Here is a 183,500-nt window from a genome sequence, read left to right on the forward strand (position 1 = left end):
TACAACAACTTCTTCAATGGTAGCTTTGGCAGCTTTTCATTTAGGCATAAAAGTAGGTCATGTAGAAGCTGGGCTACGAACCTATAATAAAAAGGCCCCTTTTCCAGAAGAAGTTAACAGACAAATAACAAGTAGACTAGTAGATTTACATTTTACACCAACAGTCGAAGCGACAGAAAATTTATTAACTGAAGGAATTCTAAAAGAAGATATTATTCAAACGGGTAATACCGTAATTGATGCTTTACTTTGGACAACAAATAAAATTGGTAAACCTGGCTATGGCCATCCCGAAATTGAAAAATTAAAAAAGAAAATTATAGAAAATAAAAAAATGGTTTTGGTGACAGGCCATCGAAGAGAGAACTTTGAATCAGGCTTAAAAAATCTTTGTGAAGCACTTTTGGACATTTCTCAAAGAGAAGATGTTTTTATAGTATATCCGGTTCATTTAAATCCAAATGTAAAAAAAACGGTTTATGATTTATTGTCTGACAAACAAAATATTCTTTTAATTCCTCCTGTTTCATATCCTGTTTTTGTCTGGTTAATGCAGCAATCTTTTTTAATTGTGACAGATTCTGGAGGTATTCAGGAAGAAGCACCGTCATTAGGAAAACCTGTTTTGGTGACCAGAGAAGTTTCTGAAAGACCAGAAGGTGTAACAGCAGGATTTTCAACTTTGGTCGGAACCGATAAAGATAAAATAATAAACACAATAGAGGAAATTTTAAATGATTTTAAAGGTTTTGAAAATGTAGGGAATCCTTACGGAAATGGAGATGCCGCAGATAAGATAGTCACTTATTTAAGTAGTTAATTATGTTTAATAAGAGAAAAAGAAAATCTTTGTTTTTAAAAATAATAAAACACATACCTTCTAACTCAGCCAGGATTTTTTTATTGGAAAATATGTTTGGCTATTCTATTGGAAAAAATGTCAAAATTGGGAAAGTCATAATAAACTGCAATAAAGTAACAATTGGTGATAATGTTTACATTGCAGACAATAACCTAATTTTATGCAACGAATTGTCAATAGGACAGAAAACTTCAATTCATTCCGGGAATGTATTTCAGGGAAGTGCTAATTTCTCTATTGGCACAAATTCAAGAATTATAAATAATCATTATTTCGATTTGTATCATAATATAGAAATAGGCAATAACACTTGGATTGCTGGTAAAAGTAGCCAGTTTTGGACACATGGTTCCATTCACACAAAATTAAAAGACAAAGAGCTTTCAATTGTAATTAAAAATGATGTTTATGTTGGTTCGGCATGTTGTTTTGCGCCAGGAGTACAGATTGAAAGTGAAAATTTAATAGGATTGGGAAGTGTTGTCACAAAAAGCTTTTTAAAAAGCAAAACTATTATTGCGGGTAATCCAGCATTAGTAGTAAAGCAAGATATAGATTGGAGAATAAACTGGTAAAATGATAAAAAAAGTACTCGTAGTAGTAGATTCTATTAATATAGATGATAGCAGTGGTTCTAAAGCAAACGTAGCTTTGATTAATAACCTAAATGAAGCCGGTTTTGAAGTTGCCGTTTATCATTATACTCAAAAGCATATTCAATTAAAAAATATAAAGACGTTTTCTATCCCAGAAATAAAATGGAGTTTTAATTATTTGTTTAGCAGATTTTTTAGAGTCATAAATCGAAATTTTAAAATAAATTTTGCTCCATTTTTCGAAAAGAGATTGGGTTTTTCTTTTACTTTTTTTAATGATACACAAAGTATTATTAAAACCTTGAAAAAACAGTCTTTTGAGCCTGATTTAGTATTGACTTTAAGTAAGGGAGCTAGTTTTAGACCACATTATGCAGTTCTTAAATTACCTCATTTACATGATAAATGGATGGCATATGTGCACGATCCTTTTCCTTTTCATTATTATCCAAGACCTTATAATTGGATAGAACCTGGATATGACAAAAAAGAATCCTTTTTTAGAGAAATTTCAGAAAAAGCAAAATATAGCGCTTTTCCAAGTCAATTGTTAAAAGAATGGATGAGCAGTTATTTTTCTAATTTTGAAAAAACTGGAATTATTATTCCGCATCAAAATGCAAAATACGAAATTCAAAATAATGGTTTTCCCTCTTATTTTGATGTTTCGAAATTCAATATATTGCATGCCGGAAATTTAATGAAAGAACGTTCACCGGAAGGCTTGATAAAAGGCTTTGAAATATTTCTTACTAAAAATAGTGAAGCAAAAAAAGATGCAAGACTTATTTTATTAGGAAATGCATCTGATTATACTGAACTTCTTGATCATTATAAAAATGACATTCCTGAAATATATATCTATAACGGCAATAAATCTTTTGATGAAGTATTTCTTGTACAAAAAAATGTTTCGATTAATGTCATTTTAGAATCAAAATCAGAGATTAGTCCATTTCTTCCAGGAAAATTTCCGCATTGCATAGAGGCAAATAAAGTTATACTTTCCCTAGCCCCTTATTACAGCGAAACGAGACGACTTTTAGGAAATAATTATCCTTATTGGACGGAGGTTGATCAGGTAGAGAAGATAGCTGTTATCATTGAAGATCTCTATCAATTATGGAAACAGAACCCTGATAACCTGAACTTGAATAGGAAGGATTTGGAGGATTATTTGTCTTCAGATTATTTGAAAAAAGTAATTAATAAAGATAATTTGAAAGATGCAATATAAATTTACAATTGTTATTCCGACAAAAAATCGATTAGAAGATTTAAAAATTACTTTAGAAAAATTAAAATTTTTATTTGAAAGAGGCGATGTTCATTTCTTAATTTGTGATGATGGTTCAACGGATGGTACTTTTGAATATATATCAACACATTTTCCAAAAATTGAAATCTTTTCAAATAAGATTTCCAGAGGAATTCATCATACTAGAAATCGACTCATGGAGAGAGTGAAATCTCCATATGCAATAAATATAGATGACGATATTCATTTTATTACCCAGGACCCTATAGAAATAATCGAAGAATATTTCAATTTAAACCCAAACTGTGCTATTCTGGGGTTTAGGATTTTTTGGAGTAAATCGCTGCCTGATTCAATAGAGACTAATGACATACCACACAGAGTGAAGAGTTTTGGCGCTGGCGCAAGTGTTTGGCGAATGTCGGCTTGGAATGAAATCCCAAATTATCCTGAATGGTTTGTTTTTTACGGAGAAGAAGATTTTGCTTCTTACCATTTATTTAAAAAAGATTGGGAAATACATTATTTGCCTGAAGTTTTAGTAAATCACAGGGTAAATATAAAAGAGAGAAAAAAAGGCCAAGATTACAGTTTACGTTTGCAAAGATCATTACGTTCTGGTTGGTATTTGTACTTTTTGTTTTATCCAATTCGTGTTATCCCAAAAAAACTGGCTTATTCGGTTTGGTCGCAATTCAAGTCAAAAGTTTTTAAAGGAGATTTTAAAGCGCTAAAAGCAATTTTACTAGCATTGTTTGATTTGATATTTTCAATTCCGAAAATCATTAAAAATTCAAATCGATTATCAATAAAAGAATATAACGTTTATCAAAAATTAGAAGAGACAAAACTGTATTGGCATCCAGAAGATAAATAACATGTTTTATGAAAACGATCGCTATTATTCCAGCTCGGGGAGGATCTAAACGACTCCCTCAAAAAAACATAAAAGAGTTAGGTGAAATTCCCTTGCTCGCGCACAGCATTTTGTACGCTAAAGCGAATGAACAAATTATTGACGAAATCTATGTTTCGACAGATGATCAAGAAATCAAAAAAATTGCTCTAGAATATGGGGCAAAAGTCATAGATCGGCCTGAACATATTTCCGGAGATTTAGAGCCAACCGTTTCAGCTTTAAAAAATGTTCTGGAACAAATTTCTGATGAGGTAGAAAATGTTATTCTTTTACAGCCTACAAACCCATTGAGACCAGAAAATGTACTGACAAAAGCTTTCCATATTTACGAAAAAGAAAAATTTGACAGTTTGTTTACAGTTTCCCGAAATCATCAAAAGTTTGGAAAAATTATTGAAAATAAATTTATCCCATATAATTATAAAATTGGACAGCGGAGTCAGGATTTAGAACCTCTTTTCTTTGAAAATGGATTGCTTTATATCACAAAGGCATCTTTGATTTTTGATGATATAATTATTGGAGAAAATTCATTTCCTTTCGAAATAGATCATATTTTTGCCACTGTTGATATCGATACAAAAGAAGATTTCGATTATGCAACATATTTATACCAAAAACATTTAAACCCTAATTCATAACCTACTTTATGAATCCATATATAGAAATTGCAGGAAGAAGAATCGGACAAGATTTTCCACCATTAGTTATTGCCGAGATCGGAATTAATCATGAAGGTTCATTGCAAATTGCCAAAGAGATGGTTGATGCCGCAAAAAGAGCCGGTGCTGAAATTGTAAAACATCAGACTCATATTGTAGAAGACGAAATGAGCGGCGCTGCCAAAAAGGTAATTCCAGGCAATGCAGATGTTTCTATCTATGAAATTATGGAACGCTGTTCTTTGAATGAAGAAGACGAATTAGAACTTAAAAATTATGTCGAAAGCAAAGAAATGATTTTTATTTCTACGCCATTTTCTCGTGCAGCTGCTGAACGATTAAAGAAATTTGATCTTCCAGCTTATAAAATTGGTTCAGGCGAATGTAATAATTACCCATTATTAGAACATATTGCCTCTTTTGGAAAACCGGTTATTTTAAGTACAGGTATGAATACAATTGAAAGTATTCAAAAAGCCGTTGCTATTTTTGATAAGAATAATATTCCTGTGGCACTTTTGCATACCACCAATTTATATCCAACACCAATTCATTTGGTGCGCTTTGGTGCGATGTTAGAACTGCACGAAGCTTTTCCTGATAAAGTTTTTGGCTTAAGTGATCACACGCTTAATAACAATGCTTGTTTAGGAGCAGTGGCTCTTGGCGCAAGTATTTTAGAAAGACATTTTACAGATCATATGCAAAGAACAGGTCCGGATATTATTTGCAGTATGGATGAAAAGGCCTGTCATGAACTAATTGTTTCCAGTGCAGAAATGGCTTTAATGCGTGGTGGAACAAAAAAACCAGCCTTAGAAGAACAAGTAACAATTGATTTTGCATTTGCTACTGTTTGTGCAATATCGCCCATTAATAAAGGAGAAGTTTTTACAAAACAAAACATTTGGGTAAAGCGCCCGGGAACAGGTAAAATTCTGGCAGAACATTTTAATGATTTAATCGGAAAAACGGCAACAAGAGATATTGAAAATGATGAACAATTGATCTGGGAAGATATTACTTAATGAAAGATTTTGTAAAATTTTTATTGACTAAAGTATATCAGTTTAAAGCAATTGATGAAAAATATATTCAGAGCGCTTTTGAATTAACTGTTATTGATGTTAATTATCACTTTCCTGACCTTGCCAGAGAAGAAATCAAAGATAGAATAACAACAAATTCAAACGAGTTAGGTGTTTTTTTATTTCGTTTAGGAAACGTTTTACATAAAAATGATCAGGAAGATCTAAAGCCGCAAATACATTGGCTGCTTAAGGAATTATGTTCTTGTGAAATTTATTTTAATAATGAAATAGGCGAAGGTTTTTATATTGTGCATGGCGAAGGAACTGTCATAGGAAGCAGAAACAAAATAGGTAAAGGATTTAAAATTCATCATGGCTGTACTATTGGGCATAAAAAAAATGGAGGAGGAAATGGCAATACAATAAGTGATAATGTTACGATGTACTGTAATTCTTCAATAATTGGAGAACTTACAATAGGTGATAATGTCATTATTGGCGGGCACACAATGATCATCAACAATATTCCGGATAATAGTTTAATAACTCAAAAAGGAGAGTTATTGATTCGTCAAATTTAAAACAAAATGAAAAAAATAGTATTTCTTACCGGAACTCGTGCTGATTTTGGAAAGATAAAATCATTGATTTCAATTTTGGAGGAAAAACGCGAGTTTGAAGTTTTTGTATTTGTAACAGGGATGCATTTACAAGAAGAATACGGGTATACTTTAATTGAAATTGAAAGATGCAATTTTAAAAATATTCATACTTTCAAAAATCACACGCACGAAACCACAATGGATTTAACTCTTGCCAAAACAATCGAAGGTTTGTCTCATTATTGCAAAGAGGTAAATCCGGATATGATTGTAGTGCATGGTGACAGAGTTGAAACGTTAGCTGGTGCGATTGTAGGATCACTTAATAATATTTTAGTTTCACATATAGAAGGAGGAGAAGTTTCAGGAACTGTAGATGAATTGATAAGACATAGTGTTAGTAAACTTAGTCACATTCATTTTGTTTCTAATAATGAAGCAAAAAAGAGATTGATTCAAATGGGAGAAATCACTGAGTCTATTTTTACGATTGGTTCCCCAGATATCGACATTATGTTCTCCGATCAATTGCCTGAATTAGCAATTGCAAAAGATTATTATAAAATTGATTTTGATAAATATGCCATCGTAATGTTTCATCCGGTTACTACTGAAATTAAGGAAATGCAAAAATATGCAGAAACCTTTGTTGATGCTTTACTTCAAGACAATCATAATTATATAGTTATATTTCCTAATAACGATTTAGGAAGTCAGCACATTATTCAAGCATACGAAAAGCTAAAATACAATTCTAGATTCAGAATTTACCCATCACTTCGTTTTGAATACTTTTTGACGTTATTAAAAAACAGTCAATTTATTATAGGAAATAGCAGTGCAGGAATACGAGAAGCGCCTTATTATGGAATTCCAATTATTAATATCGGTACACGTCAACAAAATCGAGCTGTTCACGCTGATATTATCACTACAGATTATTTCGAAGAAGATATTAAAAAAGCACTTTCGATTATTGACTCGCATATAGTAAAAATTGTTACAGATGATTTTGGTCAGGGTAATAGTAATGAACTATTTCTTCAGTGTCTCCAAAAAGATGATATTTGGAAACTCAATCATCAAAAACAATTTAGAGATTTATCTAATTAATGAAAACTGCACTTAAAAAAGTATATTATAAATTCTTAAAATTAAAAAACAGGATACTAAATGGAAGACCTGTTTTAGTAACTATGTATCACAGAGTTAATAATGTTGTTGGAGATAAATTAACTCATCTCACAGTAAGCGTTGAGAATTTTGAAAATCAATTACTTTATTATAAAGAAAATTATCAGATTTTGAAACTCAATGAAGATTGGACTTCTCTAAAAAAAACAGGATTAGTAATTACTTTTGATGACGGATATGCAGACAACTTCATAAATGCTTTGCCATTATTGGAAAAACATCAAATTCCAGCAACTATTTTTGTAACCACATTAAATATCAATACAAAAAATGAATTTTGGTGGGATAGATTCATTTTTGATTATGCTGATTGTGACGAATTATTTTATCTTCCAGATGTAAAAAATAAAGTATCAAAGTCGAATACTGTTTATAATGATATTACAGTTAAACTTAATAAATTATCGAATGCAGATAAGGAAAAATGGTTTATTGAATTTGAAAAAATAAATCAAATACCTTTTTCTCCTAGAGAAGAATATCGTTCATTAACAAAATCTGAATTAAAAAGATTATCGGATCATCCTTTAATTACATTAGGAATTCATACACACAATCATTATTTTTTAGGAAAATTGACTTATCAAGAACAAAAGCAGGAGTTAAGATTATCCATAGAAAAGCTAAATGAATTAACTAATAAAAATATTAAATATCTGGCTTTGCCTCATGGCTCTTATAATTTGGACACTATTAAAATCGCAAAAGAATTAGACTTATTAGTAATTTTATTAGCGAATAATTATTATTCAAATAAAAAAAATAAAGCAAGCAGAAAAATGAATAGAATTTTAATGCCAAATATTAAAGATGAGGCTTTATTAAACTATTTAAGAAATTACGATTTCAAAATCTTATAATTTTAACAAAGCAATTTGCGATTGAAATCTCAAAATAATCAGATTAAAAGTACTTTATAAATAAATGAAAAAATTAGGAGTTGTAATAACCGATGGAGTTGGATTTAGAAATTTTATCATGAGTGATTTACTTGCAGAAGCGGTAAATCAGTTTGATACCGTTATCATTTATTCCGGTTTACCTGAAAGCTGTTATCCAAAATTAAATAATCTAAAACTTGAAATAAAAGAGCTTAGCGTTTTTAAAGAAGGAAAAATAACTTGGGCTTTTAGGAAATGGAAAGAAATTGCACATTTGCAGAAACATAAAAATTTTTATGGAATGAATGATAATCTGATTGTTGGTTATCCTAAAAACAATTCTCTTCGGTCTATATTTGTGAAAAGTATTTATTTTTTTACGAAATATGTCAATACTAATTCAAGCATTTTATTGGCTGAAAAACTTCAATTTTTATCTTTTTCAAAAAATAAAATAACAAAGGAATATATTGAAATCCTTAAAAAAGACCAACCTTCTCATTTATTTTTTACGCATCAGAGACCCCCATATTTAGCTCCTTTTTTATTCTCAGCAATTCAGTCAAAAATTCCAACGAGTACTTTTATTTTCAGCTGGGATAATTTAGCTTCAAAAGGAAGGATGTTGGGAACTTTTGATAAATTTTTAGTATGGAGTCAATTAATGAAAGATGAGATGCTTTATTTTTATCCAAATGTGAAAAATGAAAACGTTCAAATTGTAGGAACACCCCAATTTGAACCATATGTTTTGGAAAAATATAAATCTTCAAGAGAAAACTTCTTTAATAAATTTGGACTAGATAATACTAAAAAAATAATTTGCTATAGCTGCGCTGATGTTTCAATTGGACCAAATGATCCTATAGTAATTAGGGCGATTGTTGAAGCTATCAAAAATAAGGAAATTAAATTTGATGTACAGCTTTTGGTACGAACTTCTCCTGCTGAAGATGATAGCAGATTTAAAGCTATTCGTGATGAATTTCCGGAGATTATATGGAATGTACCAAAATGGGTATTAACCAGAGAAAATCATCAGGAAAACTGGTCACAAAGAATTCCAAGTGATGAAGATATTAGCGATTTGCGTTCAGTACTCGAAAACTCAGATTTAAGTATTAATATGTGCTCTACAATGAGCCTTGATTTTATGCTTTTTGACAAGCCGGTAATTAATACGGTTTTTGGAAATCTGCAAAACGGACTTTACAATGATCAAAGATTTTTGAATTACATTCATTATAAAAAAGTAATAGATGGAAATGCGGTAGTAATTGCGAAAGATGAAAAGCAATTAATCGAACAAATTAATCAGACTTTTAAGAATCCAAGCGAAAGAAAAAAAGATCGGGAAGCCATGATTGATTTACAAATAGGTCAAAATTTACAAGGAACAAGTAAACGTATTGCATCAACTTTAGCTGCATTTCATGATTAATAAAAAAATAGCCGTAATCTGCCATTATGAATTACTTCCGGAAAGAGTGGGAGGTATGGATTATTTTTTCTGGGATTTTGATAAAAAATGCAAAGAGAATGGAACTGAAATAGACTGGTTTTTTCCAAATATTTCCAATCATGGAAGTTATTCTAATTTAAAGATTTATGCAAACAAATCTGGAAATTTAGAAAATTATTTTCTTGCTTTTTGTAAGCAAAACAAAAAAAATTACACGCACGTTATTACTCATTTTGTAGAATTATGCACGCCTTTTTTTTATAAAACAAAGAAGTTTACGAATGCGAAAATTATTGCTGTTGACCATAATCCAAGACCTTTAAACGGTTATTCATTCAAAAAAAAGATAAATAAAAAAATAAAAGGGATTTTGTTTTCGAGATATATTGATGTTTTTGTCGGTGTATCCAATTATACTGTAAAAGAAATTTTAAAAGATTTTGGATCTCACTTGAAATCTAAAACGATAACAATTTACAATGGAGTTATTTTAGATACTATTGTAAGTAGAGAAACCAGAAATACAATTAAACCTAATTTTTTAATAGCGTCACATCTTAGGGAATCAAAAGGAATTCAGGACTTAATTGAAGCTGTGCAACTTCTTCCTTTGAAAATAAAAAAGGAAATAAAAATCACAATTTATGGTGACGGTCCATATAAACAGCAATTGGTAAATAAAATCAAAGAATACTCTCTTGAAAGTTGTTTCGATTTCATGGGAAGTAAATCAAACCTTAATGAGATTTTTTCTAACTATGATTATATGTTGCAGCCAACGCATATGGAATGTTTCAGTTTATCAATTTTAGAAAGCCTTGCCGCAAATGTGCCTGTAATTACGACAAATGTTGGCGGGAATACCGAAGTTGTGTCATCGGGTAAAAATGGATATATTTTTCAAGTCAAAAATATTCAGGAATTAAAACAAATTCTCGAAGATGTTTACTTAGGAAACAAAAAGATATCTATTAATACAAGAGAATTAATTACCAATTCCTTTTCTTTGCCGAAAATGGTAGACAATCATTTAAAACTAATTTTAGAAGAAGTCTATTAAATTTAAAATTCATAAATCTTAAAGATGTTTTTTAACTCATTAGCATTTGCTATTTTTTTGCCAATCGTTTTTTTTCTGTATTGGTTTATCTTTAATAAAACCAAAAGCACACAAAATGCTTTATTAATTGTTGCTAGTTATTACTTCTATTCTTGCTGGGATTGGAGATTCTTATTTTTACTGGTTTTCTCTACATTTTTAGACTATTATACGGGAATTCAAATAGAAAAAGGAAAATCTGAAAGAGGCCGTAAATTTTGGTTTTGGCTAAGTATCATTGTAAATTTAGGTTTTCTGGGGATTTTTAAATATTATAATTTTTTTGCTGCGTCATTCTCTGAATTATTAAATTCAGTTGGAATTCAGGCAAGTCCAATTTTATTAAATGTCATTCTTCCAGTCGGAATTTCATTTTATACTTTTCATGGCTTATCATATGTAATTGATATTTATTTTAAGCGAATAAAAGCCGAGTATAATTTTGTAGACTATTCATTGTTTGTTAGTTATTTTCCGCTTTTGGTAGCCGGCCCAATTGAGAGGGCTACCCATTTATTACCGGAAATAAAAGTAAAACGAGAATTTGATCTAGAAAAAGCCAAGGAAGGTGTTTGTCAAATTATATGGGGTTTAGTGAAAAAAGTGATCATTGCTGATACTTGTGCTACCTATGCCAATGCCATTTTTGATAACTACACATCAATGAATTCATTTTCATTAATATTAGGCGCCATTTATTTTGCTTTTCAGATTTATGGAGACTTTTCCGGATATTCAGATATTGCCTTAGGCGTTTCAAAATTGTTTGGTTTAGATTTACTTCGAAACTTCAACTACCCTTATTTTTCAAGAGATATTGCTGAATTTTGGCGCCGTTGGCACATTTCGCTTTCGTCATGGTTTCGAGATTATTTATATATTCCTTTGGGAGGAAGTAAAGGAGGGCTCTGGATGAAAATCAGAAATACTTTTATCATTTTTGTAGTCAGCGGTTTTTGGCATGGTGCCAATTGGACTTATATTGCATGGGGATTCATTAATGCCGTTTATTTTTTACCGTTGCTTTTGTCAAATAGTAATCGAAACAATATAGGTGAGATTCAGCTCAAATTTAATTTTGATGCAGTTAAAGTAATATTTAGTATTTTGTATACATTTCTCTTGACTTGTGTAGCTTGGGTGTTTTTTAGAGCGAAGACGATCACCGATGCGGTTTTATATTTAAAAAGAATTATAACCAATCGTGAATTTAATTTTCAATATTTAGATAATGAACGTTATAGTTATGAAGTACTAGTAATGATACTTCTGTTTGTTTTGGTCGAATGGTTTAATCGTAATAAAATTGAACCTCTTTCAGGAAAAAGGAGCTTATTGAAGATAGCTTTAGCACTAGCAGCAATTATGGCTTTCGGAACCTTTTCAGATTATAAAGAATTTATATATTTTCAGTTTTAATGAAGCGTTTTTTAATTTATATAGTAAAAATTTTCATTGTAATTGCTTTAATAGCAATTGTTTTAGACGGTTTATATACAGCTGTTTTTTTGCAGTCTAAAAACAGAGGAAAAATAGAAACCGTTTTTAATTCGAAAGAGCAAAAGTTTGATGTTGTCATTTTAGGTTCTTCCCGTGCAAATAATCATTTTGTATCACAGATGTTTGAAGATAAAGGTTTGAAAACTTTTAATTATGGTATGAGTGGTGGACATTTGTTTGAAGCATCACTAATGTTAAAACTAATGATTGAAAGAAAATATCAAATCAAAAATGTAATTCTTGAAGCTGATTTAAATCTATCTGTTGATCATCAGGCTGAAGGCATTTCTGCTTTATTTTTACCGTATATTCATAATTCGAAGATTGTAAAGGATCATTTTAAATCTCAAGAAAATTTTAATGAATTATATTATATCCCTTTTTATAGATACATAAAATTTGATACTAAAATAGGTTTTAGAGAAACATTCCTGACAGCTGTTCATAAAAAAACTAATGCTTTAGATAATCTAGGATTTTACCCTTTAAAAAAAGACAAAAATGGTAATATGAAAAATAATATTGTTAATTTGAATCCTTTGCCCCATAATAAATATTACGAAGAAATTAAAAATATTTGTACAGCAAACAATATTAATTTTATTGCTGTTATGACGCCAATGTGCGAAAATGTTACAGGGATGAATTATTTTGACAAAGTTAAAAAAGTATATCCCGAAATTCATAATTATGAGAATGTCGTTTTAGAGGATAAATATTTTTCTTCTTGCGGACATATGACTGACACAGGAGCAAAAATATTTACAGCTAGAATTTTAAAAGATTTTTTTAAGAAGTAAAACCATGAAAATAGCCTTTTTAACACCAGAATATCCACATTCTTTGACTGGGAATTCGGGTGGTATAGGTACAAGTATTAAAAATTTGGCAACAGGACTTTTACAAAAAGGTATTGTGGTTAGAGTTTTGGTGTATGGACAAAAGGAAGATGCCATTTTTGATGATAATGGTATTATTATCCAACAAATAAAGAATATAAAATTCAAAGGATTATCATGGTTTCTTACAAGAAAAAAAATCGAACGAATTATTAATCAATTATATTTTAATAAAAAAATTGATTTAATAGAAGCGCCTGACTGGACTGGAATTACCTCATTTATTAAACCAGATAAATGTCCTATTATCATTCGATTACATGGATCTGATACTTATTTCTGCCATTTGGATAATCGTCCGGTTAAGTGGGTAAATAAATTTCACGAAAAAAGGGCATTAACAAAGGCAGATAGTTTACTATCAGTAAGTCAGTTTACTGCAGATTTGACAAATATAATTTTTGATTTGAATAAAACATTTACAATTGTTCCAAATCTTATTGATGCTAGTTTGTTTGAAATTGATACTAATTACAATCAAAAAGAAAAAAGCATTTTATATTTTGGAAGCCTAATTCGTAAAAAAGGACTTTTAGAATTACCTTTAATTTTTAATAAAGTAATCGAGAACAATCCTGAAATCAAATTAATTTTAATTGGTAAAGATGTTTCTGATATTATTTCAGGGAATTCATCTACATGGAAAATGATGCAGAAGTTGTTCTCTGATAAAGCCATTGGCAATGTGACCTATTTGGGGAGTATTCCTCATGTTAAAATAAAAGAAAAAATCCAAAGTGCAACTCTCTGTGTTTTCCCTTCTTTTGCAGAAGCTTTTCCTGTTTCCTGGTTAGAGGCCATGGCTATGGAAATTCCAATTGTAGCATCAAATGTTGGTTGGGCAAAAGAAATGATTGATGAAGGAGATAATGGTTTTTTAGCTCATCCTACAGATCACGATACCTTTTCAAAAAGAATTACGACACTATTAAATAATGAAGAGTTGTGTTTGAAAGTGGGAAAATCTGCTAGAGAAAAAGTAGAAAAATCTTTTGATATAAAGGTTTTGGCAAAACAAAATATAGAATTTTATAAACTAATAATAGCTAAGTTTGATAATAGTATATCATAGTCAGAATAAAGTAAAAAAGGTTGTTTCTGCAAATAATGAAATAGTATCGTTTAATAAAAAAGATACTATTTCTTCAGTGCTGATTAATTTAGCTCTAATACATCAACAATCAAAAATAGTTTGGTGTGATCTAAGTTGTGAAAACTATTTAAATTTAGAAGCCATAACAGATGCATTTCACCATAATAAAATGATGTTGTCCTATAATTTGGGAAACAATTTTTTGGACAGGAAAATAGGATATATTGATAAGTCAGCATTTATAGTTATAAATAAAAAAGTTACCTACCCTACATGGCAAATGAGTAGTTTGGCTGGTGCTATTCATGCAGAAGTATTATTATCAGTAAAAGAAAAAATCAAACTTGATTCAAATTTTGATTACTACTTAACCTCATTAGCTAAAGTATGCATGCCACTAGGATTATTATGTTACTCTGAGCCTAAGTTATTGGTTAAGAATGATTTAATTTTTGCTATAAAACCTTCTAATCTTTTACTTTTTAAATTTGTAAAGCAGCATTATAGAACGAGGTGGATATTTTTATTGTTTTTAAATCTAATGATTTACGAGCTTAAATTTCCTTTTTTTGCTTTAGTATACAGTATTTTCTTTAAGAACAGAAATAATAGCAATATTGATATCGATGAAATAAAAGTGCATTCCGCATTAAAAGTAATCGATTCAGGAACTATAGATGTTATTATTCCAACTATAGGAAGAAAAAAATATTTGTATGATGTATTAATAGATTTATCTCATCAGACTATTTTGCCTGAATGTGTAATAATAGTTGAACAAAATCCTGAAATTAACAGTACTTCAGAACTTGATTATATAACAAAAGAAAAGTGGCCTTTTGAAATAAAACATATTTTTACACATCAAATGGGTGCCTGTAATGCAAGAAATGTTGCTTTGAGTCAGGTTAAAAGTGAATGGGTTTTTCTAAATGATGACGATAATAGATTTGGCCCTGATTTGTTGAAAGACGTATTGGTTAACCTGGAAAAATTCGGAATAAAAACACTCTCGACTTCTTATATTCAGCCACATGAAAAGAAGAGAAACATTCGTATAAACCAATCTTCTATGTTTGGTTCAGGAAATAGTTTTATACACTCGTCAATATTGAATAAAGTCAAATTTAATGGCAAATTTGAATTTGGTTACGGCGAAGATTCTGATTTTGGAATGCAAATGCGAAATCAGGGATACGATATTTTATACTTTCCTAATCCTGAAATTGTACATTTAAAAGCACCAAGTGGAGGTTTTAGAATTAAGCCTAAATTAGGGTGGTCAAATGATCGAATTATACCTAAGCCATCTCCGACAATAATGTTATATAAAATATTACATGAAACAACAGAGCAGCGAAACGGATATAAAACAATTCTTTTCTTTAAATATTATACTAAGCAGTCAATTAAGAATCCTATAAAATATTTTTTAAATTTTAACAAGGAATGGAAGCAAAGTTATTATTGGGCAAATAAATTAATTCAGAATTCATGAAATTTTCTCTAATCATTTGTACCTACATGCGTCCGAAATCATTGCTTAAATTATTGCAATCAGTTCAGAAGCAAACTTTATATCCTCATGAAATTTTAATTGTTGATGGATCTACAAATAATGAAACAGAAGCTATTTTAAGTTCAAATCAATTTGAAAATCTAAAATATTTTTTGGTTGATAATAAAAATCGCGGTCTAACCAAACAAAGAAATTTTGGAATTCAAAAAGTTGATGATGATAGTGAAATTGTTTGTTTTTTAGATGATGATACAGTCTTAGAACCAGATTATTTTGAGAATTTACTAAATACTTATAATGCTTTTCCAGAAGCTTTGGGAGTTGGTGGTTATATATGCAATGAAATAAAATGGGAGAAAACAAAAGAAAATTATATTCCTAAAATTAATGAGTTTTATTTTGATGATTGGAAACGTAAGGATGGAAGTCGTTTTGTACTTCGAAAAAAACTGAATCTGGATAGTGATTGTCCTCCAGGATTTTCGCCACTATTTTCACATGGAAGAAGCGTTGGTTTTCTGCCGCCAAGTAATAAGATTTATGAAGTAGAGCAATTAATGGGAGGTGTTTCATCTTTTAAAAAATCTATTTTTGAAAAACTGTCATTCTCTACTTATTTTGAAGGTTATGGTTTATATGAAGATGCCGACTTTACTTTAAGAGTTGCTAAAACCGGAAGATTATATCTGAATACAAAAGCTAAGTTGCATCATTTTCATGCTGTATCCGGAAGACCAAATCAATATCAATATGGTAAAATGGTGGTTAGAAATGGCTGGTATGTTTGGCGCATTAAAAATGAAAAGCCAGATTTTAAAGCCAGATTAAAATGGAATGCAATAACTATTTTACTTACTATAATTCGTTTTACAAACGTTATTACAGATAAGCATAAAAAGGCTGCCTTTACAGAAGCATTAGGCAGGACAATGGGATGGTGGAGTTTGTTTTTTAAAAAACCTAGCGAAGTATAATGAAATCAAAAATCTATATATATGGTCTTTGTGATGTTTTTTATGATGGCTATTATATTCACGGTATAAAGGAAATTTATCAGGATTTTGAATTTAATATCTCAAAGTTCCCTAAATTCAATCAGGGTACTTTTGCTTTTATTATTGAAAATGACACTTATTCGAAGAAAATTATTATTGATTCAAAAGATTCAAATCAAATTAATAGTATTGAGTTAGAGTGGTGTGATGTATATGGGAAAGTAAATTATAATCTGAATCATTTACCAGTTGAAAATAGTGAAAAGGTTATTGCAATTGGCCCTAGCTTTGGGATCAAGATTTGGAATTTGTTTAAAACGTTTTATTATTTGATTTTAAATTTTATCAGATTTAGAAATTCTATCTCAAACAGAAGAGAATTTATTGCCAATTATTGGAGGCAATATAAAAGATTGAAATTGAAAAAATATGATTCAGTTCAATCATCTGCTAATGAAGTTTTTTTTATAAATAGTATTTGGAAACAGGAAAATGAAACCAATAGAAATCGGGCCTTGTTTATAAAATCGTGTAAAAGTAATTCGAATATTATTTTTGAAGGAGGATTTGCTGCGAGAAGTAACGGAGATAATTTAGGGTTTGATGATTTAGTGTATTCAAAAAAAATCCCTTTAAAAACCTATATTAAAAAAATTCAAAATTCGGCGTTTGTATTTAATACCCCAGCAGTTCTCTCTTGCCATGGTTGGAAATTGGCAGAGTTTTTGGCTTTAGGGAAAGCAATTATTACAACTCCCCACTATAATATATTGCCAAATGATTTGTTAAATAATGTCAATGTCATTTATGTCAATGATGGTGACGATATTAGTAACGCAATAGAAAAAATAATAAAAAATTTTGATTTTAAAAGAAAACTCGAATTAGAAAGTAAAAACTATTTTGATCAATATTTAGCACCAAAAAAAGTTATTACAAGATTACTGGAAAATACATAAAATGAAATTTGCAATAATTACTCACGTTAATCATATTAAAAACAATGATCAGTATTTTGGTTATGCACCTTATGTGCGTGAAATGAATATTTGGTTGGAATATGTTGATGAAGTAATAGTTGTTGGGCCATTATTACATGGAAATCCGGGAGTAATTGATATTGCATATAGTCATAATAAGATTGATTTTAGAAAAGTTCCTGATTTTAGTTTTACCAGTTTTAAAAGCAACATAGTTTCGTTCATTAAGTTACCAATAATTTTTTGGAAAATATTTTGGGCAATGAATGATGCAGATCATATTCATTTACGTTGTCCTGGGAATGTTGGTTTGATAGGGTCTTTAGTTCAGATATTATTCCCGGGAAAAATAAAAACCGCCAAATACGCTGGAAATTGGGACCCAAAAAGTAACCAACCTTGGACCTATAAATTACAAAAGAAAATCTTGAATAATTCTTTTCTAACTCGGAATATGAAAGTTTTAGTATATGGAGATTGGGAGAATCAGTCGAAGAACATGAAATCTTTTTTTACGGCAACATATTCAGAATCAGAAAAATTGTTGCCTAATAAAACAGATTTTGAGAATTCGGTAGAATTTATTTTTGTGGGAACCCTCGTTTCTGGAAAAAATCCAATGTATGCTATAAAGTTAGTTGAACAATGTATTAAACAGAATAAGAATGTAATTCTGAATTTATATGGAGAAGGAAGTGAAAGGGTTGCTTTGGAAGAGTATATTAAGAAAAATAAGCTAGAAAATTATATTTTCTTGAATGGTAATCAAAATCAGGAAACAATAAAAAAAGCTTATCAAAAAAGTCATTTTGTTATTTTGCCATCTAAAAGTGAAGGATGGCCAAAAGCCATTGCCGAAGGTATGTTTTGGGGATGCGTATCAATAGCAACAAAGGTTTCATGTGTTCCTTTTATGCTAGATTATGGCAAGAGAGGTATTTTACTTGAAATGGATTTGGAAAAAGATGTATTTCAAATTGAGAATGTAGTAAAAGGCAAAGGTGACTTTTTATCAAAGAGTAAACTAGCTGCAAGCTGGTCACAGCAATATACAACCGAAGTTTTTGAATCCGAAATAAAAAAACTGCTGGTAAAATGAGAATTGTACAAATTATAGATTCTTTAGAACTTGGTGGTGCAGAAAGGATGGCAGTAAATTATGCAAATGCATTGTCTAAAAAAATAGCATTTTCAGGTTTAATTGCAACCAGGAAAGAAGGAGGTTTAAAAAATCAAATAGATTCTGAAGTTGCTTATTTGTTTTTGCAAAAGAAAAAAAGTGTAGATGTGAATGCTGTTTTTCGCTTAAGAAAATATTTGGTTAAAAATAAAATTGATATCATACATGCACATAGTTCTTCATTTTTTATAGCTGTTTTAGTAAAGCTGACTTTACCACGAGTAAAAATATTTTGGCATGATCATTATGGCTCAAGATCAAAAGAAACTAAAAAACAGAATATATTTTTGTTTTTTTTATCGACTTTTTTTTCTTCTATTTTTGTAGTGAATCTTCAGTTGAAAGAATGGAATAAGAAAAATATGAATTGCTCTAATGTGATCTTCATTCCCAATTTCACTAGATCTCAAAATGTATCTGAACATAATCAATTAACAGAACTACAAGGGTTAGATGGGAAAAGAATAGTTTTTCTGGCTAATTTAAAAAATCCTAAAAATCACCTTTTAATTTTAAAAGCTTACGCTGATTTAAAATTATATGAATCAGATTGGAGTTTACATTTAATAGGTAGAGATTATTTTGATTCTTATTCTGAGGCACTAAAAGGCTTTATAAAATTATATTGTTTGGAGGGCCATATTTATTTGTATGGAGAAAAAAGCGATATCAAAAATATTTTATCTCAGGTTTCGGTTGGTGTTTTAGCCTCAACACAAGAGGGTTTTCCAGTAACTTTACTCGAATACGCTTTAGAAAATGTAGCTGTAGTCTCTACCAATGTTGGATATTGTTCTGTTCTTATTCAAAATGAGATTGATGGATTATTGTTTGATCCTACTTCAGAATTGGAAGTTAAAAAACAACTAAAAAAAATCGTTACTAATGAAGTTTTAAGGAATACTTTGGCAGAAAAATTTAAAAAATCAGTTTTGCAGAATTATTCTGAAGAATCAGTAATTGAAAAGCTAATTTTAGCGTACAAAAAAAGTAAATAATGAAAAGTTTTCGATTGTCGTACATTCATGTTGTTTTAGTTCATTGCATTATTGCTGTGATTATTTTTGCAGTACCTTTTTTGTCCAAAATACTGGCACTTTTAATTCCGATCATTGGTTTTTACTTCGTACAGAAGACAAAAAATAAGAACAATGAAGTTCTTTTAATAGCTGCATATTTAGTTGGTATTGAGGTTTTTTTGAGAATGACTGGTGGGAATCTTAATAATGAGTATGTTAAAATAAGTGTTATGTTTTTCATGTTTTTGGGCATGATGTACAGTAATTTTTCTGTAAATGCATTCATTTATTGGTTTTTTCTGATCCTGTTGATTCCAGGTATTATAATAGCTTCAACAGTAACAGACTACGATATAGACGTTAAAAAAGCAGTGTTTTTTAATTTGTCAGGACCAATTTGTCTAGCAATTTGTGCTATTTACATGTTTAAGAGAAAAGTGCTGTTTTCAGATTTACAAAATATTGTACTTTCGTTGGGATTGCCGATATTGACAACAACAGTGTACTTGTTTTTATACAATCCGAGTGTAAAAGATGTGGTAACAGGAACACAATCTAATTTTGAAACGTCTGGAGGATTTGGTCCTAATCAGGTTTCTACCATTTTGGGATTAGGGATTTTTATCTTTTTTACCCAATTAGTATTATTTTCAAAGACTAAAAAAGAAATAATTTTAAATGGAATTTTATTGCTTTTTGTAAGTTACAGAGGTATTGTAACTTTTTCAAGAGGGGGTATTATAACAGGTGTTGTTATGATTGCGTGTCTTTTAGTTTTATTGTATTTTTTTTCAAATGCAAAAGGGAAAAGCAAATTTATCCCGGTTTTTGTAATGACCGGTTTAATGGGAATTGGTATTTGGACGTATACCTCTATTCAAACTAGCGGACTTATCGATAAACGTTATGCAAATCAGGATGCAAGAGGAAGGGAGAAAAAAAGTCAATTAAGTGGTAGAGAGGAAATAATTGAGTCCGAAATTACTTATTTTTTAGATAATCCTATTATCGGCATTGGTGTTGGAATGGGAAAAGAAATGAGAGAAAAATCTTTTGGCAATGCCGTGGCTTCACACAATGAAATAACAAGAATGCTTGCAGAACATGGTTTATTTGGTATTCTTGGACTCTTAATACTTTTTATAACGCCTTTTGTTTTATATATTCATAATAGACAACATCTGTACTTCTTGTCTTTTTTTGTTTTTTGGCTATTAACCATAAATCATGCTGCCATGCGAACAGCCGCCCCAGCTTTCGTCTATGCCTTAACCCTCCTTTCAGTTCACATTAAAATTCCTGAAAAAGCCAAAGATTCAAGTGATTAAATTCTTTTTTTTAAATACATTTGTTTGCCCCCAAATTAAAAAATTGAATCCATGGCTTCAAATAGAAAAATGCATTTCGAAATTTCGGAAAGGAAATTATTACTTCGCCTTTTTGATATTGTTTTTGTTTTTTCAGCACTGTTTCTGTTAAATTTTTTATTTGATGTTCAGTATTTCAATTTAGATCAGACACATTATTTTAGACCAGTCATGCTAATTGTGTACCTGACTATTTTTGGCGCAATTTTCGAAATGTACAATCTTCAGGTTGCCAGTAACCAGTTTCAAATTCTCCGAAGTGTTATCCTTACCGTTACAACGGCTGTTTTAGTTTATTTATTTACACCAATTTTGTCACCAGAACTTCCAAAAAAACGTTTGGTTATTCTGGTTTTTTATTTTACTATACTAGGGGCATTATTGGCCTGGCGATATTTTTATGTATATTTTTTAGCATCACATCGCTTTTCACAAAATGTAATTTTAATTTGTGATCATAGCCAGGTTGAGGAATTGGTTTTAGGACTTGAAAATGTTGATCCACATTATAAAATTTTGGGGTTTGTCAGTTCTGATTTAATTTCACCCGAGGACTCCGGTTTTCATTATGTAAAAGAAATTAAAAAGAATGACTTAGAATTATTTGTCACTAAAAACAATATTTCTGAAATCGTAATTGCATCACAGAAAACAGATGGTATAACTGCAGACTTATACCAACAATTACTTCATTTGTTAGAATCAGGAAATATTATACGAGAGTATACGCAAGTGTATGAAAGTAAAACACAACGAATTCCGGTTCATTATATCTCGAAAGATTTTTATAGATTCTTCCCTTTTAGTAGAAGTAATAATAATAAATTGTATTTGTCCTTAATCCGGGTATTGGAGTTTTTATTATCGCTTATGGGTTTATTAGTTTGTATTTTATTGATCCCTCTAATTTTCATTGGAAATCTTTTGGCCAATAAAGGAAGTTTGTTTTACACACAAGAGCGAGTAGGAAAACATGGGGTTGTTTTTAAAATTTACAAGTTTAGAACGATGACTCAAAATTCTGATATAAACGGCCCATTTGCTTCTTCAAATGACAAAAGGATAACTCCATTTGGTAAATTTATGCGTAAGTCAAGAATTGATGAGCTGCCTCAGTTTTTTAACGTTTTAAAAGGTGATATGGCTGTAATAGGGCCAAGGCCGGAACGGCCATACTTTGTGAACGAAATTGCTAAGGTTATGCCTTTTTATGAAACAAGACACGTTATTAAACCCGGACTTACCGGTTGGGCACAGGTCAATTATTCTTATGGAGAATCTATTGAGGAGAGTCTGATAAAACTACAATATGATCTTTACTATATCAAACATAGAAGTGTTTTTCTCGATTTGAGTATTACTTTCAAAACTATTACTACGGTCTTGTTTTATCGTGGACAATAGTTATTTAGATAATAATCGGAATACGTTTTTTGTTTCTGATCGCGACTCTTACTAAAACAAAACCGCTTGTTATAATCATAGGTAAAACAATTAAAAAGTGCGCTTTGTTAATTATAAATAGACTGTAAGCAATTAGAAAAAGTATATGTAAAACAGCAAAGCGATACGTCCATCTTTTATTTTTAAGAATTGATAAAAAAATCAAAATCAATAAAAGGGGACTAAATAAAAGCACATTATAGTTCATCGCCAGTTCCTGGTGAAAAGAATAAAATCCCACAACTACAAAGAAAATTCCCATTAAAGATAAAATCAAAAGATAGATTTTGTCTACTATTTTATTATGTGCCAAAACTACAAAGGCAAGTATAAATAAGTAAGTATACACATTATTCCACCAGGAAGTTGGGGTTTCTTTTTCAAAGTTTAGCAATGTACTTGTCTTGCTAACTAAAGGATGATTTTGAAAAGGAGTCTTTTCTAAACTGTTTTTTAACTCAAAAGGCAGAAATATTTTGGTGCCTAATTGATCTACTTTGGTTCCAAAGATAATACTGGTTCCTAATTTATCATAAAAATGCCCATCAAAATAAGGGAATAGTATAGAACGATAAGTAATATCGGTATCGCCTTTTTTTGTTATCACATTTCCGTTCAATGTTTTATTGATAATGTCAACAACCATTGAGGTACAGTTTTTATCAATAAATTTATAAGTATAATAACGTTCTTCAGAAAGTAAAGTAGTATTTAAGTTATCAAATAGCTTTTGTTTTGACTCCTGTGGAATAAGAAGCTCTTGTTCAAAAACGCTTCGTTTCTCATAATTGTATTCCTTCATAAAATCAGCAAATGGATGAACTACGACAAAATATTGTAAATCACCTTTAGCAAATTTTGCAACAAAATTTGGTGTTGAAAAATCAAAAGCACCATAATTATAAACCAAATCAATATTGTTTGCAGAATCCGCAACTCGGATGGCCGTATGGCCAAAATAAGAATAAGTTTCATTTGCCAATCCACAAGTAAGCACACTTACCTTAGCATCTTTTGATAAAGGCAAATTCTGACTGAAACCAATAAAACTTAGTAATAATTGTAAACTAAAAACTGTTTTTTTGAAAATGACATTTTTCATGATTTAAAATTTTAAGAAGTTTAATGGTTGTAAAATTATCTAAAGATACCTAAATCTACTTTTAAAGAAAAAATATTCGAATATAATGCTGTGCTTTGATTTCCTAAATCAGTCAAAGCATAATCTACCTGAATACCTTTGTATTTAAATCCTAACCCAATATTAGGTTGAAAATTTACTTTTTCAGTATTATCTAATTGCATCACATTTTGAAAATTCCCAGCTCCGGCCCTTAGGAAAACTAAATCGGTATACCCGAATTCAAAACCAACTGCCGGATCAATACTCACTATTTTTGAGGAAATAATATCGTTAGTCTGTTCAAAACGCATATTCAGATTTGTAGCAACCAAAAGACTATAATCATTATGAAAATCAAACTTTTTTGAAACTCCTAATTGTGCTTTTGGTAAAGTAATCTCAGTACTTTCTGGTAATTCATTATTTTCTCCCGGAATAGCATTAGCAATTTTTGCGTATTCTTCTTCATCAATATTCCAGACATTATAAGTTGTTGTAATGTCACGAAGCATCAATCCAAATTTCCAGTCATTGCGCTCAAACTGTAATCCGACATCAAAACCAAAACCCCACGAATTAGCAAATTTTCCAATAATTCGACGAATCACTTTTGCATTAACTCCATATTGAAATCCTTCTACAGGCAATTTTCTGGCATAAGAAAAGGTAAAGCCATAATCTGCTGTTGAGAATAAGCGAATTCGATTGTAATCAATATTTCCCTGGCTGTCAATTAATTCGGTTGTGTCCATAATATCGTCGACTCCAAAACGAATCATCGAAATTCCCCAGGCGCTTCTGTCGTCAATTGGGCTGGCATATCCTATATAATCATATTGCGCAATATTGGCAAAATAATTAGCATGCATTAACGAAATTTGATGATCCTCAAGATGTGTCAGACCAGCCGGATTCCAGTAAACTGCGTTGACATCATTTGTAGAAGCAACAACCGCACTCGACATTCCTAATGCAGCGGCGTCGACACCAATATTCATAAACTCATTCGAATACTTTCGAACAGTCTGTGCATATTGTGTTGTGCAACTCCAAAATAATAAAAGCCCCAAAAGTTTCTTCAACGGATATTTTTTAGCAAACCGAAGTCTGTTTTAATTTTTATCAAAAATATAATATTTTACCCATCTAATTTATTCCTTTTGAGAAATATTACGAATGGTAAAATTTCAAATAAAAAACTCTTAAAAAAACGGCTTGTAGATGCAGTTATTATACTAAATTTGTTCCTCACCATTATCAAATTTAATAAAGATGAATATTAAAAAACACATTCCTAATTTAATTACATTAATCAATCTTTTCTGCGGTTGTATTGCGGTTGTTTTTATTTCTGAAGCCAATTACGAAATGGCTTTTTACATGGTTTGTTTAGGAATCTTTTTTGATTTTTTTGATGGTTTCTTTGCCAGATTATTCAAAGTTTCAAGTCCACTTGGATTACAACTGGATTCTTTGGCAGATATGGTAACTAGTGGTGTTGCGCCAGGTTACGTAATGTATAGTTTGTTTACAAATAGTGCACATGAATTAGGAACAAATCCAGCAATTCCATTTTTAGGATTTATTGTGACCTTAGGTTCTTGTTATAGATTAGCAAATTTCAACATTGACACTCGTCAAACCGATTCGTTTATTGGTTTGCCAACTCCGGCAAATGCATTGTTTATTTTGAGTTTGCCTTTGGTCTTGAAGTTTTCTGATTCTTTAATGATATTGGAAATCTTAACTAATCAATGGGTTTTATTGGTAATTACTTTATGTAGCGCTTATATTTTGAATGCCGAAATTCCGTTATTTTCTTTAAAGATCAAGAAATTTAGCCTTAAAGAAAATGCACTTCAAATTGTATTTTTGCTAGTGTCGGTTTTAATGGTGCTTTTATTGCATTATATCGCAATTCCTTTAATTATCATTTTTTATGTGTTGTTGTCCGTTGTGAATAATGTGTTTTTGAAAAAGTAGTTTTATTCGAATGGCAAGAAAAACGACAAGACGAACTTCTTATTCCCGAAAAACGCAACCAACTCGTTCTGCTTTTAGCAAAGTGATTCGCTTTATTGGATTCTCTTTTTTAGCAGTGCTTTTCTTTGGAACTATTTATCATTATCGCGCCGGATTGGCTTATTATCTCGGATTTAAATCGGGTAAAGTTTTAGAGGAAGATGAGGTTGATAAACACCTTTCGGATGTTCGAAATATTCAGGTTTTGGAGAATCATAAAGGAAAAGTGATTGGTATTGATGTGTCTGAATTTCAGGGAAAAGTTGATTGGGATGACATTGAAATCTTAGAAGAAAAATATCCGGTTCAATTTGTGTTCATTAGAGCTACTGCAGGAAACGATCGTGTGGATGCACAATTTAAGAGGAATTGGGGCGGTGCAAAAGAGAATAAAATTATGCGTGGTGCCTATCATTATTATCGTCCTAACGAAAATTCGATCGAGCAGGCTAATCTTTTTATTAAAACCGTAAAACTGCAAAAAGGTGATTTACCCCCCGTTTTGGATATCGAAAGATTACCTAAAAATCAACCTTTGGACAGCTTAAAAAAAGGCTTGAAAAGATGGCTAACCAAAGTCGAAGCACATTATCAGGTTCGTCCGATCATTTACACGGGAGAACGCTATTACAGTGATTTCTTAAAAGAAGAATTCAGCGAATATTTGTTTTGGATTGCTAATTATAATTTCTACAGAGAAAAAATTGAAGACGATTGGCTTTTTTGGCAATTTACAGAAAAAGCATCTTTACCGGGAATTAAGCATAGGGTAGATGTGAATATCTATAATGGCGACTTAGAACAATTGCAGTTTATTACGGTTGAATAGTTTTTAGTCACAGTCATAGTTTTCACCTTGACTAAAACTATTTTAATAAGTAAGAAAGTGGAATTAATGCCAGAAAAGCTAAAAGTATTAAAACAGAGTACGGATTAGCAAAGTTTACGGTGTAACCCATCCATTGTATTCTCTTTGGAGGAAGCAATCGTTTGTCTTTCGGATTATAATAAAAACATCCCAAATACCAATTATTTGGGTCTTTGTGCCAGTTGTCGTAATCTTCCTGAGTTGGTTTTTGTGGAGTCATACTTTTAGTTTTTAGTCGCAGTTTTCAGTTTTTTTACTGTGACTGAAAAGTGCGACTGTATACTTTATTAGAATTCAAGTTTCTTTTTACGTAATTCGAAGTTTTGTCCAAGATAAACACGGCGAACCATTTCGTCTTCAACTAATTCTTCCGGAATTCCGGCTTTCAAAATTCCTCCTTCAAACATTAAATATGTTTTATCGGTAATGGCCAGGGTTTCCTGAACGTTGTGATCGGTAATTAGAATTCCGATATTTTTATTTTTTAACTGTGCTACAATTCTCTGAATATCTTCAACCGCAACCGGGTCAACTCCTGCGAAAGGTTCATCCAATAAAATGAATTTTGGATCTGTTGCCAAAGCGCGGGCGATTTCAGTACGACGACGTTCTCCTCCCGAAAGTAAATCACCACGGTTGGTACGAATATGTTCTAAGCTGAATTCTTCAATTAAACTTTCCATTTTGGCAATTTGCTCTTCTTTAGAAAGCTTGGTCAATTGTAAAACGCTCAGAATGTTGTCTTCAATACTCAATTTTCTAAAAACTGAAGCTTCCTGTGCCAAATAACCAATTCCTTGTTGTGCACGTTTGTACATAGGATAATCGGTAATATTCAAATCATCCAGATAAATATTTCCCTGATTTGGTTTTACCAATCCCACGATCATATAAAACGAAGTTGTTTTTCCGGCACCATTCGGACCCAAAAGTCCCACGATCTCTCCCTGATTTACTTCAACAGAAATTCCCTTTACAACACTGCGTCCTTTATAGGTTTTGATTAAATTATCGGCTCTTAGCTTCATTTTTATTTAATTAGATAATGTGTCAATTAGATAATTAGATAATTGACCTTGTGGAAAAATTTATCTTTTCTCTTTCGGAAAGGCAAAATAAGTTAAAATTAATCAATCAATTAAAGGAATTAACATATCCTATTGAAATTATCTAATTACCAGCCTCTTCTAAAGCTTCCCAAAATTCGTAAGCTCTTCTTAAATGCGGAATTACGATTGTTCCTCCAACTAAAGTTGCGATTCCCATTGCTTCCATCATTTCTTCTTTGGTAACGCCTTCTTTATGGCTTGTTTCCAGGTGATATTTGACGCAGTCATCACAACGTAAAACTGCCGAAGCTACCAATCCTAAAAGTTCTTTCGTTTTTACATCAAGAGCTCCCGCTGCATAAGCGTTAGTGTCAAGGTTGAAAATTCGCTTTACGATTTTGTTATTGTCAGCTAATAATTTTTCGTTCATTTTAGAACGATAGTCGTTAAATTCTTGTATGATATCAGACATTTTCTTTTAATTTATTTCTATAAACAACCTTTGAAATCAGGATACTCACTTCGTAGATAAGCAACATTGGTATTGCTACAATAGTCTGGCTTACTACGTCTGGAGGCGTTACAATTGCAGCGATAATTAAAATGATTATTACGGCATATTTCCAATATTTTCTTAAGAATTCAGGAGTTACTAATCCTAATTTGGTTAAGAAATAAATAGCGATTGGTAATTCAAAAAAGATTGCACTACCCAAGATACTTGTTTTTACCATTCCCATATAAGAGTCCAGCGTAAATTGATTCTTCACGACATCACTCACAGAGAAAGTCGCAACGAAATTCACCGACATCGGAATAACAACAAAATAACCAAACAATACTCCTAAAAAGAAAAGCAGAGAAGAAGCGAATATGAATACCCTTGCATTTTTTCTTTCTTTCTCATATAATGCCGGACTGATAAATTTCCAGATTTCCCATAAAATATAAGGAAAGCTTAAAATGAAGCCCGCCAAAATACACATCCAGACAAAGATGTTTACCTGGCCTTCCATTTCAGTATTCTGAATAATGAAATTCAGTTCGGTAATACAAATACTGTCAGCGAATCCTAATTTGTGTGATAAATCGCAAAACCATACATAAGTAAAAAAACTAGGTCTTGTTGGACCTAAAATGATTTTGTCAAATAAATAATCACTAATGAAATAAGTAACAAATGCCATTATCAGTGTTGCAGTTGTACTTCTAACTAATAACCATCTTAGTTCTTCAAGATGGTCTAAAAATGACATCTCGCCAAGGTTCTTTTTTGCCATTATACGATTCCTTCTTTTAAAATGTCGTGTAAATGTAATACTCCTTTGTACTCGCCGTTATCAGCAACAATCAGTTGCGTTATTGAAAAATCTTCCATCATATTCAGGGCATCTACCGCCATGGTTTCAGAAGAGACTAATTTCGGATTTCTCGACATAATATCTTTCGCAGTCAAATTAGCAATAGAATCTCTGTCGTTCAGCATTCTTCTGATATCTCCATCGGTAATAATTCCTATAATTTTGTCATTTTCGATTACTGCTGTTACTCCTAATCTTTTTTCAGAGATTTCAAAAATAGCTTTTTTGATTGAAGTGTCCGGTGCAACCATGGGTTTTAACGAATGTTCAATCATGTCTTTCACACGAAGCAATAGTTTTTTTCCTAAAGCACCACCGGGATGGTATACGGCAAAATCTTCTGGTTTGAAATCGCGCATTTCCATCAAACAAACTGCCAGTGCATCGCCCATTACAAGTTGTGCTGTGGTGCTGTTTGTTGGAGCAAGGTTTATAGGGCAGGCTTCCATTTCAACGGTGGTGTTCAAAACATAGTCAGAACCTTTAGCCAAAGATGAAGTTACGTTTCCTGTGATGGCAATCAAAGTGTTTCCGAAACGTTTTAGTAAAGGAACCAGGATTTTTATTTCCGGACTGTTACCGCTTTTTGAAATACAAATAATGATATCCTCTTTTTGTATCATTCCTAAGTCGCCGTGAATGGCTTCTGAGGCATGCAGAAACATAGAAGGGGTTCCGGTAGAGTTAAAAGTAGCAACCATTTTTTGAGCAATGATCGCGCTTTTTCCTATCCCCGTAACGATCAGTCGGCCTTTGGTTTCATAAATACGTTGAACAGCTTCGTAGAAATTTTCGTCAAGAAAATCAATTAATTTTATAATTGCCTCACTTTCAGATAGTATAGTTTTTTTGGCGATTGCCAATATATTTTCTTTTGAAATCAAAACAGAATATTTAAAATTTGTATGTATAAAAGAAAGTTGTATCTTTATGTGTTGCAAATTTATACAAAATATCCATTAATATAAAGAATGAATTCAAACGAAATTGAAATACACAAGGAATTAAAGAAGTATTTCGGCTTTAGCCAATTTAAGGGCTTGCAGGAGCAAGTCATTACGAGTATTTTGTATAAGAAGAATACTTTTGTAATTATGCCAACTGGCGGTGGAAAGTCTCTTTGTTATCAATTACCCGCTTTAATTCAGGACGGAACAGCTATTGTTGTTTCTCCTTTGATTGCTTTGATGAAAAATCAGGTTGACGCGATTCGAAGTCTTTCTTCAGAAAACGGAATCGCTCATGTACTGAATTCCTCTCTCACCAAAACAGAAATTGCCCAAGTCAAAAAAGACATCACTTCTGGTTTGACCAAACTTTTATATGTGGCCCCAGAATCTTTAACTAAGGAAGAATATGTGGCTTTTTTACAGAGTGTGCCCATTTCATTTGTCGCTATTGATGAAGCGCATTGTATTTCAGAATGGGGTCATGATTTTAGGCCGGAATACCGAAACCTAAAAAATATAATAAAACAATTAGGACAGGTTCCTATTATAGGACTTACCGCTACTGCAACCCCAAAAGTTCAGGAAGATATTCTGAAAAACCTTGATATGTCTGATGCGAACACTTTTAAAGCATCATTCAACAGACCGAACTTATACTACGAAGTTCGCACAAAAACAAAAAATATTGAATCGGATATTATTCGATTTATCAAACAACATAAAGGCAAATCCGGAATTATTTACTGCCTGAGCCGTAAAAAGGTGGAATCTATTGCCGAAGTTTTACAAGTTAACGGAATCAGTGCCGTTCCTTATCATGCAGGTTTGGATGCTAAAACCCGAGCCAAACATCAGGATATGTTTTTGATGGAAGATGTCGATGTGGTTGTTGCAACAATCGCGTTTGGAATGGGAATTGATAAACCAGACGTTCGTTTTGTAATTCACCATGACATTCCAAAATCACTTGAAAGTTATTATCAGGAAACGGGTCGTGCCGGTCGTGATGGAGGAGAAGGACATTGTTTAGCTTATTACTCTTATAAGGATGTAGAAAAGCTGGAGAAATTCATGTCTGGAAAACCAGTTGCTGAACAGGAAATTGGTTTTGCTCTTTTGCAGGAAGTGGTGGCTTACGCCGAAACCTCAATGTCACGAAGAAAATTCCTATTGCATTATTTTGGTGAAGAATTTGACAGTGAAACCGGAGAAGGTGCAGATATGGACGATAATGTTCGTAATCCTAAAAATAAAATTGAAGCGCAGGATCAGGTTGTTAAATTGTTGGAAATCGTTCGTGACACCAAACATATTTACAAATCAAAAGAAATTGTGTTTACTTTAATAGGCCGCGTAAATGCAGTTATCAAAGCACATAAAACAGATGCCCAATCGTTTTTTGGTTCTGGTTCAGATCATGACGAAAAATATTGGATGGCCTTATTAAGGCAAGTATTGGTTGCCGGTTATTTATCAAAAGACATTGAAACGTATGGTGTGGTGAAAATCACTAAAGAAGGTTTGAACTTTATTAAAAAGCCAGTATCCTTTCTAATGTCTGAAGATCATGAATATAATGAATCTGAAGATGAGGCAATTGTGACGGCTGCAAAATCATCCGGTACTGCAGATGAAGTTTTAATGGGGATGTTACGCGAACTTCGTAAAAAAGTAGCCAAAAAATTAGGCGTTCCTCCGTTTGTTGTTTTTCAGGATCCTTCCTTGGAAGACATGGCTTTAAAATACCCGATTTCTTTAACTGAATTATATAATATTCATGGAGTGGGTGAAGGAAAAGCTAAAAAATACGGTGGAGAATTTGTGGCCTTAATTAGTCGTTATGTTGAAGATAATGATATTATCCGTCCAGACGATTTAGTGGTAAAATCTACAGGAGTTAATTCAGCGAATAAATTATACATCATCCAGAATATAGATCGAAAATTGTCCTTAAATGATATTGCATCAGCAAAAGGTCTTACAATGGATGCTTTGATTAAAGAAATGGAACAAATCGTGTACGCTGGTACTAAACTTAATATTAAATATTGGGTTGATGACATGCTTGATGATGATCAACAGGAAGAAATTCACGATTATTTCATGGAATCAGAATCGGACAAAATTGAAGATGCTCTTAAAGAATTCGATGGCGATTATGATATTGATGAACTAAGATTGATGAGAATTAAGTTTATTAGTGAAGTAGCTAATTAAAATAAGCTTATGAAGTTTTTAAAATTGCTTTTTGCTTTTGTTATTCTTGTATCAACCAAATCATTTGCGACTGCTCAGACTCCGGATTATTTGATCATTGATAAGGATACTTTACGAATACAATCAAATCCGTTAGAAAAATATTTTGAAACTAATCCATTTCCACAGAATTTAATACATAGTATTTCCAGTGGAAATTGGCGTGGGTATATTGCGTATTTTAAATTTCTAGATGGAAAACTAGTTGTTGAAAATATTTATAAAGAAGATTACAAAGAAAACAGTAAAGGCGAAACGGATTTTTTTTTGATATCTATATATAAGGATGTATTTGGAACGAAATCTAATTTTGAATGTGATTTTTATTCAGGTTTATTAATATGTCCATCAGGAAAAATGGTTCAATATGTTCATATGGGATATAGTTCGCTTTATGAGAACTATAATCTTATAGAAATAAAAAATGGAATCAATATTAAATCGAAAAAATTTACTGTGAAAGAATTTCAGAAATTTAAAATTGATTATTTTAAGTATTATAAACGAACTGATGAGTATAAGCTTAAAGTTAAAGAATTTAAAAAAGATTCTGAAGGCGATTTTTTTGGTATGTCAAATAGTTCGTTCTTAATTGAAAATCCTGGCATTGGAAAAGAAAATAAATCACTAAAGCAAAAGGAAGCTGAATTTAGAGCAGATAAAGAAATTGATTCTTTTATGTTTGCTTTTTTATCTGATTATATGAAAACAATAGAAATCCCAACTAAATAATATTTATGAAAAAAGTATCACCATTATTAAAAATAGCTGTTTTAACAGTGTTTTCAATTTTAATTTTTAGTTTTTCAATCGATAAAAAAGACAACGACACAAAATTAGTTGGTATTTGGAAAGGTTTTGAAAAAGATGCTCAAATAGAGGGAGTTGAAAAACATTGGATACAACAAAGATTTGCAGATGGTACATACATGATAATGTTTACTGCAAAAGAAGATTGCGAAGTTCAGACTTTTACTGAAAAGGGAAAGTGGTGGACAGAAAATGGTAAGTTTTATGAATCACCATCAAGTTCTAAAGACATAGATGTTTATAGTTATCAAGTGAATGGTGAAGAATCTGTTGAGTTTAAAAGTATTAAATTATTAGGAAAAGATGACAACACCTATACATTTAGCGATTATAGACTTGATTTGAAATAAAGGGATGGAAAAACAATATCTAAATTCCAAATTTCAAGCGCAGTAGCAATTGGAATTTGGAATTTTTTTATTGGAATTTGTATAAGCTATTGGAATTTAACCTTCAAAGACTTCCCCACGATGTGGTTTCAAAGCATCTCTTACCGAAATCATATTTTCTTCGTTTACAACCATGAAAGCAGTCGCGTGCATGTCGTTTACAATTTTAAAACCCGTAATATTTAGGGGAAGTTTTTCTATAACGATATATTCTTTCAAATGAATTTCATGATGTTCGGCAGTTTTCGCAGAAGCCGGACCACGGAAATCCCAAATTAATTTTATTTTTCTAGACATTGTTTTTAAGGTGCAAAGGTTCAGAGAGGCAAAGGTACAAAGTCTAATTTGAAAATGGATTTTATATTAAACTCTTAATTTCAGTTCAAAATGTTATTTTTGCATGTTCTTTTCATAAATAGAAAAGCTAATTGAAAAATAAAACACAATGCCAAGAGAACTTTTACTTCAGGTAACTCCCGAAACAGCTGCAAACGAATTGTTGCTGAAAGACTATTTGTCTAAACAAATTAAAGTTTCTCCTAAAGAAATTCAACATATTACTATTTTAAAACGTTCGATTGACGCACGTCAAAAGACGATCAAAATCAATTTGAAAGTTATTATTTATCTGCAAGGCGAAGCTTTTCAGGAAACTAAAATCGAATTACCTCTATATAAAGATGTTTCTTCTGCACAGGAAGTAATTGTGGTTGGCGCTGGTCCGGCCGGACTTTTTGCAGCATTGCAATTAATTGAATTAGGCTTAAAACCCATTGTAATCGAACGCGGAAAAGACGTTCGTGGTCGCCGACGTGACTTAAAAGCAATCAATGTGGATCATTTAGTTAATGAAGATTCTAATTATTGTTTTGGAGAAGGCGGAGCTGGAACGTATTCTGACGGAAAATTATATACACGTTCTAAAAAACGTGGCGATGTAACCAGAATTTTAGAACTTTTAGTGGCTTTTGGAGCTTCTGGAGATATTTTGGTTGAAGCGCATCCGCATATCGGTACGAATAAATTACCTAAAATCATTGAAGATATCCGAAACAAAATCATCGAGTTTGGTGGACAGGTTTTGTTTGATACCCGTGTGACTGATATTTTGGTAAAAAATAATGAAGTTGAAGGAATCGTAACGCAAACCGGAGACAAGGTTCTTGCGAATAAGTTAATCTTAGCGACCGGACATTCCGCGCGGGATATTTTTGAATTGTTAGATAAAAAGAAAATTTTTATAGAAGCAAAACCTTTTGCTTTGGGTGTTCGGGCAGAACATTCACAGCAATTAATTGACAGTATTCAATACAGCTGTGATTATCGTGGAGAACATTTACCTCCGGCGCCCTATTCTATCGTAAAACAAGTTAATGGACGAGGTATGTATTCGTTTTGCATGTGTCCGGGTGGTGTCATTGCGCCTTGCGCAACGAGTCCGGGTGAAGTGGTAACCAACGGCTGGTCGCCATCGAAACGTGATCAGGTTACGGCAAACTCCGGAATCGTGATCGAATTGAAATTAGAAGATTTTAAGCCTTTTGCGAAATTTGGCGCTTTGGCCGGAATGGAATTTCAAAAAAGCATTGAACAAAAAGCCTGGCATTTGGCAGGTGAAACTCAAAAGGTTCCGGCACAAAGGATGGTCGATTTTACTCAAAATAAAGTTTCGGCAGATATTCCGAAAACGTCGTATGTTCCGGGAACAACTTCGGTGGAAATGGGACAAGTTTTTCCGGGATTTTTATCTCAAATTTTGCGTGAAGGTTTTACAGAATTTGGAAAATCAATGCGTGGTTATTTAACAAACGAAGCAATTTTACACGCTCCGGAAAGCAGAACTTCATCACCGGTCAGAATTCCGAGAGATCCTTTGACTTACGAGCATTTACAAATAAAAGGTTTGTATCCGTGTGGAGAAGGCGCAGGGTATGCAGGCGGCATTATATCTGCAGCGATTGATGGCGAAAAATGCGCTTTGATGATTGCTGAAACTTTGAAATAATTAATTTATCAGATTTTTTATTTATTTGAATATTCTTATATTTAATTCTTTAGTTATAAGAATTTCTAAAAAAAAAAACCTGTAAACTCTAATGAAAAACTTTTTTTCTAATTTATTCGGTCGAAATAACGACCCGCAATCAATTATTTCTTTTGATATTATTGATTCAATTTATTCGCACTTATATAACGTGCAGGCAAGTCTTGAACTTAAAGTAAAAGGAATTAAGGAAGATGTATCGGTTAATTTATTTTATTTTCCCAGTTCATTAGATCATGAAGAAAGCAGAGCAGAAATTAAAAAAGCAGGCTTTAATAATTCTTATGAAGTTTTAAATGAGCTTTATAAAAAAATGGATATTGGAGTTCTTTCTCAGGATATAATAGACCAGGGATTAGAATATGATTTTATACACATTCAGTTTTATTCGGAGCCAACTTCTGATGAAAAAAAGTTCTTTAAGCGTTCCATAAAAAATTTCATTATCTTTTTTTGCTGTACCAATAGTTTAGAAACCAACGATTTTAAAATTTTATATTCAGGAACACATTTTTTCGATTATACAAAAGGATTGTTGGATAGTGAACTTTTAGATTTTAACACTCCAAAGAATGAAAGTCAGGAAATAGCAATTAAAGATTTTAAGTTGGTTTTACAGGGAATCTGCCAATATTTAAATATTGAAATTTCGCAAAGTATTGCACTTCCTTCATTAGAAAATTTAATAGAAATTGAAGACGTTAAAGTTGAGACTTTTGAAGAATTTATCAAATTAGTTTCAAGAGGAAATGCAGACGATAAACTGGTTAAAAAACAATCGAAAAAGCTTTTAAAGAATTTTAAAAAGGGACCGGATAATTATCACGAATCGGTTGAAGCACACTGGGGTCTTTTTGATAGTGTGGATTGCTGGAACAGCGATTGGAAATTTGATCCGGAAGATGCTGAGCATTTCATTTCAGAAATGATTGGTCAGGATCTTAATTTTGCATATCCGGAAGAAACATATAGTCATAATTTGTTTCCTTATATTCAATCAGCATTAGAAAAATTAGATTTGGAATTAATGACTTATGACACACATGGAGATAATTATTTGTTTTTTGTAGCAAATAAAAGTGATGTAGGCAGGATTTTAGCATTGTCTGAGTTGACGAAGATTGAGATTAATCAGTTATAGTATAAAACGAAAAAAAATCGCCACGAATTCACGAATTTTAATTTTAATAATTCGTGAATTCGTGGCGAAAAAACTTTATATCAGTTCTTATTTTTTACGGAATCAGAATTATTTTCCCGGTACTTTTTCGGCTTTCGAGATAATCATGTGCCAGTTTTCCTTCGGATAATTTGAAAGATGTTGGAGTTGAAAGCGTAATTTTTCCTTCGATAATCCAATTGAATAATTGATTGGCTCTTTTGATTCGTTCTTCTTTTGAATTTAAATAACTCCATAAATCGCCGCCCGTTAAAGTTTTAGAACCGTCCATTAGCATTCTTGGATCTACAGGTTTTGGATCACCGCCTGCCATTCCGAAGAAAACGACCTGACCACATTCTTTTGTGACTTCAAAACTTTCCATTAATGTACTTCCTATACTGTCATAAACAACATCAACACCATTTGGGATTATTTTGAAAACTTGTGATTTCCAATCATCATTATAAAGAAAAACATGATCAGCACCTAGTTCAATGGCAACCTTTGCTTTGTCTGCTGATGAGGTTAAACCGATAACATTAGCGTCCAAAAGTTTGCTGATTTGTATTAGTGTCTGGCCGACTCCGCCAGCAACCGCATGAATTAAAACCGTTTCTCCTTTTGTAGTTTTGTGACTGTCGGTCGCTAGATAATGTGCGGTTAAACCTTGTAATAAAATAGCCGCGGCAGTTTCAAAAGAAATCGTTTCAGGTAACGGTAAAACGTGATTTGTGTTTACGGCAACTAGTTCGGCATTGGCGAAAGGAACATCGGCGAAAGCCACACGATCTCCAATTTTATATTCAGAATGATTATTAGTATCAACTACAATTCCGGCTCCTTCATAACCTGCAATATATGGCGGATTTCCTTTTAAATGATAATTTCCCTTTCGTCTGTAAACATCAGCAAAATTCAATCCGATGGCTTTCATTTCGACTAAAATTTCATCGTTTTTTAATTGCGGATCCGGAATTTCGATGTATTCTAAAACATCAGAATTCCCGAAAGAAGAAAAGGTAAGTGCTTTCATTTTTTTTAAATTTTGAGGATACAAAGTACGGTAAAATTCAGTGGAAGTTTAAAAAGCTTTTCTTAAAACTGCATAAAAAAACCTAGTTTGAAATTGAAACGAGGTTTTGTTTTTTTTGCCACAGATTAAAAGATTAAAAAAGATTTTTTGGCTTAAGTCTAATTATTATAATCTGCGAAAATCTTTTAATCTGTGGCAAGAAATAATTTATATTTTTGGAAATTTCATGTCATTGAAAGTACTTTTCTGCGCTGCCATTTTTTCAACATCCTCCCATTTTCTTGGCGACTCGACAGAAAGATTTTCATAGGAATCTTTTTTGATAGCGATATCATCTTCGATACGAACACCAATATTCCACCACTTTTTATCGCATTTACTGTTTGCCGGAATATAAATTCCCGGTTCAACAGTCAGAATCATATTTTCTTTTAAATTGCCTCCGTAATTTCCTTTATCATGAACATCCAAACCAAGAAAATGTGAGCATCCGTGCGGATAATAAATTCTGGAATCCTGGGGATCTGTGATGATTCCAAGCTTAATTAATCCTGCTGTGATCACCTCTCTTGATTTTGTATTTAAATCCTGAATGCGAGTTCCTTCTTTACAAATTTTGAAAACTTCTTCCTGAGCATCATAAACCAATTGATAAATGGCTTTTTGTTCTTCGGTAAATTTTCCGTTTGCCGGAATGGTTCTGGTAACATCAGCAGAATAACCATGATATTCAGAGCCGACATCCATCAACAATAATTGATTGTCCATTTTTGTGCTGTTGTTTTCGCCATAATGCAAAATACATCCATTTGCTCCAACACCAACAATTGGCGGATAACCTTCGCCTTCGGCGCCATATTTTCTATGGATATAGGCATGGATTCCGTCTGCTTCATTTTCGCTCATATCAGGACCAACGGCTTTCATGACTTCGTTGTGAGCAACACAGGAAAGTTTAACGGTTTTACGCATTAAATTCATTTCTTCCGGAGTTTTGATTTCACGAAGTGCGTTTGTGATGCTTGAAAATAACTTTATTGATGCTTCGTTTTGGTTGGTGATTTCCGCTTTGCTTTTAAAAATTTGCAGCAGACCAAAAAGATCAAATCCACTTTTATTTCCTTCAAGATCTGTCGGAATTTTGTCATAAATGATTTGGTCAAATTTCTTAAAATCTATTTTAAAAGCATTAAAGTCGCTGCCATTATAAACGTTAGAAAAACCTAATCTAGATGTAGCGCCTTCGATACCTAAACGTCTTCCTGTCCAAATTTCTTTTTGTGCATTTCTTTCTCTCACAAAAAGAACTTCAGTGTATTTTTCGACTCCTTGTGGTTCTTTAAATAGTAATAAAACACCATCCGGTTCTTTATACCCAGTCAGGTAATACATATCCGGATTTTGGTGAAAATTGTAATTAACATCTTTAGAAAAGACTCTTTCCGGATAAGAGAAAACTACGGCAACTGAATTAGCAGGCATTAGATTTCTAAAGGCTTCACGTCGACCTTTATGAAATTCTTTTGAAAGATAATCTGTCGGAAGGTTTTCTTGTGCCTGAATAGCGATAGCACTAATTAATAAAGTAAAAAATAAAAGAAATTGCTTCATTTTTTTGATTTTTTATTGATGATTTTAGTTTTTTATAATCGCAAATTACAAAAAAAATGCAATCATATGTTTTTTAATCCCATAGGTATGTCATGTTTACGATTAATAATACCTGTTGAAAAAAGCTCCAGCGGAGCGATATGACTTTTATAATGATCAATGACATGTAGCTCCGCTGGAGCTTTTTTTAACCTTATAATTGTTGGCTATAAATATTATGCTCCTCTGGAGCATGCAAAAGATGAAAAAACTATACTTAGAATCTTAGTCACTTAGCATCTCAGTATCTTTTTGTTTAAATATTTGATCTGTAGCTTTTTAAATTAAAATGATGTAACTTAGAGATCAGAAATTGCACTTTAATAATGAAATCAGAGGTCTTTTACGAAATATTAAATTTTATAAAACTTGCTGCCGGGCACGAATATTGAGAAGGAAATATTTTGTAAAACAATTTTAATCTTAAAAAGTAAATTTTATGAAAAAATATACAATTGCAGTCGTTTCAGTTTTAACCTTATTACTTACTTCATGTATGGCATCAAAAGAAGCCAAAAGCACAGCCAATATTTACGATACAACCTGGGAATTAGAATATATTTCCGGACCAAGAATTGCTTTTGAAGGATTGTATCCAAATAAAAAGCCACAAATTACTTTTGACCAGAAAGAAACAAAAGTTTATGGTAATAATGGATGTAACGGATATAGTGCACCCTATACTCTAAATGGAAAATCTTTAACTTTTGGAGAACCTGGACCAACAACAATGATGTTTTGCGATGGCGGAGGAGAACAGCAGTTTTTACAGCAAATGAAAAAAATAACAAGTTATTCTATTGATAAAGACGGAAAACTAAATTTAATTCAGGACGATGTGCCAATGATGAGATTTAAAAAAGGGGCTAAACAATAGTTTTAAAAATCAATATAAAAGAAAAGGGAAATGAGTTACTTCATTTCCCTTTTTTTATGGTTTTATTTCTTTTTGAGTTTGTCTTTAAAGACTTTTTCGAATTTTTCTAGTTTTGGCTGAATTACCATTTTGCAATACGGCTGACTTTTGTTGTTTGCATAATAATTCTGATGATAATCTTCTGCTTTGTAAAACTTTTTAAAAGGTTCTACTTTTGTTACAATCGGACTACTATATACTTTTGCTTTGTTGAGTTCAGCAATAATGCTTTGAGCTGCTTTTCTTTGTTCGTCGTTTTTATAAAAAATCACAGATCGATATTGTGTTCCAACATCGGCACCCTGACGGTTTAAAGTTGTCGGATCGTGAACCGTAAAGAAAACCTTGAAAATTTCATTGATATCCGTTACAGTTTTGTCGTAAGTTATCTGAACAACTTCGGCGTGACCTGTTTCACCTGTGCAAACTTCTTCATAAGTAGGATTGGCAACATTTCCCCCGGAGAAACCGGAAACAACAGATTTTACTCCGTCTAAATTTTCGTAAACTGCTTCAACACACCAGTAACATCCTCCGCCAAGCGTTATTGTTTCAAGGTTTGAAGCTTTTTTGTTTTGTGCAAATCCGTTTAAGGATAAAGCAAAAAGGCAAATTAAAATGGTATTTTTCATTTTCGTGTTATTTGTTATCAGGAATAAAGTCAAGGGCAATTGAGTTCATGCAATAGCGTTTTCCGGTTGGCTCAGGACCATCATCAAATAAATGACCTAAATGCCCGCCGCAACGTCCGCAAAGGGCTTCGGTTCTTTCCATTCCAAGTGAGTTGTCTTCTTTGTAAACCACACTTTTTTTGTTGTCCTGTTCAAAAAAACTTGGCCAGCCGCAACTGCTTGCAAATTTGGCTCCGGACCTAAAGAGTTTGTTGCCGCACGAAGCGCAATAGTAAGTTCCTTTTTCATCAGTGTTCCAGTATTTTCCTGTAAAAGGCCTTTCGGTATCAGCTTCACGCATTACAGCGTAAACATCTTCCGGCAATACTTTTTTCCACTCTGCATTGCTTACATGCAGTACGGTTGTGTCAGTATTTGAATAATATGGATTTCCGGGTTTATTGATTTTGTTTTCCATAACAATGGTTTTTGTGTTTTGCTTTTTTGTTGATTGGCCGCATGCCTGCAAAATAAAAAGCGGAATTAAAAAGCAAAGGCTGAAAAATTGAGTTCTTGTTTTCATAATTTTTGTGAGGCTTTAATTTTGTAAGCCAAAGGTACGACGAGAGTTAGTTTCGAAATGTCGGCTAATTTACAATTGAGTTTTTTTTAAGTATGTTTTAACTTTTTTTTATTTACGTAAAAGCTGCGCATATAGTTTTTTAAGCTTATTTTTAAGGGATTTTAAATAAATAGCTGTTTTTAAAGTTTTGAATATTAAAGACTTGTGAAAATGAGGGCTCGTTAAACTTTTCACAATCTCTATCAGGATTTTCAAAGCATTTCTTTTTTCGTATTTTTGTTTGTACAAAACGCCATATGATAGAAGAAAACGTAATATTAGTCAATCAAAATGATGAACAAATTGGCTTAATGCCAAAACTGGAAGCGCATGAAAAAGCACTTTTGCACCGTGCATTTTCTGTTTTTATCTTAAACAGTAAAAACGAAGTAATGTTACAACAACGTGCTCATCAAAAATATCATTCTCCTTTACTCTGGACAAACACCTGTTGCAGTCATCAGCGTGAAGGTGAAGCCAACATCGAAGCAGGAAGCAGAAGATTGTTTGAAGAAATGGGTTTTAAAACGGAATTGAAAGAACTTTTTCATTTTATATACAAAGCTCCTTTTGATAACGGCTTAACAGAGCATGAGCTCGATCACGTTATGATTGGATATTTTAATGAAAACCCTGCTATTAATCAGGATGAAGTAGAGGATTGGAAATGGATGAAAATTGAAGATATTAAAGAAGATATTGAGAAACAGCCCGAAATTTATACCGTTTGGTTCAAAATAATTTTTGATGAATTTTATCATTATTTAGAAGACCATAAAATTTAACAAAGACTAACCAACAACCCAAATGAAAGTAACCATATCAAGAAAAGCACATTTTAATGCTGCACATCGATTGCACAGGAAAGATTGGACATTTGAGAAAAACAATGCCGTTTTTGGAAAATGTAATAATCCCAATTTTCATGGTCATAATTATGGTTTAACAGTAAGTGTTACAGGAAAAATTGACCCGGAAACTGGTTTTGTTTTAGATGTGAAAGTATTAGCGGATATTATACATGAAGAAGTAGAAATACCATTTGATCACAAAAATCTGAATCTGGATGTTCCGGAATTTCAGGATTTGAATCCAACTGCTGAAAATATTGCGGTTGTGATATGGAATAAAATTAGAAAAAAAATTCATGCCGACTTTGATTTAGAAGTCGTTTTGAATGAAACGGACCGCAATTTTGTAACTTATAAAGGAGAATAATAAATGTCATTAAAAATAGGAGATATAGTTCCGAATTTTACTGCAAAAGATAGTCACGGAGAAGTTTTTGAAAGCAAAAGTTTTTTAGGTCGAAAGCCTCTTGTGATTTATTTTTATCCAAAAGATAATACCCCCGGTTGTACTACTGAAGCTTGTAGCTTTCGGGATCAGTACGAAGATTTCAAGGATTTAGGTGCTGAGGTAATTGGGATTAGTAGTGATAGCGTAAAATCGCATCATAAATTTGCCAAGAAACATGAATTGCCTTTTATATTGTTATCAGATCCAGATAAAAGACTGAGACAACTTTTTGGAGTCCGAAATAATTTATTTGGTCTTTTACCAGGAAGAGTAACTTATATTATAGACAGAAATGGCGTTGTGATTTATATTTTTGATAGTATGAACGCAGCCAGACATATTGAGAAAGCCTTAGAAACAATTAGAGAATTAGTATTATAAATTAAAGAATTAGTATTAGTTCAATAGCAATTTAATAAAGATATTAGCCAAAAAAATGAAGCCAAACTTATACCCTTTACAATTCGAACCCATTTTGAAAGACAGAATCTGGGGCGGAGAAAAATTAAAAACAATTCTGAATAAACCAATAGTTTCTAGAATTACCGGTGAAAGCTGGGAGTTATCAACTGTTGAAGGTGATGTGAGTGTTGTTGCTAATGGAATTTTAAAAGGAAAATCATTGATGGATCTTATTGATGAAACACCAAATGAAATTTTAGGAACGGCAGTTTACAAACGTTTCGGAAAACAGTTTCCATTACTTTTTAAATATTTAGATGCTCGCGAAGATCTTTCGATTCAGGTTCATCCAAATGATAAATTAGCAAAAGAACGTCATAATTCTTTTGGTAAAACCGAAATGTGGTACGTTATGCAGGCTGACGCCGATTCCAGAATCATTGTTGGTTTTAAGGAGGATTCAAGTAAAGAAGAATATCTAAAGCACTTACACGATAATTCGCTGGTTTCTATTTTAGATGATGTCAAAGCAAAAGCCGGAGATGTTTTCTTTTTAGAAACAGGAACGGTTCATGCCATTGGTGCCGGTTTGGTTGTGGCTGAAATTCAGCAAACTTCTGATATTACGTATCGTTTATACGATTTTGATCGTGTTGATGCACAGGGAAATAAAAGAGAATTGCACGTAGATCTAGCGCTTGATGCTATCAATTATAATAAAGTAGACACACAGAAGAAATACGAAACAAAAATCAATACTTCAAATACAGTTGTAGATTGCCCTTATTTCACGACCAATTTTATTCCGTTAGAAAATAAATTGGAAGTTTCTAAATCCGGAGAAACATTTACAGTTTATATGTGTATTGAAGGAAGTTTTGAAATTGAATTTGATGGCTTCAAACAAAGTTATATAAAAGGAGATACTGTTTTGGTTCCGGCTGAGATAAATGCATTTATTTTGAACGGAAAAGCTTCAATTTTAGAAATTTACATTTCATAGGGCTAAATCTAAAGATTATATGTACTTTTGCAGACGCAAATTAAAATAAAAATAAAAATGGCAAACGTTAAAAATTTAAAGAAAGACATCAACTTCGTATTAGGAGATATTATTGAGGCAATTTACTTATTTGAAATGTCTACAACAGGAAATCCTACTCCAGAAACGAATGCTTTGATCGATCAGGCTATTGCTGCTTTTGATACTTTGATCACAAAAGTGAACGCAAAGAACGTTGAAAACAAAAAAGCACATTTCAAACAAATCAATGTTGAATTGGAAGAAACTGCTAATCAATTGATTGCTAAAATCAACGAATTGTAAGCAAAAAAAAGTATAAAAAAGTGCAAATTTATTTTGGTAAAACGAAAAACCGYTTTATATTTGCACCCGTAATGAGTCGCCAGCGTAGCTCAGTTGGCTAGAGCAGCTGATTTGTAATCAGCAGGTCGTGGGTTCGAGTCCCTCCGCCGGCTCAACATAAAACCATCACTTTTTAGTGGTGGTTTTTTTTTTTGCTTCAAACACAAAAAAAATAAATTCCAATTTTAGAAATTCCAAATTCCAATTTTGCTGCGGACTGAAAAAAAATCCCAAATTCCAATCTTGACAGAACAATGTCTGTAATTGGAATTTGGGATTTTAATTTTGGAATTTTCATCATAAAAAAAGTCCTGAAATATTTAGGACTTTTTTTATGATGAAATTATTTTTGCTCTTGCTTTTTAATATCAGCAACGTATTTGGTTAACTTTTTACCGTAAAGTGATTTTGCTACTTTTGGAGTCATTGATTTTTGAATGGTATCAAGAAACTTAACGTTAATGTCATAAATCTCAGCTAAAGCGATATAAGGTGCTATTTCGTAATCTTTATGGTTGATAGCAAAGTTTGTAGCGTATAAGTATTTTCTTTTGATGTTAGATTCTTGTTTTGCATCAAGACTGTCAATTGCTTTTTGATCTTGTCTTTTGATCGCTTTAAATCTTGGTTCTACCATTGCAAGGTTTTCATCATTAAAACGAGAATTGATCTTTTTGTATTCTTCGTATAATTCCTGATTTTTCGACCCAGTTATTTTAGCACCATAAATAAAATTATCTAAGTTAGTCTCGATATTAATGTTGCCAGGTTCTGCAAAGAACAGAATATTGTTGTCCATTGAGTTTGTTACTCCACGATCCAGGAATAAATAAAGCATTTCTGGAGATTCTAATTTGATATCGCGCTCAAAAGCTGAGTTTCCGTCTATTTTGATACTGTCAATTGCAACAAGCGAAGTGTCAACAATTCTTTGAATATATAAAGTTCCGTTTTTTAATCCTTTAATGTTTCCTGTGATGTGCAGGTTGTCAGCAGATTCTTTTTTACTACATGATGCTAATAGGGCAAGTGCAACAAAAGCAATAATTGATTTTTTCATTGGTTTTTAGATTTTGGTGCAAAATAAAGAAAATAGTTTGAATGTAATGATTCGGAGTTTAAATTTTCCTAAAAAATAAATCCCAATCTATTTCTAAATTGGGATTTTGTATTTTTATAAAAATGAGAGTTTTACATTGATAAGTTATAGCCAACTCCGCTTTCGTGTGTGTAAGTGAAATTGCTGTCGCAATCATTGTTTCCATAGTCAATCACTCCTTTAAGGAATCCGCCTTCAACTTTTAGTTTTCCTTTAGAAATGTAAACGCAAGAGTATTTTTTAACCAATGTTTCCTGAACGGTCAACGTTAAGCTCGTGCCTGTTTCTGTAGTTACAGTATGGTTTCCTTCTGTCATTTCATAAACGTTGTCTTCTAAAACATAAGGTGTGTCAACACCTGCTGTTTGTTTTACAGTATGTGTTCCTGAATTTGTATAAACCCTTCCCTGAAGATCAGTAAATTTTCCGTTGGTTACTTTTCTGGTCCATTGCGGTACAGTAGCAACGGTAGTAGTGTTGGTGTATTCAATTGTTCCTTCCAGTTTTATTCCGTTGATAGAATAGTCAATTCTTTCGATAGTCAATTTACTTCCAGTCGTGATAATTGGTCCTGAAAGCGTAATTTTTAATTTCCCTTTTCTTAAAAGTTGATTCTGTGTACAACCTGTTGTTCCATAATCGACTGTATATACTTTTGGATAGGTAGTTCCTACTACTGTAACTGTTGCACAGATTCCTGTAACTGGTGTTTCAGTTTGTTTTGCTGTTGGAGAACTGTTTGTAACCAGTAAACCAGTATTAATGTCCATTTCATTGGCTGCATCTATTACAACAGAGGCTCTAACAGTCGTTGTGTCGGTCTGATTGGCAACATCGTCACTAGAACAAGAAACATAAATTAATGCTGTAGCGCAAATACTTAAAAGTAAAAAAGCGGTTTTTTTCATAGTAGTTTAATTTAATATTAGATTAAAGGCATTCAAATGTAATAAAAAAAATGAATTACAATAAAAAAATCCTGTAAGTCAGACTCACAGGATTTTAAAAAGTATTTTTTTATAAAAACCTTATTTAATCATTTCGAAACTTCTTTTTACAAAAGCAGTCAAGGCTTCACCTTTTAAAAGGTTTTGCGATAACTTTGCTAGATCTAAAGCTTGTTTTACCAAGTGTTCCTGATGTGTTTTATCTTCTGTATTCAAAATGCTTGTAGCCAAATCTGAATTGGTGTTTACTATTAAATTGTACATTTCGGGCATATTACCCATTCCGAACATTCCGCCGCCGCCTGACTGGCTCATTTCTTTCATTCTACGCATAAATTCTGGTTGCGTGATAATGAATGGAGCTGCCTGACTGTCCATAGCTTCCAATTGTACAGAATATGCTTTAGGAATATAAGCTTCTAATGAAGTTTTAAGGGTTTCTTTTTCTTCATCAGATAATTTAGAAATCGTGTTTTCGTCTTTTTTAATTAAGTTATCAATATGGTCAGAATCCACACGAACAAAAGTTACATCTTTATTATCGCCTTCAATTTTTTGAATTAAGTGCGAGATAATAGGAGAATCTAAAAGCAATACTTCGTATCCTTTTTCTTTTGCTGTTTCAATATAAGAGTGCTGAGCATCTTTATTTCCGGCATAAAGAACTACTAATTTTCCGTCTTTATCTGTTTGGTTTTCTTTTAATTTCTCTTTTAACTCTTCTAAAGTGAAATAAGTATCATCTACAGTTGGGTACAATACAAATGCACCCGCTTTTTCGTAGAATTTATCTTCAGAAAGCATTCCGTACTCTAAAACAATTTTAATATCGTTCCATTTTGCTTCAAAATCAGCGCGATTTTCATTGAACAAAGCTTTCAGTTTATCAGCGACTTTACGAGTAATGTAGTTTGAGATTTTCTTCACTGCACCATCAGCCTGTAAACCTGAACGGGAAACGTTCAAAGGAATATCCGGAGAATCAATCACACCTTTTAACATCGTCAAAAATTCAGGTACAATTCCTTCTACATTATCCGTAACGTAAACCTGGTTTTGGTACAATTGAATTTTATCTTTCTGAATTTGCATATCTGTACCTAACTTAGGGAAATACAAAATTCCGGTTAAGTTAAACGGATAATCTACATTTAAATGAATGTTGAATAAAGGCTCTTCAAACTGCATTGGATACAATTCTCTGTAGAAGTTTTTATAATCTTCCTCAGATAATTCAGTTGGCTGTTTTGTCCATGCCGGGTTTGGGTTGTTGATGATGTTATCAATTTCAACAGTTTCATTGATATAATCTTCAGGAGCATCTTCCGGTTTTGGAAGTGTTTCTGTTTTTGTTCCGAATTTAATCGGCACAGGCATAAACTTATTATACTTATTTAATAAACCAGCAATTTTAGAATCTTCTAAAAATTCAAGAGAATCTTCAGCAATATGAAGAATGATTTCAGTACCACGTGAAGTTTTGTCAGCTGGCTCTAAAGTAAATTCAGGGCTACCGTCACAAGTCCAGTGTGCAGCTGGTTCATCTTTGTATGATTTTGTAATGATTTCTACTTTTTCAGCAACCATAAATGCAGAATAGAAACCAAGACCAAAGTGGCCAATAATTCCAGAATCTTTAGCAGAATCTTTGTATTTATCAAGGAATTCTTCTGCTCCCGAAAAAGCAACCTGATTGATGTATTTTTCTACTTCATCAGCAGTCATACCTAAACCCTGGTCAATAATGTGGATTTTTTTTCCTTCTTTATCTACTTTAATTTCGATAACCGGATTTCCGTATTCAACTTTAGCTTCGCCAATGCTAATAAGGTGTTTTAATTTTAAAGTAGCATCGGTTCCGTTTGAAACAAGCTCACGCAAGAAAATTTCGTGGTCGCTATACAAGAACTTTTTGATTAAAGGAAAGATGTTTTCTACTGAAACATTAATTTTACCTGTTGTCATATTTTTTAATTTTTAGTTTAATGTGATGATTCTCATTCCTTCAAATAGAATACCAATTGTTTTTTGAATGACAAAATGTCGCAAGTGTTAATTTTGAAAGAAAATAATTAGATTTTGGAACTGTTAATATTCAATGAATCGTATCTTTGTGGTACACTAATTGTTAAAGGTGTAAGTATTAACTTAAAAAATGTCCAAATGAAGAAAATCATTTTCATGTGCATGATCGCCACGATGGTATTCGCGTGTAAATCAGCTTCGTCTACAACCGCTTCTACAGAAGCAACAACGCTTTCAACTAAACTTGACAAATCAACTCAAGTTGCTATCAAAGGAAATTGGGTTCTTACCAATGTATCTTATCCGGGTTCTGATTATATCAAAGTGAATTCTTTTGATCTTGCCGATTCTAAATGCTTTATTGGTAGTACCTGGAATTTTATTTCGAATAATAATAAAGGTACAATGACATTAACAGCGCCAAGTTGTACTGCATTTACTTCTCCAATTGTTTGGAGTATCAATAATCAGGGTCTTTTTGTATTAAAAATTGTTAATCCTGGAACAAAATCAAAAAATGTTAGAGAAGGATATTTATTAAAAATTGCAGGTTTGAGTGATAATTCATTTCAATTAATCGACAACATTAATGTAGGTGGACAAACTAAAGATGTTACTTACCAATTTCAAAGAGCCAATTAATATTAAAATATATACACATGAAAAAGATAACAGTTTTAGGGTTAAGTAGTTTACTTGTATTAGTTAGTTTTTTTGCAAGCTGCGATTCAGTTAAAAATGCGAATAACACACAAAAAGGTGCCGGAATTGGAGTAGTTGCCGGTGGACTTATTGGTGGTATTTTAGGGAATAATTTAGGAAAAGGCGGAAACGCTGCTTTAGGTGCTGCTATTGGTGCTGCCGTTGGTGGTGGAACAGGAGCGCTTATTGGAAACAAAATGGACAAACAAGCTCGTGAAATCGATCAGGCTTTACCTGGTGCTGATGTTGAAAGAGTAGGGGAAGGAATTCACTTAACTTTGAACGAAAATGCAGTTCGTTTTGATACTAACAAATCAACTTTGACTACTCAGGCAAAAGCTAATTTAGATAAATTGATTCCTGTATTTAGTGAATATGGAGATACTGACATTCAAATTTTTGGATATACTGATAATACAGGAAAACCAGAATATAACCTGACTCTTTCAGGACAAAGAGCAGCTTCTGTACAAGCTTATTTAGTAGCAAAAGGATTAAAATCAAGCCGTTTCAAAACTTCTGGTTTAGGAATCGCTGATCCAATCGCAACTAATGATACTCCGGAAGGAAGAAGCCAAAACCGTCGTGTTGAGTTTGCTATTACAGCAAATGACAAAATGGTAAACGATGCTAAATCTGAAGCTGGAAAATAGTTTCGATACAATAAAAAATTTTAAAAGCTGTTTCTTAATTGAAGCAGCTTTTTTTTTGACTTTAGGATTTAAACATTGTAAATTTGGACTTTCAAATACAACCCATGCTCGACATTCAGAATATTTCTTTCTCGTATACCGATAAACCCGTTATTAAAGACGTTTCATTTACTATAAATAAAGGCGAAAACATTGCTATTATTGGCGAAAGTGGCTGCGGAAAAAGTACGCTTCTTAAACTAATGTATGGTCTATATGATTTAGATGAAGGCAAGATTTTTTATAATGAAAAACCAATCTTAGGTCCAAAATACAATCTGATTCCGGGAATGCCTTATATGAAATATCTGGCTCAGGATTTTGATTTGTCTCCATTTGAAACAGTAGCTGAAAATGTTGGAAAATTTCTTTCCAATGGTTTTGCCAATATGAAGAAACTACGTGTGCAGGAGTTACTGGAGATGGTTGAAATGGAGCAGTTCTCTAATATAAAAGCTAAATTTTTAAGTGGAGGACAACAACAACGTGTAGCTTTGGTGCGGGTTTTGGCCTTAGAGCCGGAAGTGATTTTACTTGACGAACCTTTTAGTCAAATCGATGCTTTTCGTAAAAATGCTTTACGCCGAAATTTGTTCCGATATTTAAAGCAAAAAGGAATTACCTGTATTATTGCAACTCATGATAGTACAGATGCATTATCTTTTGCTGATGAAGCGATTGTAATGCGTAATGGCGAAATTATCGTGAAAGATAATCCAACAAAGATTTACGAAGATCCTGAAACTAAATATGTCGCTTCTTTATTTGGTGAAGTAAATGAAATACCAACTCACATATTGCTTGATTATGAAGACGAAACCCATAAAACATTAGTATATCCGCATCAGCTTAAAATGCTTACGGAGTCTAAATTGCCGGTAAAAATCAGAAGAACTTATTTTAGAGGTAATCATTATTTGATCGAAACCGTTTATAAAAGGCAATTGATCTTTTTTGAAAGCGAAATTGATTTGCCATTGGAACAGGAAATTTTCTTAGGATTGAATTATCTATAAATGAGGGAATTTTAGAATTAGATAATGTGTCAATTTGATAATTAGATAATTCGTTTTACCCTATAAAAAGCAAACCCGACAGTTTTGAAAGCTGTCGGGTTTGTTTTTTATACATATTTATAGATTGTCTAGTTTTTAAACCTCCCTAAAACGGATCTTTTTGCTAAATTATATTTAGAAAGTTAGCAGTATTTACTTTTGCTCACTTTTAAATACTTTTCATTTTTTAGCTGTATTAACTGGTTTTTCAATCAATAAAAAAACATTATCCAATATATAATTAAACTATATTAAATTGCTAATAACGAAAAAAATAGTAATTTGTACGCTTATGTTTTAAAGTATACTTAAATTTGCAATCCAATTTTTTAACAAATAATAAAAGAATATGTATCATTCAAAAATAGCGGGCTTAGGTTATTATGTTCCTTCAAATGTTGTGACCAACGATGATTTGTCTAAGTTAATTGATACCAATGACGAATGGATTCAGGAAAGAACCGGAATTCAGGAGCGCAGACATATCATTCGTGGAGAAGATACCACAACTTCAATGGGAGTAAAGGCTGCTAAAATTGCAATAGAACGTTCTGGCGTAGCCAAAGAAGATATTGATTTTGTCGTTTTTGCAACATTAAGCCCAGATTACTATTTTCCAGGTCCCGGAGTTTTAGTGCAACGCGATTTAGGATTAAGAACCGTTGGAGCATTAGATGTTCGAAATCAATGTTCTGGTTTTGTTTATGCAATTTCTGTTGCAGATCAATACATTAAAACCGGAATGTATAAAAACATTTTGGTAATTGGTTCTGAGGTGCATTCAACAGGATTGGACATGACAACTCGTGGACGCGGAGTGTCGGTAATTTTTGGAGATGGAGCAGGAGCAGCCGTTTTAAGTCGTGAAGAAGATTTATCAAAAGGAATTTTATCTACACATTTACATTCAGAAGGTCAGCATGCTGAAGAATTAGCTTTGCAGGCACCGGGAATGGGAGCACGTTGGGTAACTGATATTATTGCTGATAATGACCCAAATGACGAAAGTTATTATCCATACATGAACGGACAATTTGTATTTAAAAATGCAGTCGTTCGTTTTGCAGAAGTAATCAATGAAGGTTTAGAAGCAAACGGTTTGCAGGTTTCAGATATTGATATGCTGATTCCTCATCAGGCGAATTTGAGAATCTCACAATTCATTCAGAATAAATTCAAATTGACAGATGATCAGGTGCATAATAATATTCAGAAGTACGGAAACACAACTGCAGCCTCTATTCCAATTGCTTTGACAGAAGCTTGGGAACAAGGCAAAATCAAATCGGGAGATACAGTAGTTTTAGCGGCTTTCGGAAGTGGATTCACCTGGGCGAGCGCTATTATTAAATGGTAATTTAATTCATCTTACATTATATTTAAAACCTGCTCTGTTAAGAGCAGGTTTTTTTATAATTTAGTGGTTTGTAGTTTTTGAGAAAATATAATTTAATCAAAATGAAAAAAAATCAACTCGAAATAGCATGTTTCAACTACGAATCGGCAATAATCGCGCAGGAAAATGGAGCGGACCGAATCGAACTATGTGATAATATGCAGCTTGGCGGAACAACACCTAATCCAATCTTAGCGGTTAGAGTACGCGAAAAATTATCCATAAAAATGCATGTCATTATAAGGCCTCGTGGTGGAAATTTTGTTTATACAGATGATGAGTTTGTCGAAATGAAACAAGATATCAAGCAATTTAAAAAACTTGGAGTCGATGGGTTTGTGTTTGGAATTTTAAAGGAGAATGGAAATGTCAATAAAAGACGGAATAAAGAGTTAGTTGATCTGGCTCATCCGCTTTCGTGCACTTTTCATCGTGCTTTTGATGTGGTGAAAGATATCAGGAAATCCCTTAAAGATGTAATTGATTGCGGCTTTAATACCATCCTGACTTCTGGTCAGGGAATAAATGTTGAAGAAGGAATATTTGATTTAGAAAAAATTCAGAAATGGGCTAAAGACCGAATTGAAATTATGCCCGGAGGTGGTCTCAGATCATCTAATATTAAATTATTACAGGAAAAACTGGAGCCAACTTTTTATCATTCATCGGCAATAACAGATAATACGGAAACTGCAAATCCGGAAGAAATAAAAGAATTACGAAATTTTTTATAAGCAGTTTATAAAATAGAAAAGCCTGGAGTTGGCATACTCCAGGCTTTTCTTTTCTACAAGAACTATTAAAATCTACTAATAAAAGTGGGATTAAAACATTCCACCACCACCTTTGTTAGTGTTATCTTCTCTTTGTTTACGTTGTAAGCTTTTGATTTTTCCACCACCAAAGTTGTAGGTTAAACCAACATACACCGTTTGACTTTCCCATGTAAACTCACCCGTTTGAGGATAAGGATAAATTCCGTCAAAAGAATATTTCATGGTATTGAACACGTCATTGAAACGTATACTGATGTTCATCTTGTTGTCTAACAATGTATAACGCGAACCAATGTCCATTTTGTACATTTCATTTCTTTTTTGTTGAATTTCATTAACCGGTCCTCTGAAAAAACCGAATAATAAAAAGCTTAAACGTTTTGTTGGTTTGAAATTTGAGTTCATACGAGCATTAAATGCTGAAGTTGTAACACTTCTTTGAAGTGGTGAACTTGTACCTGTTGCAGGATTAAATTCAAAAACGACACCTTCCTGGTTTATGCTTGAAAAATCAATAGAAGGCTGGATATCCCACCATTTTGTAAGTTTATAGTTAAGAGAAACATCAAAACCATAAGAACTGTTGTTATCAAAATTAGTGAAACTTAAAACTTGTTTGTATCCTGAAGGATCATTTGGATCAGGACTTAAAGTTCTGCTGATTTGATCATTAATGCTTCTTACGAAAACACCTGCAGTTATACTTCCTTTTTCAAGGGTTTTAGTATAATTCATTTCGACAGAGTTTGTAAACTGAGGTCTTAATTGAGGATTTCCGTATGATGTTATTAATGGAGTAGAAAACTCACGAATAGGTTTTGTCTGCTCTAAACTTGGGCGGTCAACACGACGGCTGTAGCTTAATTGCAATACATTTTTCTCATTTAAATTATACGTTAAATATGCTGATGGATATAAAGTAATATAGTCATCATCAAATTTTGTGTCGCCATGATTTAAGTTCGCAGCAACTTTATAACTCTCAAAACGAGTTCCTAATTGGTAACTGAATTTTTTGAATTTCTGACCAAAAGTTACGTAAGCTGAATAGATATCAGTGTCATACGTATAATTAGAAACCTGATCTTCTGTAGCAACTAAAGGATTGCCGGTATTATAATTATTATTTGATCGTGTTATTCTCGCTTCAGCACCAGCTTCAAGAGTGGTTTTGTCGTTTAACGGATTTACATAATCAACATTGATTGTGCTTAATTTTCTTTTATCCCCAATAAAATCACTGTACACGATATCATTCGTTGTATTGTCAGGTCTTGTTGTTTGCGTGTCGAAACTAGCATTTTGCGTTACTTTAGTATCACTATAGTTTCCTTCAAAATCTAAAGTATGTCCTTCTTTTTTAAAGATGTGTTTGTAAGCCAAGTTGTAAGTTCCGGTTTTGCTTGGGCCGTGGTATCTTGAATTTTGATATATGTTTAAAATGTTTGGATCGCCATTGTTATAATCGATATCAGTTAGTACAATTCCAGTTCCGGTTGATTTATTTTGATTGGTATAAAAAGACAAGGTATTATGGTCATTGATTAAATAGTCCATCCCCACTTTATACAGGTAATTATCATTATCGTTCAAAATATCTAAGTTTTGATTTACATCCTGATCTAATCTTCTGATATGGCCTTCATTTTGATAAGTTCCGAAATTTTGTCCTACATTCCCGAAGAAATTTACTTTTCCGGTTTTATAATTCAAATCTAATGACTGATTGTATTTTGCCGTTTCTCCAAAAGTAATACCGCCACTATAGCTTCCGTTGAAACCAGTGTTGGCATTTTTGTGTAAAATAATATTGATAATTCCAGACATTCCTTCCGGATTGTATTTTGCACTCGGATTTGTAATCAACTCAATTTTTTTGATAGAAGTTGATGGAATTTGTTTTAACAATTGTGCAGGATCAATATTTGAAGGTCTTCCGTCAATTAATACACGTACATTGTCGTTTCCACGAAGTGAAAGTTTTCCATCCTGATCAACGTTTACTGATGGAATATTGCTCATAATATCAGATGCAGAAGCTCCTGCTGTTGTCAAATCTTTTCCGACAGTGATTACTTTTCGGTCAATTTTTTGTTCCATTGTCGAACGTTCAGCTACAATATTTACTCCTTTCAACTGAGTAGCTTCTTCTTCAAGAGAAATATTTACAGTTGCGGTTTTTTTATTGTCGCTTAAAATTACAGAACCAATGTATTTTCTAAATCCAATGTATTGAATTTCGATCGTATAACTTTTTAAAGCTAAATTTTTAATTGTAAAGTCACCATTGTCATCTGTATTGACTCCAGAAACTACCTTTCCATTGTCTTTGATAGAAACTGTTGCGTAAGAAATTGGCGCGTTATTCGATTTTTCGGAGATTTTTCCCGACACTGTTCCCGTGTTTTGGGCCTGAGCTGTTGCGATTACTCCTAGTAATGCGAACAGAAAGAATTTTAATTTCATAATAGTACTAGTTGATTATTTTGATTTGATTGATGATGATTGTTTTTTGTTTTGTTAGATTTTTTTTGGCTTTAAATGAATTCAAAGTTCCTATTAAGACTCTTTTATTGTGGATATGTTACAGAAAAAAATCAAAAAAATATCTTTTTATTTTATGAGTGCTGTTTTATAGGAGATTAGCGTTTTAATTTTTTGATAATTTTAACATTAAAAACCAAATGCTTTTTAAGAAATTCTACGTGTTTTATTCAATTTTATATGTTTTTCATTTTCTGTAATTGATGAATAAGCAGTATCTTTGCTCACTTTAAAATAAGTTTACATGTCATTATCACAAATTCTTACACCTTCTATACAAAAAGCAATACAAGCATTATTTGATGTTACTGTTGATAAAATTGAATTTCAAACTACCCGAAAAGAGTTTGAAGGCGATATTACAATGGTAATTTTCCCATTACTAAAAGTGATCAAAAGCAATCCTGCAGAACTTGGAAATAAAATCGGAAATTATTTAGTTGAAAATGTTTCTGAAGTGGCCCGCTTCAATGTGGTTTCGGGTTTCCTGAATATTGTAATAGCAGATAGTTATTATTTGAATTTCTTTAATGAAATAAAAGACAATACAAAGTTTGGATATGTAACGCCAAACTCAGAAGATAAAGCAATAATGGTGGAGTATTCTTCACCAAATACAAATAAGCCTTTACACTTAGGGCACGTTCGTAACAATTTGTTAGGATATTCTGTAGCTGAAATTATTAAGGCATCAGGTAAAAAAGTATACAAAACTCAGATCATCAACGATCGTGGAATTCATATCTGCAAATCGATGTTAGCCTGGGAGAAATTCGGAAGGGGAGAAACTCCTGAAAGTACGGGTTTAAAAGGAGATAAATTAGTTGGTAAATATTATGTGGAGTTTGATAAAGTTTACAAAGCACAAATTAACCAATTAATCGAAACCGGAAAAACCGAAGAAGAAGCAAAAAAACAAGCACCCATTATTGTTGAAGCACAAGATATGCTGAAGAAATGGGAAGCTGGTGACGATAAAGTAATCGAGCTTTGGAAAATGATGAACCAATGGGTTTATGATGGTTTTGCTACAACGTACACCAATCTTGGAGTTAATTTTGATCGTTATTACTACGAAAGTAATACCTATTTATTAGGAAAAGATGTGGTTCAGGTTGGACTTGATAAAGGTGTCTTCGAAAAAGATCCTGATGGTTCAGTTTGGATTGATTTGACAGATGAAGGTTTGGATCGTAAAATCGTATTGCGTTCTGACGGAACTGCGGTTTACATGACACAGGATATTGGAACTGCTATTCAACGTGTAAAAGATATGCCAGATGTTGGCGGAATGGTTTATACAGTAGGTAACGAGCAGGATTATCACTTTAAAGTATTATTCTTAATCTTGAAGAAACTAGGTTTTGATTGGGCTTCAAGCTTATATCATTTATCATACGGAATGGTTGATTTGCCTTCCGGAAAAATGAAAAGCCGTGAAGGAACTGTTGTAGATGCTGATGATTTGATGCAGGATATGACCGATACAGCAAAACAAATTTCTGAAGATTTAGGAAAACTGGATAGTTATTCTGCCGAAGAAAAAACAAAACTATATAAAACAATTGGTCTTGGAGCTTTGAAATATTACATTTTAAAAGTAGATCCTAAAAAACGTATTTTATTTAATCCTGAAGAATCTGTTGATTTTGCCGGAAATACAGGTCCGTTTATTCAATATACTTATGCGAGAATTCAATCAATTATCCGTAAAGCCGATTTTGATTTTTCAGCAAAAACAAATACAGAAGAGCTTCATGAAAAAGAAAAAGAATTGGTAAAACAAATCGAACTTTTTCCGGAGGTAATTCAAAATGCTGCCCAAAATCATAGCCCGGCTTTGATTGCAAATTATACGTATGATTTGGTAAAAGAATATAACTCATTCTATCAATCCGTTCATATTTTAGGAGAAGTTGATTTGACGAAAAAGATTTTCAGAGTGCAGCTTTCTCAAAAAGTGGCTGAAGTTATAAAGTCTGCTTTTACATTATTAGGAATTGAAGTTCCGGAGAGAATGTAAAATAGGTTTCAGAATTCATTCGATAAACGACAATAAAAAAAAGCCGATAGTGTTAAAACTACCGGCTTTTTTACAACTAACACAAACCATTTTATTTCACGAACTTGTCGATAATTTTGTCTGTTTCTGCTTTTGAAGCGTCTGGTTTTAAATCAAACAAAAGAGAATACAACGCTTTTCTATCCACTTTAGCTTCTAAGTTTAAGTCCTGGTGTCTTTCAAACAGCGTTTGCCATTTGTCGCGAACGTTTTTCCAAAGAGCATTGTTTGCTGCCCACCATTTTTGACCAGCGGCACATTTACTGTCCGGCACTTTAGTGTAAACATCAAATCCTTTTTCCTGAGCTAACAATACGTCTTTTCCGCTGTCATCTCTAACCAATTTGTCATTATCTTGTTCATGGTTCCATCCTGTAGAAGTGATTTCATGAATGTTTCTTCTTTTTAAAACATTGTAGTCATTACGTTTTGTTTGCTCTCTTCTTGGCAGAGGAGCATCAGCAACGTTTGCCCAATAATCTTTTCCGTCAACATGTACCCAGGTTGATGATCCTTCGTATCTTGGACTATCATCTACCTGATATACTTTTTGAGTCCACTGTCCTTTTACAGCTTTCTTGTCTAGTTTTTTGTATTTCCAGGATGTTCCTTTATCGAATGAATATAAGTCTGTGTTTTCAAAAAGCCAGTCTTGTCTCCAATGTTTGATGATCATATCATCGCTTACAATTAGTAAGTGCTGCATCACAATTTTGTTTGGTGTGTCCTCCAATAATTCAACCCATTCCAAAGCAGATTCATGTTTAGTCTCAGATGGCTTGTAAGTAAGAGTATCTTTTGGATATTGAAATGTTTCAGTAAAATTAAATTTCACTTCATAACAACCACACATTGATTTGATCGATTTGATGTCTTGTTGTTTTTTATCCTGGCTAAACCCAAGAGTACAAGTCAAAGCCGTTACGGCTGAAATGAAGAGGCTTTTTGTAATCATAACTTATTATTTTGTTTTAAATTATTTTTGCAAATATATAAATTTTATTTAGAACAAATAAAAATAGTTGTATATTTGCGGTATTATTCAGACTCAATAAAAATAATGAAAATTAAAATTAGCTTGTTTACCTTACTTGTTTGTTGTCAAATTTCTTTTGCACAGAAGAAAGATTCCACAGCTGTAAATAAACTTTCAGAGGTTGTTGTTACCGGACAGTTTGAACCTCAATCCATAAAAAAATCAGTATTTAATGTTCGTGTTATCTCCAATCAGGATATTCAAAATTTAGCTGCCAATAATTTATCAGACGTTTTAAATCAATATTTAAATATTACCGTTACGCCAAGCGGAACAAGCGGACGATCTACGGTTTCGTTATTTGGGTTAGATGCACAATATTTCAAGATTTTAGTTGATAATGTTCCTCTGATAAATGAGGCAGGGCTTGGTAATAATATAGATTTATCTCAAATTAATCTTAACGATGTTGATCATATTGAAATTGTTGAAGGTTCAATGGGAGTGAGTTACGGAGCTAATGCAGTAAGTGGCGTTTTAAATATCATAACAAAAAAAACTTCAAAATATAAATGGGGAATTACAGCATTTATTCAGGAAGAAACGGTTAATAATGAGTATGCCCTTTTTGATAAAGGACGTCACATTCAGTCTTTCAGGGTTACTCATACATTCAACGATCATTGGTATGCCTCGGCCGGAATTAATCGTAATGATTTTCAAGGCTATTTAGATGATAAAAACGGAGTAAATTATGCTGAAAATGATGGTACTCGTGGTTACAGATGGCTTCCGAAAGAACAGTTAAACGGGACAGCAACAATAGCGTATCAAAAGAATAATTTTCGCTTCTTTTATAAATTCGAATTTTTAGACGAAGATGTAGACTATTACAATAGCACTGTTCAATCGGGTTATAATAGTACATTAGGTTCTTACCGTTATAGTGAAGATAGCAGGTATTTTACAAACCGATATTTTCATAATTTAAATGCAACAGGAAAGTTATTTTCACAATTAAATTATAATGTTTCGCTTTCGCATCAAAAACAACAACGAGATGTAGAAGATTTTAGATATTATTTAGCTACCAAAACAGAAGCGAATAATGTGACAGTAAAAGATCAGTCTATGGAAGTTCTTTATTCTACAGGAACTTTAAATAACTTCTTTTCAGATAAAACAATTGACCTTCAATTAGGATATGAATTTGTAAATAATCGTGGATATTCATTAGTTCAGGAAGCAAATAACATTTTTAGTCCAGTTCGTAAAACGCTTGAAAACTATGATTTCTTTGCTTCTTCAGAGATTATGGCAACTCATAAATTCTCGATAAGACCGGGATTAAGATTTTCTGCACAGTCTCAGTTTGATAATCAATACGCTTCATCTTTAGGATTAAGATATTTGTTTGATAAAGGGATTGAACTTCGCGGTTCTTATGGAAACTCTTTCAGAACGCCAACTTTTGACGAATTATATTCGAAACAAATTTTTGACGGACACTTTTTTACAGGAAATGAAAATCTAATTCCGGAAACAAGTACTTCTTATGAAACCAGTCTTAAAAAATTAACTTCTTTTTCATCTGGTTTGCAACTTTCAAACACATTTGCCGGAAGTTATTTAAATGTTGATGACCGAATCGGAATGGCTTTAGTACGATTTAACCCGGATACAGGAAACCCGGAATATCAATATATCAACATCAGTAAATATAAAATGTGGAATTTCTCAACTATGAATCAATTGAGAAAAGATAATTTCACTTTTAATTTTGGAGCAGCATTGATTGGAATTTCACAGAAAGTTGAAAATCTGGTGTTTTCATCAGATGATAAATTTCTGTATTCTTTCAACTTAAACGCAAGTTTTTCATACACACTTCCAAAATGGAAAACGATTGTTTCAGGATACTATAAATACAATGGCAAAACACAGCAATTTATTGAAGGTGCTTCATCTTATATTTTGTCTGAAGTTGCTCCAAGTAACTGGCTCGATGCTTCTATTCGCCAAAATTTCTTCAAGGATCATCTCGAAGTAACCGCTGGGGCAAGAAATATTCTTGATGTAACCAATGTCACTCAAACCGGAACCGGGAGCGCTGCAGGACACGCAGGGCCAGGAGAAGTAATGCTTGCCTATGGACGGTCCTATTATCTGAAATTAGCATATAACCTTAATCTTTAATATAAATACAAAATACAATGAAAAAGTTATTATTTTTATCAATCGCGTTACTATCACTAGCATCATGTTCAAATGATGACGATACTAAAGTTGAAATCCCAACTGTGGGAGCAACTTTATCAGCTTCTGTTGGTGGGGCAAATCAGCCAAATCAGGTTTACCTTGATTTAAGTTCTCAGGAGTCTAAATCAGTAAATAGAACTACTTGGGATTTTGGATTTTCTACAGGGGCAGAATTTAGAGTTATTTTAAACGGATCTCTTAAGATGGCTGTAAAAAAATTAGCTACTTCAGATATTACTTTACCTCAAACTAGTGATCCAAGTGTTTTAGCTATTGGTGGAGGAAATGCTGCGTCAAATGGATATGTTGACAATCCGACAGGTGTTTTGGAAGGAGCAGGAGCGGGAATTGGGACTGCAATTGCTGAAATTTCAGCTACAGATGATGATAACAAAGTATATTTAGTGAATTTAGGACTAGCGATTTCTACTAAACAACCAGGTGTTGGTTCAGTAGAGGTTGACGGGGAAGCAAGAGGCTGGAAAAAAGTTAGAATCTTAAGAAGCGGAAATGGATATAAAATTCAATATGCGGACTTAAATTCTGCAACTTTTACAGAAAAAACTATTTCTAAAGATGCGGCTTATAATTTCTCATACTTTAGTTTAACATCTGGAGCTACTGTTTCAGTAGAACCAGAAAAAGTAAAATGGGATTTAAATTTCACCACTTTTACTAATTACGTAAATATGGGTCAAGGCGAAGTTACGTATGGCTACGCTGATTTTATTACAACAAATCTAAAAGGGGGAACCAAAGTTTATCAAGTGTTAGTTACAGATGCTATTACTTATGCTGGTTTTACAAAAGCTTCTGTAGTTGAAGCTAATTTTACAGCTTCTGTAACAGATCAAAGAATTATTGGTGCTAATTGGAGAAATGGTGGTGGACCAGGTTCATTGCCAAGTATTAGAACCGACCGTTTTTATGTTGTTAAAGATACTGCTGGCAATTACTACAAAGTTAAATTCCTTACAATGACAAATGATGCAGGTGTAAGAGGAAATACTACTTTAGAATATGCTATCTTAAACTAAAAATATATCAAAAAAGCATTAAAAAATTACAGGAATATTTCAAACTCTGAAAGAATCCGAATTAAAAATTAGTTAATCATTAGCTTTGTTTTTTTTATTTTTTTTTGAGAGAGGTTAGATTTTATCTAACCTCTTTTTTTGTTTTTTATTTTAATTTAAAAAAGGGCTATAAATTAATGTTTAACCCTATATTTGTGCCTGTTTTTTTAATGTCGAATTAACAGGAAATTTTAATAAATTTCATATAAGCCATTCTTCAAATTATAAATAATAAGTGAATACAAAGTCCTATTTTTTTCAGTCTTTCGCAATTGTCGCGCTGGCATTCATCGCCTTTATTGGATTCAAACAAATTTTGCCGGATAAAATTTTTTCCGATAGTAAAATTGATTCTAAAAATGTACTAATTGATAGTATGCTTTTGGAATCTGTTGCCAATGACTCTTTATCGCTTGAAAGCGACAGTATTGCCGAAGCAGAGCAACAAGAAGCACAGCAAGAAATTGTTTTTGAAGATACAGAAGGAATCGAATTCCCTTCAGAAACTTTCGAAAATTATAAAGGATATCAATATTTGGTTTCGTTTTATGAAAAGTTATATCAACTGGAAAAGAATCCACAATCTAAAGTTCGAATTGCCTATTATGGGGATTCAATGACCGATGGAGATTTAATTGTTCAGGATGTTCGAACCAATTATCAGGAACGTTTTGGAGGGAATGGAGTTGGATTTGTATCTATAACTTCAGAATCTGCTGCATCAAGAGGTTCGGTAAAATCGGTTTATTCGAAAAACTGGAAAACACAATCCTATTTAAATGTAAAAAGACCAATAAGCCCTTTTGGAGTAAACGGTCATGTATTTTTCGCAAATGATAAAACCAATCCAACCTGGGTTCAATACGAAGCAGGAACGAATAAATATGCAACGACTTTAGATAATCCAACTTTGTTTTATGGGAAAGCAGGTAAAAGAGGGAATGTGAACTTTATCATTGGTAAAGACACACTCCGAAAAAATCTTGTTCCAAATAATTTGGTTAACAGTCTAAAAGTAACTTCAGGAAGTATAAAAGCATTCAAAGCTAATTTTGTTCATGCTGATTCTATTCCAATTTATGGTTTCAATTTCGATAACGGAAGCGGTGTTCATGTGGATAATTTTTCACAAAGAGGAAACTCGGGATTGCCAATTTCGATGTTTGATGCTGATGTAATGAGAACTTTCAATTCTTATTTAAAATACGATTTGATTGTTTTACATTACGGAACCAACGTTTTAAATTATGGAACCAAAAATTACCATTGGTACGAAAAAGGAATGAAAAAGGCTGTCAATAAAATCAGGGAATCTTTTCCGGGAGTTTCTATTCTGATTGTTTCGACTGCTGATAAATCAACAAAATATGAGTTGGAAATGAAAACGGATTCAGCTGTTGTTCCTTTAATGAAAGCGCAAAAAAGATACGCTTTAGAATCAGAATCGGGATTTGTAAACTTATACACTTTAATGGGCGGAGACGGATCTATGGTAAAATGGGTTGATGAAACTCCGGCAAGAGCCAATAAAGATTATACCCATTTTAATCAGCGTGGCGCGAAAGCAATCGGCAGATTATTATACGATCAATTGAATAAAGGTTACGAAGAATATAAAATCTTAAGAGAGAAACGTGATGCAACTTCCCGCCAGCAAAGGGCAGCACGAAAAACAAACACAGATTCTGTTTCTGTAAAAAAAGATAGTGTAAATGAATAAACTTATTATTTTCTTCTGTTGTCTTTTTTTATCTCCAAATGATAAAATAGAAAAGACGGTCTCACTTCCAATACCCAAACCTATGAGTACTAAAACTGATACAACTAAGATTGATTCTTTTTCTGATGATAGGATTTATAATGCAAAAGTTTTAGAAAGCATTTTTCAGAAATTAAATGAAAATGATGTACATCAAAGTCAAAAGATAAATATTGTTCATATTGGTGATTCTCATATTCAGAGTGATTTAATGACCAACGAAATTAGAAAAAACCTGCAACAACGATTTGGAAACGCAGGACGAGGTTTGGTTTTTCCGTATCAACTAGCTAAAACAAACGGATCTTATAACGAGCGTTTTCGTTCTAACAGAACCTGGGAAAGTTATCGAAACATTCATCCTCACAAAAATTACCCGGTTGGTTTAAGCGGCATTGGACTTTGGAGAGATAATGGCGGTTTTGCAGTGGAACTGAATGTGAAAGATCCTGCTTACAAATTCAATACAATTAAGATTATCACACCTCAGAATCAGAATATGTTTGATTTGGCAACGTCATCTCAAACCAATATTATTCAGTCGACGGAGCGAAAAGTAATTAAACATAAAATAAAAAAGGGTGAAGCAATTTCAACAATTGCGGATAAATATAATATTTCGGTTGCTGAAATTAAACAAGCAAATGGTTTGAAATCGAATAACATTCGTGCCGGAAGAACATTAAAAATTCCAACGAATGAAACAAAACCAAAAACGATCAAAAGTTCAGCGTTTGTTTCTTTAAATGTCGAATCCGATTCATTTTCACATTATTATAATTCGGAAAAAGCATTGGATAAAATCTTTTTGATTCCGAATAAAGACGCTTTAAAATTTGAGCTAAATGGAATTGTTTTAGAAAAAGATGCTCCCGGATTAATCTATAGCAGTATTGGTGTAAATGGCGCAAAATTTTCAGATTATAATAAATATCCCTTATTCTTTGAGCAATTAAAAACGTTGCATCCGGATTTGCTTGTTTTTTCGCTAGGAACAAATGAAAGCTACGATCACATGGAAGCTTCGGCTTATATTAAAGAATTACGCCAGTTTATAAAAAACATAAAAGATCAAAATATCAATGTTCCTATAATTGTGATGACGCCGCCACCTTCTTTGCTTAAAGCAAGAAGACCTAATGTTTACGTTCATGATTATGCAAAAAGTATCCTCGGAATTGCCAAAGAAGATGGTTTTGCAGTTTGGGATTTATATGATGAATTTGGTGGAATGGAAGGTGTCCGAAAATTAAAAGCGGAAAAATTAATTGGTCCGGATTATGTTCATTATTCTAAAAAAGGATACGAAAAACAAGGAAACTTGTTTACACAGGCGTTTTTAAAAGCATACGATAATTTTAAATTAAAAAATTAAATTGATTACAATTGATAGCATAAATAATTGGTTTGTTCAAAACTTTGGAGAAGTTACCATCGAACAGGCTAAAAGTTGGTTTATTTATAATCCCGACGAAAAATTATTATTTAACACTGGTTTGTTTCTGGGATTATTTCTGGTTTTTTATTTTGTGTATGGTTTTTTGCGCAAAACATTTTACTTGAGATTAACTTACGTTATTCTATTCTCGCTTTTCTTTTATTATAAGTCAAGCGGAATTTACTTTTTACTATTATTACTTTCTTCGGTTGTCGATTATGGACTGAGCCAGATTATCTACAAAACTACTAAAGATAGTACGAAGAAATTATATTTGGTAATAAGCGTTATTCTGAATTTGGGATTACTTGGGTATTTCAAGTACATGAATTTCATGATTGTGACGTACAATGACATGTTCAATGGTCATTTCGCACTTCATAATATTTTTCTTCCTGTCGGAATTTCGTTCTATACTTTTCAGTCGATGAGTTATATTATTGAGATTTACCGAGAAGAAATCAAACCGACAAAAAACTATATTGAATATCTATTTTTCGTTTCGTTTTTCCCGCAGTTAGTCGCTGGGCCAATTGTGCGTGCAAAAGATTTTCTTCCACAGATTTACCAAAAATTGAACTTGACAAGACAAGATGTAAACAATGCTTTGTTTTTAATTATTGGAGGATTGATCAAGAAAACGGTAATTTCAAATTACATCTCTATAAATTTTGTCGACCGTGTTTTTGATACGCCGATGAGTTATACATCATTCGAAAATTTAATGGCCTCTTACGGATATGCCATTCAAATTTATTGTGATTTCTCAGGATATTCGGATATGGCAATCGGAATCGCTTTATTGTTAGGGTTTAAATTACCAGCCAACTTTAGAACGCCTTATAAATCGACTTCTATAACTGATTTCTGGAGAAGATGGCATATTTCGCTTTCAACCTGGCTGAAAGACTTCTTATATATATCGATCGGAGGAAATCGAGAAGGTTCTTTCGCCGGATTTTTATTCCCAAGTTTATTTTTCTTCGGATTATTACTTTGGGGAATTACGAGTTACAACGAGAGTATCATTCCATTAATCATAGCATTAAGCGGAATTGGACTTTTCTGTTTGTCATTTTTATTATCAAGCAAAAGAAAACAAACTTTGGTAACCAATTTCAATCTGTTTACCACTATGCTTTTAGGCGGTTTGTGGCACGGAGCGGGAGCACAGTTTATTGTTTGGGGAGCTTTACACGGTTTAGCTTTGGCAGTTCATAAAATATTCACAGAATTTTTTCCTTCCAAAAAAGACGGTAAAGGGCCTAACTTTTTATGGAGATTTTTTTCCATCGTAATCACATTTCATTTTGTAGTTTTCTGCTGGATCTTTTTCCGTGCCAGAGATTTCGAAACAGCGTTGCAGGTAATCAACAATATTGGCCAGTTAACTTTCGAACCAGAGAATTGGAAAGCTATAGTTTTGGGATACAAAAATGTATTTTTATTGATGTTATTCGGTTACGTTTGGCATTTCTTACCGGAAGTTATCACAGACAAAATGAAATGGGTTTTTGATAATACGCCATTACTATTAAAAGCTGTAATTCTGGGCTTCGTTTACTGGATCGTTTACGCTACAGCAGTTGCAGGTTCGCAGCCGTTTATTTACTTTCAGTTCTAGGCTGAATGAATTAATCTCGCAAAGACGCGAAGTCGCAAAGTTTTTATATTCTTTGCGACTTCGTTATTTTCAGAGCAAAAACATTCAGTTACTTAAAAAAAATAGAGCTTTGCGGCTTTGCGACTTTGCGAGCAAAAAAACATTGCGAACCTTGCATAGATCTTTGCGTACATTGCGGTTAAATGCAGCTAAATAAAAATTGCCTGAAATATCTAATTAGATTATCTTTGCACTTCAAATAAAGAAAATAATATGTTTGATAATTTAAGTGATAAGTTAGATAAAGCGTTCCATATATTAAAAGGACACGGTAAAATTACAGAAGTAAACGTTGCCGATACCTTAAAAGAAGTTCGTCGTGCCTTATTAGACGCCGATGTTAACTTTAAAATTGCAAAAGATTTTACAACCAAAGTAAAAGAAAAAGCAATTGGTCAGGACGTTTTAACAACACTTCAGCCAGGACAATTATTGGTGAAGTTAGTTAAAGATGAGTTGACTGAATTAATGGGTGGCGATGTTGCCGGAATTAATCTTTCAGGAACTCCATCTGTGATCTTAATGTCAGGATTGCAAGGTTCTGGTAAAACGACTTTCTCAGGAAAATTAGCCAACTTTTTAAAGACTAAGAAAAATAAAAAACCACTTCTTGTAGCGTGTGATATCTACCGTCCTGCGGCGATCAATCAGTTGCATGTTGTGGGAGATCAAATAGGTGTTGAGGTTTACTCAGAACCAGAAAATAAAAACCCTGTTGAAATTGCTCAAAACGCAATCAAACACGCAAAAGCAAACGGTTTCAATGTAGTTATTGTCGATACGGCTGGTCGTTTGGCAGTAGACAAAGAAATGATGGATGAAATTGCTCGTGTTCATAAAGCAATTCAGCCTCAGGAAACTTTGTTTGTTGTGGATGCAATGACAGGTCAGGATGCTGTAAATACGGCAAAAGCTTTCAACGATATCCTGAATTTTGATGGAGTTATTTTAACAAAATTAGATGGTGATACTCGTGGTGGAGCTGCAATTTCGATTAAATCGGTTGTAAACAAACCAATCAAATTTGTGGGTACAGGCGAGAAGATGGAAGCAATTGATGTTTTCTATCCAGATCGTATGGCGGAACGTATCTTAGGTATGGGTGACGTTGTGTCGCTTGTAGAAAGAGCGCAAGAACAATTTGACGAAGAAGAAGCAAGAAAACTTCAAAAGAAAATCGCTAAAAACGAATTTGGTTTTGATGATTTCTTAACGCAGATTCAACAAGTGAAAAAAATGGGTAATATGAAAGATCTGGTAGGAATGATTCCAGGTGCTTCAAAAGCCATGAAAGATGTAGAAATTGAAGATGATGCTTTTAAACATATTGAAGCAATCATTCACTCGATGACACCAATCGAAAGAAGTAAACCTGCCATTATCGACGTAAAAAGGAAGGCCAGAATCGCAAAAGGTTCCGGAACCAAAGTCGAGCAAGTAAATCAGTTAATGAAGCAATTCGACCAAATGAGCAAAATGATGAAGATGATGCAGGGTCCGGGCGGAAAAAACCTGATGAAAATGATGGGAGGCATGAAAGGAATGCCAGGCGGAATGCCGAGATAATAAAATTAAAAGTTTCAAGTTTCAGGTTTCAGGTTTTGAAACAGAAATTTGAAACTTTTTTCAATAAATAAATATACGTTTCACTTTTAACGTGAAACATGAAACTTTAAACTTGAAACAAAAACAATGCAACTACTAGACGGTAAAAAAACAGCAGAAGACATTAAAAACGAAATCGCAGCCGAAGTTCAATCCATAAAAGCAGCAGGAGGAAAAGTGCCTCATTTAGCAGCAGTTATTGTGGGAAACAACGGAGCAAGTTTAACTTACGTAGGAAGTAAAGTAAAATCTTGCCAGCAAATTGGTTTCGATTCAACTTTAGTAGCTTTACCTGAAGATATTACCGAAGCCGATTTATTAGCAAAAATTGCAGCATTAAACGAAGATGATAATCTTGATGGATATATCGTTCAGTTGCCGTTGCCAAAACATATCGACGAGCAAAAAATTCTTTTAGCAATTGATCCAGATAAAGATGTAGATGGTTTTCACCCAACAAACTTTGGAAGAATGGCGCTTGAAATGGAAAGTTTTATTCCGGCAACACCATTCGGAATCATGGAATTGTTAGAGCGCTACAAAGTAGAAACTTCTGGAAAACATACTGTAGTTATTGGAAGAAGCCATATCGTAGGGCGACCAATGAGTATTTTAATGAGCCGTAAAGGAAATCCTGGAGATTCAACCGTTACGTTGACACACAGCCGTACTAAAAATTTAGCAGAATTTACTAAAAATGCAGATATCATTATTACAGCTTTAGGAGTTCCTGAATTTTTAAAAGGAGATATGGTTAAAGACGGAGTTGTAATCATCGATGTTGGAATTACCCGTGTAGATGATGCGTCAAATGCAAAAGGATATGTAATTAAGGGAGACGTTGATTTTGACGGAGTAAGCAAAAAAGCCTCATTTATTACACCAGTTCCGGGTGGAGTAGGACCAATGACAATTGCGATGTTGTTGAAAAATACACTTCTGGCTCGTAAAATGAGAAGTGCAAGAAAATAAAATTTCATAAAATACCGATAAACAAAGCCTATTCATTTGAATGGGCTTTGTTGTTTTTAATATATAATTAATAGTTTAAAATTTTTGTTCTTAAAAATAAAGGATACTTTTGCCACACTTAAAAAAAACTTCTCCGATGGACGATTATTATTCGTTAGTATTTAATTAAAAATAGCTTTTGATCTTTTCAAAATGCTATGATAAAACCCTGTATTTTGAAATGAAAGCCTTTTACAAAAACAATAACGGATTAATTGCAATCCCGGAATGGACTCCAAATTGCTGGATTAATATTGAATCTCCAACACCAGCAGAAAAAACATATTTACTAGAAGAACTTCAAATTCCTGAAGCATTTTATAATGATATCGAAGATATCGACGAAAGACCCCGTATAGAGATCGAAGACGGCTGGACGCTAATTATTATGCGTGTTCCCATAAAAAGCAACGACATCAAATTACCTTTTCAAACGATTCCACTAGGTTTGGTTTTTAAAGAAGATATCTGTGTGACCATCAGTTTTTATAAAACAGAGATTATCGCAGATTTTGTATCGTACTCAAAAAGAAAAAATATTGAAATTCAGGATAACTACGACTTAATCCTAAGGTTGTTATTATCGTCAAGTGTTTGGTATTTAAAATATCTCAAACAAATCAATCAAAAAATAAAACTGGCGGAAGATAATTTAGAGAAATCCATCAAAAACGAAGAATTGCAAGCCTTGCTTCAAATCGAAAAATGCCTGGTGTTCTTTATTACTTCCCTAAAAGGAAATGACGTTTTGTTTCACCGTGTTAAAAATTTAAAAGCCCATAAAGCCAATTACGACTTAGATCTTCTGGAAGATGTCGATATCGAATTAAGTCAGGCGCAGGACACGGCAAATATTTACAGCAATATTTTGACCGGAATGATGGATGCCTATGCCTCGGTGATTTCTAACAACATGAATAACATCATGAAACAAATGACCTCAATCTCTATCATTTTGATGATTCCAACATTAATTGCCAGTCTATACGGGATGAATGTTCCGAATGGTTTAGAAGAAAGCAAATATGGTATTTGGATTCTACTTTTAATTTCTGTCGTGTTATCTGCTTTTGGAGTGTTTTTATTCAAAAGAAGAAGATGGTTTTAATCAAACTTAAAATAAAAATATTAGAAAGGCCTGTTCATTTGAATAGGCTTTTTTGTTTTTAATACTTTGGGCGTGACCGTATTTGCAAAAGGCGCTATTTAACATGCCGCTTATGTGCGCCTTTCGCAAATACGGTCGGGCTATCCATGCTACTTCGGTAGCTTATTCCTATCCCTCACGCGAAACTCAGGAATCTATCAAATCCCGGAGGGATGACATATTTATAGATATTTATGAATTGTTTTGCAGAACTCCGTAGGAGTGATATATATTTCCAGGCACAATTAATAAAATATATCGCTCCGCTGGAGCTATCATGTAAGATATAAACTAGCTATAAGCATGTTGCTCCGCCGGAGCTGATCTCTTCGTTAACAATAAAGTCCCAGCGGGACAACATATTTATAGAAATCATGAATTTTGTTTTTTGCAGAGCTCCGTAGGAGTGATATATTTTTAGATACAATTAATAAAATATATCGCTCCGCTGGAGCTATCATGTAAGATATAAACTAGCTATAAGCATGTTGCTCCGCCGGAGCTGACTCTCTGTTAACAATAAAGTCCCAGCGGGACAACATATTTATAGAAATCATGAATTTTGTTTTTGCAGAACTCCGTAGGAGTGATATATTTCCAGGTACAATTAATAAAATATATCGCTCCGCTGGAGCTATCAAAGATATAAACTAGCTATAAACATGTTGCTCCGCCAGAGCTGATCGAATCAATATTTAAAATGATGAATCACAGATATAAAACTCAGTTGAAATAAAAAAAAACATTTTATTTGTTTGTCAATTCAAAATAAAATATAACTTTGCAGTACAAAGTACTTTATTTATGAATCAGAAGCACCAAGAAGATTTAGCACACATTCGTTCCATGATGGAGCGCTCTTCAAGATTTATATCCCTAAGCGGGCTTTCAGGAGTTTTTGCAGGACTTTCTGCTTTAATTGGCGGATTGTATGTTTATCAATTGTTTAAGATAAACGGTATTGAATATTTTGCTGATGAAGTATATGGTGATGAAGTATATAAAGTTCCATCGAAATTGGTTTCAGAACTGTTTGTAACCGGAATTGTCATTTTGGTTTGTGCATTTGTTTTTGGATTGGCTTTTACCATCAGAAAAAGTAAAAAGTACAATTTGCCAATTTGGACATCAGCTACAAAAAAGATGCTGTTTAACTTAGCAATTCCATTAACAGTAGGAGGTGTATTTTGTTTGTCACTTTTATACCATCAAAACTATGGTTTAATAGCACCGTCAACTTTGCTTTTTTACGGATTGGCGCTTATTAATGCTGAGAAATATACTTTCTCGGATATTAAATATTTAGGATATTGTCAATTGATTTTAGGAAGTATTTCTCTTTTTTTTATTGGATATGGTTTAGTTTTTTGGATCATTGGATTTGGTATTTTGCATATCTTGTACGGATTAATAATGTTCAAAAAGTATAAATAATCCACGCAATGGGAATTATTGATAAATTAAATAAAGACTTCGAAAGCCGTGTCAGATTGGGAATTATGTCCATTCTGATGGTGAATGAATGGGTCGATTTTACCGAAATGAAAACCTTGCTGAACATTACAGATGGTAATCTGGCCAGTCATGCCTCAGCGCTTGAAAAATCAGAATATATTGTTGTTAAAAAGGAGTTTGTTGGTAAAAAGCCAAAAACATCTTATAGCGTTACCGAAAGAGGTCGTTTGGCCTTTAAAGAACACTTGTCGTACCTTGAAAAATTAATGAAATCCCAATAACCAAAATTTTTTGCCTAATTACTTTGAAAAACAAAGTACTTTTAAATTTATCAAAATGAAAAAACATCACATTATTTTAGTTTGCAGTTTGATTTTCTTACTGCTTTTTTACAAAGAAGATTTAGGCGTTAACTTGTCAATTTTTGGACTTGTTTTAACCGGCTTTGTTTGTTATTTCTTCCAGGACCGTTTTTCTGAAAGATCACATTTGATCTTAGTTGTTACATCGGTTTTGTCTTGTCTGGCTTTTGCCTGGTACGGAGATTTTGCTTCTTTTTTAGCCTTGGCAATGTCTGTTCTTTTTTTACAGTTCAAAACGCAGGATCCTAAACTGAAAATGGTTCAGATTTTCCCCCTTGTATTTCTAAACGGAATTACTTCATTAGGTCGCGTTTTAATGTTTAAGCAATGGCTTCCGGAAAAGAAAATCCATAATAATTTTGCTAAAAAACTAGTTGCCTTTTTTGTGATTCCTGCCATTTTCTTAATTCTGTTTTTTATAGTATACTCTTTTGGAAGTGATCATTTCTCTTCTTTATTTACAGATTACACTTTAGATATCAATCTGGGAAATCTCGTTATAATTGGAATTTTGGGTTTCTATATCTCATTTAGTTTCTGGAATTATTGGGTTCCTGAAGTTTGCTACCAAAAAAATGAACTTCTGGATAATGAATTCAGCAATATAGCCGAAGTAAAAAATCAAAACACATTTTCATTTCTTGATTTGGATTTCGAAAGAAAAAGTGGTGTAATCACTTTAATACTCTTGAATTTAATGCTTTTGGTATTTATCGTAACCTACAATTACGAACAGTTTTTCGAAGTTGTAGAAAAATCAAACTTAAGTGCTGACACGCATGAAAGGGTAAATTCAGTAATCTTCTCAATTCTAATGGCAGTTGGTGTAATCATGTTTTATTTCAAAGGCGGATTCAATTTTGATAAACAAGCAAGTTCACTTAAAACACTGGCAAAAATTTGGATTTTTTTAAATGGAGTTTTGATTGTAAGTACGTTTATTAAAAATGCTGAATATGTGTCTTTCTTTGGTTTGACTTACAAACGTTTGGGAGTTTTCGCTTTTCTTATTTTAGCTATTATTGGTTTAGTTTACGCTTTTCTAAAAATTAGAAGACAGAAAACAAATGCTTACCTAGTGAACCAAATGGTTTGGTATTTTTATGGAACTGTTCTTTTATGTAGTTATGTTAATTGGGGAAGCATAATTACAAATTATAATATTTCAGTAAATAAAGGGGTGGAACCAAGATTTTTAAGTGACCTGAATTTTAATGATGACGCACGACGCGATTATTTTTTAAAAAATAATTTAGACGGACAATCTACAGAAATTAGAAGAGAAGAGATAATTGATGAATATCAGAATACTACATTTTTATCTAAGGCTTTATATTATGAGTTTTTAAATAAGAAGTAATATACAATAAAAGAAATCCGTTCAATTGAACGGATTTCTTTTATAATATCATTTTAATAATCTCCTTTTTTCTTAAATCGGGGATCATGTTTTGAAATAAATTCTGTTCTTCGTTTTGGCGCTTCCGCTTTTGGTAAACTTGCCTCTTCCGTTTTGCTTGATGGCTCAATCAAATGATTTAATTCTTTGATTTCATCATCAGTCAAATCGCGATAACGCCCAACCGGAACATCCAAAGAAATATTAATAATTCGGATACGCTTCAAAGCGGTTACATCATAACCTAAATATTCACACATTCTTCGAATCTGGCGGTTTAAACCTTGTGTCAGAATAATTTTGAAGGTGTATTTACTAATTTGTTCTACTTTACATTTTCTGGTCACCGTATCCAGAATCGGAACACCATTTCCCATTCTTTGTATAAAACGATCCGTAATCGGTTTATTAACCGTTACCGTATATTCTTTTTCGTGATTGTTTCTGGCGCGTAAAATCTTGTTTACAATATCGCCGTCATTGGTCATAAAAATTAATCCTTCACTGGCTTTATCCAATCTTCCAATTGGGAAAATACGTTTAGGGTAATTAATATAATCGACAATATTATTTCGAACTTCTAAGTTGGTGGTGCATTCAATTCCAACCGGTTTGTTGAAAGCCAGATAAACCATTTTTTCGTGTTTTTCCACGATTAACTTTCCATCTATGCGTACTTCATCATCCGGTGAAACTTTGGTTCCCATTTCAGGTACAACTCCATTTATCGTTACGCGTCCTTCTTCAATTAATTTATCGGCCTCACGACGAGAACAATAGCCAGTTTCTCCAATAAATTTATTCAGACGTTTTAAATTCTCTTCCATACTGCAAAAGTAGGCAAAATTTAAATTTTAGACTTTAGATTTTAGATTTTAGATTGGTGACATCTTATAATTTTAGATTTTTATGCAATATAGCTAAAGCTCCAGCGGAGCATCATATTTATAGCTGATTTACAAATTCAGTAATAAAAGCTCCAGAGGAGTGATACTTTTTATTGTCCTAATATTAACATTTCGCCCCCAATGGGGCTTGATAATTCGCTTTAATTATTTCTATAAACATATTGTCCCGCTGGGACTTTTCTTTTATTTCTATCATATTTCAATCAAAATAAAAACCTTAGAATCTTAATACCTAAGAACCTACTGTTTATGGAAAATAGAGCTATCGGCAGGCGTCTCTTTCCTGTCAAACATTCCATAATCCCGAACAACATGGGCAATTCTTAAATGATAATCTTTAAAGATCTCATTTCGACCTTTTGATTGTGCATGGCGATGCATTTCCAGATTTCTCCATTGTTGAATACTTTTTTCATCTTTCCAAAAAGACAAAGACAACACCTTTTCAGGATCGCTAAAACTCTGAAAACGTTCTATCGAAATAAATCCTTCGATAGAATCTAATTCTGGTCGCAGGTTAGCAGCGATATCCAGATATTCTTCTTTTTTTCCTTCGTTTGGAATGACTTCAAAAATTACAGCTATCATAGTTTTGTGTTTTTATTATTGAATTGAAATCCAGATTTCTTTTGGTAATCTGGCATTTATAAGTGGTTCGTATTGAATTTGATTTTCTAACAACGAAATGGTTTTATTACTCTGAAATAAAAAACACAAAGCTTCAGTGGCAAGGTGAATGGAAAAATATTTTGCCAGACAACCATGACCGCCAGCTCCGAAAGTAAGGTTTTCATTGTTGTTGATTCTTTCAATGTCAAAATTCATAGTATTTTCAAACTTTTCGCAATCCCGATTAGCCGAAGCCAGAACGATTAATATCGAATCACCTTTTTTAATTTGGCTTCCGCCGATGTGAAAATCTTCACTTGCAATTCGTCTTGTATTATGAATTGGAGGATCAAAGCGTAAGGTTTCAATAACTGATTTTTCTATTTCAGTTTTATTCGAAAATGTTTTATGTTGAATAATTTGCAATAAAGAATTACTTAAAATTCCACGCCCGGCATCAAAACTCTGAATACACAAACCGATAAAATTACTAACTGCAATTGGAATAATTTCTTTTGATGAAAAATTATATTGGTTGGAAATTTTGATCAATAAGGAATTGTAAAATGATAAAGAAGAAAGATGTTTTTCAATTATAGAATAGAATTTTTCTGAATTCTTATTAATGAATAGTATTTGTTCTTCTGTTTTCTGCGGAAGCATAATTTTGCTAAAAGATTCTATTCTATCTGAAATAAATTCACAATCATTTTCTTCAAAATCAAAACTTTTCAAGAGAACAAGAAGCGGTAATTTTTTACCAACAGAATTAACCCAATCAATTTTAGTATCAACTAAATCATTTTTAATCAGTGATGAAATGATTTTGCTATTATCAACCGATTTTATATTAGAAAACAACAGCGTTGCAATTTCTTTTGAAATTTCATGTTGCTGTCCATTTGATAATCGGGTTAAATTACTGAGAATTTTCAAAGCACATTCATTCAGCTTTTGTTCATTATTTGGATTTACAACTGGAATTTGTGTATTTGTATTTTTGAGAATTTCAACACAATATTTATAAGAATAAATCGCCCAGATTTTATTGGTTTCATCCCAATAAACGGGATGTTTTTCCAACATTGATTTATATATCGAATAAGGATTTTGAACATCAGATTGAAGGAATAAACTTGAGGTCATTTCGTTTTGTTTTTAGCAAAGTTATTTAACTTTACAAGGGAATAGTTCAGTCTGCATTTAACTATGAAATAAAAATGGAAGATCAATTTATAAAAACGGCAACTTTAATTGGTGATGCAACGCGCGCCTCGATTTTGTGGAATTTACTCGACGGAAGAGCCTTTACCGCAACCGAATTGGCCATTGCAGTCGAGACATCAGCGCAAAATATCAGTATGCATTTAGGAAAATTGCTGGATGCCAATTTGATTTGTGTTGAAAAACAAGGACGTCATAAATATTATAGATTTTCGAATAAGGAAGTTGCTTACGCTGTCGAAGCCGTGGCGAATCTTATTCCAAAACCTGAAGTTTCTACAAAGAAGAAATCCGAAGAATATCCTCCTGTAAAATACTGCAGGACTTGTTACGATCATTTAGCGGGAAAAATTGGTGTTGCCTTAGCTGATAGTTTATTGGAACAGAAAATAATTATCGAAAAGAATGGCATTTTTGAAATTTCTTCGGAAGGAGAAAAATGGTTTTCAGATTTCGGTATTAATCTGGAAGATGCCCAAAAACAAAAAAGAATCTTTTTAAAACCGTGCCTGGATTGGAGCGAAAGACGAAATCATATCGCGGGTTCTATTGGAGCGTTATTATTAAACAAAATGATAACCGAAGACTGGCTTAGAAGAAATAAAAATTCAAGAGCGGTAACAATAACGGGAAAAGGAGAAAAGGAGTTGTTGCGGTATTTTAAGATTGTTGTTTAGAAAGTTTTTTGTCATCCTGAGCGAAGTCGAAGGAACACAAGAAACTCCACACAGAAAATCGTCAATCTATATCCAGCCACTTACGCTCCTTCGACTTCGCTCAGGATGACAAAGGAAATTAGGTTCTTCAAAGAAAAAATCTTAGTGCCTTAGCGACTTAGTGGCTCAGAACCTTTACCAAACAAAAAGGCAATCACTTTCTGATACAATTCATCATCATGCATGCCATGCCCTAAACCTTTAGTTTCAATAAACTGACTATTCTTCCAATTACTGGCTATTTTTTTACCTTCCTCAAAAGCAACAATCTTGTCTGAAGTATCGTGGGCAATTAAACCTGAAACATTAAATTCGGATGCAAATTTTTGTCCCGAGAAATCTTCTAGCTTAAAGTTGAAACGATTCATGAATTTGCTTTCTAAAAGCGAAAACATTTTGGTGTTCAGACTCAACATTGAAATGTAATTGTCAATCAACGTTTTTAGGTCTGAAGGAGCGCCCAAAATCACCATTTTATTAATACTGGTATTTGGGAATAAATACTGATGATAAACACAAGCCGCGCCGCCAATAGAGTGACCAATAATAATTTCCGGCTGATATTTTTCAACGGCTTTATTAATAAATTCAGCGTAAAGCGGAACATTAAATTCTTTTCCGCTGCTTTGTCCGTGTGCGGGTGCATCAATAGCAATTATAGTGCTTCCTGATTTTTGAAGATGTGGTAAGGTTTTTTTCCAGCGCGAAGCATTGCTTTCCCAGCCATGAACAAGGAGTATTTTAGTTTCGTTTCCTTTCCAGACATACGTCTGAAAATGATGTTCGTTGTGATGAAACGTTTCTGTTTCAGTGTTTTTTAGAATTTTGGGTAAAGTCTCTTTTTGCAGTCTTCCAATTCGAGGCTGGCTAAAAAGTGCGTATGAAAGTTCAACAGCTTTTTGCGGACGAACATAACTCAGGAAGTTGATATATTGTCCGACCGATTTTAATGTAATGAAACGAATTCCTTTTTTTATTCCCAAAGCAAATGTTTTAATGATAAAATATAATTTTCCGAAACAGGATATAAAAAGTATCGCCACGAATTACACAAATTTAGCACGAATTTTTATTCTTAGGATGAAAAATTAGTGAAATTAATGTAATTCGTGGCGAAAAATTTTAAACAAAAAAATCCCGATTAGATCGGGATTTATATTTAGAATTTAGAGAACAATTGTTCCATTTTTTCTTTTTCTTCTTCGGCTAATGCGCTGTCAACTAAAATTCTTCCAGAGTGCTCATCGGTGATGATTTTCTTTCTTGAAGCAATTTCTACCTGTGTTTGAGGTGGAATTGTAAAGAATGATCCTGCAGATGCTCCTCTTTCGATAGAAACTACAGCTAAACCATTACGAACACTACTTCTGATTCTGTTGTAAGCAGCCAATAATCTTTCTTCAATTTGACCTGAAAACTCAGCTGATTTCTCAGATAAGAAGATTTCTTCTTTTTGAGTCTCAGACATAATTGCATCAAGTTCAGATTTTTTATGTTTTAAATGAGAACTTTTAGCGTCAAGTTTTTCTTTTAAGTTAGAAATAACTTCTTTTTTATGTTCGATAGAAGCTTTCATTTCTTTGATTTGCTTTTCAGCCAATTGAATTTCTAATTCCTGAAATTCAACCTCTTTAGTCAAAGAATTAAATTCTCTGTTATTACGAACTGATTCTTGTTGTTTTGTGTATTTTTTGATAACCTCTTTGTGCTCATCAATAGCATTTTTCTTTGCTTTGATAAGATCCTCAATCACTTCAAGTTCACTTTTCAGTTTCTCTGAACGAGTGCTCAAACCTGCAACTTCATCTTCTAAATCTTCCACTTCTAAAGGAAGTTCTCCTCTTACGTTTCTGATTTCGTCAATTCTAGAGTCAATAAGCTGTAAATCGTATATTGCTCTTAACTTGTCCTCAACACTTAATTCTTTCGTATTCGCCATATTCTATAAGTACTTAACTGGATTTGTATTTTCTTCTGATAAAATGATGGCAAAATTAAGGATTTTTTTTCGAAGATAATCAACAATATAGTTTTTTGTATAGCGTTCGCTCTCAAAATGACCAATATCTGCTAAAAGTAACTTGTTTTCGGCTTCATAAAACTGATGGTATTTTAAATCGGCAGTCAAAAAAGCATCGGCTCCGGCCTGAATTGCATTTTTTATGGCAAAACTTCCTGAACCTCCCAACACTGCTACTTTCTTGATTTTTTTTCCTGTAAAGGCAGAATGGCGAATTCCTTTTGCAATCATTTTATCTTTTACGAAAAGTAAAAAGTCTTTTTCATTCATTGGAGTTTCAAATTCACCAATCATTCCCAGACCAATATTTTGATGCAAATTTTGAAGTTCATAAATTTCATAAGCTACTTCTTCATAAATATGATTTTCAAAAAGTGCTTTTAATATTCTGGATTGCAAATGTTTCTCAAAAGTAACTTCAATTTTTATTTCTTCAGTTTCGGTTAATTGGTGACGTTTTCCAACGACCGGATTGCTTTTATAATTGCCTTTGTAGGTTCCTGTTCCGTTTGAGTTGAAACTACAATTGTCGTAATTGCCAATAGTTCCAGCACCAGCATCAAACAGCGCCTGACGCACTTTTTGAGCATTCTCAGGAACGGTATAAGTCACTAATTTTTGTATGAAATTCTGTTTCGGAATTAAAATTTTTGTGTTTTCCAATCCTAATATATCACAGAATATTTTATTAACACCTTGCGAATGATTGTCAAGAGCAGTATGAACAGCATAAATCGCAATGTCATTTTTAATGGCTTTTAAAATTGCACGTTCAACATAATTTTTGCCGGTTATTTTTTTGATTCCGGAAAATAAAATCGGGTGAAAACAAACCACCAAATTGCATTTTTTTGCAATGGCTTCTTCAATTACATTCTCCAGAGTGTCATGACAAACTAAAACGCCCGTGCTTTCCGTTTCTGAATCACCAACTAAAAGCCCGACATTGTCAAAATCTTCGGCGTAAGCCAAAGGAGCCATTTCTTCGAGTACTGCAATTATTTCTTTAATTTTCATTTTCTTTTTATTTTAGGTTTCAGGTTTCTTGTATTGTAGATTGAAACTTAAAACAAATTAACGAAAAAAAATATACTTGATAACTCAATATCGATTTCTGAAAAGACTTTTTTAGTATCAACAAATTACATCATTAGTATAAATTATTTACACTAGTTGTGCATTTTTGTATATTTGTAGCTATAAACCCAAAGTTATGACAACAATAAAAATTAACGAACGCACTAAAACAGGAAAAGCATTTATGGCTATGTTTGAAGCTTTTTTTAAAGGTGTTGATGGAATAGAAATTATTGAAACAGGCTCTCCAAAAAAAATAAAGAAAAAAGAAGAGAGTATATACAGTCCTGAATTTGTTGCAAAAATTAAAAAAGCAGAAGAAAATATTAAAAATGGCGAAACGACAACGCTAGATCCGAATGATATATGGGGAAGTTTAGGGTTGAAGTAACTAAAATCGCGAATCAGGATATTGAAAAACATAAAAAATCAGGAAATAAGATTTCTATTAAAAATATTGCTAAAATTTTAATTGATCTAACGGAAAATCCATACGAAGGATTTGGTAGTGCTGAGCAATTGAAACATGAATATTTAGGATTGTGGTCAAGACGCATTAATCAAAAGGATCGCATGATTTACCGCGTTGAAGAGGATATTGTAACAGTTTTTGTAATTTCTGCAATGGGGCATTATTCTGATAAATAACTCTATGAAGATACTTCGAAAAATACTTTTCCCATTCGCCGTTTTATACGGATTCATAACTTCAATTCGGAATTTCCTTTTCGATAAGGGAATTCTAAAATCAACTTCATTCGATATCCCGGTAATTGCTGTCGGAAATTTAAGCGTTGGCGGAACAGGGAAAACACCTCAAATAGAATATCTTATTCGGTTATTATCTGATAAATATAAAGTTGCCACTTTAAGTCGTGGTTACAAGCGTAAATCTGAAGGTTTTGTTTTGGCGGATGCAACATCAAATGCTGAAACTCTTGGTGATGAACCTTTTCAGTTTTATCAAAAATTCCCGAATATTCAGGTGGCAGTTGATGCAAATCGAACAAACGGAATTACACAATTGCTTTCTCAAAAAGAAAAACCAGAAATAATTCTGTTGGATGATGCTTATCAACACCGAAAAGTAAAAGCCGGATTTTATATTCTGTTAACTTCTTACGGAGATTTATATGCAGATGATTTTATGCTGCCAACCGGAAATTTGCGTGAAAGCAGGAGCGGGGCCAACCGTGCTAATATTATTGTGGTAACCAAATGCCCAAAAGATTTATCTAATCAAAATCAAGAAGAAATTAGATTGAAATTGAATGTAAAGAGCTCACAGCAAATCTATTTTACTTTTATAGATTATGATAATACAATTTATAGTAAAGAGGAGAAAATCAACGTAAATGAAATTAAATCAGAAGCAAAAATACTTTTGGCCGGAATAGCGAAACCAAAACCATTTTTTGATTATTTAAAAAATGAAAATGATGAATGCCTGACTTATCCGGATCATCATCATTTTTCGGATTCTGATTTAGATGAAATTCAAAACAAAGCAAACGGTAAAAAAATAATTACAACAGAGAAAGATTACGTTCGTTTAAAGGATTCTAAATTGGTTTCACAATTGTATTATCTACCAATAAAAAGTACTTTGATGAGTAACCACAAAAATTTTGATGCAGCAGTTTTAGAGTATATTAGGAAAGGCTTAGAATCTTAGCAACTTAGAATCTTTAAAAGAATCAATCAAAAAACTTCGCAATTATACTATAGAATTCGTCCGGCACAAAAGGTTTTGTAATCACATCATTCATTCCGAAGGATAAAAGCATATCTCTGTTTTCGTCAAGCGAAATGGCTGTTAAAGCAATAATGGGAGTAGTTTTGTCAAATTCCCTGATGAGTTTTGTAGCAGTTGTTCCGTTAATGCCTGGTAAATGTACATCCATTAAAACCATGTCAAAATGTTTGACTTTTAAAAGCTCTACCGCTTCTTCGCCATTGTCGAGAATTTCACAGCAAATAGCTTTGTTTTCCAACATTTTTCGTGTAATCATCTGATTGATTTTGTTGTCCTCAATCAATAAAATAGATTTGTGCTTTAATTGTTTGTCGTTATACGGTTTTGCTTCTGTAATCATTACTAAAGGCTCTCTGTTAATGCTGAAATTTAATTTGAAAGTAAATGTAGATCCTTTGCCAACTTCACTTTTTAATTTTATTTCACCTCCTAAAAGTTCGATTAATTTTTTTACTATGGTAAGACCTAAGCCAGTTCCGCCATATTTTCGATTTACTTCAATAGAACCTTGCGAGAAACTTTCAAAAACAGTTTGCAATTTATCTTCCGGAATTCCAATTCCGGTATCTATAATCTCAAAATAAACAGTTGCAGTTTCTTCCTCAATGGCATATAATTTTGCAATTACATTTACATTTCCGTTTTGAGTGAACTTAAGAGCGTTATTGATTAGGTTTAAAATGATTTGAGATAATTTAGTTGGATCTCCAATTAAATTATCCGGAATAGTTTTGTCGATTTCGAGATTAAAGTAGTTTTTGTTGGCTGTGGCCAATTCTTTTAGGGAGCTTTGGATATTGAATAAAAGTTCTTTTAAATTAAAGCTTATGTTTTCTATCTCCACTTTAGTAGAGTCAATTTTATTGATTTCAAGAATTTCGTTGATAAAAGTAGTAAGATAGTTTCCTGAAAATTTTAAGGATTCTAAATATTTAAGCTGAGTTTTTTTCGGATTGTCTTCGAGTAATAAATGTGTTATTCCGTTAATCGCATTCAAAGGGGTCCGCAGCTCATGACTTACCGTAGATAAAAATTCAGATCTGGCTTTTGATGCTTTTTCGGCTTTATTTTTGGCTAAAATAAGTTCTTTATTTTTTTCTCTTAAAAGTAAATTATTCTGATTCCGAATAATATTGTTTTTATATAAAGCTAAACTTAAAAGTGATAAAATAGAAATTAAGGCAATGGCCAAAATACTAACCAATTTAGAATAACGATAGGTTTTTAATTGTATTTTTTCTTCGCTTTCGCGTTTAAGCGTGTTGCTTATAGACTGTGTTTTTTTGAACTTTTCATACTCGTTAAGATCCAGTTTGGCATTTTTTAATTTGAGAATATAATTTTCAATTTGGTAATGCTCGTCAAGATAAGAGTAGGCAAGATCAAAGTTTCTATTTTTTTTATAATACTGACTTATAGCTAAGATGATCTTTGATTTTTGAACCAAATTATTGTTTTTGACACTGTAATCTAAAGCATTGTCAAAGTATACAAGGGCTGAATCATTTCTTTTTAGATGAGCTTCAATTAAACCAAGTTGGTAATAAGAATCTGTTTTGGTTGTGAGGATTTTTGGATTATCTGGTTGCTGTACAATTTTTTTGAAAGTTTTTGCGGCAAGTGGTAAATTTTTGCCGGCTATTAATGCCATTGCTTTTTGATAATTTAAAACTGCAGCATAATCAATAAGTTTGAGTTGTTTTAGTAAATTGTCTGCTTTTTGATAATAAACACTGGCAACATTATAATTCGCTTTTGCAGAATTACTGGCGCCAATGTAATTTAAAGCCAAAACCTTTGTGCTGGTTGGTTTTACTTTGTCAAATAAAGAAATGCTTTTGTGAAAGTTTTTAAGGGCTTCATCATACTTGTGCTGATTGTAGAAAATTTTTCCAAGCTTGAAAGTTTGATTGGCTAAATCTTCGCTTTTGCCATTTGTTTGACAGAAATCGATTGATTTTTTGGTATAAAAAATAGCCTGATTGTATTTTTTCTTATCCAGATTTGAGTTGGCTAATTTGTTATAATAGGAAATGCTATCTGTATTCTTTTTTTGAGTTTGAGAATACAAAAATGAATTAAAAAAACAAACAAGAATAAGAAGCTGGTATTTCATGTATGGCAATGCTTTTACAATGAATTTATGTTTTCCTTATCAGTAAAATCAAATCTATTAATCTTGATGAATACCCAATTTCGTTATCGTACCAACCCACAACTTTTACCATTTTGTCAATTACGGAAGTAAGTTGTGCATCAAATAAACACGAATGCGTATTGCCAATTACATCAACAGAAACAATAGGATCTTCTGTATAATCTAATATTCCTTTTAAATTTGTTTTTGAGGCTTCTTCAAATGCTTTATTAATTTCTTCTATCGTAACAGCACGTTTTACATTAAACGTAATGTCTGTCAATGAACCGTCTGGAACTGGTACACGAATACCACAACCTCCGATTTTTTGATGCAATTTAGGGAAAATTTTTGTTAATGCCTTAGCTGCACCTGTAGTTGTTGGAACAATTGACTGACTTGCACCTCTCGCCCTGCGTAAATCCTTATGTGGCTGGTCATGAAGACTTTGGTCTGTTGTGTAAGAATGTATCGTTGTAATGTACGCTTGCTCAATTCCGCACAACTCTTCAATGATTTTTATCATCGGAGCTGCATTATTTGTTGTGCAACTTGCATTCGAAACGATTAATTCATGTCCGTCTAAAATATTTTCATTTACTCCTAAAACTACTGTTTTTATTGTATCAACTTCTGATGGAGCTGAAAGAATTACTCTTGCTGCTCCAGCTTCAATATGTCCGTTTAACTCTTCATGCGTTTTGTATTTTCCTGTTGATTCGATTACGAAATCAATAGAATGACTTTTCCAGTCTAAATTTAAAATACTTTTTTCATGAAAAAACAAAAAATGTTTTCCGTCCACAATAATACCTTCTTCGTCGTGACTTACTTTAAAAGGTAAAACTCCATGTATGCTGTCGTATTTTATCAAATGCGACATGGTTTTATTATCAGCAATATCATTAATCGCAACCACTTCAATTTCTGGATGGTTTATAAGAAGGCGAAATAAATTTCTTCCAATTCTTCCAAAACCATTTATGGCAATTCTAGTTTTCAAACGAGTTGTTTATTTGTTTAATCGTTTATTTGTTTAATCGGTTTGACGATTAAACAAATAAACGATTCACCTTTTTTATAAAATATGTTTTTGTGCTTTATATGAAGAACGAACCAAAGGTCCGCTTTCTACATGACGGAAACCTAATTCAAGACCAAATTTTTCATATTTAGCAAATTGATCCGGGGTTATGAATTCTTTTACAGGTAAATGTTTTTTACTTGGTTGTAGGTATTGACCAATGGTAACAACATCAACATTTGCATTACGTAAATCGGTCATGGTTTGAAACACTTCTTCTTCAGTTTCACCTAGGCCAAGCATGATTCCGGATTTAGTTCTGTTAATTCCTTTCTCTTTTAAATAGCGTAAAACTTCCAAACTTCGGTCGTATTTTGCCTGAATACGCACTTCACGAGTTAAACGACGTACGGTTTCGACATTATGCGAAACTACTTCAGGATTTGCCTCTACAATTCTGTCAATATTTCTTTCGATTCCCTGAAAATCAGGAATTAAAGTTTCAAGCGTAGTATTTGGGTTCATTCTGCGGATTGCTTTTACAGTTTCAATCCAGATAATTGATCCGCCATCTTTTAAATCATCTCTGTCAACACTTGTAATTACCGCATGTTTAATGTTCATGATTTTAATAGAACGTGCTACTTTTTCAGGTTCGTCCCAATCTACAGTCTCGGGTCTTCCGGTTTTTACTCCGCAAAATCCACAAGAACGAGTACAAACATTTCCTAAGATCATAAAAGTGGCCGTCCCTTCACCCCAACATTCTCCCATATTTGGGCAACTTCCCGAGGTGCAAATTGTGTTTAAGCTGTATTTGTCAACTAAACCACGAAGTTCAGTATATTTTTGTCCAATTGGAAGTTTGACTTTTAACCATTTAGGTTTTCCAGTTGGTATATTTTCAATGACTGTTTCCATATATCAAAATTCAAAGTACAAAGATACGCATTGTTGTTTATTTGTGGATTTGTTTATGGGTTAATTTGAAACGTTATTGTTACGATTCTCTGAAAGTAATTTGATAATTGTTTATTAGAAATGTTAAATAGTTGTTTTTTAAATCTAGTAACACTTTAAAATTTAGGGGTTTGTTTGCTTAGTAGGGTTTGCGGAATAATTATTATAATCGAATGGGCTTTCCCTTATTTAAAATTTATATCTTTATTTGTTAAAAATTACCCCTGAAAAGAATAATATAATACCAACCGTGTAGTACATTTGTTGTTAAATTGAAATATAAAAAGAAAGATGAAAAAGAAATTTATTGTATTAGGAGTTTTATTTGCGACTTTTGGTTTTACTAAAATCAGTGCGCAAATTAATTTTGGAGAAAAAGCAATTGGTGCTGTTCAAAAAGGTGTTAGTGGTTTTACATTTAGTAATGCTGATGCTGCTGCATTATCCAAAGCAGCAGTAGATAAATTGGATAAAGAAAATGAAATAGCAGCTGCAACAGATGGATACACTTTAAGATTGAACAGAGTTTTTGGAAAATACACCGCTGGCGAAGATTATACATTGAATTATAAAGTATATAAATTAAAAGAGGTAAATGCTTTCGCTACTGCCGATGGAAGTGTTCGTGTATATTCAGGATTAATGGATATTATGGATGATAATGAACTACTTGCTGTAATTGGGCATGAAATTGGTCACGTTGCTAATCATGATTCACAAGATGCTATAAAAGCGGCTTACAAAAAAGAAGCTTTAATGGATGCGGCAGCTTCACAATCGACAACTGTAGCTACTGTTACAGATAGCCAGTTAGGGAAAATTGGTAGCGCTATTATTGATAGTAAATTTAGCCGTAAACAAGAAGCTGAAGCAGATTTGTTTGCCTATAATTTTATGAAAAAGAATGCCTATAATGTTAATGCTGAGGAATCTGCATTTAGAATTTTGGCTAAAATGAGCGAAGGGTCACAAGCTTCTTTTATTGATCAAATGATGAGTTCACACCCAGATTCAAAACAAAGAGCTGAAGATGCTAAAAAAAGAGCAGAAAAAGATGGTTTGTACAAGCCATATGTACAACAGAAAATTGTAAATACAGTTCCGGTTCCGGCTAAAAAAGCAACTACAAAGAAAACAACTAAAAAGAAATAACAATTTCTTTTAGAAAAGCAAAACCCGACAGATTTTTTGAAGATTTGTCGGGTTTTTTATTTTTATGAATTAACCTAAAACGTGATGTGCCAGTACTTTTTGAACCTCATAAACATTTACAGATTTAGTAAATTGTTTTACGATGCTTGGTTGTAATTCGCTGGAAACCCAAATTTTTAGTTCGGCATCCAAATCAAAAGTTCCGGCTGTTTCTATGCTAAAACGGGTAATGCTTTTGTATGCAATCGATTTGTATTCTGTTTTGCTTCCTGTTATTCCTTGTACATCTACCAAGATTAATCTTTTATTTGTAAAAATAAAAGTATCACGAATCAATTTGAATCCCATTTCGATTGATTCATTATCTGTTAAAAGCTGTCCGTAGTTTTTTAATAAATCTTCCTGACTTACAGAACCTGCATTACCAAGAAGTGCTGAAAATATTCCCATTTTTTAGTTTTTTAATTTTAATAAAATGTTTTCTTTTTATGAATGGTAAAAGTAATTAAATTAAAAAAAGTGAGATAATTAATTTCACGCAAAGTCGCCGAGTTGCAAAGAAAAACTTAAAATAAGGCCTGGCGACTCTGCGAGATTCATTTTGAAGTAAAAGTAAAAACCTTAATTTCCTGGTGATTTACAAGAGGACAAAAAAAAGCAGAACCGAAGTTCTGCTTTTTCTATTTTTTTATTCTACTTCCGTTTTTATGGTTATTGGAAGGTTATATGCTGTTCGTACTGTTTTTCCATTTAATATTCCAGGAGTCCATTTTGCTTTTATTGATTTCAAAACTCTAATGGCTTCTTTTCCTAAACCATACCCCGGATCTTTTAGTACAGTTATATCTGTAATTGAACCATCTCTTTCAATGACAAAAGAAACATATACTTTAAGCGTTTTTTCAGCGTCCAATTCTGGTTTGTGAAAATTGTTTCCAACATAAGTATAAAATTTCGCCATTCCTCCAGGGAATTCTGGCATTTTGTCTAATACTGCTGCATTTACAGGATTACTAGTGCCTGCATCTGTAGGAATAGTTCCTTCACCGCCACCATTTGATGGCAAAACGTTCACTGTAGAACCTGTTCCTGGAGTTACATTGTCAACAGCAGGAGCGTTATCTGTGTTCGGTGCAATAACTTCCGGAGTAGCTTGATCTGCCCTGGTAACAACGGGATTTACCAATTGTGTACTGGTAGCTGGTGGCGTAGCTGCACTTTGCTGCGGTGGTGCAATTGTTTCTTCTGTTTTTGGAATAACAGGCTGGTCGTGAAATTCGGTTACTACAAATGGTTCAGGAATAATAGGCTCCGTTTCTACAACACCTTGTGTTCCGAATTTACTAATCAACATCGATGCAGTTCCCAGACTTGCCAATAATAGCAGTCCCATAAATAGCGCTGTAATTGTGGTTTTTGAATTTTCCTGGCGTAATTGGTACGCGCCGTACTCTTTGTTTTTGTTTTCGAAAACAAGGTCGGTCCAACTGGTTTCGTAGATGTTTGATTTAGACATGTTTATTGGATTTTAAGGTTAAGTAACATTAAATCATAAGCAGTAAGGGTTTGGTTTTAGCAACAACGCAGGTATTGTTGTTTTAGTATGTGAATAATTTATAATTTTAAGAAAAAATACTAAAATATTTTATTCTTTATCTAAAGATAATAAATTATCTGTTACGCTCGATGATTTCTGCCAATAATTTTTTAGCGCGAAGTAGTTTGACTTTTACGTTGCTTAGAGGCTCATTTATTTTGAGTGCAATTTCCTGATACGTCATTTCCTGAAAATAACGCAATTGAATAACTTCCTGATAATGGGGCTTTAATTCTTTGATGCATAAAAGCAAACGGGATAGATTTTGCTCTTTAATTAATGCATCTTCTGCAGATGGGGTAGGGTCAGCAATATTGTATGCCTGCTGATCTTCAGAGTCGGTAATTTCGATAAAAAGATTGGTTTTCTTTTTTCGCAATAAATCAATATAGACATTTTTTGCGATCGCAATTAACCAGGTGTTGAATTGAAATTCTGAGTTGTAAGTAGCAATTTTGTCGAAAGCTTTTGAGAAAGTTTCGATTGTAATATCTTCAGCAATGGTTTCGTTTTCAGTACGTTTTAGCATAAAACCGTACACTTCATTCCAATAAAAATCTAATAAAAAAGTAAAGGCAATCTGGTCGCCTTTTTTTGCTTTTTCTATTTTAGAATTTATTTCCAATGTACAGGTTTTGAAAAGAGATTAGTTATAAAGATATTAATTTGTGTGAATATAAGCACCATCTCTACCACCGGAAACCATATTTTAAGATCATTTTCTTTTAATTTTCCAGCCGAAAACCCAATTACGGTCCACGCAATTGTGTAGCGAGTAGCTAATATTGCCAATACAGCGATCCATTGAAATTGGAAAGCAAGCAAGAGTATAACTAATAAAAAGAAGAATAATTGTGAGGTGTAAAAAAGACCTAACTGCATTTTATCAAAAAATTTATAATATTCTGCAGTAGAAACATGTCTTCTTTTTTGTGTAAACCATTCTTTATAAGATTCCTTTGGTTTAGAATAAGTAAAACTTTCCGGATTGTATGAAATGGTACTGTTGCTTTTGTTCGCTGCCTGATTAATAAACAAATCATCATCGCCTGAACGAACCTGAATGTGATCTATAAAGCCGTTTACATTAAAGAATTCTTCTTTTTTATAAGCTAAATTTCTTCCAACTCCCATATATGGAGCTCCAATTTTGGCCCATGAAAAATATTGTACAGCTGTTAAAACAGTTTCAAAACGAATAATTTTATTTAATAAAGAGCGCTCTATTTTTTCATAACCACCGTATCCTAATACAATAGTTTTATTCATAGTGAATTGCGAAGTCATTGCGGTAATCCAATCTTTTGAATTTGGATAACAATCGGCATCTGTAAATAAAAGATATTCTTTTTTAGAAGCTTTGATTCCTAAAGTTAAAGCATATTTTTTATTTCCCCAGAAAGCTTCGTTGTTTTGAACCTTTACCAAACGGATGTTGGAATATTGTTTTTCGAATTCTTCAAAAACTTCTAAAGTTTCGTCGCTTGAAGCATCGTCAATTAAAACAATTTCAAAATCAGGATAGTCTTGCTCTGCTAATAAAGGAATAAACTTTTTTACATTCTCTTCTTCATTTTTAGCACAGACAATTACAGAAACCGGAAGTTTTTTGTTTGCAATTTCTTGTGGTTTACTGAAAGCAAATTTTCCAAAAATACCTAAGTAGTAGAAAACCTGAATAAAAACAATAGCAATAAAGAAGTAAAATAAAGTTATAAGCATCTGTTTTAATGTCTTTTAATTTTTGAATCTTGCGCGTGCAAATGTACTTATGAATTCCTAATTTTCAATGGCTAAAACCGATTTACTTTAGGCATTTCGACATTTCTTTTGCAACAGCAATAGACTGAGGGTTTTCTGTTTTTTCTAATTCCGAAATTATGTTTTTGTAATTGTGGTCGTCACGGTTTTGAGACAGTTTTTTGGTCGCCTGAATTTCATCGATTTCTATCTCAAAACCAAAGATTCCTCTGGCTTCACGCATTGTTTTTGCTGATAAATCCTCAACACGAATCGGATTTTCTGAATTAGCTTCGTATTTATCAACCAATTTTTTTAGTTGCTCAATTGAAGCGGCTTCATCTACAATTTTGATTCTCCCATAAACATGTACAGCTATGTAATTCCATGTTGGTACATTTTCATGATCGTACCAGGAAGAAGAAATATAACTATGTGGACCCGTAAAAACGGCTAAAACCTGATCGTTTTCTGCGAAACCTTCTGCTTGCGGATTCAGTTTTGAAATATGCCCTTGCAGAATTTCTTTTCCCTCAGCATTTACTTCAAGTTCTATCGGAATGTGTGTGGCACATAATTTTCCGTGAGTCTGATTGATCAGAATCCCAAAACTATTTTCTTTCAAATAAGCTCTGATTGATTCCGGATCTTCGTTTTTGTATATTTCAGGTGTATACATTTTATGAGTTTATTTTAGCGATTTTCCGAAACAAATGGCTTCCGGTCGATCTGTATATTTTCCGTAATTCGGAATTACTTTATATCCTTGTCTTTCGTAAAACTGCGTCGCTTCACTGTTTTTTATGCGTGTTTCTAAAATCAATTCTGTGTATCCACTTTTTAAGGCTATATCTTCTAAATAAGCTAAAATGGTTTGTCCGATTTTCTTTCGTGGATATTTAGAATACATTCGTTTTACTTCTCCAATAGTTTCAGAAATTGGTCTAATCGCTCCGCAGCCTACAATTTCATTGTCAATTTCAGCTATAGCAAAAACGTATTTCAAATTATTGTATTCCCAATCGGTAAAAGAATTTTTTCCATCGCTTCCAAAACGAAGATAAAGATTTGTTGACAATTCTTCGATAATTGCCAGAACTTTTTCATCATTAGGATTTGCAGTTTTTATGGAGAGATTTTCTGTCATGATTTGAGAAAAAAAATGATTGTTTTGCCAATATCACTTTGAGCGTAGTCGAAATTACAAGGACTTCGATTACGCTCAGTCTAACAATAGTATTAATTAGTGAAAATTAGTGCAATCTGTGTTTATATAACATTCACTTCAGCTTCAATATGAATTCCGAAAGTTTCAAAAACAGTTTTTTGAACATTTCTCGAAACCGCTAAAATTTCCTGTCCTGTCGCATTTCCATAATTTACTAAAACCAACGCCTGATTTTTATGAACTCCGGCATCACCAAAACGTTTTCCTTTAAAGCCAGCTTGCTCAATTAACCAACCCGCCGGAACTTTTACTTCAGTTTCTGAAACTTCATAATATTTCATTTCAGGAAACTTTTGATGAATTTTTTCGAAATCAGATTTCAATAAAATTGGGTTTTTAAAGAAGCTTCCACTATTTCCCAATTCTTTTGGATCAGGTAATTTGCTTTGTCTGATCGCGATTACGGCATTGCTCACATCTTTTAAAGTTGGAGTTGTAATATTGTTTTTAGCTAATTCAGCCGTAATGTCTCCGTAAGAAGTGTTAATTTTATGATTGCGTTTCGTCAATTTATAAATTACAGATGTAATAATGTATTGATCTTTAGCTTCATTTTTAAAAATGCTTTCCCGGTACCCAAAATTGCATTCTGAATTCGTGAAGGTTTTTATTTCCTGAGATTCAATATTTATCGCTTCGCAAGAAACAAAAGTGTCTTTTATTTCGGTTCCGTAAGCGCCAATATTCTGAACTGGAGTTGTACCAACATTTCCCGGAATCAGTGACATATTTTCTAAACCGCCAAAATTATTATCAATTGTCCAAAGTACAAAGTCGTGCCAGGTTTCGCCGGCCTGACTTTCAACCCAGACAAAATCTTCGTCTTCTTGAATGATTTTTTTGCCTTTTAAATCAATATGAATGACCAAAGCATCAATATCTCTAGTCAAAAGCATATTGCTTCCTCCGCCTAAAACAAATTTTTTCTCGTTTTTGTTTTCTTCTAAAATTGTTTTCAATTCAGCAACCGAATGTACTGCAACAAATTGTTTGGCTTTGGCTTCAATACCAAAAGTATTATAGTTTTTTAAAGAAAAATTGGATTGGATTTCCATAAATAAAAGGCTTTTTTGATCCCAAAAGCTTGGGATAATTCTGAGCTCAAAAGTAAGGATTATAATTTATTTGAGTTAGGTTTTGGCAAAATATCGAGTGAAATTTTAATTCCTTTTAGAATGCTTTTAATACGTTTGTTTAATGAAATGTTTTCAATTTCGTAATTCAATTTTTACATTCACCTTATAGTATTGATATTTTCTTTTGTATGTTTGATTCTCTTTTACGAACAATACCAAATAGATGAATATAGCGTTCAAAAAAATGTTTTTTTTAATTGTAATTTTTCAATTCTTGAGTTGTAATAAATTCAAAACGGAAACTGTAATAAAAAGCAGTGCAAATAAAGAATCTATTAAGGAATCTAAACTAGCAGTAAATGATCCTCTAAAAGATGATTTTTCTTTTCCTGTTGATAGTACTTTACAAGTTAAAATGCTTCAAACACATGTGTTTCATGATGATGAAGTTGATAAGAAATTAGAAAATAAAACTTGGTTTGGTCTTTTTAAAAACAAAGAGAGTTATACTCTTTCAGAAACTAAAGTATCTATTAAACGCGCTGTTGATGACATAGTGGACATTAATGAAGGCGAGGAAACGGGTTGGGAAGTTAGCGCTTCTGTAAAAGATACTTGCGTAATTTTAATTGAGAAACTTCCTTATTTTGTTGATGGAAATATATCAAGCGTAAAAATACCGGAGAATATTTATCCTGAAGAAAGTTTTAAATTTAATTTCAAAGGTATTGAGTATACTTTATTTGCAACAGGAAAAAAGAAAAAAGAAGAACCAGATTCGGATTGGATCGTAGTTTCGAATTATAAATTATACCTGACAGCTATTATTGATGGAAAGAAAACTACGGAACTCCTGGTCGCAAAGAAAAGTTTTGATGAGCAAATGATACGAATAATTTTTGGAGGAGATATTGATGATGACAACAAACTTGATTTAATTATTGATACCGCTAGCCATTATAATGTTTCGAGTCCAACTTTGTATTTGTCTAAACCCGGTGGAAAAGGAGTAATTAAGCCTATGGGAGTTTTTACAACAGTTGGTTGTTAATTGATCCAGATGCTAAAAAAGCATTCTGGATTTATTTTATAGCCGCAATAAATCGTTGCATTTCTTTCATGGTTCCTATTGTAATTCTTGTCCATTTTCCGTTTTCTTCATAAATTTTTGTTCCTTGAATATTATGGTTTTCCAATTGTTTGAAATAATCTTTTTTATAATTGTCTAAAGAAAAATAAACAAAATTAGAATACGATGGAATGCAGGTTAAATTAAGAATAGTAAGTTGATCTATGGTATATTTTTTTACTTCCTGATTTGATGCATATACTTGCTGAATAAACTTTTCATCATTTAAAGAGGCTATTGCTGCTGCTGTCGACATCACACTAACAGACATATTTTGAGATGATCTTACAACGTCAAGTTCTTCAATAGTAGCAGAATGTGCAATAGCATACCCAACGCGGGCACCAGCCAATCCATACATCTTTGAAAAAGTCCGGGTAATAATCAAATTTTTGTTTTCAATAACCAAATCACTTAATGATTGTTCTTTTGTAAAATCGATATAAGCTTCATCAACAAATACGATGGCTTTTTTCGTCGCTTCTTTTATAAAAGTAACAAGTTCTTCTCTACTGCATACTGTTCCTGTTGGGTTATTAGGATTGCAGATATAAATCATTTTGGTATCTGAATCGATAGCCTTCAACATGGCTGTTAAGTCGTGCTTTTTATCTTTAGTTAATGGAACAGTGATTTTCTTAAGTCCTAATTTTTCATAAGGTGCAGTCCAGTAGTCGAATGTGGTTTCGGCTAAAATAAAATTACCTTTTTTTAATGCGGTATATTGGAGTACTAAATCTAAAATTTCCGTTGAACCTGCGCCCAGCAGAATGTTATTGTCTGAAACAGTATTCTTTTGAGCAATGCTTGTGATTAATTTTGAGGAAAGATCCCATCCATATCGATTGCTACTATTGACGCTTTTGGCCATTGCAGCACGAGCTAACGGAGATGGACCATAAGGGTTTTCATTTGATCGAAGCGTTATGGGAGAATTGTCTAAATCAGGAAAAATATATTCTTCAGTAGGTTTTGCAAATGCTTCAAAATTATAAAATCCCAACGCTACAGTGCCTAAACTTATTTGTTTTAGCCAGTTTCTTCTGTTATTCATCTCTGTTTTAGATTAAATTAAACAATTCCTTTTTAGAGTATGTCGTTGAAATGGAATAAAAGTTACGAAGAGATTTTTCTTAATAGTAAATAAAAAAGCCTTCAAATTTGAAGGCTTCTGTATCGATATTTGTGGAATTTTATTTTGTAGCTAGCTTTTTAGAAAGAGAAATTGAATTGTCTGCAATAATTTTAGAGGCAATTTCCATTTTCTGTTTTCCAAAAGTTTCATCAAAAGATACTCTGCTTTCTTTGTCTTTATAAGAAACAGCAGTTTTTTTCTCAGATTTGTCTAAAATATCTTTAATTATATTTTTCATAACAACATCATTTTAATAATACAAAGGTATAAAAAATTATTTGAACTCATCTTTAATCTCAAATGTTATAAAATTATATGCTCTGCTTTTATTAGGGTCATATGCCTGATATTCAATTTCATCAATATTAATAATTGAATTTGGTTGCTTTCCGGTTTCTGGATTTTCGATGATTTTCAAATCACCAATTATTCCTCCTTTTATAATAAAACAACTTTCAATAGAAGCTAAATTATTATTCAACCCCATTTTGTATAATCTATGTTTGGCAGAAGTATTTCCGAAAATGGTTAAAATTGAATTAGGAGAGGTTGATAAAAAATCCAAAGCAGAAGTAAAAACTGTTTTTAAAACTTTTTTGCCATCTTTATTGTTTTCTCTTGACATGTCAGAAATGGATTCCAAACCATTTTTATCAATAAAGATATTACCGAATCCTAAATTATAATATCGTTCTAAACCAGGTTGTGGGTATTTGATTATGGCTATTCTTTTAGGAATTTCTCTTTCACCTTTGCTTACAAAATCATATTTGGTATGCAAAGGATTGCTGTCTACCTGCTCGAATTCATAGGATTCATTTATTAAATCTTCCATTCATTGGTTTTAAATGAAGGCAAATCTAAAATAAATAGTGTAATATCTTATTAAAGTTATTTGATTTTTATTATTTACTTTGAGGAAGTTGGGATTTGATTTTTCAGATTGAATAAAATTTGATCTTAACCGCAAAGAGCGCAAGGGATTACGCCACGAAAGCTAAGCTTTGCGAACTTTGCGTAATCCCTTGCGCTCTTTGCGGTTAAACTTTACGCAAATCCAACAACTCATGATATTTATCCGAAATAATCTTCATATTACTATCATAATTCGCATTCTGCTCTACAAAATTTCGATTCTGTAAAATAGCATTATTTCGGGAGTCACTATTTTCAAAAGACCAGATCAATTCTTCAGCCAACATTTCAATATTATCAATTTCAATCAATTGTCCGTTTTCGCGATGTTTGATCCAGCTTTGATTTCCCGGAATGTCAGAAACAACCGGATAACAATTACAAGCCATAGCTTCAAACAAAGAAGCCGAAACCCCTTCGGTAATAGGCATACTGATATAAATATTCGATTGTTGTAATAATTTAGGAAGCTCTGTATTCGGAATTCTTCCTGTAAAAATCACTTTGTTTTCGATTTGCAATTCCTTGGCTAAATCTTTTAAAAATTGTAATCGGGTTCCGTCTCCAACAATAGTCAATGTAAAATCAATTCCTTTTTGGTACAGAATTGCAAAAGCTTTCAAAATGGAATCATGACGATATTCCGGCTGCAAAGAACGCGTTACAATTGCTTCGATTTTATTTGAATTATTTACAGAAGGAGCAAAAAGCGTCAAGTCAATTCCTTTCGGTATCACCAAAACTTTGCTCATATCAACACCAATTTCCTTCATAGAAATCGTCATAACCGGCCCCCAGGCGTGAATTAAATCGGCTTTTTTGAAGGCATGTTTTTGAATGACCTTTTTAAAAGGCAATAAAATAGAACCTTCAGGCCATAAATCAGTTCGGCCTTGTTGTGCAATCGCAATTGGATGCATACCTGAAATCGCCGCAAGAAAACCATAACTGGTGGTTCTTTCAGCAATAATCATATCTGGTTTTTCTCGTCGGATTGTTTTTCGAATAGAAATAGGAGAGAAAGCATATTCTAAAATACGTTTGAATCGGTTGAGTTTTGAAGTGTTTGGTGTTTGAAGTTCCCAAGTGCAGATTTCAAAATCGCCAAATTCTTTCAAACCTTTCATCCATGTAATAGCATCAGCGCGATACGATTCTCCCAGAAAAAGTATTTTCTTTTTTTTCATTCAGCAAACTTAATAAGTATTTGTCAAGCTGTTTATATTTTTCCGCCACGAATTCATGAATTAGTTTGAAATAATTCGTGAATTTGTGGCGGAAAATAGTTGGAAATAATTAAAATTCATCTGTGTCTAAAGCGCGATTGATGAATTCGTTTAAAGGTTTTAGGGCGATTAATTTCTTGCTCATTTTGGCAACAAAATCTTTTTGAGTCACTTCGGCAATATCGTATTTTTGAGTGGCCGTAAAACTTTTCAGTTTTAAAAATTCAATTGCCGGATGGTCTTTTTCATAACCACGGGGCATACTTTTAAGTGAATTGGTTTCGTTTACATCTAAACTTCCAAACTCTTTTTTGAAATTTTTATCAGCTAAAATGGCTTCTAAATCATCATGAAAAAAGGCAATTTCTTTTCGCACTTTCTTCAAGTCTGCAGCTTCTGGCGAATAAAACCCTCCCGCAATAAAACTGGCGCCTTTTTCGATATGAACATAATATCCGGCTCGATTCAAACCTTTAGTTCCACAGGACATCCAAACGCCTAAGTGTGCTTTATAAGGTGATTTATCTTTAGAAAATCGAATGTCGCGATTAATTCGGAACGTACAGTTTTTAACTTCTAATAATTCCAAAGAAGGATCGAGTGGTTTCATGACATCCAGAAAATCACTTACCAATTGATGATAATCTTTTTTGAAAATCTCGTATCGTTTCTTGTTGTCCTGAAACCAGTCTCTATTGTTGTTCTTTTTTAAATCGTCTAAAAATTGCAATGATTCTTTCGTTAGCATATCCTGTATTTATTGGAGTTGTTCTTTTAAGTCTTTTTCACTGATAAAACCTGTCTTTTTCCATAGTCCTTTTGTTGTATGGTATAAAGCTAAAGTAGGAAGTTGGTCAATTTTCAATTGAGTTGCCAATGTTTTGTTTTTATCAACATCAATTCTAATAATAGTTACTTTATCTGCCATGTCTTTTTGCATTTTCAAAATGAAAGGCTCCATTTGTTTGCAAGGTCCGCACCATTCTGCATAAAAATCAACCAAAACTTTTTTGTCTGTATGTACTAATTTATTAAACTCCTCCATTGTCATTCCAACTTCGGCATTCGGGGTTTTCGAATAGCCTTCTTTGTCCCAATTCATAATTCCTCCATCTAATTCGTAAATGGTTGTAAATCCTAATTCCTGAAGTTTTGCAGCGGCTTTTTTGCTTCTTCCTCCGCTTAAGCAATACACAAAAACAGGTTTTGATTTGTCGTATAATTCAGCTTTCGCAGCAAAATCATCACTATTCCAATTCACATTTACAGCATTATCAATATGTTCTGATCCGAATTCTTCCGGAGTTCTAACGTCTAAAATTTGAGGTTTATCAGTTGTTTTGATTTTTTCTGCAAATTCTTGTGGAGCAATCGATTCGAATGATTTTGCTTTTTTATCGTTGCAGGCTAAAAGCAGAATTGAAACTATTAGCAATAAAATTTTAGGGAATTTCATGATATTGAAGTTTTAAATAGTTACGCTAAAGTAAGGATTTTTCATTTTTGAATTCATAACAGAATGATAAAATCAATTTAGTAATCAGGTTTGTTTCAAGTTTCAGGTTTCAAGTCTGAAGTTAAAAAAAATAGCCACGAATTCACGAATATTATCTGCTTATAGATTAGAAAAAATTCGTGAATTTGTGGCTAATTATTTATGAAGTTACGCAAAAGGTCTTATGTAAAAAAACCTGAAACTTGAAACCTGAAACTTGAAACAAAAAAAACTTATAAATTAAATATCTTATAGCTCTGATGCGTTGATTTTACAATTGCTTCAGTACGATCCGGATGCGTATCTGAAATAAAAAGCTGACCAAAAGTTTCGCTGTTTACCATTTCGATAATTTTAGAAACACGGGTCTCATCTAGCTTATCGAAAATATCATCAAAAAGTAAAAGTGGTTTTACACCGCTTTGTTTCTTCAAAAATTCAAATTGAGCCAGTTTTAAAGCAATCAAAAAAGATTTTTGCTGCCCCTGAGAGCCGAATTTTTTTATAGGATGAGAATCAATTTCAAAAGACAAATCGTCTTTGTGGATTCCGACACTTGTATAATGTAGCGCTCTGTCTTTATTAATGTTTTCCTGTAAAAGAGTCAATAAGTCTTTTTCATACAGATGACTTTCATAAACCAATTGCACGGTTTCTTCAGAACCGGTGATTGCTTGGTGATGTACATTAAATATAGGTATAAATTGTTCCAGGAAATCTTTTCGTTTTTCAAAAATGGATTTTCCAAAACCATTTAACTGCTCATTATATATAGATAGGGTGTCGTTGTCAAAAGTATGATTCAGGGCAAAATACTTAAGAAGGGCATTTCGCTGCACAATTATTTTTTGATATTGAATAAGCTGATGTAAGTAAGTCGAATCTAATTGCGAAATCACGCTATCCATAAATTTGCGACGTGTCTCGCTTCCTTCCACAATCAAATCACGATCGGCCGGAGAAATAATTACAAGCGGAATAAACCCAATATGATCAGAGAATTTATCGTAGGCTTTGCCATTTCTTTTTAAAACCTTTTTTTGTCCTTTTTTTAAACTGCAGACAATTTGCTCTGTTCTGTCATTTTTTTCTAGTTCGGCATCAATCACAAAAAACTCCTCTCCGTGCTTGATATTTTGAACCGCTAACGGATTAAAATAGCTTTTTCCGTATGCCAAATGATAGATGGCATCAAGCACATTAGTCTTGCCAATCCCGTTTTTACCAACAAAACAATTGATCTTGCGGTCGAAATCGAAACTGACTTCGGCGAAATTTTTATAATTGAATAAAGAAATTTTGTTTAAATGCATTTTTTAAGGAACTGTAAAGGTAAAATTTGAAGTTTTTTATAGCTAGGATTTTGTTTTTTGCCACAGATTAAAAGATTTGAAAGTTTTTTTTCTGTCACTTACAGCCAAAACCTTTTCCAATCCGTGAGAATCTGTGAAATCTGTGGCTAAAATTGTAGTATTAGCCTAGAAAATCTGCGCTTTAGAACATCAAAAATTTGAGGGTGCAAATTATCGAAAATTATTGATATAAAAGGCTTTTGGCGCTTTTCAGGATGAATTATTTTAGTGCTGAGAAGAAACGACTTAGTGTTTGTGAAAATATTTTTTTTAAAATAGTGATAAAATTGATTTTTTTTGCCTCAGTTTCAATAAAAATTTTATTTTTGCCGTTCACTAAATTAATTTTAAATGGCTACTTACAATAAAAGAGGATATAAAGCACCAAAAGAAAAGGAAGTTAAAGAAGTAAATGAAGAAACACAGGTAATCATTGACGAAAAAGACAGTACAACAGCTGGTGTTTTTTCTAAATTAGATGAAACTGCTTCAAGAACTGAGGATTGGGTTGCTAAAAATCAAAAAATCATTATTGGTTTAGTTGCTGGTATTGCAGTTGCTACTATTGGATATTTGGCTTACCAAAAATTTATCGAAGCTCCTAAGCAAGATGAGGCTGCAAACGAAATGTTTGTTGCTCAACAAAACTTTCAAAAAGCGACTGACGGTGTTGCAAGTGATTCATTATATAAATTAGCATTGAATGGTTCTGAAGGTAAATTCGGATTCGTAAAAATCGCTGATGAATATTCTGGAACTGATGCTGGAAACTTAGCAAATTACTATGCTGGTATGGCCTATTTGAATACAGGTAAATTTGATGACGCTATTAAATACTTAGGTAACTTTAAATCTGAAGACATGATTTTAAGTGCTTTGGCAAAAGGCGCAATCGGAGATGCTTATTCTCAAAAAAATCAACAAAAAGAAGCTTTAGAGTATTATGTAAAAGCAGCTGAGTCAAATAAAAATGATTTCACAACGCCTCGTTTCTTATTAAAAGCTGGTAAAACAGCTTTGGCTTTAGGTCAAAAAGAAGACGCTTTGAAATATTTAACTGATATTAAAGAAAACTTCGATGCAACTCCAGAAGCAGCTTCTGTTGATGTATTGATTGGATTAGCGCAATAATATTATTTATTGAGTTCAGATTTTAGATTTTAGATTTGTATTTTTACAATCTGAAATTGAAAAATCTAAATCTTAAATATAAAAGATGGCTACCGAAAATAAAAATTTATCAGAATACGATAAAAACACAATCCCAAATGCGAAAGACTTTCGATTTGGGATTGTTGTTTCTGAATGGAACGAAACCATAACAGAAGGATTATATAATGGCGCTTTTGATGCCTTAGTGGATTGTGATGTACCGTTACAGCAAATTATTCGTTGGAATGTTCCGGGAAGTTTTGAGCTGATTTATGGCGCAAAGAAAATGTTGCAAACACAAAATGTTGACGCCGTAATTGTAATTGGTTGTGTAATTCAGGGAGAAACAAAACATTTTGATTTTGTATGCGAAGGTGTTACACAAGGAATTAAAGATTTGAATGTTCAAACGGATATTCCGGTTATTTTTTGTGTTTTGACAGATAATAATATGCAACAATCAATAGATAGGAGTGGAGGAGTTCACGGAAACAAAGGAACCGAAGCGGCAATTGCAGCAATTAAGATGGCGTATATTCGTCAGCAGGCTTCAATGTCACATCCTTTTAATCAGCCTTTATTGACTTCTGGTGCGCTTCAAATTGAAGAAACACCAATAAAAATCGAGAACGAATAAAACACAATTGTTTTAAAAATACTAAAACCTATACTGTGTAAAATAGTATAGGTTTTTTGTTTTTTTTATGATACCACTTATTCAAAAAGCCAACGGAAATTCATTAAATTTGTAAACCTTGGTTTAGATTTTAAATCAAATCTTAAATCGTTAATCTACAATCTAAAATTTTAAATGTCGAGTATAATTCAATTACTTCCTGATCACGTTGCTAATCAAATTGCCGCTGGAGAAGTGGTTCAAAGACCAGCTTCAGTTGTAAAAGAGCTTTTAGAAAATGCTGTTGATGCTGATGCAACCGACATTAAATTGATTATTAAAGATGCTGGAAAATCATTAGTTCAGGTTATTGATAACGGTAAAGGAATGAGTGTGACCGACGCGCGTTTGTGTTTTGAGCGTCATGCAACGTCTAAAATCCGTCAGGCCGAAGATTTATTTTCATTGTGTACAAAAGGTTTCCGTGGAGAAGCTTTGGCATCTATTGCGGCGATCGCGCACATGGAAATGAAAACCAAGCAAGATCAGGAAGAGCTTGGAACGCATATCGTAATCGAAGGAAGTAAATTCGTTTCTCAGGAAGCGGCAGTTTTGCCTAAAGGAACTTCATTTGCAGTTAAAAATCTGTTTTTTAATATTCCGGCCCGTCGTAATTTCCTAAAATCGGATACAGTTGAATTTCGCCATGTTATGGATGAGTTTCAGCGTGTAGCTTTGGCACATCCAAATATTCATTTTACTTTTTATCATAATGGCAGCGAAATGTACAATTTGCCCGCTGCGGGATATCGTCAGCGTGTTGTTGGAATTTTTTCTGGGAAAACCAATGAAAAATTAGTTCCGGTAAACGAGGATACTGAGATCATAAACGTTCAGGGATTTGTTTGCAAACCTGAATTTGCCAAGAAAAACAGAGGAGAACAATTCTTTTTTGTAAACGACCGTTTTATCAAAAGTGGTTATCTGCATCACGCGGTAATGGCGGCTTACGACGGACTTCTGAAAGACGGTTCACAGCCGAGTTATTTCTTATATCTGCAAGTTCCGCCAAATACTATTGATATCAATATTCATCCGACAAAAACAGAAATTAAGTTTGATGATGAACAAGCTTTATATGCTATTTTAAGAGCTTCAATAAAACACAGTTTAGGACAATTTAATGTGGCTCCGGTTCTTGATTTTGATCGGGATGCCAATTTAGATACGCCTTATCATTATAAAGATTTAGAGGCCGAAACACCAACGATTCAGGTTGATGGTACTTTTAATCCGTTTACGGATGATAAAACCAATCAGCATTATTCAAAAGCGAGTTCTTCAGGATCGGGATCTTCTTCTGGTTCCAGTTTTAGTTCCGGATCAAATTCGTACTCAGGATATTCTAAAAGAGTAGAACCAACTGCAAGTTGGGAAAGTTTGTATGTTGGTTTAGATACCGAAAGTATCGAAAGCTCGCCTTTTACTTTTGAAAATGAAGAAGTAACTTCGTCCTTGTTTAATGATGATGAGGTCGAAACAGCACCTCAGAAAACCTATCAAATTCATAAAAAATATATTGTTTCGCCTATAAAATCAGGAATGGTTATCGTTGATCAGCAACGGGCACACCAGCGTATTTTGTACGAACAATTTTTGCTGAACATGACGGTAAATCAGGCTTCGAGCCAGCAATTATTATTTCCGTTGAATTTATTTTATTCTTCAGATGAAATGACATTGATCGAAGAATTAAAGCCTTCCCTAGAAACAACAGGTTTTGTTTTTGAAGAGGCACAGACCGATCACATTGTAATATCAGGAATTCCTGTAAATATTACAGAAAGTGAAGTTTCACTGGTAATCGAACAATTATTAACGGATTTGCAGGACGGAATTCCAGCCAGTAGTTACAGTCAGAATGATACCATTGCCAAATCGATGGCTAAAAGTTTAGCGGTTAAAACAGGATCTTATTTAACCGAAAAAGAACAAGATAATTTGGTAAACGGATTGTTTGCCTGTAAAGATCCCAATATTTCACCTTTTCAAAAACCTACTTTCATCACGATGCGTGTTGAAGATATAGATAAAAAGTTTGCCATATGATGAAGATTACACCTGTCGTAAAACAATTATTGATAATTAATATCATTTTTTTTATTGGTTCTCAGTTAGTACCAGTTTCTGAACAATATTTTGCTTTATTTTTCCCTGAAAATCCAGCATTCAAATTTTGGCAGCCATTAACACATATGTTTATGCATGGCGGTTTTGCTCATATTGCATTTAATATGTTTGCTTTATATTCATTTGGATCAACTTTGGAACATTTTTGGGGAGGAAAGAAATTTTTGTTTTTCTATATCTCGTGTGGTTTAGGTGCTGCTTTGGTAAATTTTGCTGTGAATTATTATTTTTATCAAGATGCTTTGAATATTTTATTGGCAAATGGTTTTCATAAAGTTGATATTCTCAGCTTACTAAATGATGGTAAAATCGACACTAGGTGGCAAGAAATATTAACTGTGTCGGAATACAAACATTTTGTTGAAGCTTACACAGGAGCAGTTTTAGGAGCTTCAGGTGCAGTGTATGGATTGCTCGTGGCTTTTGCTTTTATGTTTCCAAATGCAGAGCTTGGGATCATGTTTATTCCAATTCCAATAAAAGCAAAGTATTTTGTTCCAATTTATATGCTGTTATTTGATGGTTTCTTTGGAATCTTCGGAAGTTCACTTATGGGTTTTGAATCTGGAATTGCTCATTATGCACATATAGGAGGTGCTTTTTTTGGATTTATGATTATGTGGTATTGGAAAAAAAATCAGTTTAATAGTAATCGTTGGAATTAATTTTTAACTTTAAGTTCTAATTATAAAAACTAAAGAAAGCTTTTATGAATATTTTAGATGATTTAAAACTACAATATAAAATAGGAGGAATTGCGTTGCGTGTTATTTACTGGAATATTGCCTGTTTCCTGATTTCATTGGTGTTTTTCTATCAATATTCAGGCGGGGGTTTTGCTTATCCGGATTGGCTGGCTTTATCATCAGATCCAAATAGTTTTTTAATCAGACCCTGGACATTTTTAACTTACGCCTTTTTTCATTCGTCATTTTTACATTTGTTGTTTAATATGATGGTTTTGAATTTTGCAAGCCAGTTATTCCTGACCTTTTTTACGCAAAAACAATATTTAGGATTATATATTTTAAGTGCTATTTTCGCGGGAATTGTTTTCGCATTAAGTTATTATTTTTTAAGTTACTCAGCCTCTATAGTTGGTGCTTCTGCTGCAATTATGGCAATTTTAGTGGCAGCAACAACCTACCAGCCTCTAATGAGCGTTCGTTTATTATTGATCGGAAATGTAAAATTGTGGCATATTACAGCTGTAATTTTAATCCTGGATTTAATGCAGCTTCGTTTAGAAAATATGGGCGGCCATATTTCGCATTTAGCTGGCGCTTTGTTCGGATTTATCTACATCAAATTACTTCAAAACGGAACCGATTTGAGTATTGTTATTTCCAGAACAATTGATTTCTTTGCAAATCTGTTTAAAAAATCCCCTTCGACCCCATTCAAAAAAGTTCATAAAAATTATCAAAAACCTACTGAAAAAATGACATCAAGAATTGTTACGAAAGACAAAACGCAACAACAAATTGATGAAATTTTAGACAAGATCAGCCAGTCCGGCTATGATTGTCTGACAAAAGAAGAAAAAGAGTTTTTATTTAAAGCTGGAAAATAATCCTTTTAGCAACAAAATATGAAAAACCTTTCGTGGTTTAATAAAATAATGTTCTTTTTGAATATAGTGCTGACTGTCCTTACATTTAGTGTCTATATTTTACCATTTCTGGCACCTAAAAGCTTTCCGCTTTTATCGGTGCTGACGCTGTTTATGCCAGCTTTTTTTGTGCTGAATGCATTCTTTTTTATTTATTGGGCCATTCAGTTTAAAAAACGTCTTATTTTGTCTGGTTTAGTTCTCCTGACGGGAATTACATTCATTAGTAAGTTTTATAAATTTTCTGCAAAAGAATACATCAAAGACGAAAAGGACTTCTCTGTAATGAGTTATAATGTGCGTCTTTTTAATGTTTTTAAATGGCTGGATCGCGATGATATTCCGTCTAACATTAAAACTTTTATTGACGAAAAAGATCCGGATATTTTGTGTATTCAGGAATATTCGAATTCTGCCCATATAGATTTAAAAGTATATCCGCATCGTTATATTTTTATAGATGGAAATCAGATTAAAACAGGACAGGCCATTTTTTCTAAATTTCCAATATTGTATGAAGGGAATATTATTTTTCCTAATTCAGATAATAATGTGATCTACGCTGATATCAAACGTGGAAAAGATGTCATTCGTGTTTATAATATGCACTTACAGTCTATCAAAATTTCACCTGATGTTGCTAAAATTTCAAATGATATTGATAATGTGAATCAGCAAAAATCACAGCTAATTTATACCAGAATTAGTAAAGGTTTTAGGCAACAGCAAGAACAGGCCGAAATGTTTAAAGAAAACATTAAGCAATGTAAAAATCCAATTATTATTTGTGGAGACATGAATAACAGTCCATTTTCATATGTATACCGAAATATAAAAGGGAAACTAAAAGATACTTTTGAAGAGGCCGGAGGAGGTTTTGGAGCAACTTATAAATTCCGTTATTATCCTGCGCGAATTGATTATATTTTTGCGGACAGTAAAATGAAGGTCAAACAGTTTGAAAGCTTTTCTGACTTCGAAAACTCCGATCATTATCCTATTATGGCCCGACTTTCAATTGAATAAAGTATTTTTAACTACAAAGTTCAATAAGGTTTACCAAAGTTCACAAGGTTTAATTTATTGCTTTGCCAACTTTTGCGTAAACTTTTATACTATTTATGATTGAATGATTTGGAACTTAAAGAAAGTAACAACTACTAAATACCAATTAAACCATGATTAAAAAACGTTTTTTATTACTTCTTTTTGTTTGCTCAAGCATATTGGCTCAGAAAGACATTGACATTAATGAATTAAAATGGCTTCCAAATTCGCATTCATTTTGGGTAAATTCAGCAGCAAATATTGTCGTTTATGATGTTGATAAATTAGATCAGAAGACTACAGTCTTAACAGATAAACAATTAAAAAATGCTGGTTTTGACGGCGAAGTAGAAGATTTAGTATGGAATCAAAATAAAACAAAAGTATTGGTTTATACCAATTCAAAAAAAGTTTGGAGAGCCAATACAAAAGGTGATTACTGGTTTTTTGATTTGGCAACAGGAAACGGAAGAAAATTAGGCGGCAATTTAGAATCTTCGTCCCTAATGTTTGCTAAATTCTCAAATGATAATGAAAATGTTGCTTATGTTTCGAAACACAATATTTATCTTGAAAATCTGGCTTCTGGCAAAATAACGCCTTTAACAACTGATGGAACAGATAAAGTTATCAATGGAACGTTTGACTGGGTGTATGAAGAAGAACTTGCTGCCAGAGATGGTTTTCGCTGGAGTCCAGACGGGAAAAGTATTGCGTACTGGCGAGTTGACGCTTCAGAAACAAAATTTCATTTAATGATCAATAACACAGATGCTTTGTATCCGTTTGTAGTTCCTGTAGAATATCCTAAAGCGGGCGAAAAACCTTCCTCTGTGAAAATTGGAGTGATTAATACTGCTTCTTTAAAAACAAATTGGCTGGATATTCCGGGTGAGCCAGATAATAATTATTTGGTTCGTATGGAATGGGTTGGCAAAGATGATGTAATGGTGATTCAGCTTAACAGATATCAAAATCAGGCTTCTGTTTATAATTGCAATGCCCAATCAGGAAAAGCAAATTTAATCTATCAGGAAAAATCACCGCAGTGGATTGATGTTTTTGATATTTCTTCGGGAGTATATGATGGTTTTCCGTGTCAATTTGTAGACGATGGAAAAGCCTTTTTATGGAGCTCCGATGCTGATGGTTGGATGCATATCTATAAAATTAGCAAAGATGGAAAAAAGAAAGAGCTAATTACAACCGGTAAATTTGATGCATATTTTAAGGCATATAATGACAAGACAAAATCAATTTATTACATTTCAAGTCCGACAGATGCGACTCAGCGTTATTTGTACGAAACCAATTTGAAGTCCGGAAAAACAAAAAGAATTACTCCGGAAGTATTTGAAGGAACAAATGAATATGAATTCTCTACAGACGGATCATATGCAAAACATACCAATTCTAATATCAAGCGTAATCTAAATTCGAGATTGGTTTCGCTTTCTGACCATAAAAAAATAGTACCAAAAGAAGCAGATGTTTTTACAGCTCCGTCGCATCAGTTTTCTTTGGAAAAGTTTAAAGTTACGACTGGTGACGGTATAGAAATGGATGGTATAATGGCAAAACCATTAGATTTTGATCCGGCAAAAAAATATCCATTGTTCTTTTATGTTTATGGGGAGCCAATGGCTACAGTGGCAAATGATATGCCTTATTTTAATGGATTTATTGATATGTTGATTCCAAGAGGCTATATCGGAATTGCATTGGACAATAGAGGAACTCCATCTCTGAAAGGAACAAAATGGAGAAAATCTATTTATAAAAACATCGGAATTATCAATACCCGTGACCAGGCAATGGCTGCAAAAGAAATTTTGAAATGGAATTTTATTGATAAAGACAGAGTTGCTGTTCACGGATGGAGTGGTGGTGGCGCTGTTACATTAAATTTGATGTTTCAATATCCTGAAATATACAAAACAGGAGTAGCAATTTCTGCGGTGACAGATCAGCATTTTTATGATAATATATATACAGAGCGTTATATGGGCTTACCAAATGAAAATGAAACGGCTTATATTCAGGCTTCACCGGTGACTCATGCAAAAAACTTAAAAGGAAACTTGCTTTATATTCACGGAACGGGCGATGATAATGTACATTATAAAAATGCTGAAGTTTTGATAAATGAATTGATTAAATATGATAAAGTTTTTAATTTAATGATTTACCCAAATCGCTCGCATTCTATCTATGAGGGTGCCGGTACCGGACAACATTTAATAGATACTTTTATAAAATTTATAGAAGAAAAATGCCCTCCGGGCGCAAAATAAAAATAATCTCAAGAGAAAAATAAAAAAGGGAGAGTTTCTGTAAATGAAATTCTCCCTTTTTTTTTATATTTTAAAATGACCTTTATTTGTTAGAATAATCTACAAGTATTTTTTGCGTTTTTAAATAATCCATAGCAAATTTACCTTCGTTAAAAAGTAAATCAAGAACACTCAGGTTATTTATAAAACCGTGTTTGTCATCAAATACTTGTGGGTATTTTTCGAAAGAATTTGGGTCTTTTTTACCATTTGCCAAATATCTGAAATCAGAGATATTTTCTGTTTCCATGAAATATTCGGTTGTTTTACTGAATTCTAATTTCATTCTCAAACATTTGGCAACAATGTTTAGGACCTCCATGTTTAAATCCATTAGAAAAGTATGTTTCTTTTCAAAAACAGGTCGAATATCATCTTCAAAAAATTCAAAAAAAGGGGAACTTCTGTAACCTGCTTCCAAAGATTTAAAATGTTGTTTTTGCCAGTCAAATTCATTTTCAATCAAAACATCTTTTGTTTTTTGATGTAAAGTTTTAGAATGTTTAACAGGAATATTCAATAACTGAATTCCGTTTGGACTATAAATATAGGTGCGGTTTCTATTAGTTTGTTTTTGAAAATTATCTTCCATTTCAAAAGTAATATTTTCAGATTGAGCCATAACTGCAAAGTGGCTAATCGAAGGAAAATAAGTAGGAAGTAATAACGAATTCATGACTTTTTTGTTTAAACGTTTCAGGTTTCAAGTTTCAGGTTAGTATAAACTTGAAACTTGAAACCTGAAACTAAAAATAACTATTTTTTATTTTATGCTTTATTTTCTTTTCTCTTTCTCCAGAAATATTCTCCAACAAAATAGGCAGCAAGTACCATTAAGAAATATTTGAAGTAAGATTGTGGCTGTCCTTCACCATCAACAGTGGTAAAAACTCTGTCCCAACGAATCTTGTTGATTCCTTTTCCGTTAGTATCCCAGCTTAACCATATAAAAACTGGTTTTCCTACAATGTGATTTTCAGGTACATATCCCCAGTAACGACTATCTTCTGAATTATGGCGATTGTCTCCCATCATCCAGTAATAGTTTTGCTTGAATGTATAGGTGTTAGTTTGCTTTCCGTTTATTATAAAGTGAGAACCGTCTATTTGCAAAGTATTACCTTCATAATTTGTGATGATCTCTTTGTAAAAAGGTAATGATTCGTTTGTTAAAGCAACCGTTTTTCCTGCTTCCGGAATATAGATTGGACCGTAATTATCCTCGTTCCATTTATTGATGTGAGGGAAGATTCTGTCATCATTTCCTGTTGCAATTTCCCGTACTACACCAGTAATACCAGGAATGGTTTTCATTCGTTCTGCATTAGCTTCTGTTAAGGCACCAATATACAAGGTATCTCTTTTAGCGGGGTCTCTAAATCCTCTTACATCGACAAGATTAACATTCAATTCTTTTAAAAGAGCTTCTAAATCAATTGGAGTTTTTTCGTCTAATGCTATTTTGTATGAATATTGCGGTTTTGCTCTTTCTGGTAAAATTAATTTTTTTCCGTTGATATAAACATAACCATCTTTTATAGATAAGCTATCTCCAGGGATACCAACACATCTCTTAACATAATTTGATTTTTTGTCAATTGGTTTTATAACACCCGGTCTTCCTTTTGGTTCATAAAAATAATGTACCGTATCAACCGGCCAGTTAAAAACGACAATATCAGTTCGCTTTATTTTTTCGAAAGCCGGTAATCTAAAATAAGGTAATTGCGGCCAGCTCAAGTATGATTTTCTTTTTGTTAGCGGAATAGAGTCATGAACCATTGGTAATGCAATAGTTGTCATTGGTACTCTTGGCCCGTAGTTTAGCTTACTTACAAATAAAAAGTCTCCAATTAATAAAGATTTTTCTAATGAGGAAGTTGGAATTGTATAAGGTTGCACTACATAAGTGTGCACCAGTGTCGCTACAATTATAGCAAAAAGAAGTGAGCTTATTGTATCAGCAGTTTTGTTTTCAGGAGTTAACGATCTGTTGGCATTATATTCTAATTTCTGAGTATAGTTTACATAATAGATGTAGAAGCCAAAAGTAAAAATTCCCAAAAAAGTATCTAAAGTAGATTTTTTACCAAACGTTCTTAGTGTCTCTACCCAAACAACAGGAAACATAATCAGGTTTATAATCGGAATGAAAAGCAATATTGTCCACCAGGTTGGTCGGCCAATAATCTTCATTAGGATTATAGAATTGTAAACAGGAATCGCAGCTTCCCAACTTTTTCGGCCAGCAGTCTGATACAATTTCCAGGTTCCCAGAAAATGAATGATTTGAACAGCTAAGAAAAAAACAAACCAAAGATATAAAGTCATAATATTTTGTTTAAAGTTTCAAGTTTAAAGTCGATTCGTTGGATTAACTTTAAGCTTTAAATTTATTTTAAGTTTAAAACGTCTTTCATGCTGTAGATTCCCTTTTTACCAGCAAGCCATTCAGCTGCAATTACGGCGCCAAGAGCAAAACCTTCTCGGTTATGGGCAGTATGTTTTAATTCGATACAGTCTACAATTGAATTGTAAGTTACGGTATGAGTTCCCGGGACCTCGCCAATTCTTTTCGCTTCAATATGAATTTCGTTTGTTTTAGCCTCGTCTAAAGTCCAATTTGCGTAATTGCTATTTTCGATAACGCCTTTTGCTAATGAAATTGCAGTTCCGCTTGGAGCATCTAATTTTTGAGTATGATGAATTTCTTCCATAGTCACTTTGTACGAATCAAATTGTGACATAATTTTGGCCAGATATTCGTTCAGTTCGAAGAAAATGTTAACTCCTAAACTAAAGTTTGAGCTCGAAATGAATCCGCCTTGTTTTTCGTTGCATAATGCAACCATTTCATCAAAATGTTCCAACCAGCCAGTTGTTCCCGATACTACAGGAACATTTGCATGAAAACAATTGGATATATTATCTACGGCAGCAGTAGGAACGCTGAAATCAATTGCAACATCAGCAGTCGAAAGTCCGTCATATGTATTAGATTCATCCTTCTTTAAAACAATTTCATGACCTCTTTCTAAAGCAATTCGTTCAATTACTTTACCCATTTTTCCGTATCCTAAAAGTGCAATTTTCATTTTATGTATTTTTTGAATTTTAAATAGTAACAAAGGCTATTTAAAAGTGGTAATTAAAAGTTAGTCCAACGTTTGGTTTAAAAGTTACATCTGCCGGATAAATTTCCGGACGTACTGATAATCTTTCGTTTACGTTAAATTGAATTAAAGCGGCATCGACATTGGCATCGATAATGTTTAAAACATAAAAACCTACAACAAACAATGCAGATAAATCCCTGTTTCGTTGATAGAATTTTTGCCCGGCAATAAGTCTGCTCTCATCTAAAAATTGATAATCATCATCGTTGTAGCCTTCAAGTCTTCGTTTGTAGGCATCACGATAATCGTGGTATTTTTTATTATTGTCAAGATAAAAATATAAACTGGTACCAATTGCTCCGTACACTAAAGGAATTTTCCAGTATTTTTTGTTGTATGCCTGACCTAAACCTGGTAAAATTGCCGAGTAAAAGGCAGCTTTTGCTGGTGTTAGCGGGTCTATTTCCTGTAACTTAGTAGTGTCTTTAACAACCAAAACCGCGTCTTTTTTTGCCTGGGCAAAAAGAGAAACGGTTCCTATAAGAAAGAACAATAGACTTATGGGGACAATTTTATTCACTATCCGTTTATTAATTTTATAATTCTGTCAAAATCAGCCTGGGAATTAAAAGGAATTGTAATTTTTCCTTTTCCGTTACCGGCGACTTTTATATCAACTTTCGCACCAAAATAATCGTTGAAAGTATTTTTTTGCGTTTCTTTAACCAGGAATGAAGATTCTGATTTTGCTTTTGCTTCTCCTTCTGGTTTTGGTTTTGCGCCTTCGTGATAATTTTTTACCAAAGCTTCCGTTTCACGGACAGATAAATTTTGGCTTACTATTTTTTGATAGATATCCGTCTGTACATCTAAATCTTCAATATTGATGATCGCTCTACCGTGTCCCATGCTGATGAAACCATCACGAATACCCGTTTGGATAATCGGATCTAATTTTAAAAGACGTAAATAATTGGCAATTGTAGAACGTTTTTTTCCAACACGTTCGCTCATTTGTTCCTGAGTCAACTGAATTTCATCAATCAAACGTTGGTAGGATAGTGCAATCTCAATTGGATCTAAGTCATGACGCTGAATGTTTTCAACTAAAGCCATAACCAATGACTCATTGTCATTTGCAATACGGATATAAGCCGGAACATGTGTTAAACCTACTAAAGTGGAAGCGCGTAAACGACGCTCTCCAGAAATTAACTGGTATTTATTGAATTCTAATTTTCGAACAGTAATAGGCTGAATCACACCAAGTTCTTTAATAGAAGTGGCTAATTCACGTAAAGATTCTTCATTAAAATTGCTTCTAGGCTGAAACGGATTTATTTCGATAGCACTTATTTCAAGCTCTATGATATTTCCAACAACTTTGTCAGCATTTTTGTCTTCTACTGATGTAATGTCGTTTTCCGGATCTTTTAATAATGCAGATAATCCTCTTCCTAAGGCTTGTTTTTTAATTGCTTTTGTCATAAAAACTATTTGCTGTTTTTCTTTATAATTTCCTGAGCTAAATTAATGTAATTAACAGCTCCTTTGCTGGTTGCATCATAGTTAATGATACTTTCTCCAAAACTCGGCGCTTCACTTAATTTTACATTTCGCTGAATAACGGTGTCAAAAACCATATCGTTAAAGTGTTTTTGAACCTCTTCAACCACCTGATTAGATAAACGTAATCTTGAGTCATACATTGTAAGGAGCAATCCTTCAATATCAAGATCCGGGTTGTGTATTTTTTGAATACTTTTTATAGTGTTCAATAATTTTCCTAATCCTTCAAGTGCGAAATATTCACATTGAATAGGAATTACTACTGAATCTGCAGCTGTTAAAGCATTCAGGGTTAATAAACCTAAAGAAGGTGCACAATCAATAATAATAAAATCATATTCGTCTTTTACACTTTCTAATGCTTTTTTAAGCATGTATTCTCTGTTTTCTTTGTCAACCAATTCGATTTCGATGGCTACAAGGTCAATATGAGCAGGGATCACATCAACATTTGGAGCTGAACATTTCACGATGGTTTCTTTTGGGGTGTGGCTATGTTCAAGTATTTGGTATGTACCAATCTCTACTGATTCTACATCAATCCCAAGGCCAGACGTGGCATTTGCCTGAGGATCAGCATCAATCAATAATACTTTTTTTTCTAAAACACCTAATGAGGCTGCAAGATTTACCGATGTAGTAGTCTTTCCAACGCCTCCTTTTTGATTAGCAATCGCAATGATTTTGCCCATTTATTTTCTAAATTTTGAACCGTAAAAATACAATTATTTATGGTTTTTGAAAATCTATTTTGTTAACATTTGCTAAACTTTGGGAAGCCGTTGTTTTGTGCGTGTTTTGAAGATTTTATTTTTGTACGAATAAAAAACAGTAGCGAAATTTCATTCTTTTTTATCCTTTCTTTTTAAGTTCAAAAGATACTCTGATCAAAAAAAAGCAATTTCGTGTTAAATCAAGTTTTTTAATTTTTTAAAATTTCAATTTTTACATTCATTGAGCCGCTTCCTTTGTTTGAGGCAATTTTCATAAAAGCTTTTTTAGTAAGATCAATGTCTCTTTTTTTGCTGAAAGGGCCTCTGTCGATAACTTCTACAATAACAGATTTATTATTTCGTTCGTTTGTGATTTTTAGTTTTGTGCCAAAAGCAAATTTCTTATGGGCAGCAGTAAATTTATTATTATTGAATCTTTTTCCGCTTGCAGTTCTCTTTCCGTTAAATTTATCATTGTAATAAGAAGCGTGTGCGTGAGTTTTGTATAAGGTATATTTTTCAGTTTCTCTCTTTGGTTCTTTAGAAACTGATTTTTTTTGTGCAAAAGCGAACGTGGAAATAATTAAAATTAGATAGAGTGCTATTTTTTTCATTTAAAAATTTTCTATTGGGTGCAAAAAAAGCCCATTTTAAAAAAATAACCAAATCGATCAGGTTATATTTATGCTAAAGAAAGATTTTTATTGGGGGAAAAATTTGAATTGACCTACTAATGTTGAAATATAATAGTATTGCTATCAGTATCCTATGATTCAAAACCGCAGGTCAGAATTAAAATTTTAAAGGTTTGATTAATGTTGATGTTTTTTGAATTTAAAGCAAAAAAAAGTCTTTTCAAAAAAAATGAAAAGACTTTTGCCGAGGTGGCAGGATTCGAATCTGCGGTCTTCCCGATTTCAATCGGGACGCGATAATCCGTATCCCCGTGGTTGAAACCACGGGCTATGTTTCTTCCTTTTCAGATTATCTAATCTTTTGCCTAATGCTAAACTTTTTACACCTGATCCGTAATTTTTGTTACTCCACAGGTTTTCGTATTGATCCATACCTGGGCTATGCTTAGTATGTTTTCTATTTTAGTTTAAAGCAAAAAAAAGTCTTTTCAAAAAAATGAAAAGACTTTTGTCGGGGTGGCAGGATTCGAACCTGCGGCCTCCTGCTCCCAAAGCAGGCGCGATAACCGGGCTACGCTACACCCCGTAAGCGGATGCAAATATAGTAATAAATTTTGTTTACAAAAGGAAAATCTCAAAATAAATAAAACTTATTTTGAGATAGTTATTTAGGATTTAATTTGATGGTAATTTTTTATAATAAAGTTTACATTTGCATCACAAAAAAACTACACGAATTATGTCAGATACAATCGAAAAAATTAAATGCCTTATTATAGGTTCTGGTCCCGCAGGTTATACTGCTGCAATTTATGCTGCCAGAGCAAATATGAATCCGGTTTTATATCAGGGAATGCAGCCAGGCGGTCAGTTGACAACTACAAATGAANGCAGGTTATACTGCTGCAATTTATGCTGCCAGAGCAAATATGAATCCGGTTTTATATCAGGGAATGCAGCCAGGCGGTCAGTTGACAACTACAAATGAAGTAGAGAACTTTCCGGGTTATGTTGATGGAGTAACAGGACCAGAAATGATGATTCAGTTACAAGATCAGGCAAAACGTTTTGGTGCAGATATTCGTGATGGCTGGGCTACTAAGGTTGATTTTTCAGGAGATATTCATAAAGTTTGGATTAACGATAGCATCGAATTGCACTGTGAAACGGTTATTATTTCAACAGGTGCTTCNGCAGATATTCGTGATGGCTGGGCTACTAAGGTTGATTTTTCAGGAGATATTCATAAAGTTTGGATTAACGATAGCATCGAATTGCACTGTGAAACGGTTATTATTTCAACAGGTGCTTCGGCTAAATATTTAGGGTTACAATCAGAACAACATTATTTAAATATGGGTGGAGGAGTTTCTGCTTGTGCTGTTTGCGACGGATTTTTCTACCGTAATCAGGAAGTTGTGATTGTTGGAGCAGGAGATTCTGCTTGTGAAGAAGCGCACTATTTATCTAAACTTTGTAAAAAAGTAACGATGTTGGTAAGAAGCGAAAAATTCAGAGCTTCAAAAATTATGGAAGAACGCGTTCGCAAAACAGAGAATATCGAGATTTTAATGAACCATGATACTCTTGAAGTTTTAGGAGATAATAATGTTGTTCATGCTATAAAAGCGTTGAATAAAACTACTGCTGAAGTTATTGAAATTCCTGCAACTGGATTTTTCGTAGCCATTGGTCATAAGCCAAACACAGATATCTTTAAAGATTACATTACTCTTGATGAAACAGGTTATATTATAAATACTCCGGGAACATCTAAAACAAATGTTGATGGTGTTTTTGTAGCCGGAGACGCTGCAGATCATGTATACCGTCAGGCAATCACGGCTGCCGGAACAGGTTGTATGGCGGCTCTTGATGCAGAGAGATATTTAGCATCTAAAGAGTAAATAAATTTGTTTCAGGTTTTCTTTGTTTCAGGTTTCAAGTTAATAGAAATGTGAATATGAAGCTTATAAAAAGTCCCAATCAAATATAATGATTGGGACTTTTTCATTTTTTTACGTTCCAACAACTTGAAACCTGAAACAAAGAAAACCTGAAACTTTTATTTAATCTTCTTAATCAATTTAGCTTCTTCAGAAAAACGACTAAGCGTGATTGCAGGGCTTCCAAAAAGTGAAACTTCTGTTTTGTCTCCTGCCGCTAATGTTAGTGTTGTTTCAACTAAAATACTTCCTGCTGAATATCCTTCAGCAGTAATATTGGCATCTTTCAAAGTAAATTTAGTTCCGGTGAAAGTCGAATTATTATCTAAGCGAATAGTTGCTTTCTCTGCAATTCCTTCAAGGGTTGCATTGGCTTTTTGATATAAATCACATTTGAACTTAGTTGCTGATACCAATGATTTTATAGTCGAACTTTTGCTCAATTGAAGTACAGCTTCGTCTGCTTTTAAGTTTATTTCTGATTTTGATTTATCATCAGCAATTAAACTGAATTTTTTGGCATTTACATTTAAAAATAATTTTGAAAAATCGAAACTGTTAAAAGTAATATCATCCAACTGAAGTTCCTGAATCGCATAAACAACAGCTTCGTTTTTTGTAATAACTTTGTTAAAAGTATTTGTGTAAGTAACATGTACAGCAAGTTTTTTGAAAATAGTACTTTCTTTTGCCGTATATAAACGAAGGGTTTTGTCTCTTAAATCCATTCCGATAATATCATGCAAATTATCATCGGCTTCAATTTTAATTTCGTTTTTTTCTCCACGCTCTAAATAAACTTCAATATTGTCATCAACTTCAAGAGCGTCAAAATTTCCTGATTCTTTTATTGAGGTCGTAACGACTTTAGTTCCTTTTATTTTTTCTCTTTTTTGGGCAAAAGTTATTGTCGTGACTAATAATAATAGGAGTAGGGTTGTACTTTTTTTCATTAATTCTAGATTTGATTTTGACAAATATAAAAAAATCATCCACTTTTGATGAATGATTTCTTTTATATTTAACAGATAAATTAGGTTTATCCCTGACTGATGCTTCCTCCAGAATTTTCAGTTTTTTCGATTGTTTTAGGAGAACCCTCATAATTGATGCTTCCGCCGCTGTTGGCATTGGCTTTCAAACTCACGATTGGGTGAATATTTATGCTTGCTCCGCTATTGGCATCAGCTTCAATTTCATTAGCTAATAATTTTTCAGCTTCTATATTTGCAGCGCTTGATGCTGAAGATTTTACTTTTAATGCCTTTCCTTCAATTGTAATAGAACCTGCACTGTCTGTATCAAGATTAATTTCATCAGATTCTACATTTACATTCATAGTAGCTGCACTTGAAGCATCTAATTTAATTTTAGTAGACTGAATAACATTGTTACTAGTTATAGTAGAAGCACTTGAAGCTTCTAATTCTTCAATAACCGGCATTTTCACGATTACTTTTTTCTTAGTAACATTATGGAAAGAAGTAAATTCACAACGAATTACAAGTGTTCCGTTTTCAACAGTCGTTTTAATTTCTTTTTGCAAATTGTCATCAGCTTCAACAATAATTTCCGTTTTATCTGATTGTTCGATTACAACATCAATAGCATTACTTACTGATACTTTTTTAAAATCTCCCTGAACAATTCGTTTTTCAGTCGTAACATTTCCACTTCCTTCTATCGATTTCATGTTGTTAAAATTACATGAAGCGAACAATAATGCAGTAACAGTGGCAATAATGAATTTCGTAATATGAATGATTATTTTTATCATGGCTTTAGTTTATTTTGATTATAACTCCGTTTTTATCAGTGGTTAGCTTTCCGTTAGTTTTTTTTCCGTTTAAAACTTCTTTTCCGTTTATTTTAATTGAAACTTCTTTTACAGTATCGTTGTCAATCCTGGTGGTATCATTACTGTCGTAGTCTACATCGTCATGATCATTTTCATCTGCTGGACAATTCAGACATTTAATTTTAGAACCTTCAACTTTATAATTGTAATTACCACTAAAATGCAAGTTGAAAAAGTCATTCTCAGAATCATCGTAATCTTGTACAGATGCATCTGGTTTAAATAATTGACCTTCCGGCAAGTACAAATATACATCAACTTCCTGACCTCTAAACTTATTTTTTATGTCTGTAAGAAAATAATTATCCAAAATTAAATGATTTCCGTTAACCTCAATAGTATAATTGATTTTTTCTGCTCTTTGTTTAGCACTTGCAAATGAATTTCCTCTGGCGCTTCTTTCAATTTGTAAATATGGAGCCTGCTCATCAGTATGTAAAACATGTAAACGTACATCTGTAGAATAAATTAACTGATGATTAGCAGAATCTTGTACAAACTCAAACTCTCTATGGTGATTCAAATCTTTTGCGTAGTAATCATTGTATCTGAATTTTACATAAAGTGTATCTTTCGGATTGATATTGATTGCTTTTTTCTCTACCGTTTTACCGTCATAAGAAATTTCGGTAGCTTGTTTGATTCCAATGCTAATTGCAATTGCAATAGCGATAATCCAGATAGCCAACAAAGTGTATTTTGTAATATTGCCAATAGACTTTAAGTTTGGCGATAACAATTTGAAACCTAAAAGGGTCAAAAAGAAAAACGGAATTCCAACTGCAAAGAACATCAATAAACCAAATGACCAAATAGGATATTGTGTAAAGTTTCCGGCTTCAACAAAATTTTGCCAAGGAAAATCGATAAAGATATTTGTTCCTAAAGTAAATACTCCAATTAATAATAATATCAAAGTACTAAGACCTGCCATGATTAAAATTACGCCTAAAAATTTTGCGAAGATTTTAAAAACCGTAATGATAAAGTCTCCAAATGAACTACTTATTCTCTCAGCTCCCGACTTTACCTGGTTTCCCATAGCATCATAATCTGCATTTTTAAATCTGTCAGACAATGACTCAATTTCTTCACGTACTTTTTTTTCGATGTTTGAAATGGTTACCGGCTCCCCAGTCATTTCTAATTTTTCTGAAGTTGTAACGGCTTCCGGAGTTACAATCCAAAGAACGAAATAAGCTAAAATTCCGGTTCCAAAACCTGCAAAAACAAATACTAAAAATATGATTTTGATCCAGACAGCGTCAATTCCAAAATAATGTCCTAAACCTGTTGCAACTCCGCCAATCATACCTTTTTCTTTGTCACGGTATAATTTTTTATGTTTTCTTGTTCCGTAATCGTTAAAAGACTGATTTGATTTTTCTTCATCTTCGATGATGTAATCCTCAGGTTGTCCCATAACTGCAATCACTTCATCAACATCTTTCAATCCCACAACATGTTTCTCGCTTTTTTGTTTTTCTGTTAATAATTCAGAAACACGCATTTCGATATCTTTAATAATCTCGTCTTGTCCAGATGAGCTGTTTAGCGATCGCTTTATGGCGTCAAAATAGCGGGTTAATTTTAAGTATGCATCTTCATCGATGTGGAAAAACATACCTCCTAAGTTAATATTTACTGTTTTGTTCATGACTATTGATTTTGATTGGTGATTAGATTTACGGCGTCAGATAATTCTGTCCAGGTGCCGCTAAGTTCGTTTAAAAAAGTTTGTCCTATCTCGGTTAATCCGTAATATTTTCGTGGCGGCCCTGAGGTCGATTCTTCCCAACGATAATTTAGCAAACCGTCGTTTTTCAGCCTAGTTAAAAGTGGATAAACTGTTCCCTCTACAACTAGTAATTTTGCGTTTTTTAAAGTGTCTAATATTTCTGATGTGTATGCGTCTTTTTCTTTTAATACCGATAAGATGCAAAACTCAAGAACACCTTTGCGCATCTGTGCTTTTGTGTTTTCAATGTTCATAATTTCATTTTGTTTTTTTTAGATTGAACAATTCGTTTTTTGATTGATGATGATGATTGATGATTGATTTCGAATTTATTCTGTTAGAATTAAATCGTATAACTTATAACTTTTAACCTTTTTGAGGATTACTTTATAAAAGGAATCGTTAACGGGTATTTGTAATATTCTCCGTTTGAGGCTTTTATTGAAGCATAAATCACTAAAAAGAATTCAACAAATTTTAGTAATCCAAAAAGTACGACTGCCGTTCCACCTATAGTAAGTAATCCGATGTTACCTTGAAAATCGAAATTTCTGATAACGAAATCTTCGTCGTTAAAAACAGCCTCCATTGGAAGATTTTGAAGAAAAACCGTTACAAAAACCGGAATGGCGATTAAAGCCAAAACCAAAGTGTAAAGCAATAAACTTAATTGAAAGTTCAAGGTTTGTTTTCCATGATGGTTTACAAACTCCGACTTGTCTTTATAACTTGACCAGATTAAAATCGGGAAAATATAGTTTCCAAGCGGAACGATGTACTGTGTTAAAGTACTTAAATGTGTGAACGTTGCTGTGTTCTTTTCTGATGTTTTTTCCATGATGAGTGGTGTTGATGTTTCCATGATTAAAAGTATATAGTAATTTCTTATGCAAATATATGGTTAAAAGACAGTATCTTGTTTTGCATAGTACCAAATATTAACATAATTTTAACAAAGTTGAAATTTTTAAAAGAATAATAATGTATTGAAAATCATTCGTACTGCCTTGTTTTATTGATGCTTTAGGAAAGTAAACTTAATTTATTGTGCGTGCATAGTTTTTTTGTATTTTTACATAAAAAATAAATCACATGGCAGTATCAGTTTCCAAACTCAATAAATTTGTGCTTTTCAAATTACCTTCAGCATATATCTGTGGTGTACGTGTCAAAGCAATTGATAAAGACAGATGCATAGTAAGCGTTAAACATAGATGGATTAATCAGAATCCTTTTAATTCGATGTATTTTGCGGTTCAGGCTATGGCAGCCGAATTAACAACCGGGGCTTTGGTGATTTCTCAAATTCAGGAAAGCGGAAGAAAAATCTCGATGTTGGTAGCAAACAATAAAGGAAACTTTACCAAGAAAGCAACAGGGAGAATAACTTTCGTATGTAACGACGGAGATTTAATTGCCGATGCAATTCAAAGAACAATTGCAACAGGCGAGGGGCAAACTTTCTGGATGAAATCGATTGGAACAAATGAAGAAGGAATTCAGGTCTCTGAAATGGACTTTGAATGGAGTGTTCGATTGAAATAATTTAATGTTTGCCACGACCCGAGCGACAGCGAACGGGCGAAGCAATTTTACGAATTAGCACGAATTTTTTAAACAAAATAATTAGTGAAATTAGTGGCAAAACAAAACATAAAAATGCCCCCAAATAGTGTCTAACTTTTTGGGTGCAGTCTATTACTTGAGGTCTTTTTTGTTGAAATAAGAATTTCATTTATTTTTTAACGCAACAAGATTTTTTGTCTTTTTTATCTGTTGACGTTTTTTTACAGCAGGATTCTTTTTTTGCTTTTTCTTTTTGAACCGGCTTTGTTTCTTGTGCAGTTACTCCAATTGAAAATACAGCGGCAGTTAAGAAGGTAATTACTTTTGTCATTTGATATAATTTATTGTGTTAGAAAATTGCTTTTGGTGCATCAAATATACCAACATTTGATAGAGTTGATTCTTACAATTTGTTAATGTTTTTATAATAATATGTCATTGAAAAGCAAATAGGTAACAGAGGTCTAATAATTCAGATTCACTCCAAAACCAATTCCCATATCACTGTCATAATGCGTTGTAATTCCGAAGTTTCTGCCGGCTACATACTTTAATCCAGCCATATATTCCTTATCGGTATTCCACATTAAGTTCATGCGCAAACGTCTCGAAAGCGGAATATCTTTTCGTTCAAACTGAAGTCTCACATTTCCGTCGGTATAAACCTCAACCTGGGCTTTTATGAGCATTGGTAAAGTATATTCAAGTCCGGCGCTAAAAACAGAACGATTGTCTTTTGTATTGGTTTGCCCGAAAAGATTTTGTTCCTGTTCGTCCATTCCCATTTTTCGGTAGCGCCAGTCGAACCCTATAAAAGGCATCAGCCATTGCATTTTGCCAATATATCTACCAATATGTGTTTCGGTTTCATACCCGTGTTTGTCGTTATAACCCAAACGCCATTCTGTTCCAATGCTCCAGCGAGTATTGCTGTACATGGCTTCTCCGTCATTTCCGTTTGTAGCAAAATCATTTTCGGCCATAAAATGAAACATACGATCATCCATTTTTAACATTTTGTACGCCATTTCAGGATGATGAATCAACGGATTCGGAGCTGAATTTTCATAACTAAAAATTCTTCCCATTCCAGCCATCATATGATATAGGATGTGACAATGAAAAAACCAGTCGCCATCGGCATTTGCCTGAAACTCGATCGTATCGGTTTCCATTGGCATAATATCGATTACATTTTTAAGCGGAGAATAATCGCCATGTTCATTCAAAACTCTGAAATCATGTCCGTGTAAATGCATCGGGTGACGCATCATTGAACCATTATATAGTACAATCCGAACGTTTTCGCCTTTTTTAATTAAAATTTTATCCGTTTCAGAAATCACTTTATTGTCCAGGCTCCAAACATATCGATTCATGTTTCCTGACAATTCAAATCTTAATTCTTTTACGGGAGCGTCTTTTAGGAGCGTTGTTTTGGTTGGTGATTTCAGCATTCCATAATTCAGAGTAGTGATTTCAGCCATAGATGTAGAATCATTAGACATTTCCATTGCTTCCATATTATGCCCGGAATGATCTTCCATTTTTGCTGATTCGTCATCTCCCGAAATCTCCGGATACATAACGGCATTCATATCCATTTTATTCAACGACATATTCATGCCCATATCATTCATCTCGCCGTTCATTTTCATCATGTCGTTCATCATTTTCATCCCCTCGAAATATTTTAATTTGGGAAGAGGAACAACAGGCTGTTTAACTCCGTCTCCTAGAAACAGAGAAGCTGATCCGGTTCTGTCTTCGGCTGTAGCCAAAAAGGCAAAGGATTTTTTATCTTCAGGAATTGTAACCACAACATCATACGTTTCAGAAACAGCAATAATTAATCGATCCACTTCTACGGGCTCAACATCGTTTCCATCGCTGGCCACAACGGTTATTTTTCCGCCTCCGTAAGTCAACCAGAAATAACTGGATGCGCCACCGTTTGCTATTCGTAATCGGACTTTATCGCCGGCTTTAAATTGCGAAAGCTGATCTTCATTTTTTCCGTTAATTAAAAACTTCTCATAATAAACATCACTCACATCCATTGCATTCATGCGTTTCCATTCGTTGGTCACTTTTGTTGAGAATTGTCTATGCTTAATGGCTTCGGCATAACTTTGAGTTGTTCCTTTTTTTATGGCAAACCAATCGTTGGCATTATGCAGCATTCGCTGAACATTTTCTGGTTTCAAATCGGTCCATTCGCTTAAAATGACCGGAATCGTTGGTAAGTCATCAATTCCTTTTCTAAAAGTAGCATCGCCTTTCTTTTTGTTGATGATAAAAAGACCGTATAAACCTATTTGCTCCTGAAGTCCCGAATGGCTGTGATACCAATAAGTTCCATTCTGAATAATCGGAAAAGTATATTTATGAGTTTTTCCTGGTTCGATTGGCATTTGAGTCAAATACGGAACACCATCTTCTTTATTAGGAAGAAATAGTCCGTGCCAATGCATTGCCGTATTTTCTTTTTTTAAATCGTTATGGACATAAATTTCTGCAATATCGCCTTCAGTAAAAGTCAGAGTCGGCATCGGAATTTGTCCGTTCACAGTAAGTGCGCGTTTTTCTTTTCCTGAAAAATTTACAATAGTGTCTCGAACATGTAAATCGTATCGAACTACTTTTTGGGCCTTCACATTAAAGGCTATCAAAAAGACTATTATAATAGTGTATAGTTTCATGTCGTTTTTTTAAAGGTTTAGATTTCTCAAACGCAATGCATTGACAATCACAGAAACCGAACTCAAGCTCATGGCTAAAGCGGCTAACATCGGCGAAAGCAAAATTCCGAATACAGGATATAAAATCCCTGCTGCAATTGGAACGCCCAAAACATTATATATAAAGGCAAAAAATAAATTCTGTTTGATATTCTGCATTACGGAATAACTCAGCTTTTTTGCTTTTACAATTCCGTTTAAATCTCCTTTTACCAATGTTATTTTTGCACTTTCGATGGCGACATCCGTTCCGGTTCCCATAGCGATTCCAATATTCGCTTGCGCTAAAGCCGGAGCATCGTTGATTCCGTCGCCGGCCATAGCAACGATTTTGCCTTCTGCCTGTAAACGCTGAATTTCTTTTAATTTATCTTCGGGCAAACAATCAGCTTTAAACGAACTTAGATGTAAATGATCTGCAACCGCTTTGGCAGTATTGCTGTTATCGCCCGTAAGCATAATCACTTCAACACCCTGATCAATTAAATCTTTGATAGCTTTTGTGCTATTTTCTTTGATAGCATCTGTGATCGTTACATAACCTGTTACAATCTGATCAACTGCTATATAAGAAACCGTTTTGCCTAAATTTTGTTCAGCAATAATTTTGTTTTCGAGATCTTCAGAAACTGATGCACCAACCTGTAGCATTAGTTTTTTATTTCCTAAAGCAACTTTTGAATTATGGACAGTTCCTATAACTCCTTTTCCGGCAACAGCTTCAAAATCGGGAACGTCAAGTAAAGTCTGATTTTTAGCTTTAGCGAAGTTAACAACGGCCTGGGCCAAAGGATGTTCGCTATATTGATTTAAGGATGCAATGTTTTGCAATAAAACATCTTCATTATTATTTATCGCATAGATTTTTTCTACAGATGGTTTTCCTTCGGTAATCGTTCCGGTTTTATCAGTGATCAGAACGTCTATTTTGCTCATGCTTTCCAAGGCTTCTGCATTTTTTATCAGGATGCCAAATTGCGCTCCTTTGCCTACACCAACCATAACTGACATAGGAGTTGCGAGTCCTAGTGCACAAGGACAAGCAATAATTAGAACGGCAATCGCATTAATTAATCCATAAATATAAGCAGGTTCAGGACCGAATTTTGCCCAGACTATAAAGGTTATAATGGAAATAAGAACTACTGTTGGAACAAAATATTTAGCTACACGATCTGCCAGTTTTTGAATTGGAGCTCTCGAACGGCTGGCATCATTTACCATTTGTATAATTTGTGAAAGCAAGGTTTCTGAACCTACTTTTTCAGCAATCATAACAAATGATTTAGTTCCGTTGATAGTTCCTGAAATGACATTGTCTCCCGTTTTTTTATCAACGGGAATGGGTTCGCCGGTAATCATGGCTTCGTCAATGCTGCTTTCTCCGGTTGTGATTTTTCCGTCAACAGGAATTTTTTCTCCTGGTTTTACACGTAATAAATCACCTTTTTTGATATTATGAATCGAAATTATTTTATCATTTCCGTTTTCTACTAAAGTTGCTTCGGTTGGGGCCAATTTTAATAATTCTTTGATTGCGCCGTTGGTTTGTCCGTGCGCTTTGGCTTCCAACAATTGTCCCAATAAAACTAACGTTAAGATAACTGTTGCAGCTTCAAAGTATAGATGTATCGTTCCGTGATGTGATTTGAATTCGGCCGGAAAAATATCCGAAAAAAACATTCCTGCAATACTAAATAAGAAAGCGACACTGGTTCCTATTCCGATTAACGTGAACATATTCAGATTCCAGGTCACAATCGATTTATAAGCACGAACAAAAAACATCCATCCTGCATAAAAAATAACCGGAATTGAAAATAAAAACTGAACCCAATTCCATTTTTCAATTGACATTATATTGTAAAGCGGATTGTTTGGAATCATTTCAGACATCGAAATAATAAAAATGGGAAGCGTAAATAAGATCGCAATCTTCATTTTCTTCAATAAATCCGTGTATGTTTTATTTTCTTCGTTTTCAGAAGCCTGCATTGGAACCAAATCCATTCCGCAAATAGGGCAGTCACCAGGTTCGTTAGAAACGATTTCCGGATGCATTGGACAGGTAAATTGTGTATGGCTAATGGCAACTTGCGGAACTAAATCCATTCCACAAACCGGGCAATCTCCCGGCTTATCATAGGTTTTATCACCTTCGCAATGCATTGGGCAATAATAAACTCCTGTTGTATTGTGATTATGAATTGCTGGAGTTTCCTTTTTATGAACGTGATTGGCTGATTTAGTACCGGAACAACAAGATTTCATTTCTCCATTACTACTTTTTTTAGGCGTATCCATTTCAATTGTATATTTTCCAACCTGAGATAAAACTTCCTGAAATTTTTCAGTTGGAATATGTTTTTCCATTGTAATGGTTGCCAAAGGTGGATTTAAAGTCACATTGGCATGAATTCCGTCAATGGTATTCAAAGTTTTTTCAACTTTGGTACGACATCCGTCACACGACATTCCTGAAATTATATATTGATGAGTCATTGTTTTATCTTTTAAAGTATTACAATGCAAATTTCCGAAGTAATAATTACTTCGGTTTGTATGATTTTGAGAATGATTTGTAATATTTACAAAAAGTTATTTAACGCAAAGTGCGCAAAGGTTTTTTGATATGCTAGTTTTTTTAACCGCAAAGTTCGCAAAGCTTTGTCTAAATAACTTTGCGTTCTTTGCGTAAATCTTTGCTAACTTTGCGGTTAAAAAAAATTACAAATTCTCTATCTGAATGCGTTTTTTATCTTTTAATTGTTTGAAATAAGTAGGAGTGAAGCCCGTAACCTTCTTAAACTGATTACTCAGATGGGCGACATTACTATAATTTAAAATGTCGGCGATTTCACTTAATGACAGTTCGTTATAAATCAATAGTTCTTTTACTTTCTCTATTTTCTGGCTGATAAAATATTTTTCGATTGTTGTATTTTCAATTTCCGAAAATAAATTACTCAGTGAATTGTAGTCCTGATTAAGGTTTTCGGCTAAATAATCAGATAAATTAACCTTGAGTTCATTGTTTTTATGATGTACCAAATCGACAATAAGATTCTTTATTTTCTCAATGGTTTTACTTTTTTTATCATCAATTAAGTCGAAACCTAAAGTTTGCAGATTTTGAAGTAAAATCTCTTTCTGATTTTCTGTGATGGTTTCTTGTAGTTCGACTTCACCCAATTCAACAGAAATAGTCTGAAGTCCAAGTTTTTCAAACTCAGACTTCACAACCATTTTGCATCTGCTACACACCATGTTTTTGATGTAAAGCGTCATATTATTTTTTGATGGTTTCTACAACATTTCCACAAGTCAACATTGAAGAACCATAATACGGATTCTTAACTGCTTTTTCTTTGCTTAACCAGTCAGCGTCTGCCATTGGGCAATATTGTTTGTATACCACTTGTTCCGATTTAGAAACTTTGATTAAATCATAAGTGTTTTTTGAAAGTGATTTAAAAGTCTCACGTTGTTTTTTAAGATCTGTCGTTGCCGAAATGATTTTGGCATCTGCAGTCAGTTTTTTCATGACTTTCATCCAGGCAGTATGTTCGTCACTTTTTAGTTTGTCCATTTTTACAGCAGAAATTGCCGTTACTAAATCTTTGGCTTTCGCCGAAGTTAATTTGCTGTCACTTTTAATAAGGGCATCTTTAACTGTAAAATAAGCATCATAAACAGCTTGTAATTGACCTGAATTGAGATCTTCAATTGTAGTTGCTTCTGTTTTGAATGCATTGGCCTGAACGAAATTTGCTGAGAATAATAATGTAATTACTGATACTATAGTTGCTATTGACTTTTTCATTTTTATATGATTTTATAGAGATTGTAAATTTCTCTAAGTTGATAATTTAAATTTAATATTTCTTTGGGGCTTAGTGCCTTTGTGGCAAAACCCAGTTATGGCTATACGAAATACAATTATTTTATTTTTGGAGGTAACCAAATAGAAGTAAAACCGTCTGAAATTGGCGTTTCTGTGTAATATGAAAGAGGTTTCTCAACAGAGAAATTAAAAGTATTGGTGTTGAAATCAAATTCATTTTCTGAAATCAGACTAAATTGTAATCCAGAAGTTGTGCAACCCGAATGATCACATTTTCCATTGCAGCCATGTTGATCTTTTTTAGGAGACGAATCTTTTTTGCAGCAGTCTTTTTCACAAGAATCTGAATTTGTCTTTGTCGAGATCATCTTCTTTTCGCAGGAAGTTTTTTCAGAAGATTTACCACATGCATAACCAGCACCAGACGTCAAAAAGAAGCCAAGAGTAAAAACCAGAAATAATATGTGTACTTTTTTTGACAATGAAAAATAGGTTTAAGAATACAAATTTAGGCATTTTTTTCAAGTGCCAAGATTATTTAAGATTTCGATAACTACATTTTTTTGTAATCTGTAGGCTTCATATTTTTTCGTTTTTTGAAATAATTTGACAAATGACTTTCATCAGTAAAACCAAACTCGTGTGCAATTTGCTTAATTGGCAATTGATTGTTGTGAAATCGTTTTTCAATCAAAGTCGTTCTTAGATTATGAATATAATCGCGATAACTAATGTTAAATGTCCTTTTGAAATAAGCGCTGAAATACGTTTGAGCAATATTAAAATGATCGGCAATTACTTTTATCTGAACCAGTTTTGGTTGATAAATATTCTGATGAATATAAGATGTTATTTGTTCGTGATCAATAGAATTTCCCGTGACAACAAGATTCAGACAGCGCATTGTTTCTTTTATTAATCCAAAAATGGAAAGAATCTGATAAAATACAATTGGCGAATTTGAAACATCTGTATGACAATTATAAGCTGCAATGTTTTCAATTGTATTTTTTAAAATTGTTTTGCAAGGATCATCAAATTTAAGGACTGTTTCTTTTAGTGTTTTATCGCGCATGAAACTTTCAGGCGTATGAATTAAAAATTCGTCACAAGTAAGGTTTTGTTTCGAGTTGAAATAGCTGTCGGTAAACTTAATATAAAAGAAACGAGTACTTTTTTTAATGTCAAAATAATGCTCGTCTTCCGGGGAAATTACAAATAGATCGCCAGTTTTATAGGGTAATAAGTTGTTATTTAAGTGATGAACCCCGCTTCCCTTTTTTATATAAATAATTTCATAATAGGTATGTGAATGCAGTGGAAGATGAAATTTCTCATCTTCAAACTCATCAATCATAAGGGTTTTGAATTGATTTAATTTCGTCATGACTTATATTTACAAGTTTATATCACAAATATACAATTTATTTCTTGTGCTGTTGACGTAAATTTGCGTCATAGAAAATCTATTCCTTTCTTAATAAAACAAATGAAAAAAAGTCTTATTGCCTTGTCTTTAGGAGGTCTAACTATTGGGATAACCGAATTTGTCATGATGGGTTTATTGCCTGATATAGCTTCTGATATGAAAGTTTCAATTCCGGTTGCCGGATATTTAATTTCGGCTTATGCTTTGGGTGTTGTTATTGGTGCGCCTTTATTAGTAATCATTGGGAGAAACTTTCCTCCAAAAAAAATGCTTTTAATATTAGCTTTGATGTTAACGGTTTTCAACGCGCTTTCGATCATTGCGCCCACTTATAATTTTCTGTTTGCTTCGCGATTTCTTTCCGGATTACCACATGGCGCCTTTTTCGGAGTGGGAGCGGTAGTGGCAAGCCGTTTGGCTGATAAAGGAAAAGAAGCGCAGGCTATTTCAATTATGTTTGCAGGTTTAACCTTGGCCAATTTAATAGGTGTTCCAATTGGTACTTATATAGGTCACCATTTTATTTGGCGCTATACTTTTGTGTTAATTGCAATTGTGGGAATGCTGACCTTTTTGTTTATTTTCTTATGGATGCCAAAACTAGAGAAAGATGGTGATGTAAACATGAGAACACAATTGTTGTTTTTCAAAAAAACAGAAGCCTGGTTAATCATCGGTATTACAGCGATTGGTTTTGGAGGCTTATTCGCCTGGATAAGTTATATTGCACCTTTATTAATAAATGTTTCTAAGTTTTCGCCGGAAGATGTTTCTTATATCTTAATATTAGCAGGATTTGGAATGGTAGTTGGAAATTTCCTTGGTGGTAAACTGGCAGATAAATTCTCGCCGGCGCCCACTGTGTTAGCCTTATTATTTGTAATGGTGATTGATTTGGTTATGGTTTACTTTTTATCTTCAAATCAGTATATGTCTTTATTTTTTACGTTTTTAACAGGAGCAATTTCGTTTTCGGTAATTGCACCAATTAATATGCTAATGATTAAAACAGCCAAAGATGCTGAGATGATCGCTTCGGCAGCACTTCAGGGTAGTTTTAATATAGGGAATGCTTTAGGTGCTTTTTTAGGCGGATTACCTTTAGCAGCAGGTTATAGTTATGCTTCTCCAAATCTTATTGGTGTTGGTATGGCTTCTATAGGTATGGTTATAACCGTGATTTTAATGCAAAAACATAGAACCAGATTACAGTTGCAGACTGCGTAAATAAACATTTACATAAAGGCACAAAAAAAGAGCCCTTAAGCTATATTTAGTTTAAGGGCTTTTTTGTGAGCAAAATTAACTGCTTTTTAACTTATGTTCATGTTTGGGCGGGAGTGCTTACTGATGTTCATAATCAAAAATAGTGCTATTTTCTTACTTGTTTTCAAACCTAAATTTTACTGTATTATTAATTTTAAGTGTGATTTATACACCTGAGGATATTTTAAAGTTGTTTATGTAATCGATTGTTTTTTTAGCAAATAGAAAACAATTGTATGATTAATAAAAATATATTTAATATTTATTCATAGTATAAATTGCACATGTCGTATAAAAAATAGACTTTATTTTTCATATGTAATTTTTTTTAGGAAATTTTTATGAATTTTAATTTTTTATATAAAAAAAATATTTATGTTTGTGTAATCGATTACATGATGTTGCACGCCCAAGAAAAACTAAGTTTTACACTTAAAAAAGCTCGACTATTTCTTAGTTGATGAGAATTTACCATATAAAAAAAGAGTATATAAAAAACAAAAAACCACTAAACCAAAAAACAATTAATAACTTAAACACTAAACCATGAATTTTAAAGATTTATTTAATAAAAGAACAAATTGTTGTTTTGCAGTTGTTTTCTTATTGTGCTTATTCATGAGCAACCAAGTAAGTGCGCAAAATGTAACACTGGAGGGTACGGTAAATGATGCCACGGGAATGAGCCTTCCAGGTGTTAACGTACAAGAAAAGGGTACAAAAAATGGTACCTCTACAGATTTTGACGGTAAGTATAAATTAAAACTTACCAACTCTAAGGCAGTTGTAACTTTTTCTTTTATAGGTTTTAAAACAAAAGAAGTTTCTGTTGCCGGAAAAACTAAAATTGATATTGCATTAGTTGAAGATTCGAACAACCTGAATGAGGTTGTTGTAGTTGGATACTCCAGTGTGAAAAAATCAGATTTGACCGGAGCTGTTTCTGTTGTTTCAGGAAATGACTTAAGAAAGAATCCTGTTGCGAATTTGGCAGAAGCTCTTACGGGACGTGTTGCCGGGGTTCAGGTTACTTCTTCTGAGGGTTCTCCGGATTCTGAGATTAAAATTAGAATTCGTGGGGGTGGTTCATTAACGCAAGACAGTGCACCGCTTATTTTAGTGGATGGATTCCCTGTAAACAGTATGAATGATGTTCCTGCTGCAGATGTAGAATCTCAAACTATATTAAAAGATGCTTCTTCGACTGCAATCTATGGTTCAAGAGGAGCAAATGGAGTTATTCTTATTACAACTAAAAGAGGTAAAGACGGAGCGATATCAGTGAACTATAATATGTTCTATGGTATGAAAACTTTAGCCAAACAAATTGATGTTCTTCCTACGGAAGATTTCGTTAAATGGCAATATGAGTATGCTTTACTAGATGCACCAACTCCTGGAGATGTTACTTCTTATACAAAATATTTTGGCAATTGGCAGGATAGAGATTTGTATAATGGTGTAAAAGGTGATAATTGGCAAAAACAAATTTATGGTCGTACAGGAGAAGTACAAAGCCGTGATTTAGGAATACGTGGTGGTTCTGATAAAATCAATTTTAATTTTAACTATGCACATTATGATGAAAAAGCGATCATGGTGGGTTCAGACTTCAACAGAAACAACTTGTCTTTGGCTTTAAATAGCAAAGCGAGCGATAAAATTGATCTTTCTTTTACAATGCGTTATGCTGATACAGAAATTAATGGTGGCGGACTTAACGAACAAAGAGAAGTTTCCTCTGCAGATGCGCGTTTGCGCCATGCTGTTGGATATTCTCCAATTCCATTACCAGGTTTAACAACAGATAATACTGATGAGGCAGTTTCTAGTTATTTAGTAAATCCTTTTGTTGCTAATGCAGATGCAGATCGTCAGCAGTTTAGAAAAGTATTTAATATGTTAGGAAGCTTCTCCTGGAAAATAATTGAGAATCTTCAGTTTAAATCAGATTTTGGATTGGATAATTTTTACTATCAGGATTATCGTTTCTATGGTCGTAGTACTTATTATGTAAATAACGTACCAACTTCAGAAAATCAGGGTATGCCAGCGCTTACTATGGGAGATCGCAGAGATAACAGATTTAGAAATGCGAATACACTTAGCTATGATTTTAAAAAGTTATTGCCTGAACAGCATAATCTTAAATTTCTTGTTGGAGAAGAGATGATTGACACTAAATCAACTCAAAATCTGACTACTATTCATGGTTTTCCAAAATTCTTTGATTTTGAACAAGCACAAAAGCTTACGACTCAGGGTAAACCAAACTCTGTAGATAACTACTATCTTCCGGATGATAAATTACTATCTTTCTTTGGTAGTGCCAATTATGATTATAAAGGACGTTATTTAGTTACGGCTACTTATCGTGCAGATGGTTCTAGCAGATTTCTTGAAGATAATCGTTGGGGCTTCTTTCCGGCAGCAGCTGTTGCTTGGAAATTATCTGAAGAGAGTTTTCTGAAAAATACATCATGGATCAATTTACTTAAACTTAGATTAAGTTATGGAGAAGCTGGAAATAATAATATTCCGGTAGGGCAAACTGTTCAAAGTTTTGAATCTTCAACTACAACATGGATTCATGGTATTGAAAACTTCTGGGCTCCGTCTAAAACATTGGCTAATCCTGATCTGAAATGGGAAACTACCGTTACACAAAACTTAGGTCTTGATTACGATTTATTCAAAGGTCGTTTAACAGGTTCGTTGGAGGTTTACAAAAATGTAACCAAAGATCTTTTAATTCTTTTCCCTGTAGCCGGAACTGGTTATGATAACCAATACAGAAATATGGGAGAAACTCAAAATACAGGTTTCGAGGCTACTGCAAATGTTGTAGCAATTGATAAACCAAAATACGGATTAAATTTCTCGTTTAATATTGGTGTAAACAAAAACAGAATCAACTCTCTTGGAGTAATGAGTAACTTCGGAATGAATACAAACTGGGCATCTACTCAAATCGGAAACGATTATGCAGTAAATGTTGGTTCACCAATTGGTTTAATGTACGGTTATCAAAGTGATGGACGTTATGAAGTATCAGACTTCGATTATAACGGAACAGCTTATACTTTGAAATCTGGCGTTGCAAATGCTTCAACTGTTGTTGGAACTGTTCAGCCAGGTTACATGAAATTGAAAGATATTAATGGAGACGGTATTGTAAATAATAGTGATCTTACCATTATTGGAGATGCAAATCCAAAAGCCACAGGAGGTTTTGCAATTAATGCTAATGCTTACGGATTTGACTTCTCAGCAGCATTTAACTATAGTATCGGAAATGATATTTATAATGCAAACAAAATCGAGTTTACAACATCAAACCAAAATGGACAATACAGAAATTTAAGTTCAGAAATGGCTGATGGTACAAGATGGACAAACCTTGATCCTGAATCAGGTACTATAGTAACAGATCCAACTGCTTTGGCAGCACTGAATGCTAATACTACAATGTGGTCTCCGTTTATGAGTCGTTTTGTTTTCAGTGACTGGGCTGTAGAAGATGGTTCATTCTTAAGACTTAATACACTTACTTTAGGTTATACTGCGCCAAATTCATTTACAAGTGCAATACATGCTACTAAAGTGAGATGTTACCTGACTGCAACAAATGTTTTTGTTCTTACAAATTATTCAGGTCCGGATCCAGAGGTTTCTACAAGAAGAAATACTCCACTTACGCCAGGTGTTGATTATTCAGCATACCCACGTAGCAGACAATTGGTTTTTGGTTTAAACCTAAGTTTTTAATTTAATAATTATCACGATGAAACATAAAATAATAATAGCAGGTTTAATTATAACAAGTCTTTTTACTTCTTGTCAGGAAGATTTTTTAGAAGCTCCTGCACAATCAACATTAGACGAATCAATAATTTTTTCTACAGCAGGATTGGCTGAAGGTGCGGTTGACGGAATAAAAGTACCTTTTGCTGAAACTAACTCTTACCGAGGTCGTTTTCTTCCTTTTTATGGATTGAACACAGATATTGAATGGTATAATAGTTCGCAAACAGCTGGTGATGCTGCAGATTTATGTGTGTACGATGCAAAAGCGATCAATTCGCAAATGAATACTACAAATAATGCCTGGGCGATGATGTATTCCGGAATCGAACGTGCTAATATTTGTATTAAAGGATTACGTACTTATGGAGATCCAAGACCAGGGACAGATCTTGGATACTTACTAGGAGAAGCTTTGACATTAAGAGCAATTTATTATGCAGATTTAATTAAAGCGTGGGGAGATGTTCCTGCACGTTTTGAGCCAATTAATTCAGCAACAATTTATTTACCTAAATCAAGTCGCGATGTTGTTTACAAACAAATTATTCAGGATTTAGGAGAAGCTTCGACTTTAGTGCCTTGGCCAAATGAAACTGCTGCTACAAATTCTGTAGAAAGAATTAATAAGGCGTTTGTAAAAGGATTTCGTGCTCGTTTAGCTTTGGCTGCAAGTGGATTTCAGCAATATCCTGACGGAATCAGAAGAAGTACAGATCCTGCACTTTCGGTTGCCGCTATGTACAGATTAGCTTTAGATGAATCTCGTTCTGTAATTGCTAGCGGAAAAGCTCGTTTAGAGCCATCATTCGAAGCATTTTGGAAAAAATACAATCAGGAAGTTACAACGGCAGGAGGAGAATCTCTTTGGGAACTTCCGTTTGCAGATGGTAGAGGTAGAATGTTATTTAGTTTTGCTGTTCGTCACACCACTAATGATCAGTTTCATGCTAATGGAGCGAATCGTGGTGGTACTGCAGGACCACTTCCTTTCGTTTTTTATGATTATGATCAACAAGATACTCGTAGAGACGTGACTTGTGTTCCGTATAAATATGGAACGGCTGTTAATAACATTGCTAAGCAAGAATTAGGGGCATTGAATACCTGGTACTTCGGAAAATACCGTTACGAATGGATGACTCGTTTTGTTACTTCAACAAATGATGATGGTATAAATAAAATTTATATGCGTTATGCTGAGGTACTTCTTATTGCTGCTGAAACAGCAAACGAATTAGAGGGGCCTGGTGCAGCTGCTCCATATTTAAAAGAAATTCGCCGAAGAGCTTTCCCTTCAGCAGCTCAGGCTGTAAAAGTTGACGCTTATGTAAACGCATTAACTAGTAAAGAAGCGATGTTTAATGCTCTTGTAGAAGAAAATAAATATGAATTTACTGGTGAGATGGAGCGTAAACAAGCACTTATTCGTTGGAATATGCTTAAAGCAAAATTAGATCAGGCAAAACAAAAAATGACAAGTTTAGCCACTCACGCAGGAGAATATGCTGATGTACCTGCCACTTTATACTATAAATTTAAAGCTGATAATGTATCTCTTGATATTTACGGATTGAACAGAGGAGAAACTACAAATCCAGGGGCTGATTATACTTCTTTTGCCTGGACATGGACAGGAACGGCGACAGATGCTAAGATAAATTCATTGTATAAACCGGGAGTTAATCCTGATAACAGACAATTCTGGCCAATATGGCAAGTGTTTATTGATGGAAGTAATGGGCAATTAGTTAATGATTACAATTATTAAATCTTAGAAAAAATATAATCAATTATAAGATATTATGATGAAAACAAAATATATAGTAAAAGGATTAATAGCCACATTATTAGTTGCATTTGCAGTTTCAAGCTGCGAAAGTTATACTGAAGAGCTATTAGACGGTATAGAAAATACAAGAGAGTTTTCTCCGATTGAACTAACTGCAAAAGTGAGAAACCAAACTTTCGTTGAACTTAATTGGACTGTAAACTCTGCTGCAGATCATTATACAGTAGAATTTAGTGCTGATGATCCTGATTTTAAAGTGATCTATAAAACGCTACAAGTTACAGGAAGTCAATTGCCATTAACAGTGCAACTTGAGGGGGAAACTACTTATTCAATAAGAGTAAAAGCAATTACAACCGGATTAGCAGATTCAAAATGGTCGATAACAACTGCAACTACTTTATCTGAACAGCTTTTCTTACCTGTGCAACCTGCAGATATTGAGGCAAAACAAGTTACTTTAAGATGGGTTCCTAATAGTACAGTTACTCAAATTTCGGTAATGCCGGGAAGTATTATACATACTATTACTCCAGCAGAAAAAACAGCTGGTGTGGCTGTTGTTACAGGACTTACAGGAGAAACTGCTTATACCGCTACTTTGCTAAATGGAACTAAGAAAAGAGGTGTTGTAACTTTTACAACAGGAATTGATATTGGAACTGGAATTTTGGTTAAAAGCACGGATGACTTAATGCAGAAAATTGCTGATGCAGCATCTGGAGCTATCTTAGTTTTGGAACCTGGTGATTATACGGCTGCAAATCAAACGGGAGCGATTACTTTAAACAAATCAATAACATTAAGAGGACTTCGCAGTTTTAACACACCAAAACTTCATGTAAACTTTGTACTAACTACAGGAGCAGCTAATGTTAGCTTGATCGATCTGGATTTAAAAGGAGACAAGGGAGCTGCTGGAGCTGCAGTTTCAGTTGTTAAATACAATGATAATACCGTTACTTATGGTGCTCTTTTAATAAGCGGTTGTACTATACATGATTATGGCGTATCATTAATTAGTGCAAATTTAACTGCTGCGAAAATTACTTCTATAATGGTAGATAATAGTATTGTTACCAATGTACTAACAACTGGTGGAGAATTTATAGATGTTAGAGGTTCTCACGTAGGACAACTTACTCTAAAAAATAGTACCTTTAATAATTGTGCAACAGCAAGATACTTCATTCGTATGGATGCTGGTCTTACAGGTTTGACAACCAATGTATTAATTGATTCTTGTACCATCAATAATCCAAATATGTTGAATACTGCTGCTAATGCAATTTTGTACACACGTTTTGTTACTAATGTAATAGCCGTTAAAAATACATTGTTTTCAAATACGCCTGCACCGTATACAAGAGAAACCGCTACTGCAAATCCAACGTTTACAAGTAATAATTATTTCAATTCGCCAAATTTAAATGGTAATCCTATTCCGCTTGCGAATAATAGACCTGATACAGCCGGAACTGCATTAAATCCTCAATTTGTTGATGCAGCAACAGGAAATTTCACAGTTAAAAATCAAACGTTAATCGATAATAAAATTGGTGATCCACGTTGGAGACAATAAGAATTACATACTAAGTTTAACTAAGAAAGGGATGCAAAACTGCATCCCTTTTTTGTTTTTGTAATTATCAAGGTAAAAGAAAAAAATCCGCTCAAATCTGCGTTTATCCGCGTTCCATCTAAAAGTCTTATTCAATATCCAAATCAAATTTCTCCAGTAATCCCGCCAATGCAGCATGCGAAACTTTTGTTCTTTTGATTTTGTTTTCAGAAGGATCAAATGCATAATTTCTTGAAGAGCGAAAATCAGTTTTTTCGAGGATACATTCCACGAAAGTGGCATTTGCCAAATCACAGTTTTTAAAAATGGCCAAAGACAAATCGGTATTCGAGAAATCAACATCTTTTAGAGAACAATCTATAAAGTTGGTTTTCTTTAGTTTTTTATAAATGAAAGTTGAATAATCTAAAAGACAATCCTGAAACTGCATTGAAAACAAAAAACTATTGCTGGAACTGAAATCTAATCCCATCAATTTACAGCCAATAAATTTGATGTTTTTAAGTCCGGTATTTTTAAGAATAGCCAATGAAAGATTACAGTTTTTAAAAGTGCAGTCTAAAAAATCAACAGAACTAAAATCACTTTTAGAAAAATTGCAGTTGATGAATTCACAATTTACAAATTCATTATCCGATAATTTTTGATCTGAATAATCAATAGTATCAAAAGTTTTGTTTTGATGCAGAGTAGTTTCCATAATGATAAGATGAGGTTTTAGGTAGATTTGGACAGAACTTTATTCCAATTCGATACAATCAAAAATATCGTTTTGGAGGACTACTTCAGAAACTTCGGTTTCACTATCGATTCGTAAAATGTTATCACAATCTTCAAGGTCAAAATTCCATGAGGCATGAGGCAGTAATTCGGAAAGTAACGCAGTGGCGAATTCTAATTTTAATTTTGAATTGACAGTCGTTTTAAAAACATAAATCATAATTTGCTTTTTTTCAATGTGCAAATTTCAATTAAAACAAAAGAATTAAATAGGATTTCGTAATCAATAATTAGGACTTATCAATCATTTTTCGATATTGAACCGGCGTCAAACCTTCGTGTTTTTTAAAGAATCTGCTAAAGTAAGAATGATCTTCATGGCCAACTTGCATAGCTATTTCGCTTACTGATAATGTGGTTTGAAACAGTAAATATTTAGCTTCTAATAAAATGGTTTCTTCAATCCATTTGGTTGCTGATTTGCCAGTTGAAGATTTTACCGATTTGTTTAGGTGATTCGGTGTAACACTAAGCAACGAGGCGTAAAATTTAACCTGATGCCGGGTTTTGATATTGGCATATATGAGTTCTTTAAATTTATTAGAAAGAACTGTCGCAGCGGAACCAATTTTAAGAGTTTTTTTGGCATTTTTATTCATTTCGCAAAACAATGCCATCAAATAAGACTGTACAATATTTAAATTGGCTATATCATTCTCCAGATATTCTGTTTGTAAACGATTTAGTAGATTAAGAATAAAAGCAGCATCTTTTTCGGGAATCGTAATTTTGGGAGTTCCTGATATTTTCAAAAAATCGAACTCATTAAACATTTCACGATTGCCATATTTTCCAATTAAAACATCAGGATGAAACAGGCAAATAAAACCGCAATAATTAATGTTAATGTGTTCTATTGAAAAAATCTGGCCCGCTGGAACGACAATTAATTGATTTGGATAAGTTTGATATTCCTCATAACCAATTTTCATGATGTGTGTACCAGAGGTAATAAAAAGCAACGTAAAACAATTGTGTTTTGAAGGAGGAACCGTATAACGAAGTTGCATCATTTCTTCAACTTTCAAACAAAAAAAATGATCTGAATTTGATTTAAAAAGCAAATGCATTGGATTTTCTTCCCCAAGAAACCGTTCCCGAAACCCTTTTGGTCCGTAAGTTTTTATTTTTTCGTTTGCCTTATTTTTCATTCTTTAATAATACAATCTAAAATCAAGCAATTGACAAAGCGCATAATGTTTTTGGTACAATTCTTCAACCACTTCCGTAAGATCGTCATTATCCTGATATAAACTAAAAAAAGCTTTGTCAATAGTACTGCTGCTCGCTATTTTATTATAAGTCGATCCATAACCTGAAATTGCACGTGCTCCGGTTATGTCCAGAAAATATTGTGCTTCATCTTCCCTTAAATCTAATATTTTTTTATTGGCAAAATGAATAATTTTACCTTTCATTTTTCCTTCAAAAAGTTCTGCAATTTCTTCAAGACTGTAATAATAATCGTGAAGACAAATGTTGTTAGGTTCTCCGGGCATTACCAAATAAATGATTTCATAATCCTTAAAATTATGATCTTCATAAAGCAGGATATTTAAGCTTTCCTCCAGACCTTCAATGGTGTCACAGGTTTTATAAATACTGGAAATGCCTTGATCAATGGCAATTTCTTCTAAGTTTTTAACCACTTGAGTCTCCAAATAAGTATCTACATCAGGAACGCCTTCCAGACAGAAAATAAATTTATCATGCTCCATAACAGTACACTTTCAGGTTTGGCGATTAGTAGTGAAAAGACTCTCTTTGTTTTCGTTCTGACAAAAGTATTTTTTTATGTGGAAAAACTATTATTTGAAGTAAATTTTAACTTGTTTTTTTTGATTGAAACAAATCGAAGAAATTTTATAAAGGAAAAGCTTTTTACTCTTCCTAAAAGAGTATCGGAATATCTATTTATTTAATTTTAAAATTTTCAACACGTCTGGAATATAGATTTTTAAACATGAAGCTTCATGTACAGCACATGCCAAAGAGATACTGGAAATATATGAAAGAAAAGATTCCGAATATTAAAAAAAAGACAATAAAAAAGAGGCCTTTTAAAGCCTCTTAATTTTAATGTTTTCCGTTTCCTTTACCATTTCCGTGGCCATTTCCATTTCCATGATTCCCGTTATCTTTTCCTTGTTTATTATTTCCTTTTCCTGGTTTTTGTCCAATCGTTTTTTGAGGTTTTCCTTTGTACCCTTTTCCGTATTTTACTTTATGGGTTTTGAAATTGTCATAAGGTGCATTTCCTCTGTAATCAGTCAATACTACTTTATATTCGTTATAAAGATCATAATTTCTATAAACAGATGGCAATGTTCTGGCTCTTATCCACTTTCCATTATTAATGTAAATATAATTGGATGTGCTTACATCATAATAGGTTTGAAGGTCCGGTAGATAATAATATCTTGCGTCGTTATAACCAACTGGTCCCCAAGCCGGAGGTGTACCAATGTTAACATTTATGTCCACCTGAGCGTTTGAGAAATTAATTGCCAAAAGAGACAATCCTATAAATAAATATTTTAATGATTTCATGATTTCAATTTTTTAAATTATTATTAATAAAGAGACTAAAACAAAAAGCATACCTAAAAGCATAATTATTGTTTTTTGTTATTAAGGTACTGATTATTAAGTTAATATTATTGTTGTTTTTGAATAAATTTATGTTAAAGGCCTAGAAATGTTTTCTTAATTCCAGATTTCATTCATTTCGGTCAGGACGATTGGTTTGCCCTCAGTAACTACAATTGTATGTTCGTGCTGTGCCATAAAACCACCTTTGTTGCCAACCATTGTCCAGCCGTCATTAAGTTCTACTGCCTGAGATGAAGCTGTTGATATGAATGTTTCAATAGCTACAACTGAGTTCTTCTTAAAACGTCTTTGGTCAAATCGATTTTTATAGTTTAGTAATTCATCTGGTTGTTCATGTAAACTTCTACCAATGCCATGGCCACCTAAATTTTTTATTACTTTGTAACCTCTTTTTTTCGCTTCTGTTTCTATAAGATATCCTATCTCAGAAATTTTTACCCCGCCTTTTATATTGTTTATCGCTTGTCTTAAAATATCTTTTGATGCATCAACCAGTTTTTGGTGTCCGTTTTTATCTTCTCCAATAACAAATGAACCTCCGTTGTCTGACCAAAAACCATCTAATTCGGCAGAAACATCAATATTAATTAAATCGCCTTCCTTAAGTATTCTCTTAGCAGATGGAATACCATGGCAGAATTCATTATTTACACTAATACAAGTCCATCCCGGAAAGCCATAAGTTAGATAGGGTGCTGATTTTGCACCTAAATCATTAAGAATCTTTCCTCCATATTCGTCCAGCTCCTTTGTTGTCATTCCAGGTTTGGCAAAATTTCTCATTTCTTTTAAAGCATAAGCTACTGCTTGACTGGCTTTTTTCATTCCTATTAATTCTGACTCTTGTTTTATTGACATGTTTTTATTTTTCTAATTAATTATTTTCAACCAGTTCAATGTCCATTGTTTTTATTAATCCATCTTCAAATGTGTAGATATGTTTTACAAGTCCGTCAAACATTAAACTGCCTTGCAAATCTTTTACATTTTGATGCACTTTAACTTCTAAGCTTCCGTTCTCTCTTTCATTGAAACCGATAGGTTCTACTTTCGGATTTATTTCTGTCCATTGTCTGGTCCAATAATGCTTTATTTCATCATGTCCCGAAATGTAACCGCCTTCCCAGGCTTTGGACCATTGCACATCTGATTGCATTGTTGATAGTGCATCGTCGATATTTCTTTCGTTGAAAGCGTTATAAGCTTTTTTGATGGTGTTTTCGAATTGATTTGACATTTACATTGAAATTTGTTATTGCTAATATAAAGCTAATTTTATTTAGAGGAATAAATTGTTTCGGTGATTACTGAATATATCTTGGTGAAAACAACTCCCGGCTTCGAAATGAACTTAAAATAATTCCAGTTGATTATTTGGACTTGAAGGTTTAGTTTTAGGAGGTTTAGCATCTCCAAAAACAGTTTTTCCACCATATTTATATGATTCATCTCGCTCTCTTTGAATCAAGGCATCAAAGTTAGAATTGGGTGTAAAACTTTCTTCGGCCCTTCTTGAGATTTCAGATAATTTTTGAATAGCTGTTATTTTATCACTATTACCAATTTTAGCACGATTAATGGCTCTTTGCAAGGTCTCAATGGTTTCATCGTAGATTTTTACCGGAACAGGAAATGGATGTCCGTCTTTTCCGCCATGAGCAAAAGAAAAACGTGCAGGATCTTCAAATCGGGTAGGAGTGCCGTAAATGATTTCACTTACTAATGCTAATGATTGCAAAGCTCTTGGTCCCATTCCTTTTAAAAGCAGTAGTTCCTGAAAATCTTCCGGCTTATTTTCATGGGTTGTCCAGAGCATTGCGCCGAGTCTTTTCATATTCACATCTTCCATTCTGACATCATGATGTGCAGGCATAGATAGATATTGCATTTCCTTCATGATTTTTGTTGGAGATTCTTTTGATAATTCTAAAATGCCTTCTCTCGATTTTGTGGCCGCTTGCGCAGTGAGATTTAAAATACTCCCTTGATTTTCGCCATAAATAAAAGTATGAGGTTCATTTATAAAAGACTTTAAATCTTGTGAATGCCAATGATATCTTCTTGCCGTTTTAGAGTTGGGATTCATTCCTTGTTGAATAACGGCCCATTGTCCTTTATTGTCAACAATAAAATTATGTTGGTATAATTGAAATCCATCCTGAATAGCTGTATTGTCAACTTTGGCAGTAAGCCTACTGCAATTCGCCAGATTATTTCCGTCAAGACCCGTTTTTTCGCCAACAAATAAAAGTTCCTGTGGTGTTGTCATGGAATGTTTTCCTTTGCCACCGCAGATATAGATTCCGAGTTCTTTGGAATGAGGATTAACAGACTTTTTTAATGCTCCAAGTACAGAAGTTGTAATTCCGGAGGAATGCCAGTCCATTCCCATTACAGCGCCAAAACTTTGAAACCAAAAAGGATTACTTAATTTGCTAATAACTTCAGAAGTAGAGAATTCCATAGCAATCGTTTCCACAATTGCAAAGCCAAGTTTCGACATACGTTCAGCAAGCCATAATGGAACATGTCCATAATGTAATGGAAGATCTGCTGTACCGGAACGTTTCATTTATTGGAATTTGTAATTATACAAAAATAAAGTAAAATACTTTTAAATGCTTATAAGAGCGTAAAGTTGTTCCAGATTATAACAGTTTATTTCTCCTCTTCTAAACCGTCAACGGCCGAAATCTGATCTAATATATTGGTTTGATTTGGCGAAATGTAGTTTTTTACTTCGCTGGGAGTTTCTTTCTTAAAAAGAATATCTAATGCATTGTATAGCTTTAATAAAACATCTCTGTCTTCTTTTTCAATCTCCAAAGCGGTATTAAAATTAAAGACATAATTATTCGAATTGCGTACTTCTACTTTTATCGTTTTTGATGTGATTTTAAATTTGACTATATCCATATTGTTTGCGCATTAATTAGTTTACAAAAATGGCACTTTAACGCCAATTAGCATTGCTATTTTTTATGTTTTTTTTAATGTGTAGAGAAAATAATTAATAAGCATTTGGCAATAGTCTTCTTTTTATGCTTAATGTGCCAGACTCTACTATTTGTGATATAAAAACTATTCCATTAGATAGAACAATTTAGACCTGAAATTAAAGTCTGTATTGTATTCGTTTTGAGTTTTATTTCTTAATCTAGGTTAATCGATAAACACAGATAGCTGAGGTAAATTTGTAAAAGAAAATCAAAACAACTTAAAACATAAAATACCATGGAAAATAAAATCTTAGGCTTACACCATATTACTGCAATTGCAGGTGATGCTAAACGCAATTTCAATTTTTACTCAAAAATACTCGGATTAAGATTCATCAAAAAAACAGTAAATTTTGATGATCCTGGAACGTATCATTTTTACTTTGGCGACGAAATAGGAAGCGCCGGAACTATTTTAACTTTTTTCCCTTGGGGAGAAGGCATTCAGCAAGGACAGAAAGGTGCTGGAATGGCTACCGAAATTGGGTATTCTGTACCAAAAGGGAGTCTTGATTTCTGGCAGAAACGTTTTGAACAATATAATGTAATCTACAATAAGCCTGCTGAAAAATTCGGAGAAAAATATCTTACTTTTCTTGATCCGGACGGGTTGAAATTAGAGTTAATCGAATCTAAAACGGGAGACAACAGAAAAGGCTGGGAAACAGACGAAGTAAAAACTGATGTGGCAACAAAAGGTTTCCATAACATTACTTTGACTTTAAACGACATTAAACCAACTGCAGCAATCCTAACAGAAATATTTGGTTACAAATTGATTGATCAGGATGTAAATCGTTACCGTTATGCAACTGATGCAGTAGAAAATGCCGCAATTGTTGACTTAGTAGAACTGACAGATGAAAAACGCGGTTATGTTGCTAATGGATCTGTTCATCACGTAGCATTTAGAGTTCAAAACGATGAAATTTTAATGCACTTCCGTGAAAAAATCGACGCATACGGATTATCAATTACGCCACAAATAGACAGACAATATTTCCATTCGCTATATTTCAGAGAACCAGGAGGCGTTTTGTTTGAAATCGCTACAGATAATCCCGGATTTACAGTAGATGAAAGCTTAGAGGAATTAGGTCAAAACTTAAAACTACCTGCGCAATACGAATCTCAAAGAGCAAGTATTGAAAATCATTTAGTTAAAATTAATTAATTTAAAATTTTGTAAATTAGATTCTTAAGTGCAAATATATGGAAACAATTAAACTGGAATTAGACGAGAAAAAACACGGAGCTTTTAATCTATATGTTGATAATAAAAAGCTGGGCGAAATGACGGTAAGCATTAAACCTGATTTACTGACGGTTTACCATACGGGTGTTGAGCCTGAAGCAGAGGGCAAAGGATATGCTAAAAAACTTTTAGACGAAATGACGTCATATGTACGTGCCAATAATTTGATGGTTTTACCGCTTTGTCCGTATGTACATGCACAATTTAAAAGACATCCTGATGAATATCAGGATATCTGGAAAAAACAATCTTAAAATATAACATAATGAATATAGATACAATTACAGATGGTGTGCCTTTAAATGATGCTAAAAAGGCTTTGATTATGATTCACGGACGTGGTGCAGGCGCGCATGATATTCTTTCGATTTCAAAACATTTGAATGTCAATGATTTTGCATTGGTTGCACCTCAGGCAGAAAACAGAACATGGTATCCTTATTCTTTTTTAGTGCCTATTAATGAAAATGAGCCTTCATTTTCAAAATCACTAGAGGCTATTCATAATGTTGTTGTTGCAATTCAGCAAAACGGAATTGAAAAAGAGAATATCTATTTTCTTGGATTTTCTCAGGGTGCTTGTTTAGCTTTAGAATTTACAGCCAGAAACGCTGCTAAATATGGAGGTATAGTCGCTTTTACTGGTGGACTTATTGGCGATAAGGTTTATGAAGATCATTACAAAGGAAATTTCGAAAATACACCAGTCTTTATTGGTACTAGTGATCCCGATTTTCATGTGCCGGTTGAAAGGGTAAATGAAACAGAAGCACTTCTAAAAAAAATGGGAGCAGCTGTTACAAAAAAAATCTATGAAAATATGGGACATAGCATAAGTCAGGACGAAATAGATTTGGTGAATGAGATTGTTTTTGTAAAAGAATAAGATTTATTCAACATGAATTACATTCCAGGGTCTAAATTTTAAAGTAAATCCTTTTGTTGCAAGATAATTATGAGACTTGAATCTTTCGATTAAATTAGAGATAAAACCCGTGTAGTTTTTATTAAATCTTTCAGAATAAAGAATATAGACAACAAATTCCTCCATATACACCTTTCATAAACGAAAAAAACACCAACTTTTCAGTGGTGTTTTTTTATTTTGTAGCGAGGACGGGAGTTGAACCCGTGACCTCAGGGTTATGAATCCTGCGCTCTAACCAACTGAGCTACCTCGCCAAGATTGCAAGCGAACCGTGTTCCTCATTGCGGGTGCAAATATAAAAATATTATTAGAGCTTACAAGCATAAAATGAAGAAAAAAAAATATTTTTAAAAATGCATTGTTTTTGGACATATATTCTTATATTTCGAAAAAATTAAAAGTAGCACATGGATCCAAAAATACGTTACGAAATCGAGTTTCCTATAAATTCTTCGCCGCAATTATTATATCAATATATATCAACACCATCAGGTTTGTCAGAATGGTTTGCAGACAATGTAAATTCAAGAGGTGAATTCTTTACTTTTATCTGGAATGACTCGCAGGAAAAAGCGCGTTTGGCTTCTAAAAAAACGGGTGAAAAAGTCAAATTCAAATGGGTTGACGAAAGCAGTAAGGATACTGAGTATTTTTTCGAATTGCATATTTTAGTTGATGAATTAACTAAAGATGTATCATTAATGGTAGTTGATTTCGCTGAAAAAGAAGAAGTAGGAGAAGCTAAACAATTGTGGGAGAATCAGATCTCAGACCTGAAACATCTTATAGGTTCTGTTTAGTAAAAGTCTATTTTATACCTTATATTTGCCCTGAACAAAATTCAGGGCTTTTTTTATGATCAATTTTAACGGAAACATAGCAGCGGAAAACGATAATGTATTAACTCAAAATCGCGCTTTTTTGTATGGTGATGGTGTTTTTGAAACACTAAAAATAATCAACAACAAAATTCTGTTTCTGGAAGATCATTATTTTAGGTTGATGGCTTCGATGCGTGTGGTTAGAATGGAAATTCCAATGAACTTCACAATGGAATTTTTTGAAGAAGAAGTTTTAAAATTAGTTCAGCAAAAAGGAATTTCAGCTTCAGCAAGAGCCCGAATTACTGTTTTTAGAAACGATGGTGGTTTGTATTTGCCAAAAACTAACGAAGTCTCTTATTTAATTCACACCACTTCGCTTGACAAAGCTTCTTATGCATTAAATACCGCTGAATACGAAGTTGATTTGTATAAAGATTTCTATGTGACCAAACAATTATTATCGTCGATTAAAACGACGAATAAAATGATAAATGTGACCGGAAGTATTTTTGCTCACGAAAATGGTTTGGCAAATTGCCTTTTAGTAAACGACACGAAAAACGTGGTTGAAGGTTTGCAGGGGAATTTATTTATGTTGATTGGTAAAAAATTAATTACGCCTCCAATTTCTGAAGGATGTCTGAATGGAATAATGCGTAAACAAATTTTAGCTTTAGCTAAGAAACTTGAAGGAATAGAAGTAGTGGAAGAAATAATTTCGCCATTTGATCTTCAAAAAGCTGACGAATTATTTCTCACAAATGTAATCATAGGAATACAACCGATAACCAAATATCGGAAAAAGGAGTTTACAAGTGATCTGGCGCATTTATTAGTGCAAAAGCTAAATGAATCCATTTCTGAAAATTAATTCAGATACGGATTCTCTGGTGCATTTGACCATATAAGGTAATCGCCGCCAAGCTCAATAATTTGCTCTTTCCAGAAATGGGTGGTAGACTTACCGATAATTTTGTTTTTATAACTATTATCAGTAATGATCCAGGAGTTTCCCTGCATTTCACTCTCGAGCTGATTTTCGTCCCAACCGGTATATCCTAAGAAAAAACGAATATTATTTTTGCTAATAGATCCGTCGTTTATTAAGTCTTTAGTAGATTCGAAATCACCTCCCCAATAAATTCCATTAGAAATCTCAACACTATTCGGGATTAACTCTGGAATATTGTGAATGAAATAAAGGTTGTCTTGTTCTACAGGGCCTCCATTATATATCTTGAAAGTGGCGTCAATTTCAGGTATTAGATCATTAATAGTGTATTTTAACGGTTTATTAATGATAAAACCTATTGATCCTTCTTTGTTATGGTCTGCTAATAAAATTACCGATCTATTAAAAGATAAATCTCCAATTATAGAAGGTTCGGCAATAAGCAGGTGTCCTTTTTTTAATTTTTCTGAAATCATACGGCTACAATTTTTATTAAATTTAGTCATAAAATTTTTAAAAACCCAAATAAAATCGTTAAACCGCACAAAAAAACCCTCCATGGGAGGGTTTTAATTATATTATAAGTTTAGAGAACTTTTCTTACTTAGTTCACTGCACCTTCTAATTCAGCTCCAGCTTTGAATTTTACAACATTCTTAGCAGCGATTTGAATAGTTTTTCCTGTTTGAGGGTTTCTACCGTCTCTAGCAGCTCTAGCAGATACTGACCAAGATCCAAAACCTACTAATGAAACTCTGCCACCTTTTTTTAAAGTAGCTCCTACGTTTCCTAAAAATGATTCTAAAGCCAATTTTGCCGCAGCTTTTGTGATTCCTGCATCAGCAGCGATAGCATCGATTAATTCTGATTTGTTCATAATAATTAGTTATTAATTGTTGGTTAAAAAAAATTGTTAATACACAAATTTAGTAGGAAATCCGTTCCTTGCAAGTGTTTTCTTTAATTTTAGCAAAAATTGTTAATAACTTAGTTTTTTTGTTCATAACGCAAGCTGTTTATCGATCAAAAACAGGTAAAAACCCCTGTTTTACTGACGTTAATAGAGCTTTGCAGTATTAGAAAAAGTTATCCCATTTAGCAATTCTGCCACTTGCATTCTCTTTTTTCCAGGTAATTGCAAACTTAATAGCTGTAAAAAGCCATCCTGAACCGCAACTTTGATTTCTTTTTTGCTACAAATCAAACTCCCAACTTCGTAAGAATGTGCTTCTGAAACCAATTTTGCTTCATATATTTTAATAGCTTGCTCTTCCTCTTTATCTTTCAAAAAACACCATGAAGCAGGATACGGACTTAAACCTCTAATCAAATTGTTGATTTCAGCACCGGATTTTGTCCAGTCAATCTTGCAGTTTTCCTTATTTAGCTTATAAGCCGTTTTAATTTCTTCGTTATCTTTCTGAATCGTTGTGGTTACATTTCCGTTTTCTATTACTTTCAAAGTATCAATAACAGTTTCGCTTCCTAATAACATTAATCGGTCGTGTAATTGTCCCGCACTTTCTTCTGGTTCAATTGCAATTTCCGAATTCAAAATCATTGCTCCGGTATCGATTTTATCGTCGATAAAAAAAGTGGTAACACCAGTTTTTGTTTCTCCATTAATAATAGCCCAGTTAATCGGTGCTGCTCCACGATAATTTGGCAATAACGATGCATGAAGATTGAATGTTCCTAAACCTGGCATTTCCCAAACTACTTTTGGTAACATTCTAAAAGCAACCACAATTTGTAAATTAGCATTCAAAGCTTTTAGTTCAGCTAAAAAAGCTTCATCTTTTAAATTGGTAGGCTGTAATAAAGTAAGGCTGTTCGCCAGCGCATATTCTTTTACTGCCGAGTATTTTATTTTTTGTCCGCGTCCCGCCGGTTTATCTGCAGCTGTAATCACGCCAACAACATCGTAATTGTTTTTGATAATGGTATCCAAAATGCCGACAGCAAATTCCGGAGTTCCCATGAATATAATTCTCAATTTTTCCATTATGATTTTAAAGTGTATTTATTATTCGCTTGTATGGTAATATGATTGTTTTCTAATAATTCCTGAAGTACCGAAACAATATCGTTGGCATCCAGTTTTATTTGGGTCTGAATTTCTCTCGAAGTCAATGCGGCCGATTTTAATAAATGCAAAATTTTATCAGCAATCGAATCGGCTTCCGTAATTTTTCCTTTTTGAGTAATACAATAAGAGCAGACGCCACAATTCTCTGTTGTTTCTTCTCCAAAATAATCCAAAACCAATCGGTTTTTGCAGGTTTTGTTTTCCTTAATATAATATAAGACAGACATCAACTGTTCTTTTTTAAGCTGATTCTGTTTCTCCAAATATTTAGAAACTCGATTTATGGTTAAATCATCTTCACGAACTTCATTGAATAATATAGTCGCGTCGTTATTTTTAGATTTGTATTCGATGATTTCTTTTTCTCTCAGCTTTTCTAAAACAGCCGAAACCTGTTCTTCTGTATGATGGGACTTTTTTGCAATTAACGAAAGATTAAAAGGTGTTTTCATTTCGTAAACTCCCGGATACGTTCTTAAAATTGCCAGTATGATTTCTTCATCATTTGGATTCAGACTCATATACCGAATCACTTCTTTTGATTCGATTAAAAACTGCATCGTAATCTTCTCTGAAAATTCCTGAGACATTGTAATAATTCCCTGTTGATTAAGGAATTGCAATGCATTATAGGTTTTTAGAGTAGGGAAGTCGTATTTGTTACAAAAATGATTCAGTTTAAATGAAAAAGAATCGTCCAATCCTTCGCCGTAAGCAATCTGAAAATAATTGCAAAGTTTCACATACATCGTTTTCAAAAACTTCTTATCAGGCAAAACACTCAAAAATTGTTGCTCTGTCTGATTGGCGTCTGCATTATTAAAAAGCAATACCGAAAAAGCTTTTTCGCCATTTCGTCCCGCTCTCCCGGATTCTTGATAATAATTTTCCAGATTTTCAGGTAACTGTGTATGAATAACTGTTTTTACATTGTCTTTGTCAATTCCCATTCCAAATGCATTCGTGGCCACAATAACTTGCGCTTGTTCGGACATCCACAATTGCATGTTTTTGTCTTTTTCTTTTGCAGAAAGTCCGCCATGATAATAAGTCGCCTTAAATCCTAGCGATTGTAGTTGTGTCGACATATTGAGGCACGATTTACGATTTCGTACATATATAATAGAAGGCTGTGGATTTTTCTTTAGAATTTGTTCGGTACGATACAATTTGTCTTCGATTTCAAAAACCATGTACGCGATATTTTTTCTTTCAAAAGATTGTTGGAAAAAATTAGGATCTTTCAAGCCCAACTCCGTTTTAATGTCCTCAATAACTCTCGGAGTCGCCGTTGCTGTCAAAGCTAAAAACGGAATCTTCGGAAAATACTTTTTGAGTTCTGAAATCTTCAAATACGCCGGACGAAAATCGTGTCCCCATTGCGAAACACAATGCGCTTCATCAATAGCAATTAAGTTTATAGGAAGATCTTTGATGCGTTCTAAAATCCAGTCTGATTGTAAACGCTCTGGAGAAAGGTATAAAAACTTGTAATTTCCGTGTTGACAATTATCAAGAAGATCAATGATTTCTTCTGTATGAATTCCGCCGGTAAGTGCAATCGCTTTAATATCCCGCTTTTGCAAATTCGCCACCTGATCTTTCATCAAAGCAATCAAAGGCGAAACCACCAAGCAAATACCTTCCTGCATCATCGCCGGAACCTGAAAACAAATTGATTTTCCGCCACCGGTTGGTAAAAGGGCAAAAGTATCCTGACCATCCAAAACCGAGTCAATAATCTCCTTTTGCAACGGTCTAAAACTGTCGTGTTTCCAGTATTTTAAAAGAATTTCTTGCGCTTCTGGCATCGGTCTTGTTTTAAAGTTAAAAAATTTAGAAATCAGTTTCTAGTTTTGCAACTTTAACCAAATGCCTAAATTTTATCTAAGATATAAAGAATTCTGTTCTCCACCGTATCTTTAGGCACTTCAATTAAATTGTAACCGTATTTTTTATACGTTTCAACAAGGTGCTTCTGGATTGTTAAAGCCTGTTCAAAATTTTCGTAACGCTCAGTATCGCTTTCGTAAATTTCCTCCCAAGGCGGTAAAATAAAAGTTTTAGAATATTTAAAATTTTCGCAGGCTTTTGTAAAATGTATCGGATATTCATCGCCAATATAATCCATATAAGCGACAACATCCGGAATTCCGCGATCTATAAAAACTACATTGTCAGGTTCTTCAAGGGCATTTTCGAATTGTTTAATTCTGCCTTCCAATAACATTTCGCTAAACAATAAAGGTTGTTCCAGGAACAATTGTTCTATGCCGCGTTGTTGCGCTTCGAGCGTAACTTGTCTTGAAATTTCAGGGTAACAACAGTAGCCACGAGCTACCAATTCGTTGATCAGAGTAGATTTTCCCGTTCCCGGGCCACCAATGAGAACTATGATTTCTTTTTGCACTTTCTTAAAATAAAGCGCAAATTTACCTAAACTTATTGGTATTTAAAAAGATTATTTTGCCTGAAGCGAATGATTTCGCAATTTTGGAGGTATGGATTCCTGCTTTCGGCTATATCTTTTATGGCGAACCCCGCCATAAAAAGGATATCGCCTCAATCAGGGCTAGTTAGGAAATATGGTTTTATTTTTGGAAAGATTTACAATATTGTGTTCTCCTGCAAGGTTTTCAAAACCTAGACGTATGTAAAAGACTAGAATAGACAAAGCCAAATGCTCTCTAAATTTCATGTAGACAGGACTTTAGTCCAGTTTACATGAAAATATAATAAAGACATTTAGTCCCAGCGGGACGTCATATTTATAGAAAAAAATATAAGGTTGTTTTATACAGCCCCATCGGGGTGGCATGTTTGGAATCGACATATCGCTCCGATGGAGCTATTGAATATCAAACGTAAAAATTAGCTATAAACATTTTGCTCCGCTGGAGCTTTGCGCTTCTAATTTTGAATATTCCTTGTTTAAAACCAAGTATTATGAACTAATTTGTCTTAGATTTAGCCAAAAATTTTCCATCATTTCTTTTTAATTTCTCCTGAAACCAATCTTGGGTTGTCTTCAATTTGGTTCCCATCAAAATCTAGAACATATTCATTTGATTCAAAATCGAATAATCTTATTACGTTATCTTCAATATTAAATTCTGTTTTGCCTTCAGGATTTATCCAAATATCTCTTCCTCCAAAACGCCAAACAATTTCACCTTCTCTTGTAATTCGTAATATTTCTAATTCGCCATGTATTACAAAATCTTTTTCAAGTTTATAAATGCTCAAATTTGTAAAATGATCAAACTCTTTTTGCCATATTAATTCTAGAGACGGAATTTCTAAACAATAAATTTTATTACAAACGCAAATCCATATTTTGTCATTTTCAATAATAAATGAATTATCATAAACTCCAGTTGCTCCACCAATTTCGCCAATTATAGCATTAGAAATTTCGGTTTCAAATTCTTTAATGATAATTGCATGTTTGCTTGTGGTATTAAAACTTTCTTGATAATAATCTTCATGAAAAAAAACCTTATTATATTGGCGTAAATTTTTAACTGAATTAAAAATGTAATTAGGCTCATCAAGAACTTCAATTTCAAAACTTTTATATTGTTGTTTCATATCTAATTATAAAATTAATCACTCACAAAACAAATATTTCCCAGAATCAATACCTTTCTTCTTAGAAGGAACAATCAAATGCGATTCGAATTTCTTTCCTTTCAAAACATCATTCACAAAATCCAAAACATATTGTTTTCCATCATGAAAAAGATAGCCCGAAAATTCATGTCCACCACCACAAAACGTAATGAGCTCAATATCTTTATGTAAATCAAGCATATGATTGTAGACCGCATACGATCCAAAAAGAATTAACCAGCCCGAAGCGTTTGTTGGACAGGAGCGATGCGAACCTGCAGCGTACGGAACCGTATTGTCATTGTTTCCATGTGCTAACAACATCGGTATTGCTTTTTCTTTCATAATTAAATTGATATCCTGAATTGCTCCGGAACCTCCAATGAAACCTGCGTATTTAAAGTTTTCCGGTAAATTGTTTTTGTATAAATTCATGAGTTTATAATCCCAAAACGAAGCGTGAAAACCAATTTCTGCACCCGCACTAATTCCGGAGATAAAGATTTTTGAAGCATCAAGATTGTATTTAGCAGCGTTTTCAATCAAAAAAGAAGTCGCCTGCCACATATCGCTTACGCCAATTTGGATTGCTTTTATTTTCTCAGTTAGAGTTCCTTTGCAGCCGAAATCTTTTCCTTTCATGTATAAACTGTATGAAATGCTGGCAACCGCATAACCGTTTTTCGCCATAAATATTCCAAATTCTTTTTCGCTGGTTCGTTCCCCACCAGAAAATCCTCCGCCAAAAGCAAAAATCACCAACGGAATTTTTTCATTTGATTTTTTCTCAGGCAAATACAAATCTAAATCCAATTTGATGGTATCGTTCTGGAAATAAGTGATCGTTTTGATTTCCTGTGCTTCAATGTTGGTAAAAGTGAGTGCGATAAAAAGTAAAAGGATTTTTTTCATTGTAATATGTTTTTTAATCTCGCAAAGGCGCAAAGTCAAATAAGAAAATTTAAAGAAAAACTTTGCGACTCTGCGACTTTGCGAGATTATTTCTACGTAATGTTTTCTCAAATATAAGAGGAAATTTTACAAAGAAATAATGTCATAAAGTTTTTTTCTCTGCACCTTTGTCCCGAAGCTTCGGGATTGTATCGTTGAACCTTTTTTCAAAGAAAAAAATCTAAAAAATCTGAAATCAAAACCGTATATTTGCGTTTATTTTTAATTACGAATGGAGAACGATAAAGAAAAAAACACCGCCGAATTTTACGAAAGATTAAAGGTTGAGTTGGATAATTCAAATACTTGGCCAGCAGAATATTTGTATAAATTTATAATGCCTTCGGTAGGTGATAATGTTGAGCGAGTTGAAAAAGCTTTTGACAACATGGGCGCGGTTATCAGAACAACAAAATCTAAAACCGGTAAATTTACCAGTGTTTCTATAGATGTTACAATGCATAGCTCTGACGAAGTGATTGGCAAATACAAAGAAGTATCTACAATAGAAGGTATAGTTTCATTATAATTATGGTCGAAAAATATAAAAAAGAAGTCGCAAATGACGTTGTTTTTAACTTAGAATACAATTCTGAAAGACAGCGTTTACTTATTCCTGAATATGGTCGTCATTTGCAAAAACTGATTGATCAGGCTACTATTATTGAAGATGCCGAAACGCGCAATAAAGCTGCAAAATACATCATTCAGGTTATGGGAAGTCTGAATCCGCATTTGCGTGATGTACCAGATTTTCAGCATAAATTATGGGATCAGCTTTTTATCATGTCTGATTTTAAATTAGATGTAGAATCGCCATATCCAATTCCTTCAAGAGATGTATTGCAGTTAAAACCAGACGTTTTACAATATCCTCAAAACTTCCCGAAATATAGATTTTACGGTAATAATATCAAATATATGATTGATGTTGCCAATAAATGGGAAGATGGTGAAATGAAAAATGCATTGGTTTTAGTAATCGCTAATCACATGAAAAAATCATACTTAAGCTGGAACAAAGACACAGTAAAAGATGATGTGATTTTCGAACATTTATTTGAATTGTCAGGCGGAAAAATCAATTTGTTGCAAAGCACAGAAGAGCTTTTAAACACAACTGATTTATTGCGTACGAACAAACGTATGTCGAATAAAATTACACCACCAGGCCAACCAAAAATCCAAAGTAACAAAAACAATAAAGGCCCGGGGAAACCAAAACCTTTTCAAAAAAACAATAATCAGAAATAAAAAAAGGTGCTAAGATACTAAGATACTAAGCTACTAAGATTTTTAGCTCAGAACCTTAGAACCTCAGAACCTCAGAACCTAAAAGAGAAATATGGGAATTTTTAAAATCGAAGGAGGAATTCCTTTAAAAGGAGAAATCACTCCGCAAGGAGCAAAAAATGAGGCATTACAAATTTTATGTGCTGTGCTTTTAACAGGAGATAAAGTAACAATTAATAATATTCCCGATATTATTGACATCAATAAATTAATCACTTTGTTGGGTAATTTAGGAGTTAAAATTCAACGCAATGGACCGGGTTCGATTACGTTTCAGGCCGATGAGGTTAATGTTGGATATTTAGAAACAGAAGCTTTCAAAAAAGAAGGTGGAGCACTTCGTGGTTCTATTATGATTGTTGGACCACTTTTGGCCCGTTTCGGAAAAGGATATATTCCTAAACCGGGTGGAGATAAAATTGGCCGTCGTAGATTAGATACACACTTTGAAGGTTTTATTAACCTTGGAGCAAAATTCAGATATAACAGAGAAGATCACTTTTATGGTGTAGAAACTCCGGAAGAAGGATTGAAAGGAACAGACATGTTACTTGACGAAGCCTCTGTTACAGGAACTGCAAATATTGTTATGGCAGCTGTTTTGGCAAAAGGACAAACTACAGTTTACAACGCTGCCTGCGAACCATATTTACAGCAATTGTGTAAAATGTTGAATTCAATGGGAGCTAAAATTACCGGAGTTGGTTCAAACTTATTGACTATTGAAGGTGTTGAAAGTCTTGGAGGTTGTGAGCACAGAATACTTCCAGATATGATTGAAATCGGTTCCTGGATTGGTCTTGCAGCTATGACAAAAAGCGAAATCACGATCAAAAATGTAAGTTGGGAAAATTTAGGTTTGATTCCGAATACTTTTAGAAAATTAGGAATTACGATCGAAAAGCGTGGTGATGATATTTACATTCCAGCTCACAAAGACGGATACGAAGTAAAAACAGATATTGACGGATCCATTTTAACTATTGCCGATGCGCCTTGGCCAGGATTTACACCTGACTTGTTGAGTATCGTTTTGGTTGTGGCTACACAAGCAAAAGGGGATGTTTTAATTCACCAAAAAATGTTCGAAAGCCGTTTGTTTTTCGTGGATAAATTAATCGATATGGGAGCAAAAATTATGTTGTGCGATCCGCACAGAGCAGTGGTTATGGGGCATAATTTCGAATCTCAACTAAAAGCGACAACAATGTCTTCTCCGGATATTCGTGCCGGAATTTCATTATTAATCGCAGCTCTTTCGGCAAAAGGTACAAGTATAATTCAAAATATCGAACAAATTGACCGTGGATACGAGCGTATCGATGAGCGTTTGAGAGCTATTGGTGCTAAAATCGTGCGCGAGTAAAAAATATTTGCCACGACACGAGCGAAAGCGAACTGGCGAAGCAATTCACGAATTAAACGAAGATTAAGATTGTGTTTTATTGCACTAATTTTTTAAATAAAATTAGTGTAATTAAATACTAAAAAATCAGATTTTGTATAATACGTGAATTCGTGGCGAAAAAAATAGTCTAAATGACAAATGAACAAAAAGCTATAAAAGCTACTTATTTTAGTATAGCTGGAAACACCTGCTTGGCCATCTTAAAAGGGCTAGCAGGTTTTTTTGGCAATTCTTATGCCTTGATTGCAGATGCAATTGAGTCGACTGCAGACATATTCTCCTCTTTTTTAGTTTTAGTTGGAATAAAATATTCAAACAAACCGGCAGATGAAAATCATCCGTATGGACATGGTCGCGCAGAACCTTTATTTACATTTTTGGTTGTTGGGTTTTTAATTACTTCGGCAACAATTATTGCTTACGAAAGTATCGGTAATATTCAGACTGCACATGATTTGCCAAAGTCCTGGACATTATATGTGTTGGGCGCAATTATAATCTGGAAAGAATATTCATTTCGCGTCGTAATGAAACGAAGCAAACAAACCAATAGCTCGTCATTAGCAGCAGATGCATGGCATCATCGCAGTGATGCAATTACTTCGGTAGCGGCGTTTATCGGTATTTCGGTCGCACTGTTTATGGGAAAAGGTTACGAATCAGCAGATGATTGGGCGGCACTTTTTGCTGCTTTTTTTATCTTATACAACAGCTATAAAATTTTTAGACCGGCACTCGGTGAAATCATGGACGAAAATCTAAATGATGATTTAGTTGAAGAAATTCGTGTTACAGCTTTAATGGTTGAGGGTATTCTTGGAACTGAAAAATGCTTTATCCGAAAAGCCGGAATGAAATTTCATGTTGATCTTCATGCTATAGTTTCGGCTAAAATTTCAGTAAAAGAAGGACATGATTTATCACATAAATTACAAGATACTCTAAAAGAGAAAATACCTCAGTTAGGGAATGTTTTGATTCATATTGAGCCAGATGATTATCACTAGGGAGAAGGTTCAAAGGTTTTAAATTTTAAAAAATCCGTTTATTCTTTTTAAAAAGAGTAAGCGGATTTTTTTATGGGCGTTGCCTCCGGCCGGGCTGTCCGCTGTATCTTTTTGTTTTTAAAGAAAAAACAAAAAGGATGCCGCTCCCATCCCTAACGCAGTCTTAGGTAAGTTGATGTTTACGATTTTAATTTTTCAAATAAATCTATTTTAATCTGCCAAATCTGCGTGAAATCAAAATCGATATTAATCCAAAACATTAAGTATTTTCAACCCAAATACAACCCCATTTTGTTGAACTCCGCCATGATAGGAATGTACGTAATCAACTCTGAATAATTTAAATTTTCCAAAACCTAAATTGTCTAAACCAATTGTGAACTCAGAATAAGGTTTTCTATCTGGAATTGCTAACGAGTGAAATCCAATATTCATTGTTGATTTTAATAAATTCAATAGCGGAATCTTATTCATAATAAAACCGGTATCATTATGTTCCAGATGCATTTCAAAATAACTATCGTTTGTGCTATTAGCGTAATATGGCATTAAGTTAAAGACATTCAAATAGCGATCACTTGTTCCGATGTGTGTTTGGTTTCCGTTAAAATGTCTGTAATCTATAAAAGAGATATTTTCCGCATTAAAAAATTTCCCGGCCTTGAAATTCATTCCCAAAAGACCTTTATTTCCTAATGATAAATCATATTGTACTGATGCGCCAACTCTTTCAAATTCATACTTCTTCTCACTTGCCGCAAAAGCCTTTTCGAAAACTAAATATACTGTGGGATACTTTTCATCTTTGATATTATATCTCCCATCAGGTCTTGAAATGTATTTGTTTCCGAAATTAATTCTTGCAGTTAAAGCTGTTTTAAACAAATGATGCTGATCAAAAGCTGGGGTTGTAAAGTCATCGGGCGCTAAAGGATTGTTTGATGAATAAGTATCATCTTTTTTAAAGAAAGAATAATCCGTAGTATTAAAAAGAGGTTTTCGTTGTTCGTAAGCCACTCTCGCATTCAAATTTATACCGTTTGCAACATCTTGAGAATAGTTGATTTGAGCAAATTCTAAATTGTATAACTTCATATAATTGTCTTTGAAAAATAAAGAACTTATAGAATTGACAAATTTGCTGATAGGTTCTGCACCATTAAATTGCGTTGTTTTTGTTCCTCCTGAAGCCCAAATTGTAGCATAATTGATAGTGTTGAATCGATGGCTGAATTGTCCGGTTACTCGAAAACGTTCGTCTGAAAATCCGTAATTAAAAGTGGTGCTTATAGAAGTGCTTTTTCCTTCTTCTTCATTCCATTTTCTAAAAGAAAAGCCCGTATCAAAATTAAAGCCCTGAACGGTATTAAAACTTAATGAAGTCAGGTGTAAAAGTCCTTTATAATCAAAAGAATATTTTTTAAAGGTGTTTTTATAATCGTAACCCATTAAAACATCCCAAACTTTAAATTTGTTGTTTTTAGCATCTATTGAATCAGTATATTTTCTGGATTTACGAATGGTTAATAGACTATCTTTTTTGGTATAATCGGTACTTTCTTCAATAGTCAACGGGATTGGGCGGATTTCGTTCCAAAAAGCATCATCTTTTTTATTGGCATTGGCTTCAAAAGCTACAATTTCATTTCCAAAAGTTTTCTTTTCAAATGAATCCGGAAATTCATAATTGGAATAAACATAATTGAATTTCCCGGAGAATTTAATTCCAAAAATGCCAGCATTAAATGAAAGAGTTTGCGCATTTTTAGACCAGATTTTATTCTTCGAATTATAGCTGAAACTCTGTTTTAAAGTCATAATTTCAGTAAATTCATTTTTCATTCGGTAGCCTTTAATGTCTAAATCTATCGCATAAATGGCAAAACTATCATCGACAATATAGATATAACCTTCAAAAACGGGCTCTTTGTCGCGTTTTGGTGTGACTTTTATTTTGTTGATTTGTTGATTGTTGTCATCAAAAAAAGTTCCTTCCAATTTGTATTTGTAATAATTGAAAGCATTATCGGCAATAGGAGAGATGAGCTTAACGTCGAAGTCTAAATTATTTTCGTAAAAATCGTAAGTTGATAAACTGGCCGTGTTATAGCTGTAGCCATTATTGTTTCCGGAGATTTTAGAAGCGATGATTTTCTCTTTTAGTTTGTTGGGTTTTTCAAAAGAAATTTCCGAAATGGTTTCTGATAAATATAAAATTCCCGTTCCGGTCGAATCTAAATTGGAGGCCATGTCTTCGCCAAGATCGACTTTTTGACCAAGGATTTTTTTGGGAAGATCTTTAACTTTAAACATTCCTTTTGAATAAAAATCAGCTGTGTAGCGTGCAGTTTTATCAGAATTCTGTTTTTTGTTTGCAATGGCACTTTTTATAATTGCGTTTGCCGGATTATTTTTTGGGTCAATGATAACTTCATTTAATGCAAAACTTTCTTCCTGGAGTTTCACATCTAAAATTACCGTTTTTGAATTTGAAGAGACTGCTACTTTTAGGGTTTTAAAACCTAAATACTGAAACGTAATTTTGTTTTTGCCAACTTCTTTTACGTTGAGTTGATAATTTCCCTGCTCGTTTGAGGTTGTACTCGTATAAGTGTTTTCTTCAAAAACAGAAACAAAAGGCAAAGGATTTCCTTTTTCATCCGTTATGGTTCCTTTGATTTGAGCAAAGTTGGAAAGCGAAAAAAATAAAAAGGCAAATAAAGTATAGTTTCTCATGAAAGTTTTTTCTCTCACAAAAATAGAATAAGTTAAAAGCGAGCTTATTAATAATTTGTTAAATTGTATATCAGGCTGAGCGTCTTGAAATTTAGGAAGAAGACCTTCTATATTTACAGAAAAGACTGAATCGCTAATTCATAGCTTTTTAATCCAAAGCCTAAAATTACGCCTTTTGCATTTCCTGACAAATACGATTGGTGTCTGAAGCTTTCGCGTGCATACGTATTCGAAATGTGGACTTCGACTACTGGAGTTGTAATGGCTTTCATAGCGTCGCCTAAACCTATAGAAGTGTGTGTGTACGCCCCGGCATTCAAAATGATGCCATCAAATGTAAAACCAACTTCCTGAATTTTTCCAATCAATTCGCCTTCAATGTTACTTTGATAGTATGAAAGTTCAACGTTTGGAAATTTATGTTCCAATCTTTCGAAATAATCTTCAAAAGTTTGGCTTCCGTAAACTTCCGGTTCTCTTTTTCCTAAAAGATTCAAATTTGGTCCGTTGATGATGCAGATTTTCATAAGTAATTTAAGTTTTATTAAGTGATTTGAATTCATTTTACACTTTACAGAAAACATTTCACAAGAGTGTAAAAATAAAAAAACCGTTCTAATTAATAGAACGGTTTTTATAAAACTATGTGATATTCTTTTTAGAACATGAATCCAGCTGAAATTTGTACAGTTGAATTTTTAACGTCTGCATTTTTAGAAGCTTCTGTTAATCCTAAACCGTAACGTCCCTGAACGAAAAAGTTTTTTGTAATCTTAAATCCAACTCCTGCATTAAGTCCAAATTCAAATGTTTCTGCATCTTTTACATCGAAGTCATTTTTTTCGCTTAATAGAAAAGAAGCTTGTGGTCCTACTTCTAAACTAAATGAATCAGTTAAGTAAAATTTAGCCATTACCGGAATAGATAAATACCCAAGTTCATTTTTAAATTCGTCAACTGCATTTTTGTAAGTTGCTCCTTGTGTAGAATATAAAAGTTCTGGCTGAACAGAAAATTTGTCTAACAACTTAATTTCTGCAACAAGACCTGCATGATAACTTGTGATACCATCTTTGTCAAATGCTACACCTTGCATGGATGCATCTCCAGTTTGGCTAGCGAAATTTACCCCAGCCTTAACACCGATTTGTAGTAACTGGGCTTGTATTGTAGCTGATGTTGCAATGAACAGTACAGCTGCTAAAAGTATCTTTTTCATAATTGTTTTTTTAAATTAAAAATTGTTTTCTACAGGTTAAAACTACAGATTTTATATTTTATTGTTTTATATTTTAGATTAAATAATTAATAAAATTCTGATTTAATTAGTGACTTAGATGAATTTTGTTTGTGAAATCAGTTTAAAATATTGTTTTACAGTGTCTTAATTTTGGATATTAAAATGTCTTTTTCTATTGTTTTTTCAACTTTAATGATTTGTTTTTAATAAGTAAATTTTTACTTAATTAATTTAATTTGTGAAAAACTTAAGTATTATACAGGCTGGTTTTGATGAAATTTTAAGTATTTTTAGTGTGCCTTAGTTTTTTTTAAAATGCCCACTAGTCTTGTTTTAAAAGATAAATAGCTTTAGTACTGCTTTTATATTAGTAAGATTTTTATAGCTTTTACGTATTTTTTTATTTAAAAACAATTATTTTTTTTATTAAGTAAATTTTTATATTTGACATATTAATTTTAACTCAAAATCAAATAAAAATGAAAAGAATTTTTTTAATTGCGTTTGCAGTAATGACATTTGGATTGGCAAATGCTCAACAAACAAGGTTTGGAATAAAAGGAGGTCTTAACGTAACAAGTTTTTCAGGAGGAAATTATGACGATGCTAAATCTTTGGTAGGTTTTCAGCTTGGTGGTTTTGCCGAAATTAAAATTATTGAAAGATTAGCTATTCAGCCAGAGGTTTTGTTTTCGACACAAGGAGCTCAGCTGGAGGATTCTTTTGGTGATTTTGATACTAAATTGAATTACATAAATATTCCTGTTTTGGCTAAATTTTATATTACAAAACAGTTTACTGTAGAAGCAGGGCCACAATTAGGATTTTTAGTGTCAGCTAAAACTGAAGGTGATGATGTTAAAGATAGTTTTAAATCTGTAGATACTGGATTTAATTTTGGAGCTGGATACAATTTTACAGATAATGTTTCTGTGAACCTTCGTTATACTGTAGGTTTATCTAATATCGCGGATTATGATGCTGATGATGTTGATGAGTATTTTGATAGTCCAAAAAATAGTGTTTTAGCATTGACTTTAGGATATAAATTCTAAAGTTTGTAAAAAGATATTTTAAAAACCTTCCTAATTCAGGGAGGTTTTTTTATGCCTAAAAATCACTTACTTTGTAAATATGAATTGGAACAAATACATAAAAGATTATCAATCGTATTTGCGAATCGAAAGAGGTTTGTCTAAAAACACGATCGAAAATTATGGTTTCGATATTGAACGCCTTTGTCTTTTTTTAGAAGTAAATAAAATCGAAGTTTCTCCATTAAAAATTACTGATGAAACGGTACAGCAATTCATTTATGCAGTTTCAAAAGAAGTAAATCCACGTTCTCAGGCGCGCATTATTTCCGGATTAAAAAGTTTTTTTAATTATTTGGTTTTTGAAGACTATAGAGTTGATAATCCTTTGGAATTAATTGAAACTCCTAAAACAGGCCGCAAATTACCGGACACTTTAGCGGTTCAGGAAATTGATGCTTTGATTGCAGCAATCGATTTAAGTTCAAATGAAGGCGAACGAAATCGTGCAATGCTGGAAACTTTATACGGTTGCGGGCTCCGGGTTTCAGAACTCGTTTCCCTCAAAATTTCTGATTTGTTTTTTGATGAAGGATTTATAAAAATAACAGGAAAGGGAAATAAGGAGCGTTTTGTTCCAATTGGGAAATTGACACAAAAATACATACAGATTTATCAGAATGAAATTCGAGGTAATGTAACGATTAAAAAAGGGTGCGAAGACACTCTGTTTTTAAATCGAAGAGGGAATCAATTAACACGTGCCATGATTTTTACGATTATAAAGGATTTGGCTGTAAAAATAGGTCTTAAAAAAAATATTAGTCCGCATACTTTGCGTCATTCTTTTGCAACCCATTTATTAGAAAATGGTGCTGATTTAAGATCTATTCAATTAATGCTGGGTCATGAATCGATTACAACTACTGAAATTTATGTGCATTTGGATAGAAGTTTTTTAAAAGAAGTCATGCATTCGTTTCATCCCAGAAAATAATTTTTTCCGGAGGGACACTTTTTTATCTTAAAAAATTAATATCTTGTATGATTATTTTCTATTAAATGCAGGTATTATCGACTAACTGCATCTTTTTGATTTAAAAATGATTTAATCATTCAAATTACATAAAAAGTATTATATGGTTTTTGATTTATATGAGAATGAGGATTGCCTGGAAGTTAATAATTTTTATAAAAAATTGTTGGCCGAAATGCCCGATTTACTTTTTCAGTTTATAATAGACAAAAACAATAATTACTCTTTTCCACTTGTCAGTAAATCTGCTGATGATATTTTCGAGATTTCGGCTGCAGAGTTTACAAATGATATTAAACTCATTATATACGACAGAATTTTTCCTTCTGACAGGGAACTTTTTTTTCAATCTTTAGTTAAAGCGCGTAAGCAAGTAAAACCCTGGGAAGTAGAATTCAGAGCAGTTTTGCCAAAGAAAGGTTTGCGTTGGTTTAAGATCTCATCTAAAACCGAAAAGTTTTCTGCTGACAGTGATAGTATTAGCTTTTTTGGGCATGTTTCTGATATTACCGAGTTGAAGGATAAGGAAGAAAAATTACGTATTTCTGAAGAGCGATTCCAGTTTGCTCTTGATGCGTCAACAGTTGGTATTTGGGACTGGGATATGGTTACTAATAGGGTTTTCTATTCTTCATTATCACTTAAAATTCTGGAATTAGAATCAACAGATATTTTTGATGATCCTGAGCGTTGGGATAAAATCGTTCATCCCGATGATCTTCCAAAATATTACTCCGATATTCAGGAACACTTTGATAATAAAATACCTTATTATGAAAATTACCATCGTGTAATGACTTCAAGCGGTAATTATAAATGGATTTTGGATCGCGGAAAAGTAATTAAACGAGATGAAAACGGAAAACCATTGCGTGTGTTAGGAACGCATACAGATATTTCTTTGCAGAAAGAAAAAGAGTTAGAGATCGTAAAAACGATGAAATTATATAGTGACCAAAATAGCCGCTTGCTAAATTTTTCGCATATAGTTTCACATAACTTAAATACGCAGGCAGGAAATATAAAATCAATTTTAGACTTTATTGATGCCGATGTAGATAAGCAAACTATTAACGAAATGTTATTACATTTAAGAACGGTTTCTAATGATTTGAATGATACTATTTCGAATTTAACTCAAATTGTAAAAACGCAAAGCAATATTAATATTGCTGTTGTTCCTTTGAAACTTTGCGAGTACATAGAAAAAACAATAACAACGATAAAAGGGTATGATAAACAGAAGAATGTTACGGTTGTAAATAATGTCCCGAATTATTTGACTATTAATTTTAATCCTGCGTATCTTGAGAGTGTTTTATTGAATTTTACCACAAATGCTATTAAATATGCTCATCCGGATCGGGATCCAATTGTTGTTTTTGATTTTGCGATTGAACCTGAAGGTCAAAAATCATTAAAAATTACAGATAATGGTTTGGGTATAGATTTGGCCGTGCATGGCGATTTATTATTTGGTATGTATAAAACCTTTCATAAACATGAAGAAGCACGCGGAATTGGGTTATATATTACCAGAAATCAAATAGAGGCCATGAAAGGAAGTATTTCTGTTGAAAGCCAAGTAGGAGTGGGAACGAGTTTTAAGATTGTATTTAGTGATCTTTAAGGGCTGACAGTGTCGCGGTAGAGATTGAACCGGATACCATTTTATATAAACATAGCCAACGGTGTTTCAACCGTTGGGACGCAAACATTATCATAGTCGTAATCCCAAGGTTAAAATCTCGGGCTATAATGGAAATAAGGAGAATTTCACTGACGTAAGAAATATTTAGTTTTCATTTATAGGACTTCACAGGTTTCGGATGAATGCCAAAATATAAAAACAACAAAGGCTATCTTTTAAGATAGCCTTTGTTGTTTTTATAAGGAAAGGAGATTACTTCGCAATATTAACTGCTCTGGTTTCTCTAATTACTGTTACTTTAACCTGACCTGGATAAGTCATTTCAGTCTGGATTTTTTGTGAAATCTCGAAAGATAAGTTAGCTGCATTATCATCAGAAACTTTTTCGCTTTCTACGATTACACGAAGCTCTCTACCAGCCTGAATTGCATAAGCATTTTTAACACCTGTAAATCCGTAAGCTACTTCTTCAAGATCTTTCAAACGTTGGATATAAGAATCTAAAACCTGACGTCTTGCTCCTGGTCTTGCTCCTGAAATAGCATCACAAACCTGAATAATTGGTGACAATAATGATTTCATTTCGATTTCGTCGTGGTGAGCTCCAATTGCATTGCAAACTTCTTCTTTCTCACCATATTTTTCAGCCCATTGCATACCTAGTAAAGCGTGAGGTAAATCACTTTCAGTATCCGGCACTTTTCCAATATCGTGAAGTAAACCAGCTCTTTTAGCTAATTTTACATTTAAACCTAATTCGGCTGCCATGATACCACAAAGTTTAGAAACTTCTCTTGAGTGTTGTAATAAGTTTTGTCCGTAAGAAGAACGGTATTTCATTCTACCTACAACTTTAATCAATTCAGGATGTAATCCATGAATTCCTAAGTCAATAACTGTACGCTTACCAACTTCGATAATTTCATCATCAATTTGTTTAGCTGTTTTAGCAACAACCTCTTCAATTCTTGCCGGGTGAATACGTCCGTCAGTTACCAATTTGTGTAATGACAAACGAGCAATTTCTCTACGTACAGGATCAAAACAAGAAAGGATAATAGCTTCCGGTGTGTCATCAACAATGATTTCAACTCCGGTTGCAGCTTCAAGAGCTCTAATGTTACGACCTTCACGTCCAATGATTCTACCTTTTACATCATCTGATTCAATGTTAAATACAGAAACGCAATTCTCTACTGCTTCTTCTGTTCCAACTCTTTGAATCGTATTGATGATAATTTTCTTTGCTTCTTGTTGCGCTGTAAGTTTTGCCTCTTCAATAGTGTCCTGAATATGAGACATAGCTTTACTCTTAGCTTCAGCTTTTAAGCCTTCCACTAATTGTTCTTTTGCTTCTTCAGCAGAAAGCCCTGAAATTACTTCTAGCTGTTGTAATTGGCTTTTATGTAGTTTGTCAACTTCAGCTTGTTTTTTGTCTAAAACTTCAATTTTGTTATCGTATTCTAAAGTTTTAGCTTCGAAATCATCATTTACTTTTTTAGCTTTTGAAAGCTCATTTGATATTTGTGATTCTTTATCGCGAACTCTTTTTTCTACTTCAGCAACTTTTTTGTCTCTGGCCAAAATAACTTGTTCGTGTTCGGCTTTCAATTCGATAAAACGTTCTTTTGCCTGAAGGATTTTATCTTTTTTAATATTTTCTGCTTCTAAATTAGCATCTTTTAAAATGGAAGCTGCTTCTTTTTTTGCGTTTTTTATGAGATTAGAAATATTACTTTTTTCGATAATTTTAGCTATTCCAAAACCTGCTGTAATACCTATAATACCTGAAATAATGATCGTTATGATGTCCATGTTTGTTTAAATTTATATATAAAAAAAGCCTACATTAATTGCTTGAATAAACTCGTAAAGACAAGTTTTGAGCTAACTCACTGTTCAAGTTTCCAAGCCGAAGCATGGCATACTATAGTAGCGACGATTTGCTCATTCTAAATTGTTAGTGTTGAGTTTACCAATTGTGAACTAATGTAGGCAGTATCTTAGTTTCTGTAAAGAACGTTTAATTTTCGAGATATTGATCTAATAGCGAATTTAATCTTTTAATTCTTTCGATGGTCTCTTCGCCATCGATCGCGTTATCAATTTGTTTTTGTTCAACCTGTGATGCAAATTGCAGTGCACACATAGCTAATACATCTTGTTTGTCACGAACCGCGTAACTTTCTTCGAATTGCTTAATCATAGCATCAATTTTTTTAGAAGCACTTCTAAGTCCTTCTTCCTGAGCGGGTTCAACCGTTAACGGATAAACGCGGTCTGCAATTGATATTTTAATTCTAAGCTTTCCGTCCATGTTTTTCTAATCTGATAGTTGTGCTATACAGTAATCAATTTCGCGAATTAATGAATTTATTTTAAGCTTTGTCTCTCTCTTGTTATTGTCGCTGCCGAGCAACGAATTGGCTATTTTAAGTGTATCATATTGCTTTTTCAAAGCCTCCATTTCTTCAGATTGTTTCTGGATGATTTGCGCAGCTTTGGCTAATTGTAATCGTAATTCCTGATTGTTTTTCTCCAGGCCTTTTGATTTTTCAAAAAGCTTTTCGACTTTATATTCAAGAGTATCAATTATTTCGGCAATTACACTCATTATAAATCCTATTCATTACTTAATCATACAAAGTTAGTATTCCTTTTTATTAATGCAATTTTTTATCGATTTTTTTGCATTAAAAATAGACAAATAAATGAAATTCAATCAATTGTATTTTTGTCTTATTCTGATCGGTTTTCGCCTGTTATTTTTTTATCTTAGCAAAAATGTTGCTTATGAGATTTTCAGTACTTACCCTATTATTTTGCCAGTTTATTTTTGCTCAGGCTCAATATCCCAAAGATTATTTTGATCCTCCACTAGATATTCCGATGCAGCTATCGGGTAATTTTGGTGAGTTGAGACCGAATCATTTTCATGCGGGTTTCGATTTAAAAACCAATCAAAAGGAAGGACTGAATGTTTACGCAGTAGCAGATGGATATGTATCAAGAATAAAAATTTCGACTTTTGGTAACGGTAAATGTATTTACATAACACATCCAAATGGTTACACTTCGGTATACGGACACTTGCAAACGACAATGGGTGATATTCAGAATTATGTTCTGCAAACACATTATAAGGAAAAAGCATTCGAAATTGAAATGTTTCCAAAACCAGGTGAATTGCCTGTGACAAAAGGACAAATAATTGCGCTTTCTGGTAATACGGGTTCGTCTGAAGGTCCACATTTGCATTTTGAAATCAGAGATACAAAATCGGAGTTTGTGATTAATCCGATGTTCTTCGGATTTGATAAAAACATGAAAGACACTAAAAAGCCTACGATTTCTAGTTTATATGTCTATCCAATGGATAATACAACAGTTAATCAGTCAAATCAGCCTTTATTGTTGAATCTCTCCCTTCAAAAAGACGGAACCTACCTGGCAAGTAAGGTAAAAGCAAATGGAAAAATTGGTTTCGGAATTAATACGGTTGATTTTGATGATGTCTCGGGAAATAAAAATGGAGTTTTTAACGTATCGACTTTCGTTAACGGAAATCAAAATTATAATTATCAGTTTAATACTTATTCGTTTGATGAAATGCGCTATGTAAATGCCTTGATTGATTATGCTAAATATAAAAAATCAGGACAACGTATTCAAAAGCTTTTCATGAAAACACCTTTTGCGCTGAGCATTATAAAAACCGATTCGCTTCGTGGAATTATTCCGGTCGAGCCGAATTTAGCCTCAACTTATCGAATTGAAGTTTCAGATTATTTTGGAAATTTAAGCGCAATTACGGTTCCAATTGAATATGATATCGAAACGCCGCTTATAAATGCAGAACCGGTGACTTCTAAATATTTTATAAAAGCCAATAAAGATTACAATTTTGAAAAAGATAATATGTCAGTGTTTTTTCCAGCAGGAACATTTTATGATGATTTTAATTTGAATTTTGATGTAAAGAATAACAAAATCTATATTCATGACGATGTCGTTCCGGTTCATTCCAATTTTACGATTACAATAAAAGATAGTACCTATTCAGAAGCCTTACGAGACAAAGTTTTTATAGGAAGAAGCGGCAGTTATAATGCAACGACAAGGAAAAATGATGTTTTTACAGCGAAATCTAAAACTCTGGGGCAATTTGGTTTGGTACTCGATACGATCGCTCCAATTATTAAGATTGCAAAGCCAATTCAGGATAAATGGATCAGCGATATGAAAACAATTCAGTTTACAATAAGCGATAGTTTGTCCGGAATTAAATCGTACAACGGATATTTAAACGGAAATTGGGTTTTGTTTGAATATGATAATAAAACCAGAAAAATAACGCACAAGTTTGATGATACCTTACTAGCTGAAGGAGCAAATGATTTAAAAATTGAAGTGATTGATAATGTGGGTAATTCTGCTATCTTTGAAACTCATTTTTTTAGAAGCCAACCAAAATAAAACCACAACATTTGAGCCATCGTCAATTAATATTTGTTTTCCTTTTTCTTTGCAGCTGTGTTTCATTTGCTCAGAATGCTCATGTAAAAGGTATTATTTTAGATCAGGAAAACCGGCCGGTTTCAGATGTAAATATTGCAGCTTTGGGAAATGTTTCGCAGTCAGATTCAAATGGTTTTTTTGAAATTGAAATTCCTTCGCATAAAAAAGTTTCCTTGATTTTTACTCATATTTCTTTAAAAATGATGAGTCTTACGGTGAGTTTAAAACCGAATGAAGTTTTCGTTTTTAATCCGGTAATGAGCAATTCTGAAGAACAAATGGGAGAAGTATTTGTATCTTCTAAAAGCAAAAAACGTGTTCAGGGAATCACGACAATAGATGTTGCGACAATCAAAAAGATTCCCGGAGCAAATGCAGGAATCGAAAATATTTTAAAAACATTACCAGGAGTAAATTCTAATAATGAATTGAGTACACAATATGCAGTTCGGGGTGGAAATTATGATGAAAATTTAGTCTACGTAAATGAAGTCGAAGTTTATCGTCCGTTTTTAATTCGTTCCGGACAGCAGGAAGGTTTAAGTTTTACAAATACCGATTTGGTTCAGAATGTCGATTTTTCGGCAGGAGGATTTGAAGCTAAATTTGGGGATAAATTATCCTCTGTTTTAGATATTACCTATCGAAAACCAACACAATTTGGTGCTGCTTTTGAAGTCAGTTTATTGGGCGCAAGTGCCGCAGTTGATTTGGTTTCTAAAAATAAAAAATGGTCTGCAGTAACCGGAGTTCGTTATAGAAATAATAGTTTGCTTGTTAATAGTCAAGATACAGAAACAAATTATACCCCAACTTTTGCTGATATTCAAACGAATATAACTTATGATATTTCTAAAAAATGGCAAATGAGTTTTTTAGGAAATATTTCTCAGAATAAGTATTTATATCAGCCTTTAACGCGGGAAACCAGATTTGGAACGATAGACCAGCCAATGGAGCTGAATGTTTATTATGAGGGGCAAGAGAAAGATCAATACGATACTTATTTTGGAGCACTTAAAACTACTTATAAAGTTTCTCCGGATTTTACTTTAAAGTTAATCGGTTCCTTATTTCATACAACAGAAAAGGAACATTTTGATATTTTGGCACAATACCGATTAGGAAATGTTACTACTGAAGGAGAACCTGAGGCAATTGATTTTACTCGTGGAATTGGTTCTCAACTCAATCACGCAAGAAATGATTTGGATGCTTTAATTGCAAATATTGAAATTAAAGGTTTTAAGGAATGGAAAAATGACAGCCAGCTAGAATTTGGTTTAAAATATACAAGAGAATCCATTCGTGACAGGGTTATAGAGTGGGAAGTAATTGATTCGGCGGGATTTTCTATAAATCCTCCTTTGGTTATTCTGCCAAAAAATAATCAGCCTTATCAACCTTATACCGGGCCACTTTTACCTTATCAGGATGTTCGTGCAACAAATTTTAATACGATAAACAGAATTGCAGGTTATGCACAATGGAATCAGAAAACTGATATTGGCTCTAATGAGGTTTGGTATCATGTTGGTGCCCGTTTTCAGAGCTGGAATGTTTCTGGTGCAGCAGTTGAAGGCAAAAATCAAATTGTTTTTAGCCCGCGCGCTCAGTTTGCAATTAAACCGGATTGGAACATGGATATGGTTTTCAGACTTTCTGGGGGAATATATCATCAGCCGCCTTTTTATAGAGAACTTCGAGATATAAATGGAGTTGTGAATCCGAATGTGAAAGCTCAGGAATCAGTGCATATTGTTTTGAGTAATGATTATAACTTTAAAATGTGGAATCGCCCTTTTAAATGGGTTACTGAACTCTATTATAAATCACTTTCAGATGTAAATGTCTATTCAATAGACAATGTCCGGATTCGATATGTCGCCAATAATAATGCAAAAGCCTACGCTCAGGGTTTAGATTTTAGACTGAACGGAGAATTTGTTCCGGGAACTGAATCCTGGGTGAGTTTTGGTTATTTGAAAACAGAGGAAAACTACGAAAACAAAGGCTATATCTCCAGACCAACCGATCAACGTTTGAAGTTTGCCATGTTGTTTCAGGATTATATGCCGAATATTCCAAGTGTGAAATTATATTTGAATTTAGTTTACAATACTGGCTTACCAGGAGGTGCACCAGCATATTCAGATCCATATTTATATCAGAACAGACTAAACGACTACAGAAGGGCAGATGTAGGTTTTGCTAAAGTTTTTGTTGACAGTACTACTAAAACTGCTAAAGCAAACTGGTTGAAAGGTTTTAAAGAATTATCGGTTGGATTTGAAATTTTCAACCTTTTCAATAATCAAAACGCAATTACCAATACCTGGGTTAGAGATGTGTACTCTAAAAATGAATATGCGATTCCGAATTATATGACTTCGAGAGTTTTTAATGTAAAAATTAATGCGAAATTGTAAGGGATAAATGAAGTTAAAAATGAACTTCGGCAATAAGAAAAGAGTTTCTTGCGTTTTAAAAATTAAGAGTATATTGCCATTTTGAGAAAATTCAATAACAATAAATAATACAATCAAAAATACTATATTTGATATTCCAATATAATTAGCATAAATGAAAAACTATCTAAAATATATCGCCTTAGTAATCATCGGATCAGTAGTGAGTTGTAAAGACGATGCTCAGAAGCCGAAAGTAATTTATGATGCTTCAAATAAGGCAAAAGTGGTGGCTAAAACAGATTCTACGCAAATAGAAGTAGCTGATTTGCCAATTCAGATGGAAGGAACAAATTATTTAATTCATCCGGTTGGAGATTTGAGGGTTTTTGAAAGAGGAACAAAAGCACGTTACGGGTCATCGAGTGTAAATGATGTTAGTTTTACTATTTCAAACCTGGGCGAATTTGAAATTACGGGTTATTTGCAAAATCTGAAATTTCAAAAAGTTGACTCAGATTCTATTCGTCCTCTTTCTGATAAGCCAATTTTAATTTTAACGGCTACTTATTTAAAAGCAGTTGCAGATCATACTTTGAACAAAGTTATGGTCTACACTTTAACTGATTCTGATACCAATAAAGATGGAAAAATAGACACAGGTGATATTAAAACATTGTATTTAAGTGATATTAGTGGAGAAAATTTCACTAAAGTTTCACCGGATCTTCAGGAGTTAGTAGATTGGAGTTTGATTGAATCTAAAAATCGTATTTATTTTAGAACTATTGAAGATACCAACCAAAATGGACAATTCGATAAAAACGATGTTTTGCATTACAACTACATTGATTTAAACGCTAAAAAATGGGAAATTAAAAATTATAAACCTATTTAAGGTTCTAAGGTACTGAGATGCTAAGCTTCTAAGGCTTTAAATCTTTATACATAAAAAAGCCATTTGAAAATTTATATTTTCAAATGGCTTTTAATTTTTAGATTACAAAAAAATCTTTCTAATTCTTTTAATCTGTGGCAAAAATAACTCAGCATCTTAGTGTCTTAGAGCCTTAGCAACTTTTAAAAAATCTAAATCAAAATATCACTCTCCAAATCTGATTTCTCAATTTCAAAACCAAATTCCAGACGCTCTACTAATTCAATAACCAGTTTTTTATACCAGTTTTCTGATTTTGGATGAATGTATATCTTCTCGATCAATTGATTAATATCAACATTGATTTTTAAACCGTCATTTAGTTTGATTGTGCTTTTTGAGGTGTCTGTAATAATACGGACTTCACGTTCGTACTGAAAACTCTTTCGTTTAAACAAAAAAGGGAAAAACAAATCATCAAACGGAATATATTCTTTTTTGTAGTCAATGTAATTCACTTCACCAATATACTGGTCAAAATTATTTTCCGGCTTCAATGCTTTCTGTAATCTTCCAATCGTGGACTGAATAGCTAATCCTTCGCTGTTTTGAGTGAAAATTTGCCACATGGCATACGATTCATATTCGTTGATATGCCAGCTGCTTATAGCTACTTTTTCGCGATGTGTTTTATAGTAATTTAAAAAGTCAGGATTATCTGCAGCCAGTTTTCTAATCTCTTCAAAAGTGGGTTCGCTAAACGTGCCTTCATATTGATCTTCGAACTTGTCAGAACGTGACATGAATAATTTCTTAGACAATAATAAATCAAGAAATTTAGATAAGTCAAGATACTTCCAAACAACAGTATCGGGATCATCAGGAAGTTTTATGTTTGGATTATTAAGATACATTTTTAGAAAATTAAATAATCTACATAAAGTTAGAAAATTAAACACAGATTAAAGAAATTAAATATAGTTTAATATTTCCTTAATCTGTGTAAATGAGTTTTTTATTTTTAATCTTTTTAAGACTCGAAAGACTGCATCGTTACTAATTTGTTGTAGGTTCCGTTATGTGCAATTAATTCATCATGCGTTCCTTGTTCAACGATTTTCCCTTTTTGCATAACTACAATAACATCTGCTTTTTGAATGGTTGAAAGTCGGTGTGCGATAACAATCGAAGTTCTGTTTTGCATCATGTTTTCAAGGGCTACCTGAACAAATTTTTCGCTTTCTGTATCCAATGCCGATGTTGCTTCATCCAAAATCATAATCGGCGGATTTTTCAATACCGCTCTGGCAATAGATAAACGTTGTTTTTGACCTCCGGAAAGTTTGTTTCCACTGTCACCGATGTTGGTATAGATTCCTAAAGGTAATTCTTTTACAAATTCAAAAGCGTTGGCAATTTTCAATGCTTCAATAATTTCGTCATCTGTAGCGTCTAGTTTTCCTAAGGCAATATTAGCCTTGATCGTATCATTAAATAAAATGCTGTCTTGTGTAACTAACCCCATTAAACCGCGAAGCGACTGTAAATTCATATCCTTGATGTTGACTCCATCAATTGAAATTGTTCCGTCATTTACATCGTAAAAACGGGTTAGTAAATTCGCAATGGTACTTTTTCCACTTCCGGATTGTCCAACAAGTGCCACAGTTTGTCCTTTTTTAATCTGAAGAGAAAAGTCTTTTAAAACCGTTTCATCTTCATATTTAAAGTTGATGTTTTGAACGCTAATGTTATCATCAAAAGATGTTTTTTCGATCGCATTATCTTTTGAGGTAATAGTGTTTTCTTGCTCTAAAATTTCAAGAACACGTTCAGCTGCAGCGTTTCCTCTTTTTACTCCGTATGAAGCTTTAGAAATTGCTTTTGCAGGTGTTAGAATATTATAAGCCAATCCCATATAGGCAATAAATGAAGCTCCTGCCAGGGTTTTATCAATTAAAACCATTTGACCTCCATACCAAAGCAAAATAGCGATTACAGTGATTCCCATGAATTCACTTGCGGGTGATGCTAAATTTTGACGATTTCCAATACTATTCGATAGTTTGAAAAAACGTTCTGTTGAATTTTGAAAAACGTTATTGAAATAATTTTCAGAATTATATCCTTTTACCACTTTCAGCCCACCAATAGTTTCTTCAATGGTAGATAAAAATTGTCCTTGTTCTTGTTGTGCTTTTGAAGATTGTTTTTTTAGCTGTTTTCCAATTAATGAAATTAAATACCCGGAAATCGGAATAAAAATAAAAACAAAAAGAGTCAATTTTGCACTAATAGCAAACATAGTTGCGATCGTAAAAATAATAGTTAAAGGTTCTTTGATGATAAGTTCTAAAATAGCTAGAAATGAAGTTTGAACTTCATTAACATCTGCGGAAATTCTGGAAATCACATCACCCTTTCTTTTTTCTGAATAAAAAGCCAAAGGTAATTCCAGCGTTTTCTTATACAATGCATTTCTCATATCTCTCAAAATTCCATTTCGAAGAAAATTGATGAAAAACATAGCTAAATAATCGGCTAAGTTCTTTAATAAGAAGATTGATATAATTCCGCTTACCATAACTCCTAAGGTATATCCAACACCATAAGTATCTGTAATATGGGTAATGAAATAACTTAAATAATTTTCAGCATATGTTTTAATTTCCCAAATTCCTGCATAAACAGGTTCAATTGTGTTTCTTTTGGTTTGATCAAATAAAACCTGAATCATAGGAATTAACGACACAAACGAAAGTGTACTGAAAAGTGCATACAAAACATTAAAAAAGATGTTTAGAAATGCGTATTTTTTATACGGATATATAAAAGGAACTATTTTTTTGAAATTACTCATTTATTTTTTGATGTTATTTTCTGCTATGGCAATGGCTCTTTCGAGTTTTTCCAGCAATAATTTTTAGTTAAGCCGGAAATTTAAAACTTAGTCCTCTGTTTTAATTAATCAAAGGTTTGAGGCAATATTAATTGTGCAGACAATGTCTGCACAATTGTAAAGTTTTGAAATATAATATTCTATTTCAACTGCATTCCTGCAATGATATTTTGTATTTTTTCATCTAAGAAACTCTCAGTAGCATCAAAATCCTGAACAGATTCTAATTCTGCATTTACACTAATGTAGAATTTAATTTTTGGCTCAGTTCCGCTTGGTCTTGCACAAATTTTAGATCCGTCTTCCGTATAGTAAATCAATACATTTGATTTCGGAATGTCCATCGCAGATTCTTCACCAGTCAATAAATTCAAAGCAACTGACGATTGGTAATCTTCCACCATAATTACTCTTTGTCCACTGATTTCTTTCAAAGGGTTTTCACGCAGATCAATCATCATCTGATTAATTTCCTGTAAACCTTCCATTCCTTTTTTAGTCAATGAAACCAAATATTCTTTGTAAAAACCATGTGCAACATAAAGCTGTAAAAGTTCTTTATAAACAGTGCTTCCGGCAGCTTTTGCCTGAGCAGCAACTTCACAAATTAATAAGGTAGCAGCAACGGCATCTTTGTCTCTAACGGCATCACCAACCATAAACCCAAAGCTTTCTTCGCCACCTCCAATAAATTGAAGTTCAGGGAAATCTTTAATCATTTTGGCAATCCATTTAAAACCTGTCAAACCCACTTTGCATTCAACGCCATAACTTGTTGCTAATTCCATCATCATCGGAGTAGAAACAATTGTAGAACCAACGAATTGTTTTCCGTCAATTTTTCCGGCTTTTTTCCATTGTTTCAATAAGAAAGAAGTCATCAAAATCATGGTTTGATTTCCGTTAAGCAAAATCATTTTACCATCATTATTTCTAACGGCAACACCCAAACGGTCACAATCAGGATCTGTTCCAACAACGATATCTGAGTTTGTTTTATCAGCCAAAGCCAAAGCCATTGTCAAAGCTTCAGGCTCTTCCGGATTTGGAGATTTTACTGTTGGAAAATCCCCATCAGGAATTGCTTGTTCCGGTACGATATGCACGTTTTTATAACCTGCCTGAGATAATGTATCTGGAATAGATTTTATAGAAGTTCCGTGTAATGAAGTAAATACAATCTGTAAATTATCTTTCGCCTCAGCCGGAGTATTAAAACTGGCATTTTCTATAGAGGATTTAATGAAAGCCTTGTCGATTTCAGTATCAATATATTCAATCAGACTTTCGTTTGCATTGAATTTAATTTTATCGTAACCTAAATTTTCAATTACATTAATAATGGCAGCGTCTTCCGGTGGAACAATTTGTCCACCATCTTGCCAATATACTTTGTATCCATTATATTCTGGTGGATTGTGCGAAGCTGTAAGAACAATTCCACACTGGCAGCCTAAATGTTTAAGGGCAAATGATAATTCGGGAGTCGGTCTTAAATCTGAAAATAAATAAACATGGATTCCGTTTGCAGAGAAAACATCAGCAACAACTTTTGCCAGAGTATTGCTGTTATGACGACAATCATAAGCAATAACAACCTTTAAAGGTTGGTTTGGAAAAACTTCATGTAAGTAATCAGATAAACCCTGAGTGTTTTTTCCAAGTGTATATTTGTTAATTCTGTTGTTTCCAACGCCCATAACACCACGCATTCCACCAGTTCCAAATTCAAGATTTTTATAGAAACTTTCTTCAAGTTCTTTAGAAGACGTTGTCATTAATTCTTTAACTGCCGCTTGTGTTTCTTTGTCAAATGTAGGGGTCAGCCATTCGTTTACAGCATTCAATATATTAGGTGCTATATTCATCGTTCGTATCTTTTTATATTTAAATAATAATTTTATGGAGCTATTTCCTGCTGTCCTTCCAGTCTTTTGTGTCCGCCGCGGCGGGCATAAAAGAATTTTACTCCCGAGCCTTCGGGACTGTCAGGGCTAGGGATTTACGTTAAAAATTAACCTCTCGGGCCACCTTATAACGTGCTTCATTACTTTTGGTTCTCAAAATAATTTCACCAAGAAAACCTGCCAAAAACAATTGCGTCCCTATTATCATGGATGTAATTGATAAATAGAAATGAGGTCTTTCTGTAATTAAACGGCTTGTTTTATGGATAAATAATTTGTCGATTCCTAAGTATAAAGCTAATAAAAATCCAATCATAAACATAATCGATCCTAATAAACCAAATAAGTGCATTGGTCTTTTTCCAAATCTTGACAAAAACCAGATTGTAATCAAATCAAGAAAACCGTTGATAAAACGATCCATACCAAATTTGGTTTCCCCATATTTTCTGGCCTGATGAATTACAACTTTTTCTCCAATTTTATTAAAACCGGCATTTTTTGCCAAAACCGGAATGTATCGGTGCATTTCGCCGGATACTTCGATGTTTTTTACAACGGTGTTTTTGTATGCTTTTAATCCGCAGTTAAAATCATTCAATTCAACTCCTGAAGTTTTTCTGGCAGCCCAATTAAATAATTTTGAAGGAAGGTTTTTTGCCACGACAGAATCGTAACGTTTCTTTTTCCAACCTGAAACCAAATCAAATTTTTCTTTGGTAATCATTTCAAACAATCCCGGAATTTCATCAGGACTGTCTTGCAAATCGGCGTCCATTGTAATAATGACGTCGCCCTTTGCTTTGGCAAAACCCGCGTGCAATGCCTGTGATTTTCCAAAATTCTTCATAAAACGAACTCCTTTTACATTCGGATTTTCATTTGAAAAACTTTCAATAATATTCCAGGAATCATCCGTACTTCCATCATCTACAAAAATGATTTCATAAGAGTAATTGTTAGATTGCATCACTTTAATAATCCACGAATAGAGTTCCTGAAGTGATTCCTCCTCGTTTAGAAGCGGTATAAGTATAGATAAATTCATTTATTTTTTTATTCTTGTGTAGTTTTGCTTTTAAAAAATGCTGCGAAAATTAAACCGAAAATTGCACTAATTACGATCGCAAAAACAGAACCTTTTAATAATTCTAAAGTCGAATAAGGATTGCTTAGTTTCATTTTTGCAATAGTTTCATTAATAACTGAAGCTGGTGAGCCAAATTTTTGCATCATTCCAACAGTATATTTAATCATCAATTCGCTTAAAGTGTCTTTTGCGCTTGGGTCAATAACATTAAATAGAATAATATTAAAAAGAGTAGAAATCAGAATCCCGATTACTGCAGCAATAAAATAAGTAGTAAAAGCTTCTTTAAAGCTAAAAATGCCATTTAGTTCTTTCTTTGTTTTAGAAAGTAAAATGATAGAAATAGTTAAGCTGATAGCGATTCCTATTAATCCCATCCACCATGCGGTGAATAAATTTAAATCAACCGCATAGATAGTTGCAGTTATTAAAGCAGATGCAATTCCAATCATTACACCGTAAGTAATCCCGTTCTTTTTTATAACTTCATTAATCATATTTCTATATGTTTTAAAATTAATCCACAAATATAGCAATTCCCGATATAATCGCAGATAAAAAAAGCTTTTTGAATTTTGCTAAAAAAAATGAGCTAAATGTTTGTTTATTAAAAAAGAATTGTAAATTTGCACACTCAAAAATAATTAAATTTTTAAACAAAAAAGAGTATCCTTTTGTTTACACCTTTTTCTAACCATGGAAAAGCTTCAAAATAAAAATGCTCTAAACAATAAATAAAAGAAAAGATGAAAAAAGGAATTCACCCAGAAAATTACAGATTAGTTGCATTTAAAGACATGTCAAATGACGAAGTTTTTATCACTAAATCTACTGCAGATACAAGAGAAACAATTGAAGTTGACGGAGTTGAGTATCCAGTTGTAAAAATGGAGATTTCTAGAACATCTCACCCTTTTTATACTGGTAAATCTAAACTTATCGATACTGCAGGACGTATTGATAAATTTAAAACTAAATATGCAAAACACGCTAAAAACTAATAGCTGTTTTTTATTCATACAAAGTAGCTGTCTCAAAACTGAGGCAGCTATTTTTTTTAGGCTTGTTTTTTTCTGGTCAATTTTGTATATTTAATCAGTGATTAACAGCTGATTATATATGAGATTCAAGGTTTGATGATCTGATTGCGGAGAAACACCCGGTTCGCATAGTTGACCAGGTTGTGGAGTCTATTAATATCCAACCCCTTTTAAAAGCCTACAGCAAAGAAGGTGCTCCRGGCTATCATCCAAAGATGCTGCTCAAAGTGATGTTGTATGCTTATATGACCAATGTATATTCGTCACGAAAAATTGAATTGGCCCTTCGTGAGAACATCAATTTCATGTGGCTNATGCTGCTCAAAGTGATGTTGTATGCTTATATGACCAATGTATATTCGTCACGAAAAATTGAATTGGCCCTTCGTGAGAACATCAATTTCATGTGGCTTACTTCTATGACTGTTGTGGATCATAATACCATTAACCGTTTTAGGAGCGATAAACTTAAAGACAGCTTTAAGGAAATTTTCAAACAGGTGGTGCTRATGCTGGCATCAGAAGGCCTTGTTAATCTAAAACAAATCTATACCGATGGCACCAAGATAGAAGCCCAGGCGGGCAGATATACTTTTGTATGGGGCAACAGCATCAAAACCAAYAAAGCCAAAATGCTCACCCAGCTTGAAGAGTTATGGRATTATGCCCAAAGTTTAGACAATGANATATACTTTTGTATGGGGCAACAGCATCAAAACCAACAAAGCCAAAATGCTCACCCAGCTTGAAGAGTTATGGGATTATGCCCAAAGTTTAGACAATGARGAYGAYCCCAATCCKGAACCTACAGAGTTCAAGGAAATCAGTAAGGAAGTCATTGAGAAAACAGTAGCTAAAATAGATGCCAAACTCTCAGGTAACCAMAAGRCCAGTTCCAGGGCAAAAGCCAAATTGCGCTATATAAAAAATAATTTTRCGGCCAATCTGGAAAAGTATGAAAAACAGCAAGCTATCCTGGGAGAAAGAAACAGTTACAGCAAAACCGATACCCAGGCTACTTTTATGCGTATGAAAGAAGACCATATGCNCGGCCAATCTGGAAAAGTATGAAAAACAGCAAGCTATCCTGGGAGAAAGAAACAGTTACAGCAAAACCGATACCCAGGCTACTTTTATGCGTATGAAAGAAGACCATATGCKMAACGGKCAGCTCAAGCCCGCTTAYAATACACAGATATCCACCCARAACCAGATTATTGTTCACTATACCATCCACCAAAATCCGACYGACACCAAAACATTAAAGCCTCACTTGGAGAATTTTGAACAGACTTATGGAAAAAAAATCTTTAAAAAGCTGGAAGAAATAACAGCTGATGCAGGTTACGGCAGTGAAGAGAACTATGATTATCTGGAAAAAAAGAA

The 183,500-nt window shown here is 33.1% G+C and carries 175 protein-coding genes, 3 tRNA genes and 3 pseudogenes (1 of these 181 running past the window's edge); 92 read left to right on the forward strand and 89 right to left on the reverse strand.

All coding sequences use genetic code 11. From position 1 onward, the window contains the following. The 21 genes from wecB to ASC72_RS20930 all read left to right on the forward strand — a co-directional run. Nucleotides 1–820, forward strand: the 3' portion of a protein-coding gene (gene wecB / locus ASC72_RS20830; RefSeq protein ID WP_056195455.1) for a non-hydrolyzing UDP-N-acetylglucosamine 2-epimerase. Its footprint begins 281 nt before the window's first position; only the last 820 of its 1,101 coding nucleotides appear in the window; the start codon falls outside the window, past its left edge; the stop codon is at nt 818–820. Nucleotides 821–822: 2 nt separating this feature from the next. Beyond that, nucleotides 823–1,437, forward strand: coding sequence for a hypothetical protein (locus ASC72_RS20835; RefSeq protein WP_056195458.1), 615 nt, complete (start codon nt 823–825; stop codon nt 1,435–1,437). Nucleotide 1,438: 1 nt separating this feature from the next. Beyond that, complete coding sequence (locus ASC72_RS20840; protein WP_056195461.1) at nt 1,439–2,695, forward strand: glycosyltransferase family 1 protein; 1,257 nt, start codon at nt 1,439–1,441, stop codon at nt 2,693–2,695. Next, nucleotides 2,685–3,593 carry a glycosyltransferase family 2 protein gene (locus ASC72_RS20845; RefSeq protein ID WP_056195465.1) on the forward strand — a complete coding sequence of 303 codons (909 nt, stop codon included), beginning with the start codon at nt 2,685–2,687 and terminating at the stop codon, nt 3,591–3,593. Before ASC72_RS20840 ends, ASC72_RS20845 begins: the two co-directional genes overlap by 11 nt. 8 nt (nt 3,594–3,601) lie before the next feature. Beyond that, nucleotides 3,602–4,276 (forward strand): cytidylyltransferase domain-containing protein, encoded by a 675-nt coding sequence (locus ASC72_RS20850; RefSeq protein WP_056195468.1) that lies wholly within the window; start codon nt 3,602–3,604, stop codon nt 4,274–4,276. An 8-nt stretch (nt 4,277–4,284) separates the two neighbouring features. After that, a complete protein-coding gene (neuB, locus tag ASC72_RS20855; protein ID WP_056195470.1) occupies nt 4,285–5,325 on the forward strand; it encodes an N-acetylneuraminate synthase in 1,041 nt (346 codons plus the stop codon). Continuing rightward, nucleotides 5,325–5,909, forward strand: coding sequence for a hypothetical protein (locus ASC72_RS20860; RefSeq protein WP_056195473.1), 585 nt, complete (start codon nt 5,325–5,327; stop codon nt 5,907–5,909). The genes neuB and ASC72_RS20860 overlap by 1 nt, the downstream gene beginning before the upstream one ends. A 6-nt stretch (nt 5,910–5,915) precedes the next feature. Further along, entirely contained in the window at nt 5,916–7,043 is a 1,128-nt protein-coding gene (gene neuC / locus ASC72_RS20865) for a UDP-N-acetylglucosamine 2-epimerase (RefSeq protein ID WP_056195476.1), read from the forward strand. Then, nucleotides 7,043–7,984, forward strand: a complete 942-nt coding sequence (locus ASC72_RS20870) for a polysaccharide deacetylase family protein (protein WP_056195479.1) — start codon at nt 7,043–7,045, stop codon at nt 7,982–7,984. The genes neuC and ASC72_RS20870 overlap by 1 nt, the downstream gene beginning before the upstream one ends. A 64-nt stretch (nt 7,985–8,048) precedes the next feature. Continuing rightward, nucleotides 8,049–9,446 (forward strand): hypothetical protein, encoded by a 1,398-nt coding sequence (locus ASC72_RS20875; RefSeq protein WP_056195482.1) that lies wholly within the window; start codon nt 8,049–8,051, stop codon nt 9,444–9,446. Continuing rightward, nucleotides 9,439–10,527 (forward strand): glycosyltransferase family 4 protein, encoded by a 1,089-nt coding sequence (locus ASC72_RS20880; protein WP_241775768.1) that lies wholly within the window; start codon nt 9,439–9,441, stop codon nt 10,525–10,527. The genes ASC72_RS20875 and ASC72_RS20880 overlap by 8 nt, the downstream gene beginning before the upstream one ends. 24 nt (nt 10,528–10,551) lie before the next feature. Next, nucleotides 10,552–11,985 carry an MBOAT family protein gene (locus tag ASC72_RS20885; RefSeq protein WP_056195485.1) on the forward strand — a complete coding sequence of 478 codons (1,434 nt, stop codon included), beginning with the start codon at nt 10,552–10,554 and terminating at the stop codon, nt 11,983–11,985. Next, entirely contained in the window at nt 11,985–12,866 is an 882-nt protein-coding gene (locus tag ASC72_RS20890) for a hypothetical protein (protein ID WP_056195489.1), read from the forward strand. The genes ASC72_RS20885 and ASC72_RS20890 overlap by 1 nt, the downstream gene beginning before the upstream one ends. 4 nt (nt 12,867–12,870) lie before the next feature. Further along, nucleotides 12,871–14,037 (forward strand): glycosyltransferase family 4 protein, encoded by a 1,167-nt coding sequence (locus tag ASC72_RS20895; RefSeq protein WP_056195491.1) that lies wholly within the window; start codon nt 12,871–12,873, stop codon nt 14,035–14,037. After that, on the forward strand, nt 14,018–15,556 hold the full coding sequence (locus ASC72_RS20900; RefSeq protein ID WP_056195494.1) for a glycosyltransferase family 2 protein: 1,539 nt from the start codon (nt 14,018–14,020) through the stop codon (nt 15,554–15,556). Before ASC72_RS20895 ends, ASC72_RS20900 begins: the two co-directional genes overlap by 20 nt. Beyond that, nucleotides 15,553–16,551, forward strand: coding sequence for a glycosyltransferase family 2 protein (locus tag ASC72_RS20905; RefSeq protein ID WP_056195497.1), 999 nt, complete (start codon nt 15,553–15,555; stop codon nt 16,549–16,551). The genes ASC72_RS20900 and ASC72_RS20905 overlap by 4 nt, the downstream gene beginning before the upstream one ends. Beyond that, entirely contained in the window at nt 16,551–17,531 is a 981-nt protein-coding gene (locus tag ASC72_RS20910; RefSeq protein WP_056195501.1) for a glycosyltransferase, read from the forward strand. Before ASC72_RS20905 ends, ASC72_RS20910 begins: the two co-directional genes overlap by 1 nt. Before the next feature lies 1 nt (nt 17,532). After that, nucleotides 17,533–18,651, forward strand: a complete 1,119-nt coding sequence (locus ASC72_RS20915; protein WP_056195503.1) for a glycosyltransferase — start codon at nt 17,533–17,535, stop codon at nt 18,649–18,651. After that, complete coding sequence (locus tag ASC72_RS20920) at nt 18,648–19,730, forward strand: glycosyltransferase (RefSeq protein WP_056195507.1); 1,083 nt, start codon at nt 18,648–18,650, stop codon at nt 19,728–19,730. The genes ASC72_RS20915 and ASC72_RS20920 overlap by 4 nt, the downstream gene beginning before the upstream one ends. After that, a complete protein-coding gene (locus ASC72_RS20925; protein WP_056195510.1) occupies nt 19,730–21,079 on the forward strand; it encodes an O-antigen ligase in 1,350 nt (449 codons plus the stop codon). The genes ASC72_RS20920 and ASC72_RS20925 overlap by 1 nt, the downstream gene beginning before the upstream one ends. 51 nt (nt 21,080–21,130) lie before the next feature. Beyond that, nucleotides 21,131–22,522 (forward strand): sugar transferase, encoded by a 1,392-nt coding sequence (locus ASC72_RS20930; protein ID WP_056195513.1) that lies wholly within the window; start codon nt 21,131–21,133, stop codon nt 22,520–22,522. A gap of 4 nt (nt 22,523–22,526) precedes the next feature. On the opposite strand, the gene ASC72_RS20935 is transcribed toward ASC72_RS20930, so the two are convergent. Together ASC72_RS20935 and ASC72_RS20940 are read right to left on the reverse strand one after the other, a co-directional pair. After that, on the reverse strand, nt 22,527–23,663 hold the full coding sequence (locus ASC72_RS20935; RefSeq protein WP_056195516.1) for a DUF4105 domain-containing protein: 1,137 nt from the start codon (nt 23,661–23,663) through the stop codon (nt 22,527–22,529). 35 nt (nt 23,664–23,698) lie between these two features. Beyond that, the gene (locus ASC72_RS20940) at nt 23,699–24,766 is read right to left on the reverse strand and encodes a PorV/PorQ family protein (protein ID WP_241775770.1); all 1,068 of its coding nucleotides are present in this window, start codon (nt 24,764–24,766) and stop codon (nt 23,699–23,701) included. Between the two features lie 190 nt (nt 24,767–24,956). Between ASC72_RS20940 and ASC72_RS20945 the strand changes: the two genes are divergently transcribed. Beyond that, on the forward strand, nt 24,957–25,667 hold the full coding sequence (locus tag ASC72_RS20945) for a phosphatidylcholine/phosphatidylserine synthase (protein WP_056195520.1): 711 nt from the start codon (nt 24,957–24,959) through the stop codon (nt 25,665–25,667). A gap of 10 nt (nt 25,668–25,677) precedes the next feature. Beyond that, nucleotides 25,678–26,535, forward strand: a complete 858-nt coding sequence (locus tag ASC72_RS20950) for a glycoside hydrolase family 25 protein (protein ID WP_056195522.1) — start codon at nt 25,678–25,680, stop codon at nt 26,533–26,535. Nucleotides 26,536–26,572: 37 nt separating this feature from the next. Here ASC72_RS20950 and ASC72_RS20955 read toward each other — a convergent pair whose 3' ends face one another. From ASC72_RS20955 to ASC72_RS20975, 5 genes are all read right to left on the reverse strand, one after another. Beyond that, the gene (locus tag ASC72_RS20955; protein ID WP_056195525.1) at nt 26,573–26,794 is read right to left on the reverse strand and encodes a DUF5808 domain-containing protein; all 222 of its coding nucleotides are present in this window, start codon (nt 26,792–26,794) and stop codon (nt 26,573–26,575) included. 67 nt (nt 26,795–26,861) lie between these two features. After that, on the reverse strand, nt 26,862–27,602 hold the full coding sequence (lptB, locus tag ASC72_RS20960; RefSeq protein WP_026982881.1) for an LPS export ABC transporter ATP-binding protein: 741 nt from the start codon (nt 27,600–27,602) through the stop codon (nt 26,862–26,864). A 142-nt stretch (nt 27,603–27,744) separates the two neighbouring features. Continuing rightward, nucleotides 27,745–28,095 (reverse strand): carboxymuconolactone decarboxylase family protein, encoded by a 351-nt coding sequence (locus ASC72_RS20965; RefSeq protein WP_056195528.1) that lies wholly within the window; start codon nt 28,093–28,095, stop codon nt 27,745–27,747. Further along, a complete protein-coding gene (gene tatC, locus ASC72_RS20970; RefSeq protein WP_056195531.1) occupies nt 28,088–28,903 on the reverse strand; it encodes a twin-arginine translocase subunit TatC in 816 nt (271 codons plus the stop codon). The genes ASC72_RS20965 and tatC overlap by 8 nt, the downstream gene beginning before the upstream one ends. Further along, nucleotides 28,903–29,868 carry an SIS domain-containing protein gene (locus ASC72_RS20975; RefSeq protein ID WP_056195534.1) on the reverse strand — a complete coding sequence of 322 codons (966 nt, stop codon included), beginning with the start codon at nt 29,866–29,868 and terminating at the stop codon, nt 28,903–28,905. The genes tatC and ASC72_RS20975 overlap by 1 nt, the downstream gene beginning before the upstream one ends. 87 nt (nt 29,869–29,955) lie before the next feature. Here ASC72_RS20975 and recQ point away from each other — a divergent pair, with 87 nt between their 5' ends. From recQ to ASC72_RS20990, 3 genes are read left to right on the forward strand one after another with little or no spacing between them, the layout of a single operon-like run. After that, on the forward strand, nt 29,956–32,151 hold the full coding sequence (gene recQ / locus ASC72_RS20980) for a DNA helicase RecQ (protein WP_056195536.1): 2,196 nt from the start codon (nt 29,956–29,958) through the stop codon (nt 32,149–32,151). A 9-nt stretch (nt 32,152–32,160) separates the two neighbouring features. Continuing rightward, nucleotides 32,161–32,922, forward strand: a complete 762-nt coding sequence (locus ASC72_RS20985; RefSeq protein WP_056195541.1) for a hypothetical protein — start codon at nt 32,161–32,163, stop codon at nt 32,920–32,922. A gap of 5 nt (nt 32,923–32,927) precedes the next feature. Next, nucleotides 32,928–33,350 carry a hypothetical protein gene (locus tag ASC72_RS20990; RefSeq protein WP_056195545.1) on the forward strand — a complete coding sequence of 141 codons (423 nt, stop codon included), beginning with the start codon at nt 32,928–32,930 and terminating at the stop codon, nt 33,348–33,350. A 96-nt stretch (nt 33,351–33,446) separates the two neighbouring features. Here the strand turns inward: ASC72_RS20990 and ASC72_RS20995 are convergent, their stop codons facing one another. After that, nucleotides 33,447–33,686 carry a hypothetical protein gene (locus tag ASC72_RS20995; protein WP_056195547.1) on the reverse strand — a complete coding sequence of 80 codons (240 nt, stop codon included), beginning with the start codon at nt 33,684–33,686 and terminating at the stop codon, nt 33,447–33,449. A 148-nt stretch (nt 33,687–33,834) separates the two neighbouring features. Here ASC72_RS20995 and ASC72_RS21000 point away from each other — a divergent pair, with 148 nt between their 5' ends. Together ASC72_RS21000 and ASC72_RS21005 are read left to right on the forward strand one after the other, a co-directional pair. After that, nucleotides 33,835–35,394, forward strand: coding sequence for an NAD(P)/FAD-dependent oxidoreductase (locus ASC72_RS21000; RefSeq protein ID WP_056195550.1), 1,560 nt, complete (start codon nt 33,835–33,837; stop codon nt 35,392–35,394). A 91-nt stretch (nt 35,395–35,485) separates the two neighbouring features. After that, entirely contained in the window at nt 35,486–36,574 is a 1,089-nt protein-coding gene (locus ASC72_RS21005) for a hypothetical protein (protein ID WP_056195553.1), read from the forward strand. Nucleotides 36,575–36,668: 94 nt separating this feature from the next. Here ASC72_RS21005 and ASC72_RS21010 read toward each other — a convergent pair whose 3' ends face one another. Together ASC72_RS21010 and ASC72_RS21015 are read right to left on the reverse strand one after the other, a co-directional pair. Continuing rightward, the gene (locus ASC72_RS21010; RefSeq protein ID WP_056195556.1) at nt 36,669–37,628 is read right to left on the reverse strand and encodes a quinone oxidoreductase; all 960 of its coding nucleotides are present in this window, start codon (nt 37,626–37,628) and stop codon (nt 36,669–36,671) included. A gap of 207 nt (nt 37,629–37,835) precedes the next feature. Then, entirely contained in the window at nt 37,836–39,239 is a 1,404-nt protein-coding gene (locus ASC72_RS21015) for an aminopeptidase P N-terminal domain-containing protein (protein WP_056195560.1), read from the reverse strand. A 478-nt stretch (nt 39,240–39,717) separates the two neighbouring features. On the opposite strand from ASC72_RS21015, the gene ASC72_RS21020 reads away from it, so the two are divergent. Next, nucleotides 39,718–40,155: an META domain-containing protein gene (locus ASC72_RS21020; RefSeq protein WP_056195563.1), complete on the forward strand. Its 438-nt coding sequence runs from the start codon at nt 39,718–39,720 to the stop codon at nt 40,153–40,155. 62 nt (nt 40,156–40,217) lie between these two features. Here the strand turns inward: ASC72_RS21020 and msrA are convergent, their stop codons facing one another. Next, nucleotides 40,218–40,826, reverse strand: coding sequence for a peptide-methionine (S)-S-oxide reductase MsrA (msrA, locus tag ASC72_RS21025; protein ID WP_056195566.1), 609 nt, complete (start codon nt 40,824–40,826; stop codon nt 40,218–40,220). A 7-nt stretch (nt 40,827–40,833) separates the two neighbouring features. Further along, nucleotides 40,834–41,388: a peptide-methionine (R)-S-oxide reductase MsrB gene (msrB, locus tag ASC72_RS21030; RefSeq protein WP_056195568.1), complete on the reverse strand. Its 555-nt coding sequence runs from the start codon at nt 41,386–41,388 to the stop codon at nt 40,834–40,836. Between the two features lie 296 nt (nt 41,389–41,684). Between msrB and idi the strand changes: the two genes are divergently transcribed. The 6 genes from idi (at nt 41,685) to ASC72_RS21060 (ending at nt 44,607) form a co-directional block, all read left to right on the forward strand. Next, nucleotides 41,685–42,212 (forward strand): isopentenyl-diphosphate Delta-isomerase, encoded by a 528-nt coding sequence (gene idi, locus ASC72_RS21035; protein ID WP_056195571.1) that lies wholly within the window; start codon nt 41,685–41,687, stop codon nt 42,210–42,212. 22 nt (nt 42,213–42,234) lie between these two features. Continuing rightward, entirely contained in the window at nt 42,235–42,645 is a 411-nt protein-coding gene (locus tag ASC72_RS21040; protein ID WP_056195575.1) for a 6-carboxytetrahydropterin synthase, read from the forward strand. 3 nt (nt 42,646–42,648) lie between these two features. Then, nucleotides 42,649–43,107 carry a peroxiredoxin gene (locus ASC72_RS21045; protein WP_056195578.1) on the forward strand — a complete coding sequence of 153 codons (459 nt, stop codon included), beginning with the start codon at nt 42,649–42,651 and terminating at the stop codon, nt 43,105–43,107. A gap of 55 nt (nt 43,108–43,162) precedes the next feature. Continuing rightward, entirely contained in the window at nt 43,163–44,131 is a 969-nt protein-coding gene (locus tag ASC72_RS21050; protein ID WP_056195579.1) for a type I phosphomannose isomerase catalytic subunit, read from the forward strand. A gap of 57 nt (nt 44,132–44,188) precedes the next feature. Then, a complete protein-coding gene (locus ASC72_RS21055) occupies nt 44,189–44,455 on the forward strand; it encodes a hypothetical protein (RefSeq protein WP_026982865.1) in 267 nt (88 codons plus the stop codon). A gap of 78 nt (nt 44,456–44,533) precedes the next feature. Next, nucleotides 44,534–44,607: transfer RNA gene (locus ASC72_RS21060), tRNA-Thr, on the forward strand. A gap of 230 nt (nt 44,608–44,837) precedes the next feature. Here ASC72_RS21060 and ASC72_RS21065 read toward each other — a convergent pair. The 3 genes from ASC72_RS21065 to htpG form a co-directional block, all read right to left on the reverse strand. Next, nucleotides 44,838–45,554 carry a DUF4369 domain-containing protein gene (locus tag ASC72_RS21065; RefSeq protein WP_056195582.1) on the reverse strand — a complete coding sequence of 239 codons (717 nt, stop codon included), beginning with the start codon at nt 45,552–45,554 and terminating at the stop codon, nt 44,838–44,840. 131 nt (nt 45,555–45,685) lie between these two features. After that, nucleotides 45,686–46,501 (reverse strand): hypothetical protein, encoded by an 816-nt coding sequence (locus ASC72_RS21070; protein ID WP_056195585.1) that lies wholly within the window; start codon nt 46,499–46,501, stop codon nt 45,686–45,688. Nucleotides 46,502–46,621: 120 nt separating this feature from the next. Then, nucleotides 46,622–48,505, reverse strand: a complete 1,884-nt coding sequence (gene htpG, locus ASC72_RS21075; protein WP_056195587.1) for a molecular chaperone HtpG — start codon at nt 48,503–48,505, stop codon at nt 46,622–46,624. Nucleotides 48,506–48,703: 198 nt separating this feature from the next. Here htpG and ASC72_RS21080 point away from each other — a divergent pair, with 198 nt between their 5' ends. From ASC72_RS21080 to ASC72_RS21100, 5 genes are all read left to right on the forward strand, one after another. Next, on the forward strand, nt 48,704–49,207 hold the full coding sequence (locus ASC72_RS21080; RefSeq protein ID WP_056195903.1) for a lipocalin family protein: 504 nt from the start codon (nt 48,704–48,706) through the stop codon (nt 49,205–49,207). Nucleotides 49,208–49,224: 17 nt separating this feature from the next. Then, complete coding sequence (locus ASC72_RS21085) at nt 49,225–49,920, forward strand: OmpA family protein (protein ID WP_056195589.1); 696 nt, start codon at nt 49,225–49,227, stop codon at nt 49,918–49,920. Nucleotides 49,921–50,024: 104 nt separating this feature from the next. Continuing rightward, nucleotides 50,025–50,975, forward strand: coding sequence for an ABC transporter ATP-binding protein (locus ASC72_RS21090; RefSeq protein ID WP_056195592.1), 951 nt, complete (start codon nt 50,025–50,027; stop codon nt 50,973–50,975). Nucleotides 50,976–51,363: 388 nt separating this feature from the next. Continuing rightward, nucleotides 51,364–52,371 (forward strand): 3-oxoacyl-ACP synthase III family protein, encoded by a 1,008-nt coding sequence (locus ASC72_RS21095; RefSeq protein WP_056195595.1) that lies wholly within the window; start codon nt 51,364–51,366, stop codon nt 52,369–52,371. A 101-nt stretch (nt 52,372–52,472) separates the two neighbouring features. Next, the gene (locus ASC72_RS21100) at nt 52,473–53,144 is read left to right on the forward strand and encodes a copper homeostasis protein CutC (RefSeq protein WP_056195598.1); all 672 of its coding nucleotides are present in this window, start codon (nt 52,473–52,475) and stop codon (nt 53,142–53,144) included. Between the two features lie 90 nt (nt 53,145–53,234). On the opposite strand, the gene ASC72_RS21105 is transcribed toward ASC72_RS21100, so the two are convergent. Beyond that, complete coding sequence (locus tag ASC72_RS21105) at nt 53,235–55,652, reverse strand: TonB-dependent receptor domain-containing protein (RefSeq protein WP_056195600.1); 2,418 nt, start codon at nt 55,650–55,652, stop codon at nt 53,235–53,237. Between the two features lie 322 nt (nt 55,653–55,974). Here ASC72_RS21105 and argS point away from each other — a divergent pair, with 322 nt between their 5' ends. Next, on the forward strand, nt 55,975–57,753 hold the full coding sequence (gene argS, locus ASC72_RS21110) for an arginine--tRNA ligase (protein WP_056195602.1): 1,779 nt from the start codon (nt 55,975–55,977) through the stop codon (nt 57,751–57,753). A 91-nt stretch (nt 57,754–57,844) separates the two neighbouring features. Here the strand turns inward: argS and ASC72_RS21115 are convergent, their stop codons facing one another. Beyond that, nucleotides 57,845–58,747, reverse strand: a complete 903-nt coding sequence (locus tag ASC72_RS21115; RefSeq protein ID WP_056195606.1) for a DUF6607 family protein — start codon at nt 58,745–58,747, stop codon at nt 57,845–57,847. A gap of 105 nt (nt 58,748–58,852) precedes the next feature. Here ASC72_RS21115 and ASC72_RS21120 point away from each other — a divergent pair, with 105 nt between their 5' ends. The 11 genes from ASC72_RS21120 to ASC72_RS21170 all read left to right on the forward strand — a co-directional run bounded on the left by ASC72_RS21120 (nt 58,853) and on the right by ASC72_RS21170 (nt 73,903). Further along, the gene (locus ASC72_RS21120) at nt 58,853–60,964 is read left to right on the forward strand and encodes a TonB-dependent siderophore receptor (RefSeq protein WP_056195610.1); all 2,112 of its coding nucleotides are present in this window, start codon (nt 58,853–58,855) and stop codon (nt 60,962–60,964) included. A gap of 17 nt (nt 60,965–60,981) precedes the next feature. Continuing rightward, nucleotides 60,982–62,064 (forward strand): HmuY family protein, encoded by a 1,083-nt coding sequence (locus ASC72_RS21125; RefSeq protein WP_056195614.1) that lies wholly within the window; start codon nt 60,982–60,984, stop codon nt 62,062–62,064. Between the two features lie 274 nt (nt 62,065–62,338). After that, a complete protein-coding gene (locus ASC72_RS21130) occupies nt 62,339–63,823 on the forward strand; it encodes an SGNH/GDSL hydrolase family protein (protein ID WP_056195617.1) in 1,485 nt (494 codons plus the stop codon). Between the two features lie 82 nt (nt 63,824–63,905). Then, entirely contained in the window at nt 63,906–65,237 is a 1,332-nt protein-coding gene (locus ASC72_RS21135) for a GDSL-type esterase/lipase family protein (protein WP_241775771.1), read from the forward strand. 1 nt (nt 65,238) lies between these two features. Then, on the forward strand, nt 65,239–66,924 hold the full coding sequence (locus ASC72_RS21140; RefSeq protein ID WP_056195622.1) for an MBOAT family protein: 1,686 nt from the start codon (nt 65,239–65,241) through the stop codon (nt 66,922–66,924). Between the two features lie 252 nt (nt 66,925–67,176). After that, complete coding sequence (ffh, locus tag ASC72_RS21145; RefSeq protein WP_056195625.1) at nt 67,177–68,529, forward strand: signal recognition particle protein; 1,353 nt, start codon at nt 67,177–67,179, stop codon at nt 68,527–68,529. A 126-nt stretch (nt 68,530–68,655) separates the two neighbouring features. Continuing rightward, complete coding sequence (locus tag ASC72_RS21150; protein ID WP_056195628.1) at nt 68,656–69,540, forward strand: bifunctional 5,10-methylenetetrahydrofolate dehydrogenase/5,10-methenyltetrahydrofolate cyclohydrolase; 885 nt, start codon at nt 68,656–68,658, stop codon at nt 69,538–69,540. A 220-nt stretch (nt 69,541–69,760) separates the two neighbouring features. After that, nucleotides 69,761–70,687 (forward strand): magnesium transporter CorA family protein, encoded by a 927-nt coding sequence (locus tag ASC72_RS21155; RefSeq protein ID WP_056195631.1) that lies wholly within the window; start codon nt 69,761–69,763, stop codon nt 70,685–70,687. 843 nt (nt 70,688–71,530) lie between these two features. Beyond that, nucleotides 71,531–72,160: a hypothetical protein gene (locus ASC72_RS21160; protein ID WP_056195634.1), complete on the forward strand. Its 630-nt coding sequence runs from the start codon at nt 71,531–71,533 to the stop codon at nt 72,158–72,160. A gap of 8 nt (nt 72,161–72,168) precedes the next feature. After that, entirely contained in the window at nt 72,169–72,462 is a 294-nt protein-coding gene (locus ASC72_RS21165) for a transcriptional regulator (protein ID WP_056195637.1), read from the forward strand. Nucleotides 72,463–72,517: 55 nt separating this feature from the next. Next, on the forward strand, nt 72,518–73,903 hold the full coding sequence (locus ASC72_RS21170) for a DUF4173 domain-containing protein (protein WP_056195640.1): 1,386 nt from the start codon (nt 72,518–72,520) through the stop codon (nt 73,901–73,903). A gap of 53 nt (nt 73,904–73,956) precedes the next feature. On the opposite strand, the gene rluF is transcribed toward ASC72_RS21170, so the two are convergent. The 3 genes from rluF to ASC72_RS21185 form a co-directional block, all read right to left on the reverse strand. Next, a complete protein-coding gene (gene rluF / locus ASC72_RS21175; RefSeq protein WP_056195643.1) occupies nt 73,957–74,769 on the reverse strand; it encodes a 23S rRNA pseudouridine(2604) synthase RluF in 813 nt (270 codons plus the stop codon). Nucleotides 74,770–75,090: 321 nt separating this feature from the next. Then, nucleotides 75,091–75,438, reverse strand: coding sequence for an antibiotic biosynthesis monooxygenase (locus ASC72_RS21180; protein WP_056195647.1), 348 nt, complete (start codon nt 75,436–75,438; stop codon nt 75,091–75,093). 15 nt (nt 75,439–75,453) lie between these two features. Further along, nucleotides 75,454–76,605 carry a cytochrome P450 gene (locus ASC72_RS21185; RefSeq protein WP_056195650.1) on the reverse strand — a complete coding sequence of 384 codons (1,152 nt, stop codon included), beginning with the start codon at nt 76,603–76,605 and terminating at the stop codon, nt 75,454–75,456. Nucleotides 76,606–76,679: 74 nt separating this feature from the next. Between ASC72_RS21185 and ASC72_RS21190 the strand changes: the two genes are divergently transcribed. Beyond that, nucleotides 76,680–77,360, forward strand: a complete 681-nt coding sequence (locus ASC72_RS21190; protein WP_056195653.1) for a helix-turn-helix transcriptional regulator — start codon at nt 76,680–76,682, stop codon at nt 77,358–77,360. Between the two features lie 149 nt (nt 77,361–77,509). Here ASC72_RS21190 and ASC72_RS21195 read toward each other — a convergent pair whose 3' ends face one another. The 3 genes from ASC72_RS21195 to ASC72_RS21205 form a co-directional block, all read right to left on the reverse strand. Continuing rightward, nucleotides 77,510–78,382: an alpha/beta fold hydrolase gene (locus tag ASC72_RS21195; protein WP_056195905.1), complete on the reverse strand. Its 873-nt coding sequence runs from the start codon at nt 78,380–78,382 to the stop codon at nt 77,510–77,512. Nucleotides 78,383–78,558: 176 nt separating this feature from the next. Beyond that, a complete protein-coding gene (locus ASC72_RS21200) occupies nt 78,559–79,338 on the reverse strand; it encodes a zinc ribbon domain-containing protein (protein ID WP_026982834.1) in 780 nt (259 codons plus the stop codon). Between the two features lie 3 nt (nt 79,339–79,341). After that, nucleotides 79,342–80,436, reverse strand: a complete 1,095-nt coding sequence (locus tag ASC72_RS21205; protein ID WP_056195656.1) for a Nif3-like dinuclear metal center hexameric protein — start codon at nt 80,434–80,436, stop codon at nt 79,342–79,344. Nucleotides 80,437–80,632: 196 nt separating this feature from the next. On the opposite strand from ASC72_RS21205, the gene ASC72_RS21210 reads away from it, so the two are divergent. From ASC72_RS21210 to lpxK, 3 genes are read left to right on the forward strand one after another with little or no spacing between them, the layout of a single operon-like run. Beyond that, the gene (locus tag ASC72_RS21210; protein WP_056195659.1) at nt 80,633–80,887 is read left to right on the forward strand and encodes a DUF2683 family protein; all 255 of its coding nucleotides are present in this window, start codon (nt 80,633–80,635) and stop codon (nt 80,885–80,887) included. After that, nucleotides 80,863–81,144, forward strand: coding sequence for a Txe/YoeB family addiction module toxin (locus ASC72_RS21215; RefSeq protein ID WP_056195662.1), 282 nt, complete (start codon nt 80,863–80,865; stop codon nt 81,142–81,144). The genes ASC72_RS21210 and ASC72_RS21215 overlap by 25 nt, the downstream gene beginning before the upstream one ends. Before the next feature lie 4 nt (nt 81,145–81,148). Further along, nucleotides 81,149–82,171, forward strand: a complete 1,023-nt coding sequence (gene lpxK, locus ASC72_RS21220; protein WP_056195665.1) for a tetraacyldisaccharide 4'-kinase — start codon at nt 81,149–81,151, stop codon at nt 82,169–82,171. A 22-nt stretch (nt 82,172–82,193) separates the two neighbouring features. Here the strand turns inward: lpxK and ASC72_RS21225 are convergent, their stop codons facing one another. From ASC72_RS21225 to lipA, 3 genes are all read right to left on the reverse strand, one after another. Further along, entirely contained in the window at nt 82,194–84,368 is a 2,175-nt protein-coding gene (locus tag ASC72_RS21225; RefSeq protein WP_056195668.1) for an ATP-binding protein, read from the reverse strand. A gap of 25 nt (nt 84,369–84,393) precedes the next feature. Beyond that, on the reverse strand, nt 84,394–85,392 hold the full coding sequence (gene gap, locus ASC72_RS21230; protein ID WP_056195671.1) for a type I glyceraldehyde-3-phosphate dehydrogenase: 999 nt from the start codon (nt 85,390–85,392) through the stop codon (nt 84,394–84,396). Between the two features lie 75 nt (nt 85,393–85,467). After that, entirely contained in the window at nt 85,468–86,334 is an 867-nt protein-coding gene (gene lipA, locus ASC72_RS21235; RefSeq protein WP_047774095.1) for a lipoyl synthase, read from the reverse strand. A 330-nt stretch (nt 86,335–86,664) separates the two neighbouring features. Between lipA and ASC72_RS21240 the strand changes: the two genes are divergently transcribed. Continuing rightward, entirely contained in the window at nt 86,665–87,525 is an 861-nt protein-coding gene (locus ASC72_RS21240) for a M48 family metalloprotease (RefSeq protein WP_056195673.1), read from the forward strand. A 69-nt stretch (nt 87,526–87,594) separates the two neighbouring features. Here ASC72_RS21240 and ASC72_RS21245 read toward each other — a convergent pair whose 3' ends face one another. The 7 genes from ASC72_RS21245 to murB form a co-directional block, all read right to left on the reverse strand. After that, nucleotides 87,595–87,975, reverse strand: coding sequence for a PH domain-containing protein (locus ASC72_RS21245; protein ID WP_056195676.1), 381 nt, complete (start codon nt 87,973–87,975; stop codon nt 87,595–87,597). A gap of 238 nt (nt 87,976–88,213) precedes the next feature. Beyond that, entirely contained in the window at nt 88,214–89,041 is an 828-nt protein-coding gene (locus ASC72_RS21250; RefSeq protein ID WP_056195680.1) for an energy transducer TonB, read from the reverse strand. A 154-nt stretch (nt 89,042–89,195) separates the two neighbouring features. After that, on the reverse strand, nt 89,196–89,747 hold the full coding sequence (locus ASC72_RS21255) for an RNA polymerase sigma factor (RefSeq protein WP_056195682.1): 552 nt from the start codon (nt 89,745–89,747) through the stop codon (nt 89,196–89,198). Continuing rightward, a complete protein-coding gene (locus ASC72_RS21260) occupies nt 89,738–90,844 on the reverse strand; it encodes a glycosyltransferase (RefSeq protein WP_056195684.1) in 1,107 nt (368 codons plus the stop codon). The genes ASC72_RS21255 and ASC72_RS21260 overlap by 10 nt, the downstream gene beginning before the upstream one ends. Before the next feature lie 82 nt (nt 90,845–90,926). Next, entirely contained in the window at nt 90,927–91,541 is a 615-nt protein-coding gene (locus ASC72_RS21265; protein WP_056195687.1) for an FMN-binding negative transcriptional regulator, read from the reverse strand. A gap of 9 nt (nt 91,542–91,550) precedes the next feature. After that, nucleotides 91,551–92,009 (reverse strand): GNAT family N-acetyltransferase, encoded by a 459-nt coding sequence (locus ASC72_RS21270; RefSeq protein WP_056195690.1) that lies wholly within the window; start codon nt 92,007–92,009, stop codon nt 91,551–91,553. Nucleotides 92,010–92,131: 122 nt separating this feature from the next. Next, nucleotides 92,132–93,145, reverse strand: coding sequence for a UDP-N-acetylmuramate dehydrogenase (murB, locus tag ASC72_RS21275; protein ID WP_056195693.1), 1,014 nt, complete (start codon nt 93,143–93,145; stop codon nt 92,132–92,134). A 265-nt stretch (nt 93,146–93,410) separates the two neighbouring features. On the opposite strand from murB, the gene ASC72_RS21280 reads away from it, so the two are divergent. Then, on the forward strand, nt 93,411–94,217 hold the full coding sequence (locus ASC72_RS21280; RefSeq protein ID WP_131725843.1) for a hypothetical protein: 807 nt from the start codon (nt 93,411–93,413) through the stop codon (nt 94,215–94,217). Nucleotides 94,218–94,248: 31 nt separating this feature from the next. Here ASC72_RS21280 and hisC read toward each other — a convergent pair whose 3' ends face one another. From hisC to ASC72_RS21315, 7 genes are all read right to left on the reverse strand, one after another. After that, nucleotides 94,249–95,349 carry a histidinol-phosphate transaminase gene (hisC, locus tag ASC72_RS21285; RefSeq protein WP_056195697.1) on the reverse strand — a complete coding sequence of 367 codons (1,101 nt, stop codon included), beginning with the start codon at nt 95,347–95,349 and terminating at the stop codon, nt 94,249–94,251. 139 nt (nt 95,350–95,488) lie between these two features. Beyond that, a complete protein-coding gene (locus ASC72_RS21290) occupies nt 95,489–95,668 on the reverse strand; it encodes a hypothetical protein (RefSeq protein ID WP_056195700.1) in 180 nt (59 codons plus the stop codon). A gap of 36 nt (nt 95,669–95,704) precedes the next feature. After that, a complete protein-coding gene (locus ASC72_RS21295) occupies nt 95,705–96,265 on the reverse strand; it encodes a hypothetical protein (RefSeq protein ID WP_056195702.1) in 561 nt (186 codons plus the stop codon). Between the two features lie 205 nt (nt 96,266–96,470). Continuing rightward, nucleotides 96,471–97,532: a glycosyltransferase gene (locus ASC72_RS21300; protein WP_056195704.1), complete on the reverse strand. Its 1,062-nt coding sequence runs from the start codon at nt 97,530–97,532 to the stop codon at nt 96,471–96,473. Nucleotides 97,533–97,641: 109 nt separating this feature from the next. Continuing rightward, on the reverse strand, nt 97,642–98,319 hold the full coding sequence (locus ASC72_RS21305) for a DUF2461 domain-containing protein (RefSeq protein WP_056195707.1): 678 nt from the start codon (nt 98,317–98,319) through the stop codon (nt 97,642–97,644). A gap of 9 nt (nt 98,320–98,328) precedes the next feature. Then, nucleotides 98,329–99,027: a thioredoxin domain-containing protein gene (locus ASC72_RS21310; RefSeq protein WP_056195710.1), complete on the reverse strand. Its 699-nt coding sequence runs from the start codon at nt 99,025–99,027 to the stop codon at nt 98,329–98,331. A gap of 272 nt (nt 99,028–99,299) precedes the next feature. Further along, the gene (locus ASC72_RS21315; protein ID WP_056195712.1) at nt 99,300–100,379 is read right to left on the reverse strand and encodes a DNA replication/repair protein RecF; all 1,080 of its coding nucleotides are present in this window, start codon (nt 100,377–100,379) and stop codon (nt 99,300–99,302) included. Between the two features lie 390 nt (nt 100,380–100,769). Here ASC72_RS21315 and ASC72_RS21320 point away from each other — a divergent pair, with 390 nt between their 5' ends. From ASC72_RS21320 to ASC72_RS21350, 7 genes are all read left to right on the forward strand, one after another. Then, complete coding sequence (locus tag ASC72_RS21320) at nt 100,770–101,549, forward strand: tetratricopeptide repeat protein (protein WP_056195715.1); 780 nt, start codon at nt 100,770–100,772, stop codon at nt 101,547–101,549. A gap of 85 nt (nt 101,550–101,634) precedes the next feature. Further along, the gene (gene ribH, locus ASC72_RS21325) at nt 101,635–102,207 is read left to right on the forward strand and encodes a 6,7-dimethyl-8-ribityllumazine synthase (protein ID WP_056195720.1); all 573 of its coding nucleotides are present in this window, start codon (nt 101,635–101,637) and stop codon (nt 102,205–102,207) included. A 174-nt stretch (nt 102,208–102,381) separates the two neighbouring features. Then, nucleotides 102,382–104,295, forward strand: coding sequence for a DNA mismatch repair endonuclease MutL (gene mutL / locus ASC72_RS21330; protein ID WP_056195722.1), 1,914 nt, complete (start codon nt 102,382–102,384; stop codon nt 104,293–104,295). Continuing rightward, on the forward strand, nt 104,292–105,041 hold the full coding sequence (locus ASC72_RS21335) for a rhomboid family intramembrane serine protease (protein ID WP_056195725.1): 750 nt from the start codon (nt 104,292–104,294) through the stop codon (nt 105,039–105,041). Before mutL ends, ASC72_RS21335 begins: the two co-directional genes overlap by 4 nt. A 44-nt stretch (nt 105,042–105,085) precedes the next feature. Further along, nucleotides 105,086–105,949 (forward strand): rhomboid family intramembrane serine protease, encoded by an 864-nt coding sequence (locus ASC72_RS21340; RefSeq protein ID WP_056195728.1) that lies wholly within the window; start codon nt 105,086–105,088, stop codon nt 105,947–105,949. Between the two features lie 18 nt (nt 105,950–105,967). Continuing rightward, nucleotides 105,968–107,014, forward strand: coding sequence for an endonuclease/exonuclease/phosphatase family protein (locus ASC72_RS21345; RefSeq protein WP_056195731.1), 1,047 nt, complete (start codon nt 105,968–105,970; stop codon nt 107,012–107,014). Between the two features lie 152 nt (nt 107,015–107,166). Further along, nucleotides 107,167–109,329, forward strand: a complete 2,163-nt coding sequence (locus ASC72_RS21350; RefSeq protein WP_056195734.1) for a DPP IV N-terminal domain-containing protein — start codon at nt 107,167–107,169, stop codon at nt 109,327–109,329. 82 nt (nt 109,330–109,411) lie between these two features. Here the strand turns inward: ASC72_RS21350 and ASC72_RS21355 are convergent, their stop codons facing one another. The 8 genes from ASC72_RS21355 to ASC72_RS21390 form a co-directional block, all read right to left on the reverse strand. Next, nucleotides 109,412–110,044 (reverse strand): WbqC family protein, encoded by a 633-nt coding sequence (locus ASC72_RS21355; RefSeq protein ID WP_056195736.1) that lies wholly within the window; start codon nt 110,042–110,044, stop codon nt 109,412–109,414. A 92-nt stretch (nt 110,045–110,136) separates the two neighbouring features. Then, on the reverse strand, nt 110,137–111,699 hold the full coding sequence (gene lepB, locus ASC72_RS21360; RefSeq protein WP_056195739.1) for a signal peptidase I: 1,563 nt from the start codon (nt 111,697–111,699) through the stop codon (nt 110,137–110,139). Nucleotides 111,700–111,761: 62 nt separating this feature from the next. Then, the gene (gene dapB / locus ASC72_RS21365; RefSeq protein WP_056195742.1) at nt 111,762–112,463 is read right to left on the reverse strand and encodes a 4-hydroxy-tetrahydrodipicolinate reductase; all 702 of its coding nucleotides are present in this window, start codon (nt 112,461–112,463) and stop codon (nt 111,762–111,764) included. 40 nt (nt 112,464–112,503) lie between these two features. After that, the gene (locus tag ASC72_RS21370; RefSeq protein WP_056195745.1) at nt 112,504–113,064 is read right to left on the reverse strand and encodes a DUF5683 domain-containing protein; all 561 of its coding nucleotides are present in this window, start codon (nt 113,062–113,064) and stop codon (nt 112,504–112,506) included. Further along, the gene (locus tag ASC72_RS21375; RefSeq protein ID WP_056195747.1) at nt 113,064–113,972 is read right to left on the reverse strand and encodes a ParB/RepB/Spo0J family partition protein; all 909 of its coding nucleotides are present in this window, start codon (nt 113,970–113,972) and stop codon (nt 113,064–113,066) included. The genes ASC72_RS21370 and ASC72_RS21375 overlap by 1 nt, the downstream gene beginning before the upstream one ends. A 5-nt stretch (nt 113,973–113,977) precedes the next feature. Beyond that, the gene (locus ASC72_RS21380) at nt 113,978–114,745 is read right to left on the reverse strand and encodes a ParA family protein (protein WP_026982801.1); all 768 of its coding nucleotides are present in this window, start codon (nt 114,743–114,745) and stop codon (nt 113,978–113,980) included. 230 nt (nt 114,746–114,975) lie between these two features. Then, nucleotides 114,976–115,380 (reverse strand): septal ring lytic transglycosylase RlpA family protein, encoded by a 405-nt coding sequence (locus ASC72_RS21385; RefSeq protein ID WP_056195750.1) that lies wholly within the window; start codon nt 115,378–115,380, stop codon nt 114,976–114,978. Between the two features lie 532 nt (nt 115,381–115,912). Beyond that, nucleotides 115,913–115,987, reverse strand: a tRNA-Pro gene (locus ASC72_RS21390). A 222-nt stretch (nt 115,988–116,209) separates the two neighbouring features. Here ASC72_RS21390 and ASC72_RS24875 point away from each other — a divergent pair. The 3 genes and pseudogenes from ASC72_RS24875 to ASC72_RS21395 form a co-directional block, all read left to right on the forward strand. Continuing rightward, nucleotides 116,210–116,290, forward strand: an 81-nt coding sequence (locus tag ASC72_RS24875) for a hypothetical protein (protein WP_371258475.1), incomplete at its 3' end; no start/stop codon positions are given. Between the two features lies 1 nt (nt 116,291). Continuing rightward, nucleotides 116,292–116,593: pseudogene (locus ASC72_RS24670) on the forward strand (NAD(P)/FAD-dependent oxidoreductase); the annotation flags it as partial. Between the two features lies 1 nt (nt 116,594). Further along, a pseudogene (locus ASC72_RS21395) lies at nt 116,595–117,308 on the forward strand (NAD(P)/FAD-dependent oxidoreductase); the annotation flags it as partial. 158 nt (nt 117,309–117,466) lie between these two features. Here the strand turns inward: ASC72_RS21395 and ASC72_RS21400 are convergent. The 5 genes from ASC72_RS21400 to ASC72_RS21420 form a co-directional block, all read right to left on the reverse strand. After that, nucleotides 117,467–118,300 carry a GIN domain-containing protein gene (locus tag ASC72_RS21400; protein ID WP_056195756.1) on the reverse strand — a complete coding sequence of 278 codons (834 nt, stop codon included), beginning with the start codon at nt 118,298–118,300 and terminating at the stop codon, nt 117,467–117,469. A gap of 86 nt (nt 118,301–118,386) precedes the next feature. Next, on the reverse strand, nt 118,387–119,124 hold the full coding sequence (locus ASC72_RS21405; protein WP_056195758.1) for a head GIN domain-containing protein: 738 nt from the start codon (nt 119,122–119,124) through the stop codon (nt 118,387–118,389). Nucleotides 119,125–119,128: 4 nt separating this feature from the next. Further along, nucleotides 119,129–120,862 (reverse strand): PspC domain-containing protein, encoded by a 1,734-nt coding sequence (locus ASC72_RS21410; RefSeq protein WP_056195761.1) that lies wholly within the window; start codon nt 120,860–120,862, stop codon nt 119,129–119,131. 2 nt (nt 120,863–120,864) lie between these two features. Beyond that, on the reverse strand, nt 120,865–121,197 hold the full coding sequence (locus tag ASC72_RS21415) for a PadR family transcriptional regulator (RefSeq protein ID WP_008464689.1): 333 nt from the start codon (nt 121,195–121,197) through the stop codon (nt 120,865–120,867). 128 nt (nt 121,198–121,325) lie between these two features. Beyond that, complete coding sequence (locus ASC72_RS21420) at nt 121,326–121,781, reverse strand: DUF4870 domain-containing protein (RefSeq protein ID WP_056195908.1); 456 nt, start codon at nt 121,779–121,781, stop codon at nt 121,326–121,328. A 254-nt stretch (nt 121,782–122,035) separates the two neighbouring features. Here ASC72_RS21420 and ASC72_RS21425 point away from each other — a divergent pair, with 254 nt between their 5' ends. Next, on the forward strand, nt 122,036–122,488 hold the full coding sequence (locus ASC72_RS21425) for a DUF4442 domain-containing protein (protein WP_056195764.1): 453 nt from the start codon (nt 122,036–122,038) through the stop codon (nt 122,486–122,488). A gap of 190 nt (nt 122,489–122,678) precedes the next feature. Here ASC72_RS21425 and ASC72_RS24180 read toward each other — a convergent pair whose 3' ends face one another. The 7 genes from ASC72_RS24180 to ASC72_RS21455 all read right to left on the reverse strand — a co-directional run bounded on the left by ASC72_RS24180 (nt 122,679) and on the right by ASC72_RS21455 (nt 130,481). Beyond that, nucleotides 122,679–122,840, reverse strand: a complete 162-nt coding sequence (locus ASC72_RS24180) for a hypothetical protein (protein ID WP_157849298.1) — start codon at nt 122,838–122,840, stop codon at nt 122,679–122,681. A gap of 133 nt (nt 122,841–122,973) precedes the next feature. Continuing rightward, a complete protein-coding gene (locus ASC72_RS21430) occupies nt 122,974–125,211 on the reverse strand; it encodes a multicopper oxidase family protein (protein ID WP_056195766.1) in 2,238 nt (745 codons plus the stop codon). A gap of 9 nt (nt 125,212–125,220) precedes the next feature. Next, the gene (locus ASC72_RS21435) at nt 125,221–127,752 is read right to left on the reverse strand and encodes a heavy metal translocating P-type ATPase (RefSeq protein ID WP_056195769.1); all 2,532 of its coding nucleotides are present in this window, start codon (nt 127,750–127,752) and stop codon (nt 125,221–125,223) included. Nucleotides 127,753–127,977: 225 nt separating this feature from the next. Beyond that, nucleotides 127,978–128,538, reverse strand: a complete 561-nt coding sequence (locus ASC72_RS21440) for an AraC family transcriptional regulator (RefSeq protein WP_056195772.1) — start codon at nt 128,536–128,538, stop codon at nt 127,978–127,980. Between the two features lies 1 nt (nt 128,539). Continuing rightward, the gene (locus ASC72_RS21445; RefSeq protein WP_056195774.1) at nt 128,540–129,073 is read right to left on the reverse strand and encodes a DUF3347 domain-containing protein; all 534 of its coding nucleotides are present in this window, start codon (nt 129,071–129,073) and stop codon (nt 128,540–128,542) included. Between the two features lie 116 nt (nt 129,074–129,189). After that, complete coding sequence (locus tag ASC72_RS21450) at nt 129,190–129,576, reverse strand: hypothetical protein (protein ID WP_056195777.1); 387 nt, start codon at nt 129,574–129,576, stop codon at nt 129,190–129,192. Between the two features lie 71 nt (nt 129,577–129,647). Next, complete coding sequence (locus tag ASC72_RS21455; protein ID WP_056195780.1) at nt 129,648–130,481, reverse strand: AraC family transcriptional regulator; 834 nt, start codon at nt 130,479–130,481, stop codon at nt 129,648–129,650. A gap of 102 nt (nt 130,482–130,583) precedes the next feature. On the opposite strand from ASC72_RS21455, the gene ASC72_RS21460 reads away from it, so the two are divergent. The 4 genes from ASC72_RS21460 to ASC72_RS21475 all read left to right on the forward strand — a co-directional run bounded on the left by ASC72_RS21460 (nt 130,584) and on the right by ASC72_RS21475 (nt 138,967). After that, a complete protein-coding gene (locus ASC72_RS21460; protein ID WP_056195783.1) occupies nt 130,584–131,750 on the forward strand; it encodes an MFS transporter in 1,167 nt (388 codons plus the stop codon). A gap of 657 nt (nt 131,751–132,407) precedes the next feature. Beyond that, nucleotides 132,408–135,557 (forward strand): TonB-dependent receptor, encoded by a 3,150-nt coding sequence (locus ASC72_RS21465; RefSeq protein ID WP_241775772.1) that lies wholly within the window; start codon nt 132,408–132,410, stop codon nt 135,555–135,557. A 16-nt stretch (nt 135,558–135,573) separates the two neighbouring features. Further along, nucleotides 135,574–137,364: a RagB/SusD family nutrient uptake outer membrane protein gene (locus ASC72_RS21470; protein ID WP_056195788.1), complete on the forward strand. Its 1,791-nt coding sequence runs from the start codon at nt 135,574–135,576 to the stop codon at nt 137,362–137,364. Nucleotides 137,365–137,398: 34 nt separating this feature from the next. Further along, complete coding sequence (locus ASC72_RS21475; protein WP_056195791.1) at nt 137,399–138,967, forward strand: DUF4957 domain-containing protein; 1,569 nt, start codon at nt 137,399–137,401, stop codon at nt 138,965–138,967. Between the two features lie 127 nt (nt 138,968–139,094). Here ASC72_RS21475 and ASC72_RS21480 read toward each other — a convergent pair whose 3' ends face one another. From ASC72_RS21480 to ASC72_RS21520, 9 genes are all read right to left on the reverse strand, one after another. After that, entirely contained in the window at nt 139,095–139,667 is a 573-nt protein-coding gene (locus ASC72_RS21480) for a pentapeptide repeat-containing protein (protein ID WP_056195795.1), read from the reverse strand. Nucleotides 139,668–139,706: 39 nt separating this feature from the next. Then, nucleotides 139,707–139,907: a hypothetical protein gene (locus tag ASC72_RS21485; protein ID WP_056195798.1), complete on the reverse strand. Its 201-nt coding sequence runs from the start codon at nt 139,905–139,907 to the stop codon at nt 139,707–139,709. Nucleotides 139,908–139,977: 70 nt separating this feature from the next. Then, nucleotides 139,978–140,898: an AraC family transcriptional regulator gene (locus ASC72_RS21490; protein ID WP_056195802.1), complete on the reverse strand. Its 921-nt coding sequence runs from the start codon at nt 140,896–140,898 to the stop codon at nt 139,978–139,980. 3 nt (nt 140,899–140,901) lie between these two features. Further along, complete coding sequence (locus ASC72_RS21495; protein ID WP_056195805.1) at nt 140,902–141,465, reverse strand: DUF6642 family protein; 564 nt, start codon at nt 141,463–141,465, stop codon at nt 140,902–140,904. A 358-nt stretch (nt 141,466–141,823) separates the two neighbouring features. Further along, the gene (locus tag ASC72_RS21500) at nt 141,824–142,297 is read right to left on the reverse strand and encodes a hypothetical protein (protein ID WP_056195808.1); all 474 of its coding nucleotides are present in this window, start codon (nt 142,295–142,297) and stop codon (nt 141,824–141,826) included. Between the two features lie 156 nt (nt 142,298–142,453). Next, nucleotides 142,454–143,218, reverse strand: a complete 765-nt coding sequence (gene map, locus ASC72_RS21505) for a type I methionyl aminopeptidase (RefSeq protein ID WP_056195810.1) — start codon at nt 143,216–143,218, stop codon at nt 142,454–142,456. 16 nt (nt 143,219–143,234) lie between these two features. After that, on the reverse strand, nt 143,235–143,597 hold the full coding sequence (locus tag ASC72_RS21510) for a nuclear transport factor 2 family protein (RefSeq protein WP_056195813.1): 363 nt from the start codon (nt 143,595–143,597) through the stop codon (nt 143,235–143,237). Between the two features lie 114 nt (nt 143,598–143,711). Then, nucleotides 143,712–144,932 carry a DUF763 domain-containing protein gene (locus tag ASC72_RS21515; RefSeq protein WP_056195814.1) on the reverse strand — a complete coding sequence of 407 codons (1,221 nt, stop codon included), beginning with the start codon at nt 144,930–144,932 and terminating at the stop codon, nt 143,712–143,714. An 86-nt stretch (nt 144,933–145,018) separates the two neighbouring features. After that, entirely contained in the window at nt 145,019–145,276 is a 258-nt protein-coding gene (locus ASC72_RS21520) for a hypothetical protein (RefSeq protein WP_056195817.1), read from the reverse strand. A 318-nt stretch (nt 145,277–145,594) separates the two neighbouring features. Between ASC72_RS21520 and ASC72_RS21525 the strand changes: the two genes are divergently transcribed. Genes ASC72_RS21525 through ASC72_RS21535 form a run of 3 tightly spaced genes read left to right on the forward strand, consistent with a single transcriptional unit; the run spans nt 145,595 to nt 147,500 of the window. Then, nucleotides 145,595–146,533 carry a ring-cleaving dioxygenase gene (locus ASC72_RS21525; RefSeq protein ID WP_056195819.1) on the forward strand — a complete coding sequence of 313 codons (939 nt, stop codon included), beginning with the start codon at nt 145,595–145,597 and terminating at the stop codon, nt 146,531–146,533. Between the two features lie 38 nt (nt 146,534–146,571). After that, entirely contained in the window at nt 146,572–146,868 is a 297-nt protein-coding gene (locus ASC72_RS21530; protein ID WP_056195821.1) for a GNAT family N-acetyltransferase, read from the forward strand. Nucleotides 146,869–146,879: 11 nt separating this feature from the next. Then, nucleotides 146,880–147,500 (forward strand): alpha/beta hydrolase, encoded by a 621-nt coding sequence (locus tag ASC72_RS21535; RefSeq protein WP_056195824.1) that lies wholly within the window; start codon nt 146,880–146,882, stop codon nt 147,498–147,500. Between the two features lie 3 nt (nt 147,501–147,503). Here the strand turns inward: ASC72_RS21535 and ASC72_RS21540 are convergent, their stop codons facing one another. Next, a complete protein-coding gene (locus ASC72_RS21540; RefSeq protein WP_082564376.1) occupies nt 147,504–147,665 on the reverse strand; it encodes a GIY-YIG nuclease family protein in 162 nt (53 codons plus the stop codon). A 57-nt stretch (nt 147,666–147,722) separates the two neighbouring features. Then, nucleotides 147,723–147,796, reverse strand: a tRNA-Met gene (locus ASC72_RS21545). Nucleotides 147,797–147,949: 153 nt separating this feature from the next. On the opposite strand from ASC72_RS21545, the gene ASC72_RS21550 reads away from it, so the two are divergent. Together ASC72_RS21550 and ASC72_RS21555 are read left to right on the forward strand one after the other, a co-directional pair. Beyond that, nucleotides 147,950–148,342: an START-like domain-containing protein gene (locus tag ASC72_RS21550; protein ID WP_026984135.1), complete on the forward strand. Its 393-nt coding sequence runs from the start codon at nt 147,950–147,952 to the stop codon at nt 148,340–148,342. A gap of 55 nt (nt 148,343–148,397) precedes the next feature. After that, nucleotides 148,398–149,237, forward strand: a complete 840-nt coding sequence (locus tag ASC72_RS21555; RefSeq protein ID WP_056195826.1) for an aminotransferase class IV — start codon at nt 148,398–148,400, stop codon at nt 149,235–149,237. Here the strand turns inward: ASC72_RS21555 and ASC72_RS21560 are convergent. The 7 genes from ASC72_RS21560 to ASC72_RS21590 all read right to left on the reverse strand — a co-directional run bounded on the left by ASC72_RS21560 (nt 149,234) and on the right by ASC72_RS21590 (nt 155,931). Beyond that, on the reverse strand, nt 149,234–149,794 hold the full coding sequence (locus ASC72_RS21560; protein WP_026984133.1) for a YqgE/AlgH family protein: 561 nt from the start codon (nt 149,792–149,794) through the stop codon (nt 149,234–149,236). The genes ASC72_RS21555 and ASC72_RS21560 overlap by 4 nt on opposite strands. Nucleotides 149,795–149,922: 128 nt before the next feature. Beyond that, nucleotides 149,923–150,195, reverse strand: a complete 273-nt coding sequence (locus ASC72_RS21565; RefSeq protein WP_017498096.1) for an HU family DNA-binding protein — start codon at nt 150,193–150,195, stop codon at nt 149,923–149,925. A gap of 180 nt (nt 150,196–150,375) precedes the next feature. Next, nucleotides 150,376–151,323 carry a methionyl-tRNA formyltransferase gene (gene fmt / locus ASC72_RS21570; RefSeq protein ID WP_056195829.1) on the reverse strand — a complete coding sequence of 316 codons (948 nt, stop codon included), beginning with the start codon at nt 151,321–151,323 and terminating at the stop codon, nt 150,376–150,378. Then, nucleotides 151,323–153,218, reverse strand: coding sequence for an ATP-dependent DNA helicase RecQ (locus ASC72_RS21575; RefSeq protein ID WP_056195831.1), 1,896 nt, complete (start codon nt 153,216–153,218; stop codon nt 151,323–151,325). The genes fmt and ASC72_RS21575 overlap by 1 nt, the downstream gene beginning before the upstream one ends. A 65-nt stretch (nt 153,219–153,283) precedes the next feature. Continuing rightward, complete coding sequence (locus ASC72_RS21580; protein ID WP_056195833.1) at nt 153,284–153,817, reverse strand: AAA family ATPase; 534 nt, start codon at nt 153,815–153,817, stop codon at nt 153,284–153,286. A gap of 575 nt (nt 153,818–154,392) precedes the next feature. Next, a complete protein-coding gene (locus ASC72_RS21585) occupies nt 154,393–154,998 on the reverse strand; it encodes a hypothetical protein (RefSeq protein ID WP_056195837.1) in 606 nt (201 codons plus the stop codon). Nucleotides 154,999–155,016: 18 nt separating this feature from the next. Then, the gene (locus ASC72_RS21590; protein ID WP_056195839.1) at nt 155,017–155,931 is read right to left on the reverse strand and encodes a carboxylesterase family protein; all 915 of its coding nucleotides are present in this window, start codon (nt 155,929–155,931) and stop codon (nt 155,017–155,019) included. A 271-nt stretch (nt 155,932–156,202) separates the two neighbouring features. Between ASC72_RS21590 and ASC72_RS21595 the strand changes: the two genes are divergently transcribed. The 4 genes from ASC72_RS21595 to ASC72_RS21610 all read left to right on the forward strand — a co-directional run bounded on the left by ASC72_RS21595 (nt 156,203) and on the right by ASC72_RS21610 (nt 159,678). Then, nucleotides 156,203–156,499 (forward strand): DUF493 family protein, encoded by a 297-nt coding sequence (locus ASC72_RS21595; RefSeq protein WP_056195842.1) that lies wholly within the window; start codon nt 156,203–156,205, stop codon nt 156,497–156,499. A gap of 2 nt (nt 156,500–156,501) precedes the next feature. After that, the gene (locus ASC72_RS21600) at nt 156,502–157,224 is read left to right on the forward strand and encodes a DUF4290 domain-containing protein (protein WP_056195845.1); all 723 of its coding nucleotides are present in this window, start codon (nt 156,502–156,504) and stop codon (nt 157,222–157,224) included. Between the two features lie 91 nt (nt 157,225–157,315). Beyond that, nucleotides 157,316–158,629, forward strand: a complete 1,314-nt coding sequence (murA, locus tag ASC72_RS21605; RefSeq protein WP_056195848.1) for a UDP-N-acetylglucosamine 1-carboxyvinyltransferase — start codon at nt 157,316–157,318, stop codon at nt 158,627–158,629. Nucleotides 158,630–158,802: 173 nt separating this feature from the next. After that, on the forward strand, nt 158,803–159,678 hold the full coding sequence (locus ASC72_RS21610) for a cation diffusion facilitator family transporter (protein ID WP_056195851.1): 876 nt from the start codon (nt 158,803–158,805) through the stop codon (nt 159,676–159,678). Nucleotides 159,679–159,924: 246 nt separating this feature from the next. Here ASC72_RS21610 and ASC72_RS21615 read toward each other — a convergent pair whose 3' ends face one another. The 3 genes from ASC72_RS21615 to ASC72_RS21625 all read right to left on the reverse strand — a co-directional run bounded on the left by ASC72_RS21615 (nt 159,925) and on the right by ASC72_RS21625 (nt 163,633). Next, nucleotides 159,925–162,414: a DUF5686 and carboxypeptidase regulatory-like domain-containing protein gene (locus ASC72_RS21615; protein WP_056195852.1), complete on the reverse strand. Its 2,490-nt coding sequence runs from the start codon at nt 162,412–162,414 to the stop codon at nt 159,925–159,927. Nucleotides 162,415–162,527: 113 nt separating this feature from the next. Beyond that, nucleotides 162,528–162,941, reverse strand: a complete 414-nt coding sequence (aroQ, locus tag ASC72_RS21620) for a type II 3-dehydroquinate dehydratase (protein ID WP_056195911.1) — start codon at nt 162,939–162,941, stop codon at nt 162,528–162,530. A gap of 131 nt (nt 162,942–163,072) precedes the next feature. Continuing rightward, the gene (locus ASC72_RS21625) at nt 163,073–163,633 is read right to left on the reverse strand and encodes a porin family protein (RefSeq protein WP_056195855.1); all 561 of its coding nucleotides are present in this window, start codon (nt 163,631–163,633) and stop codon (nt 163,073–163,075) included. 500 nt (nt 163,634–164,133) lie between these two features. Between ASC72_RS21625 and ASC72_RS21630 the strand changes: the two genes are divergently transcribed. The 3 genes from ASC72_RS21630 (at nt 164,134) to ASC72_RS21640 (ending at nt 167,354) form a co-directional block, all read left to right on the forward strand. Continuing rightward, a complete protein-coding gene (locus tag ASC72_RS21630) occupies nt 164,134–164,709 on the forward strand; it encodes a porin family protein (RefSeq protein WP_056195858.1) in 576 nt (191 codons plus the stop codon). Between the two features lie 79 nt (nt 164,710–164,788). Then, nucleotides 164,789–165,685, forward strand: coding sequence for a site-specific tyrosine recombinase XerD (xerD, locus tag ASC72_RS21635; RefSeq protein WP_056195862.1), 897 nt, complete (start codon nt 164,789–164,791; stop codon nt 165,683–165,685). Nucleotides 165,686–165,827: 142 nt separating this feature from the next. Then, nucleotides 165,828–167,354: a PAS domain-containing sensor histidine kinase gene (locus ASC72_RS21640; protein ID WP_056195865.1), complete on the forward strand. Its 1,527-nt coding sequence runs from the start codon at nt 165,828–165,830 to the stop codon at nt 167,352–167,354. Between the two features lie 273 nt (nt 167,355–167,627). Here the strand turns inward: ASC72_RS21640 and rny are convergent, their stop codons facing one another. From rny to ASC72_RS21655, 3 genes are all read right to left on the reverse strand, one after another. Further along, nucleotides 167,628–169,190, reverse strand: a complete 1,563-nt coding sequence (gene rny, locus ASC72_RS21645) for a ribonuclease Y (RefSeq protein ID WP_056195867.1) — start codon at nt 169,188–169,190, stop codon at nt 167,628–167,630. A gap of 208 nt (nt 169,191–169,398) precedes the next feature. Continuing rightward, nucleotides 169,399–169,692 carry a cell division protein ZapA gene (locus ASC72_RS21650; protein ID WP_012022231.1) on the reverse strand — a complete coding sequence of 98 codons (294 nt, stop codon included), beginning with the start codon at nt 169,690–169,692 and terminating at the stop codon, nt 169,399–169,401. 6 nt (nt 169,693–169,698) lie between these two features. Then, nucleotides 169,699–169,989, reverse strand: a complete 291-nt coding sequence (locus ASC72_RS21655) for a hypothetical protein (RefSeq protein WP_026984115.1) — start codon at nt 169,987–169,989, stop codon at nt 169,699–169,701. A gap of 179 nt (nt 169,990–170,168) precedes the next feature. Between ASC72_RS21655 and ASC72_RS21660 the strand changes: the two genes are divergently transcribed. The 3 genes from ASC72_RS21660 to ASC72_RS21670 all read left to right on the forward strand — a co-directional run bounded on the left by ASC72_RS21660 (nt 170,169) and on the right by ASC72_RS21670 (nt 175,199). Continuing rightward, the gene (locus tag ASC72_RS21660) at nt 170,169–171,851 is read left to right on the forward strand and encodes a M23 family metallopeptidase (RefSeq protein ID WP_056195915.1); all 1,683 of its coding nucleotides are present in this window, start codon (nt 170,169–170,171) and stop codon (nt 171,849–171,851) included. A gap of 11 nt (nt 171,852–171,862) precedes the next feature. Beyond that, a complete protein-coding gene (locus ASC72_RS21665) occupies nt 171,863–174,322 on the forward strand; it encodes a TonB-dependent receptor plug domain-containing protein (protein ID WP_056195869.1) in 2,460 nt (819 codons plus the stop codon). A 154-nt stretch (nt 174,323–174,476) separates the two neighbouring features. Continuing rightward, on the forward strand, nt 174,477–175,199 hold the full coding sequence (locus ASC72_RS21670) for a hypothetical protein (protein WP_056195871.1): 723 nt from the start codon (nt 174,477–174,479) through the stop codon (nt 175,197–175,199). Nucleotides 175,200–175,390: 191 nt separating this feature from the next. Here ASC72_RS21670 and ASC72_RS21675 read toward each other — a convergent pair whose 3' ends face one another. From ASC72_RS21675 to ASC72_RS21695, 5 genes are all read right to left on the reverse strand, one after another. Further along, nucleotides 175,391–176,092 (reverse strand): DUF2971 domain-containing protein, encoded by a 702-nt coding sequence (locus tag ASC72_RS21675; protein ID WP_056195873.1) that lies wholly within the window; start codon nt 176,090–176,092, stop codon nt 175,391–175,393. A gap of 116 nt (nt 176,093–176,208) precedes the next feature. Then, the gene (locus ASC72_RS21680) at nt 176,209–178,038 is read right to left on the reverse strand and encodes an ABC transporter ATP-binding protein (RefSeq protein ID WP_056195875.1); all 1,830 of its coding nucleotides are present in this window, start codon (nt 178,036–178,038) and stop codon (nt 176,209–176,211) included. A gap of 179 nt (nt 178,039–178,217) precedes the next feature. After that, entirely contained in the window at nt 178,218–179,945 is a 1,728-nt protein-coding gene (locus tag ASC72_RS21685; RefSeq protein ID WP_056195877.1) for a phospho-sugar mutase, read from the reverse strand. Between the two features lie 139 nt (nt 179,946–180,084). Further along, nucleotides 180,085–181,032: a glycosyltransferase family 2 protein gene (locus ASC72_RS21690; RefSeq protein WP_056195880.1), complete on the reverse strand. Its 948-nt coding sequence runs from the start codon at nt 181,030–181,032 to the stop codon at nt 180,085–180,087. Between the two features lie 8 nt (nt 181,033–181,040). After that, nucleotides 181,041–181,571: a DUF4199 domain-containing protein gene (locus ASC72_RS21695; RefSeq protein ID WP_056195882.1), complete on the reverse strand. Its 531-nt coding sequence runs from the start codon at nt 181,569–181,571 to the stop codon at nt 181,041–181,043. 249 nt (nt 181,572–181,820) lie between these two features. On the opposite strand from ASC72_RS21695, the gene ASC72_RS21700 reads away from it, so the two are divergent. From ASC72_RS21700 to ASC72_RS21715, 4 genes and pseudogenes are all read left to right on the forward strand, one after another. Next, nucleotides 181,821–182,075, forward strand: a complete 255-nt coding sequence (locus tag ASC72_RS21700) for a type B 50S ribosomal protein L31 (protein ID WP_056195885.1) — start codon at nt 181,821–181,823, stop codon at nt 182,073–182,075. A 284-nt stretch (nt 182,076–182,359) separates the two neighbouring features. After that, the coding region (locus ASC72_RS24880) for a hypothetical protein (protein ID WP_371258476.1) at nt 182,360–182,427 on the forward strand (68 nt) is incomplete at its 3' end. A gap of 31 nt (nt 182,428–182,458) precedes the next feature. Further along, on the forward strand, nt 182,459–182,799 hold a 341-nt coding region (locus ASC72_RS24675), incomplete at its 3' end, for a transposase (RefSeq protein ID WP_241775773.1). Between the two features lie 364 nt (nt 182,800–183,163). After that, nucleotides 183,164–183,500, forward strand: a pseudogene (locus tag ASC72_RS21715) (transposase); the annotation flags it as partial.

Origin of the sequence: Flavobacterium sp. Root420, from assembly GCF_001427905.1 — a bacterium.
Taxonomy (GTDB): Bacteria; Bacteroidota; Bacteroidia; order Flavobacteriales; family Flavobacteriaceae; genus Flavobacterium.

Bases quoted from the DNA above. Each gene is read 5' to 3' on its own strand.
- ASC72_RS21055 (WP_026982865.1), top strand. From the start codon at position 44,189: ATGGCAAACGTTAAAAATTTAAAGAAAGACATCAACTTCGTATTAGGA.
- ASC72_RS21305 (WP_056195707.1), bottom strand. From the start codon at position 98,319: ATGCTAACGAAAGAATCATTGCAATTTTTAGACGATTTAAAAAAGAAC.
- ASC72_RS21210 (WP_056195659.1), top strand. From the start codon at position 80,633: ATGACAACAATAAAAATTAACGAACGCACTAAAACAGGAAAAGCATTT.
- ASC72_RS21470 (WP_056195788.1), top strand. From the start codon at position 135,574: ATGAAACATAAAATAATAATAGCAGGTTTAATTATAACAAGTCTTTTT.
- ASC72_RS21050 (WP_056195579.1), top strand. From the start codon at position 43,163: ATGAAGCCAAACTTATACCCTTTACAATTCGAACCCATTTTGAAAGAC.
- map (WP_056195810.1), bottom strand. From the start codon at position 143,218: ATGTCAATAAAACAAGAGTCAGAATTAATAGGAATGAAAAAAGCCAGT.
- ASC72_RS21340 (WP_056195728.1), top strand. From the start codon at position 105,086: ATGAATATTTTAGATGATTTAAAACTACAATATAAAATAGGAGGAATT.
- ASC72_RS20915 (WP_056195503.1), top strand. From the start codon at position 17,533: ATGAAATTTGCAATAATTACTCACGTTAATCATATTAAAAACAATGAT.
- ASC72_RS20945 (WP_056195520.1), top strand. From the start codon at position 24,957: ATGAATATTAAAAAACACATTCCTAATTTAATTACATTAATCAATCTT.
- ASC72_RS21225 (WP_056195668.1), bottom strand. From the start codon at position 84,368: ATGAAATACCAGCTTCTTATTCTTGTTTGTTTTTTTAATTCATTTTTG.
- ASC72_RS21520 (WP_056195817.1), bottom strand. From the start codon at position 145,276: ATGGATATAGTCAAATTTAAAATCACATCAAAAACGATAAAAGTAGAA.
- ASC72_RS21575 (WP_056195831.1), bottom strand. From the start codon at position 153,218: ATGCCAGAAGCGCAAGAAATTCTTTTAAAATACTGGAAACACGACAGT.
- ASC72_RS20985 (WP_056195541.1), top strand. From the start codon at position 32,161: ATGAAGTTTTTAAAATTGCTTTTTGCTTTTGTTATTCTTGTATCAACC.
- ASC72_RS20990 (WP_056195545.1), top strand. From the start codon at position 32,928: ATGAAAAAAGTATCACCATTATTAAAAATAGCTGTTTTAACAGTGTTT.
- ASC72_RS21525 (WP_056195819.1), top strand. From the start codon at position 145,595: ATGGAAAATAAAATCTTAGGCTTACACCATATTACTGCAATTGCAGGT.
- ASC72_RS21425 (WP_056195764.1), top strand. From the start codon at position 122,036: ATGGCAGTATCAGTTTCCAAACTCAATAAATTTGTGCTTTTCAAATTA.
- lptB (WP_026982881.1), bottom strand. From the start codon at position 27,602: ATGAAGCTAAGAGCCGATAATTTAATCAAAACCTATAAAGGACGCAGT.
- hisC (WP_056195697.1), bottom strand. From the start codon at position 95,349: ATGAATAACAGAAGAAACTGGCTAAAACAAATAAGTTTAGGCACTGTA.
- ASC72_RS21565 (WP_017498096.1), bottom strand. From the start codon at position 150,195: ATGAACAAATCAGAATTAATCGATGCTATCGCTGCTGATGCAGGAATC.
- ASC72_RS21150 (WP_056195628.1), top strand. From the start codon at position 68,656: ATGCAACTACTAGACGGTAAAAAAACAGCAGAAGACATTAAAAACGAA.
- ASC72_RS20920 (WP_056195507.1), top strand. From the start codon at position 18,648: ATGAGAATTGTACAAATTATAGATTCTTTAGAACTTGGTGGTGCAGAA.
- ribH (WP_056195720.1), top strand. From the start codon at position 101,635: ATGGCTACCGAAAATAAAAATTTATCAGAATACGATAAAAACACAATC.
- ASC72_RS21535 (WP_056195824.1), top strand. From the start codon at position 146,880: ATGAATATAGATACAATTACAGATGGTGTGCCTTTAAATGATGCTAAA.
- ASC72_RS21080 (WP_056195903.1), top strand. From the start codon at position 48,704: ATGAAGAAAATCATTTTCATGTGCATGATCGCCACGATGGTATTCGCG.
- ASC72_RS21435 (WP_056195769.1), bottom strand. From the start codon at position 127,752: ATGACTCATCAATATATAATTTCAGGAATGTCGTGTGACGGATGTCGT.
- ASC72_RS21160 (WP_056195634.1), top strand. From the start codon at position 71,531: ATGAATCAGAAGCACCAAGAAGATTTAGCACACATTCGTTCCATGATG.
- idi (WP_056195571.1), top strand. From the start codon at position 41,685: ATGATAGAAGAAAACGTAATATTAGTCAATCAAAATGATGAACAAATT.
- htpG (WP_056195587.1), bottom strand. From the start codon at position 48,505: ATGACAACAGGTAAAATTAATGTTTCAGTAGAAAACATCTTTCCTTTA.
- ASC72_RS21500 (WP_056195808.1), bottom strand. From the start codon at position 142,297: ATGAAATCATTAAAATATTTATTTATAGGATTGTCTCTTTTGGCAATT.
- ASC72_RS21000 (WP_056195550.1), top strand. From the start codon at position 33,835: ATGCCAAGAGAACTTTTACTTCAGGTAACTCCCGAAACAGCTGCAAAC.
- ASC72_RS21600 (WP_056195845.1), top strand. From the start codon at position 156,502: ATGGTCGAAAAATATAAAAAAGAAGTCGCAAATGACGTTGTTTTTAAC.
- ASC72_RS21405 (WP_056195758.1), bottom strand. From the start codon at position 119,124: ATGATAAAAATAATCATTCATATTACGAAATTCATTATTGCCACTGTT.
- ASC72_RS21190 (WP_056195653.1), top strand. From the start codon at position 76,680: ATGGAAGATCAATTTATAAAAACGGCAACTTTAATTGGTGATGCAACG.
- ASC72_RS24180 (WP_157849298.1), bottom strand. From the start codon at position 122,840: ATGACAAAAGTAATTACCTTCTTAACTGCCGCTGTATTTTCAATTGGA.
- msrB (WP_056195568.1), bottom strand. From the start codon at position 41,388: ATGAAAACAAGAACTCAATTTTTCAGCCTTTGCTTTTTAATTCCGCTT.
- ASC72_RS21185 (WP_056195650.1), bottom strand. From the start codon at position 76,605: ATGACCTCAAGTTTATTCCTTCAATCTGATGTTCAAAATCCTTATTCG.
- ASC72_RS21675 (WP_056195873.1), bottom strand. From the start codon at position 176,092: ATGTATCTTAATAATCCAAACATAAAACTTCCTGATGATCCCGATACT.
- ASC72_RS21445 (WP_056195774.1), bottom strand. From the start codon at position 129,073: ATGAAAAAGTCAATAGCAACTATAGTATCAGTAATTACATTATTATTC.
- ASC72_RS20890 (WP_056195489.1), top strand. From the start codon at position 11,985: ATGAAGCGTTTTTTAATTTATATAGTAAAAATTTTCATTGTAATTGCT.
- ASC72_RS21630 (WP_056195858.1), top strand. From the start codon at position 164,134: ATGAAAAGAATTTTTTTAATTGCGTTTGCAGTAATGACATTTGGATTG.
- ASC72_RS21290 (WP_056195700.1), bottom strand. From the start codon at position 95,668: ATGAAAAATATAATTAAAGATATTTTAGACAAATCTGAGAAAAAAACT.
- ASC72_RS21010 (WP_056195556.1), bottom strand. From the start codon at position 37,628: ATGAAAGCACTTACCTTTTCTTCTTTCGGGAATTCTGATGTTTTAGAA.
- fmt (WP_056195829.1), bottom strand. From the start codon at position 151,323: ATGGAAAAATTGAGAATTATATTCATGGGAACTCCGGAATTTGCTGTC.
- ASC72_RS21280 (WP_131725843.1), top strand. From the start codon at position 93,411: ATGTTTTTTTTAATTGTAATTTTTCAATTCTTGAGTTGTAATAAATTC.
- ASC72_RS21400 (WP_056195756.1), bottom strand. From the start codon at position 118,300: ATGAAAAAAAGTACAACCCTACTCCTATTATTATTAGTCACGACAATA.
- ASC72_RS21615 (WP_056195852.1), bottom strand. From the start codon at position 162,414: ATGAGAAACTATACTTTATTTGCCTTTTTATTTTTTTCGCTTTCCAAC.
- ASC72_RS20995 (WP_056195547.1), bottom strand. From the start codon at position 33,686: ATGTCTAGAAAAATAAAATTAATTTGGGATTTCCGTGGTCCGGCTTCT.
- ASC72_RS21095 (WP_056195595.1), top strand. From the start codon at position 51,364: ATGTATCATTCAAAAATAGCGGGCTTAGGTTATTATGTTCCTTCAAAT.
- ASC72_RS21115 (WP_056195606.1), bottom strand. From the start codon at position 58,747: ATGATTACAAAAAGCCTCTTCATTTCAGCCGTAACGGCTTTGACTTGT.
- ASC72_RS21515 (WP_056195814.1), bottom strand. From the start codon at position 144,932: ATGAAACGTTCCGGTACAGCAGATCTTCCATTACATTATGGACATGTT.
- ASC72_RS20875 (WP_056195482.1), top strand. From the start codon at position 8,049: ATGAAAAAATTAGGAGTTGTAATAACCGATGGAGTTGGATTTAGAAAT.
- ASC72_RS21700 (WP_056195885.1), top strand. From the start codon at position 181,821: ATGAAAAAAGGAATTCACCCAGAAAATTACAGATTAGTTGCATTTAAA.
- ASC72_RS21120 (WP_056195610.1), top strand. From the start codon at position 58,853: ATGAAAATTAAAATTAGCTTGTTTACCTTACTTGTTTGTTGTCAAATT.
- ASC72_RS21420 (WP_056195908.1), bottom strand. From the start codon at position 121,781: ATGGAAAAAACATCAGAAAAGAACACAGCAACGTTCACACATTTAAGT.
- aroQ (WP_056195911.1), bottom strand. From the start codon at position 162,941: ATGAAAATCTGCATCATCAACGGACCAAATTTGAATCTTTTAGGAAAA.
- mutL (WP_056195722.1), top strand. From the start codon at position 102,382: ATGTCGAGTATAATTCAATTACTTCCTGATCACGTTGCTAATCAAATT.
- ASC72_RS21410 (WP_056195761.1), bottom strand. From the start codon at position 120,862: ATGAACAAAACAGTAAATATTAACTTAGGAGGTATGTTTTTCCACATC.
- ASC72_RS21320 (WP_056195715.1), top strand. From the start codon at position 100,770: ATGGCTACTTACAATAAAAGAGGATATAAAGCACCAAAAGAAAAGGAA.
- ASC72_RS21415 (WP_008464689.1), bottom strand. From the start codon at position 121,197: ATGAACATTGAAAACACAAAAGCACAGATGCGCAAAGGTGTTCTTGAG.
- ASC72_RS20860 (WP_056195473.1), top strand. From the start codon at position 5,325: ATGAAAGATTTTGTAAAATTTTTATTGACTAAAGTATATCAGTTTAAA.
- ASC72_RS21165 (WP_056195637.1), top strand. From the start codon at position 72,169: ATGGGAATTATTGATAAATTAAATAAAGACTTCGAAAGCCGTGTCAGA.
- ASC72_RS21260 (WP_056195684.1), bottom strand. From the start codon at position 90,844: ATGCTTATAACTTTATTTTACTTCTTTATTGCTATTGTTTTTATTCAG.
- ASC72_RS21465 (WP_241775772.1), top strand. From the start codon at position 132,408: ATGAGCAACCAAGTAAGTGCGCAAAATGTAACACTGGAGGGTACGGTA.
- ASC72_RS21375 (WP_056195747.1), bottom strand. From the start codon at position 113,972: ATGACAAAAGCAATTAAAAAACAAGCCTTAGGAAGAGGATTATCTGCA.
- argS (WP_056195602.1), top strand. From the start codon at position 55,975: ATGTCATTATCACAAATTCTTACACCTTCTATACAAAAAGCAATACAA.
- ASC72_RS21040 (WP_056195575.1), top strand. From the start codon at position 42,235: ATGAAAGTAACCATATCAAGAAAAGCACATTTTAATGCTGCACATCGA.
- ASC72_RS20840 (WP_056195461.1), top strand. From the start codon at position 1,439: ATGATAAAAAAAGTACTCGTAGTAGTAGATTCTATTAATATAGATGAT.
- ASC72_RS21315 (WP_056195712.1), bottom strand. From the start codon at position 100,379: ATGCATTTAAACAAAATTTCTTTATTCAATTATAAAAATTTCGCCGAA.
- ffh (WP_056195625.1), top strand. From the start codon at position 67,177: ATGTTTGATAATTTAAGTGATAAGTTAGATAAAGCGTTCCATATATTA.
- ASC72_RS21695 (WP_056195882.1), bottom strand. From the start codon at position 181,571: ATGATTAATGAAGTTATAAAAAAGAACGGGATTACTTACGGTGTAATG.
- ASC72_RS20955 (WP_056195525.1), bottom strand. From the start codon at position 26,794: ATGACTCCACAAAAACCAACTCAGGAAGATTACGACAACTGGCACAAA.
- rluF (WP_056195643.1), bottom strand. From the start codon at position 74,769: ATGGAAGAGAATTTAAAACGTCTGAATAAATTTATTGGAGAAACTGGC.
- ASC72_RS21045 (WP_056195578.1), top strand. From the start codon at position 42,649: ATGTCATTAAAAATAGGAGATATAGTTCCGAATTTTACTGCAAAAGAT.
- ASC72_RS21430 (WP_056195766.1), bottom strand. From the start codon at position 125,211: ATGAAACTATACACTATTATAATAGTCTTTTTGATAGCCTTTAATGTG.
- ASC72_RS21070 (WP_056195585.1), bottom strand. From the start codon at position 46,501: ATGAAAAAAACCGCTTTTTTACTTTTAAGTATTTGCGCTACAGCATTA.
- ASC72_RS21155 (WP_056195631.1), top strand. From the start codon at position 69,761: ATGAAAGCCTTTTACAAAAACAATAACGGATTAATTGCAATCCCGGAA.
- ASC72_RS21655 (WP_026984115.1), bottom strand. From the start codon at position 169,989: ATGAGTGTAATTGCCGAAATAATTGATACTCTTGAATATAAAGTCGAA.
- ASC72_RS21240 (WP_056195673.1), top strand. From the start codon at position 86,665: ATGAAAAAGAAATTTATTGTATTAGGAGTTTTATTTGCGACTTTTGGT.
- ASC72_RS20845 (WP_056195465.1), top strand. From the start codon at position 2,685: ATGCAATATAAATTTACAATTGTTATTCCGACAAAAAATCGATTAGAA.
- ASC72_RS21015 (WP_056195560.1), bottom strand. From the start codon at position 39,239: ATGAAGCAATTTCTTTTATTTTTTACTTTATTAATTAGTGCTATCGCT.
- ASC72_RS21680 (WP_056195875.1), bottom strand. From the start codon at position 178,038: ATGAGTAATTTCAAAAAAATAGTTCCTTTTATATATCCGTATAAAAAA.
- ASC72_RS21585 (WP_056195837.1), bottom strand. From the start codon at position 154,998: ATGAAACAACAATATAAAAGTTTTGAAATTGAAGTTCTTGATGAGCCT.
- ASC72_RS21345 (WP_056195731.1), top strand. From the start codon at position 105,968: ATGAAAAACCTTTCGTGGTTTAATAAAATAATGTTCTTTTTGAATATA.
- ASC72_RS20965 (WP_056195528.1), bottom strand. From the start codon at position 28,095: ATGTCTGATATCATACAAGAATTTAACGACTATCGTTCTAAAATGAAC.
- ASC72_RS21135 (WP_241775771.1), top strand. From the start codon at position 63,906: ATGAGTACTAAAACTGATACAACTAAGATTGATTCTTTTTCTGATGAT.
- ASC72_RS21455 (WP_056195780.1), bottom strand. From the start codon at position 130,481: ATGACGAAATTAAATCAATTCAAAACCCTTATGATTGATGAGTTTGAA.
- ASC72_RS21180 (WP_056195647.1), bottom strand. From the start codon at position 75,438: ATGATAGCTGTAATTTTTGAAGTCATTCCAAACGAAGGAAAAAAAGAA.
- ASC72_RS21625 (WP_056195855.1), bottom strand. From the start codon at position 163,633: ATGAAAAAGATACTTTTAGCAGCTGTACTGTTCATTGCAACATCAGCT.
- ASC72_RS21005 (WP_056195553.1), top strand. From the start codon at position 35,486: ATGAAAAACTTTTTTTCTAATTTATTCGGTCGAAATAACGACCCGCAA.
- ASC72_RS21590 (WP_056195839.1), bottom strand. From the start codon at position 155,931: ATGAAAAAAATCCTTTTACTTTTTATCGCACTCACTTTTACCAACATT.
- ASC72_RS21610 (WP_056195851.1), top strand. From the start codon at position 158,803: ATGACAAATGAACAAAAAGCTATAAAAGCTACTTATTTTAGTATAGCT.
- ASC72_RS21125 (WP_056195614.1), top strand. From the start codon at position 60,982: ATGAAAAAGTTATTATTTTTATCAATCGCGTTACTATCACTAGCATCA.
- ASC72_RS21105 (WP_056195600.1), bottom strand. From the start codon at position 55,652: ATGAAATTAAAATTCTTTCTGTTCGCATTACTAGGAGTAATCGCAACA.
- ASC72_RS21670 (WP_056195871.1), top strand. From the start codon at position 174,477: ATGAAAAACTATCTAAAATATATCGCCTTAGTAATCATCGGATCAGTA.
- ASC72_RS21380 (WP_026982801.1), bottom strand. From the start codon at position 114,745: ATGGGCAAAATCATTGCGATTGCTAATCAAAAAGGAGGCGTTGGAAAG.
- ASC72_RS20930 (WP_056195513.1), top strand. From the start codon at position 21,131: ATGGCTTCAAATAGAAAAATGCATTTCGAAATTTCGGAAAGGAAATTA.
- ASC72_RS20880 (WP_241775768.1), top strand. From the start codon at position 9,439: ATGATTAATAAAAAAATAGCCGTAATCTGCCATTATGAATTACTTCCG.
- ASC72_RS21385 (WP_056195750.1), bottom strand. From the start codon at position 115,380: ATGAAAAAAATAGCACTCTATCTAATTTTAATTATTTCCACGTTCGCT.
- neuC (WP_056195476.1), top strand. From the start codon at position 5,916: ATGAAAAAAATAGTATTTCTTACCGGAACTCGTGCTGATTTTGGAAAG.
- recQ (WP_056195536.1), top strand. From the start codon at position 29,956: ATGAATTCAAACGAAATTGAAATACACAAGGAATTAAAGAAGTATTTC.
- ASC72_RS21660 (WP_056195915.1), top strand. From the start codon at position 170,169: ATGAGATTTTCAGTACTTACCCTATTATTTTGCCAGTTTATTTTTGCT.
- ASC72_RS21295 (WP_056195702.1), bottom strand. From the start codon at position 96,265: ATGGAAGATTTAATAAATGAATCCTATGAATTCGAGCAGGTAGACAGC.
- ASC72_RS20850 (WP_056195468.1), top strand. From the start codon at position 3,602: ATGAAAACGATCGCTATTATTCCAGCTCGGGGAGGATCTAAACGACTC.
- msrA (WP_056195566.1), bottom strand. From the start codon at position 40,826: ATGAAAAATACCATTTTAATTTGCCTTTTTGCTTTATCCTTAAACGGA.
- ASC72_RS21170 (WP_056195640.1), top strand. From the start codon at position 72,518: ATGAAAAAACATCACATTATTTTAGTTTGCAGTTTGATTTTCTTACTG.
- lipA (WP_047774095.1), bottom strand. From the start codon at position 86,334: ATGGAAACAGTCATTGAAAATATACCAACTGGAAAACCTAAATGGTTA.
- ASC72_RS21480 (WP_056195795.1), bottom strand. From the start codon at position 139,667: ATGGAAACTACTCTGCATCAAAACAAAACTTTTGATACTATTGATTAT.
- ASC72_RS21510 (WP_056195813.1), bottom strand. From the start codon at position 143,597: ATGTCAAATCAATTCGAAAACACCATCAAAAAAGCTTATAACGCTTTC.
- ASC72_RS20835 (WP_056195458.1), top strand. From the start codon at position 823: ATGTTTAATAAGAGAAAAAGAAAATCTTTGTTTTTAAAAATAATAAAA.
- ASC72_RS21200 (WP_026982834.1), bottom strand. From the start codon at position 79,338: ATGGCGAATACGAAAGAATTAAGTGTTGAGGACAAGTTAAGAGCAATA.
- ASC72_RS21300 (WP_056195704.1), bottom strand. From the start codon at position 97,532: ATGAAAAAAAAGAAAATACTTTTTCTGGGAGAATCGTATCGCGCTGAT.
- ASC72_RS21215 (WP_056195662.1), top strand. From the start codon at position 80,863: ATGGGGAAGTTTAGGGTTGAAGTAACTAAAATCGCGAATCAGGATATT.
- rny (WP_056195867.1), bottom strand. From the start codon at position 169,190: ATGGACATCATAACGATCATTATTTCAGGTATTATAGGTATTACAGCA.
- lepB (WP_056195739.1), bottom strand. From the start codon at position 111,699: ATGACTTTATATCTTTGGTTTGTTTTTTTCTTAGCTGTTCAAATCATT.
- ASC72_RS21530 (WP_056195821.1), top strand. From the start codon at position 146,572: ATGGAAACAATTAAACTGGAATTAGACGAGAAAAAACACGGAGCTTTT.
- ASC72_RS21650 (WP_012022231.1), bottom strand. From the start codon at position 169,692: ATGGACGGAAAGCTTAGAATTAAAATATCAATTGCAGACCGCGTTTAT.
- ASC72_RS20935 (WP_056195516.1), bottom strand. From the start codon at position 23,663: ATGAAAAATGTCATTTTCAAAAAAACAGTTTTTAGTTTACAATTATTA.
- ASC72_RS21640 (WP_056195865.1), top strand. From the start codon at position 165,828: ATGGTTTTTGATTTATATGAGAATGAGGATTGCCTGGAAGTTAATAAT.
- ASC72_RS21460 (WP_056195783.1), top strand. From the start codon at position 130,584: ATGAAAAAAAGTCTTATTGCCTTGTCTTTAGGAGGTCTAACTATTGGG.
- ASC72_RS21245 (WP_056195676.1), bottom strand. From the start codon at position 87,975: ATGGGAATATTTTCAGCACTTCTTGGTAATGCAGGTTCTGTAAGTCAG.
- ASC72_RS21550 (WP_026984135.1), top strand. From the start codon at position 147,950: ATGGATCCAAAAATACGTTACGAAATCGAGTTTCCTATAAATTCTTCG.
- ASC72_RS21685 (WP_056195877.1), bottom strand. From the start codon at position 179,945: ATGAATATAGCACCTAATATATTGAATGCTGTAAACGAATGGCTGACC.
- ASC72_RS21100 (WP_056195598.1), top strand. From the start codon at position 52,473: ATGAAAAAAAATCAACTCGAAATAGCATGTTTCAACTACGAATCGGCA.
- ASC72_RS21540 (WP_082564376.1), bottom strand. From the start codon at position 147,665: ATGGAGGAATTTGTTGTCTATATTCTTTATTCTGAAAGATTTAATAAA.
- ASC72_RS20885 (WP_056195485.1), top strand. From the start codon at position 10,552: ATGTTTTTTAACTCATTAGCATTTGCTATTTTTTTGCCAATCGTTTTT.
- ASC72_RS21475 (WP_056195791.1), top strand. From the start codon at position 137,399: ATGATGAAAACAAAATATATAGTAAAAGGATTAATAGCCACATTATTA.
- ASC72_RS21350 (WP_056195734.1), top strand. From the start codon at position 107,167: ATGATTAAAAAACGTTTTTTATTACTTCTTTTTGTTTGCTCAAGCATA.
- ASC72_RS21355 (WP_056195736.1), bottom strand. From the start codon at position 110,044: ATGAATTCGTTATTACTTCCTACTTATTTTCCTTCGATTAGCCACTTT.
- murB (WP_056195693.1), bottom strand. From the start codon at position 93,145: ATGGAAATCCAATCCAATTTTTCTTTAAAAAACTATAATACTTTTGGT.
- ASC72_RS21065 (WP_056195582.1), bottom strand. From the start codon at position 45,554: ATGAAAAAATCAATTATTGCTTTTGTTGCACTTGCCCTATTAGCATCA.
- ASC72_RS21270 (WP_056195690.1), bottom strand. From the start codon at position 92,009: ATGACAGAAAATCTCTCCATAAAAACTGCAAATCCTAATGATGAAAAA.
- ASC72_RS21495 (WP_056195805.1), bottom strand. From the start codon at position 141,465: ATGGAGCATGATAAATTTATTTTCTGTCTGGAAGGCGTTCCTGATGTA.
- ASC72_RS21595 (WP_056195842.1), top strand. From the start codon at position 156,203: ATGGAGAACGATAAAGAAAAAAACACCGCCGAATTTTACGAAAGATTA.
- ASC72_RS21085 (WP_056195589.1), top strand. From the start codon at position 49,225: ATGAAAAAGATAACAGTTTTAGGGTTAAGTAGTTTACTTGTATTAGTT.
- ASC72_RS21205 (WP_056195656.1), bottom strand. From the start codon at position 80,436: ATGAAAATTAAAGAAATAATTGCAGTACTCGAAGAAATGGCTCCTTTG.
- ASC72_RS21265 (WP_056195687.1), bottom strand. From the start codon at position 91,541: ATGTATACACCTGAAATATACAAAAACGAAGATCCGGAATCAATCAGA.
- ASC72_RS20895 (WP_056195491.1), top strand. From the start codon at position 12,871: ATGAAAATAGCCTTTTTAACACCAGAATATCCACATTCTTTGACTGGG.
- ASC72_RS20925 (WP_056195510.1), top strand. From the start codon at position 19,730: ATGAAAAGTTTTCGATTGTCGTACATTCATGTTGTTTTAGTTCATTGC.
- ASC72_RS21690 (WP_056195880.1), bottom strand. From the start codon at position 181,032: ATGAATTTATCTATACTTATACCGCTTCTAAACGAGGAGGAATCACTT.
- ASC72_RS21485 (WP_056195798.1), bottom strand. From the start codon at position 139,907: ATGATTTATGTTTTTAAAACGACTGTCAATTCAAAATTAAAATTAGAA.
- ASC72_RS21090 (WP_056195592.1), top strand. From the start codon at position 50,025: ATGCTCGACATTCAGAATATTTCTTTCTCGTATACCGATAAACCCGTT.
- xerD (WP_056195862.1), top strand. From the start codon at position 164,789: ATGAATTGGAACAAATACATAAAAGATTATCAATCGTATTTGCGAATC.
- lpxK (WP_056195665.1), top strand. From the start codon at position 81,149: ATGAAGATACTTCGAAAAATACTTTTCCCATTCGCCGTTTTATACGGA.
- ASC72_RS21020 (WP_056195563.1), top strand. From the start codon at position 39,718: ATGAAAAAATATACAATTGCAGTCGTTTCAGTTTTAACCTTATTACTT.
- ASC72_RS21440 (WP_056195772.1), bottom strand. From the start codon at position 128,538: ATGACGCTTTACATCAAAAACATGGTGTGTAGCAGATGCAAAATGGTT.
- dapB (WP_056195742.1), bottom strand. From the start codon at position 112,463: ATGAAAATTGCACTTTTAGGATACGGAAAAATGGGTAAAGTAATTGAA.
- neuB (WP_056195470.1), top strand. From the start codon at position 4,285: ATGAATCCATATATAGAAATTGCAGGAAGAAGAATCGGACAAGATTTT.
- ASC72_RS21560 (WP_026984133.1), bottom strand. From the start codon at position 149,794: ATGATTTCAGAAAAATTAAAAAAAGGACACCTGCTTATTGCCGAACCT.
- ASC72_RS21250 (WP_056195680.1), bottom strand. From the start codon at position 89,041: ATGTCTAAATCAAACATCTACGAAACCAGTTGGACCGACCTTGTTTTC.
- ASC72_RS21310 (WP_056195710.1), bottom strand. From the start codon at position 99,027: ATGAAATTCCCTAAAATTTTATTGCTAATAGTTTCAATTCTGCTTTTA.
- ASC72_RS21335 (WP_056195725.1), top strand. From the start codon at position 104,292: ATGATGAAGATTACACCTGTCGTAAAACAATTATTGATAATTAATATC.
- ASC72_RS21555 (WP_056195826.1), top strand. From the start codon at position 148,398: ATGATCAATTTTAACGGAAACATAGCAGCGGAAAACGATAATGTATTA.
- ASC72_RS21490 (WP_056195802.1), bottom strand. From the start codon at position 140,898: ATGAAAAATAAGGCAAACGAAAAAATAAAAACTTACGGACCAAAAGGG.
- ASC72_RS20950 (WP_056195522.1), top strand. From the start codon at position 25,678: ATGGCAAGAAAAACGACAAGACGAACTTCTTATTCCCGAAAAACGCAA.
- ASC72_RS20910 (WP_056195501.1), top strand. From the start codon at position 16,551: ATGAAATCAAAAATCTATATATATGGTCTTTGTGATGTTTTTTATGAT.
- ASC72_RS20905 (WP_056195497.1), top strand. From the start codon at position 15,553: ATGAAATTTTCTCTAATCATTTGTACCTACATGCGTCCGAAATCATTG.
- murA (WP_056195848.1), top strand. From the start codon at position 157,316: ATGGGAATTTTTAAAATCGAAGGAGGAATTCCTTTAAAAGGAGAAATC.
- tatC (WP_056195531.1), bottom strand. From the start codon at position 28,903: ATGGCAAAAAAGAACCTTGGCGAGATGTCATTTTTAGACCATCTTGAA.
- ASC72_RS20870 (WP_056195479.1), top strand. From the start codon at position 7,043: ATGAAAACTGCACTTAAAAAAGTATATTATAAATTCTTAAAATTAAAA.